Annotated in this window: 225 protein-coding genes, 6 tRNA genes, 6 pseudogenes, 3 riboswitches and 2 other annotated features; of the genes and pseudogenes, 179 read left to right on the top strand and 58 right to left on the bottom strand. The window is 51.5% G+C overall.

All coding sequences use genetic code 11. The features are described 5' to 3' along the window. Positions 1–16: 16 nt before the first annotated feature. Positions 17–258 (top strand) — a binding site (T-box leader). Positions 259–349: 91 nt separating this feature from the next. Next, positions 350–1,336, top strand: a complete 987-nt coding sequence (trpS, locus tag AC3RCL_RS27365) for a tryptophan--tRNA ligase (protein WP_015737432.1) — start codon at positions 350–352, stop codon at positions 1,334–1,336. An 11-nt stretch (positions 1,337–1,347) separates the two neighbouring features. On the opposite strand, the gene AC3RCL_RS27360 is transcribed toward trpS, so the two are convergent. Then, positions 1,348–1,515 (bottom strand): hypothetical protein, encoded by a 168-nt coding sequence (locus tag AC3RCL_RS27360; RefSeq protein ID WP_009592873.1) that lies wholly within the window; start codon positions 1,513–1,515, stop codon positions 1,348–1,350. Between the two features lie 122 nt (positions 1,516–1,637). Here AC3RCL_RS27360 and AC3RCL_RS27355 point away from each other — a divergent pair, with 122 nt between their 5' ends. The 3 genes from AC3RCL_RS27355 to AC3RCL_RS27345 all read left to right on the top strand — a co-directional run bounded on the left by AC3RCL_RS27355 (position 1,638) and on the right by AC3RCL_RS27345 (position 3,777). Beyond that, the gene (locus AC3RCL_RS27355; protein ID WP_015737431.1) at positions 1,638–1,856 is read left to right on the top strand and encodes an alpha/beta-type small acid-soluble spore protein; all 219 of its coding nucleotides are present in this window, start codon (positions 1,638–1,640) and stop codon (positions 1,854–1,856) included. Between the two features lie 284 nt (positions 1,857–2,140). Beyond that, positions 2,141–3,079, top strand: coding sequence for a heme o synthase (gene cyoE, locus AC3RCL_RS27350; RefSeq protein ID WP_009592896.1), 939 nt, complete (start codon positions 2,141–2,143; stop codon positions 3,077–3,079). 80 nt (positions 3,080–3,159) lie between these two features. After that, on the top strand, positions 3,160–3,777 hold the full coding sequence (locus AC3RCL_RS27345; RefSeq protein ID WP_192570587.1) for an SCO family protein: 618 nt from the start codon (positions 3,160–3,162) through the stop codon (positions 3,775–3,777). A 124-nt stretch (positions 3,778–3,901) separates the two neighbouring features. Here the strand turns inward: AC3RCL_RS27345 and AC3RCL_RS27340 are convergent, their stop codons facing one another. Together AC3RCL_RS27340 and AC3RCL_RS27335 are read right to left on the bottom strand one after the other, a co-directional pair. Further along, the gene (locus AC3RCL_RS27340; RefSeq protein ID WP_009592860.1) at positions 3,902–4,249 is read right to left on the bottom strand and encodes a toprim domain-containing protein; all 348 of its coding nucleotides are present in this window, start codon (positions 4,247–4,249) and stop codon (positions 3,902–3,904) included. Positions 4,250–4,663: 414 nt separating this feature from the next. Further along, on the bottom strand, positions 4,664–5,836 hold the full coding sequence (locus AC3RCL_RS27335) for an MFS transporter (protein WP_096776652.1): 1,173 nt from the start codon (positions 5,834–5,836) through the stop codon (positions 4,664–4,666). A 182-nt stretch (positions 5,837–6,018) separates the two neighbouring features. Here AC3RCL_RS27335 and AC3RCL_RS27330 point away from each other — a divergent pair, with 182 nt between their 5' ends. From AC3RCL_RS27330 to AC3RCL_RS27320, 3 genes are all read left to right on the top strand, one after another. Continuing rightward, a complete protein-coding gene (locus AC3RCL_RS27330) occupies positions 6,019–6,465 on the top strand; it encodes a hypothetical protein (protein ID WP_009592905.1) in 447 nt (148 codons plus the stop codon). A gap of 110 nt (positions 6,466–6,575) precedes the next feature. After that, entirely contained in the window at positions 6,576–7,724 is a 1,149-nt protein-coding gene (locus AC3RCL_RS27325) for a transglutaminase domain-containing protein (protein ID WP_213579766.1), read from the top strand. 135 nt (positions 7,725–7,859) lie between these two features. After that, positions 7,860–9,914, top strand: coding sequence for a peptidoglycan D,D-transpeptidase FtsI family protein (locus AC3RCL_RS27320; protein ID WP_433941421.1), 2,055 nt, complete (start codon positions 7,860–7,862; stop codon positions 9,912–9,914). A gap of 56 nt (positions 9,915–9,970) precedes the next feature. On the opposite strand, the gene AC3RCL_RS27315 is transcribed toward AC3RCL_RS27320, so the two are convergent. Next, positions 9,971–10,432, bottom strand: coding sequence for an SRPBCC family protein (locus tag AC3RCL_RS27315; protein WP_119846444.1), 462 nt, complete (start codon positions 10,430–10,432; stop codon positions 9,971–9,973). Between the two features lie 260 nt (positions 10,433–10,692). Here AC3RCL_RS27315 and AC3RCL_RS27310 point away from each other — a divergent pair, with 260 nt between their 5' ends. Genes AC3RCL_RS27310 through AC3RCL_RS27300 form a run of 3 tightly spaced genes read left to right on the top strand, consistent with a single transcriptional unit; the run spans position 10,693 to position 13,607 of the window. Beyond that, complete coding sequence (locus AC3RCL_RS27310; RefSeq protein WP_492533142.1) at positions 10,693–11,439, top strand: Cof-type HAD-IIB family hydrolase; 747 nt, start codon at positions 10,693–10,695, stop codon at positions 11,437–11,439. Between the two features lie 7 nt (positions 11,440–11,446). Further along, a complete protein-coding gene (locus AC3RCL_RS27305; RefSeq protein ID WP_096776714.1) occupies positions 11,447–11,926 on the top strand; it encodes a DUF456 domain-containing protein in 480 nt (159 codons plus the stop codon). A 55-nt stretch (positions 11,927–11,981) separates the two neighbouring features. Further along, positions 11,982–13,607: a putative polysaccharide biosynthesis protein gene (locus tag AC3RCL_RS27300; RefSeq protein ID WP_096776647.1), complete on the top strand. Its 1,626-nt coding sequence runs from the start codon at positions 11,982–11,984 to the stop codon at positions 13,605–13,607. Positions 13,608–13,694: 87 nt separating this feature from the next. Here AC3RCL_RS27300 and AC3RCL_RS27295 read toward each other — a convergent pair whose 3' ends face one another. Beyond that, positions 13,695–15,071, bottom strand: coding sequence for a DUF2515 family protein (locus tag AC3RCL_RS27295; protein WP_492533139.1), 1,377 nt, complete (start codon positions 15,069–15,071; stop codon positions 13,695–13,697). Between the two features lie 138 nt (positions 15,072–15,209). Here AC3RCL_RS27295 and AC3RCL_RS27290 point away from each other — a divergent pair, with 138 nt between their 5' ends. From AC3RCL_RS27290 to AC3RCL_RS27255, 8 genes are all read left to right on the top strand, one after another. After that, on the top strand, positions 15,210–15,554 hold the full coding sequence (locus tag AC3RCL_RS27290) for a thioredoxin family protein (RefSeq protein WP_009592843.1): 345 nt from the start codon (positions 15,210–15,212) through the stop codon (positions 15,552–15,554). A 249-nt stretch (positions 15,555–15,803) separates the two neighbouring features. Beyond that, a complete protein-coding gene (locus AC3RCL_RS27285) occupies positions 15,804–16,778 on the top strand; it encodes a COX15/CtaA family protein (protein WP_277747035.1) in 975 nt (324 codons plus the stop codon). A gap of 86 nt (positions 16,779–16,864) precedes the next feature. Then, entirely contained in the window at positions 16,865–17,188 is a 324-nt protein-coding gene (locus AC3RCL_RS27280; RefSeq protein ID WP_492533136.1) for a hypothetical protein, read from the top strand. A 25-nt stretch (positions 17,189–17,213) separates the two neighbouring features. Next, positions 17,214–17,933: a Cthe_2314 family HEPN domain-containing protein gene (locus AC3RCL_RS27275; protein WP_015737419.1), complete on the top strand. Its 720-nt coding sequence runs from the start codon at positions 17,214–17,216 to the stop codon at positions 17,931–17,933. Positions 17,934–18,055: 122 nt separating this feature from the next. Then, positions 18,056–18,202, top strand: a riboswitch (SAM riboswitch). 107 nt (positions 18,203–18,309) lie between these two features. Beyond that, complete coding sequence (locus tag AC3RCL_RS27270) at positions 18,310–19,326, top strand: methionine ABC transporter ATP-binding protein (protein WP_096776643.1); 1,017 nt, start codon at positions 18,310–18,312, stop codon at positions 19,324–19,326. Beyond that, positions 19,326–19,994: a methionine ABC transporter permease gene (locus AC3RCL_RS27265; RefSeq protein WP_009592866.1), complete on the top strand. Its 669-nt coding sequence runs from the start codon at positions 19,326–19,328 to the stop codon at positions 19,992–19,994. Before AC3RCL_RS27270 ends, AC3RCL_RS27265 begins: the two co-directional genes overlap by 1 nt. Before the next feature lie 66 nt (positions 19,995–20,060). Then, positions 20,061–20,903, top strand: a complete 843-nt coding sequence (locus AC3RCL_RS27260; RefSeq protein ID WP_492533133.1) for a MetQ/NlpA family ABC transporter substrate-binding protein — start codon at positions 20,061–20,063, stop codon at positions 20,901–20,903. 208 nt (positions 20,904–21,111) lie between these two features. Beyond that, a complete protein-coding gene (locus tag AC3RCL_RS27255; protein ID WP_015737416.1) occupies positions 21,112–21,885 on the top strand; it encodes an SDR family oxidoreductase in 774 nt (257 codons plus the stop codon). 185 nt (positions 21,886–22,070) lie between these two features. On the opposite strand, the gene AC3RCL_RS27250 is transcribed toward AC3RCL_RS27255, so the two are convergent. Continuing rightward, on the bottom strand, positions 22,071–22,316 hold the full coding sequence (locus AC3RCL_RS27250) for a NifU family protein (RefSeq protein ID WP_006212609.1): 246 nt from the start codon (positions 22,314–22,316) through the stop codon (positions 22,071–22,073). 82 nt (positions 22,317–22,398) lie between these two features. On the opposite strand from AC3RCL_RS27250, the gene AC3RCL_RS27245 reads away from it, so the two are divergent. Then, on the top strand, positions 22,399–22,647 hold the full coding sequence (locus AC3RCL_RS27245; RefSeq protein ID WP_009592888.1) for a YuzB family protein: 249 nt from the start codon (positions 22,399–22,401) through the stop codon (positions 22,645–22,647). A gap of 64 nt (positions 22,648–22,711) precedes the next feature. Here the strand turns inward: AC3RCL_RS27245 and AC3RCL_RS27240 are convergent, their stop codons facing one another. Together AC3RCL_RS27240 and mqnE are read right to left on the bottom strand one after the other, a co-directional pair. Continuing rightward, positions 22,712–23,770 (bottom strand): NAD(P)/FAD-dependent oxidoreductase, encoded by a 1,059-nt coding sequence (locus tag AC3RCL_RS27240; RefSeq protein WP_009592908.1) that lies wholly within the window; start codon positions 23,768–23,770, stop codon positions 22,712–22,714. 155 nt (positions 23,771–23,925) lie between these two features. Beyond that, positions 23,926–25,032 carry an aminofutalosine synthase MqnE gene (gene mqnE, locus AC3RCL_RS27235; RefSeq protein WP_492533130.1) on the bottom strand — a complete coding sequence of 369 codons (1,107 nt, stop codon included), beginning with the start codon at positions 25,030–25,032 and terminating at the stop codon, positions 23,926–23,928. A 392-nt stretch (positions 25,033–25,424) separates the two neighbouring features. Here mqnE and AC3RCL_RS27230 point away from each other — a divergent pair, with 392 nt between their 5' ends. Next, on the top strand, positions 25,425–25,784 hold the full coding sequence (locus tag AC3RCL_RS27230; protein ID WP_009592872.1) for a HesB/IscA family protein: 360 nt from the start codon (positions 25,425–25,427) through the stop codon (positions 25,782–25,784). Between the two features lie 163 nt (positions 25,785–25,947). On the opposite strand, the gene AC3RCL_RS27225 is transcribed toward AC3RCL_RS27230, so the two are convergent. After that, entirely contained in the window at positions 25,948–26,157 is a 210-nt protein-coding gene (locus AC3RCL_RS27225; RefSeq protein ID WP_009592898.1) for a hypothetical protein, read from the bottom strand. A gap of 222 nt (positions 26,158–26,379) precedes the next feature. On the opposite strand from AC3RCL_RS27225, the gene AC3RCL_RS27220 reads away from it, so the two are divergent. Together AC3RCL_RS27220 and AC3RCL_RS27215 are read left to right on the top strand one after the other, a co-directional pair. Beyond that, positions 26,380–27,042, top strand: a complete 663-nt coding sequence (locus AC3RCL_RS27220) for a YheC/YheD family protein (RefSeq protein WP_009592895.1) — start codon at positions 26,380–26,382, stop codon at positions 27,040–27,042. Positions 27,043–27,340: 298 nt separating this feature from the next. Further along, entirely contained in the window at positions 27,341–27,484 is a 144-nt protein-coding gene (locus AC3RCL_RS27215) for a sporulation histidine kinase inhibitor Sda (RefSeq protein ID WP_006212600.1), read from the top strand. A 193-nt stretch (positions 27,485–27,677) separates the two neighbouring features. On the opposite strand, the gene AC3RCL_RS27210 is transcribed toward AC3RCL_RS27215, so the two are convergent. Beyond that, positions 27,678–28,679 carry an NAD(P)/FAD-dependent oxidoreductase gene (locus AC3RCL_RS27210; RefSeq protein ID WP_009592883.1) on the bottom strand — a complete coding sequence of 334 codons (1,002 nt, stop codon included), beginning with the start codon at positions 28,677–28,679 and terminating at the stop codon, positions 27,678–27,680. 479 nt (positions 28,680–29,158) lie between these two features. Between AC3RCL_RS27210 and AC3RCL_RS27205 the strand changes: the two genes are divergently transcribed. After that, positions 29,159–30,352 (top strand): NAD(P)/FAD-dependent oxidoreductase, encoded by a 1,194-nt coding sequence (locus AC3RCL_RS27205; RefSeq protein WP_009592911.1) that lies wholly within the window; start codon positions 29,159–29,161, stop codon positions 30,350–30,352. Further along, a complete protein-coding gene (locus AC3RCL_RS27200) occupies positions 30,353–30,613 on the top strand; it encodes a hypothetical protein (RefSeq protein WP_009592851.1) in 261 nt (86 codons plus the stop codon). 69 nt (positions 30,614–30,682) lie between these two features. Here AC3RCL_RS27200 and hemQ read toward each other — a convergent pair whose 3' ends face one another. Then, positions 30,683–31,432 carry a hydrogen peroxide-dependent heme synthase gene (hemQ, locus tag AC3RCL_RS27195; RefSeq protein ID WP_492533125.1) on the bottom strand — a complete coding sequence of 250 codons (750 nt, stop codon included), beginning with the start codon at positions 31,430–31,432 and terminating at the stop codon, positions 30,683–30,685. Between the two features lie 250 nt (positions 31,433–31,682). On the opposite strand from hemQ, the gene AC3RCL_RS27190 reads away from it, so the two are divergent. From AC3RCL_RS27190 to dnaI, 3 genes are all read left to right on the top strand, one after another. Next, on the top strand, positions 31,683–31,982 hold the full coding sequence (locus AC3RCL_RS27190) for a YuiB family protein (RefSeq protein WP_015737411.1): 300 nt from the start codon (positions 31,683–31,685) through the stop codon (positions 31,980–31,982). 200 nt (positions 31,983–32,182) lie between these two features. Further along, positions 32,183–33,688: a replication initiation and membrane attachment family protein gene (locus tag AC3RCL_RS27185; protein WP_492533123.1), complete on the top strand. Its 1,506-nt coding sequence runs from the start codon at positions 32,183–32,185 to the stop codon at positions 33,686–33,688. Between the two features lie 34 nt (positions 33,689–33,722). After that, on the top strand, positions 33,723–34,676 hold the full coding sequence (gene dnaI / locus AC3RCL_RS27180) for a primosomal protein DnaI (protein ID WP_492533121.1): 954 nt from the start codon (positions 33,723–33,725) through the stop codon (positions 34,674–34,676). A 126-nt stretch (positions 34,677–34,802) separates the two neighbouring features. On the opposite strand, the gene AC3RCL_RS27175 is transcribed toward dnaI, so the two are convergent. Continuing rightward, a complete protein-coding gene (locus AC3RCL_RS27175) occupies positions 34,803–34,958 on the bottom strand; it encodes a hypothetical protein (RefSeq protein ID WP_006212594.1) in 156 nt (51 codons plus the stop codon). 253 nt (positions 34,959–35,211) lie between these two features. Between AC3RCL_RS27175 and trxA the strand changes: the two genes are divergently transcribed. Together trxA and uvrC are read left to right on the top strand one after the other, a co-directional pair. Continuing rightward, a complete protein-coding gene (gene trxA / locus AC3RCL_RS27170) occupies positions 35,212–35,529 on the top strand; it encodes a thioredoxin (RefSeq protein WP_492533118.1) in 318 nt (105 codons plus the stop codon). A gap of 136 nt (positions 35,530–35,665) precedes the next feature. Next, positions 35,666–37,669 (top strand): excinuclease ABC subunit UvrC, encoded by a 2,004-nt coding sequence (uvrC, locus tag AC3RCL_RS27165; protein ID WP_492533116.1) that lies wholly within the window; start codon positions 35,666–35,668, stop codon positions 37,667–37,669. Here the strand turns inward: uvrC and AC3RCL_RS27160 are convergent. After that, entirely contained in the window at positions 37,641–39,329 is a 1,689-nt protein-coding gene (locus AC3RCL_RS27160) for a CPBP family intramembrane glutamic endopeptidase (RefSeq protein ID WP_096776634.1), read from the bottom strand. The genes uvrC and AC3RCL_RS27160 overlap by 29 nt on opposite strands. A gap of 290 nt (positions 39,330–39,619) precedes the next feature. Then, a riboswitch (cyclic di-AMP (ydaO/yuaA leader) is annotated at positions 39,620–39,764 on the top strand. A 63-nt stretch (positions 39,765–39,827) separates the two neighbouring features. Here AC3RCL_RS27160 and AC3RCL_RS27155 point away from each other — a divergent pair. Together AC3RCL_RS27155 and AC3RCL_RS27150 are read left to right on the top strand one after the other, a co-directional pair. Further along, positions 39,828–41,168, top strand: a complete 1,341-nt coding sequence (locus AC3RCL_RS27155; RefSeq protein WP_096776633.1) for a TrkH family potassium uptake protein — start codon at positions 39,828–39,830, stop codon at positions 41,166–41,168. Positions 41,169–41,184: 16 nt separating this feature from the next. Further along, positions 41,185–41,859 carry a potassium channel family protein gene (locus AC3RCL_RS27150; RefSeq protein ID WP_009592874.1) on the top strand — a complete coding sequence of 225 codons (675 nt, stop codon included), beginning with the start codon at positions 41,185–41,187 and terminating at the stop codon, positions 41,857–41,859. Between the two features lie 35 nt (positions 41,860–41,894). Here the strand turns inward: AC3RCL_RS27150 and AC3RCL_RS27145 are convergent, their stop codons facing one another. Continuing rightward, positions 41,895–42,812: a LysR family transcriptional regulator gene (locus AC3RCL_RS27145; protein ID WP_015737406.1), complete on the bottom strand. Its 918-nt coding sequence runs from the start codon at positions 42,810–42,812 to the stop codon at positions 41,895–41,897. A gap of 275 nt (positions 42,813–43,087) precedes the next feature. Between AC3RCL_RS27145 and AC3RCL_RS27140 the strand changes: the two genes are divergently transcribed. From AC3RCL_RS27140 to AC3RCL_RS27120, 5 genes are all read left to right on the top strand, one after another. After that, positions 43,088–43,756, top strand: coding sequence for a succinate dehydrogenase cytochrome b558 subunit (locus tag AC3RCL_RS27140; RefSeq protein WP_015737405.1), 669 nt, complete (start codon positions 43,088–43,090; stop codon positions 43,754–43,756). A 17-nt stretch (positions 43,757–43,773) separates the two neighbouring features. Continuing rightward, positions 43,774–45,516 (top strand): succinate dehydrogenase flavoprotein subunit, encoded by a 1,743-nt coding sequence (gene sdhA / locus AC3RCL_RS27135; RefSeq protein WP_015737404.1) that lies wholly within the window; start codon positions 43,774–43,776, stop codon positions 45,514–45,516. Positions 45,517–45,535: 19 nt separating this feature from the next. Then, positions 45,536–46,300, top strand: coding sequence for a succinate dehydrogenase iron-sulfur subunit (sdhB, locus tag AC3RCL_RS27130; RefSeq protein WP_076324823.1), 765 nt, complete (start codon positions 45,536–45,538; stop codon positions 46,298–46,300). A 131-nt stretch (positions 46,301–46,431) separates the two neighbouring features. Continuing rightward, on the top strand, positions 46,432–47,232 hold the full coding sequence (locus tag AC3RCL_RS27125) for an AAC(3) family N-acetyltransferase (RefSeq protein ID WP_492533111.1): 801 nt from the start codon (positions 46,432–46,434) through the stop codon (positions 47,230–47,232). Between the two features lie 211 nt (positions 47,233–47,443). Next, positions 47,444–48,130 (top strand): potassium channel family protein, encoded by a 687-nt coding sequence (locus AC3RCL_RS27120; RefSeq protein ID WP_096776630.1) that lies wholly within the window; start codon positions 47,444–47,446, stop codon positions 48,128–48,130. Between the two features lie 74 nt (positions 48,131–48,204). On the opposite strand, the gene AC3RCL_RS27115 is transcribed toward AC3RCL_RS27120, so the two are convergent. Beyond that, positions 48,205–49,584 (bottom strand): aldehyde dehydrogenase, encoded by a 1,380-nt coding sequence (locus AC3RCL_RS27115; protein ID WP_492533109.1) that lies wholly within the window; start codon positions 49,582–49,584, stop codon positions 48,205–48,207. Between the two features lie 97 nt (positions 49,585–49,681). Here AC3RCL_RS27115 and AC3RCL_RS27110 point away from each other — a divergent pair, with 97 nt between their 5' ends. Beyond that, a complete protein-coding gene (locus tag AC3RCL_RS27110; protein WP_492533107.1) occupies positions 49,682–50,590 on the top strand; it encodes a metallophosphoesterase in 909 nt (302 codons plus the stop codon). A gap of 255 nt (positions 50,591–50,845) precedes the next feature. Here AC3RCL_RS27110 and AC3RCL_RS27105 read toward each other — a convergent pair whose 3' ends face one another. Both AC3RCL_RS27105 and AC3RCL_RS27100 read right to left on the bottom strand, forming a co-directional pair. Beyond that, entirely contained in the window at positions 50,846–51,655 is an 810-nt protein-coding gene (locus tag AC3RCL_RS27105; protein ID WP_492533105.1) for a histidinol-phosphatase, read from the bottom strand. A 53-nt stretch (positions 51,656–51,708) separates the two neighbouring features. Then, positions 51,709–52,611: a LysR family transcriptional regulator gene (locus AC3RCL_RS27100; RefSeq protein ID WP_009593067.1), complete on the bottom strand. Its 903-nt coding sequence runs from the start codon at positions 52,609–52,611 to the stop codon at positions 51,709–51,711. Between the two features lie 419 nt (positions 52,612–53,030). Here AC3RCL_RS27100 and AC3RCL_RS27095 point away from each other — a divergent pair, with 419 nt between their 5' ends. Both AC3RCL_RS27095 and AC3RCL_RS27090 read left to right on the top strand, forming a co-directional pair. Continuing rightward, positions 53,031–53,489, top strand: a complete 459-nt coding sequence (locus AC3RCL_RS27095) for a chemotaxis protein CheX (RefSeq protein ID WP_009593072.1) — start codon at positions 53,031–53,033, stop codon at positions 53,487–53,489. 93 nt (positions 53,490–53,582) lie between these two features. Continuing rightward, positions 53,583–54,356 carry an SDR family NAD(P)-dependent oxidoreductase gene (locus AC3RCL_RS27090; RefSeq protein ID WP_492533103.1) on the top strand — a complete coding sequence of 258 codons (774 nt, stop codon included), beginning with the start codon at positions 53,583–53,585 and terminating at the stop codon, positions 54,354–54,356. Between the two features lie 12 nt (positions 54,357–54,368). Here the strand turns inward: AC3RCL_RS27090 and AC3RCL_RS27085 are convergent, their stop codons facing one another. Next, a complete protein-coding gene (locus tag AC3RCL_RS27085; RefSeq protein WP_492533101.1) occupies positions 54,369–55,202 on the bottom strand; it encodes a nucleotidyltransferase domain-containing protein in 834 nt (277 codons plus the stop codon). 44 nt (positions 55,203–55,246) lie between these two features. Next, the gene (locus tag AC3RCL_RS27080; RefSeq protein ID WP_492533099.1) at positions 55,247–56,188 is read right to left on the bottom strand and encodes a helix-turn-helix transcriptional regulator; all 942 of its coding nucleotides are present in this window, start codon (positions 56,186–56,188) and stop codon (positions 55,247–55,249) included. Between the two features lie 147 nt (positions 56,189–56,335). On the opposite strand from AC3RCL_RS27080, the gene AC3RCL_RS27075 reads away from it, so the two are divergent. Then, positions 56,336–57,097, top strand: coding sequence for an alpha/beta fold hydrolase (locus AC3RCL_RS27075; RefSeq protein WP_192570606.1), 762 nt, complete (start codon positions 56,336–56,338; stop codon positions 57,095–57,097). Here the strand turns inward: AC3RCL_RS27075 and AC3RCL_RS27070 are convergent. Continuing rightward, positions 57,084–58,364 (bottom strand): adenylosuccinate synthase, encoded by a 1,281-nt coding sequence (locus AC3RCL_RS27070; RefSeq protein WP_492533097.1) that lies wholly within the window; start codon positions 58,362–58,364, stop codon positions 57,084–57,086. The genes AC3RCL_RS27075 and AC3RCL_RS27070 overlap by 14 nt on opposite strands. Positions 58,365–58,581: 217 nt before the next feature. Between AC3RCL_RS27070 and AC3RCL_RS27065 the strand changes: the two genes are divergently transcribed. The 4 genes from AC3RCL_RS27065 (at position 58,582) to AC3RCL_RS27050 (ending at position 63,164) form a co-directional block, all read left to right on the top strand. Further along, positions 58,582–59,466, top strand: coding sequence for a LysR family transcriptional regulator (locus AC3RCL_RS27065; protein WP_192572753.1), 885 nt, complete (start codon positions 58,582–58,584; stop codon positions 59,464–59,466). Between the two features lie 254 nt (positions 59,467–59,720). Beyond that, positions 59,721–61,067 carry a DEAD/DEAH box helicase gene (locus tag AC3RCL_RS27060; protein WP_492533095.1) on the top strand — a complete coding sequence of 449 codons (1,347 nt, stop codon included), beginning with the start codon at positions 59,721–59,723 and terminating at the stop codon, positions 61,065–61,067. A 127-nt stretch (positions 61,068–61,194) separates the two neighbouring features. Beyond that, on the top strand, positions 61,195–61,947 hold the full coding sequence (locus AC3RCL_RS27055) for an ABC transporter ATP-binding protein (RefSeq protein ID WP_015737390.1): 753 nt from the start codon (positions 61,195–61,197) through the stop codon (positions 61,945–61,947). Beyond that, positions 61,944–63,164: an ABC transporter permease gene (locus tag AC3RCL_RS27050; RefSeq protein ID WP_492533092.1), complete on the top strand. Its 1,221-nt coding sequence runs from the start codon at positions 61,944–61,946 to the stop codon at positions 63,162–63,164. The genes AC3RCL_RS27055 and AC3RCL_RS27050 overlap by 4 nt, the downstream gene beginning before the upstream one ends. Before the next feature lie 139 nt (positions 63,165–63,303). Here AC3RCL_RS27050 and AC3RCL_RS27045 read toward each other — a convergent pair whose 3' ends face one another. The 3 genes from AC3RCL_RS27045 to AC3RCL_RS27035 all read right to left on the bottom strand — a co-directional run bounded on the left by AC3RCL_RS27045 (position 63,304) and on the right by AC3RCL_RS27035 (position 65,634). Further along, positions 63,304–63,426 (bottom strand): hypothetical protein, encoded by a 123-nt coding sequence (locus AC3RCL_RS27045; RefSeq protein WP_009592125.1) that lies wholly within the window; start codon positions 63,424–63,426, stop codon positions 63,304–63,306. Between the two features lie 169 nt (positions 63,427–63,595). Then, a complete protein-coding gene (locus tag AC3RCL_RS27040; RefSeq protein WP_009592117.1) occupies positions 63,596–64,894 on the bottom strand; it encodes an aminotransferase class I/II-fold pyridoxal phosphate-dependent enzyme in 1,299 nt (432 codons plus the stop codon). Positions 64,895–65,019: 125 nt separating this feature from the next. After that, complete coding sequence (locus AC3RCL_RS27035; protein ID WP_096776619.1) at positions 65,020–65,634, bottom strand: pyridoxamine 5'-phosphate oxidase family protein; 615 nt, start codon at positions 65,632–65,634, stop codon at positions 65,020–65,022. Positions 65,635–65,761: 127 nt separating this feature from the next. Between AC3RCL_RS27035 and pdxR the strand changes: the two genes are divergently transcribed. The 3 genes from pdxR (at position 65,762) to AC3RCL_RS27020 (ending at position 69,542) form a co-directional block, all read left to right on the top strand. Beyond that, on the top strand, positions 65,762–67,228 hold the full coding sequence (gene pdxR / locus AC3RCL_RS27030) for a MocR-like pyridoxine biosynthesis transcription factor PdxR (protein ID WP_492533089.1): 1,467 nt from the start codon (positions 65,762–65,764) through the stop codon (positions 67,226–67,228). 59 nt (positions 67,229–67,287) lie between these two features. Beyond that, on the top strand, positions 67,288–68,073 hold the full coding sequence (locus tag AC3RCL_RS27025; protein WP_009594561.1) for a helix-turn-helix domain-containing protein: 786 nt from the start codon (positions 67,288–67,290) through the stop codon (positions 68,071–68,073). A gap of 614 nt (positions 68,074–68,687) precedes the next feature. After that, positions 68,688–69,542 carry an SDR family oxidoreductase gene (locus AC3RCL_RS27020; protein ID WP_492533086.1) on the top strand — a complete coding sequence of 285 codons (855 nt, stop codon included), beginning with the start codon at positions 68,688–68,690 and terminating at the stop codon, positions 69,540–69,542. Positions 69,543–69,605: 63 nt separating this feature from the next. Here the strand turns inward: AC3RCL_RS27020 and asd are convergent, their stop codons facing one another. Beyond that, positions 69,606–70,409, bottom strand: coding sequence for an archaetidylserine decarboxylase (gene asd / locus AC3RCL_RS27015; RefSeq protein WP_015737385.1), 804 nt, complete (start codon positions 70,407–70,409; stop codon positions 69,606–69,608). 165 nt (positions 70,410–70,574) lie between these two features. Continuing rightward, positions 70,575–70,687: riboswitch (TPP riboswitch) on the top strand. 91 nt (positions 70,688–70,778) lie between these two features. Here asd and AC3RCL_RS27010 point away from each other — a divergent pair. The 14 genes and pseudogenes from AC3RCL_RS27010 to AC3RCL_RS26945 all read left to right on the top strand — a co-directional run bounded on the left by AC3RCL_RS27010 (position 70,779) and on the right by AC3RCL_RS26945 (position 84,102). Beyond that, positions 70,779–71,408 (top strand): ECF transporter S component, encoded by a 630-nt coding sequence (locus AC3RCL_RS27010; RefSeq protein ID WP_015737384.1) that lies wholly within the window; start codon positions 70,779–70,781, stop codon positions 71,406–71,408. After that, entirely contained in the window at positions 71,401–73,077 is a 1,677-nt protein-coding gene (locus AC3RCL_RS27005; RefSeq protein ID WP_492533083.1) for an ABC transporter ATP-binding protein, read from the top strand. Before AC3RCL_RS27010 ends, AC3RCL_RS27005 begins: the two co-directional genes overlap by 8 nt. After that, the gene (locus tag AC3RCL_RS27000; protein WP_492533081.1) at positions 73,074–73,880 is read left to right on the top strand and encodes an energy-coupling factor transporter transmembrane component T family protein; all 807 of its coding nucleotides are present in this window, start codon (positions 73,074–73,076) and stop codon (positions 73,878–73,880) included. The genes AC3RCL_RS27005 and AC3RCL_RS27000 overlap by 4 nt, the downstream gene beginning before the upstream one ends. Before the next feature lie 303 nt (positions 73,881–74,183). Continuing rightward, positions 74,184–74,753 (top strand): TetR/AcrR family transcriptional regulator, encoded by a 570-nt coding sequence (locus tag AC3RCL_RS26995; protein WP_009594579.1) that lies wholly within the window; start codon positions 74,184–74,186, stop codon positions 74,751–74,753. 4 nt (positions 74,754–74,757) lie between these two features. Then, on the top strand, positions 74,758–75,117 hold the full coding sequence (locus AC3RCL_RS26990; protein WP_096776614.1) for a DMT family transporter: 360 nt from the start codon (positions 74,758–74,760) through the stop codon (positions 75,115–75,117). Positions 75,118–75,642: 525 nt separating this feature from the next. Then, positions 75,643–76,292: pseudogene (locus AC3RCL_RS26985) on the top strand (response regulator transcription factor). After that, positions 76,292–77,224: a sensor histidine kinase gene (locus tag AC3RCL_RS26980; protein WP_283771828.1), complete on the top strand. Its 933-nt coding sequence runs from the start codon at positions 76,292–76,294 to the stop codon at positions 77,222–77,224. The pseudogene AC3RCL_RS26985 and the gene AC3RCL_RS26980 overlap by 1 nt, the downstream one beginning before the upstream one ends. A 372-nt stretch (positions 77,225–77,596) precedes the next feature. Further along, a complete protein-coding gene (locus tag AC3RCL_RS26975; protein WP_096776611.1) occupies positions 77,597–78,520 on the top strand; it encodes an ABC transporter ATP-binding protein in 924 nt (307 codons plus the stop codon). Next, a complete protein-coding gene (locus AC3RCL_RS26970) occupies positions 78,513–79,253 on the top strand; it encodes an ABC transporter permease (protein WP_096776610.1) in 741 nt (246 codons plus the stop codon). The genes AC3RCL_RS26975 and AC3RCL_RS26970 overlap by 8 nt, the downstream gene beginning before the upstream one ends. Before the next feature lie 386 nt (positions 79,254–79,639). Next, the gene (locus tag AC3RCL_RS26965) at positions 79,640–80,230 is read left to right on the top strand and encodes a YkoP family protein (RefSeq protein ID WP_492533077.1); all 591 of its coding nucleotides are present in this window, start codon (positions 79,640–79,642) and stop codon (positions 80,228–80,230) included. Further along, positions 80,227–80,976 (top strand): polysaccharide deacetylase family protein, encoded by a 750-nt coding sequence (locus AC3RCL_RS26960; RefSeq protein ID WP_375121931.1) that lies wholly within the window; start codon positions 80,227–80,229, stop codon positions 80,974–80,976. Before AC3RCL_RS26965 ends, AC3RCL_RS26960 begins: the two co-directional genes overlap by 4 nt. A 770-nt stretch (positions 80,977–81,746) precedes the next feature. Further along, on the top strand, positions 81,747–82,343 hold the full coding sequence (locus AC3RCL_RS26955) for a LysE family transporter (protein WP_492533075.1): 597 nt from the start codon (positions 81,747–81,749) through the stop codon (positions 82,341–82,343). Between the two features lie 6 nt (positions 82,344–82,349). Further along, a complete protein-coding gene (locus tag AC3RCL_RS26950; protein ID WP_492533073.1) occupies positions 82,350–83,129 on the top strand; it encodes a helix-turn-helix domain-containing protein in 780 nt (259 codons plus the stop codon). A 235-nt stretch (positions 83,130–83,364) separates the two neighbouring features. Beyond that, complete coding sequence (locus AC3RCL_RS26945; RefSeq protein WP_492533071.1) at positions 83,365–84,102, top strand: hypothetical protein; 738 nt, start codon at positions 83,365–83,367, stop codon at positions 84,100–84,102. A gap of 188 nt (positions 84,103–84,290) precedes the next feature. On the opposite strand, the gene AC3RCL_RS26940 is transcribed toward AC3RCL_RS26945, so the two are convergent. Together AC3RCL_RS26940 and AC3RCL_RS26935 are read right to left on the bottom strand one after the other, a co-directional pair. After that, positions 84,291–84,716: an ImmA/IrrE family metallo-endopeptidase gene (locus AC3RCL_RS26940; RefSeq protein WP_096776604.1), complete on the bottom strand. Its 426-nt coding sequence runs from the start codon at positions 84,714–84,716 to the stop codon at positions 84,291–84,293. Positions 84,717–84,787: 71 nt separating this feature from the next. Further along, positions 84,788–85,207 (bottom strand): helix-turn-helix domain-containing protein, encoded by a 420-nt coding sequence (locus AC3RCL_RS26935; RefSeq protein ID WP_009594555.1) that lies wholly within the window; start codon positions 85,205–85,207, stop codon positions 84,788–84,790. 297 nt (positions 85,208–85,504) lie between these two features. Between AC3RCL_RS26935 and AC3RCL_RS26930 the strand changes: the two genes are divergently transcribed. From AC3RCL_RS26930 to AC3RCL_RS26845, 18 genes and pseudogenes are all read left to right on the top strand, one after another. Then, positions 85,505–85,981 (top strand): ArpU family phage packaging/lysis transcriptional regulator, encoded by a 477-nt coding sequence (locus AC3RCL_RS26930; protein WP_015737378.1) that lies wholly within the window; start codon positions 85,505–85,507, stop codon positions 85,979–85,981. A 464-nt stretch (positions 85,982–86,445) separates the two neighbouring features. Then, positions 86,446–87,285, top strand: coding sequence for a hypothetical protein (locus AC3RCL_RS26925; RefSeq protein ID WP_492536481.1), 840 nt, complete (start codon positions 86,446–86,448; stop codon positions 87,283–87,285). A 10-nt stretch (positions 87,286–87,295) separates the two neighbouring features. Further along, the gene (locus tag AC3RCL_RS26920; protein WP_492533068.1) at positions 87,296–87,505 is read left to right on the top strand and encodes a YqzN/YkzM domain-containing protein; all 210 of its coding nucleotides are present in this window, start codon (positions 87,296–87,298) and stop codon (positions 87,503–87,505) included. Between the two features lie 2 nt (positions 87,506–87,507). Further along, positions 87,508–88,974 (top strand): phage tail sheath family protein, encoded by a 1,467-nt coding sequence (locus tag AC3RCL_RS26915; RefSeq protein ID WP_492533066.1) that lies wholly within the window; start codon positions 87,508–87,510, stop codon positions 88,972–88,974. A 108-nt stretch (positions 88,975–89,082) separates the two neighbouring features. Then, positions 89,083–89,490 carry a phage tail tube protein gene (locus tag AC3RCL_RS26910; protein WP_009594594.1) on the top strand — a complete coding sequence of 136 codons (408 nt, stop codon included), beginning with the start codon at positions 89,083–89,085 and terminating at the stop codon, positions 89,488–89,490. Between the two features lie 138 nt (positions 89,491–89,628). Further along, the gene (locus AC3RCL_RS26905; RefSeq protein WP_113060041.1) at positions 89,629–90,063 is read left to right on the top strand and encodes a phage tail assembly chaperone; all 435 of its coding nucleotides are present in this window, start codon (positions 89,629–89,631) and stop codon (positions 90,061–90,063) included. A gap of 23 nt (positions 90,064–90,086) precedes the next feature. Then, on the top strand, positions 90,087–90,221 hold the full coding sequence (locus tag AC3RCL_RS26900; RefSeq protein ID WP_492533064.1) for a hypothetical protein: 135 nt from the start codon (positions 90,087–90,089) through the stop codon (positions 90,219–90,221). A gap of 17 nt (positions 90,222–90,238) precedes the next feature. Continuing rightward, on the top strand, positions 90,239–92,011 hold the full coding sequence (locus tag AC3RCL_RS26895; protein WP_492533062.1) for a hypothetical protein: 1,773 nt from the start codon (positions 90,239–90,241) through the stop codon (positions 92,009–92,011). A gap of 66 nt (positions 92,012–92,077) precedes the next feature. After that, the gene (locus AC3RCL_RS26890) at positions 92,078–92,722 is read left to right on the top strand and encodes a LysM peptidoglycan-binding domain-containing protein (RefSeq protein WP_096776598.1); all 645 of its coding nucleotides are present in this window, start codon (positions 92,078–92,080) and stop codon (positions 92,720–92,722) included. Beyond that, positions 92,719–93,696, top strand: a complete 978-nt coding sequence (locus AC3RCL_RS26885; protein WP_213579742.1) for an XkdQ/YqbQ family protein — start codon at positions 92,719–92,721, stop codon at positions 93,694–93,696. Before AC3RCL_RS26890 ends, AC3RCL_RS26885 begins: the two co-directional genes overlap by 4 nt. After that, complete coding sequence (locus AC3RCL_RS26880; protein WP_090908881.1) at positions 93,689–94,078, top strand: hypothetical protein; 390 nt, start codon at positions 93,689–93,691, stop codon at positions 94,076–94,078. Before AC3RCL_RS26885 ends, AC3RCL_RS26880 begins: the two co-directional genes overlap by 8 nt. Then, the gene (locus tag AC3RCL_RS26875; RefSeq protein WP_492533059.1) at positions 94,071–94,529 is read left to right on the top strand and encodes a DUF2634 domain-containing protein; all 459 of its coding nucleotides are present in this window, start codon (positions 94,071–94,073) and stop codon (positions 94,527–94,529) included. Before AC3RCL_RS26880 ends, AC3RCL_RS26875 begins: the two co-directional genes overlap by 8 nt. Continuing rightward, a pseudogene (locus AC3RCL_RS26870) lies at positions 94,529–95,661 on the top strand (baseplate J/gp47 family protein). The gene AC3RCL_RS26875 and the pseudogene AC3RCL_RS26870 overlap by 1 nt, the downstream one beginning before the upstream one ends. Then, positions 95,654–96,229: a YmfQ family protein gene (locus AC3RCL_RS26865; RefSeq protein ID WP_492533057.1), complete on the top strand. Its 576-nt coding sequence runs from the start codon at positions 95,654–95,656 to the stop codon at positions 96,227–96,229. The pseudogene AC3RCL_RS26870 and the gene AC3RCL_RS26865 overlap by 8 nt, the downstream one beginning before the upstream one ends. Before the next feature lie 4 nt (positions 96,230–96,233). Next, positions 96,234–97,391: a hypothetical protein gene (locus tag AC3RCL_RS26860; protein WP_492533055.1), complete on the top strand. Its 1,158-nt coding sequence runs from the start codon at positions 96,234–96,236 to the stop codon at positions 97,389–97,391. Positions 97,392–97,408: 17 nt separating this feature from the next. Further along, positions 97,409–97,849: a hypothetical protein gene (locus AC3RCL_RS26855; RefSeq protein WP_492533053.1), complete on the top strand. Its 441-nt coding sequence runs from the start codon at positions 97,409–97,411 to the stop codon at positions 97,847–97,849. Further along, a complete protein-coding gene (locus tag AC3RCL_RS26850; RefSeq protein WP_492533051.1) occupies positions 97,850–97,990 on the top strand; it encodes an XkdX family protein in 141 nt (46 codons plus the stop codon). 284 nt (positions 97,991–98,274) lie between these two features. Then, positions 98,275–98,433 carry a phage holin family protein gene (locus AC3RCL_RS26845; RefSeq protein WP_492533049.1) on the top strand — a complete coding sequence of 53 codons (159 nt, stop codon included), beginning with the start codon at positions 98,275–98,277 and terminating at the stop codon, positions 98,431–98,433. 164 nt (positions 98,434–98,597) lie between these two features. On the opposite strand, the pseudogene AC3RCL_RS26840 reads toward AC3RCL_RS26845, so the two are convergent. Beyond that, a pseudogene (locus AC3RCL_RS26840) lies at positions 98,598–98,845 on the bottom strand (IS110 family transposase); the annotation flags it as partial. Positions 98,846–98,959: 114 nt separating this feature from the next. Between AC3RCL_RS26840 and AC3RCL_RS26835 the strand changes: the two are divergent. From AC3RCL_RS26835 to AC3RCL_RS26825, 3 genes are all read left to right on the top strand, one after another. Further along, complete coding sequence (locus AC3RCL_RS26835; protein ID WP_213579727.1) at positions 98,960–99,412, top strand: phage holin family protein; 453 nt, start codon at positions 98,960–98,962, stop codon at positions 99,410–99,412. Beyond that, entirely contained in the window at positions 99,399–100,184 is a 786-nt protein-coding gene (locus AC3RCL_RS26830) for a glycoside hydrolase family 73 protein (protein WP_492533046.1), read from the top strand. The genes AC3RCL_RS26835 and AC3RCL_RS26830 overlap by 14 nt, the downstream gene beginning before the upstream one ends. A 206-nt stretch (positions 100,185–100,390) precedes the next feature. After that, complete coding sequence (locus tag AC3RCL_RS26825) at positions 100,391–100,657, top strand: hypothetical protein (protein WP_015737345.1); 267 nt, start codon at positions 100,391–100,393, stop codon at positions 100,655–100,657. Between the two features lie 289 nt (positions 100,658–100,946). On the opposite strand, the gene AC3RCL_RS26820 is transcribed toward AC3RCL_RS26825, so the two are convergent. Together AC3RCL_RS26820 and AC3RCL_RS26815 are read right to left on the bottom strand one after the other, a co-directional pair. Then, positions 100,947–105,920 (bottom strand): CBM96 family carbohydrate-binding protein, encoded by a 4,974-nt coding sequence (locus AC3RCL_RS26820; RefSeq protein ID WP_492533044.1) that lies wholly within the window; start codon positions 105,918–105,920, stop codon positions 100,947–100,949. 99 nt (positions 105,921–106,019) lie between these two features. Further along, entirely contained in the window at positions 106,020–107,339 is a 1,320-nt protein-coding gene (locus AC3RCL_RS26815; RefSeq protein WP_492533042.1) for a polysaccharide lyase family 7 protein, read from the bottom strand. Between the two features lie 416 nt (positions 107,340–107,755). Here AC3RCL_RS26815 and AC3RCL_RS26810 point away from each other — a divergent pair, with 416 nt between their 5' ends. The 3 genes from AC3RCL_RS26810 to AC3RCL_RS26800 are packed head-to-tail and all read left to right on the top strand — an operon-like array spanning position 107,756 to position 111,167. Next, positions 107,756–109,171: a deoxyguanosinetriphosphate triphosphohydrolase family protein gene (locus AC3RCL_RS26810; protein WP_492533040.1), complete on the top strand. Its 1,416-nt coding sequence runs from the start codon at positions 107,756–107,758 to the stop codon at positions 109,169–109,171. A 24-nt stretch (positions 109,172–109,195) separates the two neighbouring features. Next, positions 109,196–110,137 (top strand): LLM class flavin-dependent oxidoreductase, encoded by a 942-nt coding sequence (locus AC3RCL_RS26805; RefSeq protein WP_492533038.1) that lies wholly within the window; start codon positions 109,196–109,198, stop codon positions 110,135–110,137. Positions 110,138–110,186: 49 nt separating this feature from the next. Beyond that, entirely contained in the window at positions 110,187–111,167 is a 981-nt protein-coding gene (locus AC3RCL_RS26800) for a TRM11 family SAM-dependent methyltransferase (RefSeq protein WP_492533036.1), read from the top strand. A gap of 13 nt (positions 111,168–111,180) precedes the next feature. Here the strand turns inward: AC3RCL_RS26800 and AC3RCL_RS26795 are convergent, their stop codons facing one another. Both AC3RCL_RS26795 and AC3RCL_RS26790 read right to left on the bottom strand, forming a co-directional pair. After that, the gene (locus tag AC3RCL_RS26795; protein WP_015737339.1) at positions 111,181–111,492 is read right to left on the bottom strand and encodes an MGMT family protein; all 312 of its coding nucleotides are present in this window, start codon (positions 111,490–111,492) and stop codon (positions 111,181–111,183) included. Positions 111,493–111,641: 149 nt separating this feature from the next. Continuing rightward, the gene (locus AC3RCL_RS26790) at positions 111,642–112,595 is read right to left on the bottom strand and encodes a D-2-hydroxyacid dehydrogenase (protein ID WP_492533034.1); all 954 of its coding nucleotides are present in this window, start codon (positions 112,593–112,595) and stop codon (positions 111,642–111,644) included. A 298-nt stretch (positions 112,596–112,893) separates the two neighbouring features. Here AC3RCL_RS26790 and thpR point away from each other — a divergent pair, with 298 nt between their 5' ends. From thpR to AC3RCL_RS26775, 3 genes are all read left to right on the top strand, one after another. After that, positions 112,894–113,475, top strand: a complete 582-nt coding sequence (thpR, locus tag AC3RCL_RS26785; RefSeq protein WP_492533032.1) for an RNA 2',3'-cyclic phosphodiesterase — start codon at positions 112,894–112,896, stop codon at positions 113,473–113,475. Positions 113,476–113,572: 97 nt separating this feature from the next. Further along, positions 113,573–114,469, top strand: a complete 897-nt coding sequence (locus tag AC3RCL_RS26780) for a cell wall hydrolase (protein ID WP_009590448.1) — start codon at positions 113,573–113,575, stop codon at positions 114,467–114,469. Between the two features lie 42 nt (positions 114,470–114,511). Continuing rightward, positions 114,512–115,195, top strand: a complete 684-nt coding sequence (locus AC3RCL_RS26775; RefSeq protein WP_375121912.1) for a metal-dependent hydrolase — start codon at positions 114,512–114,514, stop codon at positions 115,193–115,195. Between the two features lie 98 nt (positions 115,196–115,293). Here the strand turns inward: AC3RCL_RS26775 and AC3RCL_RS26770 are convergent, their stop codons facing one another. Next, positions 115,294–116,469: an MGDG synthase family glycosyltransferase gene (locus AC3RCL_RS26770; protein WP_192570647.1), complete on the bottom strand. Its 1,176-nt coding sequence runs from the start codon at positions 116,467–116,469 to the stop codon at positions 115,294–115,296. A 327-nt stretch (positions 116,470–116,796) separates the two neighbouring features. Between AC3RCL_RS26770 and AC3RCL_RS26765 the strand changes: the two genes are divergently transcribed. The 6 genes from AC3RCL_RS26765 (at position 116,797) to AC3RCL_RS26740 (ending at position 126,977) form a co-directional block, all read left to right on the top strand. Then, on the top strand, positions 116,797–117,378 hold the full coding sequence (locus AC3RCL_RS26765) for a TetR/AcrR family transcriptional regulator (protein ID WP_015737333.1): 582 nt from the start codon (positions 116,797–116,799) through the stop codon (positions 117,376–117,378). A 213-nt stretch (positions 117,379–117,591) separates the two neighbouring features. Beyond that, positions 117,592–119,859: a YhgE/Pip family protein gene (locus tag AC3RCL_RS26760; protein WP_492533029.1), complete on the top strand. Its 2,268-nt coding sequence runs from the start codon at positions 117,592–117,594 to the stop codon at positions 119,857–119,859. 77 nt (positions 119,860–119,936) lie between these two features. Continuing rightward, positions 119,937–120,137, top strand: coding sequence for a hypothetical protein (locus AC3RCL_RS26755; RefSeq protein WP_452518023.1), 201 nt, complete (start codon positions 119,937–119,939; stop codon positions 120,135–120,137). Positions 120,138–120,488: 351 nt separating this feature from the next. Continuing rightward, on the top strand, positions 120,489–125,084 hold the full coding sequence (gene gltB, locus AC3RCL_RS26750) for a glutamate synthase large subunit (protein ID WP_492533027.1): 4,596 nt from the start codon (positions 120,489–120,491) through the stop codon (positions 125,082–125,084). Between the two features lie 197 nt (positions 125,085–125,281). Next, positions 125,282–126,475 carry a transposase gene (locus tag AC3RCL_RS26745; protein WP_487717185.1) on the top strand — a complete coding sequence of 398 codons (1,194 nt, stop codon included), beginning with the start codon at positions 125,282–125,284 and terminating at the stop codon, positions 126,473–126,475. A 355-nt stretch (positions 126,476–126,830) separates the two neighbouring features. Further along, complete coding sequence (locus tag AC3RCL_RS26740; protein WP_009590439.1) at positions 126,831–126,977, top strand: hypothetical protein; 147 nt, start codon at positions 126,831–126,833, stop codon at positions 126,975–126,977. Between the two features lie 97 nt (positions 126,978–127,074). Here AC3RCL_RS26740 and AC3RCL_RS26735 read toward each other — a convergent pair whose 3' ends face one another. Beyond that, the gene (locus AC3RCL_RS26735; protein ID WP_009590422.1) at positions 127,075–127,443 is read right to left on the bottom strand and encodes a helix-turn-helix domain-containing protein; all 369 of its coding nucleotides are present in this window, start codon (positions 127,441–127,443) and stop codon (positions 127,075–127,077) included. A 328-nt stretch (positions 127,444–127,771) separates the two neighbouring features. On the opposite strand from AC3RCL_RS26735, the gene AC3RCL_RS26730 reads away from it, so the two are divergent. The 22 genes from AC3RCL_RS26730 (at position 127,772) to AC3RCL_RS26625 (ending at position 149,240) form a co-directional block, all read left to right on the top strand. Beyond that, positions 127,772–128,182 carry a hypothetical protein gene (locus AC3RCL_RS26730; protein ID WP_015737328.1) on the top strand — a complete coding sequence of 137 codons (411 nt, stop codon included), beginning with the start codon at positions 127,772–127,774 and terminating at the stop codon, positions 128,180–128,182. A gap of 116 nt (positions 128,183–128,298) precedes the next feature. Beyond that, positions 128,299–128,988 (top strand): CpsD/CapB family tyrosine-protein kinase, encoded by a 690-nt coding sequence (locus AC3RCL_RS26725; protein ID WP_009590428.1) that lies wholly within the window; start codon positions 128,299–128,301, stop codon positions 128,986–128,988. Between the two features lie 20 nt (positions 128,989–129,008). Beyond that, complete coding sequence (locus AC3RCL_RS26720; RefSeq protein ID WP_492533024.1) at positions 129,009–130,037, top strand: nucleotidyltransferase family protein; 1,029 nt, start codon at positions 129,009–129,011, stop codon at positions 130,035–130,037. A gap of 286 nt (positions 130,038–130,323) precedes the next feature. Then, complete coding sequence (locus AC3RCL_RS26715) at positions 130,324–131,115, top strand: hypothetical protein (protein WP_015737326.1); 792 nt, start codon at positions 130,324–130,326, stop codon at positions 131,113–131,115. Further along, positions 131,112–131,393 (top strand): PqqD family protein, encoded by a 282-nt coding sequence (locus AC3RCL_RS26710; protein WP_090908903.1) that lies wholly within the window; start codon positions 131,112–131,114, stop codon positions 131,391–131,393. Before AC3RCL_RS26715 ends, AC3RCL_RS26710 begins: the two co-directional genes overlap by 4 nt. After that, positions 131,383–131,820 carry a signal peptidase I gene (locus AC3RCL_RS26705; protein ID WP_015737325.1) on the top strand — a complete coding sequence of 146 codons (438 nt, stop codon included), beginning with the start codon at positions 131,383–131,385 and terminating at the stop codon, positions 131,818–131,820. Before AC3RCL_RS26710 ends, AC3RCL_RS26705 begins: the two co-directional genes overlap by 11 nt. A 120-nt stretch (positions 131,821–131,940) precedes the next feature. Continuing rightward, positions 131,941–134,079 carry an ABC transporter ATP-binding protein gene (locus AC3RCL_RS26700; protein WP_492533021.1) on the top strand — a complete coding sequence of 713 codons (2,139 nt, stop codon included), beginning with the start codon at positions 131,941–131,943 and terminating at the stop codon, positions 134,077–134,079. Continuing rightward, on the top strand, positions 134,076–134,573 hold the full coding sequence (locus AC3RCL_RS26695) for a DUF1854 domain-containing protein (protein WP_375121907.1): 498 nt from the start codon (positions 134,076–134,078) through the stop codon (positions 134,571–134,573). Before AC3RCL_RS26700 ends, AC3RCL_RS26695 begins: the two co-directional genes overlap by 4 nt. A gap of 296 nt (positions 134,574–134,869) precedes the next feature. Next, positions 134,870–135,631, top strand: a complete 762-nt coding sequence (locus tag AC3RCL_RS26690; RefSeq protein WP_009590440.1) for a YveK family protein — start codon at positions 134,870–134,872, stop codon at positions 135,629–135,631. 225 nt (positions 135,632–135,856) lie between these two features. After that, a complete protein-coding gene (galU, locus tag AC3RCL_RS26685; protein WP_015737322.1) occupies positions 135,857–136,750 on the top strand; it encodes a UTP--glucose-1-phosphate uridylyltransferase GalU in 894 nt (297 codons plus the stop codon). A 16-nt stretch (positions 136,751–136,766) separates the two neighbouring features. Then, on the top strand, positions 136,767–137,471 hold the full coding sequence (locus AC3RCL_RS26680; RefSeq protein ID WP_192570653.1) for a sugar transferase: 705 nt from the start codon (positions 136,767–136,769) through the stop codon (positions 137,469–137,471). 27 nt (positions 137,472–137,498) lie between these two features. Then, complete coding sequence (locus AC3RCL_RS26675; protein ID WP_096776558.1) at positions 137,499–138,458, top strand: GDP-L-fucose synthase family protein; 960 nt, start codon at positions 137,499–137,501, stop codon at positions 138,456–138,458. Next, positions 138,455–139,453 carry a GDP-mannose 4,6-dehydratase gene (gmd, locus tag AC3RCL_RS26670; protein ID WP_009590886.1) on the top strand — a complete coding sequence of 333 codons (999 nt, stop codon included), beginning with the start codon at positions 138,455–138,457 and terminating at the stop codon, positions 139,451–139,453. The genes AC3RCL_RS26675 and gmd overlap by 4 nt, the downstream gene beginning before the upstream one ends. After that, positions 139,450–140,910, top strand: coding sequence for an oligosaccharide flippase family protein (locus tag AC3RCL_RS26665; RefSeq protein WP_492533017.1), 1,461 nt, complete (start codon positions 139,450–139,452; stop codon positions 140,908–140,910). Before gmd ends, AC3RCL_RS26665 begins: the two co-directional genes overlap by 4 nt. Beyond that, on the top strand, positions 140,907–141,707 hold the full coding sequence (locus AC3RCL_RS26660) for a glycosyltransferase family 2 protein (RefSeq protein WP_213579713.1): 801 nt from the start codon (positions 140,907–140,909) through the stop codon (positions 141,705–141,707). Before AC3RCL_RS26665 ends, AC3RCL_RS26660 begins: the two co-directional genes overlap by 4 nt. Then, complete coding sequence (locus AC3RCL_RS26655; RefSeq protein ID WP_015737317.1) at positions 141,697–142,545, top strand: glycosyltransferase family 2 protein; 849 nt, start codon at positions 141,697–141,699, stop codon at positions 142,543–142,545. Before AC3RCL_RS26660 ends, AC3RCL_RS26655 begins: the two co-directional genes overlap by 11 nt. Positions 142,546–142,601: 56 nt before the next feature. After that, positions 142,602–143,786, top strand: coding sequence for a hypothetical protein (locus AC3RCL_RS26650; RefSeq protein WP_096776556.1), 1,185 nt, complete (start codon positions 142,602–142,604; stop codon positions 143,784–143,786). After that, on the top strand, positions 143,783–145,072 hold the full coding sequence (locus AC3RCL_RS26645) for a hypothetical protein (RefSeq protein WP_036665164.1): 1,290 nt from the start codon (positions 143,783–143,785) through the stop codon (positions 145,070–145,072). Before AC3RCL_RS26650 ends, AC3RCL_RS26645 begins: the two co-directional genes overlap by 4 nt. Before the next feature lie 11 nt (positions 145,073–145,083). Beyond that, positions 145,084–146,316, top strand: coding sequence for a glycosyltransferase family 4 protein (locus AC3RCL_RS26640; RefSeq protein ID WP_036665166.1), 1,233 nt, complete (start codon positions 145,084–145,086; stop codon positions 146,314–146,316). 34 nt (positions 146,317–146,350) lie between these two features. Further along, the gene (locus tag AC3RCL_RS26635; RefSeq protein WP_492533013.1) at positions 146,351–147,715 is read left to right on the top strand and encodes a sugar phosphate nucleotidyltransferase; all 1,365 of its coding nucleotides are present in this window, start codon (positions 146,351–146,353) and stop codon (positions 147,713–147,715) included. Positions 147,716–147,749: 34 nt separating this feature from the next. Then, the gene (locus AC3RCL_RS26630) at positions 147,750–148,298 is read left to right on the top strand and encodes a VanZ family protein (protein ID WP_015737312.1); all 549 of its coding nucleotides are present in this window, start codon (positions 147,750–147,752) and stop codon (positions 148,296–148,298) included. Between the two features lie 6 nt (positions 148,299–148,304). Then, the gene (locus AC3RCL_RS26625) at positions 148,305–149,240 is read left to right on the top strand and encodes an LCP family glycopolymer transferase (RefSeq protein WP_096776554.1); all 936 of its coding nucleotides are present in this window, start codon (positions 148,305–148,307) and stop codon (positions 149,238–149,240) included. Between the two features lie 119 nt (positions 149,241–149,359). On the opposite strand, the gene AC3RCL_RS26620 is transcribed toward AC3RCL_RS26625, so the two are convergent. After that, entirely contained in the window at positions 149,360–151,153 is a 1,794-nt protein-coding gene (locus AC3RCL_RS26620) for a glycosyl hydrolase family 28-related protein (protein WP_036665170.1), read from the bottom strand. A gap of 490 nt (positions 151,154–151,643) precedes the next feature. On the opposite strand from AC3RCL_RS26620, the gene AC3RCL_RS26615 reads away from it, so the two are divergent. Both AC3RCL_RS26615 and AC3RCL_RS26610 read left to right on the top strand, forming a co-directional pair. Next, positions 151,644–152,561 carry an ABC transporter ATP-binding protein gene (locus tag AC3RCL_RS26615; protein WP_492533010.1) on the top strand — a complete coding sequence of 306 codons (918 nt, stop codon included), beginning with the start codon at positions 151,644–151,646 and terminating at the stop codon, positions 152,559–152,561. Further along, a complete protein-coding gene (locus tag AC3RCL_RS26610; protein WP_492533008.1) occupies positions 152,554–153,327 on the top strand; it encodes an ABC transporter permease in 774 nt (257 codons plus the stop codon). The genes AC3RCL_RS26615 and AC3RCL_RS26610 overlap by 8 nt, the downstream gene beginning before the upstream one ends. Positions 153,328–153,463: 136 nt before the next feature. Here AC3RCL_RS26610 and AC3RCL_RS26605 read toward each other — a convergent pair whose 3' ends face one another. Together AC3RCL_RS26605 and AC3RCL_RS26600 are read right to left on the bottom strand one after the other, a co-directional pair. After that, positions 153,464–153,883, bottom strand: a complete 420-nt coding sequence (locus AC3RCL_RS26605; protein ID WP_036665172.1) for a bactofilin family protein — start codon at positions 153,881–153,883, stop codon at positions 153,464–153,466. A gap of 35 nt (positions 153,884–153,918) precedes the next feature. Continuing rightward, the gene (locus tag AC3RCL_RS26600; RefSeq protein ID WP_009590895.1) at positions 153,919–154,890 is read right to left on the bottom strand and encodes a M23 family metallopeptidase; all 972 of its coding nucleotides are present in this window, start codon (positions 154,888–154,890) and stop codon (positions 153,919–153,921) included. Between the two features lie 270 nt (positions 154,891–155,160). Here AC3RCL_RS26600 and cls point away from each other — a divergent pair, with 270 nt between their 5' ends. After that, positions 155,161–156,591 (top strand): cardiolipin synthase, encoded by a 1,431-nt coding sequence (gene cls / locus AC3RCL_RS26595; RefSeq protein WP_492533005.1) that lies wholly within the window; start codon positions 155,161–155,163, stop codon positions 156,589–156,591. A gap of 167 nt (positions 156,592–156,758) precedes the next feature. Continuing rightward, a complete protein-coding gene (locus AC3RCL_RS26590) occupies positions 156,759–157,676 on the top strand; it encodes a YitT family protein (protein ID WP_015737304.1) in 918 nt (305 codons plus the stop codon). Positions 157,677–157,735: 59 nt separating this feature from the next. On the opposite strand, the gene AC3RCL_RS26585 is transcribed toward AC3RCL_RS26590, so the two are convergent. Both AC3RCL_RS26585 and AC3RCL_RS26580 read right to left on the bottom strand, forming a co-directional pair. Next, positions 157,736–158,806, bottom strand: coding sequence for a serine hydrolase domain-containing protein (locus AC3RCL_RS26585; protein ID WP_492533002.1), 1,071 nt, complete (start codon positions 158,804–158,806; stop codon positions 157,736–157,738). Positions 158,807–158,850: 44 nt separating this feature from the next. Next, positions 158,851–159,432, bottom strand: coding sequence for a TetR/AcrR family transcriptional regulator (locus tag AC3RCL_RS26580; protein WP_492533000.1), 582 nt, complete (start codon positions 159,430–159,432; stop codon positions 158,851–158,853). 228 nt (positions 159,433–159,660) lie between these two features. On the opposite strand from AC3RCL_RS26580, the gene AC3RCL_RS26575 reads away from it, so the two are divergent. Beyond that, entirely contained in the window at positions 159,661–160,734 is a 1,074-nt protein-coding gene (locus AC3RCL_RS26575; protein WP_492532998.1) for an SPL family radical SAM protein, read from the top strand. Here the strand turns inward: AC3RCL_RS26575 and ligD are convergent. The 3 genes from ligD to ku are packed head-to-tail and all read right to left on the bottom strand — an operon-like array spanning position 160,717 to position 163,481. Continuing rightward, positions 160,717–161,634: a non-homologous end-joining DNA ligase gene (gene ligD, locus AC3RCL_RS26570; RefSeq protein ID WP_009590907.1), complete on the bottom strand. Its 918-nt coding sequence runs from the start codon at positions 161,632–161,634 to the stop codon at positions 160,717–160,719. The two genes, AC3RCL_RS26575 and ligD, sit on opposite strands and share 18 nt — an antisense overlap. 5 nt (positions 161,635–161,639) lie before the next feature. Beyond that, positions 161,640–162,545, bottom strand: coding sequence for an ATP-dependent DNA ligase (locus AC3RCL_RS26565; protein ID WP_492532996.1), 906 nt, complete (start codon positions 162,543–162,545; stop codon positions 161,640–161,642). A 6-nt stretch (positions 162,546–162,551) separates the two neighbouring features. Next, positions 162,552–163,481: a non-homologous end joining protein Ku gene (ku, locus tag AC3RCL_RS26560; protein WP_096776546.1), complete on the bottom strand. Its 930-nt coding sequence runs from the start codon at positions 163,479–163,481 to the stop codon at positions 162,552–162,554. Positions 163,482–163,689: 208 nt separating this feature from the next. Here ku and AC3RCL_RS26555 point away from each other — a divergent pair, with 208 nt between their 5' ends. Next, entirely contained in the window at positions 163,690–163,980 is a 291-nt protein-coding gene (locus AC3RCL_RS26555) for a hypothetical protein (protein WP_492532994.1), read from the top strand. A gap of 3 nt (positions 163,981–163,983) precedes the next feature. After that, the gene (locus AC3RCL_RS26550; RefSeq protein WP_015737296.1) at positions 163,984–164,166 is read left to right on the top strand and encodes an H-type small acid-soluble spore protein; all 183 of its coding nucleotides are present in this window, start codon (positions 163,984–163,986) and stop codon (positions 164,164–164,166) included. A gap of 121 nt (positions 164,167–164,287) precedes the next feature. On the opposite strand, the gene AC3RCL_RS26545 is transcribed toward AC3RCL_RS26550, so the two are convergent. Next, positions 164,288–165,469, bottom strand: coding sequence for an epoxide hydrolase family protein (locus AC3RCL_RS26545; RefSeq protein ID WP_492532992.1), 1,182 nt, complete (start codon positions 165,467–165,469; stop codon positions 164,288–164,290). 260 nt (positions 165,470–165,729) lie between these two features. On the opposite strand from AC3RCL_RS26545, the gene tsaE reads away from it, so the two are divergent. From tsaE to AC3RCL_RS26520, 5 genes and pseudogenes are all read left to right on the top strand, one after another. After that, complete coding sequence (gene tsaE, locus AC3RCL_RS26540) at positions 165,730–166,200, top strand: tRNA (adenosine(37)-N6)-threonylcarbamoyltransferase complex ATPase subunit type 1 TsaE (RefSeq protein WP_492536479.1); 471 nt, start codon at positions 165,730–165,732, stop codon at positions 166,198–166,200. Next, positions 166,187–166,978, top strand: a complete 792-nt coding sequence (gene tsaB / locus AC3RCL_RS26535) for a tRNA (adenosine(37)-N6)-threonylcarbamoyltransferase complex dimerization subunit type 1 TsaB (protein WP_492532990.1) — start codon at positions 166,187–166,189, stop codon at positions 166,976–166,978. Before tsaE ends, tsaB begins: the two co-directional genes overlap by 14 nt. Before the next feature lie 19 nt (positions 166,979–166,997). Further along, positions 166,998–167,522, top strand: a complete 525-nt coding sequence (gene rimI / locus AC3RCL_RS26530; RefSeq protein ID WP_096776542.1) for a ribosomal protein S18-alanine N-acetyltransferase — start codon at positions 166,998–167,000, stop codon at positions 167,520–167,522. Further along, the gene (gene tsaD, locus AC3RCL_RS26525; RefSeq protein ID WP_492532988.1) at positions 167,519–168,562 is read left to right on the top strand and encodes a tRNA (adenosine(37)-N6)-threonylcarbamoyltransferase complex transferase subunit TsaD; all 1,044 of its coding nucleotides are present in this window, start codon (positions 167,519–167,521) and stop codon (positions 168,560–168,562) included. Before rimI ends, tsaD begins: the two co-directional genes overlap by 4 nt. Positions 168,563–169,083: 521 nt before the next feature. After that, positions 169,084–169,422 (top strand) — a binding site (T-box leader). 164 nt (positions 169,423–169,586) lie between these two features. Next, a pseudogene (locus tag AC3RCL_RS26520) lies at positions 169,587–171,110 on the top strand (2-isopropylmalate synthase). Between the two features lie 454 nt (positions 171,111–171,564). Here the strand turns inward: AC3RCL_RS26520 and AC3RCL_RS26515 are convergent. Next, entirely contained in the window at positions 171,565–173,517 is a 1,953-nt protein-coding gene (locus tag AC3RCL_RS26515) for an ABC-F family ATP-binding cassette domain-containing protein (RefSeq protein ID WP_492532986.1), read from the bottom strand. Positions 173,518–173,803: 286 nt separating this feature from the next. Between AC3RCL_RS26515 and AC3RCL_RS26510 the strand changes: the two genes are divergently transcribed. The 5 genes from AC3RCL_RS26510 (at position 173,804) to tatC (ending at position 176,775) form a co-directional block, all read left to right on the top strand. Next, the gene (locus tag AC3RCL_RS26510; protein WP_492532984.1) at positions 173,804–174,451 is read left to right on the top strand and encodes a 5-formyltetrahydrofolate cyclo-ligase; all 648 of its coding nucleotides are present in this window, start codon (positions 173,804–173,806) and stop codon (positions 174,449–174,451) included. 3 nt (positions 174,452–174,454) lie between these two features. Then, complete coding sequence (gene moaC, locus AC3RCL_RS26505) at positions 174,455–174,931, top strand: cyclic pyranopterin monophosphate synthase MoaC (RefSeq protein WP_009593966.1); 477 nt, start codon at positions 174,455–174,457, stop codon at positions 174,929–174,931. A 44-nt stretch (positions 174,932–174,975) separates the two neighbouring features. Then, a complete protein-coding gene (locus AC3RCL_RS26500) occupies positions 174,976–175,467 on the top strand; it encodes a MogA/MoaB family molybdenum cofactor biosynthesis protein (protein ID WP_009593970.1) in 492 nt (163 codons plus the stop codon). 219 nt (positions 175,468–175,686) lie between these two features. Then, positions 175,687–175,923 (top strand): twin-arginine translocase TatA/TatE family subunit, encoded by a 237-nt coding sequence (locus AC3RCL_RS26495; protein ID WP_009593973.1) that lies wholly within the window; start codon positions 175,687–175,689, stop codon positions 175,921–175,923. A 78-nt stretch (positions 175,924–176,001) separates the two neighbouring features. Beyond that, the gene (gene tatC, locus AC3RCL_RS26490; RefSeq protein WP_015737287.1) at positions 176,002–176,775 is read left to right on the top strand and encodes a twin-arginine translocase subunit TatC; all 774 of its coding nucleotides are present in this window, start codon (positions 176,002–176,004) and stop codon (positions 176,773–176,775) included. 173 nt (positions 176,776–176,948) lie between these two features. Here tatC and AC3RCL_RS26485 read toward each other — a convergent pair whose 3' ends face one another. Both AC3RCL_RS26485 and AC3RCL_RS26480 read right to left on the bottom strand, forming a co-directional pair. Then, a complete protein-coding gene (locus AC3RCL_RS26485; protein ID WP_492532980.1) occupies positions 176,949–177,764 on the bottom strand; it encodes a WYL domain-containing protein in 816 nt (271 codons plus the stop codon). After that, positions 177,733–179,064 (bottom strand): helix-turn-helix transcriptional regulator, encoded by a 1,332-nt coding sequence (locus tag AC3RCL_RS26480; protein WP_492532978.1) that lies wholly within the window; start codon positions 179,062–179,064, stop codon positions 177,733–177,735. The genes AC3RCL_RS26485 and AC3RCL_RS26480 overlap by 32 nt, the downstream gene beginning before the upstream one ends. 204 nt (positions 179,065–179,268) lie before the next feature. Between AC3RCL_RS26480 and AC3RCL_RS26475 the strand changes: the two genes are divergently transcribed. The 9 genes and pseudogenes from AC3RCL_RS26475 to AC3RCL_RS26435 all read left to right on the top strand — a co-directional run bounded on the left by AC3RCL_RS26475 (position 179,269) and on the right by AC3RCL_RS26435 (position 186,899). Further along, positions 179,269–180,078: a nucleotidyltransferase domain-containing protein gene (locus tag AC3RCL_RS26475; RefSeq protein ID WP_492532976.1), complete on the top strand. Its 810-nt coding sequence runs from the start codon at positions 179,269–179,271 to the stop codon at positions 180,076–180,078. A 377-nt stretch (positions 180,079–180,455) separates the two neighbouring features. Next, the gene (gene groES, locus AC3RCL_RS26470; protein ID WP_006212454.1) at positions 180,456–180,737 is read left to right on the top strand and encodes a co-chaperone GroES; all 282 of its coding nucleotides are present in this window, start codon (positions 180,456–180,458) and stop codon (positions 180,735–180,737) included. 61 nt (positions 180,738–180,798) lie between these two features. After that, a complete protein-coding gene (gene groL / locus AC3RCL_RS26465; RefSeq protein ID WP_009593977.1) occupies positions 180,799–182,427 on the top strand; it encodes a chaperonin GroEL in 1,629 nt (542 codons plus the stop codon). A 306-nt stretch (positions 182,428–182,733) separates the two neighbouring features. Continuing rightward, positions 182,734–182,865 carry a hypothetical protein gene (locus AC3RCL_RS26460; protein ID WP_267132934.1) on the top strand — a complete coding sequence of 44 codons (132 nt, stop codon included), beginning with the start codon at positions 182,734–182,736 and terminating at the stop codon, positions 182,863–182,865. Between the two features lie 24 nt (positions 182,866–182,889). Then, on the top strand, positions 182,890–183,435 hold the full coding sequence (locus AC3RCL_RS26455; protein ID WP_127589995.1) for a dihydrofolate reductase family protein: 546 nt from the start codon (positions 182,890–182,892) through the stop codon (positions 183,433–183,435). 606 nt (positions 183,436–184,041) lie between these two features. Beyond that, the gene (locus AC3RCL_RS26450) at positions 184,042–184,296 is read left to right on the top strand and encodes a hypothetical protein (RefSeq protein WP_213579692.1); all 255 of its coding nucleotides are present in this window, start codon (positions 184,042–184,044) and stop codon (positions 184,294–184,296) included. Positions 184,297–184,708: 412 nt separating this feature from the next. Then, positions 184,709–185,139, top strand: a pseudogene (locus tag AC3RCL_RS26445) (NucA/NucB deoxyribonuclease domain-containing protein). 588 nt (positions 185,140–185,727) lie between these two features. Continuing rightward, positions 185,728–186,489 carry a DUF2935 domain-containing protein gene (locus AC3RCL_RS26440; protein ID WP_249732824.1) on the top strand — a complete coding sequence of 254 codons (762 nt, stop codon included), beginning with the start codon at positions 185,728–185,730 and terminating at the stop codon, positions 186,487–186,489. Positions 186,490–186,509: 20 nt separating this feature from the next. Further along, positions 186,510–186,899, top strand: a complete 390-nt coding sequence (locus AC3RCL_RS26435; RefSeq protein ID WP_192570675.1) for a YmaF family protein — start codon at positions 186,510–186,512, stop codon at positions 186,897–186,899. Positions 186,900–187,019: 120 nt separating this feature from the next. Here AC3RCL_RS26435 and AC3RCL_RS26430 read toward each other — a convergent pair whose 3' ends face one another. From AC3RCL_RS26430 to AC3RCL_RS26420, 3 genes are all read right to left on the bottom strand, one after another. Beyond that, complete coding sequence (locus AC3RCL_RS26430; RefSeq protein ID WP_096776528.1) at positions 187,020–187,469, bottom strand: DUF6199 family natural product biosynthesis protein; 450 nt, start codon at positions 187,467–187,469, stop codon at positions 187,020–187,022. A 175-nt stretch (positions 187,470–187,644) separates the two neighbouring features. Then, positions 187,645–187,884 (bottom strand): WGxxGxxG family protein, encoded by a 240-nt coding sequence (locus AC3RCL_RS26425; RefSeq protein ID WP_015737275.1) that lies wholly within the window; start codon positions 187,882–187,884, stop codon positions 187,645–187,647. Between the two features lie 162 nt (positions 187,885–188,046). Next, complete coding sequence (locus AC3RCL_RS26420; protein WP_492532971.1) at positions 188,047–188,739, bottom strand: hypothetical protein; 693 nt, start codon at positions 188,737–188,739, stop codon at positions 188,047–188,049. A 210-nt stretch (positions 188,740–188,949) separates the two neighbouring features. Here AC3RCL_RS26420 and AC3RCL_RS26415 point away from each other — a divergent pair, with 210 nt between their 5' ends. Next, a complete protein-coding gene (locus AC3RCL_RS26415; RefSeq protein WP_009593971.1) occupies positions 188,950–189,114 on the top strand; it encodes a sporulation protein Cse60 in 165 nt (54 codons plus the stop codon). An 83-nt stretch (positions 189,115–189,197) separates the two neighbouring features. Here AC3RCL_RS26415 and AC3RCL_RS26410 read toward each other — a convergent pair whose 3' ends face one another. Further along, positions 189,198–190,355, bottom strand: coding sequence for a PsbP-related protein (locus AC3RCL_RS26410; protein WP_452518073.1), 1,158 nt, complete (start codon positions 190,353–190,355; stop codon positions 189,198–189,200). Between the two features lie 560 nt (positions 190,356–190,915). On the opposite strand from AC3RCL_RS26410, the gene AC3RCL_RS26405 reads away from it, so the two are divergent. From AC3RCL_RS26405 to AC3RCL_RS26385, 5 genes and pseudogenes are all read left to right on the top strand, one after another. Then, entirely contained in the window at positions 190,916–191,728 is an 813-nt protein-coding gene (locus AC3RCL_RS26405; RefSeq protein ID WP_015737273.1) for an undecaprenyl-diphosphate phosphatase, read from the top strand. A 140-nt stretch (positions 191,729–191,868) separates the two neighbouring features. Continuing rightward, complete coding sequence (locus AC3RCL_RS26400) at positions 191,869–192,504, top strand: pyridoxamine 5'-phosphate oxidase family protein (protein ID WP_492532968.1); 636 nt, start codon at positions 191,869–191,871, stop codon at positions 192,502–192,504. Between the two features lie 80 nt (positions 192,505–192,584). Next, entirely contained in the window at positions 192,585–193,790 is a 1,206-nt protein-coding gene (locus AC3RCL_RS26395; protein ID WP_492532966.1) for a phosphoenolpyruvate hydrolase family protein, read from the top strand. Between the two features lie 129 nt (positions 193,791–193,919). Continuing rightward, positions 193,920–195,130, top strand: a pseudogene (locus AC3RCL_RS26390) (Tm-1-like ATP-binding domain-containing protein). Positions 195,131–195,179: 49 nt separating this feature from the next. Then, positions 195,180–196,010, top strand: coding sequence for a phosphoenolpyruvate hydrolase family protein (locus AC3RCL_RS26385; protein ID WP_096776523.1), 831 nt, complete (start codon positions 195,180–195,182; stop codon positions 196,008–196,010). Positions 196,011–196,192: 182 nt separating this feature from the next. On the opposite strand, the gene AC3RCL_RS26380 is transcribed toward AC3RCL_RS26385, so the two are convergent. Both AC3RCL_RS26380 and AC3RCL_RS26375 read right to left on the bottom strand, forming a co-directional pair. Beyond that, positions 196,193–196,369, bottom strand: a complete 177-nt coding sequence (locus AC3RCL_RS26380) for a hypothetical protein (RefSeq protein WP_492536515.1) — start codon at positions 196,367–196,369, stop codon at positions 196,193–196,195. 183 nt (positions 196,370–196,552) lie between these two features. Further along, positions 196,553–196,870: a hypothetical protein gene (locus AC3RCL_RS26375; RefSeq protein ID WP_492532964.1), complete on the bottom strand. Its 318-nt coding sequence runs from the start codon at positions 196,868–196,870 to the stop codon at positions 196,553–196,555. A 169-nt stretch (positions 196,871–197,039) separates the two neighbouring features. Here AC3RCL_RS26375 and AC3RCL_RS26370 point away from each other — a divergent pair, with 169 nt between their 5' ends. The 4 genes from AC3RCL_RS26370 (at position 197,040) to AC3RCL_RS26355 (ending at position 200,511) form a co-directional block, all read left to right on the top strand. Beyond that, the gene (locus tag AC3RCL_RS26370; protein WP_492532962.1) at positions 197,040–198,017 is read left to right on the top strand and encodes a LacI family DNA-binding transcriptional regulator; all 978 of its coding nucleotides are present in this window, start codon (positions 197,040–197,042) and stop codon (positions 198,015–198,017) included. 155 nt (positions 198,018–198,172) lie between these two features. After that, positions 198,173–199,099 (top strand): prenyltransferase, encoded by a 927-nt coding sequence (locus AC3RCL_RS26365; RefSeq protein WP_492532960.1) that lies wholly within the window; start codon positions 198,173–198,175, stop codon positions 199,097–199,099. Between the two features lie 17 nt (positions 199,100–199,116). Then, positions 199,117–199,848 (top strand): DUF6081 family protein, encoded by a 732-nt coding sequence (locus AC3RCL_RS26360; protein WP_492532958.1) that lies wholly within the window; start codon positions 199,117–199,119, stop codon positions 199,846–199,848. 372 nt (positions 199,849–200,220) lie between these two features. Further along, complete coding sequence (locus AC3RCL_RS26355; RefSeq protein WP_492532956.1) at positions 200,221–200,511, top strand: hypothetical protein; 291 nt, start codon at positions 200,221–200,223, stop codon at positions 200,509–200,511. 37 nt (positions 200,512–200,548) lie between these two features. On the opposite strand, the gene AC3RCL_RS26350 is transcribed toward AC3RCL_RS26355, so the two are convergent. Genes AC3RCL_RS26350 through AC3RCL_RS26340 form a run of 3 tightly spaced genes read right to left on the bottom strand, consistent with a single transcriptional unit; the run spans position 200,549 to position 203,499 of the window. After that, complete coding sequence (locus AC3RCL_RS26350; protein ID WP_096776519.1) at positions 200,549–201,469, bottom strand: glycine betaine ABC transporter substrate-binding protein; 921 nt, start codon at positions 201,467–201,469, stop codon at positions 200,549–200,551. 1 nt (position 201,470) lies between these two features. After that, positions 201,471–202,304 carry an ABC transporter permease gene (locus AC3RCL_RS26345; protein WP_015737263.1) on the bottom strand — a complete coding sequence of 278 codons (834 nt, stop codon included), beginning with the start codon at positions 202,302–202,304 and terminating at the stop codon, positions 201,471–201,473. Next, positions 202,297–203,499: a quaternary amine ABC transporter ATP-binding protein gene (locus tag AC3RCL_RS26340; RefSeq protein ID WP_492532953.1), complete on the bottom strand. Its 1,203-nt coding sequence runs from the start codon at positions 203,497–203,499 to the stop codon at positions 202,297–202,299. Before AC3RCL_RS26340 ends, AC3RCL_RS26345 begins: the two co-directional genes overlap by 8 nt. A gap of 370 nt (positions 203,500–203,869) precedes the next feature. Between AC3RCL_RS26340 and AC3RCL_RS26335 the strand changes: the two genes are divergently transcribed. The 10 genes from AC3RCL_RS26335 to AC3RCL_RS26290 all read left to right on the top strand — a co-directional run bounded on the left by AC3RCL_RS26335 (position 203,870) and on the right by AC3RCL_RS26290 (position 214,932). Beyond that, a complete protein-coding gene (locus AC3RCL_RS26335; protein WP_015737261.1) occupies positions 203,870–204,439 on the top strand; it encodes a GbsR/MarR family transcriptional regulator in 570 nt (189 codons plus the stop codon). Between the two features lie 172 nt (positions 204,440–204,611). Further along, positions 204,612–205,940 (top strand): alpha/beta hydrolase, encoded by a 1,329-nt coding sequence (locus tag AC3RCL_RS26330; RefSeq protein ID WP_492532951.1) that lies wholly within the window; start codon positions 204,612–204,614, stop codon positions 205,938–205,940. Between the two features lie 32 nt (positions 205,941–205,972). Then, the gene (locus AC3RCL_RS26325; protein ID WP_213579681.1) at positions 205,973–206,533 is read left to right on the top strand and encodes a GNAT family N-acetyltransferase; all 561 of its coding nucleotides are present in this window, start codon (positions 205,973–205,975) and stop codon (positions 206,531–206,533) included. 169 nt (positions 206,534–206,702) lie between these two features. Next, entirely contained in the window at positions 206,703–207,203 is a 501-nt protein-coding gene (locus tag AC3RCL_RS26320; RefSeq protein ID WP_192570687.1) for a winged helix-turn-helix domain-containing protein, read from the top strand. A gap of 62 nt (positions 207,204–207,265) precedes the next feature. Further along, entirely contained in the window at positions 207,266–208,594 is a 1,329-nt protein-coding gene (locus tag AC3RCL_RS26315; protein ID WP_492532948.1) for an MFS transporter, read from the top strand. Between the two features lie 263 nt (positions 208,595–208,857). Next, positions 208,858–209,970: an outer membrane lipoprotein-sorting protein gene (locus AC3RCL_RS26310; protein WP_096776514.1), complete on the top strand. Its 1,113-nt coding sequence runs from the start codon at positions 208,858–208,860 to the stop codon at positions 209,968–209,970. A 272-nt stretch (positions 209,971–210,242) separates the two neighbouring features. Next, positions 210,243–211,430 carry an alanine racemase gene (alr, locus tag AC3RCL_RS26305; protein ID WP_192570689.1) on the top strand — a complete coding sequence of 396 codons (1,188 nt, stop codon included), beginning with the start codon at positions 210,243–210,245 and terminating at the stop codon, positions 211,428–211,430. 227 nt (positions 211,431–211,657) lie between these two features. Continuing rightward, the gene (locus AC3RCL_RS26300; RefSeq protein WP_028406492.1) at positions 211,658–211,939 is read left to right on the top strand and encodes a CopG family ribbon-helix-helix protein; all 282 of its coding nucleotides are present in this window, start codon (positions 211,658–211,660) and stop codon (positions 211,937–211,939) included. 3 nt (positions 211,940–211,942) lie between these two features. After that, positions 211,943–212,293 carry a type II toxin-antitoxin system PemK/MazF family toxin gene (locus tag AC3RCL_RS26295; RefSeq protein ID WP_006212388.1) on the top strand — a complete coding sequence of 117 codons (351 nt, stop codon included), beginning with the start codon at positions 211,943–211,945 and terminating at the stop codon, positions 212,291–212,293. A 422-nt stretch (positions 212,294–212,715) separates the two neighbouring features. Next, entirely contained in the window at positions 212,716–214,932 is a 2,217-nt protein-coding gene (locus tag AC3RCL_RS26290) for a Tex family protein (protein ID WP_277746902.1), read from the top strand. A gap of 201 nt (positions 214,933–215,133) precedes the next feature. Here the strand turns inward: AC3RCL_RS26290 and AC3RCL_RS26285 are convergent, their stop codons facing one another. Further along, positions 215,134–215,694 carry a CGNR zinc finger domain-containing protein gene (locus AC3RCL_RS26285; RefSeq protein WP_492532944.1) on the bottom strand — a complete coding sequence of 187 codons (561 nt, stop codon included), beginning with the start codon at positions 215,692–215,694 and terminating at the stop codon, positions 215,134–215,136. Positions 215,695–215,838: 144 nt separating this feature from the next. Between AC3RCL_RS26285 and AC3RCL_RS26280 the strand changes: the two genes are divergently transcribed. Beyond that, a complete protein-coding gene (locus AC3RCL_RS26280; RefSeq protein WP_492532942.1) occupies positions 215,839–216,309 on the top strand; it encodes a DinB family protein in 471 nt (156 codons plus the stop codon). A gap of 97 nt (positions 216,310–216,406) precedes the next feature. On the opposite strand, the gene cmpA is transcribed toward AC3RCL_RS26280, so the two are convergent. Together cmpA and AC3RCL_RS26270 are read right to left on the bottom strand one after the other, a co-directional pair. Next, positions 216,407–216,538, bottom strand: coding sequence for a cortex morphogenetic protein CmpA (gene cmpA / locus AC3RCL_RS26275; protein ID WP_015737250.1), 132 nt, complete (start codon positions 216,536–216,538; stop codon positions 216,407–216,409). An 80-nt stretch (positions 216,539–216,618) separates the two neighbouring features. After that, complete coding sequence (locus AC3RCL_RS26270; RefSeq protein WP_009594449.1) at positions 216,619–216,969, bottom strand: hypothetical protein; 351 nt, start codon at positions 216,967–216,969, stop codon at positions 216,619–216,621. A gap of 98 nt (positions 216,970–217,067) precedes the next feature. Between AC3RCL_RS26270 and AC3RCL_RS26265 the strand changes: the two genes are divergently transcribed. The 13 genes from AC3RCL_RS26265 (at position 217,068) to AC3RCL_RS26205 (ending at position 226,735) form a co-directional block, all read left to right on the top strand. Continuing rightward, entirely contained in the window at positions 217,068–217,574 is a 507-nt protein-coding gene (locus tag AC3RCL_RS26265) for a SprT family protein (RefSeq protein ID WP_492532939.1), read from the top strand. A gap of 26 nt (positions 217,575–217,600) precedes the next feature. Continuing rightward, positions 217,601–217,676 (top strand) — tRNA-Asn (locus AC3RCL_RS26260). A 3-nt stretch (positions 217,677–217,679) separates the two neighbouring features. Next, a tRNA-Ser gene (locus AC3RCL_RS26255) sits at positions 217,680–217,768 on the top strand. A 185-nt stretch (positions 217,769–217,953) separates the two neighbouring features. After that, positions 217,954–218,649, top strand: a complete 696-nt coding sequence (locus tag AC3RCL_RS26250) for a Type 1 glutamine amidotransferase-like domain-containing protein (protein WP_492532938.1) — start codon at positions 217,954–217,956, stop codon at positions 218,647–218,649. 116 nt (positions 218,650–218,765) lie between these two features. After that, positions 218,766–218,840, top strand: a tRNA-Glu gene (locus tag AC3RCL_RS26245). A gap of 255 nt (positions 218,841–219,095) precedes the next feature. Continuing rightward, a tRNA-Lys gene (locus AC3RCL_RS26240) sits at positions 219,096–219,171 on the top strand. 38 nt (positions 219,172–219,209) lie between these two features. Beyond that, positions 219,210–219,292 (top strand) — tRNA-Leu (locus AC3RCL_RS26235). A gap of 199 nt (positions 219,293–219,491) precedes the next feature. Then, complete coding sequence (locus tag AC3RCL_RS26230; RefSeq protein WP_015737244.1) at positions 219,492–219,956, top strand: KGG domain-containing protein; 465 nt, start codon at positions 219,492–219,494, stop codon at positions 219,954–219,956. 255 nt (positions 219,957–220,211) lie between these two features. After that, positions 220,212–221,879 carry an AraC family transcriptional regulator gene (locus tag AC3RCL_RS26225; RefSeq protein ID WP_492532935.1) on the top strand — a complete coding sequence of 556 codons (1,668 nt, stop codon included), beginning with the start codon at positions 220,212–220,214 and terminating at the stop codon, positions 221,877–221,879. Between the two features lie 116 nt (positions 221,880–221,995). Further along, the gene (locus tag AC3RCL_RS26220; RefSeq protein ID WP_251498410.1) at positions 221,996–223,012 is read left to right on the top strand and encodes an ABC transporter substrate-binding protein; all 1,017 of its coding nucleotides are present in this window, start codon (positions 221,996–221,998) and stop codon (positions 223,010–223,012) included. Positions 223,013–223,052: 40 nt separating this feature from the next. Beyond that, positions 223,053–224,060 carry a FecCD family ABC transporter permease gene (locus AC3RCL_RS26215; RefSeq protein ID WP_492532933.1) on the top strand — a complete coding sequence of 336 codons (1,008 nt, stop codon included), beginning with the start codon at positions 223,053–223,055 and terminating at the stop codon, positions 224,058–224,060. 19 nt (positions 224,061–224,079) lie between these two features. Beyond that, the gene (locus AC3RCL_RS26210; protein ID WP_492536477.1) at positions 224,080–225,072 is read left to right on the top strand and encodes a FecCD family ABC transporter permease; all 993 of its coding nucleotides are present in this window, start codon (positions 224,080–224,082) and stop codon (positions 225,070–225,072) included. Between the two features lie 22 nt (positions 225,073–225,094). Further along, positions 225,095–226,735, top strand: coding sequence for an alpha/beta hydrolase (locus tag AC3RCL_RS26205; protein ID WP_492532931.1), 1,641 nt, complete (start codon positions 225,095–225,097; stop codon positions 226,733–226,735). A 98-nt stretch (positions 226,736–226,833) separates the two neighbouring features. On the opposite strand, the gene AC3RCL_RS26200 is transcribed toward AC3RCL_RS26205, so the two are convergent. Further along, a complete protein-coding gene (locus AC3RCL_RS26200; protein ID WP_096776505.1) occupies positions 226,834–227,475 on the bottom strand; it encodes a PAS domain-containing protein in 642 nt (213 codons plus the stop codon). A gap of 177 nt (positions 227,476–227,652) precedes the next feature. Here AC3RCL_RS26200 and AC3RCL_RS26195 point away from each other — a divergent pair, with 177 nt between their 5' ends. The 3 genes from AC3RCL_RS26195 to AC3RCL_RS26185 all read left to right on the top strand — a co-directional run bounded on the left by AC3RCL_RS26195 (position 227,653) and on the right by AC3RCL_RS26185 (position 229,254). Continuing rightward, the gene (locus tag AC3RCL_RS26195) at positions 227,653–228,018 is read left to right on the top strand and encodes a helix-turn-helix domain-containing protein (protein WP_015737237.1); all 366 of its coding nucleotides are present in this window, start codon (positions 227,653–227,655) and stop codon (positions 228,016–228,018) included. Positions 228,019–228,121: 103 nt separating this feature from the next. Next, a tRNA-Leu gene (locus AC3RCL_RS26190) sits at positions 228,122–228,204 on the top strand. Positions 228,205–228,330: 126 nt separating this feature from the next. Further along, on the top strand, positions 228,331–229,254 hold the full coding sequence (locus AC3RCL_RS26185) for a tyrosine-type recombinase/integrase (protein WP_492532928.1): 924 nt from the start codon (positions 228,331–228,333) through the stop codon (positions 229,252–229,254). Positions 229,255–229,669: the final 415 nt, after the last annotated feature.

Genomic DNA, 229,669 nt, shown 5'->3' with positions numbered 1-229,669 from the left:
AGTGATCCATTATGATTGAAACACGATGACAAGGACAAGTAAGCAGGTGCGGCCCATCCTTCAGAAAGCCGGTGGTTGATGCGAACCGGCGGATCCGCTTTGCTGAATGGCCCTTCGAGTGCCGGGCTGAACGGGATAATGCTGTTATTCCTTAATATGCCGGCCGGGTATTCTCCGTTACAAGAATGGAAGGCTGCAGCCTGCGTAGGATGATGCTTGCAGCGAATAAGGGTGGCACCACGGTCTCACGTCCCTTGCGGATGTGAGGCTTTTTTGCGTTCCTATATGCTCCCGCAAGGACGGGGCAGACTTGGATTAAATGACAATATAAATAAATGGAGGGCTAGTCATGAAAACCGTATTATCGGGAATTCAGCCAAGCGGTAATCTAACGCTCGGCAACTACATCGGAGCCATTAAAAATTTTGTGAAGCTGCAAAACGAGCATGACTGTTATTTTATGGTGGTCGATCTGCACGCAATAACGGTACCGCAGGAGCCTAGCTCGCTGCGGGATCGCTCGGAATCGGTCGCGGCCCTGTACGTTGCCGCCGGAATCGACCCGAACCGCGCCAATATCTTTTTGCAGTCCCATGTTCCTCAACACGCCGAGCTGGGATGGATCATGACCACCTTGGTGAATATGGGCGAGTTGGAACGGATGACCCAGTTCAAGGACAAATCGGAAGGCAAGGAATCGGTTGGGGCCGGCTTGTTCGTTTATCCTGCGCTCATGGCCGCAGACATTTTGCTGTATAATGCAAATCTTGTGCCGGTGGGAGACGACCAGAAGCAGCATCTGGAAATCACGCGCGATTTGGCTGCACGCTTCAATCATCGGTTCGGTCCGTATTTCAATATTCCGGAGCCGTTCATCCCTGAAGTCGGTGCGCGAATCATGTCGCTGGACGACGCTTCCAAAAAGATGAGCAAGAGCAATCCGGTTGAGGGCAGTTATATCGCGATGCTGGATACGCCGGATCAAATTCGCAAGAAAATCAGCCGGGCTACAACCGACTCCGGAGCCGAAGTGGTGTATGATCCTTCCGCTAAGCCTGAGGTGAGCAATCTGATGAGCATCTATTCGGAGTGTGCTGGGGTGTCTTTGCAGGAAGTGCAGTCTCGTTTCGAAGGAAAGATGTACGGGGCATTCAAGAAGGAGCTTGGCGAAGTTGTCGTAGCCGCTCTGGAGCCGCTTCAGAACAGATACCACGAAATTCGCCAAACCGGTGAAATTCATGACATTCTCGCCAAAGGAGCCGAGCAGGCGCAGAAGACCGCTGCCCAAATACTCGATGGCGTGAAGGACAAGATGGGATTTCTGGCTCCTAAATAAACGAGGGTCTTCTAGGAAGGCTTGCGCTTGGATTTAATAATGAATCCCCAGCCTATGTTGAGGATGGAGAGCAGCGCCAGACCGACGGCCAGAAATCCGTTGTAGCTGATGGATATGGCTGAGGCGGTCAACAGGACGATGGAAGAGACCGCAAACCATAGGGATAAGCCTTTACTCATTATGAAAAAAACCTCCAAAGATTAAAATATTAAAAATACGTATAACGTTGCAAGAAGGAGACATAATAAGTTTGCAAGCTTGCACTGGAATAACAGACATTCAGTGAAGGGAGATTTTTAATATGGCACGTCGCAGCAACAATTTGGTTGTACCTCAAGCTACTGCAGCATTACAACGTTTGAAACTCGAGGCTGCTCAAGAACTAGGCGTAACGATTCCTCAGGACGGTTACTATGGTAACTATACTTCCCGTGAAACAGGATCCCTGGGCGGATACATTACTAAACGTTTGGTACAGCAAGCTGAACAGGCTCTTTCGGGGTCTGGCCGCACGCTGTAATCTCTCTCTCATAACGTGAGTATGGAAGCCCGGAGCGCTATGTCAGCGCTCCGGGCTTTGTATTCATATCGGGGGCCCGACAGGCATCCTGCTACATAGACAAATTGTGCCTTAAACAACGGCGAAACGTCAAGGTGATATCCCTTCCAAATGTCACTGAATTGTCATATAGATGGAATGAATTCCGAAGGATTGCTAAACACTTTTTACTAATGATATGATAAACTTTATAGCGGAGGCAGTACTTCCTCCATAACGACAGATACAAGGAGGAACGTTAACACGTGGATAATCACTTGAGATACCAGGCTCCTTCAGAATCCGCAGCACTGGCCTCGGCAGCGCCTGCACCTCCCGATAAGGCGGGGACTTGGAAAGATTTTATCACGGTGACGAAACCCGGAATCATCCGGTCAAATTTGATAGCGGCTTTTGCCGGATTTTGGCTGGCATCGCGTTGGGATATCCAATTTGGATTGATGATTATGACACTTCTCGGAACTGTGCTTGTCATGGCTTCGTCCTGTGTTTTCAATAACTATTTCGACCGGGAGCTCGACATGAAGATGGAGCGTACCCGGAATCGCTCCCTTCCAACCGGGCGTTTGACACCCAAGGTTGTTCTTTGGTATGCCGTCATTCTGGGGGTCGTGGGACTAGCCGTCCTGTTCTTGTTCTCAGGCGTGCTGGCAGGCCTATTCGGAGCCGTCGGAATGTTCGTTTACGTTGTGGTGTACACTCTCTGGCTTAAACGTTCTTCTACATGGAGCACGTCGGTCGGAGCGATCTCCGGTGCCATGCCTCCGGTAATCGGCTATGTGGCCGTGACCGGAAGCGTAGATATGGCAGCCGTCCTGCTCTTCGCCCTGCTGTTTCTCTGGCAGCCGCCGCATTTCTGGGCGCTGGGCATTCGCCGGGTGGAAGAATACCGTGCAGCGGGATTCCCTTTGCTGCCGGTTGTCAAAGGAATTAAACGCACGAAGTATCAGATGATTCCTTACCTGGTGCTTCTCATACCGATTCCCATCCTGATGTACGCCTACGGATATGCCGGTATATTCTTTCTGGTCATCGGACTCCTTCTGGCTATTTGGTGGCTCTACGCCGCACTCCAAGGTTTCCGTGCCAAGGACGATGAAGCTTGGTCCAAAAAAGTATTCATTATCTCCATCAACTACTTGACCTTGAGCCTGATCGTTCTCATACTCAATACCACCTTTTAACAGGTGGCTGGGCTTTTAGCGATACACCAAAACCTGATAGAACAGGGATTGCCTGAGACGAAGGGAGAACGGGGAAGGTCATGAATGCATTCAAACGTTACAAATGGACTTGGGTACTGCTCGCTATATGCGTAATAGCAGCCATCTACCTGGTATACAACTCGCTTGGATTCGGAAAGGAGAAGTTTCCGATCGTTCGTGAGGTTGCTGCCTATTCCATGGAGAATGTAGATGGGAAAACGATCACGTCGGAGGATACCAAAGGCAAGGTGAAGCTTATGTACTTCTATTTCACCAGCTGCCCGGATGTGTGCCCGATTACGACGCTGGTTCTGTCTCAGATCCAGGAGGACTTGAAACAAGAAGGTTTATTCGGTAAAGAAGTTAACTTTGTGTCCATCTCCTTTGATCCGGAGACCGATACGAAAGAGAAGATTAAGGAGTTCGGAGACCGATTCTATGCCGATTACAGCGGCTGGTACTTCCTTCGTGGAGACCAGGAGGAAACGCGGAAGCTGATGCAGGAGTCTTTCAAAATTCCGCTGCTGGGCAACAACTCGACGAATTTCACGCATGGCAATTCCATTGCCTTGGTGGACCGGGACAATAATATCCGGAAGACCTATAATGCTGCGGATCCATCCGAAGTGAAGACCGAGGATATCGTGAAGGACATCAAGGCTTTGATTAAGGAATAAATTGCAGGTAAAACCAAAAGGCGCGCTCTATCGTTAAAGATGGAGGACGCCTTTTTTATTTAAATATCGAAAATTGAAGCCATTCAAGATGCTCTTGTGATTCCTTGACAATAGACGCAGTTCATCAGAATACGTCAGGGGGCGGGTAGATGATGAATTCCTCCAGCCCTGCCTTCTCCAGCTGGGCAATCAAGTATTCGTCGGGAGTTCCTTCAACGCCGGCATATCCCCGGCGGGTATAGATTTGTTCGGCATCAGGAAAGACGTCGCGCAGAGCCCCGCGAATTTTTTTTCCGGAGCTGTCGTTATCCATAAAAAGGTACACCTCTTGATCCTTCACCTGTTTATGCAGACTCTCAAGCTTGGCGGTGTTTAACGTTCCGAAAGTGCACAGGATGGTTATATCCGAAGTCAGCAGCCGACGCAGTCGGCTCCGGTCGTTCTTGCCCTCTACAATGAGAAATATCGGCATCTTTTTATCACCTCTGTCATGATACGGAGATCCTTGGCAGCATTCCCCGGGAAATGTTGATCTGCCGTCGAATGATGTAGGTATAGTGTAACTTGTTTTCTGCCGATCATGCAAAAGGAGGCATAATAAACGACCATCCAGTGGATGGCCGCAATAAGGTAAATCCATGTATTCTAGTTAGAAACAGCTCAGAATGATGACGAGCAGAATGTACAATACAAGAATCATTCCTACGGAATTTCCATGGCCCCCATGGCAATGTTTATGATGAACATGACTCATGATTACTTCACCCCTTGGTTAAATGTTCGTGGTCATTTGCCACACTGTATCTTATGTGGGTTTACCCATATGGACTGTGCATTGGCCCATCCGCGTTGATTTGGGCGCTGTTCTTAACTTGGGACAAATTCATCAGACGGTTGAGATTGGGGTTTCGGGCGAGATGGCTGTCAAAGGTGCCTCACGATTGCGTTTGGGTAGGAGCAGCAGAACCGTCATCAGCATGAGAAACGCAACAAAATAAGGGGATACCACCGTGCGCAGCTGTCCAGCCGCGATCGGGCCGACAAAGGATCCCAGCGACATGGCGATGGACTGAAATGAGAACACTTTGCCGAGCCTGCCTCCGCCGCTGAGCTGAATGAACAAAGAGGATAAAGCCGGGAATAGCAAGCCTTTGGCAAGTCCGAGCGTAAACAGGATAATCATAATCGGTACATGGTCTGCTGCCGCGAGGGCGTAGAAGCATATGGCCAGCCCGAATACGCCGATGGTTACCCTGATATGAGGCGCATAACGGTTGAGGAACAGCATGCTTAGCGTGACCAGGGCTCCAAGGCTAATGACGGAGAAGAGAAGCCCGGTGGACATAATGCTTGCCAGCCCGCTTTCCCGAAGCGGTATTTCAAAGAACAGAATTCCCTGAGAGCAAGCGATCGCAAAAGGAATCAAATATAAGCGCAAGCTAAACGGAAGCCGTGCCGGCTTCTCGTTATTGATCGGTTCAGCCTGCTGATCCATATGTTTAGCAGCGGCCGACATCGGCTTCGGGAGACTGAGAAACGCCATCAAGCCCGTGAAAATCAAAAGCCAGCCCAGACTCTGGAATGTGCCGGAAAATCCCGCATTGGCTACGATGAAAGCTCCTGCAGCCGGCGACAAGACAGAGGCAAGGGTGTGGATCACGCCATGACCGGACATATATTTGCCCTGCGTAACGGGATCCCGGGAGAGCGACGCCAGCAGCGCCAGGCAGGCCGGTGACAGAAAGGCCAGCACGAAGCCGCTGATCGAGCGGAGCACGAGCAGCTGCCAGGGTAATTGGACATGGGCCTGAAGAAGCAGAATGATACCGGCGGCGGTTAGGCTGAAAATAATGTAGCGTCTGCTGCCGTGACGATCGATCAGACTGCCCGCAAGCAGGTTGCCGGGCAGATGGGTTAGAGCATAAATGCCCATCATCCAGCCGATAAATGTAGGGGCTGCTCCAAGTGAAATGGCAAAAGGCGTCAGTACAGGATACTGAGCATGCAAATCAAAAAACGCCAGAAACAAAAACATATAGAGCCATAAAGCGGTTTTCAATATGGCACCCTCCTATCCGGCTAAAGTTGATATGGTACTACTACTTGTACGTACGAAAGGTCAAGCTTAGACCTTTTTGTGAAAAGACCCGGTTGGCTGACAGCTTTGCGGGGTATCATGTATAATTAACAAGACGGCCATAAACCGCCGCTTTTGAAACGATTGACGGGAGTGAAAACGAATTGGATACTCAGGTCTGGATTGAATTTCTTAAACAAAATTGGCTGGTCATCGCCATCGCCTTAATCATCTTGTTTATCGTGCTGAATGTGGTGAGAACCGTCATTAAATGGGCACTTGCCGTACTCATCATCGGGGGATTGCTGGTGTACAGCGGAATTTCCCTGGACAAAATCGGCGAGGTTGTAACCACGGTCAAGGAAGAGACGGTGGATACGATAAAAAAAGAAGCGCTGAACATGATGATGAAGGAAGCGAAGGAAGCACAATATACTTCGAATGGAGACGGCACGTACTCCATTAAAGCGCCCAATCTCGAGCTGAAAGGAAGCGCCGGTTCGAAAGAGGTGGAAGTCACCTTCCGCGGTGTTTCGGTAGGGAAGTGGGACATCAACGATACGATTCAGAGTTTTATCGATGATGCCAAGAGCAATTCGGCATCGAAATAACAACAAATTGACGAACGCAATCGGATGCGGATGTAAGCTGGCAGCATGTTCTTGATGCGATCAAGCTTACGTCCGTTGACAAGACATCATGGGATAGGAGGGGATACCGTTTGATGTCGGCATGGAAGGAAAGTGTGCTGGATGGGAACGGAATCACCATCTTGCTGCTGCTGATTGTGGCTTTTTCACTCATTCAGGGATGGAGTCGCGGAGCCTCCCGCTCAGCCGGGAAGCTTGTTTTTTTTCTGGGGGACGCGGTGCTTCGCCTGGTCGGGCTTGCGATCTCCGTTCCTTTTACATTATGGCTGTCGCCTAAGGCAGGCGATTGGCTGGGCACGGTCTCCGGTTTACCGAATCGGGAGCTGCGCTTCTGGGAGCAGATTTATTATACGGCCGTAAAATCGCTGGCGGATTTTCCGCTGCTTCGGTTTGCGGTCCTGTTTATGCTGAGTTATGCCGTTATCGTGTTTATGCTGCGGCTGCTGGTTTCCCTGATCATGGGAGGCGGGCTGGGACTCTTCGGAACCAAAAAAGAAACCTCGGCATCGCTGCTGAGCCGGCTGACCGGTGCCGGAATCGGCGTCGTCATGGGCGCAGCGCGGAGCATTATTGTAATTGCTATCTTATTCATCTTCGTCAGTCTGAATCCTGATCACGGCTTCAGCCGGTACGTTGAAGCTTCTCCGGTTTATCAGCAGGGGGCGCGGGCTGTGATCGAGCCTTTGTCGGGTTCTCTCGTTAAGGAAAAGCTGCCGGTGTTTACCCAGTCGGTTCAGGAAGAATTGAATGGGATCATTCAGCGAAAGTACGAGGTCATCGACCATCAAATCCCCGAGGGCATCGAGCAGACGGCTGCCCATGTCGTGAAGGGGGCGTCAACCGATGAAGAGAAAGCGCGAAAGCTTTATGATTGGGTAGGCAGCCGGATCGCATATGACCACGACAAAGTGACGCTGTATGAAGAGCAGCGGATATGGAAAGAGCAGACGCCGCAGGATACCTACGATACGAGGTTAGGGGTATGCATTGATTACGCCCGGTTGTATGCCATGATGGCGAGGTCCCAGGATCTTAAGGTCAGAGTGGTTACCGGCAGGGGATATAACGGACAAGGCGGTTATGGTCCGCACGCATGGAATGAAGTCTACTTGAGCGAAGAGAAGCGCTGGATCCCTCTTGACCCGACCTGGGCACAGAGCGGCAACTGGTTTAATCCGCCGCGCTTCAATGAGACGCATATTAAAGAGCAGGTATTTTAATAGAGTGATATAGGCAGGGGCGGCTTTCTAGCAGGGAAGTCCGCCCTTGCTATCCGATGGGCCTTCAGATGAAGTGGGGGGGGCGTTTATGTTAATATGGGTTTATGTGATTGTGGATAAAGGGGAGAAGCTTACGTGAAAGGGTTTAGGCCGGACAAGCGCAAACAAGAAGAACGAGATGCCGGCAGTCAGTTTAACTTGCGGGTTAATCTATTTTTTTTCAGCACGTTTATTATATTCTGCGTCATTATTATACGTCTTGCCATACTGCAGTTCGTGGAAGGACCGGAGCTGAAAGAGCTCGAAACGGGCGGGCAGGTTAAAAATTTCCCGCTTCAGCCGATTCGGGGCAGCATCATCGATGCTTCCGGTACGCCGATTGCCTACTCGACACCCTCCCAAGCCCTGTATTTAACGCTGTTAAAGGATTACAGTTCATCCGAACGAGGGAAGAAGAACCGTCCGGAAATCGAAAAGCTGGCCGAGGAAATGGTCAGGGTCTTCGATCAATACGGTGATCCGAAAGCAGAGAAGTTAACGGTGGATGATGTAATCAAAGCGATGGACCTGGAATTTAACAAGCAGCCTGGTTATGAGCCGAGACGCATCAAAGCGGATCTCTCGACTAAAGAAGTGGCTTACTTTATGGAGCATAAGAACGAGTATCCCGGAGTCGAGGTCGTGGAAGAGAGCCAGCGTCAATACAACCCGGACAAAATCGCCGTTCAAACGATTGGATATTTGAAAGAGTTCCGCGGCATTAAGACACTGGATAAATATAAAGAGATTGATGAGCAGAACAAGAAGCAAAAGGATCCGGGACTCATCTACACGGAGCAGGAGAAGGTCGGCGTAGACGGACTCGAAATGATGTTCCAGGATGAGCTGCGCGGCAAGAACGGATATATCGGCATTCCGATTAATCCGCAGAACATGGCGGACGGGGTACCGACCATGATTGCCCCGGAAAAGGGTTACAACATCCATACGACGATTCATAAGGATATCCAAAAAGCTACGCAGCAGGCGATCATCGATCAGCTGAAATGGCTGCACGCCAATCCGGTTTCCGGCAAAACGCATCCGAATGCGTTAACGGGTTATGCGGTAGCGATGGAAGTGGATACCGGGAACATTGTCGCCATGGCCAGCATGCCGGACTATGACCCCAATGTATGGGAGAATGGAACCGACGATTGGGAATCCGTCATGAAGTATTACGGCAACGGTACGATCTCTCCGTACAGTTCCGGGCGCTCCGGCAACAATCTGGAATCGGTCGTGCTGCTTGGCTCCACGATGAAACCTTTGTCGGTGCTCATCGGGCTTAACGAAAACTTGTTCGGGCCGAATGACTACTATTATGACGGGGGCGCGGCATTCTTCGGTAAGGATAATACCAGGGTTCGGAACTCCGGCGGTAAAGCCTACGGGTCCCTGAACGCAAGAAAAGCGATCGAGCATTCCTCCAATGCCTTTATGGTCGATTGGATCGGAGAAAAGCTGTACAACAAATACGGCTCCGAATCCGTTAAGGTATGGGATGAATACATGAAGAAATTCGGCCTTGGGGTATCCACCGAATCCGGTCTGCCGAAGGAGCATAAAGGCATCATCGAATATACCAACATCGAGCAGGCGGGAAGTTATTTGGCTGCCATGGCGTACGCCTCCTTCGGACAGTCGGGCAAATATACGACGCTCCAATTGGCGCAGTATGCCAGCACGCTTGCCAATCGGGGAGAACGCATCCGTCCGCAGCTTGCCAGCAAGATTGTGGATCAGGACGGCAATGTGATCAAGGAGTTCAAGCGCGAAGTATTGAATAAAGAGGAATTCCCGCAGCAGTACTGGAATGAAGTCATTGCAGGGATGAACACGCAGGGACTTCGGGCTTTCGAGGATTTCAAATATGATTTTGCGCGGAAAACAGGAACATCCGAGCAGGATATTTATAAAAACGGCACTCGGATCCGGGTGGAAAACGGGGTGTTCATCGCCTTTGCACCGCGACAAAACCCGAAACTGGCCGTTGCCGTAGTCATTCCGGAAGCAGGCTTCGGTTCCCAGAGTGCCGCGCCGGTTGCCCGTAAAATTTTCGACGCTTATGACGAGATATACGGATTGGACGGTACGCCTCACCCTAAAAAAACCGAGGGTGAGAATGAGGACGGCAGTGCGAACGAATAATCGACAACAGCAAAACGACAGCCAATAGCCCTGCAGGGTTGGCTGCCGTTTTTTTGTCATACATGGGCGTCCGGGGCCTTGTCCGCCACGAGATTCAGAACAACGCCAAACTCCAGCAGCGCTTTGAGGCCGCAGAGCACCATGGTGTATCCTCCCATGGAATCAATGGCCCCATGCAATATCTCATCATCATTTCCAGTAAATCCGGAATGGGTAATGGTAACGAAGGTCTCATGTTCGCCCCGCGGGGTGAATATCCACTCGGTCCTCGTTTGATCGGAAGATTCGATGGCGATGCGGCGGTTCTCCTCGATATCGTGCACATACAAGTCATCAAACACGCCATACATTTCCCAATCCCAGCGGATATGCCGGCCTTTCTCAAGTCTGCCGCTGCTTTTGGTAAACCAGAACTTGGTTGTGATATCAGGGTCGATGAAAGCCTCGAAAACTTCTGAAACGGGTCTTCGAATCAACATCTCTGCCGTGACGACGGGATTCTGATTGAGCTTGGTCATTGGGGTGCATAACTCCTTTCGGGGTTGTCTTCATACTCATCCTAGCATACCGTAACGAGTATTCTTTCTTTTACATTGCTTATTTATTTCAAGGGGCTTGTCGTTCGTTCGAGCCCCCTCGAGGAAATCTTGCGTCAGGCCGGGTTTTACCTGGTTTGGCATGCATCGAGGGGCTGCTCATTCAGGGGAATGTTTTGACGCCCGGCCTTTTGTGGTAAAATGTCGTTATGTTTGCTTTGATTCGTAAGGGGGTTAATACCATGAAACATAAATATCGGTTGTTGGCACTGGATATGGACGGTACGCTGCTTCAGGACGACCATGAAGTATCCGAGGAAACGGTGAAGTGGATCAAGGAGGCGGTACGGCACGGCATTCACGTCTGCCTCTCGACGGGCCGGCCGTTTCAGGATGCTTATCCGTATGCCAAGCAGCTTGAACTGACGACGCCGATGGTAACGGTGAACGGCGGCGAAGTATGGCGTGCGCCGTATGAATTGCATCGCCGCGCGCTGCTCGACAGCAAGCTCGTGGAACAAATGCATGAACTCGCGGTTGAAACCGGATCGTGGTTCTGGGCGTATTCAGTAGATAGGTTGTATAACTCTGAGAACTGGACCGACGATGTCGCGAATCAGGAGTGGCTTAAATTCGGATATAACACGAATGATCATGAGGTACGCCACAATATCATGATGCGACTGCAGGATATGGGCGGACTGGAGATCACGAACTCTTCGCCGGATAACCTGGAAATCAATCCGCAGGGCGTCAACAAAGCGACCGGGATCGGACAGGTGTGCGAGCTGCTCGGTATCAGCATGTCCGAGGTTGTAGCCGTAGGAGACAGCCTGAACGACCTGGCCGTCATCCAGCAGGCCGGCCTCGGCGTGGCCATGGGCAATGCCCAGCAGACCGTGAAGGATGAGGCGGATCTTGTGGTTTCCAGCAACAATGAGGACGGCATCGTCGAAGTCATCAGGGATCATATTTTGATCGAAGGGTGAGATGTTGATGGACGTATTGGGCTGGATTATCGTCATCGCTCTGTTTATCATTGGGATGGCCGGGGCGGTATACCCTATTCTGCCGGGGGTTGTCGCCATTTACCTGGCGTTGTTCGTTTACGGCTGGTTCTTTACATTCGAGCATTACAATGCATGGTTCTGGATTATCCAGACCATTATTCTGGTGGTGCTCTTCATTGCCGATTATGCGGTTAATGCCTGGGGAGTCAAGAAACTCGGCGGTTCCAAAGCCTCGATTTGGGGCAGCACGATCGGACTTATTATCGGACCGTTCGTGATACCGGCCTTCGGGTTGATTATCGGACCGTTCCTCGGCGCATTTCTGGGTGAAATGCTGGCAGGCTCGGGAGCAAGCAAATCCATGAAGGTTGGCTTCGGATCGGTTGTTGGATTGTTTAGCAGCATTGTGGTGAAGATTATATTGCAGCTTGCGATGATCATCATTTTCTTCATCTGGATTTTCTAATAGAGCATAGCAATCGCTGTAAGAGGCGCTTTGGAGGAGAAAGAAGGGTACGGTTTTGTCTAAGAAAGAGTCATTTATTAAAGGCACCATCATCTTGGCCGCTGCTGCGCTGGTAGCCCGGGTGCTGGGCCTTGCTCAGCGGGTGCCGCTGGAGCATATGCTGAATGATATCGGGGATGCCTCGTTTACGATCGCCAATAACGTATATTTAATGCTGTTAACGGTAGCCACGGCCGGCATTCCCAGCACGCTCAGTAAAATGGTATCGGAGCGCCATGCTTTGAACAAGCCTGCGGAGGCTCGGCGCGTCTATCATGCTGCGCTTATTTTTGCCGGGGCAGCAGGCGTTGTCATGACGCTGCTCCTTTACCTCGGAGCTCCTTTTTATGCCACTCATATAGCCAAGCAGCCGGAGGCCGCCGCTGCCATTCAAGCGCTCGCTCCGGCGCTGCTGCTGTTTCCGGCCATCGCCATGATGCGAGGATACTTCCAAGGTCGCAATAATATGACGGCTGGCGGCATATCGCAAATTATCGAGCAGATTGCGCGGGTTCTGACAGCGATCGGCTTGGCCTATGTGCTGCTGCGTTTGGGATATGACGATACCTGGATCGCGGCAGGTGCTTCCTTCGGGGGCGTCCTCGGCAGTATCGGGGCATTTGCGGTCATGCTGTATTTTACGGTGAAGCTTCGCCGAAGCGATCGTGAGCTCAAAATGCCGGCGGCGGACCGCTCGATTCCGCTTGGCGGGATATACCGGGATATATTCACGCTGTCTATACCGATAGTGCTGTCTTCCCTGGCTGTTCCGGCGGTCAACTTCATTGACAGCTCCATTGTGAAGCCGCTGTTGATCGGGCAGGTTGGTCTGGGAGAGGCTACTGCAGCCCTAGCGGTATTAGGAAACCGGGCGCAAAGCGTAGCGGGCATTCCGCCGATTCTAGCCATTGCCCTCAGCACCTCGCTCATTCCGATCATCTCTGCCGCTTTTGCGAGGAAAGATCAGGAGCATTTGGAACAGCAAGTATCGCTGGCCATGCGCGTTGCCATATTGACGGGTATGCCGATGGTGATTGCGCTCTGCGTTGCATCCTATTCCATCAACGGATTGCTGTTTAGTTCCCTCGGCGGAAGCGGGATCATCGGGTTCCTGACATTCGGTACGATTTTTCAGATCACGATGATGACAACGAACTCCATTCTTCTTGGAATTGGCAAGGCTAAGCTCTCGATGGTTCACGTGATGATCGGGATAGCGGTCAAGCTTGTTGCCAGCTTCCTGCTTGCTCCGTTGTTTGGCATTTACGGCATCATCGGGAGCACGGCTCTCTGTTTCCTTGTCATTACGATACTGAACGTCAGATCGATCAAGGCGATTGTATCCTTCTCGATCCTGGGCAAACGCTGGATGGGCTTCATACTAACGGTTGCTGCCGCAGGGGGGATCGGTTACGGCCTGAACCTGGCCGGTATTCAGATGGTCGATGTCATGCCGGCAAGGTTGGCATTTCTGCTGACCTGCCTGGTTGTAGGCGTAGCCGTAGTCATTATATATCTTGTGCTGCTGGTGGTGTTTGGCGTATTGCGGCAATCGGAGCTTAGCAGTTACCCGCGTCCTTTGCAGAAGGTATTCCGTCCGCTGATGAGGCTGCAGCCTGCGCGTATGCGGGAGCGGGGATAAACCTAAACCTATGATGCAAGAACAGCACGTCTATTCATTCATCCGTTAGAGAAGAGACCATTCCGGCCGTATCGGAATGGTCTTCTTTTATTGCCGGTGGAACGGATCGGATACGTCATGGGCGATGGAGGTTTTCTCCAGGACGGCCCGATGGGCGTGGGTGATATCCGGCAGCATCGGCGGTTTCGGTTTGCGAATATGCTTAAACATCGCGTGGCCCTGATACCAGTCGTACCGGGGAATCGGTTCCGGGGTTTCATCCTGCCAGATCTCCTCGAGACGGGGGCTATACAGACGACGGCCGTCCGGCAGCCATTCCGATTGGATAAGCTCAAGCCCCTCGTGGCCGTGATTCATGGCTTGATCCCGCGTCGGCGTAAATAACGCCGGCCAATATTCAGCGCGCGAGCCCTGATGCTTGGTGGAACGAGCGAATGCCAGCACGGCATGGTAGATATCCTCGTAACCGAACAGTAAAGCGTACAGCGAGCGGCCTGCCTTGATCCGGATGGACAGGTCGTCAAACTTGGGGATGGTGAGTCCGGCCAGCGGCCGGGTAGGGGATACGGGATTTTCGGCAGAGTCTGTGCTTGTCTGTTGGTTATGACCCAGCGGAAATACGATCTGATTCAACCGGGTTAGCTCATGCATCCGGAAGAGGGGATCCTGCAAAATATGCTGACGGTAAAAAGGATGTCTTGCCACCCGCCCCTCAATATAGTTCTGTTCATTAATGATGAGGGCGACCGTAAGCAGCGAACTGCCTTGGTCGTGCCAGAACCGTTCCCAGAACGGCGTCATGAACGATGAAACATGGAAGCGGGGGAGCAAATGGAATAAGGGTTTTCCTATTTTTCGACTGTGCATATAGAGAAGCAGCTGCGGATAGGCATCCTGAAAAATCAGCGCATTGCAGCGCTCCAGGAAACTGTACAGATGGTTTTGGAATGGGGGGGCCATGAGATCCGACATCAGCCCGCCCTTCAGATCGCTCATATTCCATCCGGCATTGCGTGATACCATATGGGCGAGCAAGGCCCAATGCAGCTCCGGATGCGACTCGTAACAGTCCAAATAGGCCTTGGTTCGGGTCACGTTGCTTCGGTTGGCGGCGGCAGCGGCCTCCTGAATGCGATGAACCAGCTCTTGCTCCTCATCCGTTGGCTGCAGGTCCGGCTCATGACCGCGAATATCGCTGTGACCTTCTTGCAGAGGGAGAAACGAAGAAATGCCCTGCGGCAGATAGGGATGGGAGGAGAGAATGTTCTTGAGCTGCCTGCGAATGGCCCTGACGGCTGTAGGATCCCACTGCAATTCATGCCTGTTCATCCGAAGCTTTAAGGAATATCGCCAAGCTGCCATCATACCCGACCATGATTCTGCCAGGGCTTGCGGAATGGCGGCTGTCCATGCCCCGTAATCCCTGCCCCGATTTGGTTTGTCCTTGGCTCCGTGCGAGTGCATGCCGGTTGTCACCTGCACTTTCTGATGATAATTCCAGACCGTGAACCTCATACAGTCAGTATGCTCTAAAATTTGACTTCCACTCAACAATTTGATTCACTAGGGGTGAAGGAATTCGACGTAAAGGGGAGATAACTAATGGAAAAAATCACTTCAGAAGCAGAATTTCAGGTTGCAATCCAGTCTCCACGACTGACAGTTGCCGTATTTAAAGCGGACTGGTGCGGCGATTGCAAGTTTATCGATCCATTCATGCCGGAGGTTGAGACGAAGTTCTCCAACCAATTGACTCTGGTGGAAGTTGACGTCGATGCTGTCGGTGACGTGAGTCAGCAGCAAAATATTCTGGGCATTCCTAGCTTTGTTGCATACTCTGACGGTCGTGAGCTGGTTCGCTACGTTAACAAACTCCGCAAATCGCGCGAGGAGATTGAAGATTTCCTGCAGCGTGCCGTAGACGTATACGGTACGATTCACAAGTAAGCAGTGACGATAGCACCGCCGCCTTTGAGCTATAACGGGCGGCGGTGTTGTTTTTACATTGGATATTATGAGGGGAATTGCGAAGTCAAGTACCTTGAGCATGAAGGTTTTGTTCATTTTTGAACATTTTGTCACAATCGCTCAAGTGACCGGGGCTGAAGAATCAGGTATAATGAAATGTGGACTGTATATGATGCGATCCTGTATAGGTTTTGAATAGTGAATGATTATGAGCAGCAGGTGAGATAAGTGAACGATAAACAATTAAAGTGGCTGAGTTACATAACATGCTTAATTATGTTCTGCGCGACTTTCGGGGGCATGGTTGTGACAAAGACGGGGTCGGGGCTTGGCTGCGGCCAAGAGTGGCCGCTGTGCAACGGTAAATTTGTTCCCGCTTACACGGTGTCCTCGATGATCGAATATTCCCACCGGGCCGTAAGCGGAATGGCCGGCTTGGCCGCCTTGGCATCGCTGATTGCGTTCTGGAAGTACAAGCGGGACCGCCGGGATTTGATGGCTTACGTCATCGGGACCTCGATATTCGTCGTGGTACAAGCCATCATGGGGGCCCTCGCAGTGGTTAAACCTCAATCCGCGGCGATCATGGCGCTGCATTTTGGCTTCTCGCTGATTGCTTTTGCCAGTTCGGTCATGCTGGCTTTGGGCATGCGCCGAATCGAACAAGCGAAGGGACCCGCTGACCTGGAGCGTTTGCCGCGGGTGGGCAAGGGCTTCCGAAATCTGGTCTGGGGCACAACGTTGTACAGCTACATCGTGGTGTATATCGGTGCATTCGTCAGCCATACCGATTCCCGGGAAGGCTGCTCCGGCTGGCCGTTGTGTAACGGAGAAGTGATACCGGAGCTGAGCGGAGGGGTCGGCATCGCCTTTATGCACCGCGTGGCCGCGCTTCTGCTGCTGATCGTGGTGGCGGTGATGGGGCATTTTGCATATTGGCGCAATCGCAATAACCGGGAGATCCAGATGCTGGGCATTTCGGCAACCGTGCTGTGCCTGCTGCAGGTGTTCAGCGGCGCCCTCATTATGGCTACGATGCATAACGAGGAAGTTTACGTATTCTCCGCACTGGGTCATACGCTGCTGATCTCGGCGCTGTTCGGCGTACTGTGTTATTTAAGCGTCCGGGTATGGCAGCTCAGCAAGCCGCTCGAAGCCGAAATACGGAAGGGCCACGACGTGCCCCGCGAAAAGATCGTATAAGGAAGAACGCCGATCATCCCGTAAAGAAAATCCAATATTCTATAGCATACATGCATGCAAAGTCCCCGGACCGGAGTTCGAGGGCTTTGTTGTATAGAAAGGAGCTGCCGGCAGCCGTATCGAAAAGGTTTGATAAGGCAACGAATTTGTTTATATTTAATAACACCGGAGAAATAACAAGTCGCTCCATGCTTATGGAGTTGTCTTCCCGTTTCGGGGGCATCCTAACAGGACGAGCCCGGATTGGCGCAGCAGATGATGGGTCATCTGCCAGTCAAGGGGATGCCGAAGGGCCTGATGGCGATCCGGATGAGTTGCCCCCGCGCGAGGATATCGCCGTGAAGACGGCCGCTGAGCGCTGGAATGAGTATATTGGCATTGGCACAATCGAGATCAAGAACCAAGGTTAATCTGATGACGCGAGGGGGTACCGCCATGCTTCGAATGTTACTTGGGGAACAGCCCCGGCAGAACAACGGCCTGCTTGAGGAAGCCATCGAATCGATGGTGAAGACAACCCGGCTGCTGCAGAAGGAAATGGATAAAAATCAAGATCCTACGCATGATTTTCGCAAGCTGGAGATTTGGACCCGGGGACTGATCGTCTCCCTGGATGAGCTGGAGCAGAGCTGGAATGCGGCCAAGCATTTCAGTCAATCGGTTCAATCGGGTTACATCGATGATATGTCGATTCAGGAGCAAGGGGAATATCAACGATATGTATATTTTTACAAAAACGGCTTCATCCGCGTATTCTCGATCCTTGACAAGCTGGGCACGGTGCTGAACGATTTGTTTGATCTGCATACCTCCAAGGTTAAGGCGCATTTTTCTTATTTTACGGTCCTGCGGCAGTTCAGATTTTTGAAGGCCCACGGTGAGCTGGCTGAAGAGCTGGAAGCGATCAAGGATCGCTACAAAGCACCGCTGAACGCGCTCCGCAAAAGGCGCAACGCTGAAATTCACTACATGAACTCCGAGATGCAGGATGATTTGTGGCAGCGCCATCAAGGACTGTCCGACAAAATCGAGCTGGAGGATATCGACAAGCACCTGGATGATCTCCAACAGGGCATCGATATGGTATGCCGCAGCCTGGCCGCCTCGTATAAATATACGAACAAGCTGTGGACTGAAAATGGAGTGCGGGCTTAGGCACAAAATCGCCATGAAATTCCTTTTGACAAAAGCCTGAAAAGAATCTATACTAACTATTGCATTCATTAAATGTTATCAAATCAGATCAATTTAATCGGAAAAAATTTCATATCGATGTTTTCTTATCGAGAGAGGCGGAGGGACAGGCCCGATGAAGCCCGGCAACCGACTTCTTGCGTACCATTGCTTAATGCGATGACGCTTGGAGTGACATGGTGCTAATTCCTTCAAAGCTATGGGATACCTTCAGCTTTGACAGATGAGAAAAGGCGTTGACTTTTACGTAAAGAGGGCCCTTTTTGATTCTACAAAAAGAGGCTCTTTTCTTTTGGGTAAATAGATATGAAGCTAAGGAAAAAGGAGGATTATCGGATTGATTGAGCTCAAGCAATTGACGAAGCAGTACGGAAAAGCCGGGTCATTAACAACTGCGTTGTCCGAATTGGATTTGTCGATTGAAAAAGGAGAAATTTTCGGAGTGATCGGACACTCCGGTGCAGGTAAAAGTACATTGATCCGCTGTATCAATTTACTGGAGCGTCCCACCTCGGGCGAGGTGTGGGTCAACGGCAAAAATTTGACGTCGCTCGGCAAGAAGCAGCTTCAGGCGGAGCGCCGTAAAATCGGCATGATCTTTCAGCACTTTAACCTGCTGTCTTCCGCGACGGTGTACGATAACATTGCGTTTCCGCTGCGTCTGATCAAGACGCCGAAGGCCGAACTGGAGCGCAAAGTATCCGAGCTGCTGGCTTTGGTCGGCTTGGAGGCGCATCGCGACAAATACCCGTCCCAGCTGTCAGGGGGCCAGAAGCAGCGGGTGGGCATCGCCAGGGCGCTCGCGAGCGATCCCGAAGTGCTGCTGTGCGACGAGGCCACTTCGGCCCTTGACCCGCAGACGACGGATTCGATTCTGCGCCTCCTGCTGGACATTAACAAAAAGTTTCATCTGACGATCGTGCTGATTACCCATGAGATGCACGTCATTCAGAGCATATGCGACCGGGTCGCCGTTATTCATCAGGGCGGCATCGTAGAGCAAGGACCGGTAACGGAAGTGTTCCTGAAGCCGAAGCATGAAGTGACGCAGGAATTCATCCGCCAGGAGATGGACAGCGGCGAAGCGCTGCGGCTGGCTATGCAGGGTCAGGTAAACGGCCCTTCAAGAGCGGTTCAAATCACGTTCCTGGGGTCGAAAACGTACGAATCGATCCTGTCCCATACCGTTCATGAGACGGGCGTGAATTTTGCGATTCTGCAGGGCACGATCTCTACGATCAAAGAAACGCCGTACGGCCAGCTCATCGTCCGTTTCGAAGGGGAAGAACGCGCAATTGAAGATACGATCCGGAAGCTGCTTGAACAAGGACTAGACGTGGAGGTGATTCATTGATGTTCGGACTTGATTTTACCCAGATCGACTGGAAAGAGATATGGACGGCAACATTGGATACCCTGCGGATGCTGGGAGCTTCGGCCTTGTTCAGCTTCATCATCGGACTGCCGGTCGGCGTGCTGCTCTACATGGCCGCAAGGTCCACGTCCGGGTTGGTACGCTTCGGCTACACGATTCTGTCGTTCATTGTAAACATTCTGCGCTCGGTTCCGTTCATCATCCTTATCGTGGCGATGATCCCGATTACGAAGTCGATCGTAGGTGTTTCGTACGGCGTGCTGGGCACCATTCCGCCGCTGGTGATCGGCGCTGCTCCATTCTTCGCAAGGCTCGTGGAAACGGCTTTGAATGAAGTGGATAAAGGCGTGATCGAGGCGGCTCACGCCATGGGCTCCTCGACAAGCCAAATCGTATGGAGAGTGCTCCTTCCGGAGGCTCGTCCGGGCCTGCTGGCCGGGATGACCATCACGATTGTAACCCTGGTATCTTACACCGCGATGTCCGGTCAAGTCGGGGGCGGCGGTTTAGGGGATTTGGCCATTAAGTATGGCTATTACCGTTATGAGACCGAGATCATGATTCTGGCTGTCGTGCTGATGATTGTCCTGGTCCAGCTGCTGCAGATGGCAGGAGATCGTCTGGTGCGGCATTTTACAAGAAAATAACGGATTGATGAGGCTTCAAGAAAGACAACATATAAATCATATATTTTTCGGAGGGAGAGTTTTAGAATGAAAAAATGGACATTGGCATTGATCAGCTTGACCTTGGTTACGGTGCTGGCTGCATGCGGCAGCAAGCCTGCGGATAACGCATCCGAGCCAGGGGGAACAACGGGAGGCGGCGGTCAAGAGACTGTGACCTTGAAAGTAGGGGCTTCGCCATCACCGCATGCCAAGATTCTCGAGCATATCAAGCCTGCGCTTGAAAAAGAGGGCGTAAACCTGGAAATCGTAGAATTCACGGATTATGTGCTGCCGAATACGCAAGTGGATTCCAAAGAAATCGACGCGAATTTCTTCCAGCACAAGCCTTACCTGGATAACGAAATCAAAGAGCGCAAGCTGGACCTGGAGTCCGTGATCGCCGTGCACGTGGAGCCGCTGGGTGCGTACTCCAAAACCATTACATCTGTGGATGAGCTGAAGGATGGATCGGTTGTAGCCATTCCGAATGATCCTTCCAATGCTGGCCGGGCATTGACGCTGCTGTCCAAGAACGGCGTGATTAAGCTGAACGACGAAAGCAAGTTGGAAGCAACCGCCAAGGATATCGTAGAAAATCCGAAGAACCTGGAGTTCAAGGAAGTTGAAGCCGCTATGCTGCCTCGTATGCTGGATGAGCTGGATCTGGCTGTCATCAATACGAATTACGCGCTGGAAGCGGGACTGGACCCAACGAAGGATGCGCTCTTCATCGAAGACAAGGACAATCCTTATGCCAACCTGCTGGTAGCCCGTCCGGACAACAAGGACACCGACGCCATCCAAAAACTGGCGAAGGCGCTGACTTCCGAGGACGTGAAAACCTTTATTGAAGAAGAGTACAAAGGTGCCGTCATCCCGGCATTCTAATTCGAGCAGTAAAGCTCGATATAATGTATATGAATTCATCGTATATGTGAAGAAAGGGCATTATCCAAAAAGACCTATCGGTCTTTGCGGATAGGCCCTTTTTTCTTTCTTTTTCTGTCGAATGGCCATTCCTGGTCGGAAGCAAGTTGTTCGGCCTTATCAAATCTTTTATACTGAAGGAAGGATATCCATCTGAGGAGGGAAAGCCTTGAAGGGAAAAGTGGCGCTGATTACAGGCAGTGCGACAGGTTTGGGAAAAATGACGGCACTGTCGTTAGCCCGGCAGGGATGTCATATAGCCATAAATTATGTGAACAGCAAGGATGAAGCGGAGGCGCTTTCCCGTGAAATCGAGGGGTTTGGCGTGAAATCCATCGCGATTAAAGCCGATATCGCCAGCGAGCCTGAGCTGTATTCATTGGTGGATCAGACGGAGGAGCGGCTGGGCAGCGTCGATATCCTGGTTAACAATGCTGGACCGTTCATTCGGGAACGCCGTCTGTTCTCGGAGTACAGCCGCGACGAAATCGTACATATGGTGAATGGCAATTTAACCGGCGTCATGCTGCTGGACCATCGCGTTCTGCCTGCCATGCGGGAGAAAAAATGGGGACGCATCATCCACTTTGGTTTCGGGCATGCGGGAGAAGCCCGCGCATGGCCTCAACGCTCCGCCTACGCGGCTGCGAAGGTGGGCCTGGTCTCCTTTACGAAGACGCTGGCCGTGGAAGAAGGGCCGTATGGAATCACCGTGAATATGATTTGTCCGGGGGATATCCGCGGGGCCAACAAAGAGAAAACCATCGATGAAGTATCCGGCATTCAGGACGGGTTGACTCCTCGCGGACGATCGGGCAGCGGCGAGGACGTCGCCAGGGTGATCGAATATTTATGCCTGGATAAATCGGATTTCATTACCGGCAATATTATGGATATATCCGGCGGGCTGGACCCGATTCGCCCGTTAATCAAGCCGGAATAAAACATCTCCACAAAGTGGAATCTACGCTTCGATGCTTATTCCATTTACTTTGCGGGGATCCCAAAACCATTAAATGCGACTCAAGAATTGCTAACGCTTCGCAGAAAACTTATATCTTCTTTAATCTCAAAAAAAGAGTCTTGGTCCCGCGAGGGAAACCAAGACTCTTTATAGTTAAAGAAGATTTAGAATACTTGAACTACTTCTTGGATGCCTTCTACTTCTTCAACCAGGGCGCGCTCGATCCCTGCTTTCAGAGTAATGGTGGAGCTTGGGCAGCTACCGCATGCACCCATCAATTTCAGCTTAACGATGCCGTCTTCAACGTCAACCAGTTCCACGTCACCGCCGTCGCGCTGCAGGAACGGACGAAGTTTATCAAGCACTTCAGCCACTTCATCATATACAGTGGTTTGCGTGTTTTCACTCATCTTGTTCAACTCCTTTCCTCCCTATATTATAGTACATAAACCGGCAAAATAAAATGCCAATCTTAAGGCAGGTCTAATAACAATGTCCATTATCATTGAGTTTTGCACAAGCAATTCCTATTTCGGCACGGATAAAGTGCTGCAGACGCTTGAAGGCAAGTACGATTGCCAGGTCATCGAATATGGCTGCCTGACCAGCTGCGGCCAGTGCTATTTGATGCCCTTCGCTTACGTGGATGGCGATTGGGTTGAAGCCCCTACGGCTGAAGAGCTGCTTGAGGTTGTCATCCGCAAGCTCGAAAGCTTTCGGGACGGCGAAGAGGAGAGCTGACTTTCCGATCTCCTCCGCTGTCGTCCCCTCCACAGGAGCATCATAAGCGCCCGTAACCATCCGACTAGTAATGACGCTTGGATTTCCAGAGCACGCCGCTCTTTAATATCCTTGGTACCCGGCCCATGACCGACGTGCTGCCCATGAGTCCAAAGCCCGCATGTTTGCCGAGGGAACCCAGCGTTCCCTTCAGCTTCAGCGGAGATACCTTAGGCGTATCGTCGCGCCATAAAGCTTTCATGACATGTCCCACTTGCTCGGCCTGAGCCCCTGCCGCTTGCGCGCTCGGGACGAAGGGGAGGCTGGCGCAGTCGCCGATCACATATACCTCGGGATGGGACGGAACCTGGTACCATTCGTTCAGCAGAATGCGTCCGCTGCGGTCTTTTGGCAGATCCAGATCCTGTACGACCTTTACGGGCTGAATGCCGGCCGTCCATACCGCCAGATCGGTTGCGATCGGCACATCCAGATTGTACACGGCGTCCTTTTCCACTCGGGATACGGATACGCCGCTGTGGATGTCCACGTGGTGTTCCTCAAACCAGCGATGAATATAAGCAGACAAACGGTTAGGAAAAGAAGAAAGCACCCGTTGTCCCCGGTCCAAAATGGCGATATTCAGGTCAGGCCGGCTTTCCCGAAGATCGGCAGCGAGCTCGATGCCGCTTAAGCCTCCGCCAATGATATGAACTTGACCATATGGTCTGAGGTTGTTCAGGTTCAAATAGGTTTCCCGGGATGCCGCAAAAGATTGCAGGCTGAACGTGAATTCTTCAGCGCCCGGTACCCCATGATAACGGTCCGTACATCCCAGGGCAATGGCCAGCTGATCGTATTCCACCGGATCGTTGTTCGTCAGGTTCACAAGCTTCTTCTCAAGATCAATGGATAGGACTTCACCGTATACAACATGGAGGCGGTCATACACCGGGAATTTAACACGAACGGCGGTATCGGCCACGGTACCTGCTGCCAGCGCGTAATATTCGGTTTTGAGTCCTTGGTACGGCATGCGGTCGATGAGTACGACCTCCACGTCCGGAGGAAGATAGCCGCTGAACAATTCTTGAATTAGGGCAAGACCACCATAGCCTCCGCCGAGAATGACGAGCTTTTTCATAAATTTCTTCCTTTCTCAAGAGATAAGAAGGTGAGCGCCGATTCGCAAGAAAAACGCCGCTGAAAGCGGCTTAGGTTACCCACGCTATATTATCTCTTTAACCTGTTTTCCGTTTTTTGGAACGTCTGCTTTGCTTGCGTTTTTGCTGGTATGGCTTATTCGTAAACCTTGATCTCGTTATAGAAGGTATCGCGTTCGACCGGAATGCGGCCGGCGCCTTGGATGAGCCACACAAGCTCTTTGCGGGTCAGCCCTTCTGGCGTCAGCGCTCCTGCGGCATGGCTGATGCGTTCCTTCAGGATCGTGCCATGGACGTCCGATGCGCCGAAGCTGAGAGCGACCTGCGTCAATTGCGGCCCGATATTAATGAAGTAAGCCTTGATGTGGTCGATATTATCCAGCATCAATCGGCTGATGGCAATGGTTTTCAAATCTTCGTAAGCCGAATTGCGGCGCATGATGCCCGCATTCTTATTCTTCGGCTGCATGGACAGCGGAATGAATACCATGAATCCGTTCGTTTCATCTTGAAGATCCCGAATTTGCAGCATATGGCGGATCCGGTCCTCATGGCTCTCGATTGAGCCGTACAGCATGGTCGTGTGCGTCTTCATGCCGAGCTTATGCGCGGTACGATGAACGTCGAGGTATTGATCCACGTTGGCTTTATCCACCTTCATCTTCTGACGGTACTGGTCAGACAAGATTTCGGCTCCGCCGCCCGTCAAGGATTGAAGACCAGCCTTCTGCAGCTCCTGCAGCACTTCCTTCGTGCTGAGTCCGCTGATGCGAGTGAAGAATTCGATCTCCGCCGCGGTATAAGCCTTTAGGGTAACTTCAGGGAAACGTTCCTTCAATGCCTTCAGCGAATCTACATAGTACTGGAACGGGACATGGTTATTATGTCCGCCAACGATATGAAATTCACGGATGCCGGGGTGAATATGCTGTTCCACATACTCGATCATTTCGGCGCCGGAGAGGGTATAGGAGCCTTCCTCGCCTTGGTCTTTCCGGAAATTGCAAAAAGCGCAGCGGGATTCGCATACATTGGTAAAATAGAGACTCATGTTCTCAATGAAGTAAACTTTTTTCCCGTTCTTGCGCAAATTGGCTTTATTTGCCAGCTGCCCGAGGGTCAGCAGGTCATCGGTTTGATACAAATACACACCGTCTTCAAGATTCAGGCGTTCGCCGCGTTGGACTTTCGCAACGATCTCGGCCATTCTCTGATCGGTAAATGGTGTCACAATCGTGGACATGTTCAATCCTCCTGTTCACACTTTGACTTGCCGAATATTCGGCAGATCAAGTGATCATAAAGTGGATCACTCCCCGCGGGGAACGGTCCGTTTATAGTCGTGTAACAACGAAATCAATGAATGGGCTGAATAAATAAATAACTTTGTGAAAAAATATACAACTGTGGACCAGCCATAACCTTTGCCGCATTTTAGCCGGGGGATGTGACAATTATCCAACAGTTGCCGCCCATGTTCCTTCCCTATTATAAACCTGACCCCTCGGGGTAGCAATACATATAGAGGAATTGAAATAGGTTATTGACCATATGGTAAAATGGCCATCATCTCAACCTTGAGCGAATTCGCGAAGAGGAGTATACTTAAAGAATGAACGAAAAGGAGGGTGACCTATGATATCAATCAGCGAAACAGCTGCAGAACGTTTGAAAGAAATGCTTGCTGAACAGGAAACGCCCAATATGTTCCTTCGACTGGGTGTCACTGCCGGCGGATGCAGTGGTTTTTCATATGCAATGGGCTTCGACGATCAAGAAACGGAAGCGGACGTATATATGGACCTGCAGGATATGAAAGTCGTTGTCGAGAAGGACGATCTGAAATACCTGAACGGTCTCGAAATCGACTTCGAGGAATCCGGCATGACGGGCGGGTTCACCATCCACAACCCGAACGCGACCGTAACTTGCGGCTGCGGATCTTCCTTCCGCACGGCAACGGATGCGGGCAAACCGAACGAAGAGCCTTGCTAAACAGCGGGTTTTCGGGGACTGTGCTCTGAATCTAACCAATAAAAAGACCTCTGCGACCCTGTTGTCGCGGGGGTCCTTTTTTTGCTGCCGCTCATAAGAAAATGAAAAAATGCAGCGGACTCCCAAACGGGGGCAGCTGCATTTTGTTGTTCTTCCTATCCGATCAGACCGGGAAGAAGAAGGTATCGTTCAGCATCAGCACGATCATGCCGGCAGCCACGAGCGAGAACACGATGCAGCCGGCCCCGAGTCCGCGGCGCTTGTCTTTGATGAATTTGAAGCCCATGACAAAGATCAGAACGGTGATGGCTGCAAGGGCAACCGACATGCCGACAATGGCAATCCAGTACAAAACTTCAAACAATGCTGCCAAGGTGACAAAGCCTCCTTTATGGTTATCCATGGATGGATTTATTACGGACAAAGCTCTGCTCTTACTATACGATAGATCACCTCATTTGCAAAGGGAAGCTCGCTTCGCGGCCATGAATACGTCAAATTATTAGGCATAACGATCCCGGACAATCATCCAAGACAAAGTGCGGATAAGAGAATAGGATAACGTATGTCATGAATAAAAGGAGGCGAAAGCAGCATGGCGGGAAGACAATTGGCCAGCAAGTGGCTGAAGACGGAAGCGCTGCTGACCGATCCGCAGGTTGCTCCCTACATTCCGGCGACCCAGTCGTATGGAGGGGATACCCTGGTCTCAATGCTGGATGAACACGAAATGGTCGTGATCAAGCCGATTGTAGGCACCGGTGGTAACGGAGTCATCCGAATACAGAAAGACGGAACGGGATACTTGGTAACCCATAAGAGGCGTACTGTTCATGTAGATACATTGAATTCCCTGTTGCACGTATTGAACAGAATGAAACTGAAACGGCGCTACATGATACAACAGGGGATTCATCTGGCTAAAATTCAGGGACGTCCGCTGGATTACCGCGTCAAGGTAGTCAAGGAAAGAGGAAGATGGGAATTCCGGGCCATGCTAGGACGGCTCGCGAACCCGGGGCTGTTTGTGACGAACATTTGCAAAGGGGGGACGCTGCTTCGTTGCCGCCATGCTCTGAGGCTGTCGCTGCCCCATATCAATGCCAGGGAGAAGCGTAATGAAATGCGCCACTTAACCAGACAGTGCATCACGATCCTGGAATCGCGCTTTCCCGGGATCGGGGAACTGGGATTCGATTACGGACTCGACGTCGAAGGAAAGATATGGATTTTGGAAGTAAATACAAGACCGAGCTGAATTTTTTGTTTAATATTCCCAACAGAAGTCGTTTATATGATTTTTTAATAGGGTAATAAAAAAATAACCGTAATCTACCGATATAATAATTGATCAATTTTTTTTATGGTAGATTTACCCCATATCCTGTGTATAACATTTATCCCCATAATCCACTTTGATATGACCTTGTTTCTTACACTTACCAACAAATTATACACAGGATTTCCACAAGAGGTTGTGGATAAGCGAACAGTTGTTCCGTTTTCGCATGTCTGATATGATAGATTCAGGAAATATGAGGAAGGGGTGTGAGGGGATGGCTATGTTGACGGATGAGATGCTTCTCGATTCCTATCATATGGCTGTTGAATTGAAGTTGGAACGAGAGTTCATCACTCTACTGCTGGCCGAAATTCATAAACGGAACTTGGACACCGATTCCGGCAGCATCCTGCATTAATCAGATTTTCGTATATAGAATAGATAACTTACGACATGATACGCATATAATGTGGGAGCTTTCAACCAAGTTCTACATATGGTTTGAAGAAGAATTAGAAAAGGTATCTTCCGTTCTGAGCGGCGCATCGCCCTCTGGAACGTTAGATACCTTTTTTTCTGTATGTCGAAGTGTTAGGAAATTCCGAGTACCTCTACAATTTCATGTTGCTGCTGTGTCCCGGAGCCAATCTGGCTTCAGGATCGAAGTATACTTTGGCATTGTTGACGGCGGTTGGCGCTTCGCCGAATCCGACGGCAATGAGCTTGACCTTGCCAGGATAGGTCGTGATATCGCCCGCCGCAAAAATACCCGGGATGCTGGTTTCCATGCGGGAGTCCACGACGATGGAGTTGCTTTCGATGGCGATGCCCCACTCGGAGATCGGACCAAGGGAGGAAACGAAACCGAAATTGACAATGACATCGTCAACTTCAATCTCTTGCGTCTCTTTGGTCTTAATATGCGACAGCGTCACCTTCGTAATGGCATCTTCACCATGCAGTTCCGTGATTTCGGTTGGTGTTACGATGTTCACCTTCGAGGCCATCAGCTGCTCCACGCTATGCTCGTGGGCACGGAACTTGTCGCGGCGGTGAACCAGCGTAACCTGCTCGGCGATCGGTTCGATCATGAGCGCCCAGTCTACCGCGGAATCGCCGCCGCCGCTGATGAGCACCTTCTTGCCTTTAAAGCGGCTGAGATCGTTGACGAAATAATGAAGGTTCGCCTTCTCGTACTTCTCGGCACCTTCAATCTCCAGTCGGCGGGGTTGGAACGCCCCGACGCCGGCCGTAATGATGACGGCTTTGGCATGGTGTTCGCCCAGATTCGTTCTCACGACAAAATGACGTTCTTCAAGCTTTTCCACAGCTTGGACTTTCTCTTCAAGACGGATGTCCGTTTTAAAGAGCTCCATTTGCGCGGACAGATTGTTCACAAGCTCCTGAGCGGTAACCTTCGGGAAGCCTGCTACGTCATAGATATATTTTTCGGGATACAGCGCAGCCAATTGGCCTCCGAGTTGGGGCATGCTCTCGATAAGTTTAACCGAGGCTTGGCGCATTCCGCCGTAAAAAGCGGCAAACATGCCTGCAGGTCCGCCACCGATAATCAAAAGATCCGTCATATTGTTGTCTTGTGGCATCGTTGTCATGCGGTAAGCACCTCCATAAAGTGAGTTTATATTCGAATCAGACAGACGTTCTTGTCCGGATAAAGCTGATTCATGAATTCCTTACCTATTATAATCGTCCCGAACCGGCATGAAAAGACGAGAATTGAGTTAAAATACCTAACATTGGAATGGTTGCGCTTACTTAGCAAGTAAGGGGGGAAATGGCGGAATGATTTGCATATTTAATGGCAAAAAAATTCTTGATATTTGCATGGTTTATGCATATGATTAACGTGATAACTTGTGTTCATTGCAGGGTTCTCATATCGATTGGTTACGGCAGCAATCATAAGGAAACCGCAGGATTACAGCTGTTTTTGAACCGTAATGAACCATCAGGTCAAATGATGAAACGGGCTCTGATAAGGGCTCTTCTCTTTTTTTGGATGCAATTTCACAGAATGTTAACATGTGTACCATACTGTATATATAAAGAGTAAGCTGGAAGGAGCAGTAGAATGAGCAGCATACCGAAGATCGTAATCCTTGGCGCGGGTTACGGGGGCATATTGACAGCGCAGCGGCTGCAAAAAGAGCTGAATTATAATGAGGCCGATGTTACATTGGTGAATCGCCATGATTATCATTATATTACAACGCATTTGCATATGCCGGCAGCAGGAACCGACAGCATTGAGAATACCCGGGTATCCATATCCAAGTTGATAGACGAGTTCAAAATCGATTTGGTCAAATCCTCGGTTCAGGAAATCCGCCTTCACGATAAGAAGGTTATCCTTGAAGATGGAACGTTATCCTATGACTATCTTGTCATTGGACTCGGCGGCGAGCCGGAGACCTTCGGGATCCCGGGACTCGCAGAGCATGCGATGACGATCCGAAGCATCAACTCGGTACGATTGATTCGAGAGCATATTGAATATCAATTTGCTTTATATAAGAATGAACGCAGACCGCAAGAGCGCATCAACTTCGTGGTTGGCGGAGCCGGGTTCAGCGGCATCGAGTTTGTAGCCGAGCTGGCGGACCGCATTCCGAGACTGTGCAAGGAGTATGACGTCGATCCGACATTGGTGAACATTTATAACGTGGAAGCCGCGCCGTCGGCGCTGCCGGGGTTTGCTCCCGAGCTGGTGGAGTACGCCATGAACGTTCTCGAGAAGAAGGGCGTTACCTTCAAGATGGGCATTGCGATCAAGGAATGCCTGCCGGGCGGGGTCGTGCTGAACAACGGCGAAGAGATCCGGGCGGCAACGGTCGTATGGACCGGCGGCATCCGCGGGAACCGCCTGGTTGAATCGGCCGGCTTCGAAACGATGAGGGGCCGCGTGAAGGTTGATGAATATTTACGCGCTCCGGGATACGAGAACATTTATATTATCGGCGATAACTCCCTCATTTTTAACGAAGAAGGCAGACCTTATCCGCCGACCGCCCAAATGGCGATGCAGCAGGGCGTATGCTGTGCCCAGAATATCGTTGCGGCGATCCGGGACAAGTCCATGCGCAAGTTCGAGTTCCATAATAAAGGCACGGTCGCTTCCCTCGGCCGGGGCGAAGGCATTGCGGTTGTAGGGGATAAGAAATATCAGGGATGGAAAGCGGCCCAGCTGAAAAAATTGGTTGATCTGCGCTACCTCTTCATTATCGGAGGCATTCCGCTCGTCCTGAAAAAAGGCAGGTTCCTATAAATGAGACATTGCAGCGTTCAAGTGCGGGGGCTGCTCACAAGAGATGAACTGGATCGCTACAACGCCCTGATGGAGGTCGGCTCCTACCTGGAGTCGCAAGAGCGGTACGATCTGGCTTATACCGTTCAGCAGGAAGTCGACATTCTCATTCTTCCTGCCATTGAGCGCCTCAAGGATAAAGGGCGGGCCCGGGACCGGGCCACCGCTGAATATCTTGAAACCTTGCGCAAGCAAGAGCAAGATGAGGAAGACGGCGAATAACAGAAGAAGGGATGCTCTCATTCGGAAGAGCATCCCTTTTTTTGATATGCCATTTATGTGCAGAAGGAATTATACCTTCATCAAGTCGGTGAAAGAAGCTTGGTCGAGCAGGTTGCCGACATAGAAAGGACCGAATTCGCCGAAGCGCGCGCTCACTTCGTCAAATCTCATTTCGTACACGAGCTTTTTGAATTGAAGCGCATCGTCGCTGAACAAGGTAACGCCCCATTCCCAATCGTCGAAGCCGACGGAACCGGTGATGATTTGCTTGACCTTGCCGGCATAACCGCGGCCGATCATCCCGTGGCTCTTCATCATGGATTTGCGGTCATCCATGCTCAGCATGTACCAGTTGTCCGCCAAATCCCGCTTTTTGTTCATCGGGTAGAAGCAGATATGCTTCGATTTTGGCAGGACCGGCTTCAGACGGGCAATGACATGCGGGTTCTGCATCGGATCCTCATCGGAGGAGCCGGCCAAGTAATTGCTCAGCTCGACGATGCTGACATAGGAATAAGCCTTGGTGGTGAACTGGGCGAACGTCGTTTTGTTAAAAGCGTTCTCGATCGCGTTCAGCTCTTCCAGCGTCTCGCGCAAATGCATGAAAACAAAATCGGCTTTCTGGCCGACGATGGTATATACGGCGGTGCTGCCTTGCTTGGCGGTCTCGACGGCCTCCCATTCCGCAAGGAACGCATTCAGCTCGTCCAGCGCAAAAGCACGTACTTCTTCGTCTGCAGCTTTCCAGGCCGACCAATTGATGGTGCGAAAATCATGCAGCGCATACCAGCCCTCGAGCGTCATTGCAGCTTCGTTCATGTGATCACTCCTAAACATTATGTTCGTTATAATTGAAGCGGATGGCCGCTTGCATTAACTTCCTATATTGTACTGTAAGCGCAGTCGGAAGGGCAAACGCCGACACAATGTATTCACGATTGTTCGTTGATCTGTGACATGATTTTTAGTAAACTAGCTATTAGCTAAAGCTTGGTGTGCTGTTTCTTGCTGCAATAAAGTAGGATAGCTGCTATGCGTAGGTGATAAAGAAGAGGTGAAAACAGCGATCATGCTTCAATTTATTCCTGTGCTCGTGCTGATGATTTTGTTTTTTGTCATGATGTTCGGTATCGGTTTTATCCTAAATATGTTGATGAAGACGACCTGGTTTCCGTGCTTTCTGTTCGTGATTGTCATTCTGCCGGTCGTTGTATACAGCTTGTGGGATCGGGGCCAAATGTCGTTCTGGACTCACGTCGGATCGTTCCAGTTGGTGGATTACTTAACGGGAGTTGCGGGTCTGATCGGGGCTTACATGAGCGGATGGACCATTAAGACATTGCGTATTAAAGGGTTTAGAATGTTTTAATCGCGCTTGGCGCAAATTGAATGGAATGTTAATGGCGGCTCTTCGATACGTGGGGGCCGTCATTTATATTTATGGAAGCTCTGCCAAAAGGCAGGCGCGAGAATTCCATAATTTTTGATGCGAAAGAACCGACTTCTGAGCATCGGATTTATGATAGAATAGAGGAAGTCTATTTTTGGGCGACAGGGGGAGCATAAACGATGCGCATGACTAATTTTTTACATTTTACAGAGAATCACCGTTACTGCGTATACCGTGACTTCTGCTTAAGCGGCCTGGACGACAAAATGCTTGGTTCGATATATCAACCGATGGTCGGCGCGTTTGCGGTCAGCCTGTACCGTCTTCTCGTATCGCATGTGCCGCTGGAGAAGGTGGGCTATTCGGCCATTGAACAGCAGCGAAGATTATTCTTGACATTAGGGCTTGAGCCCAGCGAAAAAGGACGCCGCTATCTCATTGAGCAAACCTCCAAGCTGGAAGCGGTAGGATTGCTGCAGACCAGCCGGATGTTCGTCCCGGAAACGGACGACCATGTCTATGAATATGAGCTGCAGGCGCCGCTCAGTCCGGCGGAGTTCTTCAACACCCAGCATCTGACGCTGCTGCTTCGCGATAAGGTGGGAAAATTCGCAGTCCTGTCGCTGAGGGAAGAGCTTTGGAGCAAGGAACCCCTGGAATGGTCCGGCATTTCCCTGAACAAGGAGAACATTTCTGTTCCCTTTTACGATATTTTCGAGTTGAACACGCATGTCATTGATTATGAATTGGAGCAGGCGCTGGAAGAGGTAGCGGTATCAAGGAAGCCGGTGCTGCCGCCGAATCCGCAGGGAGAAGGCTTGAACTACGCGGACATTATTCTGCGATTCCCGCGCGAATCCCGCAATCGCGTCTTTGTGGAGCGTCTTCGCTACGACCATGAGCAGATGGGCATCGTGAATTACGTCGTACGCAAGTACGATCTCAGCACGCAGGATTTGTGCCGGCTGCTTGACGAGGACGGCATCTTTACCGAGCACGGCGAGGTTGTCCTGGACGATTTGCAGCACAAAGCCAGCCTACACTTTAGGCAGGGAATGAAGATGCAGGAGAAGCGGCAGATTACGGCGGGCAAGGTGGTAGCCCTGCATCAGGAGATGACGGCCGATCCGGACGAGCCTGCGCAGGAGCATGCCGTACAGATGGAATATTACGTCGAGGTTCCGGCCCAGTTCCAGTCCAAATGCGATATTCACCAATATAATATGATGCTTCGTAACGAGCCTTATACACGGCTCCTGCAGACGTTCTTCCCGGGCTCGGTTCCCGCGCAGTTTCTGGACATCTTCGAAAAGATCGACCTGAGCTACAAGCTGCCGGGCGAAGTCATCAACGTGCTCATTCATTATTTGATGTCGCTCATTGCCGCAGGCGGCGAGCAGCGGATCAACCGCAACTTTGTGGAGGCCATCGCTTCCAATATGCTGCTGAAGCAAGTTAACAGCTATGAGAAAGCCGTTCAGTATATACGGGATCAAGCCAAGATGAAAGGCAAGCAGAAGGGAGCCTCGCAGCGCACGCGTACATACGCTAAAGGCGGAAAGGCGAAGCCGGAAATTCCAGTGGCTTTGGAGTCCGATCAGGCGGAGGCCGTATCGGATGAGGAGTTCGAAGAAATGATGCGGTTTGCGGCAGAAATGCAGGCTGGCAACAAGAAGGGCGGGTAAGGAAAATCCCGCTTAAGAGAGGAGGGAACAGGTGATGGAGTCCCTTGGTGAACTGCTGGAAAGCATGAAAAGTACTGCGCTCCTGCGCAGAACCGAGCAGATTACGGAGGATTTGCTCAGGAATCCGCTGATTCAAGCACTGCGAAGCGAATATCCCGAGATCGATGACCGGGTCATACGATTGAATTTAAGCAAGCTGTATCAATATGCGGGAGACCAGGCCCACTGCCAGGCATGCCCGGGTCTGGACCGGTGTCCGAATGATTTCCAGGGACATTTCAGCAAGCTGGATATTCAGCGGATGAACGGCACGGTGGAGATCTATGAACGGAAGGCGCCGTGCTCCCTGCAGATTGCAAAAACCAATGAGGATCAGATCAAAAAGCGGATTCGCAGCTTTTATGTTGACGAGCATGCCTTGAGCGAAGGGTACGACAACATGGAGATTATGGCGAAGGACCGCTTGCGGGCACCTGCGGTGCACCAGGTCTTCAAATATATCCGGGATACGAAGGAGAACGGCTTGTCCCCGCGCGGCTTGTATCTGACCGGTTCGTTCGGTACCGGGAAAACGTACCTGATGGGCTACCTGATGCATGAGCTTGCCAAAGCGGGCCACTCCGGCGTGATCGTCTATATGCCCGACTTCGTGGAAGATCTGAAAAGCATGATGCAGGACGGCCAGAAGCTGAAGGACATGGTCGAGACGATGAAGCATTGCGACCTGCTGATCTTTGACGACATTGGAGCGGAGAATTTGAATCCGTGGGTACGAGATCATGTTCTCGGTTCCATTCTGAATTTCCGGATGAACCGGCTGCCGACCTTCTATACGTCGAACTATCCGCTCGACGGGCTGGAGCAGCATCTCAGCTTCACGAGCAAGGACGGCGAGGAGCTTCACAAAGGGCAGCGGTTGATGAACCGGATCGCGCCTTTCGTGGATGTCGTTCATTTGTTCGGAGAGAACCAGAGAGGGAAGTTCTAGACGTTTGCAACAAGCACATGAACAGAGTGGACAAACGTCCCCTGAAGCGTAAAAAGTCTGATCCCGCTTGCGCATGGAGCGCGGCAGGATCAGACTTTTTATCTGTGCACAAGGAATCATCAAATATTAACCGACCAAGAACTTGATAATGACGAATCCGAAAAAGATGATGGTCATGAAACCGAACATCCCCACGAAGCCCATCATCAAATCGCCAAAGTCATTGCGTGGTTCTTCATTGATGTGCTCCCGTGGATCGTTAACGCGTACGTTTACATCCATGGTGCTTGCCTCCTCAAAAGGTGAACATGCCGTGCGAACACGAAAAACTTGACCGTCACCCGACTTGTTACTAGTAGTATACCCAATGCGCAAATCATTTGTAAAGATTGCATAAAAATCCCGTGAAAACCTCTTTCTTTAGGTGAGTATATTTCACTTTTTCCGGCCGATTGTGGTATACTAAATTCGTCGACCCATTCGACAATTATGATTCGCACTTTACCCGATCTTATCCTGTGAGGAGGAGAATACAATGGCTATCGTCAATGTTACCGACCAAACCTTCGTCAATGAAGTAGAAGGACAAGGCACGGTTGTAGTTGATTTCTGGGCGCCATGGTGCGGCCCTTGTAAAATGCTTGCTCCGATTCTGGACGAATTGTCTTTAGAACTCGGCGATGATGTAAAAATTGCAAAGGTGAACGTGGATGAGAATCCGGAATCCGCTGCACGCTTTGGCGTCATGAGCATTCCGACCATGATCTTCTTTAAAGACGGCCAGCCTGTCGATAAAGTCGTAGGTCTGAACTCCAAAGAAGCCTTGAAGGGCATTATTGCAAAACATCAATAAGTAGGATTTGCCATAGACTGCAATCCGCTTTCATACAGCGCCTTCGGTGTAACCCGGAGGCGCTTTGTGTGGTTCATTATCATGGTATATATTTATAACGTTAATATCATACATCTCCTTGGAGAGGAGGAATAGCATGGACGATTCTGCCAAACGGCTTCAGGAGCAGGAGAAGGCGCAGGAGAATATTCGCCACAAGCTGGCATTGCTGCCGGATCAGCCGGGCTGCTACCTGATGAAGAACCATGAAGGCACGATTATTTACGTGGGCAAGGCCAAAGTGCTGAAGAATCGGGTGCGCTCGTATTTTACCGGGAGCCATAACGGGAAGACCCAGATGCTCGTTTCGGAAATCCGCGATTTCGAATACATCGTGACGGGCAGCAACATGGAAGCGTTAATTCTGGAGTGCAATCTGATCAAAACCCATCAGCCGAGATTCAATGTGCTGCTGAAGGACGATAAAACCTATCCCTACCTTAAAATAACGAATGAAGAGCATCCTCGCCTGGAAGTGACCAGGAGGGTGCTTAAAGATAAAGCTAAATACTTCGGTCCTTATCCGAACGCGTATGCGGCGCAGCAGACCAAAAAGCTGCTGGACCGGATGTATCCACTGCGCAAATGCGGCGTGATGCCGAAAGAGGTCTGCTTGTATTACCATATGGGACAATGCTTGGCTCCATGCGTGAAGGAAGTGCCGAAATCCGCCTATGAACAGATTACGGGAGAGATTACTTCCTTCCTGAGCGGCGGGCACGAAGAGATCAAGAAGGAACTGCAGCGAAAGATGCAGGAGGCCGCGGAGGATTTGTATTTCGAGCGTGCCAAGGAGCTGCGGGACCAAATCATCCATATCGATACCTTGATGGAGAAGCAGAAGATCACGACAACGGATACGCGGGATCGCGACGTATTCGGTTATGCCGTGGACAAAGGCTGGATGTGCGTGCAGATTCTGTACATGCGCCAAGGCAAAATGGTGCAGCGCAACAAGTCCGTTTTTCCGTTCTACGGGGATGCGCACAGTGATTTCATGTCGTTCATAGCCCAGTATTACAGCGATAATCCTGCATTGCCGCAGGAAATTCTGCTGCCTGGGCCGCTGTTGGCAGAGGAGACCGGCTCCGAGACGGCCACTGATAGCGCCGGGGATCAGGGTGCCCGGAACGCAGACGAAGCCGCGGAAACGGAGAAGAAGCTGACCGCGGATACATCCGAAGAACAGCAGGAAGTCCTTGTCCAAGCCCAAGCGGAGCAGGCGGAGGCCGCTGGCCTCGTGGATGCTGCCGGGGGCGCTGCCGCCTTGCAGGAATGGCTGGGCGTGAAGGTTCACGTGCCGCAGCGGGGCTTGAAGAAACAGATGGTCGGCATGGCGTCGGATAACGCGAAGGTGTCGCTGGACGAGAAATTCCGCTTGATTGAGCGCGATGAAGAACGGACCTCGGTTGCAGCGGCCAATCTGGGCGAGGTGATCGGCCTCCAGTCGCTGAACCGGATCGAGGCGTTTGATAACTCGAACATCCAGGGCACAAATCCGGTATCGGCCATGGTCGTATTCACCAACGGGAAACCGGATAAGAAGGAATATCGCAAATATAAGATTCGTACCGTGCAGGGGCCGGACGATTACGATACGATGCGTGAAGTGATCCGGCGGCGGTACGAGCGTGTATTGAAGGAGAACCTGCCGCTTCCGGACCTCATTGTCGTCGATGGGGGGAAGGGACAGATCTCAGCAGCCATCGACGTGCTGGAGAATGAACTGGGGCTGTTCGTCCCGGTCTGCGGGCTTGTGAAGGATGCCAAGCATAAAACGGCGCAGCTGATGGTCGGAGACCCGCCGGAGCCGGTGTCGCTGCCTCGGGACAGCCAGGAGTTCTATTTGCTCCAGCGCATTCAGGATGAGGTTCACCGTTTCGCGATTTCTTTCCACCGCGAGCAGCGCGGGAAATCGATGGTGACGTCCAAGCTGGATTCGATACCGGGCATCGGGGAGAAGCGCCGCAAAATGCTGCTGAAGCATTTTGGCTCGGTCAAAAAAATAAAAGAGGCTTCAGTCGAAGACTTCAAGCCCCTTTCCATCGGTGAAAAATTAGCAACGGATATTCTTAATGCACTTCGTGAGGAGGAGTCGTGACATACGGCTTCTCTTTTTTTGTCGGGTTGAAACGGTAAATCGCATAGGCTACAATCGCCGGAAGTACCATGTAAAAAGCGCCGGTCAGCAAGTTGGCTGCATCCTTGAGCATGATCAGGCTGATGCCCATCAGGATGCTGTTGAAGATGACATGGGAGAACATCGCCGCCAAATACCCGTATTTCAAGAAGATGTAGCTGAACAGCAAACCGATGATGACCAGCTCAATCGGTCGGGAGATCACGGGGTATATCGGATAGAGCGTATGTCCCAGCGCCCAGATAAGCGAGGTGATCAAGCTTGCGACAAAGGTGTTGCGGACGATCTTTTTCACCATCTTGATGCCGAACAGCCGGTACACGGCCTCCTCGGATATGCCGGCCAGCCAGGCCATCAACGGAAACAGCCAGGGATACAGCATGTTGTAAGGCGATTGCGTCGCATCCGTGGTGGACCATGTATTCAGGGTCAGACCAAGACCGATAAAGATGACGGATTGGACGCCAAGCAGGATGAAGGCCCACATATACCCCAGCTTCATGCTGTCCAGCACGTAATGCCCGTATCCGGGTTCTTTGGCGCGCGGCCATGGATTGAGCCCGTCTTCTTTATGCCACAGCCCGCTGCCGCCGACAAGGGAGAAATAGAGCAGGGCGGAGAAAACGAGCGAATAGACGGCATAGAAAATCATCATCCCGAGCACGCCGGTTTGCGACATGCCTTCCGATTTGAAAACGGGAATCAGGTTATACGTATTCAGCATCTGAATGACGAACAGCAGCGCCGATAAGAACAGGCCGCGCTTAAACGAGGTGTAGGCTCTGGTCTTCACGCTGTACACAATCGCAAGAATGCCCAGGATTAGGGTGAACAGGCCGTACCCTGCGAGCGTCAGCAGCGTGGCATCCTGCGTCTGCTTGTTGACATAAGCGGAGTGGGCGGCCGGGACCGAGAAGGAGGGCTCATAAGAGCGCAATTTCCCCTGCTCGAAGGTGAAGCGGTGCTCCAGCCTGGAGTCCCCGATCCTGGATTCAGGGTCCACATATTTGAGACGGGGCTCCCCCTCCTTCGTAACCAGCTCCAGATTCGACAGGTCATAACCCGCCCGCTGAAGCCATGGCTCCGCCAGCGCCTGCTTCTCGGCCAATGTCATGCCGTCCTCAACGACGAGCAGCATCTGCCTCTGAATCTCGCCCTTGTTCAGCTCGATCCGGTCAAAGCTGGAACGGGCATAATCATACGAGAATCCGACGATGCCGGAATTCTGCATGTGCACGTCCACATTGAGGGCATCGCCTCCAGGCTCGCTGAAGCGAACGCGGTATACGTCATAGGGATATTTGGCTTCATAGGTTTTGTTATATTCCGAAAGCCTCTTCTCCTTCGCCAGATATCCGTAAAGTTCCGATTTGGATTGATATGTAACCAAGGCTTCGTCCGTGTCCGCAGCCGCAAACTGCAGATGCTCCTGAGCAAACCTTGAAGCTGCCTGCCGAGCCTGCTCCTTGGAAATGATATCCGGTGAGGCCATCTCGGCATCGTCCGGATTCGCCCACGGAAATACCTGAAATAATAGGAACAGAATCAGGCCGACTGCGGCAGGCGCGATGAGCTGCTTCAGATTGGGCTTCAGCTTCAAGGGCTCTCTTGCACGATTCATGAAATTCCTCCTCTAAGAAAGTTGATACTCCCACTGGTATTCGATATGCCTGATTAAGAACGCATAGAGTCAATATAACATAGTATGAAAGCCATAAGCAGCTTATCCCAATTATCGGAATATTGAAATAAATCGATGAAAATGAATGAAAGGTTTCGAAAACGTTAGAGAACCCTACGCTTGTATTCTTGAATATGCCCAATTCGCGCTCTTTTAAAGATATTTCGGGCGAAAAACGGCATTGGGTTACGTAACGGATTGAGTTATAATCACATCATGCTTGAAGGAACCGAATATTCCAGCCGAATTTCGTAATGAAAATGGGGGAACCATGTAATTGGGGTGAATTTCATTATTCCCGGAATAATGAATAGGGCGACCTGTGGAAATGCCCGAATCCGTCAGCTAACCTCGTAGGCTGTTGCACAGGAACCAGACCGAAAGGCACTGCGTTTTCCAGTGTCTTTTTTCGTTGATTTTTTTAAAGAAGGTGTCCGATTGAACGCTAAATTAAACTGGCTTACATTGTCTCCGCCCCAAATTCTCGTGCTTGGTTTTGCGGCCATCATCTTCATCGGGACCGGGCTGTTAATGCTGCCAATCTCGACGACGACGGGCGAACCGCTTGGATTTACTGACGCCTTGTTCACTTCGACCTCGGCAACGTGCGTAACGGGCCTGGTCGTGGTGGATACGGGAACGACATTCAGTTCCTTCGGAGAAGTCGTGATCATGCTGCTGATTCAAATCGGCGGGCTCGGATTCATGACGATGGCTACTTTATTCGCCTTGGTTCTGAAAAGACGCATATCGCTCAAAGACCGTCTAATCTTACAGGAAGCGATGAATCAGTCCTCGATGGAAGGCATCGTAAGGCTGATACGCAGAGTATTGCTGTACTCCCTCGTCATCGAGGCCTGCGGCGCAGTCCTTTTATCGATTCGTTGGGCGTTTGATATGCCGCTGGGCCGGGCGATCTACTACGGTGTTTTTCATGCGGTGACGATGTTTAACAACGCCGGCTTCGATTTGTTTGGCGATTTTCGGAGTTTGACCGGGTATGTATACGATCCGGTAGTCAACTTCGTCGTGATGTTCTTGATTGTTTCCGGGGGCATTGGATTTATTGTGCTGTCCGATCTGATCGATTATCGAAAACAGCGGAGGCTCTCCCTGCACTCCAAGGTGGTGCTCACGATGACGGCTGCCTTGCTTGCGGTCGGATTTATCGTCATTCTCATATTTGAATTTACCAATCCGAGAACGCTGGGTTCCCTGAACTGGGGCGGAAAATTCTTCGGCGCGTTATTCCAATCCGTAACGCCGCGTACGGCGGGCGCGAATACTATAGATATTACGGGGCTCAGACAGGCAACGCAATTTTTTATCGTCATCCTGATGTTTATCGGAGCATCTCCAGGGTCAACCGGCGGCGGCATCAAAACCACGACCTTTACCATTATGGTAGGGGCGGTGATCGCGATGATGCGCGGGCGGGAAGACATCGTCATGTTCCGTTATCGCCTGGCCCAGGAGCGGGTGCTGAAGGCACTGACCATTGCCTTGCTGGCCCTGCTGCTCGTTCTAACCGTCTCGATGATTCTGTCGACGACAGAGGAAGGGGACTTCCTGGAGATTCTATTCGAAACGACATCCGCCTTCGGTACGGTAGGTCTCTCCATGGGCTTAACGCCCGATTTGACCGTGTTCGGCAAGATCCTGATCAGCCTTACGATGTTTGCGGGTCGATTGGGGCCGTTGACGCTTGCTTATGCACTGGGGCCGAAAAAGGGTAAAGAATTATATCGTCATCCGGAAGGCAAAATGATAATTGGATAAGGGGTATAGGAGAGACATGAAACCAAAGCAATTTGCAATCATCGGTTTGGGGCGATTTGGCGCCAGTCTGGCGCTGGAGCTGATGGAACAGGGGTATGAGGTGCTCGGCATCGACCGGAACGAAGAGGTCGTCGAGGACATGAGCGAGCTGCTGACGCATACGGTGGTGGCGGACGCGACGGATGAGGAAGTGCTTAAATCGCTTGGCATCCGCAACTTCGACTGCGGGATCGTTGCGATCGGGAACGACATTCAGATGAGCATCCTCTCCGCCATCCTGTTGAAAGAGCTGGGTGTCGCGATGGTCGTTGCCAAGGCGATATCGGTGCTGCACGGCCGGGCGCTGGAGAAGCTTGGCGTGGACCGGGTCATCTTTCCCGAGCGGGATATGGGGATCCGGGTAGCGCACCAGCTCGTGACGCCAAACCTGCTTGATTATATCGAATTATCCAAGGATTATCTGATTGTGGAGATGACGGTCACGGACTGCATGGACGGAAAAACGCTGAGCGAGCTTAATACGAGGGTCCGGTACGGTGTCAGCGTGGTGGCGCTGAATAAACAGTCCGGCATTATCGTGGCTCCGACGGCCATGGACGTCGTGAATTCCGGCGACATTATGGTCGTCATCGGCTCCAATGACAACGTGGACCGCTTTGAGTCCGAAGTCGTGAATATGCTCGAGAAATAAATATAGTAGAAAAAACTGACGATTGCGAAATATCGTCAGTTTTTTTTCGATTTATCTTCCTCCAGCTTGCGGAACAGGATCTCCGTTTCTTCGATCCAGCGGCTGGCCGCCTTGCTCAGCTCCGAGGCTTGACCGTAGATCAGCGAAGTCGTTCGCCGGGTTTCGATGAGTGCCGGAATATGAATGTCGACGAGCCCGTTATCGGACAGCAGCTGCGGCCTCAGATAGGATTTGGGCAGCAGCGCGGCCGCCTTGCAGGTCGGGATCAGCCTGACGATCGCTTCGAAGGAGTCGATCTCCATCCGGATATCGGGCATGATGCCCCAGCGGTGAAACAGATCGTCCGTCAGCTTGCGGTACCAGGTTCCTGTCGAAAATATGATCATCGGCAAGCCTTGAAGCTGTTCGATGCCCACATCCTCGATTTCCGCCAGCGGATGTGAAGACGGGATGACAAGCTCCAGATGGTCATCGAACAGCGGGATGCAGTTCAAGCCCGGCTGGTTGATGGATGAAGCAACAATGCCGACATCGACCCGTTTATCCCTTACATAAGACACGATTTCATGGGTCTTGCCGGTGATGAGCTTGATTTCGGCTGACGGATGACGCTCCATGAAGGCATTGACCAGCGGGGGCAGGGTGGTCTGCAGCGTGGTCAGACTGGCGCCCAGGTTAATCGAGATTTGGTCCCCTTCCCGGTAATGGGCCAAGGTCTGCAAGAATTTGATCTGCTGCTGGCGCTGCTCCAGGGCGAAGGTATACACAATCTGCCCAATTGAGGTAAGCTCCAGCCTTTTGCCGCGGCGGTTGAACAGCTGCAGTCCGAGCTGGTCCTCCAGTTTGGCTATTTTTCGGGACAGGGCCGGCTGTGACAGGTTGAGCAGCTTGGAGGCTTGATTGATGCTGGATTGCTCCACGACGACGGCGAACACGTCCAGTTCTTCGAACATGGAAATCCTCCTATTAAAATAGACATGCGTGCAAAACGTTGCTTATGCGTATAGATTATAACGATTAATAATTATATTGCAATTCCATTATAAGAAAAAAAGGAGTAACATGAAACATGACACAAGTTGTTCACACGATTGCTGAAATAGGCAACTTTTTGTCGTTGCAAGGCTTTTTGAACAACCTCTTTTAGGGCAGGGGAAGTGTAATTGTTCTGAAAATAGGAAAGATTGAAAATGAAAACGCTGTACATTGGAAAGGGGAACGTCAACTGATGAAAGGGTATTATTCCAGAAAGCTGCATTCTTTGCTCGGTGTCATACCGCTTGGGGCATTTTTGCTCAGCCATATGATTTCCAACTTTAAGGCTTTCGAGGGTGGAAAGGAAGGCTTCGCGAGCGCGGTGCATTTTTTGAACAGCATGCCGCTGATTTTTTTCCTCGAGCTGTTCCTGATCTGGCTGCCATTGCTATATCACGGCGTCTACGGGTTATACATCGCTTACCAGGCGAATAACAACGTGGGCAACTACAACTATGAACGGAACATCCGCTTCACCATCCAACGGATCACCGGCGTTATTACGTTCGTTTTTGTCATCTGGCATATGTACGATACGCGCTTCCAAATCATGATCGGCAAAATCACGCATGACGATTTGGGCGCGACGATGCACGGCATCATGAACAATCCGGTTCTGTTTATTCTGTACGTCATCGGCGTTGTTTCCGCTACCTTCCACTTCGCTAACGGCCTGTGGGCGTTCCTCGTCAGCTGGGGCATCACCGTCGGTCCGCGCGCGCAGAAGGTATCCACTTACATCTGCATGGGCTTGTTCGTATTGATGAGCGTGCTGTTCGTTCTTGCCATGACAGCATTCCGCGGTTCCGAATTCCAGGCGGCGACGGCAGCGATCGACGTAGTTAAGACAGTCTTAAGTTAAAGGGGAGTGAACGAAAAATGGCATCTAATATTATCGTAGTGGGCGGCGGCCTCGCCGGGCTGATGGCAACCATCAAAGCGGCGGAAGCAGGCGCTCACGTTCATCTATTCTCGCTTGTACCCGTTAAACGCTCTCACTCCGTGTGCGCGCAAGGCGGCATCAATGGAGCCGTAAATACGAAAGGTGAAGGTGACTCTCCTTGGGAGCACTTTGACGATACCGTTTACGGCGGCGACTTCCTTGCGAATCAGCCTCCGGTCAAAGCGATGTGCGAGGCGGCGCCGGGCATTATCCACTTGATGGACCGCATGGGCGTTATGTTTAACCGCACGCCGGAAGGCCTGCTCGATTTCCGCCGCTTCGGCGGAACGAAGCGCCATCGTACCGCGTTTGCCGGCGCGACCACCGGCCAGCAGCTGCTGTACGCGCTTGACGAGCAGGTTCGCCGCTGGGAAACCGCGGGGCTTGTGACCAAATACGAGAACTGGGAGTTCCTGAATGCGGTCATCGACGACGAAGGCGTATGCCGCGGTATTGCCGCCCAGGATCTGCGCTCGATGGAGATCAAGTCGTTCAAGGCCGAAGCCGTCATTCTCGCCAGCGGCGGTCCCGGCATTATTTTCGGAAAAACGACCAACTCGGTTATCAATACGGGAACAGCGGCCAGTGCGGTGTATCAGCAAGGCGTTCATTATGCGAACGGCGAGTTCATCCAGATCCACCCGACGGCCATTCCGGGCGACGACAAGCTCCGCTTGATGTCCGAGTCGGCACGCGGCGAAGGCGGACGGATTTGGACCTATAAAGACGGCAAGCCTTGGTATTTCCTCGAAGAGAAATACCCTGCTTACGGAAATCTGGTGCCGCGCGATATCGCTACGCGCGAAATCTTCTCCGTCTGCGTTGATATGGGACTCGGCATCAACGGCGAGAACATGGTTTACCTGGACCTTTCCCATAAGGATCCGAAAGAGCTGGACGTCAAGCTCGGCGGCATCATTGAAATCTATGAGAAATTCATGGGCGACGATCCGCGCAAAATCCCGATGAAAATCTTCCCGGCAGTCCATTACTCCATGGGCGGCATGTGGGTCGATTACAACCAAATGACCAACATTCCAGGGCTGTTCGCAGCCGGCGAATGCGAGTATCAATATCACGGCGCGAACCGTTTGGGAGCCAACTCCCTGGTATCCGCCATTTACGGCGGCATGGTGGCCGGACCGAAAGCGATCGAATACGTCAAAGGCCTGAAGAAATCCGCAGAGGATGTTTCCTCCACGGTATTTGACCGCGCAGCGAAAGAGCAAACCACCAAGTACGAAGGCCTGCTCAAGATGGAAGGAACCGAGAATGCTTACGTGATCCATAAAGAGCTCGGTGAATGGATGACCAACAACATGACGGTTGTTCGTTACAATGACAAGCTCGAAGCAACCATCGGCAAAATCAAGGAATTGAAGCAGCGTTACCGCAATATCAATATGACGGATACCTCCCGCTGGAACAACCAGGGCGTGGCGTTCACGCGTCAGCTGTGGAACATGCTGGAGCTGTCCGAGGCCATGACGCTGGGTGCGCTTCTCCGGAACGAAAGCCGGGGCGCTCACTACAAGCCGGAATTCCCGGATCGTAACGATGAAGACTTCCTCAAGACAACCAAAGCAACCTGGACGCCGGATGGACCACAGATTTCATATGAAGAAGTGGATGTTTCCTTAATCCCGCCGCGGATTCGCGACTATTCGAAAGACAAGTAAGAAGGAAGGGGGATTTACGATGTCTCAAACGGCAGCTGCCTCAAAGAGCGTTAAATTTATCATTACACGTCAGGACAATCCGGAGACGAAGTCCTATACCGAGGAATTCGAAATTCCGTACCGTCCCGGCATGAACGTCATTAGTGCGCTGATGGAAATTCAGCGCAATCCCAAAAATGCGCAGGGCCAAACCACCGCACCCGTATGCTGGGACTCCAACTGCCTGGAAGAAGTGTGCGGAGCTTGCTCCATGGTCATCAACGGGAAGCCGCGCCAAGCATGCGCGGCCTTGATCGATAAGCTGGAGCAGCCGATTCGGATTCAGCCGATGAAGACGTTCCCGGTCGTGAGAGACTTGGTGATCGACCGCAGCCGCATGTTCACGGCCCTCAAGCGCGTGAAAGCGTGGATTCCGATCGACGGCACCTATGACCTTGGTCCCGGCCCCAAAATGGCGGAGAAGAAGCGTCAGTGGGCTTACGAGCTGTCCAAGTGCATGACCTGCGGCGTTTGCCTGGAGGCTTGTCCGAACGTCAACGAAAAAACGGACTTTATCGGACCGGCCGCGATCTCCCAGGTTCGCTTGTTCAATGCTCACCCGACAGGCGAGATGAACAAGGAGGAGCGTTTGGAAGCGCTGATGCAGGATGGAGGCATCGAGGGCTGCGGCAACTCGCAGAACTGCGTGCGTTCTTGTCCGAAGGGCATTCCGCTGACAACGTCCATTGCGGAAATGAACAAGGATACGACCAAACACCTGTTTAAGCGCTGGCTTGGCGTTTAATCGGTTAACTTCAATACCAAGGCGTCTGACCGGGGCATGGGCTTCGGTACAGGCGCTTTTTGTTGTGTGCTATAATTTATGTGTTTTTTCATAGGATAGGAAATCTTCGAATTGAATCTGAGGTGAGTCACTTGATCATAGAAAGACCGATTACGATAAAGGATATTAGCGATGAATTGGCCGCTTTGGGCGTCCGGAAAGGCATGACCTTGCTCGTCCATTCTTCGCTCAAGAGTGTGGGCGGGTGGATCGTCGGCGGTCCGGAGGCCGTCATACTGGCACTCGAAGACGTACTGGGGGAAGAAGGGACGCTGGTGATGCCGACCCAATCCGCGAACTTAACCGATCCAAAGACATGGGGAAATCCGCCGGCCGATCCAAAATGGTGGAATCTGATTCGCGAGGGCATGCCGCCCTATGATCCGGATCTGACGGTCACTTCGGGGATGGGGATCATTCCGGAAGTGTTCCGTAAACAAGAAGGGGTTATCCGAAGCGCTCATCCGCATGTTTCGTTTGCGGCACGCGGCAGGGAGGCCAGGGACCTAATGCAATCCCATCCGCTGGACCATAGCTTAGGCGAAGCTTCTCCGCTGGCACGATTGTATGAGGCGGGCGCGTTCGTGCTAATGCTGGGCAGTGGTTATGGCAACAATACGTCGTTCCACCTCAGCGAATACCGCGCGAATTGGAAGGGCAAGGAGGCGGTCACCGCCCACGCGCCAGTCCGCAGGGTGCAGGGAGTGACAGTGTGGGAGGCGTTTCAGGATATCAACTATCATTCGGACGACTTCGAGGCATTAGGGGCTTCGTTCGAAGCGCAGTGCCCCGATGCGTATATCCATGGACGCGTAGGAAAAGCCGACTGCATATTGGCTGAACAGCGGGCCATGGTGGATTATGCCGTGTCGTGGATGGAGAAGAACCGTTAAATGTTAGCGGCGCATCGCACAAGCTTTCGGAATTACCGCAGGCGAGTGTTGAGCGACGCAGCACAAGATATCCAGACTTCGACCAGGACTAAAGTCAGCTCTTGCCAGCTGCCAAGCTGCCAATGACCTCCAGGTGCAGAGGTGCCGTTTCGAGGGTAATAGGACGTAATGGCACGGCCTGCGGGTTGCGGGCCTCAAGGAGGGACTAGAGATGTCTTGGTGGATGTGGCTGCTCAATTTGGCGGGCTTGCTGTCGTTGATCTATCTGTTTTACAGCATGGACAAGAAGTGGTCCAGCAGGCCTTTGCTGCTGGCGCCGCTGCTTATTTATGTCCTGATATCGGTCGAGGATTTGCTCGGCTGGATTGATCTCATGCATGTCGTGCCCGGCGAAGGTGGCATGCGGGCCTTGATCCTGCTGTTTTCATTATGTTCCGTTATTTTCTATGTGCTGTATATCTTCGATAAGATTGCAGACTCTGTCCATCAGCATGTCGATATGAAAACGACCCTGGTTCGGATCAGCATGGCGGCGGGGATGTGCATTCTATTTTTCACGGTGGTGTATATGTCGATTTATAAGCTGTTCGGAGGCGTTTCCTTCGAAGGCGAGAACCTCGGTCAGGATTTGCTGAGCCAGTTCATTACCTTCCTGTATTTCAGTATGGCGACGTTTGTCACGGTCGGGTATGGCGATGTAGCCCCTGTCGATAATACGTCCCGGCTTGTCGTGGTGCTGGAGATTGCCTTCAGCTTCGTTACCGTTGCTTATGCGCTGTCCATGCTGGGGACGCTGCGCCGGATCTTTAAGCCCGGCGACGACGGACTGGAGACGGAGGGCGGCGAAGTGAAGACAAAGGGCGATATGCCGCATCGCAGAAAACATTCATCCAAGTAAAACAGGCGCGCCGACAACGGTGCGCCTTTATTAGTTATAGTTAACGGGGCAGGAAAGCGAAAGCTGGATGAAAGCTAGGGCTTCATCAGCTTTTTTAAAATGCCCAGCCCGTTCTTGGAAGGATAACGGAATTTAAAATCAAACCGGTTGGTTTGCTTAAGTACGCTTTTTCTATGGGAGAATGTGTGGAAGCTGTATTCCCCGTGATACGAGCCGATCCCGCTCTCGCCGACGCCTCCGAACGGAAGAAAGGGGGTTGCCAGGTGCATCAGCGTGTCGTTGACGCATCCCCCGCCAAAAGAAACCGAGGAGAGCACGTAATCCTGTACATCTTCATTCTCGGTAAACAGGTAAAGCGCGAGCGGCTTGGGACGGGCTTGAATCGCTTGGACCGCCTCGTGCAGATCCTCATAGGTCAGGATCGGACACAGCGGGCCGAAGATTTCTTCCTCCATGATCGGCATATCCCAGGTGATATCGTCCAGCACGGCGGGCTCGATGAGCAATTTATCCCGCGACGTGCCCCCGCCGTGGCGGAGGGTTCCGTTGTCCAGAAAGTTGGAAAGCCGGTCAAAATGCTTCTCCGAAACGATGCGCCCATAATCGGGATTGGTTAGCGGGGTCTCGCCGTAGAATGAAGTGATGGCGTCTTTCAGATGCGCGATGAACTTCTCTTTCACCTTGCTGTGCACGAGCACATAATCGGGAGCGACGCACGTTTGGCCTGCATTCGTGAACTTGCCGAATGCGATACGCGAAGCCGCCAGGGCAAGGGGCGCATCCTCGTGGACGATGCAAGGGCTCTTGCCCCCGAGCTCCAGCGTTACCGGTGTCAGCTGCTTGGCGGCGGCTTCCATAACGATTTTGCCCACGTGGGTGCTGCCGGTAAAAAAGACATAATCCAAAGGTTGCTCCAGCAGGCTCGTGCTAACCTCGGGTCCTCCCTCTACAGAAACCACGTATTCCGGCTCAAACGTCTCCTTCATGATGGCCGTAATGAGTGCGGATACGTTAGGCGTCAGTTCGGATGGCTTCACAATGGCCGTGTTCCCGGCGGCCAAGGCACCGATCAGCGGGGAGATGGCCAGCTGCCAAGGATAATTCCAGGGAGCGATAATCAGAACCGTCCCATAGGGCTCTGGGTAGACCATTCCCTTGCTGCCCACATGCGTCAGCGCGGTTTTGACACGCTGCGGCTTGGCCCAGCGCTTCAAATTCTTTATGATAAAGGAGAGTTCCTTGTAGACGATTCCGATCTCGGTCGTGAAGGCTTCCTGTTCACTCTTGTTCAGGTCCTTGCGCAGCGCCTCCATGATATCGTTCTCTCTGGCAATCAGGATTTGGCGCAGCTTGGTCAGCTGCTGGAGACGGAAATCCACTTCCTTGGTGATATCTTTATGAAAAAAATGCCGCTGTGCCGAAACTATGGCTGCGATCGAATCGTTAACAGTCATATATAAACCCCTTTCTCTTGTTATTTCATGTATATGAATAAACATAAGAGCGTTAATACTTGAATTCTTTCATTATTATATAGGAGGATGTCCCCCTATGAGAAATCTATCTTCGGAGATGCCCCAGGGTACAGCCGGCGGGGAGGCGAAGCGAGATCTTAAACAGAAGAGGATGTCGCGCCGCCGATTTCTGAAGATCGGCGTTTCCGTCTTGGCCGGAGCTGGCCTTGCGGGCGGAGCTTATGCGTCGTTATGGGAGCCTCGTCAATTGGATATTACGAGACACACGCTAACGTTTCCTTCGCTGCCCAAGGCTTTTGATGGGATGAAGATCGTCCAGTTTAGCGATTTGCATCTGGGCTTTCATGCAGGGGCGGACAACGCGGCCCGCGTGGTGCAAGCCATTCATCATGAAAAACCGGATATGATCTGTTTTACGGGAGATATGGTGGACGGCAATGCGGAAGATATGAGGGCTGCCATTCAACCGCTCGCTCAGCTGAAAGCCCCGTTAGGCTTATTCTCGATATTAGGCAACCATGATTACGGGGACGTGAAGAAGCTGATTGCTCTGGAGGAGGAGGCCGGGTTTCAGGTGCTGCGCAACAACGCCGTGAAGCTGAGGCGGGAGGGTGCCGTCTTCGTCGTTGTGGGGTTGGACGATGGCATCTGGGGAACGCCGGATCCGGAAGCTGCCATTCGGGATCTGCCCGAAGGCATGTTCAAGCTGCTGCTGATGCACGAGCCGGATTATGCAGATACTGCGGCAGCCTATCCATTTCATCTTCAGCTATCCGGACACAGCCACGGAGGACAGATCCGCCTGCCTTGGATGGGCGAGGTGGTCACGCCGCCTGGAGCCAAACGTTACGTGGAGGGCCTGTATACCGTGGGTTCCCAAGGCATGCAGCTCTATGTAAACAGGGGAATCGGCACGACGCATCTGCCTTTTCGTTTCCTATGCAAGCCGGAGCTTACCGTGCTTACGCTGCGGTCCATGGTTTAAGCGAAAGCGGGATATGTAATCTGATATGTAATCTGATATGTAATCTGAAAATTTCAAGTTGAAAGGATCACTTGGAATTTGTTACACAATTGAAATATACCTGTTATCAAACTCTAACAGCCGCGGGTTAAACTTATCACATGACCCCCTTTTGAGAATATATATTATGTTTCGGACCCGGTAACGGGTCCACTTTTTTTGCCCATTTTGCCGCCAATACCCATATAAATGCAAAAAAACAGAAGGAGTACCCCGTTAAAGAGGTACGGGCACCTTCTGTTTTTGTTCGAAATAGACCCATTCCGTGTATCCGATTTCCTTAAGCACCTTGGCCACTTCGTCAAATTCATCTCCTACCCGGGACGGTTTGTGGGCATCGGAGCCGAAGGTGACCTCGACGCCGTGATGGTGCGCTACTTCCAAGATGGCGTTCGACGGATACCAGCCGCCGCACAGCTTGGTTTTGCCGGACGTGTTGATTTCGATGGCAAGGCCCGATTCCGCAATGACTTTCAGCGTTTCCTCAATCGCTTCATCGGCTTTGATCTCGGAGAACAGCGGATAATTGCCCTTCATCGCATCCATATGGGCAATGATCTGGAACATTCCGCTTCGGGCGGATTGGCGGATCAGATTGAAGTATTCCTCTTTATCCGCAACCTGCTGCTGAGGCGTCAGCTTCTTCCAGCGGTTCTTGTTGAAGATGCTGACATCCCTGACGTGATGGATGGAGCCGATGATGTAGTCAAAAGGATAGGCCGATAACGCCTGCTGGTAAACCTGCGCATGGTTCGGGAAATAATCGGATTCGATGCCCAGCAGGACCTTGATTTTCCCCTCATATTCCCGCTTTAAGTCCAGAACCTCTTGCACGTAGGCCGCAAAGTCCGCTTTCGCCATGGAGATGGCCGGGAAGGGCTGTTCTTCCGGGCTTCCGAAGTATGGCGTATGGTCGGAAATCCCGATGACCTTTAAATCTGCTGCGATCGCAGCCTCGATGTAATCCCGGATATTGCCGTTGGCGTGGCCGCAGCGAAAGTGATGGGTATGCAGATCGAATTTCATATTGACCTCCTTCATGTCGCTTGATTGGTTATGGTTATATGGGACGGTCGGCATTATTCACTGCTGATGAATTGGGTCTCGGGCATGCCCTTCAGATCGCTAAGGAATTGGCGCATGGCCGAGCTGACATAACGCCCGCTCTTATAGATTACGCCGACAGGGTGGCTGACTTCAAGCTCGCTTAGGGGAACGATCTGCAGGGTGCCGTTTCGTAGCTCCGTCGCGACGGACTGCTTCGATATGATCGCTGCGCCCAGATTGATCTCGACCATCCGCTTGATTTCTTCGCTGCTGGACAGCTCCATGACCACCTGAGGATCGACGCCGTGCTTCTTCATGACTTCATCGGCGAAGCGGCGGCCGACGGTGTCGCGCGTTAGCAGAATAAGGGGGGTTCCGGCCAGCACATCCATGTTGGCCGTGGAAAGCTTGGCCAGCGGATGCTGGGGGGATACGACCAGCTCAAAGGTATCGTAATACAGAACGGATGTGCTTAAGTTGGGATTGCGCTCGATCAGATAGCCGATCCCGATGTCGATAAGCCCGTTCTCCACGCTGTGGTAGATTTGGGAAGAGGCCATGGATTGAATGGTTGTTTTTATGTGAGGGAATTGATCCTGAAAGTAGGAAAGTACCCGTGGCAGGATCTGAATCGCTATGGAAGTGGTTGTGCCCAGCTGGATATGGCCCTGGGGGGTTTGATCAAGGTCGGACAGCCGCTGCTTCAGCTCATCCACGATGCCGAGGATCTGCTCGGCATGGTCCACGAAGACCTGGCCCCGGTCTGTTAACGTCACGGGCTGGCTCCGGTCCACCAGCACCGTTTTAAATTCTTCCTCCAAGCTCTTGATCTGGGCGGATACCGCCGGTTGTGTCAGATTAAGAAGCTCTCCCGCTTTGCGAAAGCTCATCGTTTTGGAGATGGTAATAAGCGTTTCCAATTGGCTGATGTTCATAGCCTTCCTCCTTCTTGATATATTCTTCCGCTCATCTATCGCGTGCAACCTGTATGTTATAAATTATAGGTTATTCTCCCCGGTGGAGCAACGAAGGGAGCAAACCGGATGGTTTTCGGCCGAAAAAGATGAAAAACATTTTTATTTTCATTTTAATTATTATTAAAAGATGGGGAAACCATCCGATAATAGTAAAGTAGACATAGAAAAAAGGTGAGACCTAAGGCCCGTTTAAGCGAAAGGAATATCTTCGTACTAAAGCGTTTCAAGTGATAGCTGACATCGTAAGACAGTGGTCGGAATGAGGGCTGTCGCTATTTTGTGATGATTTATTACAAGGTATCCATTATAATGTTTAAATATATAGGTGGGACTTTGGGACCCTGACCAACAACCCAGTGAAAGGGGCGTAATGAGGAATGAAAGCGGAAGTCATCAATCCTTTTTTAGAGTCCGCACGACACGTTATCGAACAAGTCATACAGGTTTCACCCTCCACGGGGAATCTTGGGGTCAAAGAGATCGGATATATGGAGAATCATATCTGGATCCAAATCGGCATGACAGGCCAAATGAACGGTGACATCGTATTTGGAATTCAGGAGCAGGTAGCGCTGCAGATGGTATCGGTGATGATGGGCGGCTATGTCATTACCGAAATGGATGAGATGGGGCAAAGCGCGATTTCAGAGCTCGGCAACATGATCAGCGGCAATGCCAGCACCATTTTATCGAACCAGGGCGTCAGCGTGGATATCACACCTCCCAAAGTAATGAAGTCGGATAGCACCTCCAGTCTTATTCAGAAGAAGGCGCTTTGTATTCCGCTTCGAATGGAAGGAATCGGAGAGCTGGATATTCAAGTCATGATTTCATAAAATAGGAGTAATGAACCCAAGTCCGTGCGTGAAGCTGCTCTGTGGATATTTAGAATGGAGCGCTGCGCCGGTGAGGAAAGGGATAATGAAATCATGCTGAATCATAAAGTTGTAGTTGTTACGGGAGCATCCAGCGGAATCGGTGCCTTGATCGCGGAGAAGCTCTCCGCTCAGGGGGCTTACGTTGTTCTGTGCGCCCGTTCGGCCGATCGTCTGCAGGAGGTGGGTACGCGTTTATCCGGTCCCCACGAGCTGGCAACCATGGATGTTCAGAACTCTGAGCAGGTGTCGTCTGTCATGGAGGCCGTATTTCAGCGGCACGGCAGAATCGATGTGCTGATTAACAACGCCGGATACGGCAAGTTTGAAAGTATTATGGACATGCCACAGGAAGAGTTTCAGGATATGATGGACGTCAACTATATGGGCATTGTACGCTGTACGCAAGCGGTGCTGCCGGGCTTGCTGAAGCAAGGGGACGGTCAAATCGTCAACATTGCATCCATGGCGGGGAAGATCGGAACGGCCAAATCCACGGCTTATTCGGCTACCAAGCATGCCGTGCTTGGGTTCAGCAATTCACTCCGCCAGGAGCTGCGGAACACGGGCATAACCGTATCGACCGTAAACCCCGGGCCGATCGATACTCCGTTCTTTTCCTTGGCCGATCCGACCGGCGGGTATGTCAAGAATGTAAGCTGGTTCATGATGAAGGCGGATTATGTTGCGGATCAGGTAGTAAAGCTGGTTCATAAACGCAAGGAAGAACTGAATCTTCCGAGGCTGGCCTCCTTTGGCATAAGGCTGTATCAGCTGTTTCCGCGGTTTGCAGACCGTGTGTCTTACAAATGGATGAATAAGAAATGAGGGCTATGCGCGCTACAAAGCTTCCGTTTCGGCTATAAGGTCCTGAAGCAGCGCAGTGGCTTGTTTTGTTTTTTCTGTATCCGATGAGAGCAGCGTGATCACTTGGTCCAGGCGTTCCTTGTAATTCGCCGGCTTGCGGGAGAAGGTCTCGATCATGGGCACCGCACGCTTCTCATTGATACAGTACATTTCATTTTTGGCAAAGAGCACTTGGTTCAAGCACGAAATGGAGCGGAAGCAGTGACCTGTAACATAAGTGACGTCATCGCTGGAAGCCGTTTTATTCGCCAACATCAAAGAGAAGGATGCCTCGAAAGTGAAATAGCCGATCATTGCATCCTGCAGAGGCTTCGGATAGGGAGACGTTTTGGCTTTCAGAGTCTGTATGCGGTTATCCGAGTCCCATAATATGCGGCAGATCGCAATTTCCCCCATGTACATTACATTCAGATAGGCATGCGGATGTCCGGTTTGGTAATGCGCGGACACCTTTCCTGCCGAACAGTCGTCGATGATGCCGGACACGCGGTGCACATCCCGGAATAAGAAATCCACATGATACCCCTCGATCACTAACCATCCGCCCCCGTTAACCCAGGCTCCCCATTCGCCCAATGAAGTGATAATCCCGTCCCGATGCTCGTCATCTAATTTCTTCGCGATTTTGGCGATGTCCTCCACCTTGAAACCTCGGGCTTCATCATAGTAAATGCCGATATCGATATCGGAATCCGGTCTGGCGGTTCCTTTGGCCCTGGATCCCCCGAGAACGACTCCTGTAACGCCAGGTACCCCGCGAAGCTCTTCCGTTATCCGCTCAATTAAGCGATCCACTTGTGAAGTCATGCATATTCTCTCCTTCATTTCTCCCAACTGGGATTGAGTTGTCCTTATGTATACCTTAATCTCATGGATTCAATTTTCTCCCGGGTCCATTGAACCGCTTCGGCTGGCGAGGTGATGACTGCCTCCTCTCCGAGCCGCCACACATAGTCCGCATAAAAGTTGACATCGGTTGCCGGTATTTCAAGCCGAACGACGCCGCTGCCGTCCGTGTTCCGATGGATATGGGGACCGAGCCGTGTATCCGTCTCAAGCAGCCAGACCCCTTTGGAAGTTAATTCTACCTCAAAAAACTTCATCTCGACATCCCCGATCTCGGGCATGTCCTGCAGCGTTTGGCCCGCGATATCTTCACGGATCGGTAAGGATTCATTGGGGCTGGCCGCCGTCATCCGGTCTACCCTGAATTGCCTGATGTCCTCTTGCGTAAAACAGTAGGCGGGACAATACCAGTACCCCGAGCTTGCATACAGCCCGATCGGCTGGATATGCCGCTGGCTGCTTCCGGCGGAAGAACGATAGGAGATCGTGACCGCTTGCCGGACCATGACGGCTTGCATTAACGTTTGTAAAATATCGGCCGACATCGGACGGAACGGGCTGTGAATCATGACGCGATCCTTAAGACGGTCGATCTGCTCCTTAATATCTGCCGGCAAGTAATGATAGAACTTATGGAGCGCCGTGGCGGCTCCCTCACCGAAGGGCAGCGTACTGAAGTAGCTCAGGGATTGGCAGGCAAAAAAGATGGCAATCGCTTCGCTTTCCGTGAAACTGATCGGTGGCAGCATCCGTTCCTGCAGCAATCTGTAGCCGCCGCCTCGTCCTTGCACAGAGTAAATGGGGACGCCGAGCCCGCTCAGCTCATCCAGATCTCTTGATATCGTTCGAACGGAGAGTCCGAATTCGTCGGCCAGCTCTCTTACGGTAAACGACTTTTTTGCATTGATCATCATCATTAATTGAATCAGGCGCTGCGATTTCTGCATTATGAACCCCCAGTCTCTTGATTATTTATTTTATCTTATTCTCTAAATAAGACAACATTTGTCTTATTTAACGGATATGATGTTCTCAAGCAGCAAGGGTTCCATTGAATCCTTGGAACAAAGGTACATTATGGAAGGGGAATATGCATGACTAAACAACAAAAAATGATGCAGGAAGAACTGGGGTTTGTTTTTTTACATGGAGCCGGAATGAACGGAGGCGTGTGGGATATCGTTGCGGAAGGACTGGGCTATCCGTGTTTGAAGGTTGATTACCCGTCGCGGGAAGAGGCTGCAGGGATGCCCGGGCATCATTTGACGCTGGAGGATTATGTAACCCATATGGCGGAGCAGGTGAGAAGATGGGATACGGACAAGTTCGTCCTTGTGGCGCATTCCCTGGGCGGGGTGTTGGCCATGGAGCTGGCTGCCAGGTTAGCCGAACGGGTAGCCGGATTCGTTGCCATCGGTGCCGCCATACCTAAGAGCGGCGGTTCGTTTATTTCGGCGCTTCCGTTTCCCCAGAGGATCATCATGCCGGTTTTATTAAAAATGGCCGGAACGAAGCCGCCTGAATCCGTGATCCGCAAGGGGCTGTGCAGCGATTTGCCGGAGGAGCAGGCCTCCCGCATCGCAGCAGAGTTCATCCCGGAATCCCGTAGGGTCTATACGGACCGCGTTCAAGCATCCGCACCCCAAGTGCCTAAGCTTTACGTGAAGCTCACCCAAGACAAGGAGTTCGGAGAATCCTTGCAAGAGCGCATGGCAGCCAATTTGTCGGCGGACAGGGTGGAGAGCCTCAGCACCGGTCATCTGCCGATGCTGAGCGATCCCCTTGGTGTCCGGCGCATTCTGGAAGGCTTCGTTGGCCAAGTGAAAACAAGCCATATATCAGCTATCTCATCATAATCTGATCCCGTCTCGGGCCGACGGAGATCGTCTTGACGGGTACGCCAATGGACGATTCAATAAACTGCACGTATTGCTGCGCCGCTTCCGGGAGCTCGTCGAAGGAACGGATATGCGACAGGTCGCATTTCCAGCCCTTCAGCGTTCGCAGGACAGGCTTTGCGGACCGCAGATCGGCCGTTACCGGAAAATGGTCAATGATGCTTCCATTCTCTAATTCATAGCCGACGCATACCGGAATGTCATCCAGATACCCCAGTACGTCAAGGTTGGTGAGAACGGCTTCGGTAGCTCCCTGAATCATGCAGCCGTAACGGGTGGCTACCGTATCAAACCATCCCATTCGTCTTGGCCGGCCGGTCGTAACTCCGTATTCGCCTGCATCGCCGCCAAGTCGTCTGAGTTCATCCGCTTCATCCCCATGCAGTTCGGTCACGAAGGGGCCTGCGCCGACGCAGCTTGAGTATGCTTTAACAACGGCAATGACTTGGCTGATAGCGTACGGCGGAAGTCCTGCTCCGACCGGTGCATAGCCTGCCAGCGTGGAGGAGGAGGTGGAAAACGGGTATATCCCGTGATCCGGGTCGCGCAGGGCTCCTAACTGGCCCTCCACAAGAATCGGATCGCCTTTCATATAAGCTTGCTGCAGCAGCGTGGTCGTATCCTGAATATACGGGGACAGGAACTGGAAGGGCTCCAATAGCTGCTTGACCATCTCATCAACGCTCAGCGGGTCCCTTCCGTAAAGATGCTGCAGCTGCACATTCTTGATGTCAAGCATCTGCTCGAGCCGTTCACGAAGTCCTTCGGGGTGTAACAGATCAGCGACCTGAATGCCCAGCTTGGCATATTTATCCGCGTAGAAGGGCGCGATTCCGCGTTTCGTGGAACCGAATCCCCGGGCGCCGAGCCGTTCTTCCTCGAGTTCATCCAGCAGCCGATGAATGGGAAGCACGACCTGGGCGCGCTCGGATATAAACAGCTTCGGAGCGGGAACGTTTCTGGCTTCCAGTTCCTGAAGCTCCCCGATCAAAACCTCCATATCCAAAGCCGTTCCCGGACCGATGATATTCGTTACGTTTGGATAGAATACACCCGATGGCAGCATATGCAGCGAAAATTTCCCGTAATCGTTGATAATGGTATGCCCCGCGTTACTCCCTCCCTGAAATCGAACGACATACGACGATTTCGCCGCAAGAACATCCGTCATTTTACCTTTGCCTTCATCTCCCCAATTGGCTCCTACAATGGCTGTGACTGTCAAAACGTGTTCGCCTCCTACGATCATTTTCTTGTACATGGCTCATTATATGAGCCGCTTGATTATAAATAAAATTGATATTAGTAATAGTGGACATTAGTTTGGCTTATGTTATACGATTCTTTAGAGAAGAATACGGGGAACGGTGCAATTCGAAGATGAACTCTCGAATTCCAATCCAAGGTTCCTGTTATCATTTGATAAAATCGAGGTCATCATGATGGAAATCAATATGGAATGGTATCGCGTCTTTTATTGGACTGCGCGGCTCGGCAGTTTATCGAGGGCAGCGGATCATCTGCATATCACCCAGCCAGCCGTCAGCCATACCGTTAAGCATTTGGAGGAAACGATCGGAGGTCCGCTGTTCTTTCGGACCACCAAGGGAGTGAAACTCACGTCCGAGGGCGATGTGCTGTTTCGCTATATCGAGCAAGCCTTCGGTTTGATCGAAATCGGCGAGAAGGCGATAGCGGACATGCATAATTTGCACAGCGGCGAAATCAATATCGGGGCAAGCGATACGCTATGCAAGTATTACCTGCTGCCGCATTTGGAGTATTTCCACGCCGCTTATCCGGATATTCGCATCCGCATCACCAACCGAACCACCCCGGAAACGCTGTCGCTTCTTAAGGAAGGGAAGATTGATTTCGGCATCGTTCATTTACCGGCTTCCGATAAACAAATCGACTTTCGCCCAAGCTCGCCGATCCATGATTGTTTAGTGGCCGGCAAATCGTATGCGGAGCGGGCCGGATTACCGCACCCGTTGTCCCTTCACGATATCGGGAACTACCCGCTGCTTATGCTGGAGACCGGCGGAAGCACGAGGAGGTACGTGGATCAATTCGCCGAACGCCAAGGCGTGAAGTTAAAACCGGAGTTCGAGCTTGGCAGCATCGAGCTGCTGGTACAGTTTGCCCGAAGCGGCTTCGGACTGGCTTTTGTCATTCGCGACTATGCCAACGACGAATTGCAAACAGGCCAGCTGATCGAGGTGCCGCTCGATCCGCCGATTCCCGAGCGCAGCATTGGAATTGCAACGCTTCGAGGCATTCCGCTATCTGCGGCGGCCAAGTCGTTTCTCGCTCTACTGCCCTAGGCATGACCATCAAGCATAGATGAAATAACCTGCATGAAACGCAGAGCATGGCCGTTTCCCATGATTGATTTGGTGGCAACTCCTGTTTTGGCATATAATGAGAAAGAGTGAACAAGACTCGTTCGAAAAAACGCCTGCTGTACTTTCAATAAAGCAAACAAACTGCACGTAACGGAAGTTTCTCCAGCGATATCAGGCAGCACGCGCTTTGGAACCATAGACTTCTGATATCTAAAAAAAGGATGGACTAACATATGACTGGAACTACATTTCATACATTAGGAATAGCGGAGGATTTGTCCTCCCGATTGGCGGAGTTCGGCATTGTCACGCCTTCTCCCGTTCAGGCTGAGGCGATTCCTCCCATACTCGAAGGCAAGGACGTGCTGGCGACTTCCCAGACGGGCACGGGAAAGACGCTTGCTTATTTGCTGCCCGTTCTTCAGGGCATCGATCCGGAGATCAAGGGAGCCCAGAAACTGATTCTCGCTCCAACGCAGGAGCTCGCCGTTCAGATTGTGAGAGAGAGCGAGCGCTACGGGGAAGCCCGCGGAATCGGCGTGCTCGGCCTGATCGGCGGTGCCGCAGCCAAGCGTCAGATTGAGAAGCTGCGGCTGCATCCGCAGCTGATCGTGGGAACGCCGGGACGCGTGCGGGAACTGATCGAAATCCGGAAGCTGAAAATGCACCAAGTGACCACGATCGTGGTGGACGAGGTGGACCAGGTGTTTAATCTGGGCGGCGCCGGCGATGTGGATCGCATCCTGCGCAGTGCCTTGCGCGACCGTCAATTGGTCTTCTTATCCGCAACGGTGAGTCCGGAGACGGCCGAGCTCGTGAAGAAGGAGATGGATCAGCCCGTTGAAATCGGGATCGATCCGGAGCGTCGGACGCCGTCCGCGCTGGAGCATTATTATTTCGTCTCGGAAGAGCGCGACAAGCTGGACATGCTGCGCCGCGTGGTTCGGCATTACAATCCCGACCGTGCGATCGTGTTCGTCAATGCTACCGAGGATTTGGCAGAGGTGGAGGCGAAGCTGAATTACCTTGGATTAAACGCAGCTGCCCTTTACGGGGACGCCGACAAGATGACCCGGAGCCGGGTTTTGAACGCGTTTAGAGAAGGGCGCACCAAGCTTCTGGTGGCTAGCGATGTCGCCGCCCGGGGGCTCGATATCGAAGGGCTCGGCATGGTGATCAATTACGATCCGCCGATTGATGCCGAGCATTACACGCACCGCGCAGGCCGCACGGGACGCATGGGGCGGAGCGGCATGGCGATTACGCTTGTCTCGGACCGTCAAACGTTCATCATGCGCAAGTTTAATCGCGAGCTGGGCATATCGATCGAAGAACGCGCCCTGTATGGCGGCAAGGTAAGAACCCCGCGTTCCGCTCCGACCGATCGGGGTCAAGGTCCCCGCGGGTCGGCTGCGGGAGCTGCCCGAAAAGACAAGCCTGCCCGAAAGCCCGCTTCCATCAGCGTCAATGGCAAGTCCGGAAACGGCAAGGCATCGGGCGAGCGTCAAAGTGAACGGGAGCGCGACTGCAAGAACAAGGGCGCTCCGAAATGGTTGAAGAACAAGCCTCCACGGGGCTAAAGCTGCGGCCTCCGCGAGCGTAGGGGCTTGCAGCAATGATGTTGTTTTTTGGGTCCGATTTATGCGGATTCGGTAAGGTCATCATCCGTGTGGATTGGACTCTTTTCAGAATAAGAGGTGATCGATAATGAGCGAACAGCCGGTATTGTCTGTTCAAGGATTAAGCGGCGGATATAGCATAAACCGACCGGTTCTGCATGACGTAACCTTTCAGGTGGAACCGGGGGAAATGGTAGGTTTGATCGGCCTGAACGGCGCGGGCAAGAGTACGACGATGAAGCATATCCTCGGTCTGATGAATCCGCAAAAGGGGATCATCCAGGTCCAGGGGAAGAGCCGCTCGGAGCATTCGGAAGCGTATCACAGCGCCTTGGCTTTCGTTCCCGAATCCCCGCTGCTGTATGAGGAGATGACGGTGCGCGAGCATTTGGAATTTACGGCTCGTTCCTACGGCGTGTCCCGCGAGGATTATGAGACGCGCTCGGCGCAGCTGTCGAAGATGTTCCGAATGGAAGAAAAGATGGACAGCCTGTCCACGCATTTGTCCAAGGGCATGCGCCAAAAAGTGATGATCATGTGCGCGTTCGTCGCGAGACCGTCGCTGTACATCATCGACGAGCCCTTCCTTGGGCTTGATCCGCTCGGGATCCGCTCGCTGCTTGACTTTATGCTGGAATTGAAAGCATCCGGCGCTTCCGTATTGCTAAGCTCCCATATTCTCTCGACGATCGAGAATTATTGCGACCGGTTCATCGTGCTGCACCGCGGCAGCATCATTGCTCAGGGGACGCTGAAGGAAATACAGGATCAAGCGGGAAGACCGGGCATGTCCCTGGAAGAGCTGTTCAATGTGCTGATTCAGGACGGTAAGGGCGAATGAATCTGCGTGAGCTGTATGTCAAACGACGCGGGCAGTTCTGGGGTGAAATCCTTCCCTATCTGGGTTATGTCATACAGAGCGGCGTCGCCGTCGTATTCCTGTTCCTGCTGATTGCATTCGCGGCATGGTATACCGCACTTCTGCAGCAAGTTCCGCCAGATCTGCCGATACGCTGGATCATGCTGATTTTCCTTGCGCCCCTCATGATCAACAGCAGCATTCGCACGTATCTGCGCACGGCGGATACGGTGTTCCTCATTCCGCAGGAATCCCGAATGAAGGAATATTTCCGCAAAGCATGGTTTAGCGGAGTCATATATAAAATCATCGGCTTGGGATTGGTCCTGCTCATTCTATGGCCTCTATACATACGCAGTGATGCTTCGCCAAAGACGCTGCTGGCTACGTTTGCCGTCCTGACCGTGTTCAAGCTGCTGTCCAGCTATGGTAGCTGGAAGGAGCAGCTTATGGTGTCACGGAACGCGGCAGCGGCCTATCGGGTACTCCGCTGGATCGTTCCGGCACTGAGCCTGGCTGCCTGGCTATGGCATCCAACGGGCCGTGCCCTCCTGTTCATGGCGCTGCTCGGCCTCACGTATGTTGCCGCGTTATCCGTTCCCGTCAAACACTTGGTCGCCTGGGAGCGATTAATCGCCGTTGAGCAGCGGCAGGCAAGCCGGGTTATGATGGTGCTGAGCTGGTTCGTGAATGTGCCTCAGCGGGAGCAGCGCGTCCATGCGCGGAAATGGCTGTCCGGATGGGGGAAAGGATTGGCGTGGAAGAAGGAGAGCGCCTATCGCTTTCTTCTTATCAAGAGCCTGACACGCAGCGATATTCTGGGCATTCTGATCCGTGTCGGACTGCTTGGAGCCTTTATCGTATGGGCCACCCGGGACAGCCTGGTATCGGCGCTTGTATATCTGATCAGCCTGATGATTGTCGGGCTCCAATTGTCTGCGCTGCGCAAGCTGCATCCGGAATCGTTCTGGCTGCACGTCTATCCGCTTCCGGAAGGAACTCGCCGCGACAATGAAGGCAAGCTGATCTTCCAGGTACAGCTGTTCTGGGCCGTACTGCTGTGGCTTCCGCTCGTTCCGGGCATCCTTAGCGCACCAGGGCGGATACTCGGTACGATGGCTGCAGGCATCGCGATTGTGTTCCTGTTCCGAAGCGCCGCTGCCCGAAAGAGCCGGCGCGAAGACGATGACGACGAATAGAATAAAAAGGGAAGAGGCCGGGACGTTAGCGTCCCGGCCTTCTATCGGTGATTATCGTATGGGTTAGGGTTGGCTGCAGAAATCGCAGTGCGTCGTGTGGCGACCTGCGATTTCTAGTATAGCTGTTATCCGGTTGTCATTACACCCAGAAAGAACGAGTGATGATAACGAGCAGGATAAAGAGAACCAGGATTGCTCCGACTCCATATCCACCGCCGTATCCGCCGTATCCACCGTGTCTTACTTCTTCAACTGCACCCATGTTCATTCCCCTTTCAGTTCGTTGATTTATAGTACACGGTATTGTATGTAGCTATTGGTCTATGTGTATGGGCGAGCGTTTAGATATGGCAGAAGAAAAAATTAAAGACCGGGGAGAATTCCCGGTCTTTATTTTACCTAAACGTTTATATATTCGGATGCATGGATCATCAAGCCTTCTGCAGATCCTGAATCCCTTTGTAGACCAGGTCGAACAGATCCTCCAAATACTCCTCGTCAATACAGGAGAAGGCGATCCGGAGATCATGCTCGCCAAGGGCGATGGTTCCTACGCCATACTCATGAATGAGATGGGAGCGGAGCTCCTCGGCGTTTACCGTGTTCAGCTTAAGGCACATGAAGTAGCCGGAGTTGAACGGATAGTACTCCCAAACATCGCCATATTTGCCGCTGTCGAGGATGGACTTCACTTTGTTGGCTCGGCCCTTCATGATGACGAATTTCTCTTCCTTCTGCTCGTGGAATTCCGGCGATTTCAGCGCTTCCAGAACAAAGGTCTGCGAAGGGTGGGAGGCACTGGATATCGTTGCGCGGATAATGCCGAGCGTTTTCTGCTCCAGAGCGTCCAGCACGTCTTTGTCTTCAGCCGCATACGTAATGAAGCCGACCCGGAATCCCCATACGAATTCTTCCTTCGTAGCACCGTCGACTTTCACGGGAAGCACGCGAGGATGAAGGCCCGCCAGGCGTCCGAAGAGCGATTCCTTCAGCGAATCTTCAAAGAACAAGCCGAAATACGCATCATCCGTTACGACGACAACGTTCATGCCGGCCTCGGCAGCTTCCTGGATCGCGGACACGATGGCCGCACCTTCCTCCGCGCCGGGCGTGTAGCCCGTCGGGTTGTTCGGGAAGTTCAGCAGAACGACGGCTTTGCCTTTATCCTTCTGGCTCAGCAGAGCCTGACGAAGTCCGTCGGCGTTAAATTTCATATCGTCCGTGAAGAGAGGATAGGTTACATGAATGCCATGGCGGCGAATGCCGAAGGTCAGTTCGTAATTTTCCCAGTTTTTGTCGGGATAAATGACGGCATCCCCTTCATCCACGAACAAATCGGCTACGATGCTAAGTCCATGCGTCAGCGCATTCGTGACGATCGGATTGCTGAAGCTCTTGCCTTCAAGCGAAGGATTCTCCTGAATCATCTTGTTCCGCCATACGGAGCGAAGCTCCGGCTTGCCGGCCGGAGGGGCATACGGGTACAGATCTTTCGGCTGGTATGCCGAAAGTTTGTCTTGGATGACGCCCAGATGCATCGGGATTCCGCCCTCGGTTGCAATGCCGATCGTAGCGTTATATTTTTTCGCATGGCTCGTCGCTTCCGCGGATTGGCTCAGGATGCCTTCCTTCGGGAAGTAGATTTCCCTGCCGAGTGTGGAGAGCATGTCGTACACATGCGGATTGCCAGCTTGCATTTTTCCATTCAATTGACCAACCAATGGGTTCATGAACTGATTCCTTCCTTCCGAATACTTTTGGTTAAGGTAAGAGCAGGTGACAAGTTGCCTTTACGTTTTCATTGCCTAACATTATACCACCTACCCCAGGAACCGTCACGGATAAATGTAATGCTTTAACGCGGTCCAGGGTGATACTTGCAAATCAGTCCTGCCGTCTCCTCGTCCCGATTCTTGCCGCGGCATTCCAGGCCTTCGACGACGGCTTGGAGCCGATCGGGCTTCAGGTTCTGGCCGAACTTGAACTTGGCGCTCATTCGCTGCGGAGTCAGCCGGATGACGGCTACCCCTTTCAGCCTGGAGGTGTAAGCCCGGTCGTTCGCGTCGATGGCGCGGTATCCGCCTTCAGGCTGCAGCTTTTGCATCAGCGCCTCCATCGCAAGCGCCTTTTCCTCCAGATCGTCCACGATCACGGCCTCGCCGATAGCCGTTACGCTTTTGAAATAGGCCGTGGCCGGGCATGCCATCTCGGGGTCGGAGAAATAGGAAGGGATGAGGGCATACTCATCCGCAATGGTGAAGCATACGGCGGGCGTCCGGCGGAGATGGTCCATTTTCTCACCCATCCGGCTGCCGTGAAAATAGAACGCTCCGTTGACATAGGCAAAATTCAAAGGCGTTACACGCGGGATTCCCTCTTCATCGGCTGTTCCAAGGAAACCAAAGCTCATCCCGCGAAGGAAGTCCTCGATCTCTTGGGGATCCTCCATCGCAAATTCGTCTCTTCTCATGGTTACATGCTCCCCCTATCATTTTGAATAACAGCATACGATGTTCATTGACAAGGAAAAAGCGCCAATTTAGAGTAATTTGTATAGTCCAATTTGATCGTAATCCCAAAATAGAGGAGACATCGCCATGGAGCTTGGATTGCCGTTCGAGACCTATGTGGAACAATATCGATATAAATATTTGGCTCTGTACCACGCGATTCGCGCCGCGATTCATAGCGGCAAGCTGCCGGAAGGCACGAGGCTTCCCGCAACCCGCGAGCTGGCCAGGCTCTACGGGGTGTCCAGGGGATCGGCCGCGCAGTGTTATGACATGCTGATGGCCGAGGGCTATGTCGTATCCCGGCAGGGCAGCGGAACATACGTGGCCGAGGGAATCGCTGCCACGGCAGGCCAGCCGCCATTGGCCGAGCGGGCGCCGGCGCTCTCCGCTTGGGGGCAGCGACTGATGAGCCAAAGCGGGGAATATGTCTCGGCACAGCTGCTGCTGAAGGAGCCTCCCCCGGGTACGATCTCTTTCGCGAATGCGAGGATGCCCATGGAGGATTTCCCTTATTCGGAGTGGCGGAGCGCGTTATCCTATGCAGGCGGAAGCGGGGGAGCCGAGCTGCAGAACGGAGCGCCCCCGGAAGGGGATATCGAACTGCGCCGGGCGATAGCCGGACACCTTCGGTTCACGCGGGGCATACAGGCGGATCCCGAGCATATCGTGGTTTTCAGCGGTTCCATGCAGGGGCTTGTCCTGATGTTCCAGCTGCTGGTTGATCCCGGCGATCACGTGGTGATGGAGGATCCGGGTTATCAGGGAATCCACCGGGGCATAAGCTTGAGCGGAGGGATTCCGCTGCCGTCCTCTGTCGACGATGCCGGATTGATTCCGTGCGAATGGGACGCCGGCCTGCTTGTCGTAAGCCCCAGCCGTCAATACCCGACCGGCGCGGTGCTGCCGCTGGAGCGAAGAAGGGCGCTGCTGAATTGGGCGCGAAGCCGTCAGTCCTTTATTATCGAGGATGATTACGACAGCGAATTCCGCTGGGGCGGCAAGCCGATCGAGCCTCTGAAAATGCTGGACGACGAGGGACGCGTCATCTTTGTCGGCTCATTCTCCAAAACGATGTTCACCGGCCTCCGCATCGGTTATGCCGTGCTTCCCCCGAGCCTGGTTGAGGCGGTCGTTCAGGCCAAGGCTCTGTACGAGCCGATCTCGCCAGCCGTATTGGAGCAGCGCGCCTTGGCCCGCTTTATTGTAAGGGGAGGTTACGGGAGGCATCTCAGAAGAATGACCCGGCTGTACGGCGCGCGGTATGAGGCGCTTCGCCATGGGATGGAAACCCATGCCTCGGGCTTGTTTCGCCTTCACCCCGGCGATGCCGGCCTGCACGTTTACGCGAACTGGCTGCGCTCCGCGGAAGAGTATGCCCTGTTCCAGGAGGCTGCCCGCAAGCGCGGCGTCATGTTTCGGGATGCGGCGGCCTATCATCGTACGCCCGGGCTGCCTGCCGCCTGCTTCGGCTTCTCGCATCTCGGCATCTCCAGCATCGAAGAAGGGGTTGCCCGGATGGCGCTGGCATGGCGGGACATGCAAAAAACATAAAAAACGGGTATGATGGGAAAGAGGTCAATTTTTGAATGAGATGAGGGGGTTATGACGAGATGCTGAATGCATCGCCGTCTTCGTTTATAATCATGCCTGCGCTTGCCAAAATCGTTTGCGAGCCGGGCTGGAAATGGCAAAAACGCGAAAGGCCCATGCAGAACTACGATTTGTTCTATGTATGGAGCGGCGAAGGCACGGTCGAGCTAAATGACGAGCCCTTTACCGTGGGAAAGGGAAGCTGCTTCCTGTTCCGACCCGGAGATCATACGAGCGCGACGCACAATCCGCAGAAGCCGCTCGTATTGACATATATCCATTTTGACGTGACCGACCCGGTCGAAGAGATTCCGGCATCTTATCGCAAGCTGACGGAAACGATGGATTTCGAATATTTGCTTGCACGCTATGTGCGTTTGTATCTGGACAAGCCCTATGGTTCACTGGAAGAGGGCCAGCTCATTCTGAAGCAGTTGATGATTCATCTGCTGCGCTCGGATCTGGATGCGCCGGTGGTCAAAAAAGCAAGCAATCAGCTGTCCGAGGCGATCCATGAAATCGCGAATTACGTCCGCCAGCACCCGGGGGTTCCCCATCGGGTCGAGGATTTGGCGGCCAGAGCGGGGTTGTCTCCCCGCTACTTCTCGATCAAGTTCAAGGAACTGATCGGCACGCCGGTGCAATCCTATATCATTCAGATGCGGATCGAGCGGGCGCAGCATCTGCTGCTGCATCAAGGGATGAACGTAACGGAAGTGGCCGACGCGCTGGGTTATCGGGACATTTTCTTCTTCAGCCGACAATTTAAGCAGTATACGGGCAAGAGCCCATCCGAAATTCGATGATTCCCCGCCCTTCCATAACTTACCTGCTTGGTTGAAGGGGACTATGGGTTTCATAGCAAGCGATTTAGGGTAAAAACGACGTACAGTTTCATTTTAAGATATCAGAAAGTATAAATTCGAAGCAAGAGCCTTCCTGATATCGCAAGAAAAACTTCCGTTAAATGCGGTCTGTCTTCTATGCAAGTACGTCGATAGACGTTTTTCTTATGAAGGGGGGAGAGGGGAATGAGCCCAAGAAGACGGGTGCGGGGACGTTTCTTCAGTCGTGGCGGCTGCGGTATTTTCAGAAATCGCTTGCGCCGCATGAAGACAACGAATCCGGATCATCAAGACGTTTGGTTTTAAAGGACCTTGGCCTACATACGGGTGACGTTGAATCCCGTTATCATATACGCATTTCGCTGGAAACACGCAAAAGGGAGCTGACAAGCTCCCTTTTTTATTGGGATTAATTTTATAGGTCAGGACTCGGACTGCATTGCAAACATTTGATATATTGGGAATATACATAAAGCGCTTAAGAGCAAAGCTCGAAACAGATTAGGCATTTTGGATATAGGAAGGGTGACGGGTGTGAAGGAGAAAGTGGCATCGACGGAGCCGGCGGTGATCCGGTGGTAAGGGCGGGAGCAGGGAAGGTTGCGCTGGTCACGGGCGCGTCGAGCGGGTTCGGACTGCTGATCAGTCTGGAGCTGGCAAAAGCAGGTTATGACGTGGCCGCGGGTCTTCGCAGACCTGAGGCGGCAGCAGAGCTGTTGGCTCAGGCTGAACAAGCAGATGTTACCGGGCGTATTCACATCTTCCGATTGGATATATGTGCCGAGGAGCAGGTCAAGGCTGCTGCTTCGGCGCTGGAGCAGAAGTTCGGCCGCTTGGACGTGCTGGTGAACAACGCCGGCGAGGCGGTGGGCGGCATGGTGGAGGAAGTGCCGCTGGGGGGCTGGCGAAAGCAGATGGAGACGAATTTCTTCGGGACCGTATCGGTGACGCAGCATATGCTCCCGCTGCTGCGCAAGACCGGACGGTCCAAAATCGTTCTCATGAGCAGCATTAGCGGCAGGGTCGGCTTTCCGGGTTATGGTCCCTATGCGGCGTCCAAATTTGCGTTGGAGGGGTTCGGCGAGAGCCTGTCCATGGAGTTGATGCCCTTTGGCATCGATGTCGTGCTGGTCCAGCCCGGTGCCTACGGCACGCCGATCTGGAATAAGAGTTTTGGGGAGCTGGCGGTCAAGGAAGGATCACCCTACAGCGGTCTGCTGAAGGGCGTGCTGGACTATTCCGAGCGGACGGCCAGGGAAAGCGGAGATCCGCAGGAGGTAGCCCGTCTTGTGGCAAGCATATCGTCCATGACCAAACCGAGGTTCCGCTATACGCTGCCCCGAGGCACGCGGCTGACCGCGCGGATCAAGGGACTGCTGCCGGATCGGCTGTTTCAGCGGATCATTTACCGGCTGCTGAACAGGCGGTAATCCTTCATCCGTCGAATGTTTCATGGACTTAGCTTATAGCGCATGCTTGGAAGGTTAAAGGAATTACCCTTTTCGGGCTGTGGAAGGGTGCAGCAAACCGAGCAGTTCTCCCATCTTCACCTTGGAGCCCGGTTCCAAGTCACCGCGGGGTGTAAATGTGCCGTTCTCCGTCAAGAGCACGACGGTAGAGCCGAATTCAAAGTACGCAAGTTCGTCGCCAATGTCGTATTTCTTCACGCTCTCGTCGGCATAACGGATGCTGCTTACGTTCATGGCTCCGACCTTCACGACCGCAACTTCGCCGAATTCATGGGCAATATAGGTAATGAGGCGCTCGTTGCGGCTGAGCACGTTTCGGATATGGGTCATCGCAAAATCGTTCACGGGGTATACCCGGCCCTTCAAATGCTCGCTTTCCGCTTGAATGCCGGTTACCGGGGAATGTATGCGATGATAGTCGGTCGGGCTTAAATACAATACGAATGCATAACCGTTGATATAATTCTCCATTCTCGGTGACTTGGCGAGCAGCTCGCTCAGGGTATAATCCTGTCCCTTGACGCTGAGGATGGTGCCGGCGTTGACGGCGCACATCGCCGAAATCGTGGCATCGACGGGGCTTACCATGGCATCGGCGGTGTCGTCTATGGCGCGCAGGCCTATTTTTAACCGGCGGGAAAAGAATTCGTTCAACGAACGGTATTCGTGGATCTCCTTCTCCGCTTCATGCGCCGGGATTTGGTAGATTCGTATAAATGCAGGTATTAGATGACGGCTCAGCCGGCTGTGGGAACAATGCCCCATGATGCGGGACAGCCACTTGCGGGAGGACAGCTCGGTCATCAGACGCAGCAATTGTTTAGCCATGTCATTCTCCTTTGTGCATAGGTGTCGGCAATAAAACGTTGGTGGAAAAGCCAATCACTCTGATATTGACATAGAATGAGCCGGAAATCAATAAATAGCCATTTTTGAAAAAAGGTTCTTGCTAATTGGGGAACGAATGTGTATTTTAAGATTAACATGAAACCGAATAGGGAATACGGGGGCTTGAGTGAATCAGGCTGAGATTGCAGTTGCTATCCGCTGTTGACCGTTAATCTGAACTGGGTAATGCCAGCGTAGAGAATATCCGACCCTGCCTACATAGGGCCTATTTTTCCGTCTGCGCGTTTTTCCAGACGGTTTTTTGTTGTGTTTATACAAAAATAGCGGTGGAGAGGGGAATGTGTTGTTATGGGAACGTCAGTGCAGGAAAAATTGGGGGTACAGCCTAGAAAAGGGCTGCGTTTAAGCGATATTTTGGTGACGGTGCTGGTATCGCTGGTGCTTGGCGTCATTTATCATTTCTGGGGATCGGTTTACAATCTGCTGAAACCGCTGTTCTTCGAAGCGGATGAACTGTTATACGGCATGTGGTTCGCAGCGGCCACGCTCGCTTACCTGCTGATCCGCAAGCCGGGAGTGGCCATCATCGCGGAGGTGGCGGCGGCCCACGTGGAAGTGCTGTTCGGGAGCGGCTGGGGACTGACGCTGCTGCTGTACGGTCTCATTCAAGGGCTGGGCGCGGAATTGGTATTCGCGGCGTTCCGTTACCGGAGCACCTCGGCGTGGACGGTGGCGATTGCCGGGGCCGGCGCGGCGGTCGGCTCGATGGTGATGGACTTCTATTACAGTTATACCGATGATCTTCAGACCTGGATGTTCCTCGCCAAGTATGGCATGCGGATTCTCAGCGGCGCCGTCATTGCCGGCTTGCTCATGCTGCTGCTGGCCAAAGCGTTGGACCGTACGGGCGTCACATCCCTGCTGCGCCCTGCGTCCAAGAAGGATTATGAAGCACTGGATGATCCGCGCCATGTCTAAAACCGCCGCCCGCTTGGTTTCGTCTTCAACCGCCGAGGCGGTTACGGAGCAGGCTGTGCATGTGGAGGGATTGCGCCTGAAGTATCCGGGCGAGGAGCGTTTGATGTTTAAGGACTTGTCCTTCTCGGCTGCCCGCGGGGAAAAGGTGCTGCTGCTCGGTCCGAGCGGCTGCGGCAAATCCACGCTGCTTCAGGTGCTTAGCGGGATGATTCCCCGCGCCACGGAGGTGCCGATGAAATGCGAAGCCCAGCTGGTGCCTCGCTCTTGGGGATATGTATTCCAAGATCCGGATACCCAGTTCTGCATGCCGTACGTGGATGAAGAGCTGGCCTTCGTGCTGGAGAACCTCAGCGTTCCCCGCGACGAGATGAAGGAGCGAATGCAAGCCGTCCTGCATGAGGTTGGGCTTGACCTTCAGGAGCTGCATGTGCCGATCGGTCATCTGTCGCAGGGGATGAAGCAGAGGCTTGCGCTGGCTTCAGCCCTTCTGCTGGAGCCGGAGGTGCTGTTCCTCGATGAGCCGTCCGCCCTGCTCGACCCGGAAGGCAGGGAGCAAATCTGGTCAGCGGTGAAGGCCGTATCGGAAGGGCGTACGCTGATTATCGTGGAGCACCGGATTGAAGAAATGGCCCAATACGTGGACCGCGTGGTGCTGTTCACCCCGGATGGCGCCATTCTGGGCGATGGTCCGCCGGCAGCGATATTCGCCGAGTATGCGCGCGAGCTTCAGGCGTATGGCATCTGGTATCCCGGCGTATGGGAGGATTATGCGGAGTCTCGGGCAGGACGGGAGTTGTTTGCTCCGGTAGACGCGCCAGGCGATGAGCTGGGAAGTCTCATGCCTGAGGCAGACTCATCGTTTGCCCAACTTGGGGAGCCTGTCATTCGGTTAGATGATTTCCGGGGACTGCGATGGGAGAAACCGGTCGTCTCTCTTCCTTCGGCTGAGGTATACCCCGGAGATTTCATTGCGGTGATCGGGCCCAACGGCGCAGGCAAAAGCTCGTTGCTGCTCAGTTTGATGGGGCTCCTGCGCGCCGAAGGGACCTATGTGCTCTGCGGGGAGGAGGTCATCCAGGGCAAGCGCAGGAAAGTGCGGAAGAAGAGAGAGCGGCAGCTGCGCCAAATCGGATTCGTGTTTCAGAATCCGGAGCTTCAGTTTCTGACGGAACGTATCGGCGATGAGGTGATGTACTCGCTGCTGGTGGACCATATGCCGCCGGAAGAAGCGAAGGCACGGGCCGACCGCTGCCTGGAACGCTTTGGGCTGGACGGCATGGATAACAGGCACCCGTACCAGCTGTCGACAGGCCAGAAGCGCCGGCTGAGCGTTGCCACGGCCATGGCAAGGCAGCCGGCCGTCCTGCTCCTGGATGAACCGACCTTCGGACAGGATGCGCGGAACACGTTCGCGATTCTGGAGATGTGCGAACGGCTGCGCCGCTCCGGAACCGCCATTCTCATGGTGACCCATGAAATGGAGATCGCGCAGCGGGCGGCCACGCACATCTGGGAGATTCGGGAAGGGCGGTTGACGTCAAGTTTGCCTTCCCCGCGCTGGTGTAGCGGGACGGAATCCGGACGGGAGACGGGCAAAGCGAATCATACCGATGCGTCGCGGGATACGCTGGCTGCATCCGGTCATCTCCATACGGGGGTGAACGCATGAATATATGGAATCCTGTGCGGATCACTTGGCTGCACCGGGCGAATCCGGTGGTGAAGCTGGGACTGATCTGTGCGCTGTTTTTTATGACGGTGCTGACCCATGATCTTGATTTTGTCATGTATCAGGCCTTTATCTTTATGATTTGCCTCGTGGTGCTCAGCGGGGTGAAGCCGTGGAAGATGCTGCTGTTTTTCATTCCGTTCCTGCTTGCCTTCATATCGTCCGCCTCTTCCATGATGCTGTTCGGTAAGGGGGTGACGATCTGGTGGGAGTGGGGATTGTTCCGAGTATCGGAAGAAAGCTTCTATCGGGGACTGCATCTGGGCTTTAAGGGGATTGCCTTTGCGTCAGAAGGGCTGCTGCTCGTGACGACAACGTCCTCGGTGGATTTGTTCTACAGCCTGATGCAGAAGCTGAGGCTTGCGCCGAAGTATGCGTACAGCTTCATGGCCTCGATCCGGCTGTTGCCCATGGTCTGGGAGGAATATGTGATCCGCCGCCAGGCTTTGAAGGTACGGGGAGTCCGCCCGATTCGGGGAGTTCGCGGCATGGTGAACCGTGCAGGCATGTATATTGTGCCGCTGCTGGCGCAAAGCATCCGCCGGGCACACCGGGTGGCTGCTGCGATGGAGGCGAAGCAATTTGACGGGGACCGGGCGAAGGCCCGAACGTATTATTACCCGTCACGATATTCCCGCTACGATCTTCTGGTCGTCGGTTTATTGGCAGCCGCCGCCTGCTGCGCCTATATGGCGGCCGGATATTTTCCTTGGTTCGGCATTGGCGACGTGCGGTTTGATTAAACCGTTGTTCTCCGGACAAGAGCCTGCTTACGGCTTGTAAGCAGGCTCTTTTTTTTGTTGATAACTCCAGAGGGTCTGGCTTGCTTACCTCGCAAGATAAAACGTCCGTTCTATGTGATCCAGCTTCCGAGAAAGTATGGTCCTTGAAGGTTTTCCATGTATCCTCTTGCGATCCTAGTGCATGTAAGGTGTACTCTATCCTGTTAATTTAAAAATCATGTCTGGATTTTATGCTGATTGAGGCGTTATAATACTTCTGGTACCGATAAAGTATTTGCAGTACCAGAAGGAGGGTTTGGTCACTTGCGCGAGCGAATATTAAATGAAACGATCCGTTTGATTCAGCGGCAGGGGTTTACGTTTACGGTCAGTGATCTGGCCCGCGGCCTTGCGATTAGCAAACGGACGATTTATGAGCATTTTTCATCCAAGGAAGAAATCGTTGAGCATATTATTGACGGGATGATTCGTCACATCCAGCAGCGCGAACGCGAAATTGCGGCGGACGAGACGCTTACCGTTCTGGAGAAAATCCATCAGATCCTGATCTGCCTGCCTCAGGAGATGGAGAAGATGGATTTGGGGATGCTGCCGGATCTGAAGCGGTCGCATTATCCGCAGTGGGAGAAGCTGGACACCTTTTTCCGGGAAGAATGGGGCATTGTCACCGAGCTCATGGAGCAGGGCATGGCCGAGGGCAGCATCAAACGGATTCATATGCCGCTGTTCATCGACCTGTACCTTGGGTCGCTCCATCAGATTTACGATTCGAGGGCGACGGTGAAGCATCAACTGCCGCTGGGGGAGCTGCTGCAGTCCGTCATGGATATTTTATTGTTCGGCATTGCCGCTGAGAAACGGAAGGGGTCTTGAGATTATGCATTGGGTCTATCTAAGTTTGGCTATTCTGTTCGAGGTGGCGGGCACGCTGAACATGAAGCTGTCGGAAGGATTCAGCAAACCGCTGCCAAGCGTGCTGCTGGTCGTGTTCTATATTTGCAGCTTGAGCTTCCTGACATTGAGCCTGAAGCAGATTGAAATATCCGTGGCTTACGCGATCTGGTCGGGACTCGGCATCATGATCATTACGCTGATCGGTTACATGTTCTTTGCGGAGCAGATCAACGGACTCAAGGTATTCTCGATTCTGCTGATCATCGCGGGCGTTGTGCTGCTCAATTTATCCGGCAGCGCGCATGCGCAGGATCAACCGAAGACGCACCAGTCCGGTCATTGAGGGCGAACAAGCTGGAAACTCCCCTTCAGAATGTTCCACACGGGAATCCAAAGTACCCCGGTGCTTTCCATGGCAACATGGGAAACCTGGTGAGACTGAAGCCAATCCCGCAGCTGATACAGTTCGTTTGTAGTCGTTCCAAACGTTTTAACTGCTTGATTCGACTTTTGATTCAAAGGGGCCGGTTAAAACACAAGCAACAACCGTAGCTTGATGAACGTCCAGACCGCAACAACGTTCTAAAATAGCGTCCATTGTGCATCCCTCACATTTAAAAGATGCGGGTCATGCAGCCTTCGATTTGTATTTTTGTACACGTGCTTCATGCGACACTCGGCGGTACGCAAGGCTGCAACAGATCAGTTTGTGGGGTTATTTTAGCTTGAGCGGTTATTTGAAGATGAATCTGAATATACCTTGGGGCCGTTGTTTCCAGTATATTAGAGTTATGGACGTAAAAAGAAAGGCGTGAATGACGTGGCTTCGAACATACTTCTTGTAGAGGATGACAGCTCGATTGGCGAGATGGTAGAGAGCTATTTGACGATGGAAGGTTTTCAGGTGGTGCTTGCCAAAGACGGAGAGGAGGCGCTCGAGCGGTTTGCGAAGCGAGATTATGACCTCGTACTGCTGGATATGATGCTGCCCAAGATCAGCGGAATGAATTTCTTAAAAAAATCAGGGAGAAAAGCCATGTGCCGGTACTGATCGTATCCGCAAAGGATGGGGAAGTGGACAAGGCGCTCGGCCTTGGTTTTGGCGCGGATGACTATATTACGAAACCTTTTTCGATGATTGAGCTGACGGCGAGAGTGAAGGCCGCTATCCGCCGCGTGACGGCTTATGTAATAGCACCCCCAACTGAGCAAAATAAAATCATCCGGGTCCATGAACTAGAGATGGATCTGGATCATTTGACCGTGACCAAAAACGGCCAGGAGATCAAGCTGACGGCCAAAGAACTGCAAATCTTAAAGCTGTTTATGACGAATCCGAAAAAGGTATTCACCAAGCAGCACATTTTCACATCCGTCTGGAATGACGACTATTTCGGCGATGAAAATGTCATTAATGTGCATATGAGCCGTTTGCGCGACAAAATTGAAGATCAGCCCTCCGATCCGCAGTACATCAAAACGCTGTGGGGCATCGGCTACCGTTTGGGGGAATTTTAGTGGTTGCCGTTCTGCTGATTGTTGTGATCATGTTGGCGTTGCTGAATGTGATGCAGTGGATGGGTCGGAAAAAAAGAGCTAAGCAGCTCGGCTACATCATCGATAAACTGAATACGATTGAGGATTCGTCCTCGCAGGAGCAACTGCTGCTTTTTACGGAGGATCCAGGATATCGTAGACTGTTGATTGCCATCAATCACTTGCTTTTGCAAACCAGGCAGTCCGAGACAGGATTTATGCGTACAGAAATCGCGATGCGCCGGATGTTGGCAAACATATCGCATGATTTGAAGACGCCGCTTACCGTGGTGCTCGGTTATATCGAAACGTTGAACCAGAAGGCCGACTTGCCAATGGAGGAAAGGGAGCGGCTACTGGATAAGGTGCATACGAAGACTGTAGAGATCGTAGAGTTGATCAACCGTTTTTTTGACCTGGCCAAGCTGGAATCGGGGGATAAGGAGATGCCCCTGACCCGCATACATATCAATGAAATTTCCAGAAACAGCATGCTGATGTTTTATGATCTAATCGAATCCGAAGGGTTGCAGGCTGACATCGATATTCCAGAAACGCCGCTTTATGCATGGGGCAATGAAGAAGGACTAAACCGCGCATTTAACAATGTGCTGAGCAATGCGATCCGTTATGGTTCACAGGGCAAGGTGATCGGCATGAAGCTGCGGGATGAGCAGGGCCGGGTGCTTATCGACATTTGGGACAAAGGCAAAGGTATTCATGAACGGGATCAAGAGCTTATTTTCGAGCGGATGTATACGCTGGAGGATTCAAGGAATAAAAGATTCCAGGGCAGCGGTTTGGGTCTGACGATTACGAAAAGACTGATCGAGCTGATGGGCGGGGAAATTCGCGTCACAAGCAAGCCGTATGAACGGACCGTTTTCACGATCTCGTTAAAGAAGCTATCGTAGCGCGGCTTCTTAACATCATATTAGTGCTAGACAAAAAGCGAAAGTAGCGTAGGAGACGGGATCGATTCTTACGAAGCTGAAATAACCCTCTGATGTCACGCTACAATGGCTGGCGTCAGAGGGTTTTCTGTTTGATTCTCGTTCTTGGGAACGATCCCACCGTATTGGGAGACCATGAGAAATCTCTTAAACGAACGTGTCGGCACATTAATCTGACGGGTTGTGAGTGAATCGGTCTTTTTTTATTCCATGTGATATGATTGTTTTCGAGTCGCTTTCTACACTTAAGAGATTCGTAAGAATTGCGCAAGAAATATGAAAATGTTGGCGGTTATACTATGATCAAGAGATAAGTGAGAGGGGCAAATATAAATGAGTTATGTCATCAGTACCCGCCATGTCAGCAAAACCTATAAAGGCAAAGATGTTGTCTCTGACGTCAGTATGAATATCAAGCAGGGGCAGATTTACGGACTGCTTGGTCCAAACGGAGCCGGTAAAACAACGCTAATGAAAATGATGCTGAATCTGGTCAAACCAACCAGCGGTGAAATTGAAATATTCGGAGAGAAGCTTACGCCTTCATCGGTTGAAATGTTTAAACGCATTGGCAGCATCATCGAGTATCCGATTTTTTACGATAAAATGACAGCGATTGAAAATCTGGAGATGCATGCGGAATATATGGGTTATTATAACAAACATGCAATTAAAGAAGCGCTTGAGATGGTTAATCTAACTTCCATCCAAGGCAAATCGGTATCCGAATTTTCGCTTGGCATGAAGCAGCGCCTGGGCATGGCCCGCGCCATTATAACCAAACCCGAGCTGCTCATTCTGGATGAACCAATCAATGGACTTGATCCGGTCGGAATTAAGGATTTTAGAAGTTTGCTGAGCATGTTGAGCAAGGAGTACCGGATGACGCTGCTAGTCTCCAGCCATTTGCTGGGTGAGATCGAACAAGTTGCAGATACGATCGGCATCCTTCAGGGCGGCAAATTTATCCGCGAAGTGTCTATGGATGAGATGCGCAGCGAAAACACAGATTATATCGAAATTGTGACCCCACAATGCAAACAAGCTGTATTTGTACTGGAAAATCAGCTGAAAGTCAGCAATTTCAAAATCGTCGGTGATTCAGCCATACGCATTTACGAGTCCAAATTTACGCAGCAGGAATTGACCAAGGCGCTGGTACTGAATGATGTGGCGATTGAATCGATAAACCATAAGCATACTTCGCTCGAGGAGTATTTTATGCATCAGATTAGCGGAGGTGAGCAGTATGCTTAAGCTGATCCGTATGGAGATGAAAAAGCAGAAGTTAGCCTGGTTTTATAGAGGGGCGGTTATTGCAACGATCCTATGCGCCGGTTTCATGCTTCTTATAGCCTACACGGAGGGGGGCGGAGATCCTGCATTCGGGAGTGTCGCCGATATAGCCTACACGGAGAGGGGCGGAGGTCCTGCTTTCGCGAGTTTCGCCGATGCGTTATCGATAGCGGGGCTACTTTGCCGTGCGGTATTTATCGTGTTTGCTTCAGTCTTGCTAAGCAGATTTATTATTGAGGAATACAAAAATAAAACGATCAGCTTATTGTTTACGTACCCGGTCGAGCGTAAAAAACTGATCATGGCGAAAATGCTGCTGGCTCTGGCTCTTACGTTTGGAGCGATGCTCATCTCGACTCTTATTATCTGTATATCCATTCTGGCTCTGAACAGCCATTTTCAGTTTATTCCGGGAAAACTGGAGGCCGGCGTACTACTGCATACGGGGATCCAATTGTTGATCCAAACATTGTCAGCAGCGTGCCTCAGCCTCATTCCTTTATTCTTCGGGATGCGAAAAAAATCCGTACCGACAACGATCGTATCCTCGATCATTATCGTGGTCTTAGTCAGCAACAACACCCAGGGTCTTTCGCTTAGCACAAATATAACGATACCGTTGATCTTGGGAGTTATCGGTCTCCTGATTGCTTATCTCTCGTTCCGTAACGTAGATAAGACGGACGTAGCTTAACTAAAAAAGCACTCTTCTTATCGGCAGCTTCGCCTGCAAGAAGGGTGCTTTTTTACGGAGATACCTACATGAATTTGGTGTTCAACTCCGGGGAATTCAGCCTGGCTTAGCTTCGGCATTTTGCAGTGCATATCCATCTCGGATAAAAAAGCGATCAGGCTGGGCATGATGCCTTTGTTGGTGCGCGTATTTTCCGCCAGACTTCAGTACATATCCCCAGTATTAAAACTTAAGAAAACATTAAGAAACAAGAAAGGGAAAAGATAGAATCATTTTTTAATATAATGGCATGGGTTTTAGGTTTTCCGCCATCTAACTAGGGAATAAAGGCGAGGTCTAACTGCAGAAGACCGATTCAAAAATGAAAAGGAAAGATGTGACCGATAATGAACATATTAGCTACTATTACGAAGGCAAGCGCTCAGTCGGTATGGATGGCTTGGGAAGCGGTTTTTGATCAAATCACGAAACTGCGCAGCGCCGGACTAAAAAGATACGGGATTTGCAAGCTGGTCATCCGCCGGCATCATGGAAAAAACCTGAAGTGCCAGGACGGAGAGTGGATTTATTCGGGGGATTGGGTCGGTGAACTCCATTTGGACAACCGGCAGGTATTGGAGCTTTCCAAAGAGCTGGGGGCTGACCGGGCCGCACTTTTGACCGCAAGAATGCTGCGGAGATCGATCACGCAAATTAGCGAGGCGATGGAGACGGAACCGGAGCTTGCGCAGGTCAAAGCTTTGACTGGAATAACGCTGCTGCACCGCGGTATTATTCACGGGCTCGGTTTTGAGCTGCATCCGCTGGAATCCAAGGGGTTTCGCGTGTTCTCTACTTATTATTTGCGGCTTTTACTCAAGGTGCTGCATCCGGTGGGCCGGGAACGCACGAAGAAAAATGCTCCCAAGCTTGTGCCCAAAATGCTGATGCTGACCAGAAAATCATTGCTTTTGCGTTATTCTAAGGAAACGGCATGAGTATGGTGATGCTGAATCTGCTGCTGATGTTTGTCTTTATCTATATGATCATTCCATATGTTATCACACGGATCTGGGGATTTGGGGTAACCCTGCGCGGCCGGCGTGGCCGGCAGATCGCTTTTACCTTTGATGATGGCCCAGACCCGCTGCATACTCCTAAACTGCTGGATCTTCTCAAGAAAAAAAGGATCAAGGTGACCTTTTTTGTACTGGGCAGCAAAGCGGAGCGATACCCGGAGCTTATGAAACGCATCCACATGGAAGGGCATCAAATCGGGATTCACAACTATTCCCATCTTCCCAATTGGCTAATGAGTCCGCGCCATATACGGAATAAGCATGTCCACCGGTCTGCCGATATCATCGAACGAATCACGGGCGAGCGCCCGGCATTTTACCGTCCTCCATGGGGGATTTTAAATTTAGGCGATTTATTTGCTTTGCGAAAATACCGGATCGTGCTGTGGTCGATCATGGGGTGGGATTGGGGCAAGGGGAGCAAGAACATACCGCTCAAAGAACGGATCTTGGATCAGCTTGAGCCTGGCTCGATTATTTTGCTGCATGACAGCGGAGATACTTGGGGGGCGGAGCCTGATGCCCCAAGCAGAATGATCGCAAGCCTTGAGGAAGTGATTGACACGGTCCATATCCAAGGGTATGAATGCGTCCGCGCCGATGAACTGCTGCATAAGCCGCATGATTCGCGCAGCGACCTTTCAAAAGGCTTCCGGGTTGGATGATGCGTGTAATATTAACAAAGAATGATCATTCAATTGTTTTCCGGTCCCATGATCGACCGTGTTCCGCTGCGGGGGCTGCTGGTATATACCCAGCTCTCTTTAGGCCCTGCTGCTGCTCATTGTGCCTGTGGCGCATTATTTTCGCTTTTTGACGGTCGGTTTAGTGCTTGCCATTACGCCGATACTAACGACGCTGAACATGTGTTTTTATCCGACTCAAATGTCGGCGCTTCCCAAAATCCTTGATAAGAAGCTGCTTACGCAAGGAAACTCCTTGTTCTCCATTGCTATCAAGCATCGAAGTGGCCTGCAATGCGTTTTCCGGCGCTTTGATTATTGTACTCGGCGCTGTTTCGCTCTATTTATGGAACTCGTTAGGATTTTTCATCGGAGATCTTTTGTTTACCCAACTGAGAATCAAAATACCAATCAGTAATCCTTATAACAACGTTATTTCAATATTGGATGACGAGACGAATCGATCGAAAACACGCTGGGATCATTTGATATATCGGATATGAAAGAAAGACAGTTTTCTCGATCCTGCTGATCATCGTAGGCGTCGTGCTGCTCAATTTATCCGGCAGCGCGCATGCGCAGGAGCAACCGAAGACGCACCAGTCCGGTCATTAAGGACGGTATCATGAAATGATTTTCGCTTAAGGGCCGTACTCGTTACGGCTCTTGTTCTGCTGCAATAATGTACTATGCCCCGCTTCGCGTCCGGCTCTATAATGACAAAGGAAATTCCTTTGTTAGGAGCTATCATCATGAACCTGTCTTCGTTTTTTATTTACTGTTTTATCGTGGCTTTCTCGCCGGGACCGTCCAATATCGTCATTCTGTCTTCGGTCCAAAACTCCGGCATGAAGAAGACCTTGCGCTACATCGCCGGTGCCTCCATCGCTTTTTTCTTATTAATCGCCACTTCGGTCGTATTAGGCCAGCTGCTGTCCTCCGGCATGCCGATCATTCTGCCGATCATGCGGGTAGCCGGCTGCCTGTTCATGCTGTATCTTGCGTATCAAGTGTATAATATGGACGTATCCAAGTCCGGCGTTAACCAAACGGCTTCTTTTACGTCCGGATTTCTGATGCAGTTTATCAATCCGAAGGTGGTAATGTTCACGCTGACGGTCATTCCCAGCTACGTGATGCCGTATTATACGGCAGGCCCTGTCGTTTCGGCGTTTGTGGTCGCTGTATCGTTAATCGGGCTGTCCGCGTATATGACCTGGGCCGTGTGCGGTAGCCTTTTTCAAGGAATTATGCAAAAATATCGGAGGACGACCAACACGATCCTGGCTTTGTTTCTGCTGTATTCGGCGATCGTCGTATCCGGCATACCGGAGCTCATAAAGGGGTGAAGGAAGATGGAGCAGTTTATTTATAAAAAAGCGGTGGGCATTACGGCGCTGTCCGCAAGCCTGACGGATTTCAAATACAAGAAGCATTACCACGAGGAGTATGCCCTCGGCGTTACGCTGCGCGGCATACAGAAATACGTCCTTGACGGCAGCCAGCAGGCTTCTTACCAAAGCGGGGTCATGCTGTTCCATCCGGAGCAGAATCATGATGGCTGGTCCCAGGAACGAACGGGCATCGACTACGTGATGATCTATATTCATCCGGAGCTCTTTCTGGAATTGACTCAGAAAAAGGATATCGCGCGGTTCCAATCTCCGATCGTATATCATGCGGGACTGCGGCAGAGCATTCTGGATGTGACGAGGTCGATCTTCACGGGTCAGCCGGAGGCTAAGAGCAGCGAGCTGCTGCTGGGCTTGGCGGGGCATTTTAACGAGGATATTCTGAACCCGGACGGCAGGAAGGACAGCGTATTTACGCGGAAGGCGAAAGACATGATGCACGATCATCTGGAGCATGTCCTCCGTCTGGACGAATTGAGCGGGGAGTTCGGGATGTCGAAGTATCAGTTCATCCGAACCTTCAAAGCGAATACGGGGCTGTCGCCCTATCAGTATTATTTGAACTGCAAAGTGGAGCGCGCCAAGCATCTGATCGAGGACAGCCGGGATGTTTATCAAGCTGTGACCCAATGCGGCTTCACGGATCTTGCCCACTTGAACCGGCATTTCAAGAACGTGTACGGCACGACGGCGTTTGATTATATGTCCCATCTGGATAAGTAGAGGCGGCAGGCTGAAGCTTCTGTTAGCTGTGATCATGCTTCCACCGCGACATTATTGCGGTTTTACGCATGCCGAACCGTCATTTCTGCCTTATCGAAGGGAAAGGTAAGCCGTTCGTTGAAACTGTGAGCAGGGAGCCGCAACCGGATTTTGAGATATGGCCAAGGGATGTTAATCTGTATGAGGAATCATTGGAAACTACTCAGGCTTTAGCCGGATGGAAGGAATCGTTCGAATGGAATATATCTATGAATCAGCCCAGCGCAGCTACGAGGATTTCGCGAGCGGCCGGGTGCTGTATAATGCGCAGGGAACGACGTCGTTTCCCGTCAGGCTGGCCAGCGAGATTGCCCAGCGGTGCTTTCATATATTAGAGGAAAAAGGCGTACAGGGGCCTTATACCTTATACGATCCCTGCTGCGGAGGGGCGTATCTGTTGACGGTGGTGGGCCTGCTGCATGGGCGGCGCATTCGCCGCGTCATCGGCTCTGATATTAACGCGGAGGTGCTCGGCATCGCCGGGAAGAACCTGTCGCTGCTCCGTGAAGAAGGGCTGGAACAACGCACCGAACAGCTGAAAGAGCTGTTGGCGCTCTATCATAAGCCATCCCATCAGGATGCGCTGGAAAGCGCTGACCGACTGCGGGAGCTGATAAGAATGTCCCGTTTGGAAGAAACGGTTTGTTTTCAAGCCGATATTACCCAGCCCCAACCGGAGGAAAGCCTGGCCTCCTGCAAGGGGACCCAGATCGTCATGACCGATCTCCCTTACGGGGACATGGTTAGCTGGAGCGGCGGAAGCCAGGCGCCGGTGGAGGATTTTTTTAACGGCATACATGCGATCCTGGATCCCGCCCGTTCGGTGGTTGCCGTCATATCCGACAAAGGCCAGAAATTAAAGCATGACCGGTTTAAAAGAATTCAACGTCTGAAGATTGGCAAGCGGCAGGTTGCTATCTTTGAACCGTTATGAGCGCAGTTAAACGGACCCAATAATAGATGAAGTCTCTCTGCCTTCCTCACGGATAATTTCTTATCCAATGGAAGCATTGGCTTCCCCAGCAGCCCGCTTTTGGCGACAAGCCAAAGGCGGGTTCTTTTTTGCCCATCGGTGGTTGAATGAAAGTAAAGAATGGATGCTAATCAGGAACGTATGTTCGTTTAAAATCTAAAAAAATATAGCATTTCTTGCGGAATGCCGGCTCTCAGATAGAATTCGTGCAGGGACTCTCCGGGTCCGGGCGCGAGACCTGCGGTCAACAGGGCAATGGCAAAGCGGTTCGCTTGCCGCTCCAGTTTGCCCGGGCTGAAATAGGAATGCTCCTCCAGAAAAAAACGGCTGATTCCCTTATGAAGACGGTCATGCCCCAGCTCATGCGCGCATACGAAGCGCTGCCACGGCGGCGGCAGCTGATTGTGGATGACGATGAATCTCCGTCTTAGTTTACGGAAATACAGTCCTTTGGTCGTCTGGCCTAAATCCGCGAACCGAATATGTATGCCCAAGGAAGCCGCTATTTCAAAGGGACAGTTGGTGTGATGTTTTTTGATCAGCTGACGGATTAAAGGTTGTAAATGATCATCCATGGCAGTTCACCTGCAATATTGGTTTTGGTTGAATCGTAAGAATCGTTATGTATCTCCTTATGCATGTGGATTTATTTCTTGCGTTTGTTCATCTGCTTGGCTTCCCAGAACAGTCCGGTCAAGACGTCCTTGATGCGCTGCTTGTCCTCCCCGCTCAGAGGGACCCCGTCAAACATGAGCTCGCCGTCATCCTCGAGCATTTTCTTGAAATCCCGTTTATCCCTGGAAGTTGCCCAAGCGGGAGCCGGTATCTCTTCGTGCTTGGCGGCATCCTGCTGCAGATAACCTGCTTTGTTCATCAGCTCTTCATAGGGAACCTCGAGCGCTTCCGCCATTTTGCGCAGTGTTTGCGGCTTGGGTATGCCCCGCAGCCCATTCTCGATCCGCGAGATCTGCGATCCGCTGATGTCGGCGGCCTGGGCCAGCTGATTGATGCTCCAGCCTTTGTTCTCCCTCATCTCTTTCAAGTACGATCCAAATATGCGTTCCACGTTCCGGCCACTCCTCACCATAGTCCATCTGAAACATCTACATATAGTATAAACGCATTCCCATCCTTTGCCAACAGGTAAAATAAAAGAGAGGATTATTGCCAAAAGGCAAGAAAATGAGAGGGATGTCCCATATTCCTCTATATAGTTCGTCCATTTGAAGGTTTACGCCGGTCTCCAAATAGTGGTATATTAATGAAAAATACGAACAATATGCGAACACGAGATGAAGAACCGACTTCTGCCAAATGGCAAATTGTAAGCTTGACCATGACAATAAAAGGGGAGTGTTTCCGAATGAATCCATTGTTACCGGAATTGGATCGCAGAAAGACCCAAAGCGCCGTTGAAGCGATATTCGAAAAATATCGCATCTATAAAACCATTACATTCGAAGTCAGGGAGATGAGCGTGACCGCATCCTACACGGAGAGGTTCCACGGACCGACCAACGTCACCTCGGACCAGACGGCAGCGGTTGCCATATATAATGTAGATATGCCGGCGGCCAGGAAGCAGTATTGCGAAACGATCGAATCGATCGTGGAACGGCTTGGCGAGCGGGAGCAGACCCTGATTCGGGAACGGTACATGAAACAGGACGACGTATTCGATTACAAAGTGTACAACCATATCCTCGAGCCGCCGGTCAGCAAGGACACGTATACGAAGATCCGCACCCGTGCTTTTTATAAATTGGCCTTGGCTTTGGCGGACAGAGGACTGCTGAAGCTGCAGGAATTAGAGAAAGCCGCCAAGAGCAAAATGAGCTGACAAGCGCGAGCATGGATCATCACATCAAGCAAAACCGGAGGACCTCCATTATGGACGTCCTCCGGTTTTTTTTATTTCTAATATAGAAGGCAGCATTTCACGGGAAAAACAAGTTAAGACTGGGAAATCAACTATAAATACGAACATGAGTTCGTGCTATTTCCCGCCGACATTCCGCTTAAAGTTCAGCATGAAACGTCCCATAAGGCGTCAGCGCATCCGATTTAGGGGTGTAAGATTGTATTATCGGAAATGAAGCAAAACAGAGCGTACCGAACACACACACAGTCGATGTGAGCCGGCCTTGAGAAGGACCGGTTTTTTGCTGCGGTTGATGCCTGGTGCGTCTCATTTCCGATTCTTTATATGACAAGAAAGGAGGGGGTCATATTGCACAAGCATGTGATCGTCATGAGCAGCTGGCTGTCCTATGGCCGACCGGAGAGCGTCCGGCAAACCGCGGAATGAGAGGGGCGGTCAAACAGGCCGTTGCATTCCTCATTCCGGAGCTTGACGGCCATGTATATGACGTGCATCCGCCGGACGGGGTAAGCGAACCGCTATATGCCGTGATCACGCTCGGCGAGGACGTCTGGAAATCCTCATGGGCCGGGTACCGGCAGGTGGTGCGATTGAAGCTGCATGGGGATCGTACCGATCTGCCGCAATTGGATCGATGGGCGGATCTACTCATTCAGGGACTTCACCGCAAGCGGGTTGCCGGAGCCGACGGAAATGCATTCAAGCTTCATTATTTGGGTGTTCCGGGGGCCGACAAGCTTGATCCTGTTTCAGGCAGCATGATCCGTGTCTTGCGATTCGGGATCTATATGCCGCAGGCATCCGGGGCAGGCTCCGTCGGACAGCCGGATGAATGGCTGGATACGCTGACAGCCTGGACAGGAGATATGCTGGGTGGTCCTTGGCGCATCTACCATACGGCATGGCCTGCGGGGCGGGAGGATCACGCCGTATTATGGCGGATGACCGGCTGCGAGACCCGAATGGCGGGAGCTTCGATGTTCGAGGTCCGCAAAACCTTTATCGGGCATATCGCCTCCCTGGATTCCGCGGACGAGCAGCTCACGGCTGCAAGGCTGGTGGAGGAGCTTGGCACCCAGGTCCAGCTGGTTCTGGACCTACAGGAACGCCGTTATATATCAGTTGCGGAAATTTCCTCCGATATGCAGGCCGATCCCATTCTGGACGGTCAGATTAAGCTGACCCTGGCCCAGCGGAAGAACCGTTCGCCGGAGGAAGCCGCCTTGATCAGGCGCGTTAACATTCATCCTATCTTAAAGTGAGGTGGCCAATATGGCTGTGAAAAAAACACTCAAATCCGAAGCTCCCGGGAGCAGCGCTCCCCGATATGCCTTGGCGGAACTTGAAGCACACGCCCATGAACTGTTCCAGGTTCGGGCGGAAGTGCTTGCGGGTGCCATGTATGGGGCAGATGGAGAGCAGTTCACGGTAACCGAGGTCAAAGAAAAAATCCAACAATTCATGAAAGCGAAGGTGGTCTAATCATGGCAGGTGGAACATGGGAAAGCACGAATAAACCGGTACTGCCGGGTTTGTATATGAATCTCAAGGCAGCAGCCGCGTCGGCTGTTCAGGGCGGCAGTCGCGGTACGGTCGTCGTGCCGGTCAAAGCCAATTGGGGACCGGTGCGGGAGTTCGTGGAGATCGGAAGCGAGTTCGCGATTTCCGAGCAGTATTCCGCGGATAGCCAGAATGGCGCTACCGCTTACGAGACGCTTTATCTGGCCTTGCTCGGCGGTCCGAAAAAGCTGCTGGCTTATCGTTTGGCGGACAATACGGCGGCAGCGGCTAGCGTGACGCTTCAAAATGCGGAAGCTACGCCTTCGGACGTGCTGAAGCTTGAGGCCAAATACCCGGGCAGCCGTGGCAACGGCTTCTCCGTAACGGTGCAGCCGTCGCTGATCGACCCGACTGCACGCGAGCTTCGCCTTTATGAAGGCGCCAAACTGCTTGGCACCTATACAAGCCTGGATGGCACAGCAGCGTCGATGGCGGCGCAGATCAACGAAGATGCCGAGAACCTCTGGGTGACGGCAACCGCACTGGAAACGTCCGGCGTTCCCGCTGACGTGAACGGAGCCGCGCTGTCCGGAGGCAAGAGCGGCAACGGGGGCCTGACGAATGCAGATTATGTCGAGATGTTGGATGCAGTCGAAGGCCAGGAATTTAACGTACTCGCCCTAGATTACGCTGCGGATATGGCTCTGCTGCAGAGCTTTGCGGCCTGGGTAAAGCGTCTCCGTCAAGAAGGACGCGGCGTGATGGCCGTATTCGGCGGAAGCGCGGCGGACGACATCTCCAAGGATGCAGCCAAGCTGGCCGCAGACCGGTCGCTTGCATTGAACCATGAAGGGATCATCAATGTGGGTACGGGCGTGCGTCTGTCCGGCGTGAACTACAGTTCCGCGCAGACGGCTGCTTACGTGGCCGGGCTTATTGCCGGTCAGCGCTTGAACCAATCCGCTACATACGCGGTAACGCCATTCGAGGACGTGACACGCCGCTGGACGCGCTCCGAGCAGGAGCAGGCCGTACGCAATGGCGTATTCGTCCTGTTCTACGACGGTCGTCAGGTAAAGGCGCTGCGCGGCATCAACACGCTGGTGAATCCGGCGGAAGGCCAAAACAATGCCTGGAAAAAAATCCGTTCCATTCGCGTGATGGATGCGATCCATGCGGATTTGCAGCTGGCCGCGGAACAGACCTACATCGGCAAGGTGAACAATACCGAGGAAGGCCGACTCGCGCTGATCGGCGCCGTGAAGGAATATCTCGCTTCGTTGTCGCTGAGCAATGTCATCGAGCCGGACGGTTATGACGTCATTCTCGATCCGGCCTACTACGGCGATTCCGCCGTGAACACGCCGGAGCCGGACCAGGTCTTCCTGCAGTGGAACGTGAAGCTGACCGACGTGATGGAGCAGCTGTTCGGTACGTTTTACGTGCAATAACGAGAAGAGTGATCAGTACATTTAAGATGAGAACCGAAATGCCTTCTATGGATGCACGTCCATAAACGTTTTTCTTAAAAACTTAACGAAATCGAGGAGGAACTTAATATGTTGGATGCTTCAAGAGTCATTATGGGGACATACGGCCAGGCATATATCGACGGGGTTTGGCAGACGCACATTAATAAGCTGGAAGCCAGCGTGGAATTGGAGAAGCGCGAGCTGAAGCTGGTCGGCAACGACTGGACGGTGCACAAAAACGGCAGCAAAAAAGGAACCGGCACAATGAGCGGGTACAAGGTTACTTCCGATATGATCTCCCGCGGCTTCACCAAATTCGATATCATCTCCAAGCTGGACGATCCCGAATCCTACGGCCATGAGCGCGTTCGCCTGATCCGCTGCATGCCGGACAAAATCCAGCTGGCCAACTGGACGGCGGGCGAGGAAGTGCAGGAGGAAACCTCGTTTACCTTTGAGGGGTACGAGCTGTTGGATCCGATTCAGGGGGATTAAGAGGTTTCTGCTTAAGCGCTGCATGAGTGCGTCACAAAGCGGGGGTTCGCCCGGTAAGGAATGCCTGACTCGGACGGGCGTCGCACACTGCAATAGGAAGATGAAATCTATTATTTTATGAGTAAAGGAGATATACGCATGAGCTTGCACGAGAACATGAGCGAAGAGCAAATTTTGGACAGTCTGTTTGAAGCAGCTGAGAAGCTTCCGGAGGAAACGGTACGGATTAAGCGCTTGGATATGCAGATGGTGCTGCAGGGTTTGACCTCGAGCAAGGTCGACAGCATCCGCGAGAGATGTACCGTTCGCCGTACGATAAAGGGTGCGGTGGACGAGAAGGTGGATACGGAGACGTTTAATGCATTGCTAATTTCCGAGGCCACGAGCAGTCTGTCGGTGAAGGGTTTGACGCTTAGCGGTTGGGGCGATCCGCGGATTACAAGCCGCTTGAAGCTGTCGGGAGGAGAGCAGGCGGTTCGCCGCATGCTGCTGGCCGGAGAGCTGGATGCCGTAGGGGATAAAGTGCTGGAGCTGTCCGGCTTCGGAGTTGAGATTGCTGACCTAAAAAACTGATCGGCTCCGGGGGAATGACGACGATGCTGTATCACCTGTGGGTCCGGCATCACCTTCGTCCCGGAGATTTTTGGCGGCTCCCGCGAGGCGAGCGCCTGCTGCTGCTCGCTTTCTCCCAGGAGGAGATCGAGGGCATGGCCAGTCAGAGTTTGAAGTGAACAGGAGGTGAAATGAAATGGCTGAAGCCATGAACTACCGGATGAATCTGGTCATCGATCCGAAAAACGTCATCAAGGCCAACCGCGAGCTGCGGGCGATGGAGCGTTATTTTGAGCGGATCCAGGGACGCGTCATGCGAATCGGGCGTACCCGCATGGCGCCAGAAATCGTGCTGAAGGACAGCGCCTCGAAGGGGCTGGACAACCTGCTGGCCAAAATGCAGCGGGTGAAGTCCCAAGTGATCCAGGCCTCGGCAAATGTGAAGCTGAATGTGCAGAAGCAGATTGATACGAATCTAAACCTGAGCGTGCAGAAGCAGATTGAGGCGAGCGTTCAGGTGGATTTGCGGGCGGCAGGGCTTGATTTCTCTCCGATGATCGCTGCGCTGAATGCGAATACGACTGCGGTGGATAAGCTTACGGATGCGCTTGGATCGCTTCAGCTTGGAGGCGGCGGGAGTGGTAAAAAATCTGGATGGGATACGGCGCTAAATATTTTTGGTACTATAACCGCGATAGGTTCCACTATGAAAAATGGGGGCCAACTATATGGAAAAGGAACAAAGATGCGCGAAGCATGGGGTAAAGATAAACCGGCCCCTGAACCTGCCCCCAGGACGGCGCCTAGGCCCAATGGGGTCAGAAGGGGGGGCGGCCGTGGATCCAATTCCAGTCAAAACCAGGCTGCCACGACCCCGAATAGCCAAGGAGAAAAGCCACTAACCAAATGGGGTAAGCGTTTTAAGAAGGCAGAAACATTGGGAGACGTTATCGAAACCTCGGGCAATACGGGAACTAGTGCAATGAAATCAATCAAGGGTGTTATGGATTTAACCAAGGGTATATTTGGCGGCGGCGGTGCCAGCGGCATCGTATCCGGCGGCGCGGCGAGCGCTGTTAAGGCCGGTGCAGGATCAGATGCAGTAAAACAGGCAGCTGACGGTAGCACTGGAGCAAATGCAGTGAAAAATGCCGGCAAAAGCGGCCTAGGCTCCGGCTTGATGAAGGGGCTTGGTAAACGCGCACTTGGCCCATTAAGTTTTATAGCCGATGCGACCGCAATCGCTACCGCTAAACCGGGAAAAGAACGAAACCAAGCGATAGGCTCTACCGTCGGCGGCGGTATCGGAAGCACGATCGGCGGCCTCGTCGGCTCCGTGATCCCGGTTGCAGGCACGATGATCGGCTCAACGCTCGGCGGCACCGTAGGTAGCTTTATTGGCGAGAAGGTCGGCGGCGCCATTACCGGTATCGGTGATAAATTCAACGAGGGAAAGGAGACGGTGTCGAAATGGTTCTCCAAAACGTTTTCCTTCGGGAAAAAAGACAAGGAAGCTGCTCAACCGAAGGAACCCCCTTCGAGTGCAGCTGCCCTTCCGGCTCCCATCATCCCGAAACCAACGCCGACTGATTTCAGCAAGCCGCTGCTGCCAAATCCAACATTGAGCCCGACATACGGCCCGTATATGCCGCCTACCCATGCTACAAGCATGAGTACTTTAGGTCCACCCGTGAGTGCAGCGCAAAACCAAGCTTTTGCAGGGAAGCCGACGTCCCCGCAATCCGTTCAGATCAGCCCGGAGCAGATGAGCACGATATCCGGCCTGTTGATGGATTTCAAAACGGAGACAACCGTGAATTACAATCTACCTTCAGGCGCGGTGCAGGTAACGGTGCATGAGGAGCACCCGATCGATGTAGAAGGATTGATTCTTCTGATCGGGCAGCGGCTGAGAGCCGAATTCAGCAAAGCAGCCCAGAACCGGAAGCCGACTCCGATGGCCTATTGAAGATAATGGTTAACGGCAATTATGAAGTCGGTCCGAAGGCATCCATACAGAAAGGAGGGGCCTAAGGTGGAGTTTATTTTGAAGAACGGCAAAGGCATGACATTCCGATTCCCGGTTAATCCGGAAGAGGTAACCATTTCAAGGCAAAAGGGACTGGAAACGGCCACGATTCTCAACTATGGAGAGTTTGATTTTCCGCAAGGGAATCGGATTAAAGAGATATCGTTCTCTTCCTTTTTCCCGCAAGAGTATGATGCAGCTTTTTGTAAAGGCCATGAGAGAGATCATATTAAACCGCAAACCGCGATGAATAAACTAAACGAGTTTCTGGCATATAAAACGCCGCTGCAATTTGTCATTACCAAGACGGCGGTGAACGTGCCGGTGTACGTCGCTTCCCACCAGTCCACGTTCCGGGGCGGGGAGGTTGGAGACGTATATTTTGACATCACGCTCCGGACATGGAGCGACATGAAGGTGGCCAAAACCGCAGGCAGCAGCGGGGCATCTGGAACAAATAAAAAGCCCCGGGCCGACATGAAGGAAAAGAACAAGACGTACACCGTTAAGTCAGGGGACTCACTCTCCAAAATCGCCAAACTGGAGCTCGGGGACAGCTCGAAATGGAACCAGATCTACAAGCTGAACCAGAAGACGATCGGCAAAGATCCGAACGCCATCAAACCCGGCCAGAAGCTGGTGCTGTCATGAATTACAAGGTGATTTTGCAGGATCAATACGATCTGTCTCCCTTGGTGGAAGCTATCAACCTGCGGGATTCGCTTGAACAAGTCGCTTACCAGGGAACCGTCAATCTGGTTGTCACGCCGGATATGCCGCCGATTTCGCCGGGAATGGCGATCCGGATCAGCGGAATACCATACGGTAAAAAAGATTATGTCCCCCTGCTGCACCCGGCTGTCGTGTGGGAAGTGGAAACCTCCAACAATGGGGTGAAGCGAATGACCCTCACGCTGTACGATCGGACGGTATACCTCGATAAGTCGGAGGATGAATATCTGTTTCCGGCGAAGCAGACCGCCACCCAGCGGTTCAAAAAGTATGCGGCGGACTGGAACCTGAAAATAGCCGTTTTGCCCGATACCGAGAAGCAGCTGGGGCGTTCCGTTTATCGGACGCAGTCGATTTATGCCAGCATGTTCGCTGATTTGCGGGAGACGGCCAAAGCCGGCGGCAAGCTGTATCATCCGCGGATGATCTCTTCAGGTCTTGAGCTGTATGAGTTGGGAACGAACAAAGAAGTCTACATCTTGGAGGCTATCACGGATACCACGCAATCGCGGACTTTGGAGGGCGCGGCGACCAAGGTCAAGGTGCTGGCGACAGCCGCCAGCGAGACCGGGCAAGAGGTTCCTTCCAAGGTAATGGCCATCGAGGAGAAGGATATCGCCAAATACGGCCAACTCCAAGCGATCATTCAGGATGATGAAGTGAAGTCGCCTGCGGCTGCCCGCCAGCTGGCCCGAAGCAAACTGAGGGGGATTCGGGAGACGATCTCCCTGAATGCACCTGATGTCAATACGATCCGTGCCGGAGATGCGGTCATGCTGGGCTCGATGAAGCTGCTCGTGATTTCCGTCAGCCGGGAGCTGGGAAACCCCGGGAGCATGATGCTGGAGCTGGGGAGTTATGACGATGTAAAAAGGAGGTTTTACCTTGAATAAAGACCCCTATGGACAATTGGCATCCTCCCTATATGCCTCATTGAACAAGCAAACCCGTCAAGCCATGGGCGGCGTAGGGGCCGTGCTCGGCACGATAACCTCGACGGGACTTAAGCTGGATGATTTCAAGCATGAGCTGCAGGACTATATGGTGGCGGAGCTGCCAGGAATGCTGTCCTTGCCCCGTTATACGGCTGCTGGTACCGCCACTTTGGGAGGACAGCCGCAGGAAATGACATTTGATGTGGAAGAAAATGAAGTCGAAGATACCCTTTTTGAGCTAGGAAAAGGCTTGAAACCGGGGGACCGCGTGCTGGCCGTTCGGGTCAACAGCGGCAATGACGTGGTGGTTGTATGCAAGGTGGTGAGCAGCGGTGGCTAATTTGTTTCCCGAAAACGAGGATATGGTTTGGACGGATGCCACGGATCCGGAGGTACTGGAGGGTGAAGGAGCCGTTTTTGGACGGAGCTGGCGGTATGATTTTGAAGCCGGCGAGTTCGTGATGACTCCCACCCGGAAGATTCCGGTTGCGGACGACAAGGAAGCTTGGGTCATCTGGTGCGAAAAAGCGATCCGTACGCCGCGATACCGCCATTTGATCTATACGCGCGATTACGGCAACGAGCTGGAGGAACTGGTCGGCAAAGGCTACGACCGATCTCTGCAAGAGAGCGAAATTCATCGCATGGTAACCGAGGCGCTGCTGGCGGACGCGCGAACGGAGAGCGTGGATCAATTTCTTTTTGAATGGGAAGGAGAGGCCTGCCGCTTCAGCTGCCGCATTACGAGCGTACGGGATGAGACGGAAATCATAGAAAGCGTGGTGATCTGATGGCAGACTTGCCGTTATATTTGTTGGATCAGACGGAAGAGAATATTATGAACCGCATGCTGAACAAAGTGCCTTCGGACATCGACAAGTCGGAGGGCTCTTTTATTTGGGATGCGCAGGCGCCGGTTGCGTTTATGCTGTCTGAGGCCGCCTTGTGGGCACAGGAGCTGCTGCGTCGAGGCTTTGCGAGCACCGTGGCAAGCGATCATCCGGATATCCGGTCTGCCGAACTCGATCTAAGGACGGCAGAGCATGGGATTACCCGGCGTGAAGCGGTCGCTTCGTCCGGCAGCGTTGTGTTTACGGGGAAGCCGGGGACGACCGTGCCTGCCGGAACCTACGTAGCTACACCAGCCGATGAGGGCTCCGGGGAATCCTCCGTGGAGTATGTGACCACGTCAGACGTGACGCTGAGTGACGTGGGTTTCGGTACGGCGACAATCCGAGCTGTCATGCCGGGCAGCAGCGGCAATGTTCCTGCAGGCGTCATTCAGCTTATGATGACGTCGGTCAGCGGCGTAACATCTGTTACGAACCCGGAACCCACGCGGAGCGGGACGGATACCGAAAGCGACCAGTCGCTTCTGGAGCGTTTTTACGCCAAAGTCCGAAGTCAGGGGACGAGCGGCAACAAAGCGCAGTACATGCAGTGGGCCAATGAGATAGCCGGCGTTGGCGGCGTGGAAGTGGCACCGTTGGGCTGTATCTTCTGGATACGGACAAGCGTGCGGCAAGCCCGGATATCGTGGATGCCGTTCAGCAGCACATTGACCCGTCCCAGGATGGACAGGGAGAAGGCGTTGCTCCGGCGGGCCCCGTTATTACCGTGATGCCCGCGGCGGAAGTTCCGATTGATATCTCCGTTAAAGTGCAGCGTACGCAGGAGCAGCCTTCGACGATGGACGATATTCGGAAGCTGATCGAGGACGGCGTTCGGGCGTATTTACAGCAGATTGCTTTTAATAGGAAAGATCCGTTGGTTAGATACACTCGTATTGCCGCCGTACTGCTGGATATCCCGATTATCGTCGACTACTCGGATTTGACGATTAACGGCCACACTGAGCAGCAAAACATCGAAATTGGCTCCGGTCAGGTCGCGGTGCTCGGGACGGTGAGCGTAAGTGAATAATGTCCGAATGAACAGCTTGCGCGGTCGCAAGCTGTTTTCTTATCTTCCGGCCTATTACGAAACCTCCCGCGTCATGTTATCCGATATGGATGCCAAGGGCAGCGAGCTGGACGCTCTTTACCAAGCGCTGAACTCAGCCGCAGATCAGTTTTTTGTCCGTACAGCAACCTGGGGGTTGGAACGCTGGGAGATGGATCTCGGCATTCCCACCGACCGGAACAAGCCGATCGAGCAGCGGCGGGCGGTGCTGGAGTCCAAGCTGCGCGGAGCGGGAACCTTCTCCGGAGCACTCGTGAAAAATGTGGCGGAGGCTTATGACGGCGGCACGGTCGAGATATCTTTTCAGCCCGAGGAATGGGGCTTCACGGTTAAATTCGTAGATACGCTCGGCATCCCGCCAAATCTGGAGGACTTGAAGTCGGCGATCGAGGAGATCAAGCCGGCGCATCTGGCGGTGGCGTATGCGTTCAACTACTTGCTCATACGCGATATACATGACGTGATGACGTTTGATCAATTGAAGCAATTGCCATTTAGTAAACTGGCGTTTAGAAGAACAGGAGGTTAATAAGATGCCAAGTCAGACACCAAATATGGGCCTATACAAGGTAAACGGTGAAACGGATGGTAACGACACGTTTAACGTGGATGTTGTCTTAAACGATAACTGGGATAAGCTCGACGCGGCTTTAGGAGGCGTTGAAACTGAAATCGAAGGTTTAAAGCAATCTGGCGTTGACGGTAAAAACCGATTGGAAACCGCCATCATCGCCAAGGAAGGGACGGTTTCCAAACAGAGTCAGGTAGCTACGTTTGAAGAGCTGGATACAGGGATTCGATCAATTCCCACTGGTACCGATACAAGTGATGCAACGGCGGCTGCTGGAGATCTCTTGGCACCTAAAACGGCATACGGTCCAAACGGGAAAATAACTGGGACGATACCTGTACTAACCGGAATTAGAAATGCTACTGGTACGGCTAAATGGGGGGATGGTGCCTTAGCTGTATATCCCGAAAAAGGATATCAGAAAGGCGGTGTCGGTGACGGTGAAATCAAGGTGACTACCGCACAATTACAAGCAGCTGAACCCAATCTAAATTCTGCGCACATCCTAAGTGGCCGTCCTATTTTTGGGGTACCGGGAGGGATTGCGAACCGGAGCGCTGAAAACAATCACATGCCTGGACTCGAAACTACTGTGTGGGCAGGCGATCGGTTCTTTATCCGTCCACCTAAAGGTTACTATGATGGGTTGACATGGGTAACTGCTGCGGTGCCAGGTTTGACGGAAGCAAATATACGAAATGGTGTGAGTGTTGCGAATCTGATCGGGACCCTGGTCGAAGGTAAAAGGTCAGCAAGTGGGACGGGAACATCGTCAGGCCCTAGTAATGAGCCTAGTGACTGGTTGAGATTCGAATCACTTGACTATTGGAGTATGTCATATTTCTTCACTGTTTCTGGTCTCAGTTTTGTGCCAAGAGTGATTATTCTTCAGGGTAGTCATCCAGGGGGAACGATGATCTGCTACACCATTTACTACCGGGATATGAATTTTAGAGGTTTCTCTAATTGCAATATCCTTACTGGTAAACTAGCTAGCGGATATCAACCTACTAATAGCTATGTATTCATTACAACTGGCAACGCTTATGTAAATAATACTGGATTTAGGCTACCTATCGAGATCGGGGCAGGATCGATCTCATGGATTGCGATTGAATAGGAAAGGAGTGTAAAAAAATGCAGATCGGAAGAAAGATTTATTATGACAACCGTACAGGAGAAATCCTAGTTTATACAGGACAACGGTCTGGCAGCGTCCGCGAAACAACACAGGAAGAAGATTTCGCAACGTATCAAGTCCTTGCGGAACGCGTGCCGGAAAGCGTTGGGATGGTACAGCTCGAATATGACCAATACAAACAGGACTTTGATGAAGGCGTCCTGGAACGAGTTGATCCAGATACAAAGGAACTGATTTTCAATTATCCCGGTCCTGTCGATCCAGAAGCACCTCAAGAGCCGCGAAAACCTTTGTCTGTCGAAGTAGAGGAGCTGAACACAACGATGGGGACACTCTTGCTGGAGAGCGCCAATGATAAGGGGACAATAGCATCCCTGGAGGAAACCGTTGGGACCCTTCTCATGGAAGTGGCGACACTGAAGGGAGGTGCAGAATAAATGTGGTATACGATCGTCAAGCGTTATTACGACAATCAGCATCCTTTATACAACGAACACAGCCTTAAAACTTTTGTAGTGGCAAATATGATCACTCCGGAAGAATACAAGCAAATCACAAACGTTGATTATGCAGCATAGAGCGCCGCAAGGCGTTTTTATTTTGCCCCTGGTTGGTCCGGGGGCTCTTTTTAATTCTCAGAGCGTTGGGGGAGGAAGGGTGGACTGGACAGTGCTTACAGCAATCATTTCTGTAACAGCAGCAATTAGCAGCGTTCTGCTGGGTTGGCATGGGAAGACAAAATCCCTTCAAAGATGAGGTAGCGAGAGAAATTACTGCTGTTGCATCATTACACACAGATGTATCTAACATCTAGCGCGGTATTGATGATATTAAAGTGGATGTCCGTATACAAGGACAGCGAATGGATCCTGGTTGGAGCATCGTGTACATCGTGGTTATAGTTGCCGTTGTTTTGACTGTCGGCTTGCTTGACTGGTCGATTAAATCTGTAATACAAGGGATCTTGTGCGGGTCCTTTGCAGTGTTTGGGCATCAGGCTGTCAAGCAGGCTAAGAATTGAGCAGGCGAAAATTTTCCTAAAAGACTATATACCAAAAGCAACACATTGTAGCCGTCGCGCTGGGCTTGCAATGTCACCATCAACGATAACCATTCCATGACACGATACCCAAAATAACGGCCATCACTATAATTGCGATGCGATCCCTAACCCACATAAAGAGTGTTGCATTTGTAGGACAAGTTCTGCAATAAATATGACTTCTCTCGCGTCAGATTGTGTATCAAGTGAAATCGCATGCGCGTTAGGCGCTGGAGTGCGACGTACTGCTCCAGCATGACGATAGTGGTCGTCAACGTGTCGAAGAGAAGACGGTCCGCGATGATCCAGAAGTCGAGGCAATCGGTCTTATCCAGATCCTAATAAGTCGCTCTGAACTTGCTGACGAGTTCGGGTTAATGGCAAAGACTTTGGCTATTCAAAGAGCAATTTGTTGGAAATTTCAATGGTGTACTTCAGCCCCTCGGGGGCTGGATACCGATTCAGAAAAGCTCTCAAAAGAAATACTCTGCGAGGAGGAAGAATTATGTATGAGCACATCGGTCAGTTTTTTAAGATGCTGGTGGCGGGGACGGGGGCCGTGACCGGGTACGTCTGGGGCGGATGGTCGCTGCCGCTGCATCTGTTGTTGTGGTTCGTGGTGATCGATTGGTTGACCGGATGGGGCGCGGCCTGGATGAACGGCGAGCTGCGCAGCCGTATTGGTTATACTGGAATTGCACGCAAAATGACCATTTTTATTATCATCGCCCTGATGCATCTGGTGGACCGGGTGCTGGGAGAGATGAATTATTTTCAGAATACGGTGATCTTCTTCTATCTCGCGAATGAGCTGCTGTCTATTATTGAGAACGTGGGAAGAATGGGGGTACCGATCCCCCAGTCCCTGCGTAATGTGGTACAGGTATTCCAGATCAAATCCGAAGAAGGGGATAAGCCAACCGCACGAGAGGAGGAGAAAAAGGATGAAGCCCTCTGAATTTATAGCCAAGCTGGCACCCATAGCTGCTCAGGACATGCGTCAGTACGGGGTACCCGCTTCGCTTACGCTTGCCCAGGCAATCCTGGAATCCAACTGGGGAACGAGCGGCCTGACGCAAAAGGCGAACAATCTGTTCGGCATTAAAGGAACCGGCCCAGCGGGCAGCGTGACCATGCAGACAACGGAATACCGGGGACAGACGCCCTATACGACCCAAGCTTCATTTCGAAAATACAACCATTGGCATGAATCGGTTGCCGATCATACCCGGCTGATCCTGAACGGTACGCGTGACAAGCCGCAGCGCTATCATGGCGTGTTATGGGCGGATTATAAAACGGCGGCAACGGAGATTTGGAGAGGTGGCTATGCCACAGACCCCAATTATCCCAAAAAGCTTATTTCCATCATAGAGCAGCATTCGCTCCATCAATATGATGTGTCTAGTCCGGAGGAGGAGGAACGCATGAAAATCGAACAATTAACGGCAGAACTGCAAAAAACGCAGGACCAAGTTCGGCAGCTTAACGAGCAGTATGCCTCGGCAATGAAACTGCTAACCGAGCAGGGCCATGCCATCAAGCAGATGAATGCCAGGCTTAAGGCGGCGGAGACGGAGAAGCCTGCGAAGGTTCCGTCTTGGGCGGAACCGGCGGTACAAGCTGCAAAACAGGCAGGAGTACTTCATGACCCTGAGGGCAGCTTCGATTTTTACCGGATCATGACCGTGCTTTATCGTCTGGGGATTATCCATAAAGAGAGTAAGTGAAATCTGAGTTTTTTGTAAGAGACGGTTCCATCTAATTAACATGACAGGGGTTTATTCTTTTGAATGACTTTGGATACAGCTTTCCTTGAACTTGAAGTATATGGAAAAAAATAAGAAACCGCTTGGTCGCCAATAGGCGGCCTTTTTATTTGGCACGGGTTTTACAGGGAAAATCCCTGATTATATAAACCAGAAGGAGAACCATCATGATGGCAAAGTATCTGTTAACGCATGTAGAAGGGGAGAAAGCTTATCCGGGTGTGGAGGAATTCGATGGGGATATTCATGCTTACATGGAATCAAAGGCATTGTATATCCGTACCATTCCCTTGACTAGCGGTGTGAACGGAAATTATGTCTACGCCGACGGTCAGAAGGACCGCTTCGGTGATTCCGTCACGCTGGGACTGCTGACTTTTGTGCAGAATACGATCCCCGCCCGGCATATTCGCTGGATTATTGCCCCGTTGTAGAAGGAGCTGGCGCATTGGCGGTAGGCGCGGTATAAATTACCGCTTATATGTAATATTTATCGGTCTATATGTTTAACCAAGCATGAATAGCCTGAAAAAAGAAAAGTCGCCTAGCGGCGACTAAAATAAAGCAGCGATGCAGTTTTCGATGATTTTTCTACTCCGGGTTGCCATAATGTAATATTTATCAGTCAATATGTTTAACCAACTGGGAAACCAACTAATTTCTCAACGTAAAAGGCAGATTAACGTGCCTCCCCATTACGTTTTTCACGTATTATACCTTACGTCACTTCACCCTCACCGTCCCCACCGCATCTGCTTGATTCCCCGCATGATCCGTAACGGTATAGGTCACCGTGTAGATTCGGCTTTGACCGCGTGCCGATTTCTCCGCTCGCAGCCGGAAATGAGTGTCATGGGTAACGAATTCGGTATCCTGAACATCCGGTCCTCGATCACCTCCCTTGCCTTTGCTTTCGCTGTTACTCGCGTCCTTATCTTTCTCAATGGAAATCCCCTGGATATCCCGGCTATCCCCCTTGCCGCCTGCACTCTCGATGGTGATTGAGGTTAGCACGATGGACGCAACGCCCGAGCCTTCATCGCTGGATTCGAGGCTAGCGCGAATATCGACCATTTTGCGATTCGGCGCCTTCAATACGGAAGGCGAGAGCGTAACCGTAAGAACCGGGGCGATTTTATCGATGTTCGACACGGTTGCCGTTAGGGTGCCTTCGTTGCCGTCCTCATCCGCATATTCGAAGGTAAACGAACCGTTCTCCGTAAACCTGTAAGTTGGAGATCCGCCGTTATTCGTAACGGTAATCGGACTCTCCGACACCAAGGCTGCTACAACGTCCCCATTCGTTGGGGCCGTCGTGCTGTACTCCAGGCCCACGGTGAGATCGGTATACGTGACGTCAGGTGCCGCCGTGAAGTTCTCCCCGATATTGTCCAGCGTATTGCCGCTTAGCTTGATATTCTTGCCTGCCTGGAGCTGAATTCCGTTGCTGTTGCCGGTGATGACGTTGTCCAGAATCTGCACGTTCTCCGGGTCTCCGGCTCCGATGCCGCCCGCGTTGGTGTCCCCGTTGTCGTGCTCGAGCAGGATGCCCCAATAATGCTCGGCGGTGTTCTGACGGATCGTGTTGCCTTTGACGATCGTGCCCGGCCCGTTCAAAATATTGATGCCTGCCGCGTTAGGAATATCGACGGTATTCTCGATGCGGTTGTTCTCGATGATGGTATCCGGCGAGCCCATCGATACGACGATGCCTTCCCGGGCATTGCGGATCGTGTTGTCGTGGATATAGTTTTGCGGGCCGGATTTGCTGTGATTGGTCGGGGCGGTCCCCCCGGTATTCCCGATGCCGATGCCGCCGCCATACGGCATGTCGGTGATCAGGTTATCGTGGATCTCGTTAAAATACTCCAGCTCCCCGTGCAGATCAATCGCATCCAGCCGGACCTGGTGGAATTCGCTGTGCCGGATCACATTGTTATGGGCCACATATTGAATGAGTGCGCCGTGGCGCAGGTAAGGCCCCTCGAAGGAGGAGTCCTCGACCAGATTCCACCTGGTATCGTTGGCAAATCCGTTGCGGTCGACCTTCGGCACGCCCTGAATGGATACGCCGTACCCGGCACCGCCCGGACCGAGGTCCGTGGCATTTCGGAACGTGGTGCTGCGGACGACGATGTCATGGCTGTTCTCGATGCGGACGCCCATGCGGCTGAATTTCTCGATCGTCACGCCGTCGATCGTGATGTTGTACGATGGCGCCTCGCCATAATTGGCGGCAATGATCATCATGTCGGGGCCGCCGGCATCCGGGTTGTTGGTTCTGTGATCCGTCGAGTACTGGCCATCCCAGGCAGATGTCAGCGTCAGGTTGGAGATGGTCAGATCATGCTGTTTGGCGGATCTCAGCATCGTGCTGTTGCGGACCTTGTTCAGCGAGGTCTTTAGAATCGCGCCGCTCTGGCTTTCCCCGCGTAAATTGACCTCGGATTTCAGCATCAGATTGCTCAGTCCATCGGGCGTACTGTTTAAGTTGTAAACCCCATTCGGGAAAAACACCTCGTCGCCCGGGAGCGCTTCATCCATTGCTCGTTGGATCGCCGGTCGATCGTCCGTTGCATTGTCTGCAGGATCAGCCCCGTAATCGACCACGTTCAGCGTCCTTCCGGTAGCGGCAAAAGCCTGATGCCCCGGATGGTCGCTGCCGTCCGCATTCTTCATGCCTGGGGCGGTAAAAGGAACGGTACCCTCCGGCGGCTGCGGCACAAAATCCGGAATGATCGCCACGGGCGTATCCCCGTTAGCGAAAGGCGGATAGATATGAACTTCCGTTAGGCTCGTATAGGCACTGCCGTCCGAATTGCCGCGCCCGGTCAGCTTCACGTAACGCGCACTCATGTCCGGAACGTCAAAAGGCTGCATCGCGGTGGTGGTTCCGCTGCTCGAACCGTTGAAGAGGGAAGACCAGGTCACGCCGTCATCGGAGGCTTCGATATCGATCTCCGTAGCGCGAGCGTCCCCTTTATAGAAGGCGATACCCAGATAACCGATGTCCCGGGCCTCGCCGAGATCGTACATGATCCACGGACCGTCGCCGGCGGCAGACCAGCGGGTGTATAGATTCTGGTCCAGGGTATTATCCTCGATGTTGCCGTCGCTGCCGCTTGCCGTGACCGAGGCCACAGGCCAAGGGGCTAAGGGAGCGCTAAGCGTCGTAACCTGGAGCGTCAGCGGAACCGGACTGACGTTTCCGGCCGCATCCACGGCCTCGACCTTATAGCTGTACTCCGTGTGCGGTGATAGTCCCTCCGCTTCATGGCGGGTGATGTCGGAGCCCAGCTCCATGACTTTGACGCCGTTTTGATAAACGTTGTACTTCGCGACGATCTTGTTGTCTTCCGCCGTCGGCCATGACAAAAGCACATAATCTTCGCCAATGCTGCCGATGGACAGGCGGCTTCCGTCCGGCCAGAACGGCGGCGTCGTATCCTGACTGGAATCCACCCATTCGCTCACGACCATGGCTGGTCTCGGATTGCTGGAGCCGTTGGCTTCCTTGGTATAGATATTGACGCTGACACCGGTATGGGCCGCATCCGCCAGGAGAAACGATACGCTGCCATCTGTGAGGTGACTGCGGACATAGTCAGTCACATCGACGCTGTACACCTCCGGCCGGCCGCCATTCTCGGCCTGTACGGTAAACGATCCGATATAAGCATTTGGATCGAGAACGTTCACGGGTGCATTGTTCCAAGTCAGTTGGCTTTCGCTCCAGGCTGTATCCTCGATCCCGTAGAGGGAGAGCTCAAGATCCGTGTTGCTGGTGCCTTTTTTCGCGGCGACCTGGAATTCGTACCGGTAATCGGGATCGCTCAGGGTGGAAGCATCGAATTTGAAATAGACATACCTTTTGTTGGTTGTACCGGATGAAACGCTAAACAAACCGACGCTTGTGCCTGTAGCGGAATTGATATTGGCGTCCGGTTTGGAGCTGTCGATTAAGGCATCGTCCGAGGGCTCCAAACGGCCGATCTCAACGGGAATGCCTGGTGAAGGATCGGTTGGGTCGGTTGGATCGGTGGGATCGGTCGGATCCGTCGGATCAGGAGGCGTGTAGCCATCTTTGTAGAGAATCGGCGTCGTGACCTCCAGATTCTTCACGTGCTGCTCCATGAAGGCCCAAGCCTCCGCATCCGCGGTTGTTTTGGCTTCTCCGGTAAAGCCGTGGCCTTGGCCGGGAACGATTTCGAAATCGACCATAGGAACGCCGGCAGCCGTCAATTGATTGGCGAAGGTGACGCTGTCAGTATAAGGGATGGTGGCGTCCGCGTCTCCATGCCGAATCCAGAACGGCGGATCATCGGGAGTGGCGTACGTTCCGGGCATGGCAAGCCGTGCTTCAATCGGGACGGACAGGGCGTTATGCCCGCCGAGCAGCTTCGTGACCGAACTGTACCGGTCGGCAAAATCGGTCGTGAAATCGGCAGGTCCGTACCAGTCCACCACGGCCTGCACCTTGGTGGAGTATTCCGGCCAGCCGCCGGCACCTTCGATATCGGGAAGATGCACCGAATCCCCGGTATCCAGCGTAACCGTATCCTCCAAGGTCAGGTCTCCCGTCGTTCCGAGCAGGGAAGCGAGATGCCCTCCCGCCGAAGTGCCCCAGACGCCGATTCGGCTCGGATCGATGTGGTATTGCTCGGCGTGGGCCCGCAAATAACGGATGGCCAGCTTCACGTCTTGAATTTGGGCCGGGTAAGGCGCTTCGGGAGTTAGACGGTAGCTTAAGGAAACGCCGATATACCCGCGTTTAAGGACATAGTTGCAGATGCTGCCCAGGGCGTTTTTGCGGTCGCCCTTGTTCCAGCCCCCGCCGTGAATGTAGATCATGACCGGCATGGGCTCGGCCGGCGGAGTGCTCGGAACGGCGATGGACGTATAGAGGTCCCGGTCGCCGGCTTTGCCAATCCAAACGTCCTCATAGAGGGTTACGCCTTCCGGAGCAGGGTAGGGGCCGGTTTCGGCCGGCGGGGGTTCAGGCACGGGATCGATCGCAGGCGGAACGCCCGGGATGGCCTGACCGGACAGCGAGACGCTGTCGATATACATATTGGCGTTCATTGGATCACCTACCCGGAACTGGATTCGCACGTTCGGATTGCTGTTCGCTTCCGGCGGCAGCGTCCAGGTTTTTAACGTGTTGGATTCGCTGCGCGGCGCTTCAGGAGTTCCCGGGGCCAGCTTGAAATCCTCCAGCAGGCTCCAGGTCGCGCCTTCGTCGCCGGACCACTCTGCCACGATGCTTCCGCTGACATAAGAAGAGGCTCTCGTATAATAACTCAGCTTGATGTTGCCGTAACCCGTCGTATTGACGGACAGATAGACGGAATCGGTCACGTCGATTTTCATGAGGTTCGGCGTGGACGGCGCGCTGCCGGATACGGAGGTCTTGGCTTTGCTTCCGCCTTCCCCGGTTTGAACCCAGGGCAGGGGAACAACGACTCCTCCGGCGGTGCCGTATCGCTCGGAATCGAAGTTATCGGAGAAGAACAGAATATCCGGACCTTCTGGCTCCGGTAGGGGATCGGAAGCTGAGGCAACAGATTCTGCCGCAAGATCGAATGCTGCAACAGATTGTGCAGATATAACAGGAAGCTGCCCTGGGGATGCCATGACGCTCATGGTTATGAGCAGGCAGAGGACTAGGCATGAGAACCGGTAAAGTTTCTTCTTCAACGTTTCATCCCTCGCTTTTCGATTGGTAGTTGAAGCTTGTTTATGAACGCCCGGAAGCAGGCGCTGGACTGTCCCGGGCATCGGATGGACAAGTGGAAGCTACGGATGCATGTGCGTTAGTGAGAAGAAAGTGGCTTTGACATGGTCGGATTGATCGGAGGTGGTATCGGATTTGTTCTGGTTATAGACGCCTGCTTTGAAGTAAAGATATTTATCGTTGTAACCGCTTGGGAGGGTATGGTTCACGGTGGTGGCCGATCCGCCCTCCGGGATTACTTTTACCGTCATGAGCAGTCCGGTCACCTTGATTTCATAGCTCCATGTCTGGCCGAGGGCAATGCCGTTTACAGGGTTAAGCTGGTTCGGTCCGCCGAGTATGTTCACCCAGGTGTTGTTGTTGTCCAGATCATCGGTCCCAAAATAAACCGCACCCCTGCTGTCCGAAGGACGCTTGTGGTAATAAAGCCGTATCGGCTCGGTGCTGGGGCCATGGATTTGCCCGACCACGACGCGGCCGATTTTATCGGCTTCGTTACCGCTGACGGATACACGATCCACGCGTAAGGTAGCCTTCATCGTTCCATCCACGCCGCCAGCCTGCGACTTTATGGATGGGGAGGAGGTAGAGGTTACCCAATTATTGGCCCATGAGGAGGCGCTGTTCGTCGACGGATTCAGCATTTCCCGAAGCTCGGAGCGGGTGTAGGTACTGTTCGTGGTGGTCTCGCCGATATTAGGGGATGTGAATACCATGCCGCCGGTGACGGGATCGGTATAGAACCAATCCGGATGCTCGTAGCCGCCGGCGAGTGCGCCGGCTGGAATCTCGGACGCGTCAGGCAGGGTGATTTTCCACTTGGTTAGGTCAAAATTGCCCGAAGGGGGTTTAGCCGGGTCAAGGTTTCCGCTTCCTCCATCCGTAGTACCTCCCCAAATTTCGACCTCTGTGTAACTGTTCCAGTCATTTGAGGTGTTGCCGTAGCCCACAATGCGTACATACCGGGCTTCAGCGACGGGGATGGAGAAGGATTGCAGCTGGTTGTTTTGAGCGCTAGTGACAGCGTTCCGTGCTTGAAGCCAGTTGGAGCCATCGATTGAGGTTTGGATATCGAAGGTGAATGTGCGCGTGTCTCCGTTGTAAAACGCGATCTTGACCAGTGAAACCGGTTGGGCGGACCCCAGATCCAGCCTCAGCCAAGTGCCGTCGCCTTCGCCGGACCAGCGTGTGCTAAGACTGCCGTCCGCCGCTTTCGATGCATCGCAAGCACAGCGGGTGTCGTAGCTGCTGGCCGATGCGGAAGCCGGGTACTTGCTCTCATTAGCTGCGACACTCTGTCCTTCAAATAGACCAGCAAGCAGCATGGCTGCACTGATCAGGCAGAAAGTCATTTTTTTGGATAAAGCAAACCTTCGTTTCACGGCGATCCCTCCCGTAGGTTGATGTAATCGTTAATAAATATCATTTCCCTCCTTTCTGCGGTGCGCTTCAGACTGTATGACAGCGCTTACCTAAAACGTAGCAAGAATGTGCGCACAGGTCTTGTGTTAATCCTATAAGTACTTGGTATTTTTGCATAATGGGAGGATTTATTGCGCCTTCTGCCCTCCCGCAGCTTTCCTGGACGGTGAAGCATTACGTATTTGGATTTCGTCATACCTGACTCAGACAGGAAAATATCTTGCTTGGCGATAACGGATAGGATGAGCCGGGTATACAATGAGGGAACAGGCGGAAAGGGAATAACATTTTTCTTCGGATGCCGTATGGCATATAATCTAAAGAACGAACGATTCCGAATCGACCTTAAATAGATAAAAAAACAGGAGTGGGACAAATGACATTGAAGGAGCTTAGAGAGCATCGCCAATATCCGGAGCAAACGAAGTCGGATGCTTCGCGCGCGGTATACGAGCGGGATTATTCGCGCCTGATCCATTCGCCGACGTTCCGCAGGCTGCAAGGAAAATCGCAGGTATTCGGCGCCGGCACCGGCGATTACTACCGGACGCGCTTAACGCATTCGCTTGAGGTGGCGCAGATTGCGAGAGAAGCGGCACGGAGCCTGACGCGTCTTTATCCCGAAGTGCTGCCCGAGCAGGCCGAGAACGCAGGGCTGATGATTGATCCCGAGGTGGTGGAATGCGCGGCGATCGCCCATGATTTCGGGCATCCTCCGTTCGGCCACAAGGGCGAAGAGGTGCTCCAGGGCATTCTGGAGAAACTCATTGACCGCAGGACCGAGAAGGAGCTGACGCGCCAGCCCGGCACGCCGACACCGGAGCAGGCGGCTAAGGTGCAGCAGGCCATGCGGCGCAAATATGAGCATTTTGAAGGGAACGCGCACAATTTCCGGCTGATCATGTTTTTGGAGAAAAGGGAGAACGTAAACGGCCTCAACCTGTCGGATGCGGTGCTGCTTGGCATCAACAAATATCCGTTCTCCGGCCTGGATAATCCCAAGGGGATGTACCGGCATGAATGGGAATACATCTCCCATATCCGGAAGGAGTGGCAAATACCTGGCACGCACAGAACGCTGGAAGCGCAGCTTATGGATCTGTGCGATGACATCGCGTATTCCGCGCACGATCTGGAGGATGGCATCAAAGCCGGGAAGATTGAGGTGCACGAGCACTTTCTGCGGGACAGCCATCTCAACAAATTGATCGTACAGAAGATCATGACGCTGGAAGACGAGGTGTGGAAGGGATGGACCAAGGAGCAGATCCAGCCGAAGGTGGATTTGGTGCTGGACGAGTTTCTGAAAATATGGAACGAAAAAATGCCGACCTGCGAGAATGATTATTCACGTACTCGGCGCGAGGTCAAGGCCTACTGGGTCAGCCTGTTTGTGGGCAGCCTTGGCGTGATCGCGAACGGGGATTGGAAAAAGGTAACGTTTGTCAAAGACGGCGTCGAAGACGAGGATATGCTGCGTACCGTCAGCGTCCTGAAAAGTTTTGCCTGGGTCACCATGATTCGCGACCTGCGGGTTCAGCGCCTGCAGAAGCGCAGCGAATGGATCATCAAGCGCTTGTGGGATGCCTTTCTGGATCCTGTCGCTTCAACGGCGATCATTCCATCCGACTGGCTCCAGCGATACGAAGCGGACCAGAAGCGGGCGAATCCGATCTGGACGTGGGAGCATATGGTGATTGATTATATCGCAGGGATGACGGACGCTTTTGCCGAGAAAATCTATAACGAGTTGTATGGACTTAAGGTAGGTTCAATCTATGATTTGGATTAATAATGGCGATACAAGGGGGATGGCATGAATAGCCAATTGAAACTGAGCGTGCTGGACCTGGTTCCGCGATGGGGAGAGAGCTCGTTCGAAGAAGCCTTGCAGCAAGCGGTGATACTGGCACAGTCTGCGGAAAAATGGGGCTACGGGCGATACTGGGCAGCGGAGCATCATGATCTGGAGCACCTGTCCTGTGCGTCGCCCGAGATCCTGATGTCCCATATCGGCGCCAGGACAACGCGCATCCGGCTTGGTTCCGGGGCCGTGCTGCTGCCCCATTACAGCCCGCTGAAGGTGGCGGAGAATTTCCGCATGCTGGCGGCGCTGTATCCCGGTCGCATCGATCTCGGGATCGGGCGGGCGCCGGGAGGTTCGGCCCATACGAGCATGGCGCTTAGCGGAAATTTCCTGGGGCATGTGGCGGATTTGCCGCAGCGGATTCGGGCTTTGACCGAACTGCTGGAGGATCGGTATCGCTACGACGATGTGCCGGTGGCAGCCAAACCGGTACCTGCAGTGCAGCCGGTGATGTGGATGCTGGGCACGAATACGAAGGGTGCCGGGTATGCAGCCGAATTCGGGACGGGCTATGTATTTGGACAGTTTATGAGCGATTTGGACGGGGCGGAGATTCTCCGTTCTTACAGGGAAGGCTTTCAGCCAAGCGCTGATCTGAGAGAACCGCGTGCGATGGTGGCGGTGAGCGTGATTTGCGCGGAGACGGAGGAGCAAGCAAGAAAGCTGGCCGCGCAAATTCCACGGCCCGGGGAGAGCGACCTTCCTTCGGAACCGACGGATTCCGATTCTTCCGGTCCATCCCGGAGGCTAATCATCGGCACGCCTGCAAGCGTGCGAGATAAGCTGCAGATGATGGCGGAAAAATACCGGTGCGACGAGTTCCTGGTCGTTACCCCCGTGAGCGATTACGATGCGCGGCTGGAATCGTATCGGCTGTTAATGGGGCAGTAGCGACTGCTGCACACTGCTGCACATATATAATAGAAGAGAGACGAAATACATGATGAATACGAACGACTATGACATGACCTTAGGTCCGTCCTCCATGAGCGAACAATCATCTTATCTGTATACGTATGCCTGTCATGAAACCGAGCGGGCGCTATGCTTGATGGAGCTGACGGAGCTGTTCGGTCAGGGGCCTGACGGAGTGGACTGGCTGGAAAGCGAGCGGTCGGTCAATCCGGATCGCAGCCCGTTCCTGTCAGCCTGCCTTGACGTTAGGATGACTGGAGAATCCATCGAATCCATCGCCGAGCAAGCAGGCCGCATTCGACTTAACCAAACGACCTTCAAAGTCGTCTGCCTTAAGGCGGGCGATCGTTTCAGCTATGATCAATTGCGCGGTTTCGAACGGATGGTAGGTGGCCGAATCGAAGGAACGGCGCAGATGAAATCTCCGGATGTCACGCTCGGCCTGATATCCCTAAACGGAATTTGGCGATTGGGGGTATTGCACGAGCCTGAACGTGCCTGGCTGGAGCATAAGCGGAAGCCGCAAAATTATTCGACAGGGCTCAGCTCGAGGGTGGCCAGGGTGCTGGTCAATCTGGCCGTGCCTCGGATAAGTGGTGCCACGCTCCTGGATCCCTGCTGCGGAATGGGAAATGTATTGATCGAGGCATTCTCGATGGGAATCCCGGCCGAGGGCCGTGACATCAATCCGCTCGCGGTTCGCGGAGCGAGGGTGAATCTGCGGCACTACGGTTATGATGACAACAAAGTTGCCATCCAGGACATGAATACGCTGCACGGACATTATGATGCCGCTGTACTGGATTTGCCGTATAATCTGTGTTCCGTTTTTCCGGAGGATGAGCAGTTGCGGATGCTGAAAAGCTTACGCCGCTTGTCAGATCGAGCTGTCATCGTTAGTACGGAGCCGCTAAGAGAGCAGCTGACGGATACAGGGTGGAAGGTGCTTTCTCATTGCACGACCCGCAAGGGGAGCTTTGTAAGAGATATTTGGCTGTGCGAGTAAACGGCCATCCAATTTATTCGGCAGGATCATATCGATATTTTTCCAAATCAATGATGCCTTTATGATTGACGGCAACACCTTCGTCCTGCAGATACAGCTCCTGCATGAGCCTGGACTCATCGTCTTGGATCGCGATTTCTCCTTTGGCGTTGATGACCCGATGCCACGGCAGCTTGTGAATATGACTGAGGGTGTGAAGTATTCTGACGACCTGCCGGGCGCCCCTGGGGCTGCCGGCCAGTCTGGCCACCTGTCCATAAGTCATCACGTATCCTTCCGGAATGCTCTGAATCACTTCAATGACGCGTTTTGTAAACGGCTGCATTTATGTGTGCTCACTCCATTTTCCATATAAATAAAAAGGGCGTCCCGACAGGCATGGAAAACCTCGGGACGTTCCTTTTTTTGACAAGCTCCTTAAACCAACGCGTGGATCTAGATACGAAACGGTGCTTCACGACTTGTTGCCTGGTCTTAGTACGACTTGCTGTAATCGATCACATTGCGGGATAACGGCTCTCCGTTTACGTAGTGCTTTAAATTCTCCAGGAAAATATCCACGGCACGCTCGCCGTATCGATCCGTATCGCCTGCCATGTGAGGCGTCATGAGGACGTTGTCCAGGTTCCACAGCGGATGGTCCGCAGGAAGAGGCTCTTCCTCGAAGACATCCAGACCCGCGCCTGCCAAAGCTCCGGATTGCAGCGCTTGGACCATGTCGTCCATGACCACGGTCTGGCCGCGGCCTACGTTCACGAAGAAGGCGGAGTCCTTCATCGCCGAGAATCTTGCCGTATTGAACAATCCGCGGGTTTCATCGGTCAGCGGCAGGATATTGACGATGTAATCGCCTTGCGCCAGTGCTTCATCGAGCTGATCGACCTTATACATCGATTCCACGTTAGGATCGGACTTGCCGGAGTTGCGGACCCCGACGGTCCGCATGCCGAACGCCTGGGCCACCCGTGCCGTATGGCTGCCGATTTGGCCGACGCCGACGATGACGATGGTTTTGCCGGCCAATTCCGTGAACGTGCCGGATGTATCCCACTTGTTGTTCGACTGCTGACGGATCGCGAGATGAAGGTTGCGGTTGAAGGCCAGGATCATCGCAAAAATATGCTCCGTGATCGGAACGCTATGTACGCCGCTGGCGTTGGTCAACTGAATGCCTTTTTCCTCTAGTTCCCGGAGCGGCATTTTATCCACCCCGGCCGACCAGGCTTGAATCCATTTGAGCTTACTGTCGGCGGACAATACCTCGTCCTGCATGGAGCGTGACCAGCCGATCATGATCTCGGCATTCCGAACGATGCTTCCCGTCAGCTCTTTCGCTTTTGTCACCAACAGGTCATAGTCGGGGGCAATCTCCTTGATTTTTTGCTGCTGCTCGGCGGTTAAGTCGTGTATGGCCACGATGTTCGGCATGGTACTACCTCCTAAGGAATATGATGTTCAACCAGAATCATAGCGAAAATCTCTTAGGGAACATATTATCAGAAATCATCGCTTTGCGCATGAACGAACGGACGCGATTGGTAAATTTGTACATGAATTATTGTCCGATTTATGGTAAATTGAAGCTTCATCATATTTTTAGGCGAATTTGATGTACCCCTCATACTATTTTCAGATGTTCTTGCTCAAACTATAAACGAACCAGGAAAACATGGTGGCAGTGCTTAGACTGCTAGCGATAAAAGATGATTGGAAGGAAGTGTCGTAGTTGAGCCATTCGGCTGAGGGAGCTATGGATCGTTTGTTTGTTGCCGTGCGTCTGCCTTCGGAGGTCTCCTCCCGGATACAGGATTGGACGGAAACATTGAGGAAGCAAGCCAATTTCAAAAAATGGGTTCATCCGCAGGATTACCACATTACCTTACAGTTTCTGGGCGATACGCCCTCTCATCGCATAGCGGAGCTCGCCGAAGCGCTCCAGGAGGTAGCCAAGGAACGCAAGCCCTTCAAGCTCAGTCTTTATGATGCCGGCGTGTTCGGGGCAAGCGGCTCCCCAAGGATTCTATGGGCTGGGGTCGGCGGGGATCTGAATGCGCTCGCTGAGCTGCAGCAATCGGTCGTGTCGCGGATGGAATCTTTCGGATTCGTACCGGAGGAGCGTCCCTTTCGACCGCATATTACGGTTGGCCGGAAATTTCAAGGAAATCAAACATTTTCTTTGGATGTTATCGGAAAAGGACCCGAACCTATCCAGTGGGACGTGCTAGAAATGGTTCTTTTTCGAACAAATTTACAGGCGAGCCCGATGTACGAAACCGTAGGTGTGGCGCGGCTTTCGGCCATTTTTTGAAATTGAAAATAGAATGTTCATAAAATTACCATGTTTTCAACGCCTAAAAATGTGGTTACATAGTGTAGAAATGTGCCGACATCATAGGAGGAAAAATATGGTTATGAAAGTGCTACGGCAAAATCGCTGGGTTGCGCTGCTCATCGGAGCGCTCTTTGTGAGTTTGTCTCTTATAAGTTTGCTTGGAATGCAATCGAAAACGACGGAAGGGAAAGAGCCAAAGCAGGACATGCCCAAATTTGTAACGGCTGCTCCGGTTCCGGAAGGCGACCCTGATCACTACGTTAAAGCTGAGAGTAGGCAGCAGGATAGGGAACCTGTCAACATTTTGTCTTCAATTGTTTTCCAAGAGTGGAATAAGCCGGGGAGCAAGGTTCATGCTTTTTCAAACGCAAAAGGCATTGGTTTAGCCTCCGGGAAGATCGACTCGAAAGCATCATTGAAGACTGCAGATGAGAAGAAGAAAGCAACCAAATCTCAGGCTGCGGACGGGAAACCGGCAAAACAGAAGGGGACTCATGTCGTCAAATCCAAGGCGGAAAGCCTATCACCCCCCACAACTTTATTCTTCACAAGAACAAATACGTTAACCCAGGACCAAAAAGACAAAGCGACCTGGACCTATGATTTGTCAGCTGAAGAACTGCTTCTGCTCCAGAAGATTGTCATGGCAGAGGCGGAAGGCGAACCGTACGAAGGCAAGGTGGCAGTTGCCAACGTTGTCTTAAACCGGCTGCGGTCAGCCAATTTTCCCGATACGATTACCGATGTCATCTATCAAAAGCATCAATTTAGTCCTGTAGCGAACGGGCGTCTTAAACGTGTCCAGCCGAACGAAGAGACGATTAAGTCCGTGAATGCGGCGCTTCATGGCCAAAAAGAGGTGAAGGACGATACGTACTTCTTCCTGTCTTTGAAGCTGGCTCAGGATCTCACGGTGCATCATTCCAGGACTTTTGTTAAAAAAATAGGAAATCACTCTTTTTACAAGTAGTGCCCATAAGGGTAAACTAGGATGTAGGAGGTGTGTTTAACCATGAATATTACGTATTATGGCCATTCCAGCATATTGGTGGAGGAAGGCGGCGTTCGTGTCATCATCGACCCGTTGCTGTCCGGTAATCCCGGTTCCGGCATCGAACCCAGTGACGTGAAAGTGGATGCAGTGGTTCTGACGCATGGGCACTCCGACCACTTTGGCGACTGCATCGAAATCGCGAAACAGAATGATTGTCCGATTATCGCCGTGTACGAACTCGCCGTGTATTGCGGCCAGCAGGGAGTCAAATCCCATGGAATGAATATCGGCGGAAGCGCGCAGTTCGACGGTTTTAAGGTGAAGTTTACCCCGGCCTTCCATTCTTCCTCCATCTCGGTGGGGGATACCTGGATCTATGCGGGGCAGCCTGGAGGCGTCATTCTGACCATGGGCGGAAAAACGTTCTATCATGCTGGCGACACAAGTTTGTTTGGCGATATGCGGCTGATCGGAGAGATGAACAACATCGATGCAGCCGCGCTGCCGATCGGGGATATGTTGACGATGGGCCCGCAGGACGCCCTGCTGGCCGCACAGTGGATTCGTGCGAAGCATGTCATCCCGGTACACTATGACACGTTCCCGGGCATTAAACAGGATGCAAGGGCCTTCTGCGACGAACTGGCCCAAACGGGCATTCAGGGTCATCCGTTGAAAGCGGGAGAAACGCTGGAAATATAGATCGATTTATACTTAAAAAAGCTTCCCTGTCACATAGGACAGGGAAGCTTTTTGGTAGAGGATAAGTGCATAAGCGCGTTCTGGGAACAGGATGCATATTAGGGCTGGTCCGCCAATATTTTGACGGCATCTTCGGGATAAACGGGTATGCGTCCTTCGGTCAGCAATCCCATCACCTGGCCGGCGCAGTGGTCGGGCTCCAGATGAGGCGTGCGCTGCCGGACGGCTCCGTTACGCTTCTTCTCCACCTGGTCATAATGATCGGACAGCAGGTTCAACCACTTGTCGATCACGGCAGGGGAGTCGAGAATTTCCCCGTAGCCTTCGCTGACAAAGAAGTGGGAATTCACTTCTTCCTGTCCCGGGATAGGCTCATAGAACAGCATCGGAATTCCCTTGGCGGCTCCTTCCGTGCATGTCATCCCGCCGGGCTTCGTAATGAGAAGATCGGACACGTCCATCAATTTATGTATATCGTCCCGATAACCGAGAACATGAATGTTGGGATGCTGGAAGATCGGATCTTCGCGCATGCTGGCAACCAGCTTATCGTTCTGTCCCATACAGAAGACCAGCTGGATATCATCGGCCCTGCCGGCCAGCTTGCTGAGCAGCTCCTTGTTGAATACGAGGCCCCATCCGCCCCCCATGATCAGCACGGTGGGCATGTTCTTTAATTCAAGCTCGGCCTGCAGCGCAACCCGGCTGCCTCTTTCCCAGAATTTCGGATGCACCGGAATGCCGGTCACATGGATGAATTCAGGCTCAATCTCCCGCAGCATGAGCATCTTTTTCACATGAGGCGTCGATACGAGATATTCATCAACCTCCGGATTGACCCAGGTGCCGTGCGCATCATAGTCGGTAATCAGCGTATAGAGCGGAACATCAAGCCCCTGGCGCTTCAGGCGGGAGACCACGGCGTTGGGAAACGGGTGGGTGCATATGATCAGATCCGGTTTCAGCTCCTCGATGACGCGCTGGGCCTGCGCATAGAAAATCCGATGCAGCGCGAGCCGCGTCAGACGATTTAACGATTTCTTATATTGCGAACGGTACAGCATGCCGACAAGGCGCGGCCGGGTGCTGACGGTTTTTCGATAAGCGGACAAAATCAACGGCCCCACGGTGGGATTCAAAAAATTGCCAAGTTCAATGACGCGGCAGTGGATGCGGGGATTCATCCGCTGTATACCTTCAGCCAGCGCATACGCCGCTTGCGTATGTCCTGTGCCGAAACCCTCTGAGAAGAGGAGCACTCTTGTATATCGCATGGTTTCACCTACTTCTTTCTCCCTCTATCTTACAAAACAGGAATCATTTTTTGAAGAGCGGCGCGAAAAAAAAGAGTATGCATCCTAAGTATACGCGCAAAAGGGAAAAGCATTTCAATTTATTTTACCGGCGGACTTTTTCTTTCATTAGACGTTATGATAAGATTTGAACCCTGCATCCGCATTTTCAAAAAAATTTAACGAAAGATATTGCAACGCATCCGATAATCTGGTAAAGTGATTTTTGACCGAATGACCAGAATTGTATTTTGGTCAGTTTCGAAAGAAAAGGCCAATCAAAAGAAGATCGTAGAAGGAGGGGTAAGCATGCCAGCTGTGGACCGACGGAAGCAGGTGCTAGATGCTGCCTCCAAGTCGTTTGCTTTGTTCGGATACAAAGCGACGACGATGGAACAGGTGGCGAAGATTGCAAATGTTGGGAAAGGCACGATCTACACGTTTTTCACGAATAAGGATGAGCTGTTCGACGAGATCCTGCTATCGGCCATCATGGAGATGAAACGTCTGGCCGAACGGGAGATACGGAAGGACAGGGATTTCTTTGACAATCTCTACCGGGTGCTGGATGCGCTGCTTGAATTCCGAAGCGAGCATGAGCTGTTCATCAAGCTGTCGCAGGAAGTTCGGGACATCGGCACGCCTAAGGCGCATGAGGGATTGACGAAAGTGGAGAACGGAATCGTCGGGTATCTCAAGGGAATCGTGGAGAATGCCATTTCGATCGGTGAGATCAAGCCGCTGGATGCTCAGGTGGTATCCTTTGTGATGCTGAAGCTGTACGTTGCGCTCACGACCGACTTCAATCAGCTTCACAAGCCGCTCAGCAAGGAACAGATCAAGGAATATATGATGGTGTTCTTGGCTGACGGGCTCAAAGCCTCCTCGTAAGAGGAAGATGCAATCTCCTTCGTGATGAGGAAGGCGGACTCTCTTGGCTTGAGGGATCGCCTTCCTTGCCAGGGATCGTTTTTTTTGGTCTAAAATGACCGAATGAGCATATTGGTCATTGTGTACTGGAATGAAGATGTGATTTGCCGTAAGAGCAGATTCATGTCGGCTGGTAAACTGCTGTATCTATAGAAAAAAAAGGAGAGAGACTGGATGAAGTCATTATCTGTGTTTGCCAAAGATCTTGGTGCCGCCGTTCGGAATAAAAAAATATTGATTCCGATCATCGCGGTGCTGTTCATACCGGTCATGTACAGCGGTATGTTCCTCGGGGCCTTCTGGGACCCGTACGGAAAGATGGAGGATTTGCCCGTAGCGGTCGTCAATAACGACCAGGGCGCCGTTTTTGAAGGAAAGACGCTTCACGCCGGCGATGATTTGGTGGCCGAGCTGAAGAAGGGAAAAGATTTTAATTGGCAGTTCGTTAACCGGAGCGAAGCTGAACAGGGCATGCAGGATAACAAATACTACATGACCATCAGCATTCCGGAAAATTTCTCGCAGCAGGCGACAACGTTAATGGATGAACATCCGCAGCCTGCGCAAATCGTCTTCGAGCCGAACGAAGGCTACAACTTTCTTGCGGCACAGATCGGCGGATCTGCCGTGAAGCAGATTCAGTCCAAGGTGTCGGCGAAAGTGACTGAAGCCTACACGGAAACCCTGTTCGACCAAGTGGCCAAAGTATCTGACGGCCTAAGCGAAGCGGGGGACGGCGCCACGAAGCTGTCCGAAGGTGCCGTGAAGCTGGACGACGGCGCAGTGAAGCTCAAAGAGAACTTGGCTAAACTCGTCAGCGGCACGCAGGAGCTGCAAGACGGCATCGCGCCATTGACGCAGGGCGTGCAGGAGCTGAATAACGGTGCCGGCAAGCTGAACACGGGAGCGGGCTCCCTCGCCTCCGGCCTGGATCAGCTTAAGGCGGCTCACAGCCAGCTGCAAGCAGGGGCAGAAGAGGCCGGCAAGGGCGGTGCCAAGCTGCAGGCGGGCATTGAATCGGCCGCAGCCGGCAGCACGGCCTTGAATGAAGGCCTGCAAGCCAACCAGGCAGGGGCAGCCCAGCTTGCCGCGGGAGCGAAGAGCGCTCATGATGGCAGCGGCAGCCTGAAGGCCGGCCTGAATCAATCGCTGGAAGCCACGGCTGCGCTGGAGCAAGGCGCAAAGGCCGTTGCGGACGGCCTGAAGCAGCTGGCCGAAGGCAATCCGGAGCTGGCGCAAAGTCCGGAGGTGCAGCAGCTGCTGGCCGCGAGCCAGTCCGTCGCCTCCGGCACGAGTGAGCTGAATGCCGGTCAGAAGCAGCTGGCGCAAGGCGCAGCGGAGCTGAATCAAGGCACGCAGCAGCTGCAGGAAGGCGCAGGCAAGCTGAGCGCCGGCGCGAACCAGCTCGCTGACGGCGGCAAACAGCTCGCCGCGGGCGGCCAAGAGCTGCTGGCCGGCGCCAAACAGCTGAACGCCGGCCAAAACCAATTGGCCGACGGCATGAAGCTGTTCGGCTCGAAGCTGAGCGAAGCGGCCGCCGGCGGCAAGGAGCTTGCCAGCGGCGCGGCCGCCCTGTCGCAGGGCACGCAGCAGCTGGCAGGCGGAGCCGGCAAGCTGGGAAGCGGCGTAACGACCCTCGCCGACGGCTCGAAACAGCTGGATTCCGGGGCTGGCGAGCTGGTCAACGGAATGAACGAATTGAAGGAAGGCAGCGGGGAGCTTGCAGGCAAGCTGAACGAGGCTGCCGACAAGACTGGCGGTATCCAAACCACCGACGAAACGGTCACGATGTTTGCCGGACCGGTTCAGGTAGATGAGCATAAAGTGAACGAAGTACCGAACTACGGTACCGGATTCGCGCCATACTTCCTGTCGCTCGGCTTGTTTGTCGGAGCCCTGCTCTGCACGATTATTCTGCCGATCCGCCAGGCATCGGTACCGAACGCATCGGGCTGGAACCGGTTTGTCAGCCGTACGCTGTCCTTTGCCGGCATGGGATTGATTCAAGCGCTGCTGGCTTCGGTTGTCATGCTGTACGGATTGAAGCTAGAGGTTCAGAGCGTTCCGCTCTTCTATCTCTTCTCCATCATTACCAGCTTGTCGTTCATGTTCCTGGTGCAAATGTTCGTCACATGGCTGGATCAGCCTGGACGCTTCGTCGTCATCGTAATCCTGATCCTTCAATTGACAACGAGCGCGGGCACGTTCCCGGTAGAGCTGATTCCGAACTGGATGAAGGCTTTGAATCCGCTGCTGCCGATGACCTACAGCGTAAAAGGCTACAAAGACGTCATTTCCACGGGAAGCTTCGACGGCATGTGGGCCAACGTGGGCGTACTGGCCGGATTCGGTCTGGTGTTCCTAGTGTTGACCGCGGTGTACTTCCTGGCAATCCGAAACAACAAGCAAGCAGCAGACGCCGATACAGCGGTGACTGCGTAAGAAGAACTTCTATATAATATGTAAGGAAAAGGACTTCCCCGGGGGATCGAACAGATCCAGGGGAGGTCCTTTTTTTGATGAGCCGATATAACGTGTCGATCATCGACGCGATACCGGGTATGGTTGCGTCAAGGTTCATCGGCCCCCCTCAACCTGCTGCTGAAATACTCCCGAGAACCGATCATGAAGGAGCTTCATTTTATATAGGATGGATGGTCAGGATGATCACGGCTTCACTGCCGGAGAGAGGAGTGAGCGGCCAAAGCGGAGCGATATGATAACGAATTACGAAAAAAGTGATGAAAACCGCTTGTTCGGAATGTTCTATTTGCATGTTTTTTTGCACTATTCTACATAATATTTAACTAACTTTTGTGATTACTCTCACAAAAACAATTCTTATCAAATTCATAAAAACTTTGAATTGCCTGCATTGTATGACGGTGATAAAATATATAGAACTAATTAATCTTACGTGTTAGGTAAATGTTAACCCTTGTCGCTTTTGCACAATACTGCATCGCCTCAAGACAGTGTGTCCACTGCAGGAGAGGATTGATGTCCAACCTTTACGTTTTTCTGTTATTGATCAGCAGCATTTTATTCTATAAAAAGAAAGGTTGCATCTTATGAAACATACTGATTTTCCCCAGAAACAGGGCCTCTATGATCCGCAGTTCGAAAAAGATGCTTGTGGTATGGGTTTCGTTGCCCATATCAAGGGTAAGCCATCCCATGAAATCGTCAGCAGCGCGCTGACCATGCTTGCCAATATGGAGCATCGCGGCGGTCAGGGCAGCGAGCCGAACTCCGGCGACGGTGCGGGGATCATGTTGCAGATTCCTCATTCCTTCTTTGCTGCCGAAGCGGCGAAACTGGGCTTTGAGCTTCCCGAAGCCGGGCATTACGGTGCAGGCATGCTGTTCCTTTCCCATGATCCTGCCGTCCGTTCGGCGCATGAGGAGCAGTTGGCTTCGATTATTGCCGAAGAAGGCCAGACCCTGCTTGGCTTCCGCGATGTGCCTACCCATGATGAAATGCTGGGCAAGTCCGCAAAAGCGGCAAAGCCGTATGTCCGCCAAGTGTTCATCGGCCGCAGCGCCGACATTCAGGATGATCTCTCGTTCGAGCGCAAGCTGTATGTCATCCGCCGCCGCGCCGAGCTGGCGATCCGTTACAGCGGCAAGCCCGAAGGCGACAGCTTCTACGTATCCAGCCTCTCCTGCCGAAAAATCGTATATAAAGGCATGTTGACGACGGAGCAGGTGGGGGAATTTTACCTGGACCTGCAGGATGAGGGCTTGGAATCGGCGATAGCGCTCATTCACTCCCGTTTCAGCACGAATACGTTCCCGAGCTGGGAACGTGCGCATCCGTACCGTTTCATGATTCACAACGGCGAAATCAATACGCTGCGCGGAAATGTGAACTGGATGCACGCGCGCCAGTCCATGTTCGAGCATGAGCTGTTCGGAAGCGATCTGGAGAAGGTGAAACCTGTCATCAACCCGGACGGTTCCGATACCGGGATGTTCGATAATACATTTGAATTCCTGTACCTCAGCGGTCGTTCTCTGCCGCACGTGGCCATGATGATGGTTCCCGAGCCGTGGAGCAACCATGAGAGCATGGATAAGACCAAAAAAGCATTCTACGAATACCACAGCACGCTGATGGAGCCATGGGACGGACCAGCGGCGATGGCATTCACGGACGGCGTTCAGATCGGCGCCACCCTGGACCGGAACGGGCTGCGCCCATCCCGTTATTACGTGACGAAGGATGATCTGATCATCCTGTCCTCCGAAGCGGGCGTTCTGGACGTTGCGCCGGAAAAGGTGCTGTACAAGGATCGCTTGCGTCCTGGACGCATGCTGCTTGTCGACACGAAGGAAGGCCGTATCATTTCCGACGAGGAAGTCAAAGCCAGCATCGCGGCTGAGCTTCCGTATTCCGAATGGCTGGATGAGCATCTGGTAGAGCTGCATGATCTTCCTGATGCGCCGGAACTTCCAGATCCGAAGCATGAGAATGTGCGTCAGCTCCAACAAGCGTTCGGCTACACGTACGAGGAACTGCGCAAAGTGATCGAGCCGATGGCGATCACGGGCGCGGAAGCGATCGCTTCCATGGGATATGACGCACCGCTTGCAGTGCTGTCCGACCGCCCGCAGCGGCTGTTCAACTACTTCAAGCAGATGTTCGCCCAAGTGACGAATCCGCCGATCGATGCGATCCGCGAGGAGCTGGTCACTTCGACGGCGACGACGATCGGCCCGGAGCGCAATCTGCTGAAGCCGGAACCGGAAAGCTGCCGCCACATCCGCCTGGATTCGCCGGTGCTGTCCAACGAAGAGTTTGCGAAGCTGCGCCATGTCCGCCGTCCGGGCTTCAAGTCCATGACGATTCCGATTTTCTTCCCGGCGGCCGAAGGAGCCGAAGGGCTTCGCAAGGCGATCGACACCCTTTGCGAAGCTGCGGACCGAGTCATCGCCAAGGGGCATAACATCCTGATCCTGTCTGACCGCGGCGTGGATAAGGACAATGCGGCGATTCCTTCGCTGCTAGCCGTTTCGTCGCTCCATCATCACCTGATTCGTCAGGGAACCCGGACCAAGGTGGCGATCCTGCTGGAATCGGGCGAGCCTCGCGAAGTGCATCATTACGCCCTGCTGCTCGGTTACGGCGTGAGCGCGGTCAACCCGTATCTTGCGTTCGAAACGCTGGACGACATGATTCAGGAAGGCATGCTTCGCGGCATCTCGCATGAGAAGGCTGTGAAAAATTACATTAAAGCGGCAAGCAAAAGCGTCGTGAAAGTGTTGTCGAAGATGGGGATTTCCACGATTCAGTCCTATCGCGGCGCACAAATCTTTGAAGCCGTCGGCCTGAAGGAAGATTTCGTGGAGAGCTACTTCACGCGGACGCCGTCCCGCATCGGCGGCATCGGCCTGGAGGAAGTGGCCAGGGAAACGCTGGCCCATCACGAGCGTGCTTTTACCGACAAGGACGGCAACGATAAAGCGCTGGATTCAGCCGGCGAATACCAATGGAGAGCGGACGGGGAAGAGCATTTGTTCAATCCGAGAACCATCCATTTGCTGCAGCAGGCCGTCCGGACCAATGACTACGCAACTTACAAGAAATACGCCGAGCTCGTGCAGGGTGAGAATGAGCAGCATCTGACGCTTCGCGCACTGCTCAAAATCAAGCCGGCCGGCAAACCGGTGCCGCTCGATGAGGTTGAATCCGCGGAGTCCATCATGCGCCGATTCAAAACGGGCGCGATGTCCTTCGGCTCCATCAGCAAGGAAGCGCATGAAAGCCTCGCGATCGGGATGAACCGCATCGGCGGCAAGAGCAATACGGGTGAAGGCGGAGAGGATCCGGCCCGCTTCATTCCGGATGCCAACGGCGATTCCCGCCGAAGTGCCATCAAGCAGGTGGCGTCGGGACGTTTCGGCGTCACTTCCAATTACCTGGTGAACGCGGACGAAATCCAGATCAAGATGGCGCAGGGAGCGAAGCCGGGTGAAGGCGGACAGCTGCCGGGCCGCAAGGTATACCCTTGGGTGGCCGAGGTCCGCGGTTCGACGCCGGGCGTAGGGCTGATCTCGCCGCCGCCGCATCATGATATTTACTCCATCGAGGATTTGGCGGAGCTGATCTATGACCTGAAAAATTCCAATCCACGTGCGGATATCAACGTGAAGCTCGTATCCGAAGTGGGCGTAGGCACGATTGCCGCAGGCGTTGCGAAGGGCCGCGCGGACATCATCCTGATCAGCGGTTACGATGGCGGCACGGGTGCTTCGCCGCAAGGCTCCATCCGTCATGCCGGCATGCCTTGGGAGCTTGGGCTTGCCGAGACCCATCAAACCCTCATCATGAACAATCTGCGTGACCGCGTGGTGCTGGAGACCGACGGCAAAATGCTGAACGGGCGCGATTTGGTAGTGGCGGCTCTGCTCGGAGCCGAAGAGTATGGATTCTCAACGGCACCATTGATTGCCGTCGGATGCATTATGATGCGCGTCTGCCAAATGGACACCTGTCCGGTCGGCGTGGCCACGCAGAATCCGGAGCTGCGCAAGAACTTTACGGGAGATCCGGAGCATGTCGCCAACTTTATGCGCTTTGTCGCTCAAGACATGCGCGAGCTGATGGCTGAGCTTGGCTTCCGTACCATTAACGAGATGATTGGTCGTACGGATTGCCTGGATGCCGTCAAAGCGGAACATCATTGGAAGAAGAAAGGCGTGGATATTTCGGCATTGCTGTATACGCCGGAGCTTCCGGAGGGCAGCACGCGCTACCGTACCCAAAGACAGAATCATGGTCTGGAACAGACGCTGGATATGCGTTCGCTGCTGGGCACCGCGGCGCCGGCATTGGAATCGGGTGCTGCGGTGAAGGGCGCCTTCCCGATCACGAACGTGGACCGTGCCGTGGGAACCATCCTGGGAAGCGAAGTCACGCGCAAGTATGGTGCTGCCGGATTGCCGGAAGACACCATTCAATTCGACTTCGTGGGTTCCGCAGGGCAGAGCTTCGGCGCATTTGTGCCGAAAGGGATGACGCTGACGGTTGAAGGGGATGCCAACGACTATATCGGTAAAGGCCTTTCCGGCGGCAAGCTGATCGTGAAACCTTCACCTAAAGCAACCTTCAAAGCCGAGGAGAACATTATTGCGGGGAATACCGCATTCTATGGGGCTACAGGCGGAGAAGCCTATGTAAGAGGCATTGCCGGCGAGCGTTTTGCCGTACGTAATTCGGGCGCGAACATCGTCGTCGAAGGCGTCGGCGATCATGGTTGCGAATACATGACCGGCGGCCGGGTGGTCGTTCTCGGGGAAACCGGACGCAACTTCGCGGCCGGGATGTCCGGCGGCATAGCCTACGTCTATGATCCTGAGGGAACCTTCGTGGATCGCTGCAATCTGGAGATGGTGCTTCTGGAACGCGTCGAGGATGGAACGGAAGCGGAAGCCCTCCATCGTCTTGTCCGGCAGCATGAGCAGTATACCGGCAGCGTGCCGGCACAGCAAATTCTGGGAGACTGGGATCAAGCGCTCAGCCGCTTCGTCCGTATCATTCCGAAGGATTACAAACGCATGCTGCTGCATATCGAGAAGGTACAGGATCAAGGCCTGACGGGGGAAGCAGCGCTCCTCGCCGCCTTCGAGGCGAATATGAAAGAGCTGGCACGTACAGGGAACTAGAATCCAAAACGTATGACGGGAAACCACATTGTATTCTTTAATGAATGCAATGTGGTTTTTCTTCATATATGAGCATTTTGCATTAATCTGAGCCCTTGATACACAAGGATTTTCAAACATAAAAAAGGGACTTCACCCCAATTTGGAGAAGTTTTCAAGTGACCAAACCCAAAAACTCCGAGAGGAAGTGAAGTCACTTGTATATTCTCCAAGAAAGTCTATTTTCCTTTGAGGATCTGTTAAAAATGCAATCAAAAGATCGATTGCCCATTTTTTTTAGCGTCTTGGATCTTCGCCCTTATGCCAAGCAATTGAGAAGTCGTTCACCCCGTGGCGCTGACGGGCACTGTAGAGAAGGAATTCTTCGTGCACTTTTGGCTGCGCCGCTTGAGCATATTCAAACGTTTACTGGCTTGCATCATCGATTGGAAACAGATCTTCGATTTCGCTATCAGTGTGGACTTTCATTAGATCGCAAAGCACCGTCTATTTCTACGCTAAGCCGGGTCTTCGCCGAACTGACAAAGAAAAAATTGGCACAGCAGCTATTCGAGAATCTGGTCAACCTCTGTCAGCAAGAGGGCATCATCGACGGCAGCCACATTGCGATCGACAGCGCCGCCATCCATGCTTATGAGAAGAAGCAACCCAAGCGCAAAAGTGAGCAGACCGGCGATGCCAACTGGGGCGCAAAGTTCGATTCATTCGGCCACAAAGTCACTTGGTTCGGATACAAACTCCACCTAGCTGTTGACACGAAAAGCGAACTTCCGCTAGCACTAGAAGTCACGCCCGCACATGTCAATGACGGAGAAATGGCACCTGGTCTGATTGCGAAGGTAGCTGCCAAAACGAGCGCGAAATTCTTTATGCTCGATGCGGGCTACGATCAAATGAAAGTTTACGAAGCCGCTCGAAACGTGAAAGCGCAAGCCATCATCCCTCTGAACCCCCGAGGAGAGAAAGAACCTCCTGCCGGGATGACAGCAACCGGAACGCCATGTTGCTCGATGGGGTTCGCCATGACTTACTGGGGTGCTGACGGCGATTACTTGAAGTTCCGTTGTCCTCATGCCACGGGCAAAGTCGACTGCCCATTAGGCATGGCGGCTTGCTCGACTTCCAACTATGGTATGGTCGTCAAGGTGGATGCGAAGGACGATCTTCGGCGATACTGCAGCCCTCATCGAGATACAAAACGCTGGAAGGAGCTTTACAACAAGCGTACAAGTGTGGAACGATGCAACTCCAGAATGAAAACCTATCTTTCGGCTGATGGCATGCATGTCTGGGGCATCCAGAAAGTAACGACTCACCAGTATTTGAATGCCATCGTGCTGCTCGTATCCGCTCTTTCCATTGTTTCTAGAAAACAACAAACGGCAGCTTAAAAATTGAAACTGATGAAATTCTGCTGGTCTGCCCATTTTTAGAATCGAGTCACTTAGTAGTCTGGGGCTATTGATTTCTGCTGTCTGTTACACAAAAACGGAATTATGCAAAATGCTCATATAAATAAATTACAAGGGTTTAAGAATCTTCTATGATGATGACAGGATTCACCAAAAGAAAATTCGACAAAATTAGAACCGGAAGCATAGGACAAAGGCTCCACAAGACGACAGCATCATGTGATTTCATTCGTTATAATATTGGTAAGTAAGTTGTTGGGAAGATATGCGTTGTCAGCGTGTTCATGCAGCAGGGATGGAGATGAAACTATAGATAAGCGAGGTAGTTGAAGAAATGAGTGTGGACAAGGAGAGAGGCTCCGGAAGCACCGAGCAGCGGCTTGACCAGCAGAAGACGAACATCGACATCAATAAGCTCATGACTCAATTGGGAATCCATCCTGATAAATGGCTGCAAATGGAGGAAGCTCATAACGATTAATACATTTGTCATTGCTAAACATGACTCTAGTGAAAATCCCCGATACCGCTATGATGGACATAGTGAGTAACGGGGATTTCCATCTTCATGATCTGCATTATTTCATGGAGCGTTCCATGCGAACAAAAGCAATAAATCTTTTGGCTTCCTCTTCGGTTAACTTGCGGCCATCCACCGTGAGATTGAACCGCTCCAGCAAATCCTGGTCCGAAAGCTCAAGTCCGTCCACAAATGAGCGAACCTCCGGGTCAAGCACCGATTTCTCCAATGTTGTTCTCCCGATCAGATAGTCTATGGATACGTCAAAGAGGTCTGCCAGGCGGGTCAATGTTTCAAAATCCGGCTTGCGCCGGTTTTTTTCGTAATGGGATAGTGCAGCACGAGTAATGCCGACAGAGGTTGCGAGTTCTTCTTGAGTCCACCCGCGCTGTTCACGTAGTTCTGCAATTCGTTCTCCGTAGTTCATGCTTTGATCCCCCTTTCAATTGCTTGGCATACCTAATGGTGTGATTAGAAAAATGCGTCGATTTTATATAAAGCAGCTTAATGTACGTAAAGTCACGGTTTGGTGATGAGAGGGTCGTAAAAATACGTAACATCCTAAATTTACACACGGAAGGTAGAAAATGACGATTTTTCTATTGACTCGATACGATATGTATCGTAAAATTGGAAAATAAAACGATACAATTTGTATCTGTTATCATTTTTTAAGTGACACTTAGTATCATTTTATCCATCGATAAAATGTCCCATACCAGAATTTATAGAAATAAAGGAGAATTAAAATCCTGATGTCAAGCGAAACGAAGCATCTTATTAAGGTAGGGATTAGAGTCATGGAGATTGGTCCCCTGAGCCTGCACGGCAGAAGCCACGATGTGACGCCGATCGAGCTGGGTCCGGAGAAGCTTGTTTTCCTGTGTCCCTGGGATATCCCCATGAGTCCCAAGATAAAGCTGCGTTATGAAATCGATGACATGTTTGATCATATTCAGGTTTATGGGAGGATACAGACTCAAGAGCCATTGCATGATTATCGGTTGTATCAGGTTCAAATATGTACGGATCGTGATCAGAAAGCACGGATAACAGGCATGCTTAACCGGATGATAAGCAGTCATGTGGCGTTTAGCCATGCCGTTTATCAAAATTACATATATCGTTCGCCAGGCCAATATAATAAAAAGCTAATCATACAGTAACAAACTAGATACAGACATTTTACTATATTTAAGATGCTTGGTCATTAGTTCTTTTACCTTAAATCCGCTCACTCTTTTCACAGGGATCGGACTATTTTAATAGGCAGGTGAGTTAAATGGCGAGAAAATACAAAAATCCTCTGGTTACCGTCATTAACCCGAAATCTCCGGCAGCGGAATCGTATCGGGGGCTAAGGACGAACATTCAATTTTCCGTTCATGACAAACAGGTAAGGGTGATCATGGTTGGCTCGGCTCAAATGAACGAAGGCAAAACAACCACAGTTAGCAACTTGGCCGTCGCCTATGCGCATGAAGGCAAAAATGTGCTGTTGATTGAAGCGGATTTGCGCAAACCCTCACTGCATCACGTATTCGGCGTTTCGAACGATACCGGATTGACCAATGTCTTGGCCCAGCAGGTAGACGTTGAAGACGTCATTCGGCCGACGGCGGTTACGAATCTCTCCGTCATAACTTCCGGCTCCATTCCATACAACCCTTCCGAAATGCTAGGTTCCCACAACATGCAAATGTTAGTTCACGATCTTAAGCAACGCTACGACATGATTTTGTTTGATACCCCTCCCATATTGGCAGTGAGCGATGCGCTTATTGTCAGTGCTTTATGTGATGGCGTCGTTTTGGTTGTACTGGGTGGGAAGGTGAAGAAATCCCAAGTGAGAAAAGCCAAAACTCAACTTGAGCATGTTAAGGCCCATCTTCTTGGGGTAGTGCTTAACAATATAACGATCAGAGAAAATGAAGCAGAACAGCTTTATTACGGTAGTAAGTGGTTGAAATGAAGAACCGCGACATTCTGGTTATGTTTCTGGATGAGTTGTACCAGGGGAGGCTTCCTTCCCTGAGCGAATCTCAATATGACAAACTGATGGAAGATGTCGAATTGTTTGATATCGGGCCCCAGGTTTTCTCAGAGCTTCAGCGAAAACACCTTCTTCTTCAAATCCCGGAAAAATTCCGGCGCAACTTAAGCTCTGATGCAAATACCGTACTCTTACAGAACCTTTTTATAAAAATCGAGCTCAAAAAGATTCTGCAGACCTTCGAAGCGTCCTGTATAGAAGCGATCCCTCTCAAGGGAACGCTGCTTGCAGAACGCTATTTTGGCGGTCTCGCAGCGCGCGGCACGACAGATATCGACCTGCTTGTGGGCAAGGAGGACTTGCATCGAGCCGCCACGCTGTTGACGAATGCTGGATTTGTTAAAGCAGCGGGCGATGCTACACATTTTCATGAAGAATACGTCAAATCATTGGATAACGATAATTTTCCCTCGCTAACCATTGAATTGCATTGGAATATCAGCAGAGAGGATTTTACGGCTACGGATGTGTCACGTTTGTGGGACGAAGCTTGCGTGATGAGCGATTTTAATTACATTTACGAGCTAAGCCCGTTGCACACCTTTTACCATATTTGTCTGCACGGCATGAACCATCACATGATGTCGATGAAATACTTTGTTGACATTGCAACGCTTATACATTCCCTTGATACAAGGCTGGATTACGCGAAACTGTTGGATATGGCCGCTGCGGATCGAAATCTCTCGAAGGTATGGATCGCTTTGAATCTGGTTTACAGCATGTTCCCGCATCTTCAGGCACGATGGCCGCTGCCGCTGCTTTCATACAAGTTTAAATATCCAGGATGGAACCTTGAAAAGGCGCGTAAAGTTATGCAGGGTCGCAAGGGCTTTAGTTACTCATGGTTTAGGATGATGACCGCCTTCACGGTCCATGATACTTGGAGGCAGCGCTGGTCCCAGGTAGGATTCCTTATCTGGAATTTGCCGCTGCTCTGGATAAGAAAACGTGAAATTTTCAGATAGGATATTTTTACTATTTATTGGTTGTGATATGTAGCATTATCTAGTTGACATGATACAAATTGTATCATAAACTAATGCTCAAGAAGGAGGTGTTAAGTATGAAAAAGACCTACGAGGCTCCAAAAATTTTGGCACAGGGCAAAGTGGAGTTTGGCACGACTCGTCCCAGCAACCCGGGCGGCGGCGGAAACCCTATTTGGTAGTATTTATACATTCCTTTGTTCATCGTTCCATAAAGCGCTTCGCTGGAATTGAATTATTATAGGTGGAAGTCGAGGTTGATCATATGTATGTAGCAACGGCAATAGTCGGAAAGTCCCGGGTGTCCTTTAAAACCGAATCGAAACGGATAGCCGAATTTGTCGCCAAGCGATTTAGGGTATCCGCCATTTCTGGTCAGGATCCTCAGGCTGATTTGTATGTTCGTATTCGAGGTGGGTACGGAGAGCCATTTGATGATGGACCTGTCCAGATTTCTGTATCCGAACATCTAATTAACTTCAAACGCTGTGATTATCATATGATTTCATCCCGGGATTACAGTTCGGCGGAAATCCATGTCTATGACGAGTTTGCCCTGAAGCATGCATTAATTAATTTGTACAGCTCATGGCTAATCCATGGAGAGCGCGGACTGCTGATCCATTCCTCTTGTGTGGTTCAAGACGGCAAAGCGTGGATGTTCGCAGGCCAATCCGGTGCAGGTAAGTCGACTGTTGCTGAGCTGTCGCGTCCCCGTCCGATTTTATCTGATGAAGCTACGTTTCTGTACATAGAAGAAAACGGACGTGTAACCGTGTTCGATTCTCCATTTCGCAGCGAGATGGAGAATCCCTGTGAACTTGAGGAAGCCGAATTATCCGGCATCCATTACATTATTCAATCCCCTGAAGTGGAGCGTGTGTCCATAACGCCGTTAGATGGATTCGCGCTAATGCTGGATAAGGTGTTTTATTGGCGTCATGATCCTGAGGAAACAAGAAATATGATTGCTTTATGCAAGAAGGTAGTGCAGCAAGTACCTTCCTATCAGCTCTATTTTCAGAAAAATGATACGTTTTGGGAGAGGATTTCATGAGCCAAACACAAACGAGGCTGCTGATAAGAAACGAGCATGTTGAAAGCGAAATGATCGGAAACGAATGGATACTGCTGAACATGAAGGAGCATGTGGCAACCAAGCTGAATGAACTCGGGGGGTATATCTGGAGCATCATCCCGGAATATGGGCACATGGACGGAATCATTGAAAAAATTGCGGAGGAGTATGACATTGACCGTCATACTGCTGAGCAGGACGTAAAACCATTTATTGAAGAACTGTTGGGCAGCGGCCTTCTGACGTATGCTGGATGAGGCCAGAATCGCCAACGAGTGGATGGAAAGACGCGGGGGGATCCAACTTCCCTCCTTGGGGCGCAGCATGTACCCCTTCATGGTGGAGGGGGAGCTAAGTTCTTTTGAAAAGCTCAATCATGAGGAAGCCAGAATCGGTGAAGTCTATCTCTTTGTTACAGGAGCGGGAAGCCTCGTCTGTCATCGGCTTCATGACATTCATGGCGAAGGCAGCCTGAAACGATACATATTTAAAGGGGACACCAACATTGTCCCGGATGAGCCGGTACGGAAAGAACAAATCTTGGGACGGTTTACCGGAACTTATAAAAGGAAGGGTTGGATTCCTGCCGATCATTGGAAATTGTCGATTCTAACCTGGATAACGCTCAACATACCGCTGTGGCCAAAGATGGTAAGGCGGTATTTGTCGTTAAGAAGGCTTTAAATAGAAAGATGTGATGATATGAGGATATTACGAAAACGAGGATCGAGGATTTCGGAACGATCGGAAACGCATGGCAAAGAGACGCCCTGGCTAATATTGCACGGAGACTTGAATCGTGATGTGCGTTTTGAACCGTTGCAGCTTGTGTTTACAGCTTCCAGGCTGCAGGTGCTGGATCGGGAAGGAAGGGAATTGCTGGATATTCCCAAGCGTAAAATGATGAACATCGACCTGGTTGAGGTCATCGGCGGTGGTTGTCTTGTCGCTGGCACTTCGGACGGCCCGGTTGAAATTTTACGATTCACGGAACCGTACCTTGAGTCCTGTCGCAAGGCTCTGCCGCAAGTCGAACAGTGGATAACGGATTCATCGCCGCATCGTATGGACCAACGCGGCGATTTGGATGAAAAGAAGGGGAAATGTGACCGCTGCGGCCGCTCAAAACGGACAGCTTCCGCTTTCTGCATGCGCTGCAATCCGAAATGGAGTACGGTGTCCCATCTTCTTCAGCGGAGCAGAGCCTATAGATCTTCTATCATGATGATGGGGATCATCGTAACCGTTACCGTTCTTGTATCCCTGGCACCACCCTACGTAATCAAATGGATCATTGATGAAATATCATCGCCTACTCGCTCAGACGGGGATTCCGCGTCATTGATATGGTTGGCCGCAATGCTCGCCGGTTTGTATATTCTGCAGGCATTGCTTCAGATGATCGAAGGTTATACGGCCATTAGGATCGGTGGACGCTTCCTTGGAGAGATTCGCAGAGATATGTTTCATGCCCTGATGAAACAATCGATGCGTTTTTTTGATAATCGGCAGGTATCTCAATATATCGGACGCATTAATCAGGATACGGATGCGCTCAAAAATTTTATGTCGCAAGGGATTGTTCACCTGACCTCTCAATTTTTATCCGCTATTTTTATTATGGGAATGCTGTTCTATTTGGATTGGCGCTTGACCCTGATGATCCTTCTGCCGCTGCCGCCGCTTGGAATCCTTGTGATGCGTCTGTGGCCGAAAGTCCGGGACATGTGGTATGCCCAGTGGCAGTCGTCCATTCACGTTCAAAATATGGTTGGGGAGGCTCTTCAGGGAATACGAATCATAAAAGCCTTCTCCAAGGAACATGCCGAGAAAGCACGCTTTGATCAGGTCAATCAAAAATATGTTCATCGCATGATTTCAATTCAGAACTTATGGATGTTCATGACGCCGGTACTCACGTTATTCATGTCACTGTTTGCAGCCCTCGTATGGTTTGCCGGAGGACGGAGCGTGCTGGAAGGCAGCATGACTGTCGGAACATTAAGCGCATATGCATCGTATTTGATCATGTTCTTCGGTCCTGTCAAATGGCTGGCGCAATCCGCCAGCTGGATCAATGAGGTGCTGGGATCGGCCGAACGAATCTTTGAGGTGATTCAAACGCCTGCTGAAGTGAAGGATGACGAGAAAGCTCCGAGCTTTAACAACGTTCAAGGCGAAATCGTCTATGATCAGATGGCTTTCGGCTATACGCAAGATCGGCGAATTCTCCAAGGGATCAACCTACGAATAGCACCTGGCGAGATGATAGGCATCATCGGTCCGTCAGGAGCGGGGAAGTCGACCTTGATCCATCTGTTGTGCCGATTTTATGATCCGGACGAGGGGGACATCTATGTGGACGGACGAAAGCTTACCAGCATTAAGCAAGAGGAGTTAAGGAGAAATATTGGGGTAGTGTTTCAGGAAACCTTCCTCTTCGATGGGACCATAGCGCAGAATATCGCTTATGGATGCCCCGAAGCCAGTACAGAGGACATTATTCAAGCGGCAAGGACCGCAAATGCGCATGACTTTATATGCCGCCTCCCTGACGGCTATGAGACAAAGGTAGGAGAAAGAGGGCATCGGTTGTCCGGAGGAGAGAGGCAGCGTATAGCCATTGCCAGAGCCGTGCTGCTCGATCCCCCGATTCTGATTTTGGATGAGGCGACCTCCTCGGTCGATGTGGAGACCGAAGCTGTCATTCAGGAGGCGCTGGATACGGTGGTTCAAGGCAGAACGACCCTTGTCATTGCTCATCGGCTGTCGACTCTTCGGCGAGCGGATCGGCTTCTGGTTCTTGAAGGAGGGAGGCTGGTCGAGAGTGGAAGCCATGAAGAGCTTCTGAGACGCCAAGGGGTATATCATCGTTTGCTTCATGCAGCGCAGGCGAAAGCCCCGAAAGACGAATGGATACCGATGCAGGAGGTTGCTACATGATGGTAGCGAGAAGGGAAGTATGGGCTCAGGACCAAAGTCTTCGACTCTATCGTAACGGGATAGGTGAACTAGAGGCGGAAAAAAACCGAGAGACAATCGGTAAAGTGCGCCTTGTTCTGACATTTCCGGTCACGAAGCCGGAGGGGTACATTTCTGTGCGCTCTGCATTGGATCAAGAGGTTCATTTTATTCTTTCGCTGGATGAACTGGATAAGAAAAGCCAGTCGGCTGCCAGGGAAGAACTGCAGCGAAGCTATTTGATACCCGAGATATTGAAAATTATGGGAATCAAGCGCCGGGGCAGGAATTGGCTATGGGAAGTGGAGACGACATATGGCAGGATCTCATTTCGCATAGACCAGCCGCAAGAGAGCATCGATTTCCTCTCGGAGAATGATTATACAATCAAGGATACGGAGGGCAGACGATACGTCCTCCGCGATGTTACACGTCTCGACAAACAGAGCAAGCTCTATTGGAATAAGATCAATTAGTTATAACGACTCACAAATGAGAGAATAGAGTACCAAAAAATGTAAACGTCTGCCGAATGGGGGCGTTTTTCTTTTTTGTTTCAGCCATGCATTTATATTTGTGTACGCTTACATGCCTAGAAATCATGTTGAAAGATCTGAATTAGCTTTCTGATTGTGTAACAAAATGTATCGTTTGTAGGTAAATAAGACCAAATCAGTATTGACACGATACGAATTGTATCGTAAATTGAAGATGCTAAATGATACAAAATGTATCTACGGAAGCACATTTGCTTATGGACGGAGGAAATTCAGTGGAACTTGAAATTAAAGAGTATGCAACCGTGTTGAAGAAAAGGCTGTGGTTAATTCTCCTCGTGGTTGCCGTAGTCTGCGTACTCGTTGGATTTTACAGTTATCGAATGGTTGAACCCCAGTACGAAGCAAGCAACAAGATGATCGTGACCAATAAGACCGAAGAAAAAAAGTCTGTCCTTAGTTCAGATGATATGGATATGGGGATGCGTCTGGTTTATACATACAAAGAAATTATCGGAACTAGCGTGATTCTGGAAAAAGTGGTGGAACAGCACCCGGAATTGAAGCTGACCGTGAAAGACCTGATGGATATGATGGTGGTCGATACCGTACAGGATACACCTGTCATGACGATATCCGTCAGGGATTATAGTTACGATGGCGCGCTCAAAGTAGCGACGGCCGTTGCCGACGTATTCAAATCCGAAATATCCTCTATCATTCCCGGCGGGAACATCACCATCCTCTACGAGAATAACGCCGATCCCAGACCGGTCACTCCAAGTCCTTTGCTGTATGTCGTGATTGCTTTCGTTGTGTCGCTGATGCTGTCGATAGGTTTCTGTTTCTTGCTCGAATATTTGGATGATTCCATCCGCACCGACAAAGAGGTTGAACTGGTTCTCGGACTTCCGACACTGGCCGTCATACAGCACTTCAAGTCAAGTGACTTCAAAGCGAGAGGCAGCTCCGTGTCAAGACGCAGTCCGGTTGAACCGCCCGGTTCCGGAAAGGCCATCGTTAACGCGTCCGAATAAACGTTGTTACTTAAAGCATACATCAGGTAATGCCTACTGAACCTCTACCACCGTAGGCACTCGATTATGCTGTGGGCATCCGTCAAACAGGATGGCTTAGACGTTCATCGTCGATGGCGTAAAGTGAGGAAGGGTTAGATGCCCTCTCTTGTTTACATAGAGCTTCACATGGAATACCCAATTTTCCGGTAAAACGAACGAATTAGGATAGAGGAGGAACGGACAATGGCAACCATTAAAAAGGCTATCATTCCTGCTGCCGGACTGGGTACTCGATTCTTGCCAGCTACAAAAGCAATGCCCAAAGAGATGCTTCCGATCGTGGATAAGCCTACGATCCAGTACATTGTGGAAGAAGCGATTGAGTCCGGTATCGAGGACATCATTATCGTTACAGGCAAAGGCAAGCGGGCGATTGAGGACCATTTCGACCATGCATTTGAACTGGAGCATAAGCTTAGGCAGACCAAGAAGCTTGAATTGCTTCATGAGGTGCAGCGGCCCTCTCGCATGGCGGACATTCATTATATTCGCCAGAAAGAGCCCAAAGGGCTGGGGCATGCCGTATGGTGCGCACGAAAATTCATAGGCAACGAACCGTTTGCCGTCCTGCTCGGGGATGATATTGTTCGTGCCGAGAAACCGTGCATCAAGCAGTTAATCGAACAGTATGAACAGACCCGGAGTTCCGTGATTGGCGTTAAGTACGTATCTCCTGAGGAAGTACACCGATATGGAATCATTGATCCGTATCCGGTGCCCACCATCGGAGGGCTGTCCAGAGTGCAAGGAATGGTAGAAAAACCGAAAGCCGAGGACGCACCTTCCAATCTGGCGATCATGGGACGTTATATTCTGACCCCCGCGATTTTCTCTTACCTGGAGCAGATGGAGGAAGGAATCGGCGGGGAGATCCAACTAACGGATGCCATTCAGCGAATGACTGAAATCGAGGAAGTGTATGCCTACCAATACGAAGGTACGCGCTATGATGTCGGGGAAAAGCTCGGGTTCATTCTTACATCGGTTGAATTCGCGTTGATGAAAGAGGAGCTGCGGCTCCCCCTTTTGCACGGACTTGAGCAAATGATACATAAGAACCGAACGTTGGCTAGATAGGAGATTGAATCAAGCCATGAATATCGAAACGATTGAAACAAGAACGTTGGAAACCGCTGCAGCCGAAGAATTTCCCGTGATGACAGGTGCGAGCTCTTATCCGGTGAAGCCCCGTTCAGGGTACTTCCGGTTGAAACGGGCGACGGATGCCGTGCTATCCGCTGTTGGCCTTATTCTTCTTCTGCCTTTGTTTATGATCATCTTCGTGTGCATGAAGGTGGAAAGCCCCCGAGGACCGATGCTGTTCTCGCAGATTCGGGTAGGCAAGAACGGAAAAACGTTCAAAATGTATAAAATTCGCTCCATGGTCGTTAATGCGGAACAGCTTCAACAGAAGCTGGTTCACCTAAATGAGGTTGAAGGTGCCATGTTTAAAATGAAGAACGACCCACGGATCACGAAGGTGGGACGCATTCTTCGAAAAACGAGCCTGGATGAACTCCCGCAGCTGTGGAACGTACTGAGAGGCGAGATGAGCCTGGTCGGACCGCGGCCCCCACTGCCTGCGGAAGTAGAAGCCTACACCCCTTACGACATGCAGCGGCTGAGCGTGGTTCCGGGCTGTACCGGCTTGTGGCAGGTAAGCGGCAGAAACGCCCTGGGGTTCCGCGAAATGGTGGAGCTGGATTTAAGGTATATCCGTGAACAATCCACGACCCAGGACATTCGGATCCTGTTCAAGACGGTCCGGGTGTTCATGGGGTCCAAAGATGCTTTTTGAACAACCTCTTAAAAGGAGATGGCGGTAATGAATTTGGATTCCCGAATATATGTGGCTGGTCATCGCGGTCTCGTGGGATCTGCCATTGTCAGGGCATTGGAGTTGCAAGGATATCGCAACCTGGTTACCCGTACCAGCCAGGAGTTGGACTTGCGTGAACGTGATCGCGTGGAACGCTTCTTCAGCAGTGAAGGGATAGAGTATGTGTTTCTAGCTGCCGCCAAAGTCGGCGGTATCATTGCGAACCGGGATCACCCAGCGGATTTCATACGGGACAATCTTCTAATCCAGAATAATATCATTGATCTTTCCTATCGGTACGGGGTAAAAAAACTGCTCTTTCTCGGATCTACCTGCATCTACCCCAAACTGGCTCCGCAGCCAATGAAGGAAGAATATTTGATGACCGGCGCCCTGGAGCCTACCAATGAGCCCTATGCCGTTGCCAAAATCGCGGGAATCACGATGTGCCAATCGTACAATCGGCAGTATGGTACCCGGTTCATTTCGGCCATGCCTACGAACTTATACGGCCCGAACGATAACTACGATCTGGAAACCTCCCATGTTCTTCCCGCGCTGCTGCGAAAGATACATGAGGCTAAGGAGACAGGTCAACGCGAGGTGGAGATTTGGGGTACCGGTCAGCCGAAGCGGGAATTCCTTTACGCTGACGATCTTGCCGATGCCTGTTTGTTCCTGATGAAGCATTACGAGGACAATACAATCGTCAATATCGGTTGCGGAGAGGATGTGTCCATCCGGGAACTTGCAGAGAGCATAGCCTCCACTGTCGGTTATGACGGAAGTTTTGTCTATAACGCCTCTAAGCCCGACGGTACGCCCAGAAAGCTGGTGGATGTCAGCAAGCTGACAGCCCTCGGCTGGAAGCCGTCGATCAGCCTTGAGCAAGGATTGGCCCGAACCTATGAGCACTATTTAGAATCGCAACAGATCTACAGTAAATCCGTTGGAGGATCAATATGAAAAGAGCATTAATCACTGGCGTTACCGGTCAAGACGGTTCGTATTTGGCTGAGTTTCTTCTAAGCAAAGGGTACGAGGTTTTTGGATTGCGCCGCCGGACCAGCACACCTAATTACGAGAACGTGACCCATATTAAAGATAAGATTCACTGGATATCCGGCGATCTGACCGATCTCGCCTCGTTAATCGAAGCGGTCCGCATCGCCGATCCGCACGAAGTATATAACCTGGCAGCCCAGTCCTATGTAGCCGCTTCTTGGCCGCAGCCGCTGGCAACGGGCCAAATGACGGCGATCAGCGTAACCAATATGCTGGAGGCGGTCCGGCTGGTGAAGCCGGAGGCGCGTTTCTATCAGGCGTCCAGCAGCGAAATGTTTGGCAAGGTCGTGGAAACGCCTCAGAAAGAGACAACGCCTTTCTATCCCCGGAGCCCTTATGGGGTAGCCAAGGTATACGGCCATTGGATCACGGTGAATTATCGCGAAAGCTTCGGGATGTTCGCATGCTCCGGCATTTTATTTAATCATGAGTCGCCCAGAAGGGGATTGGAGTTCGTTACCAGGAAGGTCACGGATGCCGTTGCCCGGATCAAGCATGGTTTGCAGCAGGAGCTGCGAATGGGGAATCTGGATGCATTGAGGGATTGGGGATTTGCAGGGGATTATATCAAAGCCATGTGGCTCATGCTCCAGCAAGAGCAGCCCGACGATTTCGTGATATCAACGGGCGAAATGCACACCGTAAGGGAACTCCTCGAGGTAGCCTTCTCTTACGTGGGCTTGCATTACGAGGATTACGTCGTCATTGATCCCGAATTCGTGCGTCCTGCGGAGGTTGACCTGCTCCTTGGCGATTGCACAAAAGCTAAAGAGCAGCTCGGGTGGGAGCTTGAGGTCAGCTTTGAACAGCTGATTAAGATGATGGTAGACGAGGACATGAAGCGGGTGCGCGCAGAGATCAAATACCAAGAAGCGCTGTCGGCGGCATACGTGTGAGAAGCAAACGATCGTCCAGCACGCGGCATAAGTTAGAAAGGTTTCACGATCTTCGCAAACTCACCCGTAATCGAACGGTCAACGGCGGTTTGTGGATATTTGCAGGGCGGGCATTCTTCGCGGGGTCCGCGCTGCTCATTAATATCTTACTGTCCAGGGTACTGAATACGGCAGCCTTCGGCGCCTATTTGATGGCTTTCAATATCGCCTTTTTTGGCGGCGTGGTTGGCACGCTGGGTTTGAACCAGAGCATCATACGTTTTTTGGCCGAGCAGAGGGAGAAAGGAAGGCAGGCATGGGCCCGTAAAACCGCGCTGCTGTCTCTGAAGATTGCGATGCTCGGAGCAGCCGGTACAGGCATACTGTATACATTCCTGCAGCTGACGCTGCTTCGAGGGGTTTTGGGCTCGGAAATTATGGCATCGGCTGCGTTATGGACCGGGCTGTGGATCATGTTAACGGTTTTGCAAAATGTAATGGCCGAAACCTTTCGGGGACACGGTGATGTGAGGCAGGCTACATTGTTTAGCGGCGTTTTGTCCAACTTTCTCATGCTGGCAGGTTTAGGTTTGTTGATGTGGCTGGGGCGTTCATCATTATCGTTGGAGCATGCGCTCATCTTGGTTACGGTCTGCATGGGGATTAGCTGCTTCGTCGCCGGTTGGAGATTGCTGAAGCTTCTCCAGGGAGGGTTCCGGAACCAAACGAATGAGCCGGCCGCAGATCATGGGCCAAACGCCCGGCGGCTGCTTGCCGTCTCTCTCCCGATGATGGCTTCGAACGTCGCGCTGTTTATGCTCACCTCTAGCGATATCTGGATTCTGGGCGTTTTTTACGATGAGAGCGAAGTGGCGATTTATGGTGCAGCCGTACGCTTAATGGCCGTGCTTAATTTCTTCGTCGTGTTGATGAATACGCTGATGACAAGCATCATTTCCAAGTATTTCGGCAGCGGCCAGTTCCCGAGCATTCAAAATGCCGGCCGGATCATTGTTGGCATATCTACGCTGCCAGCAATCGTCATTGGAATGGTTTTTATGTTGATGGGCGAGCAAGTGCTTCAATTGGCATTTGGATCTGCCTATGGCTCAGGTCATGCCATTCTGGCCGTCTTGTCGCTGGGTCAGCTCATCAATTTATTCGCAGGCCCTTCAGGACTCCTTCTGACCTTAACCGGCCATGAGCGGGCCATGTTGAGAATCACGCTGATTACCAGTGTCGTGACGGTAATTGCGGCCGTGACGGTCGTTCATGCATGGGGACCGTTTGCGCTTGCCGTCGTGATGGTATGCGGTTTGCTTGCGCAGAACGGTTGGATGTGGGTAGAGGTGCGGCGAAGACTCGGCATTTCGGTGCATTTCCACCCTGTTGATCTGATACGTCAGTTGATGCGTCTGGCAGGCAGGAACAAAAACATGGAACAGCAAGTTCGATTAAAGGGAGCCAGTTACAAATGATACGGACTCAATGGGTAGAAGACAGATCTGAAGTTTTTCTCTCCGTAGTCACGGTCTGCAGAAATAATCTACAGGGTCTGATCAAAACGTGGCAAAGCGTGAAGTCGCAATCCTGCTCGCTCGAATGGATCGTCGTTGACGGCAACTCGGATGACGGCACGCTGGCTTTTCTTCAGAATATTGAAGATGAACGAGTGTCCTTTGTCAGTGAACCGGATCAAGGGATATATGATGCTATGAATAAAGGGCTGGAATGTTGCAATGGCCAGTATGTGGTCTTCATGAATTCCGGCGATCGATTTTATGATGATACGATAGGCGAACGGCTTCGTATGCAAGCTATCCAGCATCATCTCCCGGATTTGCTGTATGGCGATGCGCTTGAAGAAGCGCGGTCGGGTGAGCTGTTGTATAAGACGGCACGCAGTCATAAGCGCATGTGGTACGGCATGTTTACGCATCACCAATCCATGGCTTTCAGGCGGGGGAGTTTGAGCAGCATCAGATATCGTCTGGAATACCCGATCGGAGCGGATTATGCCCTGACAGCGGAACTCTTGTTGCAGGGCGGGACCGCAGCGTACCTCCGTAAACCCATATGCATTTTTGAGCAGGGCGGTATCTCCCAAACCCAGCATAAACAAGGCCAACGGGACCAGTGGTTTATCCGGAAAACCATTCTCGGGATGCCAATCGTCCTCCGCGCTTCGATCGCGCTGCTGCAATGGGGCGTTCGTTTGGTTAAACATAGCTTTCCTAAATTCTATAAGAGGGTGCGCTTTTCCTATGAAAAATAAAATCCCGGTGTCCGTCATTATCATGACGAAGAACGAGGAAAAAAACATAGCCAAGTGCTTGGCTTCGGTATCCGCTTTTGACGAGGTGTTCGTCGTGGATTCCAACAGCACGGATCGAACATGTGCCATTGCACGGGAAATGGGTGCACATGTCATCAATTTTACATGGAATGGCCAATATCCGAAGAAAAAGCAATGGTGCCTTGAGGAACTGCCGTTCCGCAATGACTACGTGTTTTACGTGGATGCGGATGAAGAAGCCACACCCCGGCTGGTCGCCGAGATGGAGGGGTTGTTTCAAGAAAAGCGGGATTTGGCGGCAGGCTATTTCGTGGCGTATGACTATGTATTCATGAACAAGGTGCTGAAGCACGGGCACAGGATGTATAAGCTGGTATTGTTCCACCGCCGGTTAGGCAGATTTCTGGATCATGACGATCTGTCGGCGTCGAACATGTGGGAAGTGGAAGGGCATTATCAGCCTCAGATTGATGGAAGTACCGGGGTGCTCAGCAGCTGTATGGTTCACTATGATCATGATTCCCTGTTTGATTATTTCGCGAAGCATAACCGTTATTCGGATTGGGAGGCGGTTGTGCGCACCAATGGCGGTTTTCGAAACCTGAACGAATCCCAAATTTTCATCCGAAGCCTCCAGAAGAAGCTGTTCGACCGGATGCCTTTGAAGTGGGCGGTTGCATTTATACACTCTTATATCATTAAGCTTGGGTTTCTCGATGGTTCCGCCGGCTTCCACTATGCTTTCGCACGTTCGGTTTATTACTGGCAGATCGGAATCAAGATGTCGGAGCTCCGGAAAGTAAGCCAGGGGACATGAACAGCCGTACTGCTATCGGTAATCAGTTGTCCCCGGTCCCGACTGGAGGAGGAATTATGGGGGGGCTTGCCTTTATTCTGGCCCTCTTGATTTACGCTATCTTCAGCGCGCCCTTTCCAGCCAATCCCGGCATGACGGAAGTGTTGATCGCGGCGTTGCTGGTATTGTTTGTTTCGCTTCCGACAGGAATTCTGGTCATGAGCGGCGGTTTTACACTGTATCGCAGATATGACACCGTCCCCATGCCGCTGCATTTGGGCTTTTTTGTGCTGCTGTGGCTGGGGCTGTTGAATGGAGGCGTCATATATCGTTGGGATTCAACGGATATACTGCGTGATCTTATTCCATGCGTATATTTGTTTGTCCCTTTATTGCTGCTTCCCGCAATGAATCGTTCCAAATTCAAATGGCTGTCTATTCTTCCGTGGCTCATCGCGGTAATGGGCGTTATTTTATCCATCAGATTCTATATGGAAGTTCGCATTTCGCCGCTGGATATCGGAAAAATGTATTATTTTGATAATTTTCTGTATTTGCCTTATGACCCGAGCGTTTCGTTTGCCGGCGTCTTCCTGACGATTATGGCCGTGCATACGTGGAAAAGCACGAATCCGCTCCGCTGGCTAAGCAGCCTGGCCATGCTGATCGGCGGTTTTTTGGCGTTAGGTTCGCTCATGGCCGTAGCGCAGCGGGCCCCTCTGGGGTTGGCAGCCCTATGCTTTGCGGTGTATTTCGGCGTAAGTTCCGGAAGGTCTGTACGGAAGTTGATCGTCATTATCGTGATCTTGATAGGAGCCGGGATTCTGGCCCAGGAGCAGATCACGAGCTCGTTTGATTTGCTGTTATCCAAGCAGGTGAACTACGGAGCGAACGGGAAGACGGATGAATTGGCGGCCGTGCTTCAGGAAACGTCCAAGTCGGTGTATACGCTGCTGCTTGGTATAGGCTGGGGGGGACTGTTTTTTGATCCGACCTACATGTCCGAGGTCTCGTTTACTCATTCGGCGTTTACCTTCTTCCTGTTAAAGGGAGGGGTTATCGGCATTACTGTCTTTTTGGCTTATCTGAGCTGGATTATATGGAAGTGCTTAAAGCGCGTAAACATGCAGAATCTCCCGTACATGCTTGGGGCCGGGGTTCCGATCATGATCGGATTGTTGTTCCAGCCCAGTTTCAAGACGCTCTCCTACGGAATGCTCCTCACCGTTCTGATCTTAAAAGATAAGGAGTCAATCCCATGAATCACAATCTGAGTTTCCCTGCGGATACATTGCATAATCGGGGCAGAAGCTCAGTGGCCAACTTGGGGGGATTCGGATTTATAGCAGCGTTGCTGTTATATGCCTTGTTCAGTTCCCCTTTTCCAGCAGAGCCCGGCATCGCGGAAGCTTTGATTGCTGTTCTTCTGATCTTGTTTGTGTCGATCCCGACCGGAATCATTGTTATGGGCGGCGGTTTCTCGTTATATCGCCATTACGGTACCGTGCCTGTCGTTATTCATGCCGGCTTCTTCTTTTTGCTGTGGATTGGGCTTCTGAACGGCGGTGTCGTTTATGGGTGGGATATGACGGATATTATTCGCGATTTGATTCCGTGCGTGTATCTGTTCGTTCCGCTCCTGCTCTTGCCGGCAATGAAACGCTCAACGCTCAATTGGCTTGCGATATTGCCTTGGATCATCTCCGTAATGGGCGTTATTTTATCCATCAGATTCTACGTGGTTGTACAGATTTCCCCTCTGGAAGTGGGCAGAATGTATTACTTTGATAATTTTCTGTATCTTCCGTATGATCCCAGCGTTTCGTTTGCAGGCGTATTTCTTCCCATCATGGCGGTTCATACGTGGAAAAGCTCCAGCCCGTTTCGCTGGCTGGGGAGCCTCGTGATGCTGACTGGCGGTTTCCTGGCCCTCGGGTCTCTCATGGCCGTTGCGCAGCGCGCGCCGCTTGCGCTTGCTATGCTGTGCTTTGCCGTTTACTTCATCGTGAGCTCGCGCAAATCGATGAATAAGCTGATCATCGGTCTGATCATTCTTGTCGCCGCAGGGATGCTTGCCCAGGAGCAAATATCCAACTCATTTGAATTGTTGGTATCCAAACAGGAGGATTTCGGCGCAAACGGAAAAACGGATGAGCTCGCCGCCGTACTGGCTGAAACGTCCGCCTCTCCGTATTCCATGCTGCTGGGAGTAGGGTGGGGAGGCCTGTTTCACGATCCGGCGGTAAACAACATTCTTGTATCCTACACTCATTCGGCGGTTAGCTTTTTCCTGCTTAAGGGAGGGCTGATCGGGATTGCAGTGTTGATGACTTATCTGATCTGGATCCTGTATAGGGCTCTTCAGCGGTTTACGATCACCATGCTCCCCTACATGCTGGCAGCCTTTGTACCTGTCATTATCGGCTTGTTGTTTCAGGTCAGCTATAAAACCTTGTCGTACGGAATGATCCTTACCATGATCTGTTTGATACATAAGGATCCCGGTAGCGTTCATTCAGGCGGCGAAAAGAACATTCCAAGACAGTAAGGGGACATGAAATGAAAAAAGAAATCGTGTTTGTGGCCAATTATTTTCATCCGGATTATGCTTCGTCCGGGCAGCTGCTAACTGAACTTTGTTTGGAGCTCCAGCATGATTTTGATGTGACAGTTATCGCCGTTCAGCCGGAAAACGCAAACCACGTCCAGAAGAAAAGAATGTTTGAATACGATCAACTGGAACGTATACGGATTATCCGTCTTCGTACTCCTCAAGTGAATAAGCGAAGCAAATTCAGCCGCATCCTGTTTATTCTCTCCTATTTTCTATTGGCTGTTATCGCATTGCTTCGCATTAAGAAAGTGGATGTCATCTATACGATATCTTCTCCTCCGATTATCGGCGGATTGATTGGCGCCATCGGCAAGGTGCTGAAACGCGGAAAACTCGTCTATAACATCATGGATTTTAATCCGGAGCAAGCCGAAGCTATCAGTTACACGAATCGAAAATGGCTGTTTCGTCTGGCCAAGAGAATGGATAATTTGAGCTGCCGCATAGCCGACCATATCATCACGGTTGGACAGGACATGCAAGAGACGCTGAACAGCCGCTTTCGTGGACGCAGGGTACCGAGCAACAGCGTAATTAATAACTGGACTGACGAGCAGGATATCACGCCGCTGCCCCGCAGCGATGCTAACGTGTCGAAGTTTTTGAAAGATCATGATCTGCAGGGGAAATTTATCGTGATGTACTCGGGGAATCTCGGTCTTTATTACGATTTGGAGAACATTATACGGGTCGCTTCGGATTTTAAGGATCATCCGGATATCCTGTTCGTTTTTATCGGCGATGGCGCCATGAAGCCCGAGATGCAGCGATATGTGGAGGAGAAGGGACTGGGGAATGTTCGATTCCTTCCGTTTCAGCCTAAAGAAAACATCAAATACTCTCTATGCGCTGCGGATGTCCATTTGGTCGTCAATCAGAAAGGGATCAAGGGCGTCTCGGTTCCAAGCAAAATCTACGGCGTCATGGCCGCAGGAAAGCCGATACTCGGCGTTCTTGAGCAAGGAAGCGAAGCCGCCGTCCTTATTAAGGAAAGCGGATGCGGAGTCGTTGTGGAACCGCAACAATACCGCGAAATCTCCCAGCACATAGCGAATATGTATGCATGCGGTACGGAAACGTTGGAATTGACCGGACGTGGCGGAAGATTGTATTTGGAACGGTATCTTGCCAAGGCTCAGTCCATCGACAAATACCGGACGCTCCTGCAGTCCATATAGATGCTGTGATAAAAGGATGGAGGGAAGTAGTAAGATGAAGATTGTTTTATTGTCCGGCGGTTCGGGTAAGCGTCTGTGGCCTCTCTCCAACGAGCTTCGCTCCAAACAGTTCCTTAAGGTGCTCCCTGGAGAAGAAGGAGAATCCGAGTCCATGGTGCAGCGCGTATGGAAACAATTGCAGAGGAGCAACTTGGCGGATTCATCCTTTATAGCCGCAGGCATTTCGCAGATTGAAATTATTCGAAATCAGCTTCCCGGCAGGGTGCCGATCATCGTAGAGCCGCAGCGCAGAGATACGTTCCCTGCGATCGCGCTAGCCGCCGTGTATCTGTATTCCATAGCCAACGTCAATTTACAGGAAACCGTTACCGTACTGCCGGTAGATCCTTTTGTGGAGGAGCCGTTCTTTCATACAATGTCTTCTTTGGATCGCGTTTTGGAAGAGTCCGGAGCGGATATAGCGCTTATGGGGGTCAAGCCAACCTATCCTTCGGAGAAGTACGGTTATATTCTCCCGGAACAGACGGAGGATGCCTCGTGTGGTTACCGCAACGTAAAAAGCTTTAAAGAAAAACCAAGCGAAGAGCAGGCTTCGCAATACATCGCACAATCCGCTTATTGGAACTGCGGCGTGTTCTCTTTTAAGCTGGACTATCTGATCCAGCTTCTGATCGATAAGGGACTTCCGATTCAATATGAGGAAATGTCCAAACAGTATGCAAGGCTCTCGAAGATTAGCTTCGATTATGAGGTGATCGAGAAGGCTCGGCGCGTCGTGGTGGTTCCTTATGAAGGGAGCTGGAAGGATCTGGGCACTTGGAACACGCTTACAGAGGAGATTCCATCGCCGATCAACGGGAAAGGGACCATCAGCGACGATTGCTACAACACCCATTTGATTAATGAACTGGATATTCCGGTAGCGGTGCTGGGACTCTCCAATGTCGTGGTAGCCACTGGCGCAGACGGCATCCTGGTTACGGAGAAATCATCCAGCCCGCGGTTGAAGGAATTTATTTCTCATATCGAACAACGGCCCATGTATGAGGAACGCCGCTGGGGATGGTACCGTGTACTTGATCTGCAAAAGCATAAGAACGGACATGAGGTTCTTACCAAGCGGATTCGGATTGATGCAGGAAAGAACTCCAGCTATCATTATCATCTGCATCGCGAAGAATACTGGACGATCACCAGCGGTACAGGTGAAGTCTGCATTCAAGACCAGGTAAAGTCCGTTCAGGCTGGGGATGTGCTCAAAATACCCGCCGGCACCTTGCATGGAATTCGCGCGCTTGAGGATCTTGAATTCATTGAGGTTCAATCCGGTACCGAAGTATCAGAGGAGGATACGATCCGGTTAACCTTTCAATGGGAAGAGATGACCCAGTTCGTCTAAGGACAAAGGTAATTTCATGACGGGGGAGAATGCCGTGGGCAGAAACAGAAGCAGCTACAGGAGCAGGAGGCTCCTGTTTATCATCGTCATCGTTTTCGTTTGGATGAGCATCATTTTTTTCTTCTCCTCCCAGTCGTACCAGCAGCAGGATCTAAGGCCGTGGCTGCAGGAGCACTTGCCAGAGGCGGCGATTGAACATTGGTTTTCATGGGTTTCGTTTACTTATGCCGGAGAGATCGTTAGCATCGATGCCAAGGGTGTGCCCGGTTTCGTTGAATTTTTTATCCGAAAGGCAGCCCACATCGGGGAATACTTCGTCCTTGGTGGCTTGTTGCTGCTGCTGTTGACGAATTTGCTGCGGATCAGGGCTAGCATAGTCATACCTGTGTCATGGTGCTTGTGCGCGTTGTATGCCGTTAGCGACGAGCTGCATCAAAGCACATCGGGGTACCGCATCTTTAAGGCACAGGATGTTGTCCTGGATTCGATTGCCGCATTGGTCGGAATAACGCTGGTCAGTGCATATACATATTGGAGGTCAATGAAATCGAGGCCGAGGGAAGTGTTAGATCGGAAAGGATGACGAGGCATGAAAAAATGGCTGAAGATTACGGCGGGAGCGCTCGTGAGTCTGACCGTGTTGGCAGGCGGTTATGGTGTGTATGTGTACCAGTCCGTCAAAGCGACGGCTGAACAAATTTATGAGCAGCGGGAACCCTCATCGCCTCCCGCTTTTATAACAGCCGATCCCATCCTGCAGGAAATCCAGACGGCGGATATTGATCGGCGCGAGCCCTTTACGGTGCTTGTGCTGGGAGTAGACGAACGCCCGAATGACCGGGGAAGGTCGGACGCGATGATTATGCTGTCCGTCAATCCGTCGAAACAGTCGATCCTGATGTTTAACATTCCTCGAGACACTCGTACAGTCATCGCGGACCGCGGCACGGAGGATAAAATCAATCATGCCTACGCGTTCGGAGGCATCCAAATGTCCGTACGGACCGTTGAGGAATGGCTCCGATTTCCGGTGAATTATTACGTTAAAGTCAACATGGAGGGTTTTGCGAACATCATAGACGCGCTTGGCGGAGTCGATATTGATAACGCGTTGGCATTTGATTATGAGGGCCATCATTTTGCCAAGGGCCGGCTGCATTTGAACGGCCGGGAAGCATTGGCTTTTTCCCGGATGCGTTATGAGGATCCCCGCGGCGATTTAGGCAGGAACTCCAGGCAGCGTCAAATCGTGAAAGAAGTGTTGAACAGCGCGCTTGACGTTTCAACGGTCTTCAAGCTTGAAGCTTTGCTTAAGGAGGTCGGGTCAAGCGTAAAGACAGACGTCCGATTTGATGAAATGAAGACGTTTGTAACCGACTATCGCCAGGATATGAAAACCATCAAACAGATCGAAATTCAGGGAGGCGGGCAGAAGATCGGCGGTGTCTGGTATTATCAAGTGAGCGAGAAGGAACGTCAGCGTATCCATCAACTGCTTAAAGAGCATATGGATCGAAACGAATGAGACAATGAGTGCATGGATGCTTAATGGCTCTGACAATGAAATAGCGGGCATGAAAAGAGGGGGAAGACGTTAAGTCTTCACCCTCTCCGTGTTGTATTGCATCATGATCATCGCATCGATTATCCTAACTTGATCCAGGAATGGACGCCTTTTGAACGCTGTTTGCAAATATACAGCGAATCTACCCCGTTACTGTCCTCAACCATGATGATTCGGCCGCGGTGGGCAGCAGAAGCAGCCGGTATCGCAGGCAACGGACTGAGGATCATGCTGCTGGAGCGAACCAATTCGGTAAAGACAGCCGAACTCGCGATCGTTTCCTCCCCGTAAGGAATGTTATTTACCAGGTTCGGCAGCACGAATATCGAATGGACTTGGAGATTAAGCGGCTCGTATACCACGAGGTCGACGATGTCCGTGTAGTATTTCTTGAACGTTTTCGTAATGGTAAAGCGTTCGGAGCCGGAAGGAAGAATAAGAGTCAGATCGTTGGTGTCCCCGCCGATATCAATAAATAGCGGTGTTGATTTCCCCGACAGGTTCGTGCCAGACAGCACGAAGGTGTAATATTCATGCTTATGCAGACGTTCTACGGTTCTCATACGGAGCTTGGTCTTTGAGCCGGTTGAACTTTGGGTGACGATACAGCCGGATGGAGCCGCTTGTTTAAAGGCAAAGCCCGGGTCAGGTTCGACGGAATACGGGACATCATTCGTAAACATGGCGCTGAGAGACGGGTTTCGAAGCAGGTTATGGCCAGAGGAGCCGATATAAGGTACGGTACGTCGTTCCGTTAAATAGAATGCATCCCGAAATGATGTCCGGTCCGCGATATTCTCAACAACTACGCAGCCGACAGGGTCCTTGATAAGCGTACCGTGTGTCGTATTGGGGTGATTGGCTTGAATCCGGTAGTTACGCGGTCCGAGGATGATATCCTGCGATGCCGTAGAACCCGGATCTACGGTGACGATGTATCCTTTATTGGGATTGTAATCCGTGATCGCGTAGTGATCCAGACGGCATCCGTCAATCCACACGCCTGATGTATGTCCGTAAATTCCCACAAAGCTCTCATAGGTCGCTTCCGCATGGCATTCTTCGATCGAAACGGCACGGGCATTATCCAGCTTGATGAGTGGGGCGGTCATCACTTGATTCGCCGCAATCGCATCCCTCATGACATCTTCCTCGGTGCGTCCCTCTGCAGGAGAAGCAGGGGGGACGGTTTGTTCGCTCCTCTCAAAGGCCGTTGAGGTAATATGAATGCTGTCCGAATTCACAATTTCCAGATGGGGGTAATTTCGCACAGACCTGGAGAAGAAACAGCTATCAATCGTTGTGCACAACACGATATCCTCTAACTTTAAGCCCGTACCCAAGTAACCCGTCTCCTGCCAGAAACGGCAATCGCGAAACGAGATCATATAGCCTCCATAGCCCGATGTGGGATTCGTCCCGCTTCGCATCCCCTGAATATAAACTCCGAATTTTCCTTCACCGCATGCGCTTGAGAAGAAACGCTCAAACATTTGGTGTGCGCCCTGCGGCAGATAGATGCCACCACCCGCAGCGTGGTTAATATAAAAATCCCTAAATAAGATAGTCTCGGCCATGTCTTTATCACTGTATAGGGCAAAATCTGTTCCCGTATAAATAATACCGCTGTCATACATTCCGTCCCCGTAGATGGTAAGTCCAATTCCTTGCGTGGCGTTGGTGTTGGGCCTTTCCTGTTTCGGTAATACCAAGGTTTGCGTTATGCGATATCGGCCTTTAGGCATATAGATGACGGAATATGCACCGGAGGCACACGCTTGGATCGCTTGTTGGAAGGCTAACGTATCATCTGAAACGCCATCACCTTTTGCACCGAAATTTTTCACATTGGCTTGACTGTTCAGTACAGGCATTTTCGCACCCTCCCATCTGTCGGAATGTTATCCTCATACAAAATATGATCAAGCATCGGCCGGAGTGATGCCAATTCACCTAATTGTCCTTAAATATCCAAGAAATATTTATGTTTTCGTTTGACAAAAGAGTGCAAATTTATTAGGATACATTCTGTATCAACAACCATTATATCAAGCCATTTCTCATTGGGAGTGGAACATTCATGGAAAATGAACTGAAAATGTACTGTATATGTTGTCGTCGGATCGTGTCGATGATCGAGGGAGTCAGCGTGTTTAAAACCGGTTTCTATCGATACGATATGCCTATGGGCATATGTGGAAAGTGCAAAACGGCTGCATCCAATGAGCTATTTTACATGGCGCAGGACCTTTGAATGATTGGCCGATTCAGACGGCTTGGAGCGAAGTCTATTAGACTCATGCCTGGTATTGTGTATAATGGGGAATATTGAACTTGTTTCGTTAGGGGCAAAGGAGAATTCACATGAAGCAGGAACCGCTGGTAAGACTGCTCGGGGTTACGAAGAAAATATCGTCGAAGGTTCTGGTAGATGATGTGACCTTTGATATCGCACCTGGACAAATCTTCGGATTCCTTGGGCCGAACGGGGCAGGCAAGACGACAACCATCCGCATGATGGTCGGGCTGATGTCCATTACCCAAGGGGATATAACCATCGGGGGATACAGCATTCGGAAAAATTATGAGCAGGCTGCTGCCCAGATCGGGGCGATCGTCGAGAATCCGGAAATGTACAAGTTTCTATCCGGTTACAATAATTTGAAGCATTTTGCACGCATGATGCAGGGGATTACGAAGGAGCGTATCGACGAAGTGGTGGAACTCGTCGGGCTCGGGAACCGGATCCATGAGAAGGTGCAGACCTATTCGCTGGGGATGCGCCAACGGCTCGGAGTGGCACAGGCGCTGCTGCACCGGCCCAAACTTCTGATCCTGGACGAGCCTACGAATTGCTTGGACCCGCAGGGCATTCGGGAGCTGCGTGATTATTTGCGGCGATTGACGCAGGAGGAAGGGACCACCGTATTCGTATCCAGCCATCTGCTGTCGGAAATGGAGCTGATGTGCGATACCGTCGGCATCATCCGTCACGGCAAGCTCGTCGATATCCGGCAGCTTCGCACGGACGGGGGAGAGCGGATGTTTGAAGAGACGGCATTTACCGTCAGCGAAGCGGATGCCGCCGCAGCGCTCCTCCAGGACTACCAGGCGACAGCCCGGGAGCATCGCGTCCTTGTTCGCGGTGACCGGGATATGATTGCGGACATCAATGCGGCGTTGGTCGAAGCGGGCATACGCGTATATGCCATACAGCCGGTTACCCGGTCGCTGGAGGATCAATTTTTGGAAATGACGGGAGGGGGATCTCTTGTTGAATAACTTGACCCGTCTTGTTGCCAATGAGAATATGAAAATTTACTACCGCGTGCGGACATGGGTCATGCTGGGCATACTTGTCTTATTTAATGCGGCCATGCCTGTCATGCTGTACTTGACGGATGCGCCGATGGATGTCTGGACCGTGTTCACTTGGACGGAGAGTTTCACCATATACCTCAGCGCGATCTTCACGGTTGTCATCGCCGCGGATATCGTGGCCGGGGAATTTAGCGGGGGCACCATCAAATTGCTGCTGATCCGGCCGTGGAGCCGGGGAAAAATTCTGTTATCCAAATTCGCCGCCTTGTGTCTGTTCGGGCTGCTCTGTGCGGGAATCACCATGGTGGTGGGCATCGCTGTCTCGATGCTGCTGTTCTCCGGCAATGCCGGATTCTCGGACGGATTTGATGGATCGCCCATGAGCAATTCCCTCTTGCTCCTGTTGACGGATACGATCCAGGTGTTTGTCATTTCGCTGATTGCATTTATGCTCTCCACGGTATTCCGTTCAGGCGGCCTTGCGATTGGATTATCGCTGCTGGTCCTGTTCACCAAGGATATCTTCGGTTTTATCTTTAACCCGGAGCGGTTCGTATGGGCGAAGTATTTGCTCTTTCTTCACACCGATCTGAGCGGGTACATCAGCTCGCCCGTCGGGCCGGGAGGCGTAGGGCTGGGCTTTTCCGTAGCGATTTTGGCCGTCTATTGCTTACTGTTCATGCTGGTTTCGTGGCTGGCCTTCACCAAGAGAGACGTAGCAGCATAATTCATAACGATGAGAAAAGAGCTCCTTCCGCCGTGTGGGTCACATGGATGAGAAGGGGCTCTTTGATTGTGTCGGCTGTAGGATCCGGCCGAAGCGGATATCGTGTTCGAATTCGGGTGGTCGTCCATACGCCGGGTTAACCTGCTTCCGGACGCTGAAGGGGCAGTGTGGTGTTAGTCGATTCCGAGGCTTCCTGAGAAGAGGTCTGCTGGTCCATCCGGCTTGCTCCGTGAAGAAGCCCGCCCTCCATAACGATAAGGGAAGCGGCGTGAACATCCCCGTACATTTGCCCCGTTGTCGTAATCGTCAGTTTATTTTCCGCCGTCACATCCCCATAGACCTTGCCGGCCACGATGACTTCCCGAGCGGAAATATTGGAGCGGGCAATCGCGGCTTCGCCTATGGTGACGCAGCCTTGGCTTTCGATGGAGCCGTTAAAGCGGCCGTCGATCCTCAGGTCATCCTCGCATTGCAGGACGCCCTCCACTTCGCTTCCTGGCCCGATCAGCGTATCGGTCCGCTCTGACGCCCGTTTTTTCTTGTTTTTCTTCTTCATCTGTCATTCCTCCTATTCGAAAATGGATGGTGTGCTTATTGCAGATAAGGCAAAGGGTCAATCGTCTGATTGTTTTTGACGACCTGGAAATGAAGGTGAGGGCCCGTGCTTCGCCCGGAGGAGCCCAGCTTGCCAATCGTTTCGCCCTGCTCGACATGATCGCCTGCCGACACGTCCAGGCTGTCCAGATGCATGTACCACGTCTCCAGACCATTCGGATGCCTGATGACGATATACAGCCCCCGCGCCCCGCTGCGTTCCGCTGCCGTCACCTCGCCGGCGCCTGCGGCATAGATAGGATCGCCGGTTTTCCCGGCAATATCGATGCCGGCATGATAGGCCGAGCGGCCGGTAAAAGGATCGCTACGATAACCAAAATTCGAGGTGAGCCGCTTGGAGGTGGTCGGCCATAATGAAGGCGTGCCCTCACGCCTTTCCTGGGTTTCCTGGGCCTGATCCAGCGTACGCGGAATATGCTGCTCCATGCGTGAAATCAGCTGCTGCATGTTCTCGAAATCATCCTGGGTCTCCCTGGCGAGGTTTAACATTTCATTCTCATGAACGGCAATGAATTCACCGCCGACATGCTGCTTATCCTCGTCAGCGATGGAGGAGGTCTGGCCGGACAGGCTGCCGTGCTTCTCAATAAACTGCTGAAGCTCCTGCTCCAGCTGCTGAACGCGCTCCATCTGGACCTTCGTTTGCTCTGCTTCACCCGATAGCTGAATGATGGCTTTATTAAGGCGTTCGATGGCTTCATCCTTATCGGTGACCGTCACTTCCATCTTTAAGGCTTCCAGGCTTTTCAGCGTCAGCTGCTGCTCCAGCCCCGAGATGGTCTGAGCCGACTGGATCTGGAGGGAAACGATCAGTCCAGCGATGGACAAAATAGCGGCCGCGGGCACCGCTATCATCAAAGGTTTGGACAGATGGACCTGTTTGACTGAATGCTGGGCATCCCGAAGCACCAGCAAGGTTAAGCGTTGTTTACGGTGTGCGGTTTTCATGGCATCTCCCTTCCATGCATTATTTATGGTTTACAAGGGCACCCGCTAGACTTGGCCAACTCCTTATCTAGTATGTATTCTATTCTTTCGAAGAACATGTCAAAAATTATTAGATAAGAGAACTTATTCAGTATGGCGCCGCATTGGGTAATTGAATAAATACATATGGAATTGGTCAATGATGTAGTGTAGTTAATTGCTTGTCTTTCATTTCAAACGTTTTGACAAAGGGCTGCTCAATATATTATTCATCGTGAGGAGGCTGCCGATATGGTGTGGCTTCTGGTTGCACTTATTACTTTTATTTTGCAGATGGTTGCGGTGCTGCTGCTTGAGTTTCGAAATCCGTCCAAGGCCGTGGCATGGCTGTTTATTTTATTTTGCCTCCCCTTTATCGGGTTTGTACTCTATTTCTTTGTGGCGCAGGATTACCAGAAGCGATTGAAGATTCGCAAGCGGGGTTCCCGTTTGTTTCAGGAAATCAGGGCGCATTTGTGGGATCGGGCGGCGGTCGTCCGAAGAAAAGGAGATATGAACAATCCCGGCTTTCATCATAATGACCGTTTGTTCAATCTGCTCAATCACTTGTCGGAGAGTCCCATCACGGGCTGTAATCAAAGCCGGGTGTTGACCGATGGGGAAGAGACGTATGAGGCCATGCTGAACGCCATGGAGGAGGCCAAGGATCACATTCACGTGGAGTTTTACATCTTTCGCCATGACCGGATCGGCACGAAGTTTCAGGACGTCATGATTCGAAAAGCGCAGGAAGGCGTCAAGGTGCGCCTGGTTTGTGACGGGCTGGGCAGTTATAAACTCAAGAAAACATTCATTCAACGCTTCAAAGAATCGGGAGTGGAGTTCTATTTCTTCCTGCCCGCAATGGTCTCGATGTTCAGCCGCAGAATCAATTACCGGAACCACCGCAAAATCGTCGTCGTGGACGGCACGATCGGTTTTCTGGGCGGCATTAACGTCGGGGACGACTATCTTGGCGAATATCCGAATATGGGCTACTGGCGCGACACGCATCTGGAAGTAAAGGGGGATGCGGTCTATTTTCTGCAAAATGTGTTTCTGCACGATTGGAAGCTTGCGTCCGGAGAGCGCATTGCGGATTTCGGGCTGTTTCCGGAGCATCAATGCACCGGGGAGGAGCAAGTGCAGATATTGAGCAGCGGACCGGATCTGAACTGGAATGCCATTCAGGAAATGTGCTTCGGGGCGATTTCCGTGGCCAAAGAACGGATATGGATCACCACGCCGTATTTCATTCCCGATGAAGGAATTTATGAAGCTCTGAAGACGGCTGCGGTGAGCGGCGTGGACGTACGGATCATTATTCCGGATCACGCCGATTCCCGCCTCGTCAAGATGGCAAGCTTGTCTTACGTGGAAGAGCTGCTGGCAGCGGGAGTCAAGTTCTACGAGTATGAAAAAGGGTTCATCCATGCCAAGGTGCTCATTGTGGACGAGCTTCTCGGTTCGGTCGGTACGGCGAATATGGATATGCGGAGTTTCTTCTGTAACTTCGAGCTGACGGCCGTGCTGTTTGATCGGCTGCCTATTGAGCGGTTGGTTTCGGATTTTAAGGAAGATCTGCAACATAGCAGGCATATTGATGCGGAGGTGTTCCGTCAGCGCGGAAGATGGCAGAAAGCGGCCGAAATTATGTGCAGGATGCTGTCGCCATTGCTGTAAAAGTAATATTTTACATGGGATGTGAGAATGACGGAAATCCGAGTAAAAAGCAGGATAAACTGCGAAAAATCTATGTCCCGCTTTTATTTATATGATAGAATATTTATATAGGATCCACTTATAAATATATATTAGCTTGGTTTCATAAAGTTGAACGGGGGAGATTTATGTCAAGTGATGTGAAGATTCTGGCGCAAGTGAAAGCGGAGCAGCAGAAGCCGGAGAATCCCAAGGCAGGCTCAGCGACCTTGAAGCTTCTCCGCCGTCTGGTGTTCTTAACTTTCGGCGCGATTTTGATGGCAGTAGGGCTGGAAATCTTTCTGGTGCCGAACAAGATTATTGACGGAGGGATTACCGGAATCTCGATTATGGTTTCCCATATCACCGATATTCCGCTGGGTGTATTCCTGACTTTGTTCAACCTTCCGTTTTTGTTTATGGGATATAAACAGATCGGAAAAACCTTTGCATTATCCACGCTGTTCGCCGTATTGGTCATGTCCGTCGGCACTTATTTCCTGCATCCCGTCGATCCGATCACGATCGATCCGCTGCTTGCGGCCGTGTTCGGCGGCGTGCTTCTCGGAATCGGGGTCGGCCTTGTTATCCGGTCCGGCGGTTCCTTGGACGGCACGGAAATCGTGGCCATTCTGATCAACAAGAGAACGCCGTTCTCCGTCGGCGAAATCGTGATGTTCATCAACGTATTCATTCTAGGCAGCGCAGGTTTCATTTTCGGCTGGGACCATGCCATGTACTCGCTGATTGCGTATTACCTTGCGTTTAAATTGATCGATATTACCATTGAAGGCATTGATCAATCCAAATCGGTTTGGATTATCAGTGATAAGCATAAGGAGATCGGTGATGCGCTGACCCAGCGTTTGGGACGCGGCGTAACCTACCTCGAAGGCGAGGGTGCTTATTCCGGAGACAGCAAGAAGGTTATCTTTGTGGTTATCACTCGCCTGGAAGAAGCAAAGCTCAAATCAATTGTGGAAGACTGGGACTCCCAGGCCTTCGTAGCCGTCGGCAACATCCATGATGTGAAGGGCGGCCGCTTTAAGAAAAAGGCAATCCATTAATACAATCATTTCAGGCTCCACCCGGTGCGAGAGTTAGCGCGGGCGGAGCCATTTTTTGTTTAAAGTGTATCGGCGTGCAGGCGCAGCGCCTTCTTCTCGCGCACATAATGGCGGATGATTCGCGACATGGCCTGCACGGCGGCGGTTTGACCGACGGCCTGGTTCACGGTTCCGGTGAAATAGAGGCCCGACTCCGGGTGATGGAAGGCAAATGCCCCGGATTGGCCCCAGTGGCCGATGAGTCCGCGTCCCAGACTGAAAGGAGATAGCGGCTGTCTTGAAATGCCGATGCCATAGAAGAAGGGCCCGGGAGCAAACAGGAAGTTCCACTGCCTCTGGAGCTCCCCCAAATCACCCGGCGGAAACAAATCCCCGTTAAAAAAGGACCGCAAAAACGTCATCGTTTCCCTTGCCGTGGAGACGATCCCGCCCTCCGCACCGACTGATGCCATATACAAGGGAAGGTCCAGTCGCTTCTGCTTGTAATGGAACGGAACGGGGGACGCATCCTCCGGGTCATGATAAAAATAGGTTTGCGTCAGCTTGAGCTTGTCGAAGATGTATTCCTGGAATACGGCCTGAATGGATTCGCCCTTGATATTCTCGATGATTTGGCCAAGCAGCCGATAGTTGGTGTCGGAATATTGGGCTTTTTTCTGCTGTCCCGGTTTGAATTTAGGCGTTTTCCTTTTGGCCGCGGCCAGGACTTGGTCCAGGCTCCAAGCTCGATCCTTCCCGGCGATCAGATTCGAGAAGACGGTTTCCGAGAAATAGTCCGGGATGCCGGACGTATTGGACATCAAATGCTGAACGGTGATTTCTTCGCCGTAATCCCTGTTCTTAAACCTGTGGAGCCCGGTCATAATCTCTTCGGGCAGGTGCTTGCCAATGGGATCATGGAGCTCCAGCCGCCGCTCGGCGCGTAATTTCAAGAGTACGGCGGTCACGTACAACTTGGTCACGCTGGCAATGAAATAGCGGTCGTCAGGCTGCATATCACCTCCGCTGCCGACTATGGACAATGACCGCTCCTGGTCCTCGACGCACATCACTGTGCTAAACACATTTCTTTTATTGGCGATTTGAGTCACACATGCATCCAGAACCGATTGCTTCAGGATTGTTCCCATTACCGTTCTACCTCCCATGAATCGTAATTTTTCTTTCCTTCAGTTTAGATTCCCTTTCCCTCATGTTTCCGGGCATGCGCAGCACGTATGAACGCTTCAGCGGCTTCGTCCATCATATTCATCATCTGCTCGTCATCCACGTTCTTCGTGAACAGATCGTTTGCCACCATGACGCAGAGACCTGTCTGAAACACCTGCATGTTCAATAAAATAGATTGCAGCTCCTGATCCGAAAATCCGCCGAGCTCCGGATCCTGCCTCATCAATCCGATAACCTCGTCCAGTTGTTCCGGCGTATTCTTCATATGGGGATTGTCCTTCATCATGAGGTCCCGATAAAGCACGGGATATTCCTTGGCAAAGCGGAGACTTGCCATGCCGATATCCCGGAACGGCTGTCCGGATTGCTGCTCCATGATCATTCCTCTGGCCACATGGAAGGCTCTTTCGACGACCTGCTGAAGCAGTTCCTGGACGTCGTTGAAATTGACATAGATCGGCGCGATGGAGCTGCCGAGACGTTCGGCTACTTTTCGGATCGTAATGGACTCGATGCCATCCGTTTTGGCAATGTCGAATGCGGCTAGCACGATATCTTGTTTGGTAAACTTCGTTTTTGGTGCCATGATGTCTACAGCTCCTTAGGTTATACATATGTAGAACGATCAATATATATCACTTGATATATATTGATTATAATGAGTAATTGGACCGATTTCAATCCGATTCTCATGAAGCGTTCATGGAAGCATGATTTGTAAATCCAGTAAAACCCACTTATAATAAGAACATACGTTTGTTAAAATAAAGAATAATGACATAGAGCATGCCAGGTACAGGGAGGAGGAAGCGGAATGGCTCGTACGCAATATGAACGCATAACCACCAAGCAAACATTAAACCGAGTGAAGGAAGAGCGGATGCCCTTCGATTGGTCCATCAATCCGTATCGAGGTTGCGGACATGGCTGCAGCTTTTGCTACGCCCGCGCATTTCAATCGTTTATCGGGATGGGAGCGGAAGACGAGTTCCAGCACCATATTTTTATGAAGTCGAATGCGGCGGAAGCGTTGGAGAAGCAGCTGTCGGGCGCGGCGAGGAAGTTTAACTATGACATTGAAGCGATGCGGAGATCGATCGGACAGGTGACGATCGGAACGGCAACCGACCCGTACCAGCCGATCGAGGGCAAGGAGACCCTTACGCGGGAATGTCTGAAGCTGCTCGCTAAATACCGCATTTCTACCAGCATTACGACGCGTTCTCCGCTCGTATTGAGGGATTTGGATATCTTGACCCGGATGGAGAACGTGTCCGTCAACATGAGTCTCAACACGCTGAGCGGGGACGTCATCCGGAAGCTGGAGCCGGCATCGCCTCATCCGGAGGCCAGGCTTGATGCGATTCACAGATTATCGGCTGCTGGCATTAGAACAGGCTTGTTTGTGGCGCCTGTGCTGCCCTTTTTGACGGACGAGGAGCCGGAACTGAAGGAGCTCTTGTCCCAGGCAAAGGAAAGAGGCGTTTCCTTTGCGATGATCTCCTTGCTGAGACTGTCGCGCGACGTGAAGAAATGGTACCTCGAAACGCTGAAACACCACTTCCCCGAGGTGGTTCAATCCTACCGCGAGTTATATGGGCAAGGCGCTTATGCGGAAGAGCATTACGTTCGTTCCTTCAAGTCGATGGCGTCCAGGCTGTTGAACGAATATGGGCTGAGCGGATTGACCATGGGGGCACCTGCTGCCGTCAACCGGTCCGGACCGGTTGCAGCCTCGGAGAACGATACATCGGATGAAGGGGCCAACGATCACCCTGCGAGGGAATGGGCTGCTCCTGTACGTCCAAGGAAGCTTCCTCAACCGGCGGCCCCGGTTTCCGGAGAGGAGCTTACACCCGATGTTGAGCAGCTATCCTTTCCTTTTTGACGCTGCCTTACCCTTTGGCAACAGATGCCGGATGACATTCTCGATCGGTTGGGGCGGCAGGGTCTGCAGCAGGTCGCCCTTTTCCCTCAGCCGTTCTTCGATGTTCAGCAGGTGAAACTCCGTGGGAGAAACGTCCTGGCGGACTTCGTCCCACGTGAGCGGCGTGGAGACGGTCCCGAGCCGCCGGGCCCGCGGGGTATAAGGAGCGGCGAGCGTCCTTCCGCTGTAGTGCTGAAGATAATCGAAGTAGATTTTATCGCCGCGGTTCTTCTTCAGCCGCTCGATGGTGAACAGCTTCGGGAACTTCTCCGTCACGTATTGGCCCACGAATTGGCCAACCGTTCGAAGTTCATCGAACGTTACGCCTTCCGGAATCGGAACGATGATCTGCACTCCGGTCGCTCCCGAGGTTTTCGGGACGGAGGACAGGCCCAGGGAGCTCAGCACGTCCCCTACAATGGCCGTCGCCTCCATAATCCGGGGCTCCTCCGGGAGCGTGGGATCCAAATCGATCATCCATTCGCAGGGCAGATGGCTGCCTGCCAGATGCAGGGAAGGGTGAAACTCAAGCGCAGCCAGATTCCCCAGCCAGAGCAGCTCCGGCAGCCCGTTGAGCAGCACGTAGTTAATATTTTCGTGCACATAAGTCTGAACAAAGGGCGGCAGCGGCTCGGGTGCGTTTTTCTGGTAGAAGGATTCGCCTTGGGCTCCGTGCGGATACCGGATGGTCGTGAGCAGCCTGCCCCGGCAGTACCGGAGCAAGAAAGGCGAGATGGCCGCAAGCTTTTGCAAATACATTGCCTTGGTAATGCCGACCTCCGGCCACAGCGGTTTGTCGGGATTCGTAATTTGAATCTCTTGCCCCTCGATCGTCAGGGTGCCTTTAACGGTACGAGCCATATGGTTTACACCCCCTCAATCGATACGAGTTTGGGATGGCGCATCATGCCATCCTGGCTCCACTCGAGAAATGTGACCTGGACTGATAAAGGCTGGTTAAGCCAGGCCAGCTGTTCTTTCTTCAGGTCGGTATGGAGCGTTCTCCATATCGCGTCAGCACGATGGCTTTCGGCATATTGCAGCAGTTTCTTCTTCGTTTGCTCATTGAGCCCCAGGGAAGCCCGGCCGATGTAGTTCCCATCGTCGTCTGCGATGACGAGGCTGGCTACGCGACCTTCCCTGATGATCATGGCGACGGCGGAAGCAGCCATGTTCACGGCAATTTTCTTTTTGTACCAATCCCGATGCTTTTTGCCCTCACGGTATGGCGAGGAGAGGCGCTTCATGACAATGCCCTCCCAACCGCGCTGTTCCGCCCAGTCCCATAACGGTTCGCCTTCAAGAAACAGATCGGCGGTCAGCAGGCCCGGAATGTCGGAAACCGTCTCCTTGAGACGATGATGACGTTCCAGATAAGGCAGCTTGCGCAAGTCCTCGTCGCCATCCACCAAGATATCGAACAGCACATAAGTAAACAGAGGAGCGCTCGTACTGACCGTACGCGAACGCTCCCGCTGAAGAACCTTCTGAAAGACGGGGCGGCCAAGCTCCGGATGAAAATACACGACCTCGCCATCCAGGAGAAGACGCCGATCCTGCAGGACGGATAATGCCTGAACGATTTCGGGGTACAGGGATGTTTTGTCGAGCAGCTTGCGGGAATACAGGGATACGCGGTTCTGGTCAAGCCCGGCCAGAATGCGTACGCCATCCCATTTCAGCTGATAACCCCAATCTTCGCCGGTCGTAATCTGATCCGTCGAGATCGGAGCCATCGGCTCTTTCGGCAGCAAATTTTGCAACTGTCCCATGCGGCTTTAGGATGGGGAATCGGATTTCTTGGATTTGGCCGTCCGGCGTTTCGGCTTTGGTGCATCCGCGTCAGCTTCCCCGCCGCTGACCTTGGCTGCAGGCTCTTTGGCAGCGGTCTTCCGGGTCGTTTTACGCGGCTTCGGCTTGGTGCCCGGGTCCGTTCCGATCGGCTTGACGGCCTCGATGCTGGCCTGAAGGGCTGCCATCAGATCCACAACGTTGGTCTCCTGACGGGCAGGGGCAATCTTGATCTCTTCGCCGGACACTTTGCTGTTGATCAGGTCCAGGAGGCGTTCGCGATAATCATCCGTATATTTTTCAGGGTCAAAGGGAGTCGACAACTGGTCAATCAGCAGTTTGGCCATATCCAGCTCTTTGGCGTTGACCTCGGTTCGCTCAGGCAAATTCGGGACCTGCGAAATCGGCCGGATTTCATCCGGGTAGAAAATCGTCTCGATCGACAGGCATTCATCCAGCACGCGAATCGCAGCCAAACTGCTCTTGGAGCGAATGGCAATTTTGGCGATGCCGATTTTGCCGGACTGCTTCATCGCTTCCAGCAGCAGCCGGTATGCATTGGCACCTGCTTGATCCGGCGAGAGATAGTAGGTCTTCTGGAAGTAGATCGGATCGATCTCGGTCAGATCGACAAAGTCCAGAATGGTGATGTTTTTGCTGTTCGCTTCGGCGAGCTGCTCCAGCTCTTCTTTTTCGAACAACACGAATTTTCCCTTCTCGTACTCATAGCCCTTCGTAATCTCCTCCCAGGCAACCTCCTCTTCACATACCGGACATTTGCGGATGTAGGAGAGCGGGCTGCCGCACTCCTTGTGAATGTACCGCATCGAAATATCCTTGTCTTCCGTAGCCGAGAACATCTTCACCGGCACGTGCACCAGACCAAAGCTGATCGCGCCCTTCCAAACCGTATGCATTCTATGAAACCTCCTATCAAGTTCTAATATGTTTTGGGTATGACCGTGTAGTAAACGTTATAAACGACGACTATAATTTTTTGAACTACCTCTAGTAGTGTGCCCAAAAAAAGACTCTAGTATGAGTTATAGCTCAGGATTGCATAATTAGAACCTGTTTGTGGCATATTGACGATGAACGCTGCCTGTAAAAGGAGGTAATCTTCTCATGATGGAGTCTAGAAAAACCGAAACGTCGGAAGAGATACAGAAGGACAGAGCCTCGGACCATTCCGCATCCGAACCGGTGAACGGCGACATGGTGGATTGGAACAGCCTGACCTCGGAGGAGAGCGAGATCTCTCGGGAATCTACCATGTTCGATATTGACCGGATGATTAACGAAGGCCTTGGCGGAGGCAATGTCACGATGGATAACGGACTGATCGGCCCATCCACCACCGACACGATGGAGGTCGTGGACGAATCGCCAAGAGAACCGGAAGAAGGAGGATCATAACGTATGGAGATGCAGCGCGCCGTGGAGATTTTTAACTCCAAGGATACTTACAAGGTGAACCTGGAAGGGGAGCCAGTCTGGATCGAGCAGATCGATCCGCAGAACGGGATGGCTACCGTTCAGGTTGGTTCCCGTCCGACCAACACGCTGACGGTGAATGTGGACCGGCTGAAGGAAGGCGAATAGCCTGATTAAAGGGGCTTAGCTTCCTTGCAGAAGCTTGAAATGGCATGAAAACACACCTTGTTCGGGTTTCCGTACTGTCGGAAACCGGATAAGGTGTGTTTGGTTTGCGTATAATTTGCCGTTAACGCAGCCCTCTGAAAAATAATTGGATATCATCCATCAGCAGATCAGGAGCTTCCAATGCGGCGAAATGGCCGCCCCGGTCGAACTCCGACCAGTGCACGATGTTGTATTGGCGCTTGACCATACTGCGGATCGAGAGGTCCTTAGGGAAAACCGCGACGCCGGTAGGTACCGAGGAATACGGTGCCGGCGCTCCCCAATTGCCGGAGCTTTCTTTATAGATTCTTGCAGATGAGCCTGCTGTTGCCGTCAGCCAGTAGATCGAGACATTCGTAAGAAGGAGATCAAGGTCTACCGCCTCTTCAGGAAGACCTGCGTTTGGATCGGTCCACTCCTTAAACTTCTCTACAATCCATGCTAGCTGCCCAACCGGGGAATCCGTTAAGCTGTAGGATAGTGTCTGGGGTCGGGTCGCTTGCAAAATGGCATAGCCGGACCCGTCAAAGCCGCCTCCGGCTAATTCATCATAGCGCAGCTGCTCTGCAGCGGTAAGGTTCTCGGTTTCAGCCGGATCGCCGCTCGGAAACACCGACAAACCATTGCAATGAACGCCAACGATACGCTCTGCGGCAATCCGGCCAAGCTCAGCCGAAACCATACACCCCGTATCCCCTCCTTGAGCTCCATAACGTTCATACCCTAGTCGAAGCATAAGTTCATCCCATGCTTTTGCCACGCGCTCGATATTCCATCCCCGTTCCTTTGTGTGCCCGGAGAAGCCGAAACCCGGGAGGGAGGGAATAACGAGATGGAAAGCGTCGGACGGATTTCCGCCGTACTTGCTTGGGTTGGTGAGCGGTTCAATCATATGCATAAACTCCACGACCGATCCCGGCCAGCCATGGGTAACGATTAGAGGCAGCGCATCGGGTTCAGGTGAGCGAACATGCAGGAAGTGAATGTTTTGTCCATCGATCGTGGTCGTAAATTGTGGGAATTGATTCAACATGGTTTCATATTTACGCCAATCGTACGAATCCTTCCAATAGGCGGACAGCTTCTTCAAGTAAGGAAGCGGCATGCCATAATCCCAGTGGTTATCCTCCAGATCATCAGGCCAGCGGGTACGGCCCAAACGTTCCTTTAGATCCATCAGGTCCGCCTCCGGAATTTGAATGCGAAAGGGAGTTATGGCCGTTTCAGAAAAAGAGATTACATTCGGTTGATTTGTTCCGTTCATTGTCATCCTCCTATGGTTTTTTATCATGGTTCCTCCGGGTGTTGGTTTCACTATAGTGCTTGAACTTTGACTGCATCGTGTCAGTGTTTGAAATTCGTGTAACCCTTTCTTTTTTCATCTCTGCCAATCCAGAAAAACGCATGTTCTTGCAGCGGATTGGGAGGACCGATATAATGAAGATCAAGTATTTTGAGATATGGGCAAACTAAATAAAGGGTGGGTTATCAGTGAATAATGGCCGTACGGAGGGCCGGTTTCGAATGACTTCAAGCAGTCTGGAGGAGACGGAGCAGCTTGCTGCTTGGCTGGCCGCGAGGGCGGAGCCGGGGACCGTCATCGGTCTGGACGGGGATCTTGGAGCAGGAAAAACGGCATTCTCCCAACAATTTGCACGGCATCTTGGGGTGAACGGGGTTGTGAATAGTCCGACGTTTACCATTATTAAAGAATATGAGGGGCGTCTGCCGCTCTACCATATGGATGTATACCGTTTGTCGCTCGATGAGGCGGATGAGCTTGGGCTGGACGAATATTTTTATGGTGACGGGGTTTGTCTCGTGGAATGGAGCAGCCTGATCACCGAGCTTATGCCTGAGCAGTATCTTCATATCCAGCTAGAAACGACGGACGAAACGAACCGGATCATCACACTTTCAAGCCAGGGCGGGCCTTATGGCGAGTGGTGCCGGGATTTGAATGAAAAATGGGGTAGCATGAATGAACAACAATGACAAAAAGCCGCAGCAGCGGTTTTTGGCGCTGGATACGTCGACGGCTTCGCTGGCGGTATCCGTGATGGAGCAGGACAAGCTGCTGTCGGAGGTTAACACGAATGCGGACCGCAACCACTCGGTGCACCTGCACCCCGTGATGGATCAGGCGCTTGCGGAAGCCGGCCTTGGCATGGACCAGGTAGACGGCATTGCCGTAGGAGTGGGGCCAGGTTCCTATACGGGCATCCGCATAGCGGTGACCGCAGCCAAAACATTGGCATGGGCCAATCAGCTTCCGGTCGTCGGGGTATCCAGCCTGCATGCTTTGGCATGGGGGGGCTTGAAATCCGGATGGAGCGAGACGGCGGGAGAAAAGGGAGTCCACTGGGTCGTTCCGCTGCTGGATGCCAGACGGGGACAAGTGTATACGGCATTATTCGCTGCAGATTCAAAACGCCAAGCGGAAGCGCTGGTACGTATGGAGACGGACGGCATCCGCCTGATGCAGTCCTGGGTGGAAGCCATAGAGGAACGAATCGGCAAGCTGCCTGAAGGGGAGCGCCCGGTCTGCATATGGTTTATCGGGGAAGTGGAGCTTCATGCGGAGGCCGCTCGAGGTCTGGAGCCGTGGTTTGGAGACAGGCTCCGGATTCATCCGTACTCGCTGGAGGGCCGCTGGATGGGGTATCTGGGAGCAGCCAGATTACTCGCCGGGGAAGCGGATGATGTGCATACCTTGGTGCCCAATTATACACAGCTTTCCGAAGCGGAAGCGAACCTGCTGCGCAAGCGGTGAAGGGAGCGTAGGATTCGTAATGGACGAGCAGAAGAAGCCGGCGGACGGTGAAGAAGGTTTGTCCTTCCGGCTGATGACCCTGGAGGATATACCGGAGGTTCTCAAGGTGGAGCGCGAAGCGTTTACCGTGCCCTGGACCGAGGAAGCCTTTCATAATGAGCTGAAACTGAATCATTTTGCGCGTTATATGATTATGGAATACGAAGGCCGAACCGTAGGGTATGCCGGCATGTGGACGATCGTGGATGAAGCGCACGTCACGAATATTGCCCTGCTGGAGCAGTATCGCGGACGCAAGTGGGGCGATCGGCTGCTGACGGAACTGATGAAGACCGCTGCCTATATGGGGATGGAGAAAATGACGCTCGAGGTTCGGGTGTCCAATCACGTTGCCCAGCGTTTATATATCAAAAAAGGGTTTAAACCAGCCGGTGTCCGGAAGGGGTATTATTCCGATAACCAGGAAGACGCACTCATCATGTGGGCAGATCTGCCCCCTTATCGGGAGGACGATGGCGAGGAAGGAAGTCAAAGGCTATCATGAAGGATGAAAAAATAGACCGGCAGCACAGCTGCATTTTGGCGATAGAAACGAGCTGCGATGAAACCTCGGTTGCCGTCGTAAAGGATGGCTGCGAGGTATTGTCCAGCGTCATTGCCAGCCAGATTGAAACGCATAAAGCATTCGGCGGGGTGGTGCCCGAGGTGGCCTCCCGCAAGCATGTGGAGAGCATTACGTTAATTATTGAGCAGGCCGTAGCCGAGGCCGGGATCGAAATGAAGGATTTGTCGGCAATCGCCGTCACGCAGGGTCCCGGTTTGGTCGGAGCGCTTCTCGTGGGCGTCATGGCGGCCAAAAGCCTGGCCTTTGCGCTGGGCAAGCCGCTGATCGGCACGCATCATATTGCGGGTCATATTTACGCAAACCGCTTTGTGGGCGACATCGCCTATCCTTGCATGGCGCTGGTTGTTTCCGGCGGCCATACCGAGCTGGTCTACATGAAAGACGAGGGCAGCTTTGAGTTAATCGGCAGGACGCGGGATGATGCGGTTGGCGAAGCGTACGACAAGGTGGCAAGGGCGCTTGGATTCCCGTATCCGGGAGGCCCACATGTCGACCGAATGGCCTTGGAAGCCGAGGAAGTCGTGGATCTTCCCCGCGTATGGCTGGATCCGGATTCTTATGACTTTAGCTTCAGCGGTTTGAAATCGGCTGTATTAAATGTCGTCAATCAGAGCAAAATGCGTGGAGAGGACGTTCGGACGGAAGCGATAGCCCGGGGCTTTCAGGAATCCGTCGTGGAGGTGCTTGTGGAGAAGGCGGTTCGCGCGGTCAAAGCATACGATGCCAAACAGCTGCTGCTGTGCGGGGGCGTAGCCGCCAATCGCGGACTTCGTCAAGCATTGTCCGAGCGGTGCGGGCAGGAAGGAATCCCGCTGACGATCCCGCCATTTCAATATTGCACCGATAACGGAGCGATGATTGCGGCCGCGGCGCATTTGAAATGGAAGCGGGAGAGCTTTACGCCGCTGGATATGAAGGCTGATCCGCAAATGTCGCTGGAATTTTGGGCTGAACATTAAGCTAAAGCTTCTTGACACGTCTCTGTCCAGAACGTATAATCATGATCAAATTCCAGAATGTTGAAACGCAAAGAACAGGACCAGTAAGGTGAACCTTGGATGAAGAGAGCTGCGGGACGGTGCAACGCAGACGACAGGAGCCTGAACTCACCTGGGAGCGGAGCAGGGGAACCTCGCGCAATGAAATGCCTCTAAGGCAGAGATGACATTGCGGAGCTTGACCTTGCTACGGGATGGCCTCCGTGAGAACGGCTGCGCACAAATCCTTTGTGATTTGGCGATGGAGGGGGCTTTAAGGTCCGGGTTTGCAATGACCTAGGATTTAGAGTCAACAAGAGTGGTACCGCGATAGGATAGCCTGTCGTCTCTTGCATAAGAGATGGCAGGCTTTTTTGCATGGTGAGGCAGCGGGAACTCGGATCAGGCAGAAGGCGTATAACAACGAAGAAGTGCTTAAAGAGTTAAAGATACCCGGTAAAGGGAGCCGGATATCAGGAAGCTTTTGCATAACAGCATATCGTATAAACGCGATGAACGGGAGCAGTAGAAGGGAGCTGTCTACAGAGAGCTGCGGTTTTGGTGCAACGCAGCGGCAGCAAGCTTCGAATCTCGCCCGGGAGCGGAAGAGGGAACGTCTGCAGGTCGGATGATTTGATAGATCCGGATCGAATGCCAAGAATGCAGATAGGACTCTCTTACGGCGTTCCTCCGTCATCGGGAAGTCCATTCTCTTCATGACCCGGCCGGCATGAGGAGATCATGGACGGTGAGTGGACACGTGCGTGCGTCAGCATCGCTGAACAGCATGGCGTGTCAATTAGAGTGGTACCACGGAGGGTCTTTAGCCCGTCGTCTCTTATGATATAAGAGATGGCGGGCTATTTTGCTGCCGGCAGCAGCAGGGTGGGAAGCGGACGCAAGTCGACGTGCGGACGTGCATTGAACATAACCAGTTGGATAGAACAACGGAATCCAATCGAATGAAAATCAGGGTTGTACCCTAACGAAGGAGGAATATCGGAAGATGAATGAATCCAAGAGAACGATCCGAATTTTCGATACGACATTGCGGGACGGAGAACAGGCACCAGGGGCAAGTCTCCAGCCCGAGCAGAAGATGGTGCTGGCCGGAAAGCTGGCGGAATTGGGCGTTGACGTGATGGAGCCCGGGTTTCCGGTGTCCAGTCCCGGAGAGTTCGCCGCTGTGCAGGCCATTTCAAGGCAGTTATAGCAGGTGGAGATTTGCGGGTTCGCTCGAGCGGTAAAAGGGGATATTGATGCGGCCGTCAAGGCAACCCAGGATGCGGCGAGAAGGCGGATTCACCTGTTTATTTCCTCTTCCGACATCCATCTTCGCCACCAGCTGCGCATGAGCCGTCCGGAAGTCGTGGCAAGGGCGCGTGAAATGACGGCTTATGCGAGGCAATTCAGCGATGTGGTGGAATTCACGGCGATGGATGCTTCCCGAACGGGCATCGACGACCTGATCGAGATGGTGGAGGCCGTTATCGAAGAGGGAGCCACGATCATCAATCTGCCGGATACGGTCGGATATGCGCTTCCGAACGAATACGGCGAGATGTTCCGGCGCGTGCGGGAAGGCGCCCGAGGCGGGAAGAGGGTCGCCTACAGTGCCCACTGCCATAACGATCTCGGTCTAGCCGTGGCCAACAGCCTGGCCGCGATCGAGAACGGCGCGAGTCAAATTGAGGTCACCGTGAACGGGGTGGGCGAACGTACAGGCAACTGCGCGCTGGAAGAGCTTGTCATGGCTCTATCTACCCGGGGTGACATGCTGCGGGCAGAGACGGGCATTACGGCCGAGAAGCTGTACGAGGTATCCCGCCTCGTCAGCGGTGCGATGCATTTTCCGATCGCCTTCAATAAGCCCGTGGTCGGCCGGAACGCCTTCCAGCATGAATCCGGCATTCACCAGGACGGTCTTCTGAAGGATCGTAGCACCTACGAGATTATGGATCCGGAGAAGCTGGGCATTCCGCGAAGCATGATCGTACTGGGCAAGCACTCCGGCCGCCATGCCCTGAAGGACCGCTTGGCCCGTTACGGTGTCCGGCTCGAGGGAGCCGAGATGGAATCCCTGTACGATACCTTCAAGGAAACGGCTGACCGTCAAAAGGTGGTCAGCGATGATCAGCTGCTGCAGATGGTCAGCCGCACATTGGGCAAGCCGGCACAGGTGTACGAACTGTCCGAGGCGCAGGTCATTTCCGGCACGGGAAGCAGCAGGGTTGCCGCGGTTACGCTGCGCCAATTGAGCGAGCAGACGGAAGCCACCTACTCCAGCGTGGCGGACGGTCCCGTGCAAGCCGTCATATCGGCGATCAGCCAAGGAATCAGCAGCGACATCCGGTTTGGCGATCTGGAGCTGCATTCTTTAAGCAGCGGCGAGGACGCGCATGCCGAAGCGGCGGTAACGGTGGAGAAGGCCGGCAAGATCTTCCGCGGCACGGCCGTGCACCAGGATATCGTCATGGCCGCAGGCTTGGCATACGTTGCGGCATGCAACTCGGCGTTAATGTCGGTTTAGGCATCGAAGCGATTAAGGGACCTCAGCTGCTTACATTTACTTAGATTGGCACAAGCGACCTTCAACCCGGAACGGGGAAGGTCGCTTTTTTCCAAAATAATAAAAGGTAGGCCCTATATAGGAGCTAAATATATAGAACATCAAACACTGTCAAGTTGTGAACAACGTTATCCACATATCCGCCAAAAAATGTGCATAACCGAGAAAAATGTCGATAAATCGGTCTTTTGCAAGACGCTGAAAAGAGGGGACAGGATTTTCAAATTTCCCGGTGGAAACTGTGGATAATGTGAATAACTTAGTGGATAAAGCTGGATATAGGACCGGGGATCCGCGTATAACAACAAAAAAATGGCCATTTCGGCCATTTTCATGATAAACTTATGCACCATTCCTGGGGATAAGTTTGTGTATAATCGTAAATCTTCATTTGAAACACTTTTGTGAATTTTTTTTAGGCTTCCAGCAATGACTCCCATTCGGCAAATATTTGCTCAAGCTGACTCTTTTTCTCCTCTAACGACTGCTGCCGTTCTTGGAGCGCCATATAATCCTGATAGATCTCCGGCAAGGTCATTTCGGTTTCCAATTGGGTAATGTCCGATTCCAGGACATGAATTTGCTCCTCCAAGCTGGCAAGCCTGCGCTGACGGCTTCGTTCCTCCCGTTTCGCCTGCTTCTCGGCTTCGAAGGAAACGGCCCCTTGCTTCTCAGGCAGAGCCTCGGCTTTCCCTTCCTGTTTCAGGGTGTGGCGGGCAAACGGCTCGGATGGCTCGTTGTCCATATCAAGAATTTCCTGCTTTTTCTCCGTATAGTCGTCATAATTACCCAGGAAATGTTGAATGCCGTCCGGATGAAGCTCGATGATGCGTTCCGCCATTTTATTAAGGAAGTAACGGTCATGGGATATGAACAATAAAGTGCCCTCGTAATCCATGAGTGCCGATTCCAGCACCTCTTTCGCAAACAAGTCAAGATGGTTCGTCGGTTCGTCCAAGATGAGCATGTTGGCTTCCAGAAGCATGAGCTTGGCAAGCGAGACGCGTGCTTTTTCCCCGCCGCTTAAGGAGCTGATCTTCTTGAGGACATCTTCGCCGCTGAAGAGGAAATTGCCCAGAACGGTACGAATGCGGGCTTCCTCCATATGCGGATAGGTGCCCCACAGCTCTTCCAGGACGGTGTTGCTTGGGTTCAGCTCGGATTGCTCCTGATCGTAATAGCCGATCTTCACTTTTGTACCCCATTGCAGCGACCCCGCCGTCGGCTTCATGGTACCGATCAAGCATTTCAGGAGCGTCGATTTGCCCACCCCGTTGGGTCCGATCAAAGCTACGGTTTCCCCGCGGCTGAGATCAAAGGAAACTTGCCGAAACAGCGGTTTGTCCTGCTCGAACGCAAGCGACAGATCACGTACGTGAAGGACGTCTTTCCCTGACATATACTCGGCTTCAAAAGAAAAATGAGCTTTCTTGAGATCGCCCAGCGGTTTGTCGAGCCGCTCCATTTTATCCAGCGCTTTGCGGCGGCTCTGCGCACGCTTGGTCGTAGAGGCCCGTACCAGGTTACGCTGAATGAAGTTCTCCATGCGGGAAATCTCATCCTGCTGCTTCTCGTATTGCTTCAGCTGGGATTCGTATTCGGCTGCTTTCAGCTCAATGTACCGGCTGTAGTTGCCGGTATATTTTTTGGAATGGCGGCGTTCGATCTCCACGATGGTGGTCACGAGCCGATCCAGGAAATACCGGTCATGGGAAACGACGAGCAGCGAGCCGGAATAACCGCGCAAATAATCCTCCAGCCAGGTGAGGGTTGCGATATCCAGATGGTTGGTCGGTTCGTCCAGCATCAGCAGGTCGGGTGCCTGCAGCAGTATTTTTGCAAGGGCCAGCCTTGTCTTCTGCCCGCCGCTTAACGTGGCAATGGACGTATCCGGTGAAAAGCTGCCGAATCCCATGCCGTGCAGCACGCTGCGTATGCGTGTTTCGATCTCATATCCGCCTTGATCCTTGAACCAGTCCGAGCGGACCGCATAACGATCCAGAAGCTCCTGGTATTTCTTCGGATCTTCGCTCGACTTGGGGTCGGCGATTTGCTCCTCCATCTGACGAAGCTCACGCTCCATCTCCAGCAGGGGAGTAAAGACATCCAGCATCTCGTTCCATATGGAGGAATCGGACTGAAGCCCGCTGTTCTGGGCAAGATAACCGACGGTGGTTTCCTTGGCTTTGAAGATTTGTCCGCCATCATAGGACATCTCGCCGGCCAAAATTTTAAGCAGCGTCGATTTCCCGGCTCCATTGACTCCGACGAGGCCGATTCTTTCGCGTTCAAGGACTTGCAGATTGATCCCGTCCAGGACGGGCGTAACGCCATATAATTTCGTAATGCCATTGGCTTGCAGCAGCATGTTATGTGAAACCTCCATCTTTCTATATGATTCTTCCATTAATTCTTCATTATAAGAAAAAACGACTTCCGACGTACATGCTCCGACGGAACGCGCGTAGACGCTGTTTTATGGCAATCTGAATGATCGCGTGCTTTGGAGTTTATGCGTTTCTTCTATCTTAAATTAAGTGTACATGAAAATGACCGAACAATCGACCATGATTGGCGACTTCCGTCATTCTTGGCTAAAGGAAGGAACAGTGGTAAACTAAACTTAATTATAAGCGTGAGAGGAAAGATCACGTGTGAACCCTGAGGAAGATTTGAAGCGGGCATCCGCAAAAGCCGCCCTGCGCAAAACGATGGCATTGCGACGGGACGAGTTATCAGAGGAAGAGCGGACCAAGCGGTCGAAGCAAGCCTGCGGCTTTGCTGCGGAGGTGATGGATCGTCTCCATCTTCAGACCATGATGATTTATGTTCCCTTTCGTTCCGAGCTGGATTCCCGGCCTCTTATCGAATGGGCATGGAAACAGGGGATCCAGGTTATCGTTCCACGGAGCTTGCCCCAAGACCGTTCGATGGAATTGTATAAGCTTCAGGCTTGGGACGAGCTGGTTGCCGGCGCTTACGGCATTTCGGAGCCTGATCCGTTGCGGTCGCAACAATGGAATCATCCGGGACCGGATATCGTCTGGGTCCCCGGGCTTGCGTTTGACAGAATGGGCGGAAGGCTTGGATACGGAGGCGGTTATTACGACCGGCTGTCGGACAGGCTTAACCAGGGAGCACAAGACAACGCTCGTCGGATCAAGAAGCCTTTGTGGGTGGGGATCGGTTACGAGGTTCAGGTCTTGGAACAAGTTCCTATGGAAGAACATGATAGGGTATTGGACGGTTTGGTTACGGAACAGGGGCATAACGTGAAGACCAGACCTGCAGCGGAGGGATAAGAGATGGAACTGAGTCATTTTAATGACCAAGGCAGAGCACGAATGGTGGATGTCAGTGATAAGGATGTGACCGCCCGGACAGCGGTAGCGAAGACAACGGTCCGTATGCATCCGGATACGCTGGCCCGCATCCAGGAGGGGAAAATCGGCAAGGGAGATGTGCTTGCCGTGGCACAGGTTGCGGCCATTATGGCGGCCAAGAACACGTCGAACTGGATTCCGATGTGTCATCCGCTGCCGTTGACCGGCGTGAACGTGGCGTTCAGCGATAACGCCAAAGACGAGTTATATATAGAAACGACCGTGAAAACCACAGGCAAAACCGGTGTTGAAATGGAAGCTTTGACAGCTGCTTCAGCCGCTGCGCTGACGGTCTATGACATGTGCAAAGCTCTGCAGAAAGACATGATCATCGGCCCGACCCTGCTGGTAAGCAAAACCGGTGGCAAGAGCGGGGATTACATACAAGAAACGACATAGCATAGATACAGGAGATTCGGACGAGTGGGAAGGAGAGAGGGCAGATGGTGTGGAAAACGGCGATCCTGACGGCGAGCGATAAAGGCTCGCGGGGGGAACGCGAGGATACGAGCGCTCAAGTGATCCGGGAATTGGTGGAGGAAGAGCTGAGCGGTGAAATCATCGAATACCGGATCGTACCGGACGAGCAGGACGAAATTATCGCGGCATTGATCGAGCTTACGGATTATTATCAAGTGGACCTTGTCCTCACGACAGGCGGCACGGAGCTGGCGGTGCGGGATGTTACGCCGGAGGCGACCAAGCGGGTCATCGAACGCGAAGTGCCCGGCATTGCGGAAGCGATGCGTGCTACCGTTATGCAGAAGAATCGGAGCGCGATGCTGTTTCGGGGCGTATGCGGCGTCCGCGGCCGTACCTTGATTGTCAATCTCCCGGGCTCTCCCAAAGGCGTGCACGAGAATCTGGCCGCGGTCATGGATCAGCTTCCGGAGGCACTGTTGATGGTAACGGGCCAGTATCGCGAGCAGCTCTAACGAGTACCTTATTAGATAATTATGTAAATAAACTGTCACGTTTCTGGACTGTATATGTGATTTACATTATGGTATGATGGCGGTATATGAGCTTGTTTCACTGCTGGAGTCGGATGATTTTCTTTAGTTAAAAACCTGTTGCAGCTGCAAGGCATGATGGATTAATGTCATCCTGAAGTCCTTTTGAAGGCATTAAGCAGGACGAGGAGGAGAACAGATATGAGTACAATTGGAGTGCCGGGCATTATTTTGCTCGTTATTTTGGCGCTGCTCTTGTTCGGACCGAACAAACTTCCTGAACTGGGACGTGCGGTCGGCAGAACATTCCGTGAGTTTAAGGACGGTGCGCGGGAGATTATCGCTGACGATGCACCGGCGAAGAAGAAAGAAGAGGCTCCCCAGCAAGCCGTTGCCGCTGAGCCAGCCAAGATTGAAGACAAGCGTCTTCCGGAATAGAATTAAAGCAAGGCGTGAAGTCCCTTCCTTCGGGAGGGATTTTGTTTTGTCAGGGTCACATACAGGGTGGTGGTTAACTTGTCGGAGCAAGTGAAAGATATGGCGCTTGTGGAGCATTTGGGCGAGCTTCGCAAACGAATTATAATCGTGCTCGTGGTATTCGTAGCAGGACTGGTCGGGGGGCTTTTCGTTGCGGACCCGATCTATCATTATTTGACGGCGGCCGAAGAAGCCAAAAACTTTGAGCTGCATGCCTTCTCTTTTTGGGATGGCATCGGAATCTACATGAAAATCGCCGCCATTTTCTCGCTCGTCATTTCCGTTCCGCTGATCTTCTATCAGCTCTGGGCGTTCGTTAAGCCGGGGCTGAGAAAAGAAGAACAGAAAGCGGCCATACGTTACGTGCCGTATGCGTTTGTTCTGTTCATCGTCGGGATCACGTTTGGTTATTACATCGTATTTCCGATGACGCTGTCGTTTACCACGGCGATTACGCAGGGCATGGGGCTTCAGGAAACCTACGGCATTACCAATTACTTGAATTTTATGTTCAATCTCGTATTGCCGCTGGCCTTGCTGTTTGAGCTTCCGCTTGTGGTGATGTTCTTGACGAGAATTCGCATTCTGAATCCGCTGCGGCTTCGCAAGATGCGCAAGGTCGCGTATTTCGCGCTGGTCTTTATCGCGGTCGTCATCACGCCGCCGGACTTTATATCGGATTTCCTGGTCACGATTCCGCTGCTGCTTCTATATGAATTCAGCGTGTTTCTGTCTTCCGTGATCTATCGCAAGCAATTAGAGGCGGACATGGAACGGGACAGCCGCTACGTAAGGGCAGACGAAGAGGACTGACCGTATTGTTTTTTGCAAAATAAGAGATCCTTTAAGAATAAAAACAACCCGCAAACTTCACTCCTCGGGAGTATGGTTTGCGGGTTGTTTTTTTGTCCAATGAATGATGGATTAGAAATTAGTGTTCATCATTGCCTCAGTCTTCTTTATGGGAATCATGTCATGGCGTCGTCCTAACCTTCATCTTGCGTATATCTCGCCAGAGCCAGCGCTGCGGTTTCTTGCATTCGGGCCTGCAGCGTGCTTCCTTCCACGACTTTCACCCTCAGGCCGAGAAAGCGAATGCGCGAGAGCAGAAATTCGCACTCATCCTCCAAATAGCAGACCTGAATGCGGTAGGTATCGGAAGCTTCATCATAATGCACCGTTTTGTCAAAGCAGGAAAAGGCGTAAAGGATCCGCGACAATTCCCCGTTGTACCGCCGGTGGATTTCAATGATCGCTTGCTTTTTCTGTTTTTCCATCAGCTTTTGCAGCCGTTCCTTTATGCGATCGATCCGGAAGGAGGGGAGCGAAGTCCCTTGTATATATAAAATATGATCGAGTTTCGTGTACATGAGTCCTCTTCGGCTTTTGCTGTACCAGATCAGCATCCATTCCCGTTTGATCATGGAGTACTCCAGTTTGTAAGGGAAACCGGACTGATTGCTGCGCGCTTCTCCATGCTTCGTGCGGTAGCTTAGGCGAAAGCCCTGATCCTGCATGATCATTCTGCGCAAGGTTCGAAGATGCGGATGGTAAACGCTTCGTTCCTGTCCCTTGGCTTTCTCCAGAATGATCCCTTTCATCTCGGCACCGCTATGCTCCATGTAGAGGAGCTCCTTGAGCCGGTCCAAGGTGCCGGACGTAAATGCGTTTGCCGCCTCGGGGTGCATCAGCATCATTTTCAGCCATCCCCGTTCCTGAGCGGTAATGGCAATCGAGTCGGTTTCCTCAAGCCTTGTTATGATCTGGTAGTTAAATATCTTCTCGAATGGATTCTGGCTCATAATAAGCGGCAATCTCCTTCCATTCTTTAATGAACTCCTGCCGAAGGGAGCGTGGCTGGAGCACCTCGCAGCTGGAGCCGAAGCTGCGGAGCCAAGGCTTAATTTCGCTGGTGCCGTTCACTTCAATTTCGTATAAGAACGAGCTCTCGGATTCCATGGTAACGGTCCCCCATTGCCCTTGCGCCTTGACCCGGTTCAGCACGAAATTCACTTTGCCGCCCTCCGGGTTAAAGAATCTGGCCACGACCTTGGTGGGATTACGGGTATCGGTAACCCAGCTGTGCTCGAATTCGGCCAGCGTTTCCATGAGTCGCTGTTGGAATACTTCTTCTTCAACCACTTCGCCTTCTTCGATTTGAGTCAATCCTTCCATGCGAAACTTCATGAGGCCCTGTCTGCCGTTATGACCGATCAGGTACCAACGGCCGTATTGATGGTCATAGATCACGCGCAGCGGCAGCACCGTTTCCCGAAGCCCTTTGGATTCCCTATGGAACAGCGGATTCGTGTTTCGGGAAGCATAGCGTGAAGAGCTTTTTGGCGATAAATACAGGAAACGGAGCCTCGCCCTTTTGGTGATCGCCTGAAAAATGGTGTGCAGATGCGCCTCATCCAATATGCGTGAATGGTAATGATACTTATAAATATAGGCCGGGTCCGAGTGTGCGGCGATGTCACGATTACGCAGGGCCCTCTTTAAATTGTCTCGAAGCATATACCCCTGAACAGAGGGGAGCTGCGTGTTCGACATGACGTCCACATAATCGTAGAGATCAAGAAGCTCGTCATCCGACAACGAATCGATGAGGTCACGGGCGCCCCTGTAACGGTACGGCCGTTCTGCGCCTGTCCTCACGATGACTCCGACTTCTTCCAGGTATTTGAGATCCCCGCGTATCGTCTTCTCATCGGGCAGTGTTTCTCCGTCCGGGAATTGATCGCCGCAGCGTTCGATGAGTTCCTTCGCGGTTAACTGCTGATGCTGCAGCTGGGTGAGGATCATGGATAGCCTCAAGCTTTCCGATGCTTTGAGCGATTTGCCGCGGAACAGCAGCAGCAGGAGCGGATCAGCGGTTTCATAGTATGAATAGCGCAGACCTTCGGAGAGGGTAAGACTTTGTTCTTTGGAGAGCTGCGGCTGAAGCGATTCAATTTTATTTTTTAAATTTCGGAGCGTTTTGTCATAGGTATGTACTGAAATGCCAAGGCGATCAGCCAGTTGTTGCCGGTTGTATGCGCCGCCGGCCAGCGCCAGAATACGAAGAAATTGGATTTCTTTATCGAAGCTTTCCCGAGCCATGGCGCCCTCCTTCAAATCATATATTAGATTGTACGCGATCCAGTCTGTAACTATTGTAGCAAGGATAGGGGACCGCATAAAGGAAGGATATTGTAATATCAATTTGTTATCGCCATACTTTTGCCCTGTTGAAATAGGAACGCATGGAAGACAATAAGGATATCGGAAATTTACACGGCAACTACAGAAGGAGAGATTCCGGATATGAATATAACGCAGGAAATGAAATCGACGATTCAACAAGAACTTGAGCGGATAGAGCGGGAGGAAGGGGTCCTAATCCTGTATGCCTGCGAATCAGGCAGCAGGGCCTGGGGTTTCCCGTCGACGGACAGCGATTACGACGTAAGGTTTATCTATATCAGGCCCGTGGAGTGGTATTTATCGATCTTCGACAAGCGAGATGTGATTGAGCGGCCCATCAGCGACAGGCTGGATATGAGCGGTTGGGATTTGAAAAAAGCATTGGGGCTTTTTCGCAAGTCGAATCCGCCCCTGCTTGAATGGCTGGAGTCCCCCATCAAGTATAAGGAGACGCTTGGCATCGCCCAGCAAATCCGCAGCATATCTCCGCTTGCGTTCTCGCCCAAATCTTGCATGCACCACTACCTGAACATGGCCAAAGGCAACTACCGGATGTATTTGCAAGGGGGAGACGTTAAGATCAAAAAATACTTCTATGTACTGCGTCCGATCCTGGCATGCGACTGGATTCAAGCCTACAACGAGATGCCTCCGATGGAATTCGAGCTGCTTACGGATCGCTTATTAGATCAGGGAAGTGCGCTGAAACAGGAGATTGATCAATTGCTTCTTCGCAAACGTTCGGGTGAAGAGATGAATATTGAACCGAAGCTTCCTATCATTAACGCTTTCATTGAAGAGAAATTGAACGAATATGAGCGGCTGGCCAAGAATCAGAAACATCAAGACATGGATCTGGATCAAATGCTGGATGATTTGTTTCGGAACGCGTTGGTTGAAGCATGGGGAACCGGCGGACGGCAGTTATAGGCCAATTTGGCAATTATTCAGCTCACATCAACGAATCCGCAGTTTTATGAAAGATGAAACCTTTCTGCGGAAGGGCATGCTTCGGGCTGTTTTGTTCTGCTGAATGATGACTAGATCTATGGTTCCATTCGTGTAGTGTTCCTAAAGCCTCAGGCATATTTTGGCTGGTCATGGATACAATGGTGAAGGGGGTTTAGGGACAACCTCTCCCTAAGTCCGGATTGCAAAAAAATGATCAAAAATTCATGCAAAGGACTTGAAATTTTAAGACAACTTGAGTATCATAAAATTGGTTGTTAGCACTGAGGGTTGTCGAGTGCTAATACATAAAGCTTTGAAAAAAGCATCACAACATATTTAAAGGAGGCTATTTTTTCATGATCAGACCTTTAGGTGAACGCGTATTGGTAGAACCGATCGAACAAGAAGAAACTACGGCATTCGGGATTGTACTTCCTGACTCTGCTAAAGAAAAGCCGCAAGAAGGTAAAGTTATTGCTGTAGGCAGCGGCTCCCTGAAAGACGGCGCACGTGTACCTTTGGAAGTTAAAGAAGGCGACCGCGTTATTTTCTCCAAATACGCTGGAACAGAAATCAAATACGAAGGTAAAGAATATTTGATTATGAAAGAAAGCGACATCCACGCGATCTTAGGCTAATGAAAGCCTGAATATATCCTGTTTTACCATTCCATAATCCACTAGGGAGGTATGTAATACCATGGCAAAAGACATTAAGTTCAGTGAAGACGCCCGTCGCTCCATGCTTCGCGGTGTAGATGCTTTGGCAAATGCAGTTAAAGTAACGCTCGGACCGAAAGGCCGTAACGTGGTTCTTGAGAAAAAATTCGGAAGCCCGCTCATCACGAATGACGGCGTAACCATCGCTAAAGAAATCGAGCTGGAAGATGCATTCGAGAACATGGGTGCTCAGCTCGTTAAAGAAGTAGCTACCAAAACCAATGATGTTGCCGGTGACGGTACAACAACGGCAACGGTTCTGGCACAAGCCATGATCCGTGAAGGTCTGAAGAACGTTACAGCTGGCGCAAACCCAATGATCATCCGCAAGGGTATCGACAAAGCGGTTAAAGCAGCCGTAACCGAGCTTGCGAATATCGCGAAAGAAGTGAAAAACCATCAGGAGATCGCTCAAGTCGCTTCCGTATCCGCAGCTGACGAAGAAGTAGGTCAACTGATTGCAGAAGCAATGGACAAAGTGGGTAAAGACGGCGTTATCACCGTTGAAGAATCCCGCGGCTTCTTGACGGAGCTTGAAGTAGTAGAAGGTATGCAATTCGACCGCGGCTACATCTCTCCATACATGATCACCGATACGGATAAAATGGAAGCCGTTCTTGAGAATCCATACATCCTGATCACCGATAAAAAAGTAACCAACACGCAAGAGATCCTGCCGATCCTTGAAAAAATCGTACAGCAAGGCAAACCGCTCGTACTGATCGCGGAAGACATCGAAGGCGAAGCGCAAGCGATGCTGATCGTGAACAAACTGCGCGGAACGTTCAACGCTGTTGCTGTTAAAGCTCCTGGCTTCGGCGACCGTCGCAAAGCCATGCTGCAAGATATCGCTGCATTGACTGGCGGTCAAGTGATTACGGAAGAGCTCGGCCTCGACCTGAAAACGGCTTCCATCGATCAATTGGGTACCGCTCGTCAAGTGCGCGTAACCAAAGAGAACACAATCATCGTGGATGGCGCTGGCAACAAGGAAGATATCGATGCTCGCGTGAAACAAATCCGCAACCAATTGGAAGAAACGACTTCCGATTTCGACAAAGAGAAACTGCAAGAGCGTCTGGCTAAATTGGCTGGCGGCGTAGCGGTTATCAAAGTCGGTGCGGCTACTGAGACGGAATTGAAAGAACGCAAACTGCGCATCGAAGATGCCCTGAACGCAACTCGCGCTGCGGTTGAAGAAGGTATGGTATCCGGCGGTGGTACAGCGCTCGTTAACGTATACAACGCTGTTGCTGCTGTTCAAGTTGAAGGCGACGAGAAAACAGGCGTGAACATCGTTCTGCGCGCTCTGGAAGAGCCGATCCGCACGATTGCAGCTAACGCTGGCCAAGAAGGTTCCGTCATCGTAGAGCGTCTGAAAAAAGAAGAGATCGGCATCGGCTACAACGCGGCTACCGATACTTGGGTGAACATGTTCGAAGCAGGTATCGTTGACCCTGCCAAAGTAACGCGTTCCGCTCTTCAAAACGCTGCATCCGTTGCGGCCATGTTCCTGACAACCGAAGCGGTTATCGCTGACAAGCCAGAACCAGAAAAACCAGCTATGCCTGACATGGGCGGAATGGGTGGAATGGGCGGCATGATGTAAAACGGGCTCTGATCCCTTGATTTATAAGGGCTTGTGAGTGTGGGGAAGGCCATTTCCCCACATAAGGTAACATGATTAGAGGCTTCTCATGAGTTCACTGAACTTGTGGGAAGCTTCTTTTTTCATGGTCTTTGTTACGTGCGTATAGACATTACGAGTGGTGTCATCGTCCTTATGTCCAAGACGTTCCATAACGTATCCAAATATTTGGGAATAGCAATCCATGAGAAATCTGTTCACATGTCTCAAGCTAAAATATAGTTCGTGAACAACGAAAAATGCAAGTGCGGAAGGATTAACCAAGTCGTGGAAATAAAGAAAAATAATTTGGGACTTATCTTCGCGGGACTGATGCTGGGCTTGTTTATTGCGTCCGTCGACAATACCTGGTACATGCCTGTATTACTCTTGCTATCGTACAATCAGACAGACGGATAGCATTGAAAAAAAAGGAGAATGAAAATGAGAAAAGTAGTTGTATCTGAGTTTGTATCGCTGGATGGCGTCATGGAGAATCCGCAGTGGACGATCCAATTCCGTAGTGAGGAAACAAAGCAATTCAAGTTCGATGAACTGAAAGCAAGCGACGCTCTTCTGCTTGGACGCGAAACGTATGTTAATTTTGCAGCGGCTTGGCCTAATTTGATCGAGCAGGAAGGGGAATATGGCCGGATGATGAACGGTTACCCCAAGCACGTGATTTCAACAACCCTGGAAAAAGTGGAATGGAACAATTCTTCGCTGATCAAGGGCAATATCACGGAGGAAATATCCAAGTTGAAGCAGCAGCCTGGTAAGGATATCTTGGTATTTGGCAGCTGCGCGCTCGTTCAAACGCTGATGCAGCTTGACCTCATCGACGAATATCGGCTCATGGTTTTCCCAGTTGTGCTTGGAAACGGAAAACGTCTCTTTGGAGAAGGGATCGATAAGAAAGTGCTGAAACTGGCGGAAACAAAGACATTCGGTTCAGGTGTCGTTGTTCTGACTTATCTTCCGGCAAGATAAGATTGATCAGGAAAACAACTACGAGCTTGCGGGAAAACCGTCTTTCGGCAACATGGCGTGATGCTGACGGACTGAAAACTAATGACCAGTTACTGACTTGAACTGCGTAGGTCATGAAAACCGTCAGGGAAGTTTGCCCTGACTTTCCTTTTGAGTTTGGAGGATATCCGAAACGGCTGTTTTTTGTTCATCTAACGGGCATTTTAACAAAGGCAGCTTATACAATCTCCCTATAGGAGATGATTCCGATGGTTGAGATAATTAAATGCCAGTAGCCTCACCCCACATCCCCCACACATTTCCCCACATAGTCATTTTTACTCGATAATATTCCATGGAATCAACAGACCAAAAACCTTGATACACCGGACTTTTTAACAATGTGGGGAAACAGGAAACCGCCCAAAAAGCATGGGCGGCATGATGTAAGTAAGGCTTTAAAAACCTTAATACCGTTATTTAAAAGGATCCCGAGAGGGAGCCTTTTATTATAAAATCACGCGAGCCTACTAATATGTGTGGGGCTACCCCCATAGATAAAGGCGAGAATGACACGCTCGGCAGCATGAGGGCGTAACTCTTCTCGCCTTATTGTTATCTTATTCTATGATTAATCTTCGTCTCTCCTCATTTGGTAGTGGTGGTGAAAGTGGTGATGATGATGGTGGTGATGATGGATCATATGATGTCCTGACGGGTGGCTATATGGATGAAAATGTGGGTGATGGTCATGCTCATGGCCGTAATGATAAGGCTGTGGTTCCCTTTGTTGATTACCTTGAATGCTATGGCTTTGTTGATTCATTTTGGTCTTCTCCCTTTCATCATGAGATAGTGCATATTATGTGTACGAATGAATAGTGACACTTGACCTAAATAAATTGGGCGATCCATATAAGTATTAAAATAATGAGCAATAAATAGAGCTTCACCACTCACTTTTTCTAACTTGATTCGATTAGCACCTTTCGGTAAAAAGGGGCGGAACTCCCGTCCCCGTTTTCAATTAAGTCCATTGTACATAAAAACGAACTGATCAAATCTTATCTCTCAACAGTTAGGTTAGGAGGATCTGCCTCAATCCAAGAACATCTTTGCTTCATATGTATATATCACTCCACTCTTGACAGGCTCTGAGGCTCTCCTCTTCGTGATTTACAAATATATGCCAACTTGCTTATACTAAAAAAAGTAAACTGAAGGCATCGGTAAGAAAATTCCTGCTGGCCTATGCTGGCAAGGATTTTTTTGTTTGAATGGGGGAGCAATTTGTATGAAAAAGTTATTCTTGAAATTTGGAACAGTGGTCTTATCTTTGTTATTGGTTTGGTTGGTCCTTAATTATTTTCCGGAGTTAGGTGACGGTGATGTATACCCACCAATACGGGGTACCGTTGTCGAATTAGAGTTTCCAGCGGATAAATATCCTGAGACGGAAAAAAGGCCATTGAATCCGGCCATTCCGATGTTTGTACCATTGATCGAACAGGTGCAGAGGATAACAGGAGTTCTTCACTAAAGGGAATCCCTACGAAAAAAGGGTATGATCGGGATGAGTGGCCGATGGCCATGTGTGCCGAAGGAGGAGACGGTGCAAGTGTCGAATACATAGATCCATCCGACAATCGAGGAGCAGGCAGCTGGGTAGGCAACTATTTGGAGGGATACCCGGACGGTACCCAGGTTCATTTCATTTTTAGATAGCAAAAAAGCCTACTAGCTAATGCCAGTAGGTTCTTTTTTTATGTTTAGCCGTATTAATCGACTCACATGCTTTACTTCATCTAATGGCACCCAGACTGGCCCATAAACACTTCGCATCTTTAAGCGATCTGTACAAGAATCCGGTATGCCTTGTAATACTTCGCCATTGGTAAGGTATACGGTTACGCTTTGCTTCTCTCGAATGGCTATTTTTAGTTCTTTATTCCACATCTGATTGATCACGCACCCATGACAATAGTAATAATGTCAGTATATCAGAGGTAGGTAAAATTTACTACAATGCATTGAACACGCGGCAGTTGCAATTTCCATTACGCCTAGAAATGTGGCTGCAAGACTAACAGCCCATACTATTAAGCCAACTAGGAATATCCTATACGTTTTAACGCCTAATTGTTTTTTCTACATAATTTTCTAACATAGCATATTGAAACATGCCATCCCCATATACATTGTATCGAGCCACAATAAATGGTTGTCTTATTTCGTGTGCCGAAAGGTGGGGTAAGGTTGTCGGATCCTTTTGTAGTCAGGTCATTAGACGAAATACGTTTTTGGTCACGCATTATGAAAGAACATTCCTTTTTTCTTCGATTAGGATTTAGATGTGAAGATACGCAGTTAATCAATGAGGCTAATCAATTTCATGCCATCTTTGAGGATATTGAAAGAAGATCGCATGCATATCAAGCAGATACCGATCCACAAACAATTCGACAGTTTAATTCAGAAGTTCACAATGCCGCTGCACACATTTGGGCATTTAAGAGGAAGGTACTTGGACTTATACTTAGGTGCCAGCTCCCTGGGGGGACAAATTTCCCGTTGCTTGTAGATCATGTTAGCCGAGAAGCAAATTACTTTAGAAATCGGTTAGAGGAACTCAATAACGGGAGACTTGAGCCATTACCTGATGCGATTATCGATGAAAATGTCTTTTTCCTAAAAATCATGGCTGACCATGCAAAATTTATAGGTCATCTGCTTGATCCATCGGAGCGAAAATTAGTGGAACAAGCAAGGGAGTTTAGCCAAGACTTTGATACGTTGATGTTTCAAGCCATTGATCTAAGTTCCATGCGTCCAGAATCGCAAACCCATCCATTACTAAGTCAATTTGTTGATGAAAACCGCGTTTCAGTCAAATCATTGCGCGATTTTAAGAAAACTGCGCGCGACTTAATTGAAGAGTGCCGAATCAAAAGCATCATTCATCCTTTATTAGCAGATCATGTTTTCCGTGAAGCTGAACGATTCTTATTTATCCTAGACATGTTCGATCGGTCATTATCTGGCGTGAAGGTGAACAAGAAAGAAATCATGCATTAACATAAGGGAGGCACTATTGGATGGAAATACAAATAACGGGCTTTGTTGTTCATTCCGATAACCCTGATTCCAGTCATTCCCACCAACTCTTTCTAACATCTTGGGATGGAAGACCGGTTAATGTTCATGTCCATCCCTTTCAAGGAGATACCTCTTTTGACGTTGGACATTTCCATCATTACGTGGGTATAACTGAACCAGCTCCAAGCGGCGTGCCGCACGTCCATAATTACCATGCCCAAACATCATTTAATGACCAGCACAAGCACTTGATTAGAGGAACAACCGGGCCCGCCATTCCATTGGCAGGCGGTGGGCACTACCATTATTTTGAAGGTTATACCACCGTAGATGGCAGGATCCCACATGCTCATCGTTATAGCGGGAACACAGGTGATGAACAAGGGTAAATAATAGTTTCGCCCACTGTACCTTTTTGTTTATATAAATTATGAATACAGCTTTATAAGAGGGCTGCCGAGTGGGAGCCTTCTTGTTAGTGACCACATGATTTCTCCTCAGTCCACATGTCAAACCAATAAGATGATTAGGCCAAGTACAAAAAAAGCGGATCCGAGGCATATGGAAACCAATCCGCCGAATTTAACTAAATCCATGTAAGTATCGCTTCGTTCCGAATCTCCTTTGACTTGCCAGCCTTCATCCCTGCTCCAGCCGAATGTCGGATACCTTCTGGCAAGGAGCCCTATACCTATGAGGATCACAGCAAACCCGAAAAGTGCCCCCCATGACATAGGGGTACCGCCAGGTCGAACAAGCGTCGCTAACCCGATTAAGACCAATACGCCGCCAATAAATCCGCCTATTGCCGCACCGACCTGGGTTTTTAACAAATCATGATCGTCCTGCTCGTAGTCTTCCGGCAACCTTTTGTTCCATCGTATCCAATCCGAATCCGGATTCATGAAGGTATAACGGCAATTTAGAATGATAACGACGCCAAATAACATCCATAACATTGAAATCAACCCCTTGAGGATTCATACGGAGTAACAAAATGGAAGTTCCGGTAAAGTGAAGTAAGACGTGAAGTATGGAGATCTAAAGTTACAAATTAAAGGGTACCTGAAAAGAAAAAATCCTGCTCTTATGTGAGCAGGATTTTACTTCTGTTCCCTAAGCTTATCGCAAAAATTAATGGCGCTCCGGGGTACGGCGTCTTAACCCAGCAAGACCGGCAAGACCAATTAATCCAAGCCAACCCCAGTCTGTATCGTTATCATTGGTGGCTGCGTTGGTGTTATAACTTCTAGCGTTAACGTTGTTTGTATTCATGTCGTTTGCATTCCTGTTGTTGTTTTCGGCGGAAACAGGGACAACCAACATGCAAGCAATGCTCATAGCCGCGAGAAAAGACATGCAGATTTTCTTCATGTTAAGGACCTCCTTTCTCTGTTCGTCTGAAATGCATGGGCAGGTACCAAAATTATCTTGCCCCAAATAATCTTTAACGATTCTTTACCAAACGAGTGTACTTCTGCCTTCCGAGTAGTGAGACTGTGCTGATTTTTTCCTTTTATCCGCTATTTCACCGGATTAATGTCGATCCATTTCGAAATGGACCGAGCCGCTGTCGCGCGGATCGGTTATTGTTTTGCGGGCGATGAGATTCCCCTCACAATCCCAACCTTCGATATCAAAAGGTGTGGAAGCGGGCGACGGCAGAAAAACGAACCAGATCATTCTTCCGGCTTCCGCAGCAGTCAGCTTAGCGTTATAACTACCTTTGCCCTTGATTTTGACGCTTACTTTTTTGATCGAGGGATCCAGAATATCCCCGAACACCATGGGAAATGGGGTAGAGAGATGGTCTAATTCAGGCATGCCCATGTAATTTAACGCTGCTATGGATTGTGAAGATTCGCCGATTCCATATCCGCCGCCCCAAGCCCATTTCCAACCGATCCGAGTTTTTCGTACATATTCTACTTGCAGATTATGGCTTCCCGCTTGGTAAGGTCGTTTCATAAATAAAAGAGTGCCTCCGCTCACGGGTTCACGGTGAATGACATGCATGGAGGATGGGCCTCTAAACTGTTCAACCGCGGTATCCGGAGTCTTCCCGAGCGGGATATGAAGGATACTGTCCTGCCCCAGCGCTCGCGACATGCGACGATCCGTTAATCCGCCAGGGCGTTCCATCATATAGATGAAGGCGTAGAAGAGAACGGCCGAAAGTAATATCAGTTTGGCAGCAAGCCTGATGATTCGTTTATGTTTAACTGGCATAATGCGTCCACCACCATAACATTTTTAATAATCATTTCTGAAAATCGAATAACAACTCCACCAATATACCATAATTTGGGGTGTTATTTAGCAGTGCGTGTGGAAAACAGATAGAAGGCCAGTGTAAGGTATAGATGAAACGTGTCGTTTGCTCGATTCCAGCAGGGAACTCCCGTTTTATGTCGAAGTTTGAAATTAGGGGGTGCTTATATGCTAAAAACATTGAAGGTCGAGCTCTTTAGCGATTCCAATCTGGACGATTTGCAGGATCAGGTGAATGAATTCCTGTATAACATTCATCCTGACGATGTGAAGGATATTAAGCTTTCATCGGCAGACGGAACATACGATATTTTGGTCATATATAAAGAATAAGAAAAAGCACCTTAAAGGTGCTTTTCTCTATTCTGGCATGACTGAGCTGAAAAAAGGCGCTATCCTAAAAGGGGCATTTTCAACTATGGAGTCTTTTCGATGGTCGAAACTCCTATAAGAATGGAATTGGTAGTTCCGCCGCTAATATTTTCGAATGAATAATAAGTTGCCGGAACTCCCCTCATCGTTACATAATCATCTTGCAAAATATCGCCGGTAGAGTGGGCATAAAAACCGATAATGGAGTTATCGTTATCATCGACGATGTGAATTTCGGTAACGGTAACGCCCTCGTCGAGTTCCTCTTCGATGATATCAACTACGTATCCACTGACCTCGAACATCTGGTCCAAATAGGGGCTCAGATTTTTGTTGAGGTGACGTGACGTGATGTTGGGATCGACTTCAGCCTTTGCTCTCTTTTGAGCTTCAGGCGTAAGCGCTGGAAATAACTCATAGTGCTCGACAAAGTAGTTGTAGGTTAGCTCGTCAAGTGCTCCGTCTTCAATTTCTATTGGGATAATATAAGCCATGATTTCAGCGAATAGGTTTTGTTCTGTCAATTCCTCGGCACTACTGCCATCATTAGTATCCGAGAGTGCAGCCTCTTCCCTAATTTTAACGATTTCGAATGAATCCATTATATTTTGGACAACCGCTTTACCCCCGTTATCGTAAGCTGTTTTGGAATAGGAAATCGAAAGAGTGTAAAGCTCATTGCCGTTCGAAACAAAATATTGAGTCAATACCACTTGCGCGTTTAACTCTCCTTGGGTGTATTCGCTCTCCAGGATCCCGGCTGCTTTCTCGGGAACGTCGATGTAATTCAATTTTTTAAAGTTTTGTATCACCTCTCCGCCAGCTCCATTGGATAAAGCATGGATTGAGGAGTTAGCTGCTTCCTCGGGAGTTGCCGATGATTCCTCGACTATCAAATTTAGATTATCGGCAAAATTGCCCTTGGGATTCGAATCGACAAATGCAGCAACGATTTGAGGCATGTTAAGCTGTGCATCCTTCCATGTAGAAGGATATGAAAAGGAGAAGTTCTCGCCCGTATAGGGTTGGGTTTCCATGTTTCCTGTATCCTCTGCACTTACAGCAGCCGTGTTTTTCGCCACTTCCTCGTCTGCCGGTGCAGGGACGGATGAAGGTTGTTCGGTTGTGTCTTTCTGAGGACTGCACGCAGTCAGGATGACAAGTAAAAGAAATAGTACGGATAATTTTGTTGGGTGCTTCATGACTAGGCTCTTTTCTGTTGTCCCTATCGGCTAGGGTATTTGCTCGACGGAAGAATTCCGCTAGTTGCTGGTAATCTGGTACGCAAGCTTTTATCAAGAATAGGAAGATTATAGAATAGTCTATCAGAACTAGGTATATATTTCTAGGATTCATGATAAATTCCGAGAAATTTGTAGAAATACCGATGATTATGGGATAAAAGAACCATGTTTTAAGTTGATATAACCGTTTGATATCGGACGTCAGAGGTGAACCCATCATCCCCAACTTTTTATGTCCCCCTAATGAAGCTTTAAGGTTCCATTAAGCTACGCATCTTATGATGGAATCACCTCTTAACAATAGATTAGGAGCCCCTCTAATTCCGTGGTTAGAGGGGCTTCTCTTGTTTACATATCTTTTTTGCGCCAATGGAACAACGGGAGGTTATCGTCTTTCCGGCAGCTCCATGCAGCCAACGATGACTCTGCTCGTGGTTTGATTCTTCCTGTTTTTATGAGATATGATAGACTAGTATTTTTATAAGCTATACCCATGTTGCAAAGAAAGTAGGAGAGTAATGGAAGATTTCATCTTGTGGTTGAAGTATCTGCTGCTGGGAATTGTGCAGGGGGTTACAGAGCCGATTCCGGTATCCTCCAGCGGTCATTTGATTGTCGCCCAAAGGCTGATGGGCATGGAGCAGAACGGGCTGTCGTTCGAAATACTGACCAATACGGCCTCATTGATTGCGATCGTGTTCATCTTTCGCAAGGATTTGCAGAGATTGATTGTGAACGGCCTAAGTTATGTTCGGACACGACGACCGGAGTTTAAATCCGACTTCATGTTCATTCTGTATATTATTGTGGGTACGATTCCGGCTGTCATCATCGGACTGTTGTTCAAAGACCAGATTGAGGAAATATTCGCTTCGGTTCGCACGGTAGGCGTCGCGCTGCTATTTACGGGAGTGGCCCTCTGGCTGATTCGGAACCTTCGCGGCCGCAAGCTGGATAATGACTTGTCGTTCAAGGACGCGCTTATCGTAGGCTTGGCACAGGCGGTGGCGCTGATTCCGGGGATCAGCCGATCCGGCTCGACCGTCATTACGTCGATCGCCGTGGGGATGAAGCAGGAGACGGCCCTGCGGTTTTCCTTTATGCTGTACATTCCGATAAGCCTCGGGGGCATGGTGCTAGGCGTGTCGGATATGGCATCGGATCCCGATTTTGCTCCGCTGTTCATTCCCTATTTGATCGCATTTATCGCGACGCTCATCTGCACCTATTTTGCGATGAAATGGTTCATGAATATCATGGCGCGCGGGAATCTGAAATATTTCGCTTATTATTGCTTTGTTGTCGGCATTTTGCTGCTTGTCTTCTTATAAGAATGAGGGAAGGCTTCTCATAAGGTTCCTTGAACTTGTGAGGAGCTTTTTTTCATACTGTGGAAAGGAAGCAAGGCGATCATTGCGTAGTATCGGATATAAGAAAGGTATAAGATGAAGTTAATAGGAGGGTGGTTGTGATGTCAAAAATTCCGTTTCAATCGGTCGTTTCATCGGAGGAGGAGCTTCGAAACTTGTTCGGCGATTCCAATCACGTGGTCAAACATAAAACCATTCATCGATTGGACCATCATTGCAAAGACTTTATTTCGAAGAGCCCCTTGTTGTTTATGGCTACTTCCGACGCATCCGGAGCCTGCGACGTTTCGCCCCGGGGAGATGCGGCGGGATTCGTGCATCTGATCGAGGAGTCCTGCTTGGTCATTCCGGAGCGTCCGGGCAATCGACGGTTTGATTCGCTGCGGAATATCCTGTCCAACCCGAGAGTCGGGATCGTGTTTGTCATACCGGGTTTGAAGGAGACCTTGCGAATCAACGGCAGCGCCGTCTTGGTAAGGGACGAAGAAATCCTGGATCGGCTTAGCGTACAAGGCAAACGCCCATGGCTTGGCATTGCGGTCTCGGTCGAGGAATGCTATATGCACTGTGCAAAAGCTTTCATGCGTTCGCAAGCATGGGATCCCGATTCCTGGATACCCAGCGAACAGATGCCGAATCCATCCAAGATCATCGCGGATCATGTGAATCAAGCTCACGTGACGGAGGAATCCGTTGCCCGGGGAATGCAGGACAGTTACACGAATCGCCTCTATTGATTTTCATTTATAATAGGTATAGCGATATAAGGAAACGATGAGATATGACGGTCAGATTGAAGATAAGGGGACCAATAACTTTGATAACGACCAGAGAACAGGTATTGGATCGATTACATAGGGGGATACAGACCCAGGAGCGATTGGTCGGGGTAGCGGCAGGAGCAGGAATATCGGCAAAATATGCGGTCAAAGGCGGCGCCGATCTGATACTGGCCTTGAATTCCGGCCGTTTTCGGCAGATGGGGCTGGGCTCCTTGGCGGGCTTCATGCCCTATGCGAACTGCAATGAAATGGTGATGGATTTCGGCTCGCGCGAAATTCTTTCCGTGGTCCGCGACGCACCGGTGATATTCGGTTTATGCGGAACGGATCCAACCGTTCAGCTGCCGGGATACTTGGATGCCATTCGCGGAAGCGGTTTTGCCGGCATCATCAACTACCCGACGGTGGGAATGATTGACGGACAGTTCCGCGAAGCCTTGGAGGAAGAAGGCATCACGTATCTGCAGGAGGTGGAAGCCATCCGGATTGCCCATGAGCGCGATATGTTTACGATGGCCTTCGTATTCAATCCGGAGCAGACGACATGGATGCTGGATGCGGGAGCGGATATCATCTGCGCCCATCTGGGCGTTACGGCGGGCGGGATGATGGGGACCTCGAAAGCATGGTCGCTGGAGAAGGGTGCCGAAATCGCCAGAGAAATTTTTGCCGTCTGTGACGACTCGGGCAAGCAGCCGATCAAGCTCGTATATGGCGGTCCGGTCCATACGCCCATCGATGTCCAGTACATGTACGACAACACGTCCGCCATGGGGTACGTGGGCGGCTCGAGCTTTGAGCGAACGCCGACGGAAGAAGCCATCGTGGATGCGACGCATCGTTTTAAGGCAACGGGCCATCTGGAGCAGGACCGGCAGCTGATGGACAAGCTGACGCAGCTGGATGAACCGATGGACTATGTTGCCTTTGTGAAAGAATACGTAGCCGAGCATTATGCAAACCCGATTTCAATGTCGGAGCTGGCCGAACGGATCCACGTTTCAAGAACGCATCTTAGCTCGCTTTTTAACAGGGAAGTGGGGTGCAGCTTTCCCGAATATATAGCCAAATACCGTATTCACAAGGCGCAGGATATCATGAAGCACAGCAAGCTATCCCTGGGTAGAATAGCGGAGCTGGTCGGTTACCCGGACTATGTTCATTTCAGCAAGACCTTCAAAAAATACGCAGGCATGTCTCCCCAAGCCTATCGTCAGCATATGAAAGACAAATATACATAAAGATCGTACATGGATACGATCCTTTTTATTTGAAAGCGCTGTATTATGGTCTTACAGGGATCACATGCCGGACCTGTCAGTCAGAACGGGGCAAGCGATCCTGAGAAGAGACATGGGGAGGTCTTCACGGTGAAAACCATAGCCATTGCGGGGACGTTTGATACGAAGGGTGCTGAGTTTTTATACGTTAAATCGGTGATCGAGAGCTTGGGGTTACAAACGTTTACGATTCATAGCGGCGTGTTTGAGCCGATGTTCACGCCGGATGTAACCAATATCGAGGTTGCAGGGGCGGCAGATGCGGATCTGCGCGAAATCGCGGCCCGGAAGGACCGGTCGGCAGGGACTGCAGTATTGGCTCAAGGGATGGAACAAATCGTGCCGAAGCTGTATGCAGAGGGCAAATTCGACGCCATACTGTCATTCGGCGGTACGGGGGGAACTTCCATCGTCACCGCCGGCATGCGAGCATTGCCGATCGGCGTACCAAAATTGATGGTCTCCACCGTCGCTTCCGGCAATACGGCGCCTTATGTAGGGACAAGCGACATTATCATGTTTCCGTCCATCGTGGATGTATCCGGCCTGAACTCGTTTTCCACCAAAATATTCACGAACGCGGCACACGCGATAGCCGGCATGGTTAAGTTCGAATCGGCTGCGCCGATGGATAAAAAGCCGCTGATTGCAGCGACGATGTTCGGGGTAACAACCCCCTGCATCGATTATGCCAGAGAGCATCTAGAATCGCATGGGTACGAAGTGCTGGTGTTCCATGCAACCGGCACGGGCGGGCGAACGATGGAAAGCCTCATTGAGGCCGGATTCATTGACGGTGTATTGGATTTGACGACAACGGAATGGTGCGATGAGCTGGTTGGCGGCGTTTTGGCGGCAGGGCCGAATCGGCTGGAAGCAGCCGGACGCTGTAAGGTGCCGCAGGTCGTATCGACCGGGGCGCTCGATATGGTCAACTTCGGTCCGTATGATACCGTGCCGGAGGCATTCCGGGGACGAACCTGTACAAGCATAACCCTTCGGTTACGCTGATGCGGACCACGGTGGAGGAGAACCGGCAGCTTGGCGGGATCCTTGCGGATAAACTGAATTCGTCGCAAGGTCCTACGGTGTTGATGCTGCCGCTGAAAGGCGTATCGATGCTCGATGTGGAAGGCGAAGCATTCCATGGAACGGAAGAGGATAAGATGCTGTTCGACACGTTAAGACAACGGATAGACCGTGAGACCGTTGAGCTGATCGAGATGAATACCGATATTAACGATCAAGCTTTTGCGGTGGCCGCGGCCGATAAGCTGATGGAATTGATGAAGCGGCAATGAGAAGGGGAAGCCACAGGGCCAAGCATTTAAACTGAAGGAGGAACATATCATGGCCATGCAAACTAGAGCAGAAGTATTAGCGAAACTAAAATCAGAGGTTGCAGCGGGTAAGGTGTTATTGGGAGCTGGAGCAGGGACAGGGATTTCTGCCAAGAGCGCCGAAGCGGGCGGCGTAGACTTAATCATTATTTATAACTCGGGCCGTTACCGGATGGCCGGGCGGGGATCTCTCGCTGGACTGATGGCGTACGGGGATGCCAATCAGATCGTGGTGGACATGGGGAATGAGGTGCTGCCGGTCGTGAAGCATACGCCGGTGTTGGCGGGAGTTTGCGGCACGGACCCGTTCCGGATCATGGATATTTTTCTGAAGCAGCTGAAGGAGCAAGGGTTTGCGGGCGTGCAGAACTTTCCGACGGTGGGCTTGATTGACGGCGTATTCCGGGCGAATCTGGAAGAGACGGGCATGGGCTATGATCTTGAGGTCGAGATGATCCGGAAGGCGCATGAGCTGGATTTGGTAACCACGCCGTATGTGTTTGACGTCGATCAGGCGAAGAAGATGGCCGAAGCCGGAGCCGATGTCCTGGTTGCTCATATGGGTCTTACCACGAAAGGCACCATAGGCGCAAAAACGGCGCTGACGCTCGACGACTGCGTGGACAAGATTCAAGCGATCTGCGATGCCGGAAAGGCCGTCAACCCGGACATTATGATTCTGTGCCATGGCGGTCCGATTGCGGAGCCTGAGGACGCGGCGTACGTATTGTCCAGAACCCATGGGGTGGAAGGATTCTTCGGAGCATCCAGCATCGAGCGTTTTGCCACCGAGGTTGGCATCAAGCAGCAGACAGAGGCATTCAAGAATATTTCGAAATGAAGTCGTAAGCTGGAAAAAGCATGGTTATGATCCTAAGGAACGCAGAAGACTCCCGTCAGGGAGTCTTCTTGGTGTTTTATTGTCCGTTGGACTGAAGTGACAAGGCCTGCAAGCGAATCGAAAACGGCGTATGAAATGGACATCCTCTTTCGCGCCCGGCGGCGGCTTGCCTGTTGCCCGGATCAATCATTATCCTTGCGTTTGCTCTTGGATGCAGCCACGGCAAAGGCAATAACGATAAGCGGAATGAAGATAAACCATGGGATCGTAATCGTGGTCCCCAATAGCAGGGCAAGCAGCAGCAATACCACCGTGCCAATGATCAAGTACAGGCAGCCTCTGCCGAACGTCTCCATCATCCATCATCTCCTTTTGAGAAGGATAACGTAATGGACAAGTCGCAGGTTTCGCAAAACATGGCAAAAAGGCAGAAGCCTTGCCCTTGCCATCACGCCCTTTCCGGTCACGCTGACAATGAATGAAGGTTTCCACCCAATCACAGTGTAAAGTATGAAAAGCATACCAGATCAAGATCAAATTTTTTATCGCTGTTCATCTTTTGCGTTCATTTTATAATCCTTCAAAGCGCTAAGATTGGCCCGGGAATTTCCAAGCGGCGGCTTTTTGTCGCCTGGTTCCGGAGGCAGACGGTGAAGCACTTCCCGAAGCAGGGCATGATTCTCCCACACGATTTCGTGAATTTCGCCCACCGTATAGAATAAGGCGCCCAAGATTGCGCTGCCAATAAGCCAAGCGATGCCTGTCAGCCAATTGCCCTCCATGATGATATGAATGATGACTCCTCCGATAAAACCGCCGATGAACCATACAGCGCCAAGCGTCTTGAACAGTTTCGACATGCCGATACCTCCATAGGATGATATCATCAATCGTATCAAAAAAAGTAAGTCATGGATATGACGCAATACGAACGCAGAAACCTCAACTGCTGGAGGCTTAATTTTGAATAGAGGAAGCAATCATGATAGTATCAGGAATGAACCAGTGGATGAAGGGGGCATATCGATTGTGGCCAATATTAAAGAGATAGCCAAGCTTGCAGGCGTGTCGGTATCTACTGTATCCCGGGTGCTGAATAACCACCCTTATGTCAGAGAAGAGAAGCGGGCACGCGTGCTGGAAACGATGAAGCAGCTGAAATACGCCAGGAATATGAATGCGGTCCATCTGATTACAGGGAAAACGATGAATATTGCCATTATGCTTCCGTTTATTAATCATGCCTACTTCTCCTTGCTGATGGAAGGAGCCGGCCAAGAAGCGCTTGCCGCTAGCTATCGCCTCATCCTGTGCCAAACCGGGTATGCGCCGGATAAGGAAGTGGAAGTGCTGGAGATGCTGCGCAACCGCGAGATTGACGGCATCATTATTCTATCGTCGGCCGTGACGCCGAAACAGATCGAAGCCTATTGCGCTTTCGGACCGATTGTATGCTGTCAGGATGCAGGGGAACGCTTATTTTCTTCTATATATATAAACCATGCTGAGGCATTTCGCAGTGCCATGCGTTATTTGATAAGGCGGGGACATCGCCGCATCGGCTTCACCGTAGGAAGACTGGACAGTCCGAGCACGAGAGCACGCCAAGCGGCCTATGAAGAAGTGCTTCAAGAAATCGGAGAACCTTACCGCGAGGAATGGATCCTGGACGGTTGTATTGATCTCGAGGACGGTGCAGCGATTATGGATCGGCTGTCGGGCATGGAGGAACGTCCCAGCGCCATATTGGTGACGGGTGACCATGTGGCCGCCGGGTTAATCTATGAAGCGGAGAAAAGAGGGCTGTCCATCCCGCAAGAGCTGGCCGTCATCGGATTCGACAACCAGCCGATCGGCAAAATGCTGGGCCTTACTACGATCGATAACCGCCTGTTTGATATGGGTACGGAGGCGTTCAGGATACTCTATGCACATATTCAAGGGGAGCAGAAGGAGCCGATTCGGAAGGAGCTTGCTTTCGAGCTGATTGAACGTTCGTCGGTCTAATGGCTGCAAAACCAAGTTATAACAAACGGATTACAAAGTTCGACAATTGTGATATTCTTATCTATGCAAGTGCTTTGTTTCACAACGCTAAACGTCTGCAAGCGATTTGCAGGCGTTCTATTCTGTATCATAGAAGGGAAAGGAGCATATCAAACGTGGATGCCCTTACACAGTTTAAAAAAGCTTCCCGAATCAAAGTGATTCCCGTCATGCTGATTCCGGTCGCTTTGGGAGCGCTCGGGGCTTACGTATGGACGGGTACATTTCATATAGGCCTTTTTTTATTGACCTTGATCGGGAGCGGCGCTGCCCATTTGTTCTCCAATATGGTGAACGATTTATGGGACTATAAGAACGGAACGGACACAGAAGCGCAGGAGCATATAGATGCAATCTCCACCAACTCCGGGTTTTTGACCAAGGGCGTCTGGTCGCTCCGTAAGTTCGAGATCGTCACTTGGACGCTGTTCGGGATCGCGGCGCTGAGCGGCATCATCCTCAGCTTGATCAGCGGCTGGTGGGCTTTCGTCTTTGGCGGACTCGGCGGGTTGATCGCTTACTTTTACGTTGCACCGCCGATTCGATTCGGTTATCGCGGCAAGGGCTACAGTGAAATTGCGATTTTGCTGTCCTTTGGTATTTTGCCGGTGATGGGCGCATACTACGTTCAAACCTCACATACGGATGTTCGGGCCTTGCTGCTGTCACTGCCCATCGGGCTGCTGACAACGTTGATTTTGTTCAACCATCACTTTTTGCATTGGCAGGCAGACCGTCAGGCCGGGAAGAAGACCCTGGTCGTGGTATGGGGCGAAAAGAGAGCGCTGAACTTCTCACGAGTTCTGCTGCTGCTGGCATGCCTCTCCTTGATAGCCTGCGTATTGGCCGGAGCGCTCCCGCCTTACGCACTGATTGCGCTGCTTACGATCATTCCGTTGTATCTTGTCTATGGAAGGCTGAAGGACAGCAACCGTTCGGAGGCATATTTACCGCTGATGGGCGCGTCAACGATGACCACCATGCGCTGCGGCGGCGTGCTGATCCTGTCATTGATCATTCAGGGAATCATTCAGACTTTGTAAGGAAGAAGGGGAAATAGATGGAACAACAACGCGTTTTTGGTGATTTTCACTCCATCCTGTCCGAGAGCGGGACTTGGAAGATCGGCGGGTTCCCGCTGCCGGACGGTTCATTCTGGGAATATCGCGAGCCGAATGCGGTCGTTATCGTCCGCAATGGCATTCTGTACGTACGCGCACCGCTGAGCCGCCAGAATAACCAGATCCAAATTCTCGATAACGCCAAGCATATGTATTATTCCAACGAAGAAGTGGACGTGCCGGAATCCGGCGAGGTGACCTTCGAGCTGCAAATTCGGGCCCGCACCCAAGGAACGGTTCCCGGCGACTTGTATGACGGCTACGTATCTTTGAATCTGCTTGATTTCAGCACCGGCGGGGCACTGGACTTTTTTGCTTCGAACGACAAATACGCCAGCGTGTATGCGGTCCTGCCGTTCCCGGGCGTGCAGGTGCCGGAATCGGACAAGACCCGTTACTTCTGCATTTTCAAAGAGGAAGATACGCACTTTACGCCGCGGGAATTCAACACGTACAAAATCACGTATAACCGTGCCGAGGACGAAGCTATCTTCTACGTGAACGGCGAAGAGATCCGCCGGGAGAAAAACATCCCGATCAAGTTCAACAAATTCACCATCGCGCTTGGCATCATGACCGAAAAAGACCTGACGCCGAAGGGCAGCGTATCCGTGCACGGACAAACCGTCATTGCGGAATACTCTCCCGTGACGGTTACGATAAAAGAGTAGACTTATATAGTAGAAAAAAAGATCATGTCCATCTGTTGGGCATGATCTTTTTTAATTCGTGAGAGAAGGACGGCCTGCTGCAGCATTGTTCGAGGCCGAATCGGGGAGGCTGTAAGCCCCCGAAAGGCCGAAGAAGCCGAGCCGGCAAGCCTGTGAGTCCCAAGGGGATTCACAGCATGTTCGGCCATTCGGGTGTAGGAAGATTAGGTGGGAGCCAGTGGCAGTGCCACAAGCCGAGCCGGCAAGCCTGTGAGTCCCAAGGGGAATCACAGCATGTCCGGCCATTCGAGTGTAGGAAGATTAGGTGGGAGCCAGTGGCAGTGCCACACAAGCCGAGCCGGCAAGCCTGTGAGTCCCAAGGGGATTCACAGCATGTCCGGCTATAAATCAGGCAAAGCTGACCGTGTCGAACTGGTCAGCATTGCCCCTTCCCCGCCCAACCCCCAAAAAGCCATCCCTGAGAAAAGGGATGGCTCTCTTTGTGGGAAAGATTGGAGGCCGGGCCCAAGAAAAGAGGATGTATCCGTGGAGGAGACCTGGCGTTCGCCTTTGAAACCGGGAAAATACTGCAAAAATATCATCCTGTTTTCCTGGTTTCAACAGCGACCGGAACGGATGCATCCTCCCCAGACCAGGCCGACTAATCTTGATCACCCAAAATAAGAAAGCCATCCCACAACCCATGGGATGGCGTTTACCCTTATTTCAGATCTTCAATCGAATTGGCTTCCACGTAAGACGGAACCACCAGTCCGGTTTTTACGCCTTCCATGTTGGCGCCAAGGTCTTCCACTTGGTCCTTGAATTTATCCCAGTAGTCCGCATGCGTCAGCGGCAGCCAAGCAGCCACGGTGGCGTCCACGTCGCCGTTGGCAACGCCGGTCCACATAGGGCCTGCTTCTACTTGAAGGGCCTCAACTTTGTAACCCAGCTTTTCTTCCATGATCACTTTCAGCAGGTTGGTGCTGGCAATTTCGGAATCCCAAGCCACATAACTGAATTTGAAGCTTTTGCCGTCAACCGGTTGAACGCCTTCGAGCCAAGCATCGACTTTCTCAGCGTTGCTGTCCGCCCATTCTTTAGCAGCAGCCTCAGGGTCTTGGCCTTCTTGGATCGCGGTCATAATCTGACCCATATCGTCGGACGTCCACTTGAAATTGCTCAGGAACTTATAGGCTTCCGGATGATCTTCCTGAAGTCCAAGGCGGGCAACGGTGTGGATCTCTTCCGCTTCACCGTAGACTTTCTTCGGATCTTCCAGATACTTCAGATCGTATTTGGCGAACATCCAGTGCGGAGTCCAACCGGTAATAATGATCGGATCTTCGTTCTTGATGGCTTTATCGAGAGTTGCCGTCATGGCCGCGCCGGAACCTTCGATCAGTTTCCAGTCGGTCAATCCATATTCCTCAATCGCAGCAGCCGTTGCTTTCATAATACCCGCGCCAGGATCAATACCGATGATTTCATGTTTCACTTGTTCGCCGAGGGAAGCGGTGGAACCGCCATCAGCCCCGTTGTCCGTCGTTCCATTCGCGCCGCCGTTTCCGCCCTGACCGCAAGCGGACAGGACCAGAATAGCGGCCAAGCTCAGCAGCAACCAAAACTTCTGTTTCTTCAAATTAAGCACCCCTTTTTTTCGATTTAAATATATTTTGTGTAAAGCGGTCGAGGACAATCGCCAAAATGACGACAGCCAAGCCGGCTTCAAACCCTTTACCGATTTGCAGCTGCGTTACTGCACGATATACCTCGGCACCGATACCTTGGGCGCCGATCATCGAAGCGATAACCACCATCGACAACGACAGCATGATGGTCTGGTTAATGCCGGCCATCAAGGTTGGCATGGCCAGCGGCAGCTGAACCTTGAACAATTTCTGCCCGGAAGTCGAACCGAATGCATCCGCAGCTTCAGTCAATTCGCCGGATACTTGCATAATGCCGAGGCGGGTCAGGCGAATCGTCGGCGGAATCGCGAAGATAACCGAAGCGATAACTCCCGGAACCACGCCCAGACTGAAGAATGTGACGGCAGGCAGCAGGTATACAAATGCAGGCATGGTCTGCATAAAGTCCAGAACCGGTATGATCACGCGGGATGCGGACTTGCTATAGGCCGCCCATATCCCTAGCGGAACACCTAGAATGACGGAGATCAATGCTGCCGTGATGACCAGACTGAGCGTACTCATCGTCTGTGACCAGTAGCCCAAGTTGTCGATCAGCAGGAAACCGATGGCCGTGAACAAGGTTAACGGCAGACGGCCCAGCAGGTAGGCAATGACGGCCAGGATGACGATGAACAAATACGGATGAGGCAGCATGAACAAATCCGTAAACAACTGCACAACGTTCTCGATAATGAAAGAGATGGCGTCAAAGAATCCGGAGAACACGTCTCCCATCCAATCGACCAAGGAATCAACCCAGCTGGCAAGAGGGATCTTAGGCATCTTGCGTCACCTCCTCGCTCTTGGTTTCTCCGGCCAAGGCACCAAGGACGGCACCGCGGACGATAACGCCCATCAGTCGGCCGGTATCATCCACAACGGCCAATGGCACTTTGGACATGCTCGTAATTTCAAACAATTCATTTAGCAGCGTGTCGGGTCCGACGCTCGGTCCGTCCGTGATGAGAATATCCGCAAGCTTGCGGTTATTCTTCATGGCATCCGATGCATCTTCCGCCGTAATGACGCCGAGCAGCTTCTTCGAACGGTCGATCACGAACAGGTTCGAGATGCCGCGTTCACGCATAAGCTCCAGCGCAACCCGAGGCCCGCGATCCATCGTGATGGTTTCCGGACGGCGCATAACCCGTGAAGCGGTAAGCACCTTGGACAGATCCACGTCTTCCACGAACCGTTCGACGTAGTCGTTGGCAGGCTGGGTCAAGATTTCCTCCGGCGTGCCGATCTGCACGATCGAGCCGTCCTTCATCAAGGCAATGCGGTCGCCGATCCGAAGAGCTTCGTCCAGGTCGTGGGTAATGAACACGATGGTTTTTTTCATTTTGTCCTGAAGCTCGATCAATTCGTCCTGCATGTCTCTGCGAATGAGCGGATCCAGTGCGCTGAAAGCTTCGTCCATCAGCAGAATCTCCGGATCGTTGGCAAGCGCACGGGCCAGCCCGACGCGCTGCTGCATGCCGCCGCTGAGCTGATCGGGCATTTTTTCCTCCCAGCCCTTCAAGCCTACAAGCTCAAGCGACTTCATGGCCGCTTCGCGGCGTTTGCTCTTGTCTACCTTCTGAATCTCCAGACCGTATTCCACGTTGTCCACAACCGTGCGATGGGGGAACAAGGCGAACTTCTGGAACACCATGCTGATTTTTTTGCGGCGTACGTCCCGCAGCTGTTCCTTGTTCATCTTTCTCAGGTCCTTGCCGTGTATCAGGATTTCGCCCGATGTCGGTTCAATCAACCGATTTAGCAAACGGACGAGTGTAGACTTCCCGCTGCCCGATAGCCCCATAATCACGAAGATCTCGCCTTCCTCAATATCGAAGCTGACACGGTTAACGCCAACCGTTATATTTTTCTCTTTTGCAATTCGCGCTTTACTCCAGCCTTGCTCAAGCAATTGAAGCCCTTGTTCCGGGTTCGCGCCGAACAATTTGCTGACTTTGTTAACTTGCAGAATAGCCAAAAGTACTCCTCCTTTTATTGTATAGAGACGCGACCATTTGTCCGAGTCTTTGCCGATGTCGTCTCGTAAACCCATGTCACCCATTGTAACAACCGATACGTAAAGTATCAAACGTTATATCCGTACATAAAGTACGTACAGTAAAAACTGTACAAAGTTATCCTTTGAAATGCTCTCATATGCTCCGATATCCTCCAAAGCGATCTTCTTTACTTTTAAAATAGCTTTCCCTACAATAGATCAGAGAATGTGTGTGGATTCGGCTTGTTTAGATTTCATTGAGATCGTTCACACTACACTTCGAGTCCACCTAGTTTTGTTATGTTGACATGACTTCTTGGATGGCTACAGTATAGAGGAGGCTGCAAGCATGGGCTTGTACCATTTAGATGATGAACGGCAGGCAGCCGTGCAGAAGATTCGTAAGCGTGTCATTGAAAATATTGGACGGAATATGGACTTGTACGGCATTCCACACTCAACGGGACATTTATACGGATTACTTTATTTTGCAGATAAACCGATGAACCTGGACGAAATGGGACAGGAAATGAAGATGAGCAAGACCAGCATGAGTACAGGCGTGCGGACGCTGCTCGATTATAAAATGGTCAACAAGGTGTGGGAGAAGGGCTCCCGCAAGGATTTGTATGAAGTGGAATACGATTGGTACCAGACCTTCTTTGATTTTTTCGATATTAAATGGCGTAAATCGGTGGAGAGCAACATTCTGGTCCTGCGCAAAGCGCTTGACGAAACGGAGAAGCTCCGCAAAGCGCATGAGGATGACGAAGAACTGGTAGCGGTGCTGCAAGAGGATCAGGCGAAGATGCGTGAGGCTGTTGCTTACTATAAATGGCTGGAACGATTGATTGATACTTTCGTGGATGGCGAAATCTTCAACTATGTGCCGAAAGAGCCGCCTGAGGGCAAATCCTGATCTTGAATATGGGGAAATTCCCCAGTATAATGTGAAGTAAGGCAATGCTTACCTAAGAGGTACAACCTGATTTTATCGGGTTGTGCCTTTTTTTGTTATATGGCGCTGCCTTAAGCGAATAAACCGCGTGTTAACCGCACATGTGGTGCAAAAATAATCAGGAGGGGTTAGAATGGTCAGTATGTCCTCAAGAATGGTAGAGATCGCAGATTTTCCATCGGTTAGCTTAAGCAATACCCGGAGTTTGTATGTATATCTTCCACCCAGTTATCACGAGAATACGGAGAAGCATTATGCCGTACTCTATATGCATGACGGGCAGCACGTATTTTCAGCGGATGAGCGAGGCGGCTCATGGGATATGCACGTCACCGCGGATCGGCTGGTTTCCGAGGGGCGGATGGAGGAAATTATCATCGTCGGCATCGCCACGGTTCCCCATCAAAGGCTGAATGAGTATTTCCATGACAACCCACGGATGCATCAGGTGTTCGATCCGCCGTTTGCCGGCGAACGGTACGAAACCTTTATCATTGAAGAAGTGATGCCTTATATCAACCAGAATTTTCGAACGTTGAGGGGCCCGGAGCATACGGCTATGATGGGCTCGTCCGCGGGCGGAATCGTCACCTACAACATCGGTTTCCGGAGGCCGGATGTGTTCGGCAGCATTGCGGTCATGTCGCCTTATTTTGTCAGAGCCCAATTCGATGAACGGGGCGAACTGAAGGAACATCCCTTTTATGAAAGATACGGTACGCACCCGAATCTTCGGGTTTGGCTGGATATGGGCGGTGCGGAAGGTGTTTTCATGGAAAAATACGCCCGGGAGGAAGCGGAACACTTGGTTCAGGACGGTTTTGTGCCGGGGGATGATCTCATGCTGTTCCTGGATCCGGGAGCAGCTCACAGCCAAAGCGACTGGGCTGGCAGAGCGCACGCACCGCTGCTGTATTTTTTCGGAATCATTGGTGAACCGATCTCGATCAAGCTGGATGGCGACGGCGTCGCAGGGGTAAACGGGCCCGTCAAGCAACTGAATCCGGTCATTACATACGACAGCGGATTTGTTCAAACGTTGATGAATGGAACATATCATGTTGAGTCTCCGGAATTGCTCACGATACTGCCGGACGGAACGCTGAAGCCTCGAACTCCCGGCAGCACCCGGATTACGCTGCAAATGGGAAGCTTAAGCGCGGATAAAGAGATTACGATCGTTGAAGAACTTCCGGAATTCGTGAAAGTCGCGATTGAGGTGAAGGTACCTCCTGCAACGCCCGTTTCTCCCATGATCTATGCCGGATTTGAGATTCCGTACAGCGGAGAGGGCGTTTACAGGGGAAGCGCGATGGTACCGCATGGTTTGTCTTTTACGTTCAAGGTATCGCGAGGGTTTGGATTGCATGAGAAGATCTGGGATCCCAAAGTGAAACGGCGTTCGTTTACGGCAACGTCCGACTTGGAGCTGTTTTACGAGGTTGAGGACTGGGATGTTTAAAAGATGGATTGGCAATTGGAGGTTGAATCAGCATGACCATCAGATCAGCAAGGCCACAGGATGCGGGCGCGGCAGCCAGGCTGCTGTATGACGCACTGCACGATGTAGCTCATCGGTTAACGGGGGAAGACAGCGAAGAGAAAGCGCTTGAAGTGCTGGAGCAATATTTTCGGGCGGACGAGGGCAGGCTCAGTTACCGTCAGTCTGCCGTGAAGGAGATCGACGGCGAGGTGGCCGGCATCATCGTTGCTTACGGCGGCGATCAAGCGGCCGAATTGGACCGTCCCATCTTGGATCGACTGCGGAAGCTGAAGAACGACCCTACCGTAACGCTGGATCAAGAAGCGGATGAAGATGAATACTATATCGATACGTTATCCGTTTCCCCGCAGTTTGGAGGCAAGGGGATCGGCTCGGCGCTCATACTTCATGCGGAGAACCGGGCAAAGGAGCTTAAGTACCATAAAATTGCCCTCGCCGTGGTGACGGACAATCATCGTGCCCATTCCTTGTACGACCGAAAAGGATATAAAACGGATAAGGACATCATGATTAACGGGCATGTTTATCATCATATGGTCAAGCCCGTGTAGAAAAAAATAAACAATTTATAAACCGCCTATTTACAAATGGTAATAGGTGGTTTATTATTGTGACATAATGATCTAGAAAATTAGATTGATAAACTAAATTAGATCAAACGAAAATAATAGTATGAATAACAAGTTTAGAATGAATAATTCAATTAGAATGGAGAGCTGCATGATGGATCAAGATCAAAATCAAAGCATTGAAATATCGGTGGAACAAGCGAAGCTGCTAGGAAGCGCCCAGCGGGTGAAAATTCTCGGAACCATGCTGGATACGGCCAAAACCTCCAAGCAAGTCGCGGATGAATTGGGAGATTCGCCGGGAAGCATCCACTATCATATCCAGAAGTTATATGACGGCGGGCTGATAGATTTGGTGGAGACCCGGACGGTCGGCGGCATCGTTGAGAAATATTATAAATCCAAAGCGAAGTGGTTTAACACCAAGGGAACGCAAACGATGGACCCGGTTCTTGCCGAAGATTACGACGCGGCGACCCGAACCCGAATTAGCTTGAGGCTGCAGCTGAACGCCGACCAATATGAAGAGATGACAACGGAGTTCAAGGAACTGCTCGAAAAATGGGTGAACAAGACCATCGCGACCAAAGGGGAAGACAGCAAGGAGTATGCCGTTGGGATCAATGTGGTTTCGACGGAAACGTCCAAATAGGAAGGGGCCTCACAGCCTCTTCTCCTAAACGATAAAATTTAAAAATAAGGGAGTGTTTCTCTGTGGAGATTTTAAAGAATCGCAATTTTCTGCTATTGTTCATTGGCCGAATCCTTACGAATATCGGTGACAGCCTGTATGCTGTAGCGGCCATGTGGCTGGTATACGATCTGGGAAGTTCGACGCTGTATACAGGGCTTGCCGGCCTTCTCTCGATTCTCCCCCGGATCATTCAATTGTTATCCGGCCCGATGATCGACCGCGTTCCCATACGGGGGCTTCTGGTGTACACCCAGTTCATTCAAGCGCTTCTTCTGTTGATCGTTCCGCTTGCATTTTATTTCGACTTTCTGACGGTCGGCCTTGTACTGGCGATTACACCGATTCTATCGACGTTGAATATGTGGGTATATCCGGCCCAAATGTCGGCCCTTCCTAAAATTCTCGAAAAGAAGCAGCTGACGCAAGGCAACTCGCTGTTCTCCCTGGCCTACCAAGGCATCGATGTCGCTTGCAATGCCATATCCGGCGTATTGATTGTCGTGCTGGGCGCAGTATCCCTTTACTTATGGAATTCCATTGGATTTTTCGTCGGAGCTTTGTTGTTTGCGCAATTGAAAATCAAGAAGTCCATCAAGACTTCCGATAACAACGAGAATAAAACAACGGCGAAAGCGTCCGTTACTTCAAAAACGATGCAAAAGGCTCTCAGCGATTATTGGACCGACATGAAAGAAGGTCTCCGTTACATCCTGGCAACTCCGCTCGCTCGGGTACAGATGGGGATTATCGTCATCAATGCCGCAGGCGGCGCTACCTTCACGGTTATGCCTGCGTTCGCCGACAGCCTCGGCGGAGCCGGCGTGTACGGGATCTTGCTCATGGCCCAGGCTTGCGGAAGTTTGCTGGGAGCGATCCTGGCTCCGTATTTGAAGCTGGAGCGCCTGCCGCTTGGATATCTTTTTGCCGGAGCGTTTTGTTTGTCGGGTGCTGCCTGGTGTCTCAGCGTGTTCACCCCTTGGACCTGGCTTGTCGTTCTGGTGTACGGCCTGGCATGGTTTCCGGGAGGCATTACGAACGTGATCATCAATTCGGTCATTCAGAAGGCGATACCCGAGAAAAGATTGGGCACGGTGTTCGCGGCAGCAAGCGGACTCAGCGGAATTGCCATGCCGCTTGGCAGCCTGATTGGAGGTGCCCTTGGCGTGGTTGCAGCAAGCTCCTCCGTTATCGCGGGATGCGGAATCGCCGTGTTCTGCGTAGGGATCTTCTGGGTCTTCGACTCGACCACCCGCAGCCTTCCGTCACCTGACCAAGTGGATGAGGAATGGTTCGCGCCTTACACGAATGCAACGCCTGAGAAGTCCGTCTCGCTGCATGCTGCCCATTAAGATGGCTGACTTGAATGAGGTTGATGCTTGTTGAAGAATAAGTCTCGGATAGGGAAACCCATGCCGCAATTTTAATAACGAGCCCCGGATGAATCGGCGATCGAATGGACTCATCCTGGCTCGTTTTTTACGCCGTGAGCGATCTTAAGCCCATGCCGCAGTCCGCTGTAATCATGCTTGTCAGGCTAGTCTGCATAATGTGACCAAGTCCCTCATAGACATGTATCAATCAAGTCAATACAAGTGTTGAAGGGGATGATGACATGCGCCGGATTTCATGGGTGCTGCTCGCGGTAGTATTATGCTTAACAACAATACTGGCGGGATGCGGGAAGAAAAATGCAGACAGCGTTGTGAAGGATCTGGGCAAGGTGGCTGATAAGCTGGAAAGTGCCAAGGGCGCTTACCAGGGAGCGGGCGTTATGACCATACATACCGGTTCGGCGCCGCAGGAGTATCAGGTTGAGGTATGGTACCAATCTCCATCTTACTATCGGATCAGCTTAACCAACGGGCAAAAGGATATTACGCAAATCGTGCTTCGCAACGATGACGGCGTGTTCGTACTGACGCCAAGCTTAAATAAGAGCTTCCGCTTCAAGAGCGACTGGCCGGATAATCAGGGGCAGGTATATCTGTATCAAACGCTGCTTAGCAGCATTCTGAGCGACAATACGCGCCAGTTTGCCGAGGACAAGGACAGCTACGTGTTTGATGTAGCCGCCAACTACCACAGTCATTCCTTGATTCGTCAAAAGATCTGGCTCGCCAAGGACAACTACACGCCGAAACAGGTACAAGTATCGGATTCGGAAGCCAATGTCGTCGTTGAAGTGAAGTTCAATACCTTTACATTCGATACGAACCTAACCAAGGATTCGTTTGATACCAACAAGAATCTGAGTGCCATGAACGATGCGAAGGGGACGATTGCGGAAGTGGACGAGAACGGGGTACCGGTGGCTTCCACTACGGAGGGGAACGGCGCTCAGGGAACCGAGGGCTTGACGGAAACGGCTGCCGGCGGCGACATGGGATCCTTCGGCATCATCTATCCGGAATATGTGCCTGCAGGGGTTACGAACAAGGACACCATGGAAGTTCCGGAGAGCAAGGACCATGCGGTTATTCTGAAGTACGACGGCGTATACCAATACACGATCATGGAATCCAGACCGTCGGATCGTGCGGTTTCACTAGTTCCGGGCGAAGCGGTGTATATTGATTTCACGACGGTCGGCCTGCTCACCGGCGATCAGCAAAGAACGCTGACTTGGAGTTCGGAAGGCGTGGAATACCGGATCACGAGCGCTAATCTGCCAGTCGAAGAAATGAAGAAAGTCGCTGCTTCCATGCAGGGAGAATCGGGTAAATAATACGAAGTAGGCGGATACCAAGCATTGAAGGAGGGCAATCTTCCGACAATGAGGCCATTCGCCTATTTTCTCCAAATAAAGGAATTTGGGCAGGGGACTTCATCGATATTTTGCAGATATTCCGACGTTTCACCAAGTTTCGCCGTCCGGATGGAACCACGAGCTCCATAAATAAGCAGTTTGTCTCAATTGACAGTTGCTCCCGGGAACATTACCATTAATCTATTGTAAAGCATAATGCTTTTTTCAAAATGGTAAGAAGGTGACTGGAATTGCAAGCGATATATCGACCTACCCTGGCGGAAATCAACCTGGACCATCTGCGCGCCAACTATAACGCTTTTCGTGAGGCACTGCCGGATCACATGAAATTGCTTGCTTGTGTGAAGGCGAACGCTTATGGTCACGGAGCCGTAGAAGTGGCACGCGAACTTCAGCAACTGGGTGCGGCATACTTAAGCGTGGCTTTCCTTGATGAAGCGCTTGAGCTTCGGCAAGGCGGCATCTCTGGCCCGATCCTGGTGCTCGGTTATACCCCACCGGAAGCTGTAGAGATCGCTTACGAGTATGATGTAACCATAACCCTGTTCAGTTCGGAAGTGCTCCAAGCGATAAAGGCACTGCCGGTCAAGCCGGAGAAGCCGCTTAAGGTACACATCAAGATTGACAGCGGAATGGGTCGTTTGGGCCTGCTTCCCGGCGAAGATGCGATTTCTTTTATAGAAGAAGCGTTATCGCTGCCGCAGGTTGTGGTCGAAGGAATGTTTACCCATTTTGCAAGAGCGGATGAAGAGAACAAAGACTATACGTTGGGACAGTATCGCCGTTTTCAGGGCGTTGCGGACGCTCTTCGGGATAAGGGTTACCATATCCCGATCATACATACGGGCAACAGCGCTGCTGCGATCGATACACCTGAGCTATCCTATAATATGGTTCGTGTCGGCATCGGCTTGTACGGACTATATCCTTCGGACGAGGTGAATCGAAAGACAGTGAGCCTCCGCCCTGTCATGACGCTAAAGACAAAGCTTGTCTACGTCAAAAATTTACCTCCGCATTCCGGCATCAGCTATGGGACGAAGTATGTAACGGAGCAGGAAGAACGAATTGGAACCCTTCCCATCGGTTATGCCGATGGCTTCTCTCGTATGCTGAGCGGTAAAGCGGAAGTGCTGATACGCGGCCGCCGCGTCCCTGTAGTCGGAAATATCTGTATGGACCAATGTATGGTATCGCTCAAATCTTTCGCCGAGGAGGCGGAACAAATCAAAGCTGGTGAAGAGGTTGTACTCATCGGCCAGCAATCTGGCGAATGCATTACGGCAGATGAGCTGGCAGCCAAGCTGGGGACGATCCACTATGAGGTCGTCTGCATGATTGCCCACCGGGTACCGCGTCTTTATATACGCGATGATATACCGGTAAAGACCGTAAACGCGCTCTGGAACAACCTTTAAAAAAAGCATGTCGCCATAAGTTATTTATTCAGGAAAGAAGGAATACGTACAGATCTTCCCGAATTAGGAATATGTCGTTTAAGTCTGTACGAAAGTGTCGATTGTAGTTTATAATGATATGCAGCATACTTGATATACCTTCGGCATATATATTCTTTTGTATAATTTTCCTTGAATAATGTAATACTGGTGCACAGGGCGAGAAGGTTGTGGGGGTGTAATAGAAGGTGGCCAATATGCAGAACACCAAACGAATCATGATCAGTTTACCGGATCATCTTTTGCAGGAAGTGGACGGGATCGCTCAGCTGGAAAATTCCAACCGCAGTGAGCTTATTAGGCAGGCCATGAAGTTGTACCTGAATGAACGGAAGAAACGTTACATTCGTGAATCCATGCAGCGTGGTTATATGGAAATGGCCAAAATTAACCTGACCATGGCTTCTGAGGCGTTTCACGCGGAGGAAGATGCAGACAACACTCTAGACCGCTTAGTAAGCGGGGTGTAAACAGTGATCGTTAAACGGGGCGACGTATTTTTTGCGGATTTATCACCTGTTGTCGGTTCTGAGCAAGGCGGCGTGAGACCGGTCCTTGTCATTCAGAACGATATCGGCAACCGGTTTAGTCCGACTGTGATTGTTGCAGCCATTACGGCACAGATTCAAAAAGCCAAGCTGCCGACTCACGTCGAAATCGACGCGGCGTCGCATGGATTTGACCGGGATTCCGTCATTTTGCTAGAGCAGATCCGGACGATTGATAAGCAGCGGCTAACCGACAAAATCACCCATCTTGATGATGAAATGATGAGCAAGGTGGATGATTCCCTGCAAATAAGTCTGGGCTTGATTGATTTTTGATTCAATCCAAGCGTTGCATGTTCCACATAGAACGGTTACGGCCAAAAAACCCTCAAGGAGTATTCCTTGAGGGTTTTTATGTGGCGGCGAGGCGCGTTTATCCCTTAGGGACGATCGATTACGCGTTTGTAGGTATGAGCACGTATGCCGTCGTGACCGCTGCTGCAATGAACAGTAGGCAGACAACAGACCAGGCAATCGCATGTTTGTCATTCATCGAAGGTGACCTCCCGATCGTTATGGAGTGTGGATATCCGGCAGCAGCATGTTCGTAGTAACAGAATATAAGCCGAAACTTAAAATCAGATGAAATTGACATTAAATGCAGCTTAAAGCCTTGCGAAGTGAGCGATGTAGTGGAAATGAGCGCTTAAGTTTGGGATAATAGCAAATATAGTTTCATTGAAGAAAGAGGGATATCATTGTCTGAATTAGAAGCTGTTGTGGAAGTAAATGAAGAACAGATTCGCAAGGAAGAATCGAAACGGATCGTGAAGCAGATCGCGAAGGAGCTTCAATTGTCCGAGAAACAGGTGCGCACGACCGTTGAACTTCTGGATGAGGGCAATACCATACCGTTTATTGCGCGTTACCGTAAAGAAATGACAGGCGAACTGGATGAGAACCAATTGCGTGATATCGAAGAGCGGACAGGCTATTTGCGCAATTTGGAGGTCCGTAAGCGGGAAGTCATCCGCATCATAGAAGAGCAAGGCAAGCTGACGGAAGAGCTGAAAGCATCGATTACGGCGGCTGTGAAGCTGCAGGAGGTGGAGGATCTCTACCGTCCGTATAAGCAAAAACGCAAGACGCGGGCGAGCGTCGCCAAGGAAAAGGGACTCGAGCCGCTGTCGGAGTGGATATGGTCGCAGCCGAAGCAGGCCGATGCGATGGTGGAGGCTGCGAAATATATCGATGAGGAGAAAGGCGTGGCTTCGGCGGAAGAGGCCCTCCAAGGCGCGATGGATATATTGGCGGAGAACATCGCCGATGATGCAGCCGTTCGTTCCTGGGTACGCCGGTTCAGCCTGGATCATGGCATTTTGACGTCGGAGGCAAAGGATACCGAAGCGGAATCCGTGTACGAGAACTATTACAATTACCGGGAATTGGCGAAGAAAATGCCGCCGCATCGGATACTGGCCATTAACCGGGGCGAGCGCGAGAACATATTGAAGGTGGGGCTGGAGGTTCCTTCCGAATCCATACACGGGTATATCGGAAAGCAGGTGCTTAAAGGGCCGTCGGCCGTTTCGGACATTCTGACGGCGGTGATCGAGGACTCCTACAAGCGTCTCATAGCCCCATCGATAGAGCGCGAGGTGCGCGGGGAGTTGACGGAAAAAGGGGAGAACCAGGCGATCTCCATCTTTGCGGGGAATCTGCGCAGCTTGCTGCTGCAGCCGCCGGTGAAGGGGCGCCGCGTGCTGGGCGTCGATCCGGCTTACCGTACCGGATGTAAGCTTGCTGTAGTCGATGACACGGGCAAGCTGCTGGAGGTAGCCGTCACGTATCCGACGCCGCCGGCCAACAAGAAGCGGGAGGCTGCCGCCAAGTTCAAGGAGCTGATTGCGAAATACGGAATCAAGCTCATTGTCATCGGGAACGGTACGGCATCCCGCGAAACGGAGCAGTTCGTAGCGGAAGAAGTCATTGCGGAGCTCGCCGACCCAGAGCTTGCTTACCTCATCGTAAACGAAGCCGGGGCAAGCGTGTATTCGGCTTCGAAGCTGGCGCAGGAAGAGTTCCCGGATCTGGATGTGGCCGAGCGCAGCGCAGCCTCGATTGCGCGCCGCGTGCAGGATCCGCTGGCCGAACTGGTGAAGATCGATCCGAAGTCGATCGGCGTGGGCCAATATCAGCATGACGTTACCCAGAAGCATCTGGAGGAAAGCTTGAAGGCCGTCGTGGAGTCCGCGGTGAACCATGTCGGGGTGGACGTGAATACGGCATCGCCATCGCTGCTCTCTTATGTGGCCGGCATCAATGCCACCATTGCGAAAAATATCGTGAAGTACCGGGAAGAGAACGGGAAGTTTGTCAGCCGGAAGCAGCTCCAGAAGGTTCCGCGTCTCGGTGCCAAGACCTATGAGCAGTGCGTGGGCTTCATGCGGATTTCGGAAGGCGAGAACATCCTGGATCGTACTCCGATTCACCCGGAATCCTATGCAGTGGTTGACCGTTTGTTCCAGGAGCTCCAGGTTGGCCTGGACAAGCTGGGAAGCAAGGAGCTGGCTGAGCTGCTGGATGCCCAGCAGCCGGAGAGCCTGGCCGTGAAGCTTGAGGTGGGCGTGCCGACGCTTCGCGATATTCTGGACAGCCTGCAGCGTCCGGGACGCGATCCGCGGGAGGAACTGCCGCTGCCGATTTTCCGCCAGGACGTGCTGAAGATCGAGGATCTTGTGCCGGGAATGGAGCTTCAGGGAACGGTACGCAATGTCATCGATTTCGGCGCCTTTGTCGATATCGGCATCAAGAGCGACGGCCTGGTGCATATCTCCCAGCTGAGCGATGGATTTGTTAAACATCCGATGGATGTCGTCTCCGTGGGGGATAACGTGACCGTTTGGGTGCTGAACGTAGATTTGAAGAAGGGGCGCGTCGGATTGACGATGCGCAAGCCGAAAGACCAAGGATAGAACTAAAATAAGCTAAAAAAGAGCCGTATTCTCCTTCTGGGAGAAACGGCTCTTTTTTTGGGTTCTTTTTTTCATCATGGGCCGGATCGACTGCGAATAGAGTTTATTCTGGAGGAAGGTTTAGTCATGACTCAGCTTTAGAAGCAGGACGTTTTTATCGCATGTATGTTGCGATATACTGCGCCAGCTTAAACGAGCGGCCTATTTCTCAGGCTCTGACTGCTGCTTTTTCTTCGCCCGAAAACGTCTGACCTTCATCAGATTTCCGCACATTTTATCGTCGCAATAACGTTTGGAGCGGTTCCGCGTGTCATCGTAATACACCCAGAGACAATCCGGATTGGTGCAGATGCGAAATCGAGTCAACTCGCCTTGCTCGATGGCTTGCGCAAAGGAGCCGGCGATCCCGGCAGCGGCTGCTTGAAGGCCTGGATTTTGCGGTATATAAGAAAGTACCCCTTTTTGGTCCTCTTCGATCTTGAGCTGCCGAATGACCGGCCCTGTCGCCATCCAGCGGTTCAATTCCTCTACTTGCTGGCGGGAAGGGAGGGCACCTGCAACGATGCGCTGAACGCATAATCGCAGGAAGGATCGGAGCTGCCGGAGAAGTTCCAGTTCATCCGAAGTCAGCGGAACGGCGACGTGGAGCTCATGCTCGCTAATAAATTCAGTGAGCCAATCCTCCCGGGCGAGCCGGTCCTCGGATCGGCCGCTGCCTCTCCAGTCATGCCATTCGCTGTTTATAAAATCATCCCATAACATGAAGCTCATCCTTTCTTGTCTCATCATTGTAACAAGTAAATATATATGTTGCTAGTTACTTGTTTTGGGATCTGAAGTGTGTTAGTTTTTATGTAACGCTCTATTTTATTTATGATAGTTACATTCAAAGCGGAGGCGATGGATATGAACATGAAGGAATTGCTGCTGCAAAACTGGGATTATGCGATGGATCAGGAGGATTGGTATCCTCCGGTTCTACCGGCGCTGAAGGAGGTTACGCTCGAGCAGGCATTGTGGAAGCCGGAAGGGGAGGCGGCGAATTCCATTTGGGAGAACGTGCAGCATTTGCTGTATTATAAGCAGCGTTTGCTCGGCAGATTGGAAGGGAGACCGCTTCATAATGAAGGGATAGGAAACGACGAGACGTTTCTGATCCATGACACCAGTGAGGAGGCCTGGAATACGGCCCGGAATCAGCTTCAGGAGGTTCATGCAACGTTAAGACAGAAGTTCGAGGCGATGACGGAAGCCGAGATCGAAGAATCGCCGCAGCGAATACTCAGCTTAATCATGCATGACGCCTATCATACGGGGCAAATCGTTTTTATTCGGAAGCTTCAGGGCTCCTGGCCAGCTAGACGAAGCGATTTATAGGAGCGGATTCGACGGATGCAGTCCACCTATTACAATGCAAAAATAAGCCGGACAGAGCGTCCGGCTTATTGTCAACCTTATGGATCGATTGCAGGCCCTAACGGGCATTCGAATTTTCTTCACCTGGGGAATTCCGGTAAAAGTACCAGCATTCGTTCAGCAGCTTGATCTGACGTCTGTCCTTCTTGCGGAAAGCGCGTGTCAACTGATTGCAGAGCCATTGCGGCAAGGGTATCTCCTCCTCTTGCTATTTCCATCTGTATGGATAGCATATGGGGAAAATGCCCAAAGCGTGCAGGTCTACCTCGATTATTGCGCTTCTTCCTCGTACCATTGCTCGAGCTGAGCTTGAAGGGCCCGAATTTCGGTAAGCAGCGAGATGAGCGGATATTCCTTTTCGTTCAGGGAAGCAAAGGCCTGCTCAAGCTCATTTATGTATTCAAGACCACCCTGAATGCTCAGCGATTCCTGCAGCAAATCCAAATGGTCGCATTCGGCTACGGCAAGAGGCAGCTGAGGTTTGCCTGCTGCGGTGAGTTTATCGATTTCCTTGTTCAGGCGTAAATTCAGGGCACTGAGCTGGTAAGCATAGTCACTGGGCATTTCGACAAAGAACAGCTCGTCCTGACCCTTTAAAATAACGTAGCGCATGTTCGGCATGATTGCAGGTTCTCCCTCCATACTTTCTACTTGACAGTGTAGCCCAGAGAGAAGTTAAAATTCAAGTAGCATTTATCAGGGCAAAGGAAGGATCAGACATGGTGACAACGAACGAGATGAGTAATGAGGAGCTGCAGGCCTGGGTCGAGAAAATCTCGCTGGAGAGCTTTCGGGTTCCGTTCAGGCATCAGGCTACGTTTAACCGACGATTGTCCTCGACCGGCGGCCGCTATTTCATGAAAAGCCATCATATCGAGATCAATCCGCATCAGCTGGCCACGCACGGCAGGGAAGAGGTGGAGAAGATCATCAAGCATGAGCTGTGCCATTATCATCTCCACATTGCGGGCAGGGGATATCGCCATCGCGATGCCGATTTCAAGAAACTGCTGCAGGCCGTTGGTGGAAGCCGTTTCTGCAAATCGTTGCCGAAGGGCAAGGCAGCCGGCCGACGTCAACCGGAACCGTACCGATACATGCTTCGCTGCGGCGACTGCGGGACGGAATACCTGCGTAAACGGAAGATGGATCCGGCCCGGTATCGGTGCGGAAAGTGCGGCGGGCGTCTAACGCTTCTGAAGCTTGACTCCCCTAAGAAGTCATGATAAATTATTAGTATTCAACTTCACGTTCCCTGATAGCTCAGTTGGTAGAGCACTCGACTGTTAATCGAGTTGTCACAGGTTCGAGTCCTGTTCGGGGAGCCATATGGAGAGATACCCAAGTGGCTATAAGGGGACCCTCTGCTAAGGGGTTAGACTGCGTAAGCGGTGCGAGGGTTCGAATCCCTCTCTCTCCGTTGAGCATGACATCGAAGAAAGCTCCCATCACCAAGTGATCGGGAGCTTTTTTTGCAGTAGGGATGAGAACCCTGATAGGGTTCGTCGGAGCATAATCAGCGTTAAGGATACTTCGCAGTCTCGACCGAAGGGAGAGTATCCCTCTCTCTCTTTCGCTTTAGCATGAATGGGGGAATAGAGCTCAATGAAACAGATTATTGCAATGGGTGGCGGCGGTTTCTCGATGGAACCTGATAATTTGCTGCTTGATCGCTATGTTTTGGCACAAGTATCGAAAGAATTGCCTGACGTGTGTTTTGTTCCGACGGCAAGCGGGGATGCGGATGGGTATGTTGAACGTTTCTATCAGGCTTTCCGGACACTGCCGTGTATTCCCAGTCATCTGTCGCTGTTCCAGCCGAACTTTGCCGATCTTCGCTCTTTTGTACTCGAGAAGGATATCATTTATGTTGGCGGGGGCAATACCCGGAATATGCTGGTCTTGTGGAAGGAATGGGGCCTGGATCAGATACTCAAAGAGGCGTATGAACAGGGTGTCATTTTAACCGGGTTAAGCGCTGGCTCCATTTGCTGGTTTGAGCAAGGGGTGACGGACCCGTTGAACGGGCCTTTGTACGAACTTGAGGGTCTGGGTATATTACAAGGCAGTCATTGCCCGCACTATGATGGTGAGAGCAAAAGAAGGCCCGCCTATCACAAACTCGTGCTTCAAGGTGAAGCAAAAGCAGGATATGCTGCTGATGATGGGGTTGCATTGCATTTCATGGACGGACGGTTGCATCGAATCGTAAGCTCAAGGGAAAATGCACATGCATACCATGTGAAGCGTGAAGGAAATAGCGTTCAAGAAGGGAAGTTGACACCGGATTTTTTAGGCTGATTTATGGGCCGAATAAGCTCCGTAAATAAATTTAAAAATTTGCGAAAAAAAAGCTTGCCAGCATTTTTGAAATTGTGCTATACTCAATCTTGTCGTCACGGCGACGTGGTTAAAGTGGCCCGTTGGTCAAGGGGTTAAGACACCTCCCTTTCACGGAGGTAACAGGGGTTCGAATCCCCTACGGGTCACCACTTTCTATATAACTTCGGGATGAGAACCCCGTCGGTTCGTCGAAGCATAACCATCGTTAGGATAAACTTCGCAGTCTCGAATGAAGTGAGAGTATCCCCTACGGGTCACCACTTTCTATATAACTTCGGGATGAGAACCCCGTCGGTTCGTCGAAGCATAACCTTCGTTAGGATAAGTTTCGCAGTCTCGAACGAAGTGAGAGTATCCCCTACGGGTCACCACTTTCTATATGGCAGCCGCACGATTGTCATCGAGAGCCATTAGCTCAGTTGGTAGAGCACCTGACTTTTAATCAGGGTGTCGAAGGTTCGAGTCCTTCATGGCTCACCATTTTTACTTAGCACGAAAAGATGTATCCCTTATATTATGCGGTAGTGGTGGAATGGCAGACACGCTATCTTGAGGGGGTAGTGGGTGTATACCCGTGGAGGTTCGAGTCCTCTCTACCGCATACCATGTTGAAGAAGAAGCTTCACGCATAGCGTGGAGCTTTTTTATTTATATATCAGGATTTCCATAGAGATTATCCATATTTTAGATATTTTTCATTGCGCGTTTATGCAAAACCGGTGTTTCATCTCTGGTCAAGAGGTTAATATCATATCGTGGACGAGCAACAACTTCCATAAACCTATACGGAGTGATTCAGAATGGCTAATAACAATAATGGTAAGATGAGCCGTGAAGAAGCAGGACGTTTAGGTGGAGAAGCAACAGCGAACAACCATGATAAAGAGTTTTACCAAGAGATCGGACGGAAGGGCGGCGAAGCGACGTCCCGCTCCCATGACAAAGAATTTTATCAGGAAATCGGCAAAAAAGGCGGTGACTCCACGTCAAACTCCCATGATAAGGAGTTTTATCAAGAGATTGGCCAGAAGGGCGGCGAAGCGACTTCCGACTCCCATGGCAGGGAGTTCTATGAGGAAATCGGCCGCAAAGGCGGCGAGGCTACCTCGGATTCCCATGGTCGCGAGTTCTACCAAGAAATTGGACAGCAGGGCGGCGAAGCCAGAAACGGCAGCGGCAGCAACGGGGATGGCAAGATGAGCCGTGAAGAAGCGGGCCGCAAAGGCGGCGAGGCTAGAGCCCGGCAGCGCCAACGGGGAAATTAATGAAAATTCAGCGGATGTAAGAAAAGACTCCCGTTGGAGGGGGTTGAAACTCTTTCATTCAAAAGATCCGCCTTCAGACACACTTGTAAATAGCAGCAGCCATGACTCCTTTTAGGGAGACATGGCTGCTTTCTTTTTTAGCCTGACTATCATGGCGCATTTATGGAAAAGACGAAGAACGTACTGGACATTTGATACGGTGTATGATAATTATATGATAATGATAACCATTCTCATTTAAGGTTGGGGTCTGCAATGATGTTAAACCTATCGATGAATACCAGCAAGGGAGAGCCAAGAGAATACAGCGGGTTCATGGCCCGTTTATGGAATATGGATATTGTTCATGGGCAAGGGATGTCCTTGGAACAACAGTTGGCCGTGCAGCCGGCCTTGATCGTCCCGCTTAGCGGAGAGACCTGTTTGCAGCAGGCAGAGCAAGTGACACGCATGAATAAGGGGTGCGTTTATTTTTGCGCGGCTGGATCTACTTTTGGTATTACGAGCGGCGAGTACTGGAGTTCCGAGGAACAGGAACAGACAGCGGTGGCGATTCTTCATTTTGGCTTCTATGAAGGGATGTCGGGCTGCGGTCGGTTGCATGAAGTGGACGGCGCCGCATTCATGCCCTATGACGGCATCTTTGTCATCAGCTCCCCGGACCGCTTGAATCTCGTCTGCCGGGCGATGTATAAGGATTTTCACAGCATGGAGCCCATGAAGCAGTGGAGGGCTCAGCTGGATTTTCAGGAGCTGCTGTACACGATGATGGCCGAATGCAGCCCATATGCCAAGAATGATAAACGGCAAGCGCTGGACCGGGTGAAGGAGTATATCGAAGAGCATTACGATGAAGATTTAACGATCGAGCAGCTGGCGAATCTCTCCGAACTGAGCCCCAAGTATTTTGTAGAGGTATATAAGAAGACCTATGGGCACAGCGCGATGGATTATTTGGCGAGCGTCCGTTTGAACAAAGCCAAACAATTGATGCTGGGTTCGGATTCCTTGCTGCGTGAGGTTGCCCATATGGTGGGGTATAAGGATGAATTTTATTTCAGCCGCAAATTTAAGAAAGCTTTCGGGATCTCGCCCTCCGCCTATATGAAGACAAGGAAAAACAAACTGGCGATGTACGGCTCAACGAGCCTATTGGGTTACGCCATGCCGCTGGATTTCACGCCGTATGCGGCTCCGCTTCATCCGAAGTGGTCACAGCATTACTATAACCATCTCGGCCCCGATATTCCGGTTCATCTGGATGCATACCGCCAGAACCATAACAAATATGCGAATCTGGAAAAGCTGGCCACGGCACGTCCGGAGCTCATCGTGTGCGCGCAGGGGGTCGAGGAGTGGGAGAAGGAGCAGCTTCGGCAGATCGCCCCTCTCTATGAAATGCCGGGAGAGCAGGAAGGATGGCGGTTCAATCTGCTCAGTCTCGCCAAAATGCTGGACAGGCTGCCTGAAGCAGAGCAGTGGATTGAAGCGTTTCATCACAAGATATCGGCTTACCGGGAGAAGCTCCCCTCTAGCAATAGGGAAGCCCGCACGCTTTTGACCGCGCGCCTGCATCAGGATGAACTTCGGGCATACAGCCATCCGGGCATGAAGGAAATACTATTCGATGATTTCGGTTTTCAGCCGGCCCTGCCTATGGATCAGCAGAATGAGGGGTGTTTAACGATGGAGCAGATCAGGGAGAGCCGTGCAAACCATCTGCTTCTTCTGATCCGTCAAGATTCCGAAACGCTTGCCTATTGGAGGAGACTGCAGGCGACGCCGGAGTGGATGGCCATCTCCGCGGTGAGAGAGGGAACGTTCCATCAAATATCCTCTTATCCTTGGCGTGAGTATTCGCCCATTGCAATGGAGCAGATGGCGGAGGAGGCCATCCGGTTGTTTTCCGGAAAATGTCCATGAGGAATCCGGTTATTTGTCCATGGTGCAAAAAGAGCAAATCCGATAGTATGATCAATAATGATAATCATTATCAATTATTAAATGATCATGGATCATGGAAGGGGTAACTGAGAGAGATGAAACGGATGAAAATGGTCTTGGGGTTATTGCTGGTATTTGCTTTGGTACTATCTGCTTGTGGGGGAGGTAACGAGGCTAAAGATACAGACGGAGCAAGCACGAGTAATGCAGGAAGCACGAACACCGCTGAGGAGAATAAAGCTTCGAACGAAGAAACACCCGCTGCGGGCGAAACCAAAGTTGTGAAATATCTTGATCAGGAATACACGCTTCCTGCCAAAACGGAGCGGATCGTTATCACGGGTGCCGTCGAAGCCATGGAGGACTCTATTGTGCTGGAAGTGAATCCGGTCGGAGCGATCAGTTTCTCGGGCTCTTTCCCTCCATTGTTTGAGTCGATTACGAAGGATGCCCAGTCGGTAGGCGAGAAAACCGAGCCGAATTTCGAAACGATCCTCTCGCTTAAACCGGACGTGATTTTGGGATCTTCCAAGTTCAAGCCGGAGGTCGTGGAACAATTGAATAAAATTGCCCCGACGATACCTTATTCTCATGTATCCACCAACTGGGAGAGCAATTTGAGATTGCTGGGCGAGTTGAGCGGCAAGCAGGAACAGGCTGAACAAGAGATCGCTAAATATAAAGAGGATCTGGAAGCCGCAAAGGCAACCATCGGAGACAGCCTGAAGGACAAGAAGGTTTTGGCGCTAAGGGTTCGTGCGGGGGAGATGTACATTTACCCGGCTGGGGTATTCTTTAATCCGGTATTGTACGAGGATCTGGGAATCGCCGTACCGGCTGAGGTAGAAGCCGCGCAAGCGCAGGAGCTGGTCTCCAAAGAGAAAATGGCTGAGATGAATCCGGATTACGTGTTTGTCCAGTTCTCTCCGGACGAGAACAAGGATACGCCGAACGCTCTGGAAGAGCTGCAGAATGATCCTATCATGAAAAACCTGAATGCGTTCAAGAACGGAACGGCTTTTGTCAACGTGGTTGACCCGCTTGCTCAAGGCGGTACCGCGTACAGTAAAATCGAGTTTCTGAAAGCTGCCGTCGAAAATCTTACGAAATAATATCATTGATTCCAGTATAAACGTATAAGGCGTGTTGTTCATGGGGTTCAAAAAATCGCTGCCGGCTGTCATCCTTGTGATGGCCCCGGCAGTCTGCTTATTGCTCATAGCGGCCTCCATCCTGTATGGAGCCAAGAATATTTCGATGGATACCGTCTGGGACTCCATCTTCACTTTTGACCCGGAGAGTATCGACCATCAGATCATTATGAGTTCCCGGCTGCCCCGAGTCGTCGGGGCTATGCTGATCGGTGCTTTTCTGGCGGTTTCGGGCGCTCTTATGCAGGGGATGACAAGAAACTATCTAGCCTCCCCCTCCATTATGGGGGTATCGGACGGTTCGGTGTTCGCGGTGACCTTGTTCATGGTATTCATTCCGAATGCCAGCTCCAATATGTACATTGTCAGTTCATTGGTTGGTTCCGCGATCGGTGCAGCCGTCGTGTTCGGATTAGCATGGCTAATTCCAGGGGGGCTCAGTCCGGTTCGGCTGGCTATACTCGGAACCGTGATTGGGACGTTTCTTAGCGGAACGGCCGAAGCTTTGGCAGCTTATTTTCAGATTTCCCAAAGCATCAGTTTTTGGTACAATGCCCGGCTGCATGCCATGGATCCCGAGCTGATCAAGCTGAGCATTCCGTTTGCGATCGTCGGTTTGTGCCTCGCCGTGGTTTTGTCCAAATCGATCACGCTGCTCTCCCTCGGGGACGAGACGGCCAAGGGGCTTGGCGTCAAAACATGGCTGGTGAAAGGCCTTGCGATGCTGGCGGTCGTGATCTTGACGGGCGTATCGGTGGCGCTGGCAGGGAAGGTTGCCTTTGCAGGCTTGATTGTCCCTCATATTGCACGGTACTTATCGGGCTCCGATTACCGATGGATCGTACCGGTGTCGGGCGTGCTTGGCGGCATGTTCCTGGCGCTGTGCGACATTCTCGCCAGGTTCGTGAACAGCCCTTTCGAGACGCCGGTCGGTGTCATCACTTCGCTGATCGGCGTGCCGTTCTTCCTCTATCTGATCAAGACGAGGGGAGGGGCTCAGCGTGCGTAACACATCTTATCGGTTCCCGATGGTGCTGGCAGGCGGGATAGCGGTCGTATTGGCAGCCGTTTATTTCAGTCTGACCAACGGCACGTTTGACATGTCCATCAAGGAAGTAATCCAGACGCTCTTTCGGATGAAGCCCAATGCGGACTTTGATCTTGTCGTGTTTGAATTCAGGCTCCCCCGAATCGTGCTTGGCGCCCTTGTCGGGTTTGCGCTCGGTATGGCCGGTGCCGTCATCCAAGGGGTTACCCGCAACGGGCTTGCGGATCCGGGCATCCTCGGCATCAATGCAGGCGCCGGCATGGCGGTCGTACTGTTTATGTTCCTGCTGCAGGGGCAGATCACGATGACCGGCTGGCTCGGGGTGATGATGATGCCCATGTTCGGCATCGCGGGCGGTTTGGCAGCGACCACGGCCATATACATGTTTGCGAGAGAAAACGGAAAGCTGGATCCCCAGCGGCTCATACTTGTGGGCATTGCGATCGCATCCGGCTTTGGAGCCGTTACCATGTATGTTTCGCTAAAAATGAACCCGAAAGATTATGAGATGGCGGTTGCCTGGCTCGCCGGCAGCCTTCATAGCGCCAACTGGAAGTTTGTGGTGACCATGCTGCCGTGGCTCGTTATTTTGCCGCCTGTCATCTGGCTTCGCTCTCAAGTGCTCGACTTGTTCCAGCTGAGCGAGGAAAGCGTGAAGAGCGTCGGGGTATCCGTCGAGCGCGAGAAAAATAGATTGCTTCTCTGCAGCATCGGTCTGGTAAGTGCCAGCGTAGCTGTATCCGGCAGCATCGGGTTTGTCGGCCTGATTGCTCCGCATATGGCCAGGCAGCTTGTCGGACTGCGGCACAGGCATATCATCCCGATCAGCGGCATAGCGGGCATGGCGATTGTTGTCATAGGCGACTTCATCGGCAGAACGATATTCGCTCCGGCCGAGCTTGCTGCAGGCATTGTGGTATCCGTGATCGGGATTCCGTATTTTATCTACTTATTAATTCGCATGAGAAAATAAAAGCAGCTTTCGGGAGGATCACATGAATCGTTACAAGCAGCTGGTAGTTGAAGGCAGAGAGCTTACACTGTATCTGCCTCCTTCCTATCTGGAGTCTGACCGTTCCTATCCTGTTGCCTATGTTCAAGATGAAGGAGATATGTTCACGGACTGCCTGAACTATTTGAATCATTTGTTTGCGGCAGGCCGGCTGGAAGAGGTCATCCTGGTCGGAATCTCGACAACGAACCGGAATCGTGAGTATACGCCTTGGCCGGCTGAGCCTTTGCTGGAGAGCAACCCACCTTTCGGCGGGGAGGGGAGAGCTTATGTCGATGAGGTAGCGGATGTCATCAAAGCATACATAGACCATCAGTACCGAACGCTTCCAGCGCCTGAGCATACGGCCATCATCGGAGGTTCCTTTGGCGGTTTGATCTCGATGTTCGGGGGATATTGGCGTCCCGATACCTTCGGACGGATCGGCATGTTGTCGGCTTCGTTATGGTACGAGGGGGTGATGGACTACATCCGCCAGCAGGGAAAATGGCCGGCTGAGCAGCGGGTGTATATGTCCGTAGGGCAGCTTGAAGGGGCGTACAAGCAAAATGCGCAGAAAAACATGTTTGTGAACAACGTGGAGGCCCATCGGTACTGGCTTGAGCAAGGGGTGAGCCCTGAGAGACTGCAGCTGGCGGTAGATCCTGACGGAACCCATGATCCTATCTTTATGTCCAGAAGATTTCCGCATGCGCTGCGGTGGCTGTTCGTCGGGGAAGCAGAGGAGCAAGCATCGGCGAAGGGGCGGGCTCAACATGAGGATCCGGATTATCAGGAAAAGCAAGAAATGCATAATAACCAAGATAACCAAGATAACCAAGATAACCAAGTAAAGGCCACTTTGTTTTCCGTACCGGGAACGCTGACCTGGTCCATGCAGTCCGACGTGACGGGCCGCGAATACCGCATTTTCATCGCCGAGCCGATGGGACCGCCTCCTGAGGGAGGTTATCCCGTGTTATATTCGCTGGATGCCAATGCCACCTTCGGCACGCTGGCCGAAGCCATCCGCCTGCAATCCCGTACGCCTCGGGGCATTCCCTCTGCGCTCATTGTCGGCATCGGCTTTGACAGCGACAGCCCTATCGTAAGCAGCGAACGCTTCTATAACTTTACGGAATATGCCGATCCCGCTGAACTGCCAGTCCGGCCAAACGGCATGGATTGGCCGGAGACGGGCGGCGTGGAGGCGTTCTTTACCTTCATCGAGCAGCAGCTGAAGCCGGCCGTGGAGCGGCGGTATGCCGTGAACCGATCGAAGCAGGCGCTGTTCGGACACTCGCTCGGTGGATTTTTCACCTTGTATACCTTATTCACCAGACCGGATGCCTTTTCGCGGTATATTGCGGCATGTCCCTCGGTGTGGTGGAAGAACTACGCGCTGTACCAGCGATGGGAAGAGGGGAAGAACCGCTTACGACAGAGCGGGGAGCGCAAGTCGCTCCGCCTGTACGTGGGGGCCGAGGAGAAGCCGTCCATGGTGAAGGATGCCAGGGAACTCTATGCCTTTCTCAGAGGGCATGAAGAGGTGCTGGAGACGACGTTCGACGAAATTGAGGGTGAAGGGCATGTTTCGGTACTGCCGACCCTCATAAGCCCCCTGCTTCGTTTTGTGAACGCGTAATCCACCAAAGAATGCCTCAAGCATAAATAAGCAGCTTCGAATCCAGTGATCATCGGGATATCGAAGCTGCTTATTCTGTGTTGTATGCAGAGGGGTCGTTAATCGGGCAATTCCGGATCATCGAGAATGGAGGAATATTTCGGATATAATCTGCGAATGCAATCCGGACAAATATCATGGGTAAACTCAATGGGGAGGCGGCTCTCCAAATAGCTCTCCACAGGCTCCCATTCATCCGCTTGTCGAACATATTTGCATACGGCACAGATAGGAATATGTCCTGGAAGAGGGAAGCTGTGAGCCAGCGCTTGTTCCAGCAGCAGTTCCTTGTGCTTGAACTTCGTAATATCCGTGAACGATATCATGGCTCCGTGAACACGGCCGTCCTTGTTCATCATCAGCGGCAGCACCTCGCACAGAACCCAGTTCTGCCGGTCATTCCATTCCACGGCATATTCAAAAGAATAATCAGGCAGCTTGCCCAGCATCACTTCCTTTACGGAGGGCAAATCCATCTCATGGGAAAATGGATCGAATACAGAACCAAAGTGCCTGAAAGTCATATCGAAAAAAGATGCTCCATGCCACCTAAAGTCAGGAGGGACACCGTATTTTTCGGCCATGGCAATGAGCGGATCGTTGATTTTGTCTATGATGCCATCCGGGGTAATGACCATCAGCCCCTTATTCAAGGAGTGCACCGCATTATTCCAGGATGTGGTCATGGTATCGTAGGGCAATTTACTCGCTCCTCGTACGGAATAGACTCATGAGTAAAAGATACGACGATCCATGAGTACTATGGTATAATTTAGGCAATATATCTAGATTATACACGTAATTAAGTCATTATGCAAGAAAAAAATACGTACATAAGATATTTTTCTTTTAAAGAGAAATAGGAAGGCGGTTGTTTGATGCAGTCTATTTACCAACGAATCGAACATCTCATAGAAAGCCGGGGTATGACCAAGAAGGCGTTTTGTGAAACCCTCGGGATCAGCACAGGAAATTTTGGTGACTGGAAGAGGGGAAAAACAACGCCGAGCACGAATAAATTGATTGAGATTGCAGCATTTTTTTCCGTCAGCCTGGATTGGCTGATTATAGGAAGAGGCAGTCCGACCAGCCGTGTCAAGGAAGCCCGCGGGGAATATGAAGTAGATCCGGAATCTTTGGATCCTGCCTTAATGTCCGGTCTGGCAGAGCATGAGAAGGAATTTATACGCGAATACATCGAGTTTTCGGCCTATCGGAAGGACAAGCGCAGCGATAAGAGCTAGCTGATGCAAAAGCCCGGGCCTAAGGCCCAGATTTTGGCGCTTTACATTTGAGCAAGAGGGCAGTATAATAGGGAATGTTCGCTGCAGAACATCCCTTATACATGCGGTAGTGGTGGAATGGCAGACACGCTATCTTGAGGGGGTAGTGGGTGTATACCCGTGGAGGTTCGAGTCCTCTCTACCGCATATAGATTAGGATTTATTGGGTTTTACTAAGTAAATTTTAGATAGTGGGCATGTCTGCACACGATTCTAAAAACAAAAGCCACTTTCTTTTCAGAATATTAAAATTCTGATTAGGAGTGGTTTTTTTTGTTATTAAAATTTGCTATCCAAGAGTTTAAGGATGACCGAGAGTATAAGAATTTATCACCTAAAACGATTGAGTCGTATATGATGACCTTGAAAGAATTTCAATCGTATTGTGCTGAACAGGAAGTTGTTAGTGTCGAAGACGTTACACAGTCCATAATCAAATCGTATCTGATTTATTGTCAAAAGGAACGAGGTAACAATCCGACAACAAGAAATTCAAAACTCCATTCAATCAAAATTTTCTTAAATTTTCTTGAAGAAATTGAGGTTATCGAGTCAAAGAGGAATCCAATCAAGAAAATGCTCTATGTTAAAGAAGATATTCAAATTGAAGCATTCAACGATAATCACATCAATCAGATGCTTAATTATTGCCGCAGGATTAAACAACGTGAGCGAACATTTCATGCTTACAGAGATTACACGATTATTATCACATTGTTGGGGACAGGTGTCCGTTTAGGGGAACTAATCAATCTCAAATGGAACGATATAGATTTCAAATCAGGAACCGTTACTGTTTTCGGTAAAAAGAGGGAACAATCTTCGATTCCTCTAACAGATAAGTTGCTCAAGGAACTAGCAGAATATCAAGTATTCTGTAAACAGCATTTCAAAGAGTTATCGGAGTATGTCTTTGTAAGTGACCGAAAGAACGGCAAGTTGTCAGTAGATGCTGTTAAGTCAATTTTCAAGAGATTGAAAAAAGCAATGGCTTTCAAGGATGTTCGACTTTCTTGTCATACGTTCAGACACACATTCGCCCATAGAATGCTTATGAACGGTTGCGACATTTTTACACTTCAAAAGATGCTTCGTCATAGTCAATTGAACATTACCCAACGCTATCTTTCAATATGGGGTACTGCTCTGCGTGACCAGAACCAAAAGTTTAATCCACTCAATAACTTGGATATATAAGTGAGATGTTAGTCACTGCTGTCTTGTGATGGATAATTTATTTGTAGTTAGTAGTGTCATATCTAAAAGAAAAAGAGTTTAAATGACACTTTTGATGGTGTCATTTTGGAGATTTTTTTCTCTGATTTGACACAGTATAAACAAGAAGATAGAAGTTAAAGAAGTAGATATATGTATAATATGTAATTTCATCTGGCTCTGGCACTTTATACAGTGAGGGTGTGAATGCCGAGTCGCATATATAAATAGAAGCGATTTTTCTGGAACACGAATACATAATATTTTTATGTCTTATTTTGTTCTGGTTCAAAATCGTGAATTTCTGGTCGAGATAACACTATTAGTAATGAGGGCGAGTTAGCCAATTCTCGTTCTTAAATTGCTTCACCAGTAATTTTATCCAAGCGATTAACGC

It is taken from the genome of Paenibacillus sp. MT86 (assembly GCF_058792535.1).
The sequence above is the reverse complement of the archived record's forward strand: the minus strand, read 5'-3'. Positions and strand labels throughout refer to the sequence as shown.

Excerpts from the sequence above, each read along its gene's own strand:
- AC3RCL_RS26355 (WP_492532956.1), top strand. The coding sequence starts at position 200,221 with ATGTCCGGCTATAAATCAGGCAAAGCTGACCGTGTCGAACTGGTCAGC.
- AC3RCL_RS27085 (WP_492533101.1), bottom strand. The coding sequence starts at position 55,202 with ATGACTTCACAAGTGGATCGCTTAATTGAGCGGATAACGGAAGAGCTT.
- AC3RCL_RS26545 (WP_492532992.1), bottom strand. The coding sequence starts at position 165,469 with ATGAACGGAACAAATCAACCGAATGTAATCTCTTTTTCTGAAACGGCC.
- AC3RCL_RS26970 (WP_096776610.1), top strand. The coding sequence starts at position 78,513 with ATGCTTAAGCTGATCCGTATGGAGATGAAAAAGCAGAAGTTAGCCTGG.
- AC3RCL_RS27005 (WP_492533083.1), top strand. The coding sequence starts at position 71,401 with ATGTCTAAAACCGCCGCCCGCTTGGTTTCGTCTTCAACCGCCGAGGCG.
- AC3RCL_RS26990 (WP_096776614.1), top strand. The coding sequence starts at position 74,758 with ATGCATTGGGTCTATCTAAGTTTGGCTATTCTGTTCGAGGTGGCGGGC.
- AC3RCL_RS26805 (WP_492533038.1), top strand. The coding sequence starts at position 109,196 with ATGAATAGCCAATTGAAACTGAGCGTGCTGGACCTGGTTCCGCGATGG.
- AC3RCL_RS26310 (WP_096776514.1), top strand. The coding sequence starts at position 208,858 with ATGCGCCGGATTTCATGGGTGCTGCTCGCGGTAGTATTATGCTTAACA.
- AC3RCL_RS26435 (WP_192570675.1), top strand. The coding sequence starts at position 186,510 with ATGGAAATACAAATAACGGGCTTTGTTGTTCATTCCGATAACCCTGAT.
- AC3RCL_RS27000 (WP_492533081.1), top strand. The coding sequence starts at position 73,074 with ATGAATATATGGAATCCTGTGCGGATCACTTGGCTGCACCGGGCGAAT.
- AC3RCL_RS26550 (WP_015737296.1), top strand. The coding sequence starts at position 163,984 with ATGGAGATGCAGCGCGCCGTGGAGATTTTTAACTCCAAGGATACTTAC.
- AC3RCL_RS27240 (WP_009592908.1), bottom strand. The coding sequence starts at position 23,770 with ATGAAAAAGCTCGTCATTCTCGGCGGAGGCTATGGTGGTCTTGCCCTA.
- AC3RCL_RS26475 (WP_492532976.1), top strand. The coding sequence starts at position 179,269 with ATGAATATAACGCAGGAAATGAAATCGACGATTCAACAAGAACTTGAG.
- ligD (WP_009590907.1), bottom strand. The coding sequence starts at position 161,634 with ATGGCTCGTACCGTTAAAGGCACCCTGACGATCGAGGGGCAAGAGATT.
- AC3RCL_RS27290 (WP_009592843.1), top strand. The coding sequence starts at position 15,210 with ATGGAAAAAATCACTTCAGAAGCAGAATTTCAGGTTGCAATCCAGTCT.
- AC3RCL_RS26950 (WP_492533073.1), top strand. The coding sequence starts at position 82,350 with ATGGAGCAGTTTATTTATAAAAAAGCGGTGGGCATTACGGCGCTGTCC.
- AC3RCL_RS26325 (WP_213579681.1), top strand. The coding sequence starts at position 205,973 with ATGACCATCAGATCAGCAAGGCCACAGGATGCGGGCGCGGCAGCCAGG.
- rimI (WP_096776542.1), top strand. The coding sequence starts at position 166,998 with ATGGACGAGCAGAAGAAGCCGGCGGACGGTGAAGAAGGTTTGTCCTTC.
- AC3RCL_RS27050 (WP_492533092.1), top strand. The coding sequence starts at position 61,944 with ATGAATCTGCGTGAGCTGTATGTCAAACGACGCGGGCAGTTCTGGGGT.
- AC3RCL_RS27090 (WP_492533103.1), top strand. The coding sequence starts at position 53,583 with ATGCTGAATCATAAAGTTGTAGTTGTTACGGGAGCATCCAGCGGAATC.
- AC3RCL_RS26855 (WP_492533053.1), top strand. The coding sequence starts at position 97,409 with ATGCAGATCGGAAGAAAGATTTATTATGACAACCGTACAGGAGAAATC.
- AC3RCL_RS27145 (WP_015737406.1), bottom strand. The coding sequence starts at position 42,812 with ATGTTCGAAGAACTGGACGTGTTCGCCGTCGTCGTGGAGCAATCCAGC.
- AC3RCL_RS26485 (WP_492532980.1), bottom strand. The coding sequence starts at position 177,764 with ATGAGCCAGAATCCATTCGAGAAGATATTTAACTACCAGATCATAACA.
- AC3RCL_RS26420 (WP_492532971.1), bottom strand. The coding sequence starts at position 188,739 with ATGCCAGTTAAACATAAACGAATCATCAGGCTTGCTGCCAAACTGATA.
- AC3RCL_RS27035 (WP_096776619.1), bottom strand. The coding sequence starts at position 65,634 with ATGAGAAGAGACGAATTTGCGATGGAGGATCCCCAAGAGATCGAGGAC.
- AC3RCL_RS27110 (WP_492533107.1), top strand. The coding sequence starts at position 49,682 with ATGAGAAATCTATCTTCGGAGATGCCCCAGGGTACAGCCGGCGGGGAG.
- AC3RCL_RS26495 (WP_009593973.1), top strand. The coding sequence starts at position 175,687 with ATGAGTACAATTGGAGTGCCGGGCATTATTTTGCTCGTTATTTTGGCG.
- AC3RCL_RS26960 (WP_375121931.1), top strand. The coding sequence starts at position 80,227 with ATGAGTATGGTGATGCTGAATCTGCTGCTGATGTTTGTCTTTATCTAT.
- AC3RCL_RS27245 (WP_009592888.1), top strand. The coding sequence starts at position 22,399 with ATGTCCATTATCATTGAGTTTTGCACAAGCAATTCCTATTTCGGCACG.
- sdhA (WP_015737404.1), top strand. The coding sequence starts at position 43,774 with ATGGCATCTAATATTATCGTAGTGGGCGGCGGCCTCGCCGGGCTGATG.
- AC3RCL_RS26780 (WP_009590448.1), top strand. The coding sequence starts at position 113,573 with ATGGTTATGAAAGTGCTACGGCAAAATCGCTGGGTTGCGCTGCTCATC.
- AC3RCL_RS26215 (WP_492532933.1), top strand. The coding sequence starts at position 223,053 with ATGGGGTTCAAAAAATCGCTGCCGGCTGTCATCCTTGTGATGGCCCCG.
- AC3RCL_RS26265 (WP_492532939.1), top strand. The coding sequence starts at position 217,068 with ATGGTGACAACGAACGAGATGAGTAATGAGGAGCTGCAGGCCTGGGTC.
- AC3RCL_RS26320 (WP_192570687.1), top strand. The coding sequence starts at position 206,703 with ATGATGGATCAAGATCAAAATCAAAGCATTGAAATATCGGTGGAACAA.
- AC3RCL_RS27175 (WP_006212594.1), bottom strand. The coding sequence starts at position 34,958 with ATGGATGTAAACGTACGCGTTAACGATCCACGGGAGCACATCAATGAA.
- AC3RCL_RS26585 (WP_492533002.1), bottom strand. The coding sequence starts at position 158,806 with ATGGGAACAATCCTGAAGCAATCGGTTCTGGATGCATGTGTGACTCAA.
- AC3RCL_RS26205 (WP_492532931.1), top strand. The coding sequence starts at position 225,095 with ATGAATCGTTACAAGCAGCTGGTAGTTGAAGGCAGAGAGCTTACACTG.
- AC3RCL_RS26945 (WP_492533071.1), top strand. The coding sequence starts at position 83,365 with ATGGAATATATCTATGAATCAGCCCAGCGCAGCTACGAGGATTTCGCG.
- AC3RCL_RS26455 (WP_127589995.1), top strand. The coding sequence starts at position 182,890 with ATGAGAAAAGTAGTTGTATCTGAGTTTGTATCGCTGGATGGCGTCATG.
- AC3RCL_RS26270 (WP_009594449.1), bottom strand. The coding sequence starts at position 216,969 with ATGCCGAACATGCGCTACGTTATTTTAAAGGGTCAGGACGAGCTGTTC.
- AC3RCL_RS26440 (WP_249732824.1), top strand. The coding sequence starts at position 185,728 with ATGAAAGAACATTCCTTTTTTCTTCGATTAGGATTTAGATGTGAAGAT.
- cls (WP_492533005.1), top strand. The coding sequence starts at position 155,161 with ATGGTGTGGCTTCTGGTTGCACTTATTACTTTTATTTTGCAGATGGTT.
- AC3RCL_RS26735 (WP_009590422.1), bottom strand. The coding sequence starts at position 127,443 with ATGAACTACGGAGAACGAATTGCAGAACTACGTGAACAGCGCGGGTGG.
- hemQ (WP_492533125.1), bottom strand. The coding sequence starts at position 31,432 with ATGAACGAAGCTGCAATGACGCTCGAGGGCTGGTATGCGCTGCATGAT.
- AC3RCL_RS26380 (WP_492536515.1), bottom strand. The coding sequence starts at position 196,369 with ATGATGGAGACGTTCGGCAGAGGCTGCCTGTACTTGATCATTGGCACG.
- gmd (WP_009590886.1), top strand. The coding sequence starts at position 138,455 with ATGAAAAGAGCATTAATCACTGGCGTTACCGGTCAAGACGGTTCGTAT.
- AC3RCL_RS26765 (WP_015737333.1), top strand. The coding sequence starts at position 116,797 with ATGCCAGCTGTGGACCGACGGAAGCAGGTGCTAGATGCTGCCTCCAAG.
- sdhB (WP_076324823.1), top strand. The coding sequence starts at position 45,536 with ATGTCTCAAACGGCAGCTGCCTCAAAGAGCGTTAAATTTATCATTACA.
- AC3RCL_RS27200 (WP_009592851.1), top strand. The coding sequence starts at position 30,353 with ATGAGACATTGCAGCGTTCAAGTGCGGGGGCTGCTCACAAGAGATGAA.
- AC3RCL_RS26645 (WP_036665164.1), top strand. The coding sequence starts at position 143,783 with ATGAATCACAATCTGAGTTTCCCTGCGGATACATTGCATAATCGGGGC.
- AC3RCL_RS26410 (WP_452518073.1), bottom strand. The coding sequence starts at position 190,355 with ATGAAGCACCCAACAAAATTATCCGTACTATTTCTTTTACTTGTCATC.
- galU (WP_015737322.1), top strand. The coding sequence starts at position 135,857 with ATGGCAACCATTAAAAAGGCTATCATTCCTGCTGCCGGACTGGGTACT.
- AC3RCL_RS26655 (WP_015737317.1), top strand. The coding sequence starts at position 141,697 with ATGAAAAATAAAATCCCGGTGTCCGTCATTATCATGACGAAGAACGAG.
- AC3RCL_RS27105 (WP_492533105.1), bottom strand. The coding sequence starts at position 51,655 with ATGAAATTCGATCTGCATACCCATCACTTTCGCTGCGGCCACGCCAAC.
- AC3RCL_RS27310 (WP_492533142.1), top strand. The coding sequence starts at position 10,693 with ATGAAACATAAATATCGGTTGTTGGCACTGGATATGGACGGTACGCTG.
- AC3RCL_RS26590 (WP_015737304.1), top strand. The coding sequence starts at position 156,759 with ATGTCAAGTGATGTGAAGATTCTGGCGCAAGTGAAAGCGGAGCAGCAG.
- AC3RCL_RS26280 (WP_492532942.1), top strand. The coding sequence starts at position 215,839 with ATGAACATGAAGGAATTGCTGCTGCAAAACTGGGATTATGCGATGGAT.
- AC3RCL_RS27215 (WP_006212600.1), top strand. The coding sequence starts at position 27,341 with ATGGCTATGTTGACGGATGAGATGCTTCTCGATTCCTATCATATGGCT.
- AC3RCL_RS26860 (WP_492533055.1), top strand. The coding sequence starts at position 96,234 with ATGCCAAGTCAGACACCAAATATGGGCCTATACAAGGTAAACGGTGAA.
- AC3RCL_RS26660 (WP_213579713.1), top strand. The coding sequence starts at position 140,907 with ATGATACGGACTCAATGGGTAGAAGACAGATCTGAAGTTTTTCTCTCC.
- AC3RCL_RS26835 (WP_213579727.1), top strand. The coding sequence starts at position 98,960 with ATGTATGAGCACATCGGTCAGTTTTTTAAGATGCTGGTGGCGGGGACG.
- tsaB (WP_492532990.1), top strand. The coding sequence starts at position 166,187 with ATGAACAACAATGACAAAAAGCCGCAGCAGCGGTTTTTGGCGCTGGAT.
- AC3RCL_RS26425 (WP_015737275.1), bottom strand. The coding sequence starts at position 187,884 with ATGAAGAAAATCTGCATGTCTTTTCTCGCGGCTATGAGCATTGCTTGC.
- AC3RCL_RS26640 (WP_036665166.1), top strand. The coding sequence starts at position 145,084 with ATGAAAAAAGAAATCGTGTTTGTGGCCAATTATTTTCATCCGGATTAT.
- uvrC (WP_492533116.1), top strand. The coding sequence starts at position 35,666 with ATGGACGATTCTGCCAAACGGCTTCAGGAGCAGGAGAAGGCGCAGGAG.
- AC3RCL_RS26620 (WP_036665170.1), bottom strand. The coding sequence starts at position 151,153 with ATGCCTGTACTGAACAGTCAAGCCAATGTGAAAAATTTCGGTGCAAAA.
- AC3RCL_RS26405 (WP_015737273.1), top strand. The coding sequence starts at position 190,916 with ATGGAAGATTTCATCTTGTGGTTGAAGTATCTGCTGCTGGGAATTGTG.
- AC3RCL_RS27055 (WP_015737390.1), top strand. The coding sequence starts at position 61,195 with ATGAGCGAACAGCCGGTATTGTCTGTTCAAGGATTAAGCGGCGGATAT.
- AC3RCL_RS26925 (WP_492536481.1), top strand. The coding sequence starts at position 86,446 with ATGAGAGGGGCGGTCAAACAGGCCGTTGCATTCCTCATTCCGGAGCTT.
- AC3RCL_RS27060 (WP_492533095.1), top strand. The coding sequence starts at position 59,721 with ATGACTGGAACTACATTTCATACATTAGGAATAGCGGAGGATTTGTCC.
- AC3RCL_RS27065 (WP_192572753.1), top strand. The coding sequence starts at position 58,582 with ATGGAAATCAATATGGAATGGTATCGCGTCTTTTATTGGACTGCGCGG.
- AC3RCL_RS26385 (WP_096776523.1), top strand. The coding sequence starts at position 195,180 with ATGGCCATGCAAACTAGAGCAGAAGTATTAGCGAAACTAAAATCAGAG.
- AC3RCL_RS26450 (WP_213579692.1), top strand. The coding sequence starts at position 184,042 with ATGATTAATCTTCGTCTCTCCTCATTTGGTAGTGGTGGTGAAAGTGGT.
- AC3RCL_RS26225 (WP_492532935.1), top strand. The coding sequence starts at position 220,212 with ATGATGTTAAACCTATCGATGAATACCAGCAAGGGAGAGCCAAGAGAA.
- AC3RCL_RS26555 (WP_492532994.1), top strand. The coding sequence starts at position 163,690 with ATGATGGAGTCTAGAAAAACCGAAACGTCGGAAGAGATACAGAAGGAC.
- AC3RCL_RS27210 (WP_009592883.1), bottom strand. The coding sequence starts at position 28,679 with ATGACAACGATGCCACAAGACAACAATATGACGGATCTTTTGATTATC.
- AC3RCL_RS26905 (WP_113060041.1), top strand. The coding sequence starts at position 89,629 with ATGAGCTTGCACGAGAACATGAGCGAAGAGCAAATTTTGGACAGTCTG.
- AC3RCL_RS27345 (WP_192570587.1), top strand. The coding sequence starts at position 3,160 with ATGAATGCATTCAAACGTTACAAATGGACTTGGGTACTGCTCGCTATA.
- AC3RCL_RS27305 (WP_096776714.1), top strand. The coding sequence starts at position 11,447 with ATGGACGTATTGGGCTGGATTATCGTCATCGCTCTGTTTATCATTGGG.
- AC3RCL_RS27140 (WP_015737405.1), top strand. The coding sequence starts at position 43,088 with ATGAAAGGGTATTATTCCAGAAAGCTGCATTCTTTGCTCGGTGTCATA.
- AC3RCL_RS26955 (WP_492533075.1), top strand. The coding sequence starts at position 81,747 with ATGAACCTGTCTTCGTTTTTTATTTACTGTTTTATCGTGGCTTTCTCG.
- AC3RCL_RS26675 (WP_096776558.1), top strand. The coding sequence starts at position 137,499 with ATGAATTTGGATTCCCGAATATATGTGGCTGGTCATCGCGGTCTCGTG.
- AC3RCL_RS27075 (WP_192570606.1), top strand. The coding sequence starts at position 56,336 with ATGACTAAACAACAAAAAATGATGCAGGAAGAACTGGGGTTTGTTTTT.
- AC3RCL_RS27360 (WP_009592873.1), bottom strand. The coding sequence starts at position 1,515 with ATGAGTAAAGGCTTATCCCTATGGTTTGCGGTCTCTTCCATCGTCCTG.
- AC3RCL_RS27355 (WP_015737431.1), top strand. The coding sequence starts at position 1,638 with ATGGCACGTCGCAGCAACAATTTGGTTGTACCTCAAGCTACTGCAGCA.
- AC3RCL_RS26335 (WP_015737261.1), top strand. The coding sequence starts at position 203,870 with ATGGGCTTGTACCATTTAGATGATGAACGGCAGGCAGCCGTGCAGAAG.
- AC3RCL_RS27205 (WP_009592911.1), top strand. The coding sequence starts at position 29,159 with ATGAGCAGCATACCGAAGATCGTAATCCTTGGCGCGGGTTACGGGGGC.
- AC3RCL_RS26705 (WP_015737325.1), top strand. The coding sequence starts at position 131,383 with ATGCTGGATGAGGCCAGAATCGCCAACGAGTGGATGGAAAGACGCGGG.
- AC3RCL_RS26755 (WP_452518023.1), top strand. The coding sequence starts at position 119,937 with ATGAGCCGATATAACGTGTCGATCATCGACGCGATACCGGGTATGGTT.
- AC3RCL_RS27080 (WP_492533099.1), bottom strand. The coding sequence starts at position 56,188 with ATGCAGAAATCGCAGCGCCTGATTCAATTAATGATGATGATCAATGCA.
- AC3RCL_RS27265 (WP_009592866.1), top strand. The coding sequence starts at position 19,326 with ATGTTCGGACTTGATTTTACCCAGATCGACTGGAAAGAGATATGGACG.
- mqnE (WP_492533130.1), bottom strand. The coding sequence starts at position 25,032 with ATGTCCACGATTGTGACACCATTTACCGATCAGAGAATGGCCGAGATC.
- AC3RCL_RS26775 (WP_375121912.1), top strand. The coding sequence starts at position 114,512 with ATGAATATTACGTATTATGGCCATTCCAGCATATTGGTGGAGGAAGGC.
- AC3RCL_RS26600 (WP_009590895.1), bottom strand. The coding sequence starts at position 154,890 with ATGAAAACCGCACACCGTAAACAACGCTTAACCTTGCTGGTGCTTCGG.
- AC3RCL_RS26430 (WP_096776528.1), bottom strand. The coding sequence starts at position 187,469 with ATGTTATGGATGTTATTTGGCGTCGTTATCATTCTAAATTGCCGTTAT.
- AC3RCL_RS26220 (WP_251498410.1), top strand. The coding sequence starts at position 221,996 with ATGAAACGGATGAAAATGGTCTTGGGGTTATTGCTGGTATTTGCTTTG.
- AC3RCL_RS26770 (WP_192570647.1), bottom strand. The coding sequence starts at position 116,469 with ATGCGATATACAAGAGTGCTCCTCTTCTCAGAGGGTTTCGGCACAGGA.
- AC3RCL_RS26680 (WP_192570653.1), top strand. The coding sequence starts at position 136,767 with ATGAATATCGAAACGATTGAAACAAGAACGTTGGAAACCGCTGCAGCC.
- AC3RCL_RS27190 (WP_015737411.1), top strand. The coding sequence starts at position 31,683 with ATGCTTCAATTTATTCCTGTGCTCGTGCTGATGATTTTGTTTTTTGTC.
- gltB (WP_492533027.1), top strand. The coding sequence starts at position 120,489 with ATGAAACATACTGATTTTCCCCAGAAACAGGGCCTCTATGATCCGCAG.
- AC3RCL_RS26790 (WP_492533034.1), bottom strand. The coding sequence starts at position 112,595 with ATGCCGAACATCGTGGCCATACACGACTTAACCGCCGAGCAGCAGCAA.
- AC3RCL_RS26695 (WP_375121907.1), top strand. The coding sequence starts at position 134,076 with ATGATGGTAGCGAGAAGGGAAGTATGGGCTCAGGACCAAAGTCTTCGA.
- AC3RCL_RS26330 (WP_492532951.1), top strand. The coding sequence starts at position 204,612 with ATGGTCAGTATGTCCTCAAGAATGGTAGAGATCGCAGATTTTCCATCG.
- groL (WP_009593977.1), top strand. The coding sequence starts at position 180,799 with ATGGCAAAAGACATTAAGTTCAGTGAAGACGCCCGTCGCTCCATGCTT.
- AC3RCL_RS26575 (WP_492532998.1), top strand. The coding sequence starts at position 159,661 with ATGGCTCGTACGCAATATGAACGCATAACCACCAAGCAAACATTAAAC.
- AC3RCL_RS27295 (WP_492533139.1), bottom strand. The coding sequence starts at position 15,071 with ATGCACTCGCACGGAGCCAAGGACAAACCAAATCGGGGCAGGGATTAC.
- AC3RCL_RS26605 (WP_036665172.1), bottom strand. The coding sequence starts at position 153,883 with ATGAAGAAGAAAAACAAGAAAAAACGGGCGTCAGAGCGGACCGATACG.
- dnaI (WP_492533121.1), top strand. The coding sequence starts at position 33,723 with ATGGAGTCCCTTGGTGAACTGCTGGAAAGCATGAAAAGTACTGCGCTC.
- tsaE (WP_492536479.1), top strand. The coding sequence starts at position 165,730 with ATGACTTCAAGCAGTCTGGAGGAGACGGAGCAGCTTGCTGCTTGGCTG.
- AC3RCL_RS26900 (WP_492533064.1), top strand. The coding sequence starts at position 90,087 with ATGCTGTATCACCTGTGGGTCCGGCATCACCTTCGTCCCGGAGATTTT.
- AC3RCL_RS26250 (WP_492532938.1), top strand. The coding sequence starts at position 217,954 with ATGAAACAGATTATTGCAATGGGTGGCGGCGGTTTCTCGATGGAACCT.
- AC3RCL_RS27315 (WP_119846444.1), bottom strand. The coding sequence starts at position 10,432 with ATGACCAAGCTCAATCAGAATCCCGTCGTCACGGCAGAGATGTTGATT.
- AC3RCL_RS26210 (WP_492536477.1), top strand. The coding sequence starts at position 224,080 with ATGGTGCTGGCAGGCGGGATAGCGGTCGTATTGGCAGCCGTTTATTTC.
- AC3RCL_RS26500 (WP_009593970.1), top strand. The coding sequence starts at position 174,976 with ATGGTGTGGAAAACGGCGATCCTGACGGCGAGCGATAAAGGCTCGCGG.
- AC3RCL_RS26625 (WP_096776554.1), top strand. The coding sequence starts at position 148,305 with ATGAAAAAATGGCTGAAGATTACGGCGGGAGCGCTCGTGAGTCTGACC.
- AC3RCL_RS26740 (WP_009590439.1), top strand. The coding sequence starts at position 126,831 with ATGAGTGTGGACAAGGAGAGAGGCTCCGGAAGCACCGAGCAGCGGCTT.
- AC3RCL_RS26360 (WP_492532958.1), top strand. The coding sequence starts at position 199,117 with ATGGAACAACAACGCGTTTTTGGTGATTTTCACTCCATCCTGTCCGAG.
- groES (WP_006212454.1), top strand. The coding sequence starts at position 180,456 with ATGATCAGACCTTTAGGTGAACGCGTATTGGTAGAACCGATCGAACAA.
- AC3RCL_RS26565 (WP_492532996.1), bottom strand. The coding sequence starts at position 162,545 with ATGGGACAGTTGCAAAATTTGCTGCCGAAAGAGCCGATGGCTCCGATC.
- AC3RCL_RS26965 (WP_492533077.1), top strand. The coding sequence starts at position 79,640 with ATGAACATATTAGCTACTATTACGAAGGCAAGCGCTCAGTCGGTATGG.
- AC3RCL_RS27100 (WP_009593067.1), bottom strand. The coding sequence starts at position 52,611 with ATGAACATCAGCCAATTGGAAACGCTTATTACCATCTCCAAAACGATG.
- AC3RCL_RS26375 (WP_492532964.1), bottom strand. The coding sequence starts at position 196,870 with ATGTCGAAACTGTTCAAGACGCTTGGCGCTGTATGGTTCATCGGCGGT.
- AC3RCL_RS27010 (WP_015737384.1), top strand. The coding sequence starts at position 70,779 with ATGGGAACGTCAGTGCAGGAAAAATTGGGGGTACAGCCTAGAAAAGGG.
- AC3RCL_RS26920 (WP_492533068.1), top strand. The coding sequence starts at position 87,296 with ATGGCTGTGAAAAAAACACTCAAATCCGAAGCTCCCGGGAGCAGCGCT.
- trxA (WP_492533118.1), top strand. The coding sequence starts at position 35,212 with ATGGCTATCGTCAATGTTACCGACCAAACCTTCGTCAATGAAGTAGAA.
- AC3RCL_RS27160 (WP_096776634.1), bottom strand. The coding sequence starts at position 39,329 with ATGAATCGTGCAAGAGAGCCCTTGAAGCTGAAGCCCAATCTGAAGCAG.
- AC3RCL_RS26715 (WP_015737326.1), top strand. The coding sequence starts at position 130,324 with ATGTATGTAGCAACGGCAATAGTCGGAAAGTCCCGGGTGTCCTTTAAA.
- AC3RCL_RS27250 (WP_006212609.1), bottom strand. The coding sequence starts at position 22,316 with ATGAGTGAAAACACGCAAACCACTGTATATGATGAAGTGGCTGAAGTG.
- AC3RCL_RS27095 (WP_009593072.1), top strand. The coding sequence starts at position 53,031 with ATGAAAGCGGAAGTCATCAATCCTTTTTTAGAGTCCGCACGACACGTT.
- AC3RCL_RS26825 (WP_015737345.1), top strand. The coding sequence starts at position 100,391 with ATGATGGCAAAGTATCTGTTAACGCATGTAGAAGGGGAGAAAGCTTAT.
- trpS (WP_015737432.1), top strand. The coding sequence starts at position 350 with ATGAAAACCGTATTATCGGGAATTCAGCCAAGCGGTAATCTAACGCTC.
- AC3RCL_RS26910 (WP_009594594.1), top strand. The coding sequence starts at position 89,083 with ATGTTGGATGCTTCAAGAGTCATTATGGGGACATACGGCCAGGCATAT.
- AC3RCL_RS27260 (WP_492533133.1), top strand. The coding sequence starts at position 20,061 with ATGAAAAAATGGACATTGGCATTGATCAGCTTGACCTTGGTTACGGTG.
- AC3RCL_RS27040 (WP_009592117.1), bottom strand. The coding sequence starts at position 64,894 with ATGAACCCATTGGTTGGTCAATTGAATGGAAAAATGCAAGCTGGCAAT.
- AC3RCL_RS27185 (WP_492533123.1), top strand. The coding sequence starts at position 32,183 with ATGCGCATGACTAATTTTTTACATTTTACAGAGAATCACCGTTACTGC.
- pdxR (WP_492533089.1), top strand. The coding sequence starts at position 65,762 with ATGGAGCTTGGATTGCCGTTCGAGACCTATGTGGAACAATATCGATAT.
- AC3RCL_RS26635 (WP_492533013.1), top strand. The coding sequence starts at position 146,351 with ATGAAGATTGTTTTATTGTCCGGCGGTTCGGGTAAGCGTCTGTGGCCT.
- tsaD (WP_492532988.1), top strand. The coding sequence starts at position 167,519 with ATGAAGGATGAAAAAATAGACCGGCAGCACAGCTGCATTTTGGCGATA.
- AC3RCL_RS26710 (WP_090908903.1), top strand. The coding sequence starts at position 131,112 with ATGAGCCAAACACAAACGAGGCTGCTGATAAGAAACGAGCATGTTGAA.
- AC3RCL_RS26795 (WP_015737339.1), bottom strand. The coding sequence starts at position 111,492 with ATGCAGCCGTTTACAAAACGCGTCATTGAAGTGATTCAGAGCATTCCG.
- AC3RCL_RS27340 (WP_009592860.1), bottom strand. The coding sequence starts at position 4,249 with ATGCCGATATTTCTCATTGTAGAGGGCAAGAACGACCGGAGCCGACTG.
- AC3RCL_RS26195 (WP_015737237.1), top strand. The coding sequence starts at position 227,653 with ATGCAGTCTATTTACCAACGAATCGAACATCTCATAGAAAGCCGGGGT.
- AC3RCL_RS26725 (WP_009590428.1), top strand. The coding sequence starts at position 128,299 with ATGGCGAGAAAATACAAAAATCCTCTGGTTACCGTCATTAACCCGAAA.
- AC3RCL_RS26400 (WP_492532968.1), top strand. The coding sequence starts at position 191,869 with ATGTCAAAAATTCCGTTTCAATCGGTCGTTTCATCGGAGGAGGAGCTT.
- AC3RCL_RS27150 (WP_009592874.1), top strand. The coding sequence starts at position 41,185 with ATGAAACCAAAGCAATTTGCAATCATCGGTTTGGGGCGATTTGGCGCC.
- AC3RCL_RS27025 (WP_009594561.1), top strand. The coding sequence starts at position 67,288 with ATGCTGAATGCATCGCCGTCTTCGTTTATAATCATGCCTGCGCTTGCC.
- AC3RCL_RS26930 (WP_015737378.1), top strand. The coding sequence starts at position 85,505 with ATGAATCCATTGTTACCGGAATTGGATCGCAGAAAGACCCAAAGCGCC.
- AC3RCL_RS26760 (WP_492533029.1), top strand. The coding sequence starts at position 117,592 with ATGAAGTCATTATCTGTGTTTGCCAAAGATCTTGGTGCCGCCGTTCGG.
- AC3RCL_RS27045 (WP_009592125.1), bottom strand. The coding sequence starts at position 63,426 with ATGGGTGCAGTTGAAGAAGTAAGACACGGTGGATACGGCGGATACGGC.
- AC3RCL_RS26580 (WP_492533000.1), bottom strand. The coding sequence starts at position 159,432 with ATGGCACCAAAAACGAAGTTTACCAAACAAGATATCGTGCTAGCCGCA.
- AC3RCL_RS27120 (WP_096776630.1), top strand. The coding sequence starts at position 47,444 with ATGTCTTGGTGGATGTGGCTGCTCAATTTGGCGGGCTTGCTGTCGTTG.
- AC3RCL_RS26810 (WP_492533040.1), top strand. The coding sequence starts at position 107,756 with ATGACATTGAAGGAGCTTAGAGAGCATCGCCAATATCCGGAGCAAACG.
- AC3RCL_RS26895 (WP_492533062.1), top strand. The coding sequence starts at position 90,239 with ATGGCTGAAGCCATGAACTACCGGATGAATCTGGTCATCGATCCGAAA.
- AC3RCL_RS26940 (WP_096776604.1), bottom strand. The coding sequence starts at position 84,716 with ATGGATGATCATTTACAACCTTTAATCCGTCAGCTGATCAAAAAACAT.
- AC3RCL_RS26915 (WP_492533066.1), top strand. The coding sequence starts at position 87,508 with ATGGCAGGTGGAACATGGGAAAGCACGAATAAACCGGTACTGCCGGGT.
- AC3RCL_RS26845 (WP_492533049.1), top strand. The coding sequence starts at position 98,275 with ATGGATCCTGGTTGGAGCATCGTGTACATCGTGGTTATAGTTGCCGTT.
- AC3RCL_RS26230 (WP_015737244.1), top strand. The coding sequence starts at position 219,492 with ATGGCTAATAACAATAATGGTAAGATGAGCCGTGAAGAAGCAGGACGT.
- AC3RCL_RS26730 (WP_015737328.1), top strand. The coding sequence starts at position 127,772 with ATGTCAAGCGAAACGAAGCATCTTATTAAGGTAGGGATTAGAGTCATG.
- AC3RCL_RS27220 (WP_009592895.1), top strand. The coding sequence starts at position 26,380 with ATGGCGGGAAGACAATTGGCCAGCAAGTGGCTGAAGACGGAAGCGCTG.
- AC3RCL_RS26285 (WP_492532944.1), bottom strand. The coding sequence starts at position 215,694 with ATGTTATGGGATGATTTTATAAACAGCGAATGGCATGACTGGAGAGGC.
- AC3RCL_RS27275 (WP_015737419.1), top strand. The coding sequence starts at position 17,214 with ATGCTTCGAATGTTACTTGGGGAACAGCCCCGGCAGAACAACGGCCTG.
- AC3RCL_RS26615 (WP_492533010.1), top strand. The coding sequence starts at position 151,644 with ATGAAGCAGGAACCGCTGGTAAGACTGCTCGGGGTTACGAAGAAAATA.
- AC3RCL_RS26850 (WP_492533051.1), top strand. The coding sequence starts at position 97,850 with ATGTGGTATACGATCGTCAAGCGTTATTACGACAATCAGCATCCTTTA.
- AC3RCL_RS26480 (WP_492532978.1), bottom strand. The coding sequence starts at position 179,064 with ATGGCTCGGGAAAGCTTCGATAAAGAAATCCAATTTCTTCGTATTCTG.
- AC3RCL_RS26720 (WP_492533024.1), top strand. The coding sequence starts at position 129,009 with ATGTTTCTGGATGAGTTGTACCAGGGGAGGCTTCCTTCCCTGAGCGAA.
- AC3RCL_RS27115 (WP_492533109.1), bottom strand. The coding sequence starts at position 49,584 with ATGACTGTTAACGATTCGATCGCAGCCATAGTTTCGGCACAGCGGCAT.
- AC3RCL_RS26885 (WP_213579742.1), top strand. The coding sequence starts at position 92,719 with ATGAATTACAAGGTGATTTTGCAGGATCAATACGATCTGTCTCCCTTG.
- AC3RCL_RS26800 (WP_492533036.1), top strand. The coding sequence starts at position 110,187 with ATGATGAATACGAACGACTATGACATGACCTTAGGTCCGTCCTCCATG.
- AC3RCL_RS26650 (WP_096776556.1), top strand. The coding sequence starts at position 142,602 with ATGGGGGGGCTTGCCTTTATTCTGGCCCTCTTGATTTACGCTATCTTC.
- AC3RCL_RS26975 (WP_096776611.1), top strand. The coding sequence starts at position 77,597 with ATGAGTTATGTCATCAGTACCCGCCATGTCAGCAAAACCTATAAAGGC.
- AC3RCL_RS26345 (WP_015737263.1), bottom strand. The coding sequence starts at position 202,304 with ATGCCTAAGATCCCTCTTGCCAGCTGGGTTGATTCCTTGGTCGATTGG.
- ku (WP_096776546.1), bottom strand. The coding sequence starts at position 163,481 with ATGCATACGGTTTGGAAGGGCGCGATCAGCTTTGGTCTGGTGCACGTG.
- moaC (WP_009593966.1), top strand. The coding sequence starts at position 174,455 with ATGGAACTGAGTCATTTTAATGACCAAGGCAGAGCACGAATGGTGGAT.
- AC3RCL_RS26415 (WP_009593971.1), top strand. The coding sequence starts at position 188,950 with ATGCTAAAAACATTGAAGGTCGAGCTCTTTAGCGATTCCAATCTGGAC.
- AC3RCL_RS26515 (WP_492532986.1), bottom strand. The coding sequence starts at position 173,517 with ATGCTGCTGCAAGCCAATGGCATTACGAAATTATATGGCGTTACGCCC.
- AC3RCL_RS27230 (WP_009592872.1), top strand. The coding sequence starts at position 25,425 with ATGATATCAATCAGCGAAACAGCTGCAGAACGTTTGAAAGAAATGCTT.
- asd (WP_015737385.1), bottom strand. The coding sequence starts at position 70,409 with ATGGCTAAACAATTGCTGCGTCTGATGACCGAGCTGTCCTCCCGCAAG.
- AC3RCL_RS26830 (WP_492533046.1), top strand. The coding sequence starts at position 99,399 with ATGAAGCCCTCTGAATTTATAGCCAAGCTGGCACCCATAGCTGCTCAG.